Annotated in this window: 198 protein-coding genes and 7 pseudogenes (1 of these 205 cut by a window edge); 112 read left to right on the top strand and 93 right to left on the bottom strand. The window is 71.4% G+C overall.

Going from position 1 to position 230,686, the window contains the following annotated elements:
- A pseudogene (locus ACF073_RS04590) lies at positions 1–384 on the top strand (IS701 family transposase); the annotation flags it as partial.
- 665 nt (positions 385–1,049) lie between these two features.
- Positions 1,050–1,775: a HEAT repeat domain-containing protein gene (locus tag ACF073_RS04595; RefSeq protein ID WP_392066878.1), complete on the top strand. Its 726-nt coding sequence runs from the start codon at positions 1,050–1,052 to the stop codon at positions 1,773–1,775.
- A gap of 47 nt (positions 1,776–1,822) precedes the next feature.
- On the opposite strand, the gene ACF073_RS04600 is transcribed toward ACF073_RS04595, so the two are convergent.
- Together ACF073_RS04600 and ACF073_RS04605 are read right to left on the bottom strand one after the other, a co-directional pair.
- Positions 1,823–2,224 (bottom strand): DUF6262 family protein, encoded by a 402-nt coding sequence (locus tag ACF073_RS04600; RefSeq protein ID WP_392066879.1) that lies wholly within the window; start codon positions 2,222–2,224, stop codon positions 1,823–1,825.
- Complete coding sequence (locus ACF073_RS04605; RefSeq protein ID WP_392066880.1) at positions 2,214–2,744, bottom strand: hypothetical protein; 531 nt, start codon at positions 2,742–2,744, stop codon at positions 2,214–2,216. The genes ACF073_RS04600 and ACF073_RS04605 overlap by 11 nt, the downstream gene beginning before the upstream one ends.
- 94 nt (positions 2,745–2,838) lie before the next feature.
- On the opposite strand from ACF073_RS04605, the gene ACF073_RS04610 reads away from it, so the two are divergent.
- Positions 2,839–3,762, top strand: coding sequence for an SMI1/KNR4 family protein (locus ACF073_RS04610; RefSeq protein WP_392066881.1), 924 nt, complete (start codon positions 2,839–2,841; stop codon positions 3,760–3,762).
- 57 nt (positions 3,763–3,819) lie between these two features.
- Here ACF073_RS04610 and ACF073_RS04615 read toward each other — a convergent pair whose 3' ends face one another.
- Positions 3,820–5,826, bottom strand: a complete 2,007-nt coding sequence (locus ACF073_RS04615) for a hypothetical protein (protein ID WP_392066882.1) — start codon at positions 5,824–5,826, stop codon at positions 3,820–3,822.
- A gap of 303 nt (positions 5,827–6,129) precedes the next feature.
- Between ACF073_RS04615 and ACF073_RS04620 the strand changes: the two are divergent.
- Positions 6,130–6,222: pseudogene (locus tag ACF073_RS04620) on the top strand (IS5/IS1182 family transposase); the annotation flags it as partial.
- A gap of 389 nt (positions 6,223–6,611) precedes the next feature.
- Here the strand turns inward: ACF073_RS04620 and ACF073_RS04625 are convergent.
- Positions 6,612–6,782, bottom strand: a complete 171-nt coding sequence (locus ACF073_RS04625) for a hypothetical protein (protein ID WP_392066883.1) — start codon at positions 6,780–6,782, stop codon at positions 6,612–6,614.
- Positions 6,783–7,331: 549 nt separating this feature from the next.
- Here ACF073_RS04625 and ACF073_RS04630 point away from each other — a divergent pair.
- The 4 genes from ACF073_RS04630 (at position 7,332) to ACF073_RS04645 (ending at position 16,023) form a co-directional block, all read left to right on the top strand.
- Entirely contained in the window at positions 7,332–10,892 is a 3,561-nt protein-coding gene (locus ACF073_RS04630) for a choice-of-anchor D domain-containing protein (RefSeq protein ID WP_392066884.1), read from the top strand.
- A 78-nt stretch (positions 10,893–10,970) separates the two neighbouring features.
- Positions 10,971–12,944 (top strand): discoidin domain-containing protein, encoded by a 1,974-nt coding sequence (locus tag ACF073_RS04635; protein WP_392066885.1) that lies wholly within the window; start codon positions 10,971–10,973, stop codon positions 12,942–12,944.
- 170 nt (positions 12,945–13,114) lie between these two features.
- Positions 13,115–13,912, top strand: a complete 798-nt coding sequence (locus ACF073_RS04640; protein ID WP_392066886.1) for a putative protein N(5)-glutamine methyltransferase — start codon at positions 13,115–13,117, stop codon at positions 13,910–13,912.
- 638 nt (positions 13,913–14,550) lie between these two features.
- Positions 14,551–16,023: a LuxR C-terminal-related transcriptional regulator gene (locus tag ACF073_RS04645; RefSeq protein ID WP_392066887.1), complete on the top strand. Its 1,473-nt coding sequence runs from the start codon at positions 14,551–14,553 to the stop codon at positions 16,021–16,023.
- Between the two features lie 30 nt (positions 16,024–16,053).
- On the opposite strand, the gene ACF073_RS04650 is transcribed toward ACF073_RS04645, so the two are convergent.
- The 11 genes from ACF073_RS04650 to ACF073_RS04700 are packed head-to-tail and all read right to left on the bottom strand — an operon-like array spanning position 16,054 to position 28,140.
- A complete protein-coding gene (locus tag ACF073_RS04650; protein ID WP_392066888.1) occupies positions 16,054–17,595 on the bottom strand; it encodes an MmgE/PrpD family protein in 1,542 nt (513 codons plus the stop codon).
- A 49-nt stretch (positions 17,596–17,644) separates the two neighbouring features.
- A complete protein-coding gene (locus tag ACF073_RS04655) occupies positions 17,645–18,184 on the bottom strand; it encodes a flavin reductase family protein (RefSeq protein ID WP_392066889.1) in 540 nt (179 codons plus the stop codon).
- 3 nt (positions 18,185–18,187) lie between these two features.
- Positions 18,188–19,138 carry a diacylglycerol/lipid kinase family protein gene (locus tag ACF073_RS04660; RefSeq protein WP_392066890.1) on the bottom strand — a complete coding sequence of 317 codons (951 nt, stop codon included), beginning with the start codon at positions 19,136–19,138 and terminating at the stop codon, positions 18,188–18,190.
- Between the two features lie 23 nt (positions 19,139–19,161).
- Positions 19,162–20,550 carry a cytochrome P450 gene (locus ACF073_RS04665; RefSeq protein ID WP_392066891.1) on the bottom strand — a complete coding sequence of 463 codons (1,389 nt, stop codon included), beginning with the start codon at positions 20,548–20,550 and terminating at the stop codon, positions 19,162–19,164.
- Positions 20,547–21,899: an NAD(P)/FAD-dependent oxidoreductase gene (locus ACF073_RS04670; protein WP_392066892.1), complete on the bottom strand. Its 1,353-nt coding sequence runs from the start codon at positions 21,897–21,899 to the stop codon at positions 20,547–20,549. Before ACF073_RS04670 ends, ACF073_RS04665 begins: the two co-directional genes overlap by 4 nt.
- On the bottom strand, positions 21,896–23,065 hold the full coding sequence (locus tag ACF073_RS04675; protein ID WP_392066893.1) for a flavin-containing monooxygenase: 1,170 nt from the start codon (positions 23,063–23,065) through the stop codon (positions 21,896–21,898). The genes ACF073_RS04670 and ACF073_RS04675 overlap by 4 nt, the downstream gene beginning before the upstream one ends.
- Before the next feature lie 12 nt (positions 23,066–23,077).
- On the bottom strand, positions 23,078–23,554 hold the full coding sequence (locus tag ACF073_RS04680) for a hypothetical protein (RefSeq protein WP_392066894.1): 477 nt from the start codon (positions 23,552–23,554) through the stop codon (positions 23,078–23,080).
- A 15-nt stretch (positions 23,555–23,569) separates the two neighbouring features.
- The gene (locus ACF073_RS04685; RefSeq protein ID WP_392066895.1) at positions 23,570–24,085 is read right to left on the bottom strand and encodes a type II toxin-antitoxin system RatA family toxin; all 516 of its coding nucleotides are present in this window, start codon (positions 24,083–24,085) and stop codon (positions 23,570–23,572) included.
- Positions 24,078–25,355 (bottom strand): aspartate aminotransferase family protein, encoded by a 1,278-nt coding sequence (locus ACF073_RS04690; RefSeq protein WP_392066896.1) that lies wholly within the window; start codon positions 25,353–25,355, stop codon positions 24,078–24,080. Before ACF073_RS04690 ends, ACF073_RS04685 begins: the two co-directional genes overlap by 8 nt.
- 42 nt (positions 25,356–25,397) lie before the next feature.
- A complete protein-coding gene (locus ACF073_RS04695) occupies positions 25,398–26,534 on the bottom strand; it encodes an acyl-CoA dehydrogenase (protein ID WP_392066897.1) in 1,137 nt (378 codons plus the stop codon).
- On the bottom strand, positions 26,518–28,140 hold the full coding sequence (locus tag ACF073_RS04700) for an aldehyde dehydrogenase family protein (RefSeq protein WP_392066898.1): 1,623 nt from the start codon (positions 28,138–28,140) through the stop codon (positions 26,518–26,520). The genes ACF073_RS04695 and ACF073_RS04700 overlap by 17 nt, the downstream gene beginning before the upstream one ends.
- Before the next feature lie 194 nt (positions 28,141–28,334).
- On the opposite strand from ACF073_RS04700, the gene ACF073_RS04705 reads away from it, so the two are divergent.
- Genes ACF073_RS04705 through ACF073_RS04715 form a run of 3 tightly spaced genes read left to right on the top strand, consistent with a single transcriptional unit; the run spans position 28,335 to position 30,086 of the window.
- A complete protein-coding gene (locus ACF073_RS04705) occupies positions 28,335–29,333 on the top strand; it encodes a bifunctional lysylphosphatidylglycerol flippase/synthetase MprF (RefSeq protein WP_392066899.1) in 999 nt (332 codons plus the stop codon).
- A 47-nt stretch (positions 29,334–29,380) separates the two neighbouring features.
- Positions 29,381–29,866 (top strand): SRPBCC family protein, encoded by a 486-nt coding sequence (locus ACF073_RS04710; protein ID WP_392066900.1) that lies wholly within the window; start codon positions 29,381–29,383, stop codon positions 29,864–29,866.
- A 13-nt stretch (positions 29,867–29,879) separates the two neighbouring features.
- Positions 29,880–30,086, top strand: a complete 207-nt coding sequence (locus tag ACF073_RS04715; RefSeq protein ID WP_392066901.1) for a hypothetical protein — start codon at positions 29,880–29,882, stop codon at positions 30,084–30,086.
- A 333-nt stretch (positions 30,087–30,419) separates the two neighbouring features.
- Here ACF073_RS04715 and ACF073_RS04720 read toward each other — a convergent pair whose 3' ends face one another.
- From ACF073_RS04720 to ACF073_RS04730, 3 genes are read right to left on the bottom strand one after another with little or no spacing between them, the layout of a single operon-like run.
- Positions 30,420–31,373 (bottom strand): alpha/beta hydrolase fold domain-containing protein, encoded by a 954-nt coding sequence (locus ACF073_RS04720; protein WP_392066902.1) that lies wholly within the window; start codon positions 31,371–31,373, stop codon positions 30,420–30,422.
- Entirely contained in the window at positions 31,370–32,230 is an 861-nt protein-coding gene (locus tag ACF073_RS04725) for an SDR family NAD(P)-dependent oxidoreductase (protein ID WP_392066903.1), read from the bottom strand. Before ACF073_RS04725 ends, ACF073_RS04720 begins: the two co-directional genes overlap by 4 nt.
- A gap of 8 nt (positions 32,231–32,238) precedes the next feature.
- On the bottom strand, positions 32,239–33,780 hold the full coding sequence (locus ACF073_RS04730; RefSeq protein WP_392066904.1) for a flavin-containing monooxygenase: 1,542 nt from the start codon (positions 33,778–33,780) through the stop codon (positions 32,239–32,241).
- A gap of 206 nt (positions 33,781–33,986) precedes the next feature.
- On the opposite strand from ACF073_RS04730, the gene ACF073_RS04735 reads away from it, so the two are divergent.
- Both ACF073_RS04735 and ACF073_RS04740 read left to right on the top strand, forming a co-directional pair.
- Entirely contained in the window at positions 33,987–35,489 is a 1,503-nt protein-coding gene (locus ACF073_RS04735) for a flavin-containing monooxygenase (RefSeq protein WP_392066905.1), read from the top strand.
- 77 nt (positions 35,490–35,566) lie between these two features.
- Positions 35,567–37,033: an MFS transporter gene (locus ACF073_RS04740; RefSeq protein WP_392066906.1), complete on the top strand. Its 1,467-nt coding sequence runs from the start codon at positions 35,567–35,569 to the stop codon at positions 37,031–37,033.
- 84 nt (positions 37,034–37,117) lie between these two features.
- Here the strand turns inward: ACF073_RS04740 and ACF073_RS04745 are convergent, their stop codons facing one another.
- A complete protein-coding gene (locus tag ACF073_RS04745; RefSeq protein WP_392066907.1) occupies positions 37,118–37,759 on the bottom strand; it encodes a TetR family transcriptional regulator C-terminal domain-containing protein in 642 nt (213 codons plus the stop codon).
- Positions 37,760–37,994: 235 nt separating this feature from the next.
- Between ACF073_RS04745 and ACF073_RS04750 the strand changes: the two genes are divergently transcribed.
- Entirely contained in the window at positions 37,995–38,780 is a 786-nt protein-coding gene (locus ACF073_RS04750) for a BTAD domain-containing putative transcriptional regulator (RefSeq protein WP_392066908.1), read from the top strand.
- A gap of 95 nt (positions 38,781–38,875) precedes the next feature.
- Here the strand turns inward: ACF073_RS04750 and ACF073_RS04755 are convergent, their stop codons facing one another.
- On the bottom strand, positions 38,876–39,550 hold the full coding sequence (locus tag ACF073_RS04755) for an SGNH/GDSL hydrolase family protein (protein ID WP_392066909.1): 675 nt from the start codon (positions 39,548–39,550) through the stop codon (positions 38,876–38,878).
- A 239-nt stretch (positions 39,551–39,789) separates the two neighbouring features.
- On the opposite strand from ACF073_RS04755, the gene ACF073_RS04760 reads away from it, so the two are divergent.
- The 12 genes from ACF073_RS04760 (at position 39,790) to ACF073_RS04815 (ending at position 56,988) form a co-directional block, all read left to right on the top strand.
- Entirely contained in the window at positions 39,790–40,956 is a 1,167-nt protein-coding gene (locus ACF073_RS04760) for a 4-hydroxybenzoate 3-monooxygenase (RefSeq protein ID WP_392067694.1), read from the top strand.
- A gap of 41 nt (positions 40,957–40,997) precedes the next feature.
- The gene (locus tag ACF073_RS04765; protein ID WP_392066910.1) at positions 40,998–42,716 is read left to right on the top strand and encodes a methyltransferase; all 1,719 of its coding nucleotides are present in this window, start codon (positions 40,998–41,000) and stop codon (positions 42,714–42,716) included.
- A 324-nt stretch (positions 42,717–43,040) separates the two neighbouring features.
- On the top strand, positions 43,041–43,961 hold the full coding sequence (cysD, locus tag ACF073_RS04770) for a sulfate adenylyltransferase subunit CysD (protein ID WP_392066911.1): 921 nt from the start codon (positions 43,041–43,043) through the stop codon (positions 43,959–43,961).
- 2 nt (positions 43,962–43,963) lie between these two features.
- Complete coding sequence (locus ACF073_RS04775) at positions 43,964–45,286, top strand: sulfate adenylyltransferase subunit 1 (protein WP_392066912.1); 1,323 nt, start codon at positions 43,964–43,966, stop codon at positions 45,284–45,286.
- Complete coding sequence (locus ACF073_RS04780) at positions 45,270–46,184, top strand: metallophosphoesterase family protein (protein WP_392066913.1); 915 nt, start codon at positions 45,270–45,272, stop codon at positions 46,182–46,184. Before ACF073_RS04775 ends, ACF073_RS04780 begins: the two co-directional genes overlap by 17 nt.
- Positions 46,185–46,318: 134 nt before the next feature.
- A complete protein-coding gene (locus ACF073_RS04785; protein ID WP_392066914.1) occupies positions 46,319–47,158 on the top strand; it encodes a putative 2OG-Fe(II) oxygenase in 840 nt (279 codons plus the stop codon).
- An 87-nt stretch (positions 47,159–47,245) separates the two neighbouring features.
- On the top strand, positions 47,246–48,055 hold the full coding sequence (locus ACF073_RS04790; RefSeq protein WP_392066915.1) for a phytanoyl-CoA dioxygenase family protein: 810 nt from the start codon (positions 47,246–47,248) through the stop codon (positions 48,053–48,055).
- Positions 48,052–49,176 carry a zinc-binding dehydrogenase gene (locus ACF073_RS04795; RefSeq protein ID WP_392066916.1) on the top strand — a complete coding sequence of 375 codons (1,125 nt, stop codon included), beginning with the start codon at positions 48,052–48,054 and terminating at the stop codon, positions 49,174–49,176. Before ACF073_RS04790 ends, ACF073_RS04795 begins: the two co-directional genes overlap by 4 nt.
- A gap of 105 nt (positions 49,177–49,281) precedes the next feature.
- Complete coding sequence (locus ACF073_RS04800; protein WP_392066917.1) at positions 49,282–50,391, top strand: winged helix DNA-binding domain-containing protein; 1,110 nt, start codon at positions 49,282–49,284, stop codon at positions 50,389–50,391.
- Positions 50,392–50,518: 127 nt separating this feature from the next.
- Positions 50,519–51,790 (top strand): MFS transporter, encoded by a 1,272-nt coding sequence (locus ACF073_RS04805; RefSeq protein ID WP_392066918.1) that lies wholly within the window; start codon positions 50,519–50,521, stop codon positions 51,788–51,790.
- 75 nt (positions 51,791–51,865) lie between these two features.
- Positions 51,866–55,444 (top strand): condensation domain-containing protein, encoded by a 3,579-nt coding sequence (locus ACF073_RS04810; RefSeq protein ID WP_392066919.1) that lies wholly within the window; start codon positions 51,866–51,868, stop codon positions 55,442–55,444.
- Positions 55,441–56,988, top strand: a complete 1,548-nt coding sequence (locus ACF073_RS04815; protein WP_392066920.1) for an amino acid adenylation domain-containing protein — start codon at positions 55,441–55,443, stop codon at positions 56,986–56,988. Before ACF073_RS04810 ends, ACF073_RS04815 begins: the two co-directional genes overlap by 4 nt.
- Here ACF073_RS04815 and ACF073_RS04820 read toward each other — a convergent pair whose 3' ends face one another.
- Positions 56,989–57,723, bottom strand: a complete 735-nt coding sequence (locus ACF073_RS04820) for a sulfotransferase family protein (RefSeq protein WP_392066921.1) — start codon at positions 57,721–57,723, stop codon at positions 56,989–56,991. It lies immediately after the preceding gene.
- Positions 57,724–57,728: 5 nt separating this feature from the next.
- Complete coding sequence (locus tag ACF073_RS04825) at positions 57,729–61,346, bottom strand: condensation domain-containing protein (protein WP_392066922.1); 3,618 nt, start codon at positions 61,344–61,346, stop codon at positions 57,729–57,731.
- A gap of 151 nt (positions 61,347–61,497) precedes the next feature.
- Between ACF073_RS04825 and ACF073_RS04830 the strand changes: the two genes are divergently transcribed.
- Positions 61,498–62,226: a thioesterase II family protein gene (locus ACF073_RS04830; RefSeq protein WP_392066923.1), complete on the top strand. Its 729-nt coding sequence runs from the start codon at positions 61,498–61,500 to the stop codon at positions 62,224–62,226.
- A gap of 50 nt (positions 62,227–62,276) precedes the next feature.
- On the opposite strand, the gene ACF073_RS04835 is transcribed toward ACF073_RS04830, so the two are convergent.
- A complete protein-coding gene (locus ACF073_RS04835; protein ID WP_392066924.1) occupies positions 62,277–63,299 on the bottom strand; it encodes an acyl-CoA dehydrogenase family protein in 1,023 nt (340 codons plus the stop codon).
- Positions 63,300–63,314: 15 nt separating this feature from the next.
- On the bottom strand, positions 63,315–64,559 hold the full coding sequence (locus ACF073_RS04840) for an acyl-CoA dehydrogenase family protein (RefSeq protein ID WP_392066925.1): 1,245 nt from the start codon (positions 64,557–64,559) through the stop codon (positions 63,315–63,317).
- Between the two features lie 326 nt (positions 64,560–64,885).
- Between ACF073_RS04840 and ACF073_RS04845 the strand changes: the two genes are divergently transcribed.
- The 3 genes from ACF073_RS04845 to ACF073_RS04855 are packed head-to-tail and all read left to right on the top strand — an operon-like array spanning position 64,886 to position 72,686.
- Positions 64,886–68,104, top strand: coding sequence for an amino acid adenylation domain-containing protein (locus ACF073_RS04845; protein ID WP_392066926.1), 3,219 nt, complete (start codon positions 64,886–64,888; stop codon positions 68,102–68,104).
- The gene (locus ACF073_RS04850) at positions 68,104–68,862 is read left to right on the top strand and encodes a thioesterase II family protein (protein ID WP_392066927.1); all 759 of its coding nucleotides are present in this window, start codon (positions 68,104–68,106) and stop codon (positions 68,860–68,862) included. Before ACF073_RS04845 ends, ACF073_RS04850 begins: the two co-directional genes overlap by 1 nt.
- 20 nt (positions 68,863–68,882) lie before the next feature.
- Positions 68,883–72,686: an SDR family NAD(P)-dependent oxidoreductase gene (locus ACF073_RS04855; RefSeq protein ID WP_392066928.1), complete on the top strand. Its 3,804-nt coding sequence runs from the start codon at positions 68,883–68,885 to the stop codon at positions 72,684–72,686.
- A 202-nt stretch (positions 72,687–72,888) separates the two neighbouring features.
- On the opposite strand, the gene ACF073_RS04860 is transcribed toward ACF073_RS04855, so the two are convergent.
- The 8 genes from ACF073_RS04860 to ACF073_RS04895 are packed head-to-tail and all read right to left on the bottom strand — an operon-like array spanning position 72,889 to position 79,798.
- Positions 72,889–73,623 (bottom strand): thioesterase II family protein, encoded by a 735-nt coding sequence (locus tag ACF073_RS04860; protein WP_392066929.1) that lies wholly within the window; start codon positions 73,621–73,623, stop codon positions 72,889–72,891.
- A complete protein-coding gene (locus ACF073_RS04865) occupies positions 73,620–74,900 on the bottom strand; it encodes a cytochrome P450 (protein ID WP_392066930.1) in 1,281 nt (426 codons plus the stop codon). The genes ACF073_RS04860 and ACF073_RS04865 overlap by 4 nt, the downstream gene beginning before the upstream one ends.
- A gap of 1 nt (position 74,901) precedes the next feature.
- Positions 74,902–75,147 carry a phosphopantetheine-binding protein gene (locus ACF073_RS04870; protein WP_392066931.1) on the bottom strand — a complete coding sequence of 82 codons (246 nt, stop codon included), beginning with the start codon at positions 75,145–75,147 and terminating at the stop codon, positions 74,902–74,904.
- 14 nt (positions 75,148–75,161) lie between these two features.
- Complete coding sequence (locus ACF073_RS04875; protein ID WP_392066932.1) at positions 75,162–76,127, bottom strand: transketolase family protein; 966 nt, start codon at positions 76,125–76,127, stop codon at positions 75,162–75,164.
- Positions 76,124–76,915, bottom strand: coding sequence for a transketolase (locus ACF073_RS04880; protein ID WP_392066933.1), 792 nt, complete (start codon positions 76,913–76,915; stop codon positions 76,124–76,126). The genes ACF073_RS04875 and ACF073_RS04880 overlap by 4 nt, the downstream gene beginning before the upstream one ends.
- The gene (locus ACF073_RS04885) at positions 76,912–78,219 is read right to left on the bottom strand and encodes a DegT/DnrJ/EryC1/StrS family aminotransferase (RefSeq protein ID WP_392066934.1); all 1,308 of its coding nucleotides are present in this window, start codon (positions 78,217–78,219) and stop codon (positions 76,912–76,914) included. The genes ACF073_RS04880 and ACF073_RS04885 overlap by 4 nt, the downstream gene beginning before the upstream one ends.
- A complete protein-coding gene (locus ACF073_RS04890; RefSeq protein ID WP_392066935.1) occupies positions 78,216–79,217 on the bottom strand; it encodes a BtrH N-terminal domain-containing protein in 1,002 nt (333 codons plus the stop codon). Before ACF073_RS04890 ends, ACF073_RS04885 begins: the two co-directional genes overlap by 4 nt.
- Entirely contained in the window at positions 79,214–79,798 is a 585-nt protein-coding gene (locus ACF073_RS04895) for a hypothetical protein (protein WP_392066936.1), read from the bottom strand. The genes ACF073_RS04890 and ACF073_RS04895 overlap by 4 nt, the downstream gene beginning before the upstream one ends.
- A 222-nt stretch (positions 79,799–80,020) precedes the next feature.
- Between ACF073_RS04895 and ACF073_RS04900 the strand changes: the two genes are divergently transcribed.
- From ACF073_RS04900 to ACF073_RS04960, 13 genes are all read left to right on the top strand, one after another.
- A complete protein-coding gene (locus ACF073_RS04900) occupies positions 80,021–80,197 on the top strand; it encodes a lysine biosynthesis protein LysW (protein ID WP_392066937.1) in 177 nt (58 codons plus the stop codon).
- A gap of 5 nt (positions 80,198–80,202) precedes the next feature.
- A complete protein-coding gene (locus ACF073_RS04905; RefSeq protein ID WP_392066938.1) occupies positions 80,203–81,051 on the top strand; it encodes a RimK family alpha-L-glutamate ligase in 849 nt (282 codons plus the stop codon).
- Positions 81,048–82,028 carry an N-acetyl-gamma-glutamyl-phosphate reductase gene (gene argC / locus ACF073_RS04910; protein ID WP_392066939.1) on the top strand — a complete coding sequence of 327 codons (981 nt, stop codon included), beginning with the start codon at positions 81,048–81,050 and terminating at the stop codon, positions 82,026–82,028. Before ACF073_RS04905 ends, argC begins: the two co-directional genes overlap by 4 nt.
- A gap of 30 nt (positions 82,029–82,058) precedes the next feature.
- On the top strand, positions 82,059–82,907 hold the full coding sequence (locus ACF073_RS04915) for a [LysW]-aminoadipate kinase (RefSeq protein WP_392066940.1): 849 nt from the start codon (positions 82,059–82,061) through the stop codon (positions 82,905–82,907).
- On the top strand, positions 82,904–84,004 hold the full coding sequence (locus tag ACF073_RS04920) for a M20/M25/M40 family metallo-hydrolase (protein ID WP_392066941.1): 1,101 nt from the start codon (positions 82,904–82,906) through the stop codon (positions 84,002–84,004). The genes ACF073_RS04915 and ACF073_RS04920 overlap by 4 nt, the downstream gene beginning before the upstream one ends.
- 11 nt (positions 84,005–84,015) lie before the next feature.
- Entirely contained in the window at positions 84,016–84,834 is an 819-nt protein-coding gene (locus ACF073_RS04925) for an SDR family oxidoreductase (protein WP_392066942.1), read from the top strand.
- A 122-nt stretch (positions 84,835–84,956) separates the two neighbouring features.
- On the top strand, positions 84,957–88,367 hold the full coding sequence (locus ACF073_RS04930; RefSeq protein ID WP_392066943.1) for an amino acid adenylation domain-containing protein: 3,411 nt from the start codon (positions 84,957–84,959) through the stop codon (positions 88,365–88,367).
- Positions 88,368–88,440: 73 nt separating this feature from the next.
- Positions 88,441–90,255 carry an AMP-binding protein gene (locus tag ACF073_RS04935; RefSeq protein ID WP_392066944.1) on the top strand — a complete coding sequence of 605 codons (1,815 nt, stop codon included), beginning with the start codon at positions 88,441–88,443 and terminating at the stop codon, positions 90,253–90,255.
- Between the two features lie 44 nt (positions 90,256–90,299).
- On the top strand, positions 90,300–90,512 hold the full coding sequence (locus ACF073_RS04940; RefSeq protein ID WP_392066945.1) for an MbtH family protein: 213 nt from the start codon (positions 90,300–90,302) through the stop codon (positions 90,510–90,512).
- Between the two features lie 44 nt (positions 90,513–90,556).
- Complete coding sequence (locus ACF073_RS04945) at positions 90,557–95,902, top strand: beta-ketoacyl synthase N-terminal-like domain-containing protein (RefSeq protein WP_392066946.1); 5,346 nt, start codon at positions 90,557–90,559, stop codon at positions 95,900–95,902.
- Positions 95,902–97,158, top strand: coding sequence for a cytochrome P450 (locus tag ACF073_RS04950; protein WP_392066947.1), 1,257 nt, complete (start codon positions 95,902–95,904; stop codon positions 97,156–97,158). The genes ACF073_RS04945 and ACF073_RS04950 overlap by 1 nt, the downstream gene beginning before the upstream one ends.
- Positions 97,151–98,218, top strand: a complete 1,068-nt coding sequence (locus tag ACF073_RS04955; protein WP_392066948.1) for a methyltransferase — start codon at positions 97,151–97,153, stop codon at positions 98,216–98,218. Before ACF073_RS04950 ends, ACF073_RS04955 begins: the two co-directional genes overlap by 8 nt.
- Positions 98,219–98,330: 112 nt before the next feature.
- Complete coding sequence (locus ACF073_RS04960; protein WP_392066949.1) at positions 98,331–98,765, top strand: VOC family protein; 435 nt, start codon at positions 98,331–98,333, stop codon at positions 98,763–98,765.
- Positions 98,766–98,790: 25 nt separating this feature from the next.
- Here ACF073_RS04960 and meaB read toward each other — a convergent pair whose 3' ends face one another.
- The 4 genes from meaB to ACF073_RS04980 all read right to left on the bottom strand — a co-directional run bounded on the left by meaB (position 98,791) and on the right by ACF073_RS04980 (position 104,401).
- A complete protein-coding gene (gene meaB, locus ACF073_RS04965) occupies positions 98,791–99,795 on the bottom strand; it encodes a methylmalonyl Co-A mutase-associated GTPase MeaB (protein ID WP_392066950.1) in 1,005 nt (334 codons plus the stop codon).
- Between the two features lie 5 nt (positions 99,796–99,800).
- Complete coding sequence (gene scpA, locus ACF073_RS04970; protein WP_392066951.1) at positions 99,801–101,975, bottom strand: methylmalonyl-CoA mutase; 2,175 nt, start codon at positions 101,973–101,975, stop codon at positions 99,801–99,803.
- Positions 101,975–103,789, bottom strand: a complete 1,815-nt coding sequence (locus tag ACF073_RS04975; RefSeq protein ID WP_392066952.1) for a methylmalonyl-CoA mutase family protein — start codon at positions 103,787–103,789, stop codon at positions 101,975–101,977. The genes scpA and ACF073_RS04975 overlap by 1 nt, the downstream gene beginning before the upstream one ends.
- Before the next feature lie 114 nt (positions 103,790–103,903).
- The gene (locus ACF073_RS04980) at positions 103,904–104,401 is read right to left on the bottom strand and encodes a MarR family winged helix-turn-helix transcriptional regulator (RefSeq protein WP_392066953.1); all 498 of its coding nucleotides are present in this window, start codon (positions 104,399–104,401) and stop codon (positions 103,904–103,906) included.
- Between the two features lie 130 nt (positions 104,402–104,531).
- Here ACF073_RS04980 and ACF073_RS04985 point away from each other — a divergent pair, with 130 nt between their 5' ends.
- On the top strand, positions 104,532–105,047 hold the full coding sequence (locus tag ACF073_RS04985) for a YceI family protein (protein WP_392066954.1): 516 nt from the start codon (positions 104,532–104,534) through the stop codon (positions 105,045–105,047).
- Here the strand turns inward: ACF073_RS04985 and ACF073_RS04990 are convergent.
- The gene (locus ACF073_RS04990; RefSeq protein WP_392066955.1) at positions 105,028–106,746 is read right to left on the bottom strand and encodes a hypothetical protein; all 1,719 of its coding nucleotides are present in this window, start codon (positions 106,744–106,746) and stop codon (positions 105,028–105,030) included. The genes ACF073_RS04985 and ACF073_RS04990 overlap by 20 nt on opposite strands.
- Positions 106,747–107,024: 278 nt before the next feature.
- On the opposite strand from ACF073_RS04990, the gene ACF073_RS04995 reads away from it, so the two are divergent.
- From ACF073_RS04995 to ACF073_RS05010, 4 genes are all read left to right on the top strand, one after another.
- A complete protein-coding gene (locus tag ACF073_RS04995) occupies positions 107,025–107,414 on the top strand; it encodes a cell division protein SepF (RefSeq protein WP_392066956.1) in 390 nt (129 codons plus the stop codon).
- Between the two features lie 210 nt (positions 107,415–107,624).
- On the top strand, positions 107,625–108,821 hold the full coding sequence (locus ACF073_RS05000) for an AAA family ATPase (protein ID WP_392066957.1): 1,197 nt from the start codon (positions 107,625–107,627) through the stop codon (positions 108,819–108,821).
- Positions 108,773–109,171, top strand: coding sequence for a nucleotide pyrophosphohydrolase (locus ACF073_RS05005; protein ID WP_392066958.1), 399 nt, complete (start codon positions 108,773–108,775; stop codon positions 109,169–109,171). Before ACF073_RS05000 ends, ACF073_RS05005 begins: the two co-directional genes overlap by 49 nt.
- 162 nt (positions 109,172–109,333) lie before the next feature.
- The gene (locus ACF073_RS05010) at positions 109,334–109,819 is read left to right on the top strand and encodes a DUF6099 family protein (protein ID WP_392066959.1); all 486 of its coding nucleotides are present in this window, start codon (positions 109,334–109,336) and stop codon (positions 109,817–109,819) included.
- 553 nt (positions 109,820–110,372) lie between these two features.
- Here ACF073_RS05010 and ACF073_RS05015 read toward each other — a convergent pair.
- Complete coding sequence (locus ACF073_RS05015) at positions 110,373–110,555, bottom strand: hypothetical protein (protein ID WP_392066960.1); 183 nt, start codon at positions 110,553–110,555, stop codon at positions 110,373–110,375.
- 237 nt (positions 110,556–110,792) lie between these two features.
- On the opposite strand from ACF073_RS05015, the gene ACF073_RS05020 reads away from it, so the two are divergent.
- The 7 genes from ACF073_RS05020 to ACF073_RS05050 all read left to right on the top strand — a co-directional run bounded on the left by ACF073_RS05020 (position 110,793) and on the right by ACF073_RS05050 (position 122,152).
- Entirely contained in the window at positions 110,793–111,716 is a 924-nt protein-coding gene (locus tag ACF073_RS05020; protein WP_392066961.1) for an LLM class F420-dependent oxidoreductase, read from the top strand.
- A 378-nt stretch (positions 111,717–112,094) separates the two neighbouring features.
- A complete protein-coding gene (locus tag ACF073_RS05025; RefSeq protein WP_392066962.1) occupies positions 112,095–113,036 on the top strand; it encodes a hypothetical protein in 942 nt (313 codons plus the stop codon).
- Between the two features lie 88 nt (positions 113,037–113,124).
- A complete protein-coding gene (locus tag ACF073_RS05030) occupies positions 113,125–114,669 on the top strand; it encodes a 3' terminal RNA ribose 2'-O-methyltransferase Hen1 (RefSeq protein ID WP_392066963.1) in 1,545 nt (514 codons plus the stop codon).
- A complete protein-coding gene (locus ACF073_RS05035) occupies positions 114,666–117,209 on the top strand; it encodes a polynucleotide kinase-phosphatase (protein WP_392066964.1) in 2,544 nt (847 codons plus the stop codon). Before ACF073_RS05030 ends, ACF073_RS05035 begins: the two co-directional genes overlap by 4 nt.
- Positions 117,210–118,287: 1,078 nt before the next feature.
- A complete protein-coding gene (locus ACF073_RS05040) occupies positions 118,288–119,511 on the top strand; it encodes an arginine deiminase (RefSeq protein WP_392066965.1) in 1,224 nt (407 codons plus the stop codon).
- A gap of 62 nt (positions 119,512–119,573) precedes the next feature.
- Complete coding sequence (gene argF, locus ACF073_RS05045; RefSeq protein WP_392066966.1) at positions 119,574–120,584, top strand: ornithine carbamoyltransferase; 1,011 nt, start codon at positions 119,574–119,576, stop codon at positions 120,582–120,584.
- Positions 120,585–120,706: 122 nt separating this feature from the next.
- On the top strand, positions 120,707–122,152 hold the full coding sequence (locus tag ACF073_RS05050) for an amino acid permease (RefSeq protein ID WP_392066967.1): 1,446 nt from the start codon (positions 120,707–120,709) through the stop codon (positions 122,150–122,152).
- Here ACF073_RS05050 and ACF073_RS05055 read toward each other — a convergent pair.
- Positions 122,112–122,564 (bottom strand): ATP-binding protein, encoded by a 453-nt coding sequence (locus ACF073_RS05055; RefSeq protein ID WP_392066968.1) that lies wholly within the window; start codon positions 122,562–122,564, stop codon positions 122,112–122,114. The genes ACF073_RS05050 and ACF073_RS05055 overlap by 41 nt on opposite strands.
- Before the next feature lie 297 nt (positions 122,565–122,861).
- Between ACF073_RS05055 and ACF073_RS05060 the strand changes: the two genes are divergently transcribed.
- Entirely contained in the window at positions 122,862–123,689 is an 828-nt protein-coding gene (locus ACF073_RS05060; protein WP_392066969.1) for an enoyl-CoA hydratase family protein, read from the top strand.
- A 6-nt stretch (positions 123,690–123,695) separates the two neighbouring features.
- Positions 123,696–125,963: a bifunctional salicylyl-CoA 5-hydroxylase/oxidoreductase gene (locus tag ACF073_RS05065; RefSeq protein ID WP_392066970.1), complete on the top strand. Its 2,268-nt coding sequence runs from the start codon at positions 123,696–123,698 to the stop codon at positions 125,961–125,963.
- A gap of 19 nt (positions 125,964–125,982) precedes the next feature.
- Here ACF073_RS05065 and ACF073_RS05070 read toward each other — a convergent pair whose 3' ends face one another.
- Both ACF073_RS05070 and ACF073_RS05075 read right to left on the bottom strand, forming a co-directional pair.
- Positions 125,983–126,795, bottom strand: coding sequence for a PaaX family transcriptional regulator C-terminal domain-containing protein (locus ACF073_RS05070; protein ID WP_392066971.1), 813 nt, complete (start codon positions 126,793–126,795; stop codon positions 125,983–125,985).
- A gap of 15 nt (positions 126,796–126,810) precedes the next feature.
- Positions 126,811–128,403, bottom strand: coding sequence for an AMP-binding protein (locus ACF073_RS05075; protein WP_392067695.1), 1,593 nt, complete (start codon positions 128,401–128,403; stop codon positions 126,811–126,813).
- Positions 128,404–128,587: 184 nt separating this feature from the next.
- On the opposite strand from ACF073_RS05075, the gene ACF073_RS05080 reads away from it, so the two are divergent.
- The 3 genes from ACF073_RS05080 (at position 128,588) to ACF073_RS05090 (ending at position 130,698) form a co-directional block, all read left to right on the top strand.
- Positions 128,588–129,718: an acyl-CoA dehydrogenase family protein gene (locus tag ACF073_RS05080; protein WP_392066972.1), complete on the top strand. Its 1,131-nt coding sequence runs from the start codon at positions 128,588–128,590 to the stop codon at positions 129,716–129,718.
- The gene (locus tag ACF073_RS05085; protein WP_392066973.1) at positions 129,715–130,113 is read left to right on the top strand and encodes a RidA family protein; all 399 of its coding nucleotides are present in this window, start codon (positions 129,715–129,717) and stop codon (positions 130,111–130,113) included. The genes ACF073_RS05080 and ACF073_RS05085 overlap by 4 nt, the downstream gene beginning before the upstream one ends.
- Before the next feature lie 159 nt (positions 130,114–130,272).
- On the top strand, positions 130,273–130,698 hold the full coding sequence (locus ACF073_RS05090; RefSeq protein WP_392066974.1) for a DUF6299 family protein: 426 nt from the start codon (positions 130,273–130,275) through the stop codon (positions 130,696–130,698).
- A gap of 136 nt (positions 130,699–130,834) precedes the next feature.
- Here ACF073_RS05090 and ACF073_RS05095 read toward each other — a convergent pair whose 3' ends face one another.
- Positions 130,835–131,653 (bottom strand): GntR family transcriptional regulator, encoded by an 819-nt coding sequence (locus ACF073_RS05095; protein WP_392066975.1) that lies wholly within the window; start codon positions 131,651–131,653, stop codon positions 130,835–130,837.
- A gap of 302 nt (positions 131,654–131,955) precedes the next feature.
- Here ACF073_RS05095 and ACF073_RS05100 point away from each other — a divergent pair, with 302 nt between their 5' ends.
- The 9 genes from ACF073_RS05100 to ACF073_RS05140 all read left to right on the top strand — a co-directional run bounded on the left by ACF073_RS05100 (position 131,956) and on the right by ACF073_RS05140 (position 142,116).
- Complete coding sequence (locus ACF073_RS05100) at positions 131,956–133,236, top strand: extracellular solute-binding protein (protein WP_392066976.1); 1,281 nt, start codon at positions 131,956–131,958, stop codon at positions 133,234–133,236.
- Positions 133,237–133,357: 121 nt separating this feature from the next.
- On the top strand, positions 133,358–134,356 hold the full coding sequence (locus ACF073_RS05105; RefSeq protein WP_392066977.1) for a carbohydrate ABC transporter permease: 999 nt from the start codon (positions 133,358–133,360) through the stop codon (positions 134,354–134,356).
- On the top strand, positions 134,353–135,183 hold the full coding sequence (locus ACF073_RS05110) for a carbohydrate ABC transporter permease (protein ID WP_392066978.1): 831 nt from the start codon (positions 134,353–134,355) through the stop codon (positions 135,181–135,183). Before ACF073_RS05105 ends, ACF073_RS05110 begins: the two co-directional genes overlap by 4 nt.
- An 8-nt stretch (positions 135,184–135,191) precedes the next feature.
- On the top strand, positions 135,192–136,703 hold the full coding sequence (locus ACF073_RS05115; protein ID WP_392066979.1) for a glycoside hydrolase family 3 protein: 1,512 nt from the start codon (positions 135,192–135,194) through the stop codon (positions 136,701–136,703).
- Positions 136,704–136,859: 156 nt separating this feature from the next.
- Positions 136,860–137,891: a phytanoyl-CoA dioxygenase family protein gene (locus tag ACF073_RS05120; protein WP_392066980.1), complete on the top strand. Its 1,032-nt coding sequence runs from the start codon at positions 136,860–136,862 to the stop codon at positions 137,889–137,891.
- Positions 137,888–139,201 (top strand): DUF6271 family protein, encoded by a 1,314-nt coding sequence (locus tag ACF073_RS05125; RefSeq protein WP_392066981.1) that lies wholly within the window; start codon positions 137,888–137,890, stop codon positions 139,199–139,201. Before ACF073_RS05120 ends, ACF073_RS05125 begins: the two co-directional genes overlap by 4 nt.
- A complete protein-coding gene (locus ACF073_RS05130; RefSeq protein ID WP_392066982.1) occupies positions 139,198–140,394 on the top strand; it encodes a type III PLP-dependent enzyme in 1,197 nt (398 codons plus the stop codon). The genes ACF073_RS05125 and ACF073_RS05130 overlap by 4 nt, the downstream gene beginning before the upstream one ends.
- Position 140,395: 1 nt before the next feature.
- A complete protein-coding gene (locus tag ACF073_RS05135) occupies positions 140,396–140,923 on the top strand; it encodes a GNAT family N-acetyltransferase (protein ID WP_392066983.1) in 528 nt (175 codons plus the stop codon).
- Entirely contained in the window at positions 140,923–142,116 is a 1,194-nt protein-coding gene (locus ACF073_RS05140; protein WP_392066984.1) for an MFS transporter, read from the top strand. Before ACF073_RS05135 ends, ACF073_RS05140 begins: the two co-directional genes overlap by 1 nt.
- Here ACF073_RS05140 and sbnA read toward each other — a convergent pair.
- Genes sbnA through ACF073_RS05165 form a run of 5 tightly spaced genes read right to left on the bottom strand, consistent with a single transcriptional unit; the run spans position 142,113 to position 151,191 of the window.
- On the bottom strand, positions 142,113–143,138 hold the full coding sequence (gene sbnA / locus ACF073_RS05145; protein WP_392066985.1) for a 2,3-diaminopropionate biosynthesis protein SbnA: 1,026 nt from the start codon (positions 143,136–143,138) through the stop codon (positions 142,113–142,115). The genes ACF073_RS05140 and sbnA overlap by 4 nt on opposite strands.
- 37 nt (positions 143,139–143,175) lie before the next feature.
- Entirely contained in the window at positions 143,176–144,246 is a 1,071-nt protein-coding gene (sbnB, locus tag ACF073_RS05150; protein ID WP_392066986.1) for a 2,3-diaminopropionate biosynthesis protein SbnB, read from the bottom strand.
- Positions 144,243–145,247, bottom strand: a complete 1,005-nt coding sequence (locus ACF073_RS05155; RefSeq protein ID WP_392066987.1) for a TauD/TfdA family dioxygenase — start codon at positions 145,245–145,247, stop codon at positions 144,243–144,245. Before ACF073_RS05155 ends, sbnB begins: the two co-directional genes overlap by 4 nt.
- Before the next feature lie 42 nt (positions 145,248–145,289).
- Positions 145,290–148,580, bottom strand: a complete 3,291-nt coding sequence (locus ACF073_RS05160; RefSeq protein WP_392066988.1) for an amino acid adenylation domain-containing protein — start codon at positions 148,578–148,580, stop codon at positions 145,290–145,292.
- Positions 148,581–148,593: 13 nt separating this feature from the next.
- Complete coding sequence (locus ACF073_RS05165; protein WP_392066989.1) at positions 148,594–151,191, bottom strand: Pls/PosA family non-ribosomal peptide synthetase; 2,598 nt, start codon at positions 151,189–151,191, stop codon at positions 148,594–148,596.
- Between the two features lie 698 nt (positions 151,192–151,889).
- Between ACF073_RS05165 and ACF073_RS05170 the strand changes: the two genes are divergently transcribed.
- Positions 151,890–152,648 carry a hypothetical protein gene (locus tag ACF073_RS05170; protein WP_392067696.1) on the top strand — a complete coding sequence of 253 codons (759 nt, stop codon included), beginning with the start codon at positions 151,890–151,892 and terminating at the stop codon, positions 152,646–152,648.
- 395 nt (positions 152,649–153,043) lie between these two features.
- Positions 153,044–153,562, top strand: a complete 519-nt coding sequence (locus ACF073_RS05175) for a transglycosylase SLT domain-containing protein (RefSeq protein WP_392066990.1) — start codon at positions 153,044–153,046, stop codon at positions 153,560–153,562.
- Positions 153,563–153,782: 220 nt separating this feature from the next.
- Here ACF073_RS05175 and ACF073_RS05180 read toward each other — a convergent pair whose 3' ends face one another.
- On the bottom strand, positions 153,783–155,057 hold the full coding sequence (locus ACF073_RS05180) for a tyrosine-type recombinase/integrase (protein ID WP_392066991.1): 1,275 nt from the start codon (positions 155,055–155,057) through the stop codon (positions 153,783–153,785).
- Between the two features lie 480 nt (positions 155,058–155,537).
- On the opposite strand from ACF073_RS05180, the gene ACF073_RS05185 reads away from it, so the two are divergent.
- Positions 155,538–155,708, top strand: coding sequence for a helix-turn-helix transcriptional regulator (locus ACF073_RS05185; protein ID WP_392067697.1), 171 nt, complete (start codon positions 155,538–155,540; stop codon positions 155,706–155,708).
- Positions 155,709–155,869: 161 nt separating this feature from the next.
- Here the strand turns inward: ACF073_RS05185 and ACF073_RS05190 are convergent, their stop codons facing one another.
- Positions 155,870–156,670: a hypothetical protein gene (locus ACF073_RS05190; protein ID WP_392066992.1), complete on the bottom strand. Its 801-nt coding sequence runs from the start codon at positions 156,668–156,670 to the stop codon at positions 155,870–155,872.
- Between the two features lie 228 nt (positions 156,671–156,898).
- A pseudogene (locus ACF073_RS05195) lies at positions 156,899–157,139 on the bottom strand (transposase); the annotation flags it as partial.
- Between the two features lie 200 nt (positions 157,140–157,339).
- Here ACF073_RS05195 and ACF073_RS05200 point away from each other — a divergent pair.
- Positions 157,340–158,020 carry a hypothetical protein gene (locus ACF073_RS05200; RefSeq protein ID WP_392066993.1) on the top strand — a complete coding sequence of 227 codons (681 nt, stop codon included), beginning with the start codon at positions 157,340–157,342 and terminating at the stop codon, positions 158,018–158,020.
- 164 nt (positions 158,021–158,184) lie between these two features.
- Here ACF073_RS05200 and ACF073_RS05205 read toward each other — a convergent pair whose 3' ends face one another.
- Positions 158,185–158,388 (bottom strand): hypothetical protein, encoded by a 204-nt coding sequence (locus ACF073_RS05205; RefSeq protein WP_392066994.1) that lies wholly within the window; start codon positions 158,386–158,388, stop codon positions 158,185–158,187.
- A gap of 12 nt (positions 158,389–158,400) precedes the next feature.
- Here ACF073_RS05205 and ACF073_RS05210 point away from each other — a divergent pair, with 12 nt between their 5' ends.
- Both ACF073_RS05210 and cutA read left to right on the top strand, forming a co-directional pair.
- Entirely contained in the window at positions 158,401–158,955 is a 555-nt protein-coding gene (locus ACF073_RS05210) for a GIY-YIG nuclease family protein (protein WP_392066995.1), read from the top strand.
- A 265-nt stretch (positions 158,956–159,220) separates the two neighbouring features.
- Positions 159,221–159,547 carry a divalent-cation tolerance protein CutA gene (gene cutA / locus ACF073_RS05215; protein WP_392066996.1) on the top strand — a complete coding sequence of 109 codons (327 nt, stop codon included), beginning with the start codon at positions 159,221–159,223 and terminating at the stop codon, positions 159,545–159,547.
- Between the two features lie 51 nt (positions 159,548–159,598).
- Here cutA and ACF073_RS05220 read toward each other — a convergent pair whose 3' ends face one another.
- The gene (locus ACF073_RS05220; RefSeq protein WP_392066997.1) at positions 159,599–160,846 is read right to left on the bottom strand and encodes a helix-turn-helix domain-containing protein; all 1,248 of its coding nucleotides are present in this window, start codon (positions 160,844–160,846) and stop codon (positions 159,599–159,601) included.
- Between the two features lie 248 nt (positions 160,847–161,094).
- Here ACF073_RS05220 and ACF073_RS05225 point away from each other — a divergent pair, with 248 nt between their 5' ends.
- From ACF073_RS05225 to ACF073_RS05310, 18 genes are all read left to right on the top strand, one after another.
- Entirely contained in the window at positions 161,095–161,496 is a 402-nt protein-coding gene (locus ACF073_RS05225; protein WP_392067698.1) for an ATP-binding protein, read from the top strand.
- 134 nt (positions 161,497–161,630) lie between these two features.
- Positions 161,631–162,062 carry a hypothetical protein gene (locus ACF073_RS05230; protein WP_392066998.1) on the top strand — a complete coding sequence of 144 codons (432 nt, stop codon included), beginning with the start codon at positions 161,631–161,633 and terminating at the stop codon, positions 162,060–162,062.
- 130 nt (positions 162,063–162,192) lie between these two features.
- Positions 162,193–162,447: a hypothetical protein gene (locus ACF073_RS05235; protein WP_033949325.1), complete on the top strand. Its 255-nt coding sequence runs from the start codon at positions 162,193–162,195 to the stop codon at positions 162,445–162,447.
- Between the two features lie 94 nt (positions 162,448–162,541).
- Positions 162,542–163,024: a DUF6082 family protein gene (locus ACF073_RS05240; RefSeq protein WP_392066999.1), complete on the top strand. Its 483-nt coding sequence runs from the start codon at positions 162,542–162,544 to the stop codon at positions 163,022–163,024.
- 31 nt (positions 163,025–163,055) lie between these two features.
- Positions 163,056–163,748 carry an HAD family hydrolase gene (locus tag ACF073_RS05245; RefSeq protein WP_382791120.1) on the top strand — a complete coding sequence of 231 codons (693 nt, stop codon included), beginning with the start codon at positions 163,056–163,058 and terminating at the stop codon, positions 163,746–163,748.
- Positions 163,745–165,592 carry a hypothetical protein gene (locus ACF073_RS05250; protein WP_392067000.1) on the top strand — a complete coding sequence of 616 codons (1,848 nt, stop codon included), beginning with the start codon at positions 163,745–163,747 and terminating at the stop codon, positions 165,590–165,592. The genes ACF073_RS05245 and ACF073_RS05250 overlap by 4 nt, the downstream gene beginning before the upstream one ends.
- Entirely contained in the window at positions 165,589–166,539 is a 951-nt protein-coding gene (locus tag ACF073_RS05255; RefSeq protein WP_392067001.1) for a thymidylate synthase, read from the top strand. The genes ACF073_RS05250 and ACF073_RS05255 overlap by 4 nt, the downstream gene beginning before the upstream one ends.
- An 8-nt stretch (positions 166,540–166,547) precedes the next feature.
- The gene (locus ACF073_RS05260) at positions 166,548–168,266 is read left to right on the top strand and encodes a carbamoyltransferase (RefSeq protein WP_392067002.1); all 1,719 of its coding nucleotides are present in this window, start codon (positions 166,548–166,550) and stop codon (positions 168,264–168,266) included.
- Positions 168,263–169,315, top strand: coding sequence for a hypothetical protein (locus ACF073_RS05265; RefSeq protein WP_392067003.1), 1,053 nt, complete (start codon positions 168,263–168,265; stop codon positions 169,313–169,315). Before ACF073_RS05260 ends, ACF073_RS05265 begins: the two co-directional genes overlap by 4 nt.
- A gap of 96 nt (positions 169,316–169,411) precedes the next feature.
- Positions 169,412–169,921 (top strand): topology modulation protein, encoded by a 510-nt coding sequence (locus ACF073_RS05270; protein ID WP_392067004.1) that lies wholly within the window; start codon positions 169,412–169,414, stop codon positions 169,919–169,921.
- 31 nt (positions 169,922–169,952) lie between these two features.
- Positions 169,953–170,804, top strand: coding sequence for a class I SAM-dependent methyltransferase (locus ACF073_RS05275; protein WP_392067005.1), 852 nt, complete (start codon positions 169,953–169,955; stop codon positions 170,802–170,804).
- Positions 170,801–171,559, top strand: a complete 759-nt coding sequence (locus ACF073_RS05280; protein WP_392067006.1) for a phosphotransferase — start codon at positions 170,801–170,803, stop codon at positions 171,557–171,559. The genes ACF073_RS05275 and ACF073_RS05280 overlap by 4 nt, the downstream gene beginning before the upstream one ends.
- Positions 171,556–172,212 (top strand): histidine phosphatase family protein, encoded by a 657-nt coding sequence (locus tag ACF073_RS05285; RefSeq protein WP_384009840.1) that lies wholly within the window; start codon positions 171,556–171,558, stop codon positions 172,210–172,212. Before ACF073_RS05280 ends, ACF073_RS05285 begins: the two co-directional genes overlap by 4 nt.
- Positions 172,209–173,045: an aminoglycoside phosphotransferase gene (locus ACF073_RS05290; protein WP_392067007.1), complete on the top strand. Its 837-nt coding sequence runs from the start codon at positions 172,209–172,211 to the stop codon at positions 173,043–173,045. The genes ACF073_RS05285 and ACF073_RS05290 overlap by 4 nt, the downstream gene beginning before the upstream one ends.
- 35 nt (positions 173,046–173,080) lie before the next feature.
- Positions 173,081–174,079 (top strand): NAD-dependent epimerase/dehydratase family protein, encoded by a 999-nt coding sequence (locus tag ACF073_RS05295; RefSeq protein WP_392067008.1) that lies wholly within the window; start codon positions 173,081–173,083, stop codon positions 174,077–174,079.
- A gap of 31 nt (positions 174,080–174,110) precedes the next feature.
- On the top strand, positions 174,111–175,232 hold the full coding sequence (locus ACF073_RS05300; RefSeq protein WP_392067009.1) for an adenosylhomocysteinase: 1,122 nt from the start codon (positions 174,111–174,113) through the stop codon (positions 175,230–175,232).
- Positions 175,229–175,789 (top strand): NUDIX hydrolase, encoded by a 561-nt coding sequence (locus ACF073_RS05305; protein ID WP_392067010.1) that lies wholly within the window; start codon positions 175,229–175,231, stop codon positions 175,787–175,789. Before ACF073_RS05300 ends, ACF073_RS05305 begins: the two co-directional genes overlap by 4 nt.
- 32 nt (positions 175,790–175,821) lie before the next feature.
- On the top strand, positions 175,822–176,592 hold the full coding sequence (locus ACF073_RS05310; RefSeq protein ID WP_392067011.1) for a 3-deoxy-manno-octulosonate cytidylyltransferase: 771 nt from the start codon (positions 175,822–175,824) through the stop codon (positions 176,590–176,592).
- 17 nt (positions 176,593–176,609) lie between these two features.
- Here ACF073_RS05310 and ACF073_RS05315 read toward each other — a convergent pair whose 3' ends face one another.
- From ACF073_RS05315 to ACF073_RS05325, 3 genes are read right to left on the bottom strand one after another with little or no spacing between them, the layout of a single operon-like run.
- Positions 176,610–177,788 (bottom strand): cytochrome P450, encoded by a 1,179-nt coding sequence (locus tag ACF073_RS05315; protein ID WP_392067012.1) that lies wholly within the window; start codon positions 177,786–177,788, stop codon positions 176,610–176,612.
- 4 nt (positions 177,789–177,792) lie between these two features.
- Positions 177,793–178,968 (bottom strand): MAB_1171c family putative transporter, encoded by a 1,176-nt coding sequence (locus ACF073_RS05320; RefSeq protein WP_392067013.1) that lies wholly within the window; start codon positions 178,966–178,968, stop codon positions 177,793–177,795.
- Entirely contained in the window at positions 178,965–179,510 is a 546-nt protein-coding gene (locus ACF073_RS05325) for a regulator component (RefSeq protein ID WP_392067014.1), read from the bottom strand. Before ACF073_RS05325 ends, ACF073_RS05320 begins: the two co-directional genes overlap by 4 nt.
- A gap of 354 nt (positions 179,511–179,864) precedes the next feature.
- Between ACF073_RS05325 and ACF073_RS05330 the strand changes: the two genes are divergently transcribed.
- The gene (locus ACF073_RS05330) at positions 179,865–180,710 is read left to right on the top strand and encodes a helix-turn-helix domain-containing protein (RefSeq protein ID WP_392067015.1); all 846 of its coding nucleotides are present in this window, start codon (positions 179,865–179,867) and stop codon (positions 180,708–180,710) included.
- A gap of 43 nt (positions 180,711–180,753) precedes the next feature.
- Here ACF073_RS05330 and ACF073_RS05335 read toward each other — a convergent pair whose 3' ends face one another.
- Entirely contained in the window at positions 180,754–181,200 is a 447-nt protein-coding gene (locus ACF073_RS05335) for a Secondary metabolite protein (protein WP_164253271.1), read from the bottom strand.
- 431 nt (positions 181,201–181,631) lie between these two features.
- Here ACF073_RS05335 and ACF073_RS05340 point away from each other — a divergent pair, with 431 nt between their 5' ends.
- From ACF073_RS05340 to ACF073_RS05405, 14 genes are all read left to right on the top strand, one after another.
- Complete coding sequence (locus ACF073_RS05340) at positions 181,632–181,958, top strand: transcriptional regulator (RefSeq protein ID WP_392067016.1); 327 nt, start codon at positions 181,632–181,634, stop codon at positions 181,956–181,958.
- A 1-nt stretch (position 181,959) separates the two neighbouring features.
- Complete coding sequence (locus tag ACF073_RS05345; RefSeq protein WP_392067017.1) at positions 181,960–182,979, top strand: hypothetical protein; 1,020 nt, start codon at positions 181,960–181,962, stop codon at positions 182,977–182,979.
- Positions 182,979–183,686, top strand: a complete 708-nt coding sequence (locus tag ACF073_RS05350) for an ATP-binding protein (RefSeq protein WP_392067018.1) — start codon at positions 182,979–182,981, stop codon at positions 183,684–183,686. Before ACF073_RS05345 ends, ACF073_RS05350 begins: the two co-directional genes overlap by 1 nt.
- A 116-nt stretch (positions 183,687–183,802) precedes the next feature.
- Complete coding sequence (locus ACF073_RS05355) at positions 183,803–184,369, top strand: WhiB family transcriptional regulator (protein WP_164253274.1); 567 nt, start codon at positions 183,803–183,805, stop codon at positions 184,367–184,369.
- Complete coding sequence (locus ACF073_RS05360) at positions 184,366–185,433, top strand: DUF2637 domain-containing protein (RefSeq protein WP_392067019.1); 1,068 nt, start codon at positions 184,366–184,368, stop codon at positions 185,431–185,433. The genes ACF073_RS05355 and ACF073_RS05360 overlap by 4 nt, the downstream gene beginning before the upstream one ends.
- A 102-nt stretch (positions 185,434–185,535) precedes the next feature.
- Positions 185,536–185,760, top strand: a complete 225-nt coding sequence (locus tag ACF073_RS05365; RefSeq protein WP_003972986.1) for a hypothetical protein — start codon at positions 185,536–185,538, stop codon at positions 185,758–185,760.
- Positions 185,757–186,422, top strand: coding sequence for a plasmid mobilization protein (locus ACF073_RS05370; RefSeq protein ID WP_164253277.1), 666 nt, complete (start codon positions 185,757–185,759; stop codon positions 186,420–186,422). The genes ACF073_RS05365 and ACF073_RS05370 overlap by 4 nt, the downstream gene beginning before the upstream one ends.
- On the top strand, positions 186,422–188,194 hold the full coding sequence (locus ACF073_RS05375; RefSeq protein ID WP_392067020.1) for a relaxase/mobilization nuclease domain-containing protein: 1,773 nt from the start codon (positions 186,422–186,424) through the stop codon (positions 188,192–188,194). The genes ACF073_RS05370 and ACF073_RS05375 overlap by 1 nt, the downstream gene beginning before the upstream one ends.
- Before the next feature lie 104 nt (positions 188,195–188,298).
- Positions 188,299–188,703, top strand: coding sequence for a hypothetical protein (locus ACF073_RS05380; RefSeq protein WP_392067021.1), 405 nt, complete (start codon positions 188,299–188,301; stop codon positions 188,701–188,703).
- A gap of 245 nt (positions 188,704–188,948) precedes the next feature.
- Positions 188,949–189,209, top strand: coding sequence for a hypothetical protein (locus tag ACF073_RS05385; protein ID WP_392067022.1), 261 nt, complete (start codon positions 188,949–188,951; stop codon positions 189,207–189,209).
- Positions 189,210–189,316: 107 nt separating this feature from the next.
- A complete protein-coding gene (locus ACF073_RS05390; protein ID WP_392067023.1) occupies positions 189,317–191,239 on the top strand; it encodes a P-loop NTPase fold protein in 1,923 nt (640 codons plus the stop codon).
- Positions 191,239–192,015, top strand: coding sequence for a hypothetical protein (locus ACF073_RS05395; RefSeq protein WP_392067024.1), 777 nt, complete (start codon positions 191,239–191,241; stop codon positions 192,013–192,015). Before ACF073_RS05390 ends, ACF073_RS05395 begins: the two co-directional genes overlap by 1 nt.
- Positions 192,015–193,304, top strand: coding sequence for a 7-cyano-7-deazaguanine synthase (locus ACF073_RS05400; protein WP_392067025.1), 1,290 nt, complete (start codon positions 192,015–192,017; stop codon positions 193,302–193,304). The genes ACF073_RS05395 and ACF073_RS05400 overlap by 1 nt, the downstream gene beginning before the upstream one ends.
- Complete coding sequence (locus tag ACF073_RS05405) at positions 193,301–194,077, top strand: TatD family hydrolase (RefSeq protein WP_392067026.1); 777 nt, start codon at positions 193,301–193,303, stop codon at positions 194,075–194,077. Before ACF073_RS05400 ends, ACF073_RS05405 begins: the two co-directional genes overlap by 4 nt.
- Positions 194,078–194,375: 298 nt before the next feature.
- On the opposite strand, the gene ACF073_RS05410 is transcribed toward ACF073_RS05405, so the two are convergent.
- The 3 genes from ACF073_RS05410 to ACF073_RS05420 all read right to left on the bottom strand — a co-directional run bounded on the left by ACF073_RS05410 (position 194,376) and on the right by ACF073_RS05420 (position 195,339).
- A complete protein-coding gene (locus tag ACF073_RS05410; RefSeq protein ID WP_392067027.1) occupies positions 194,376–194,546 on the bottom strand; it encodes a hypothetical protein in 171 nt (56 codons plus the stop codon).
- Positions 194,547–194,793: 247 nt separating this feature from the next.
- The gene (locus tag ACF073_RS05415; RefSeq protein ID WP_392067028.1) at positions 194,794–195,006 is read right to left on the bottom strand and encodes a hypothetical protein; all 213 of its coding nucleotides are present in this window, start codon (positions 195,004–195,006) and stop codon (positions 194,794–194,796) included.
- 99 nt (positions 195,007–195,105) lie between these two features.
- Positions 195,106–195,339, bottom strand: a complete 234-nt coding sequence (locus ACF073_RS05420) for a DUF317 domain-containing protein (protein WP_392067029.1) — start codon at positions 195,337–195,339, stop codon at positions 195,106–195,108.
- Between the two features lie 247 nt (positions 195,340–195,586).
- Here ACF073_RS05420 and ACF073_RS05425 point away from each other — a divergent pair, with 247 nt between their 5' ends.
- Entirely contained in the window at positions 195,587–195,850 is a 264-nt protein-coding gene (locus tag ACF073_RS05425) for a hypothetical protein (protein WP_392067030.1), read from the top strand.
- 4 nt (positions 195,851–195,854) lie between these two features.
- On the opposite strand, the gene ACF073_RS05430 is transcribed toward ACF073_RS05425, so the two are convergent.
- From ACF073_RS05430 to ACF073_RS05505, 16 genes and pseudogenes are all read right to left on the bottom strand, one after another.
- On the bottom strand, positions 195,855–196,343 hold the full coding sequence (locus tag ACF073_RS05430; protein ID WP_392067031.1) for a hypothetical protein: 489 nt from the start codon (positions 196,341–196,343) through the stop codon (positions 195,855–195,857).
- Between the two features lie 56 nt (positions 196,344–196,399).
- A complete protein-coding gene (locus ACF073_RS05435; RefSeq protein WP_392067032.1) occupies positions 196,400–197,350 on the bottom strand; it encodes a DUF317 domain-containing protein in 951 nt (316 codons plus the stop codon).
- 115 nt (positions 197,351–197,465) lie between these two features.
- Entirely contained in the window at positions 197,466–198,317 is an 852-nt protein-coding gene (locus tag ACF073_RS05440; RefSeq protein ID WP_392067033.1) for a winged helix-turn-helix transcriptional regulator, read from the bottom strand.
- A gap of 30 nt (positions 198,318–198,347) precedes the next feature.
- On the bottom strand, positions 198,348–199,169 hold the full coding sequence (locus tag ACF073_RS05445) for a large ATP-binding protein (protein ID WP_392067034.1): 822 nt from the start codon (positions 199,167–199,169) through the stop codon (positions 198,348–198,350).
- Positions 199,166–199,762: pseudogene (locus ACF073_RS05450) on the bottom strand (hypothetical protein); the annotation flags it as partial. The pseudogene ACF073_RS05450 and the gene ACF073_RS05445, both read right to left, overlap by 4 nt.
- Before the next feature lie 4 nt (positions 199,763–199,766).
- Positions 199,767–200,243 (bottom strand): hypothetical protein, encoded by a 477-nt coding sequence (locus tag ACF073_RS05455; RefSeq protein WP_392067035.1) that lies wholly within the window; start codon positions 200,241–200,243, stop codon positions 199,767–199,769.
- Positions 200,240–200,482 carry a hypothetical protein gene (locus ACF073_RS05460; protein ID WP_392067036.1) on the bottom strand — a complete coding sequence of 81 codons (243 nt, stop codon included), beginning with the start codon at positions 200,480–200,482 and terminating at the stop codon, positions 200,240–200,242. The genes ACF073_RS05455 and ACF073_RS05460 overlap by 4 nt, the downstream gene beginning before the upstream one ends.
- Positions 200,483–200,512: 30 nt before the next feature.
- Positions 200,513–201,019, bottom strand: a complete 507-nt coding sequence (locus tag ACF073_RS05465) for a hypothetical protein (protein ID WP_392067037.1) — start codon at positions 201,017–201,019, stop codon at positions 200,513–200,515.
- Entirely contained in the window at positions 201,016–201,615 is a 600-nt protein-coding gene (locus ACF073_RS05470) for a DUF4913 domain-containing protein (RefSeq protein ID WP_392067038.1), read from the bottom strand. Before ACF073_RS05470 ends, ACF073_RS05465 begins: the two co-directional genes overlap by 4 nt.
- Positions 201,616–202,374: 759 nt before the next feature.
- A pseudogene (locus tag ACF073_RS05475) lies at positions 202,375–202,605 on the bottom strand (DNA cytosine methyltransferase); the annotation flags it as partial.
- A 121-nt stretch (positions 202,606–202,726) separates the two neighbouring features.
- Positions 202,727–202,837: pseudogene (locus ACF073_RS05480) on the bottom strand (DNA methyltransferase); the annotation flags it as partial.
- A gap of 165 nt (positions 202,838–203,002) precedes the next feature.
- Positions 203,003–204,175, bottom strand: coding sequence for a DnaB-like helicase N-terminal domain-containing protein (locus ACF073_RS05485; RefSeq protein ID WP_392067039.1), 1,173 nt, complete (start codon positions 204,173–204,175; stop codon positions 203,003–203,005).
- Positions 204,172–204,402, bottom strand: coding sequence for a hypothetical protein (locus tag ACF073_RS05490; RefSeq protein WP_392067040.1), 231 nt, complete (start codon positions 204,400–204,402; stop codon positions 204,172–204,174). Before ACF073_RS05490 ends, ACF073_RS05485 begins: the two co-directional genes overlap by 4 nt.
- Positions 204,399–206,187 (bottom strand): annotated as a pseudogene (locus ACF073_RS05495) (type IV secretory system conjugative DNA transfer family protein). Before ACF073_RS05495 ends, ACF073_RS05490 begins: the two are co-directional and overlap by 4 nt.
- A 95-nt stretch (positions 206,188–206,282) precedes the next feature.
- The gene (locus ACF073_RS05500; RefSeq protein WP_392067041.1) at positions 206,283–206,948 is read right to left on the bottom strand and encodes a hypothetical protein; all 666 of its coding nucleotides are present in this window, start codon (positions 206,946–206,948) and stop codon (positions 206,283–206,285) included.
- Between the two features lie 90 nt (positions 206,949–207,038).
- Entirely contained in the window at positions 207,039–207,764 is a 726-nt protein-coding gene (locus tag ACF073_RS05505; protein ID WP_392067042.1) for a hypothetical protein, read from the bottom strand.
- Positions 207,765–208,224: 460 nt separating this feature from the next.
- Here ACF073_RS05505 and ACF073_RS05510 point away from each other — a divergent pair, with 460 nt between their 5' ends.
- Positions 208,225–208,689, top strand: coding sequence for a hypothetical protein (locus ACF073_RS05510; protein ID WP_392067043.1), 465 nt, complete (start codon positions 208,225–208,227; stop codon positions 208,687–208,689).
- Here the strand turns inward: ACF073_RS05510 and ACF073_RS05515 are convergent.
- Complete coding sequence (locus ACF073_RS05515; RefSeq protein ID WP_392067044.1) at positions 208,661–208,963, bottom strand: transposase; 303 nt, start codon at positions 208,961–208,963, stop codon at positions 208,661–208,663. The genes ACF073_RS05510 and ACF073_RS05515 overlap by 29 nt on opposite strands.
- Positions 208,964–209,353: 390 nt before the next feature.
- On the opposite strand from ACF073_RS05515, the gene ACF073_RS05520 reads away from it, so the two are divergent.
- On the top strand, positions 209,354–210,271 hold the full coding sequence (locus ACF073_RS05520; protein WP_392067045.1) for a hypothetical protein: 918 nt from the start codon (positions 209,354–209,356) through the stop codon (positions 210,269–210,271).
- Between the two features lie 583 nt (positions 210,272–210,854).
- Here ACF073_RS05520 and ACF073_RS05525 read toward each other — a convergent pair.
- The 12 genes from ACF073_RS05525 to ACF073_RS05580 all read right to left on the bottom strand — a co-directional run bounded on the left by ACF073_RS05525 (position 210,855) and on the right by ACF073_RS05580 (position 223,352).
- Positions 210,855–211,706, bottom strand: coding sequence for a hypothetical protein (locus ACF073_RS05525; RefSeq protein WP_392067046.1), 852 nt, complete (start codon positions 211,704–211,706; stop codon positions 210,855–210,857).
- A gap of 47 nt (positions 211,707–211,753) precedes the next feature.
- Complete coding sequence (locus ACF073_RS05530) at positions 211,754–213,262, bottom strand: AAA family ATPase (RefSeq protein WP_392067047.1); 1,509 nt, start codon at positions 213,260–213,262, stop codon at positions 211,754–211,756.
- An 85-nt stretch (positions 213,263–213,347) separates the two neighbouring features.
- On the bottom strand, positions 213,348–213,773 hold the full coding sequence (locus ACF073_RS05535) for a hypothetical protein (protein WP_392067048.1): 426 nt from the start codon (positions 213,771–213,773) through the stop codon (positions 213,348–213,350).
- Between the two features lie 25 nt (positions 213,774–213,798).
- Entirely contained in the window at positions 213,799–214,560 is a 762-nt protein-coding gene (locus tag ACF073_RS05540; protein ID WP_392067049.1) for a hypothetical protein, read from the bottom strand.
- Between the two features lie 790 nt (positions 214,561–215,350).
- Positions 215,351–216,046 (bottom strand): hypothetical protein, encoded by a 696-nt coding sequence (locus ACF073_RS05545; protein ID WP_392067050.1) that lies wholly within the window; start codon positions 216,044–216,046, stop codon positions 215,351–215,353.
- A 32-nt stretch (positions 216,047–216,078) separates the two neighbouring features.
- Positions 216,079–217,584, bottom strand: coding sequence for an ATP-binding protein (locus ACF073_RS05550; RefSeq protein WP_392067051.1), 1,506 nt, complete (start codon positions 217,582–217,584; stop codon positions 216,079–216,081).
- 26 nt (positions 217,585–217,610) lie between these two features.
- Positions 217,611–218,063 carry a DUF6238 family protein gene (locus ACF073_RS05555; protein ID WP_392067052.1) on the bottom strand — a complete coding sequence of 151 codons (453 nt, stop codon included), beginning with the start codon at positions 218,061–218,063 and terminating at the stop codon, positions 217,611–217,613.
- Between the two features lie 29 nt (positions 218,064–218,092).
- A complete protein-coding gene (locus tag ACF073_RS05560; RefSeq protein ID WP_392067053.1) occupies positions 218,093–219,559 on the bottom strand; it encodes an SCO6880 family protein in 1,467 nt (488 codons plus the stop codon).
- A 132-nt stretch (positions 219,560–219,691) separates the two neighbouring features.
- The gene (locus ACF073_RS05565) at positions 219,692–221,101 is read right to left on the bottom strand and encodes an ATP-binding protein (RefSeq protein WP_392067054.1); all 1,410 of its coding nucleotides are present in this window, start codon (positions 221,099–221,101) and stop codon (positions 219,692–219,694) included.
- Between the two features lie 28 nt (positions 221,102–221,129).
- Entirely contained in the window at positions 221,130–221,810 is a 681-nt protein-coding gene (locus ACF073_RS05570) for a hypothetical protein (RefSeq protein ID WP_351590425.1), read from the bottom strand.
- Positions 221,810–222,118: a DUF6112 family protein gene (locus tag ACF073_RS05575; RefSeq protein WP_351283592.1), complete on the bottom strand. Its 309-nt coding sequence runs from the start codon at positions 222,116–222,118 to the stop codon at positions 221,810–221,812. Before ACF073_RS05575 ends, ACF073_RS05570 begins: the two co-directional genes overlap by 1 nt.
- A gap of 88 nt (positions 222,119–222,206) precedes the next feature.
- Positions 222,207–223,352 carry a C40 family peptidase gene (locus ACF073_RS05580; RefSeq protein WP_392067055.1) on the bottom strand — a complete coding sequence of 382 codons (1,146 nt, stop codon included), beginning with the start codon at positions 223,350–223,352 and terminating at the stop codon, positions 222,207–222,209.
- Positions 223,353–223,932: 580 nt separating this feature from the next.
- On the opposite strand from ACF073_RS05580, the gene ACF073_RS05585 reads away from it, so the two are divergent.
- Positions 223,933–224,679 carry a site-specific DNA-methyltransferase gene (locus ACF073_RS05585; RefSeq protein WP_047471334.1) on the top strand — a complete coding sequence of 249 codons (747 nt, stop codon included), beginning with the start codon at positions 223,933–223,935 and terminating at the stop codon, positions 224,677–224,679.
- 99 nt (positions 224,680–224,778) lie between these two features.
- Here ACF073_RS05585 and ACF073_RS05590 read toward each other — a convergent pair whose 3' ends face one another.
- From ACF073_RS05590 to ACF073_RS05610, 5 genes are all read right to left on the bottom strand, one after another.
- Complete coding sequence (locus tag ACF073_RS05590) at positions 224,779–225,495, bottom strand: DUF5655 domain-containing protein (RefSeq protein WP_392067699.1); 717 nt, start codon at positions 225,493–225,495, stop codon at positions 224,779–224,781.
- A gap of 359 nt (positions 225,496–225,854) precedes the next feature.
- Positions 225,855–226,607, bottom strand: coding sequence for a hypothetical protein (locus ACF073_RS05595; protein ID WP_392067056.1), 753 nt, complete (start codon positions 226,605–226,607; stop codon positions 225,855–225,857).
- A gap of 36 nt (positions 226,608–226,643) precedes the next feature.
- Positions 226,644–227,483, bottom strand: a complete 840-nt coding sequence (locus ACF073_RS05600; RefSeq protein ID WP_392067057.1) for a hypothetical protein — start codon at positions 227,481–227,483, stop codon at positions 226,644–226,646.
- A gap of 72 nt (positions 227,484–227,555) precedes the next feature.
- Complete coding sequence (locus tag ACF073_RS05605) at positions 227,556–229,934, bottom strand: tyrosine-type recombinase/integrase (protein ID WP_392067058.1); 2,379 nt, start codon at positions 229,932–229,934, stop codon at positions 227,556–227,558.
- A 71-nt stretch (positions 229,935–230,005) separates the two neighbouring features.
- Positions 230,006–230,686, bottom strand: partial view of a tyrosine-type recombinase/integrase gene (locus tag ACF073_RS05610; protein WP_392067059.1) — the 3' portion only. The gene runs 159 nt beyond the window's last position; only the last 681 of its 840 coding nucleotides appear in the window; its start codon lies off the right edge, out of view — the gene reads right to left on this strand; it ends in the stop codon at positions 230,006–230,008.

The following is a 230,686-nucleotide window of genomic DNA, read 5'->3' on the forward strand; positions in this document are numbered from 1 at the left end:
GTGTTCGACTGGGCACGGGTCGAGGTCCGGCCCTGGCACCGGGAGGACCGCCGGCACTGGGTGATCGCCCGCCGCAGTGTCCGCAGGCCCGAGGACATCTCCTACTACATCGCCTACTGCCCCGCAGACACCACACTCGACCAGCTCATTCATGTCGCCGGCGCCCGGTGGGCTGTCGAAGAATGCTTCCAGACCGCGAAGCAGGAATGCGGTCTGGACGACTACCTGGTCCGACGTTATCCCGGCTGGCACCGCCACATGACCCTGGCCATGGCCGCCCACGCCTGCCTGACCGACCTGCGGGCCCGCGAGCTCGACGCCGGGAAAGCAGAAACGGATCCTCCGGCCTCGTCCCCCTCAGCCTCCCCGAACTCAGACGCCTGATCCACCGCCTCACCCACCGCCGGCCACCCTCGCTCGACCACGTCCTGCACTGGTCCCACTGGCGTCGCCGACGACAGCACCAGCCCGGATCAGCCACTACCAACGACGCGGCCACACACCACCCGAACCTGCCCCACCATCAGAAAAAACACCGTTGCAGTACTAGCGTTGTCGATGGATTGCAGAGGGCCCGGCTTCATCGGGTGCGCCAGCCGGTCAGCCCGAAAGCCCACAAGCGCGCCTGCCGAGCCAATGGGCCCTGCTGGGCCACTTGGCTGTGGCAACCTGTTCCGTTCCGGAGAGGAGGGAGGTGCTGTGCGTCATGACGCTCGTTTGACGCTCTGGGCTCCTGCCGACTGGATAACGAGCCGAGAAATAGCCTCTGACCTGCGACTTTCCGAGACTTGCTCAATCCGATAGCTTTTCGATGACGCATCATGTGGAGTGCGTGGCGATTCTGGAGCCTGTTGGGAAGGGCGCCTGACTACCGTTTTAGGTGTGCTTATTACGTGTGTTGCGGGCGATATCTTGACGCTGATGTGACGCTCGCGACGCTCGTTTGACGCTCGTTCTGATGAGGTGTCAGGTGCGTTGCGTCGCTGGTCAGATGACTTGATGGCTTATTGACTGGTCACCGTGGATGACATCGGCCAGACTCCCTGGCCATGGACGGCACGATTGCTCAGCGGGTTGGCGAGCTCGATGCGGATTCGAGTGAAGTGGCGGAAGACGCCCAGCATGAGTTGATCGCAATGGGGCCAGAGGTGCTGGACGAGTTGATCGCGGCCGTGCCTCACCTGGGGGCGTTCGGGCGGCTCTGCGCCATTGAGGTCTTCACTGCGCTGAAGGACCCGCGGCCGGGGGACGTGCTGATCGGCCTGCTGGACAGCGAGAACGCCACGGTTCGCCAATGGGCGGCCGAAGCCTTGGCGGATCTGGAGATCCAGCACGCCGTGCCCGATCTTCAACGAGCCTATGAGGCCTTCCGGAAGCGAGGGGAGGCCCCCGATGACAGCGAAGGAGAGGCACTTCGCCGGGCGCTGACGGATTTCGGCGCCCGCGAGATCGTGATCCCGCCCCGGGCTGCTGCGCTGCGGGCGTCGCTCGGGAACCTGGACCCGGCATGGCCGACGGCTCAGCTTGCTGAGGTCATTGAGGATCTTGCCGCTCACGGTCAGGCGGTGCTCTATTTCCAGGTGTGGCAGATCAAGCCGAACAACGAGGCCTTCTGGCGTCGGGGTCCAGGCATCGACTGGGACGTCGACCGCCAGTTGCCCTGGGCTCGGATCGTGACCGAATGCAGGGACTGGGCACTTCTGGCAGCCGAGGCAACTGACAAGGATCCCGACCTGGTGGCGACGATCTGTTGGATTGACGCCTCGGATCTGTGAGGACTCCCGATCTGATCGACGTTGGCGGCCAAGCTGACGGACTCGGTTCACACGGAGGAGCCGAGGCCTCGACGGAGGTCGCGGAGCTGTCCGAGGGCCACGGCGAGTTCGTTGCGGAGCCGCTCGTTCTCCACGTGCAGTTTTCGGTTGGCTTCCCGGAGCGCTCGTACCACCGGTTCGTGTGACTTGGTGCTGATCCGCTGGTGGTCGGGCAAGGCCGGTCGCCCGGTGGCGGGCTGCTTGGTCGCGAGGTCTCGCAGCCTGGCCGGCAGCGTCGTCCGGGCCGCGTCGTAGAGAAAGGTCCGGGAGACGCCGGCCCGGGCGGCGACGCCGGCCACGGTGACCGCTCCGCCATCGCATTCCAGGGCCTCCAGGACAGCCCGGACACGCGCGATGCAGTCCAGTCGGCGCTGTTGCGCGGCCGGGTGAGGCGAGTTGTCAGCTCGCATCTTCCGCCCTCTCTGTCTCGCTCCGGCCGCCGGAGAGGCCGTCGTGGAGGCCGTCGGACACCGGGGACAGCGCGTCATGTTCCTGGTAGGTGAGGCGCGCGATGAGGTGCTCGACGGCCGTGGCCAGCCGTGCGTTCACGTCGACAGCGCGGGAGCGGCCGGCGTCCGCGGCGTCGGCTTGCAGTAGGACGGTTCGGGCGAGGGTGTCGCGGTGGATGGGTAGGAACTGCCGGTCGCTCTGGAAGTCGTCGCAGAAGTAGCCGTCGGCGGCGGTCTTGGGGCAGGGACGTGAGATGTGCCGTCCGCACCAGCCGCCCCCGACCGCGTGGAGGCGGCGCCCGATCTTCTCGGCCAGCCACTCGACGCCGGACAGGTCGCTGTCGCGGTGGATCTTGACGGCCTCGCCCTTGAGGTTGAAGCGGACCTCGTACTTCTCTCCGTACTCCCGGCGGAGCGTCTCCTCGGCGATGCGCGAGCAGTGCTCCTGCATCTGCCAGGAGGCGTGGCCGGCTGGAGGCACAGGCAGTCGATGACGCGCTCGACCTGTTCGCGGTGCTGATGGCGAACCGGCTGATCAGCCCGGCCGGCGGGCCCCGGAGCGGGAGCGGCTGGCGATGCTGCCGCAGTTGGAGAAGGCGGTGCGCATCCTGGCGAAGGCGTCGAAGATCCTCAACCGTGAGCTGGACCTGGTCGCCGAGCACGATGCGGACCTGGACGTGGCCGCACCGTGGGCGGCGGTGGAGGAGGCCGTGCCGCGTACGGCGGTGGCCGGGGCCGTCGCGACGGTGGAGGCCCTGGTGCCAGAGGTCGACGGGTCGGCCGAGGCCGCCGGGCTTCCGGCAGGAGCAGGGCACGTCGGCCGCACCGCGATGTTGGGGAAGCGGGGGGACGCTACGCTGCCGGCCATGACCGAGGAGACAGCGGCACGGCAGATAGCGGATGCATGGCGTCGGATCGAACGATGGCTCGGGGCACACGCACCGGCCACGTACGCTGCGCTCGGTCCGGGAGCGTCTGACGAACAGATCGCCGCTGTGGAAACCGCGTTGGGGTTCGGGATGCCGGTCGAGCTGCGGACGCTGTGGGGGCTCGTCTCGGGCGGGAACGTGGAGGGTAGTGGGCCGTGGCAGAGGAACGCTGCGCTGCTCGGCCTGGATGAGGTGGTCAACCACTACCGCTCGCAGATGGAGGCGCAAGCGGAGTTCGACGCCGGGTACGAGGTGCCCGGTGTGCCTGGTGAGGGCGACGTGATCGTGTGGCAGCCGAGGTGGATCCCGGTGTTCTCGTCCAGCGCGTACGACACGCTGTACGGCACGTATCTCGACGCTGGGACGGGACTGCTGTGGCGGTGGACGCGCGAGACATACGTCCCGCCTGGTCCCGACGACCCGCAGGACTCGCTGGTGACGTATCTGGAGGGGCTGGCGGATGCTCTGGAGTATCCCGGCCTCTCCCAGGACAGGCCCGGTCTGCTGGGTGGCGCTCTCGTGTGGGAGTCCGGTGCGTACGGGGACGAGGACTGGCGTCCGGTGGGATAGCGGAGCGCGGGAGAACGCCGACTGTGCGTTCTCCCGCCCCTTCATGCTTGGGTGGCGTTATCCGATCTTTTGCCAGTCACACGTGACGACACCCTTTTTGCAGTGATCGAAACCAGGAGTGTCGACAAAGAAGCTGTCGTCGTCGAGCATGCGCCAGTCAGGAACGGGATAGCCCCGGAAGGCACCGCTGTTCTGGTCCGCCGGAAGGTTGGCTCGGCCGCATTTTTCGTGAGTGGACATGCCCTTGGGCTGCTGCCCGACATCTGCCAGCATTCCAAAAGCGGTGTTGCCGCCGGACACGGCGTCGGTGTAGAGCTGGGCGCACTGCGACCCGTCCGTCACCTTGTCGGGCGACTTGGGGAAACCGCCCGATTCATGGGTGGACGCCATGGCGTACTCGTCACAGCTGGTGGTTCCGACCGATGCGGGGACCTTGTGCGGGTTCCACTTCTTCCTGCAGATGGGATTGCGTGAGTCGTCGGACGTCCAGGGAAGTCCGCTGGAGTTCTTCACGCTCGTGTCAGGACCGAGATAGTGAAGGAGCGAGTCCCAACGAGGGGCCCCGGCGTGGTCGGTCATGCGTTCCTGCATGAGCCAGTAGTAGGCGCCGGCAGCCGGGTACGTGTTGGTGTCGATCGTCCAGGTGGGCTTGAAGTTCCACATCACGCAGCCCGGAGCGATGTTTTTGAGCAGGTCATCGCAGCGGGGTGCGAGTTCGCGGGAGGTGTCGACGCCGCTGCCGCCGAAGTCGGCGATGGCGAGATTGCCGCCGGCGTCCACACTGGCTTCGACCTTCCAGCCCAGGTCGATGGTTTCCTTGCCCGTTCCGGCCCACCGCGTCTGTACAGTGCCGAAGAGCGGTTTGCCCATGTCGGTCGGGGCGGGTGTGAAGAACGCCTCCGACCTGCCGGCACCGTAGCTGTCCTGCCAGATGGGCTGCGACGTGACGCAGCTCGTGCAGTCGCTGCCGATGCGCCACTTCATGCGCACGACCTGCAACTGCGGATCGATCTGAACCGGAATGATCAGGATCTGCTGGTCGAACTCGGCGCTGTCGCCGCCTCCCTCCTTCTTCGACGGGTACGCCTTGATTCGCTGCTCGAACTCGAACACCGCTTTGCCGATCGGAGGCTTGCCCGGCTCCGTGTCAGTGAAGATGAGCGTTCCCTGACCGAGATCACGCATGCATGCGTCGGTGCGCGTCAGATAGTCGTCGTTCTTGGGCATGGACTCGCACCACGGCAGCAGGTCGTACTGCGACCCGGGCAGAGGGGCAGCGGGCTTCGTCAGGCCATGCTTCTGGCTGGGCTTGCGGAATTGCCAGCAGAGCTTCTGTCCCTTGGAGTCCGGCTTGCCGCACGATGATTTTGGCTGGTTGTTCTTCGTCAGCGGGATGGGAACGAAGGTGCCCGGCAGGGTACGCGTCACCCGCTGCGGCTTCTGCGCCTTCGAGTCGATCGAGGACGAGGACTGGGCCGCGGGGAACGTCACGTACGGCGCGACGGTGAACGTCGCCCAGGGGGACCACTCCCGCTCATAGTGGGCACCGTCATAGGCGGACGTGCGGAACACGTACGTCCAGCCGGGGTGCAGGAAGCCGTAGCCGATGGTGACGGAGGCTTTCTCACCGGACTTGACGTAGGGCGACACCGGGGTGCCGTAGGAGTTGGCGTTGGTGGTGTCGACGTGGGCCTTCGGTGAGCCGTCGGCGTTGACTGTCCACACGTCGAAGGTCAGGTCCGCGTTGTCACCGTCAGGGTCGGTGACAGTGTTCCGCAGCACTGCCTCGGTCGCCCGCACCTGCCACTTGCCGTCGGACTTTTCAAAACTGGGCCCGGCTTCAGGGTTCTTACCCGATTGCGGGATGCCAGGGCCGGCCGCCGCTAAGGCAGCAGACAAGCCCTGCACCTGCTGCTCTCGTGCTGCTGGCGTCGCGGATGGAGGAGCGGTCAGGCGGTTGGCCGGCGTGGGCGCCGACGTGGCGCTGGCCGGCATCACACCGGCCAGCGTCAGCAGTACCGCACCGACAGCGGCGCGGGACCACCAGCGTTGATGTATATGCACGAAGGTTCGTGTCCTTCCCCGTGAGTCTGTTCAAACATCTGTGCGATTTACCGCACAAATGCAGGACCTTACGGGGAGAGAGCACGGGAGTTGAAGGCTGTTTGTGGTCACTTCACAGGTGACATACAGAAGTCAGCCATGCGGCAGTTCCCGGATCACGAACTCCAACTGTGGTTATGGAGTTCGATGCGGGTGCTGTCCACATCGCTTGCTCCGGATTTTGGCCAGGACGCGGCTGGTGGCGGGGTTGCGCAGGTAGAGCGGCAACTGCGGGCCGCGGCGAACATCCCGCGCTCCACATCCGGCTGGGACGGCGGGAAGAAGCTGGGCGGCCGCAAGCGCCACTTGGTGGTGGACTGCCCCGGCCTGGTCCTCGGAGTGGCGGTGACCGCGGCAGCTCCACTTGTCACGGCGTGATAATTCCGCGGCACGCACCAGCTCTGTCTGCCTGCTCCGTTGTGAGCGGCACGGCCCCGCTCGACGCCGCGGGGGCGAGGCGAGCGGGGCCGCTGGGTGTTGCTGCCGTCGGGCTTGGAGCGCGCCCGGCCAGGGCTGCGTCCAGCACGTCGGACTCGCCCAAAGGAGAGGGCGCACGGTGTTGTAGCGCAGCGCGAGCTTCTCTCGCATCGCCGCCTCGGCCGACCCGTTGTCCTCGGGCACCAGGGCCTCGACGGTCGCGACGGCTCCGGCGACCGCCGTACGCGGCACGGCCTCCTCCACCGCCACCCACAACGCGCCGACGTCCAGGTCCGTTCCGGACTCGGCGACCAGGTCCAGCTCCTCGGTCAGGATTTCGACGCCTTCGCCAGGATGCGGGCCGCCTTCTCCAACTGCGGCAGCATCGCGAGGCGGTCCCGGTTCGACGCCCGGACGGCCGGGCTGATCAGCCGGTTCGCCATCAGTAACGCGAACAGGTCCGGCGCGTCGTCGACCCCGTGCGCCTCCAGCTGGCGCACTACCGCCGTCAGCAGGGCGGTCTGCCGCGGCTCGGGCGCCCCCTCGATCGTCTGCGCCTTGCCAGCTGCCCGTACCCCGCGAGCGTGTTCAGCCGGTTCACCGGCACCGACGACAGGTTCACCCGCCCCAGCCCGAACGCGGAGATCTCCTCGACTCGCTCCACCGCGGTGCCTTTCGACTTCACCGACGGCGTGCGCAGCCGCTCCAGCTCCGAGCCCCGCTTGCCCTCGGGGACGACGGCAGCGTCTTCGGCGGCGGCGCAAGCTGCGGGTCCACGCGGTGCGCGGCCCGCGCCACCGACTGGTACAGGCGCTGCTCGGCCGCCGTACGGGCCCGCGCGACCCGAAGGCGGCACATGAGATCTTGCGGGCTCAATTTTTATTGTTGCAATGTTCTGTCTAGTTCTTGCGCCACCATGTCGGCGATATTACGGTCCCCCACGCGTCGATACCGCCCCTGTCTCCCCCCGCTCCCTTCGAGCCCCGTCCCTCCCTCTCCGGCGGCGTCAGCGGCATAGTTCCGGCATTTCGTGATGAAAGGAGTGGTAAGTGTTCCATTCCATCCGAGATCTGAGACGCGCCCTCGTCTGGGCGGTCAGCACCGCGATGCTGGCTGCCGTCGGCGTCGTCGCTCTGGCAGTCCAGCCCGCCTGGGCGGCCTCCACCGCCACCGGCGGCAGAGGCGCGAGCCTCCCGTACGTCGAGGTGCAGGCGGAGAACTCCGCCACCAACGGCACACCCATCGGCCCCAGTTACACCCAGGGCCAGCTGGCCGACGAGGCGTCGTACCGCAAGGCGACGACACTGCAGGGCACCGGCAAGTACGTCACGTTCACCACGCCGGTGGCGACCAACTCGATCAATTTCCGCTACAGCATCCCCGACACCTCGAACGGCTCGGTCTACACCGCCGCGCTGTCGCTGTACATCAACGGCGCCAAGCAGCCCGACTTCACCCTGACCAACGCCTACAGCTGGTACTACGGCAGCTACCCCTTCACCAACACGCCGGGCAGCAACCCGCACCACTTCTACGACGAGGCCCACCGTCTGTTCTCCACCACGTATCCGGCGGGAACGACCTTCAAGCTCCAGGTCGACGCGGGGGACAGCGCCTCCTCGTACACGATCGACTTCGCCGACTTCGAGCAGGTCGGCGCCGCCCTGACCGCGCCCTCGGGGTCGGTGTCGGTGACCGGCAAGGGCGCCGACCCGACCGGTGCGGCCGACGCGACCAGCGCGTTCAACGCCGCGATCAGCGCGGCAGGCCCCGGCGGCACCGTGTGGATCCCGCCGGGCACCTACAACATCCCCGGCCACATCAGCGTCAACAACGTCACGATCGCCGGCGCCGGCATGTGGTACTCGACCGTCACCGGTAGGGCACCCGGCTTCTACGGCAGATCCGCACCCTCGGCGAGCACCGGTGTGCGCCTGCAGAACTTCGCGATCTTCGGCAATGTGCAGGAACGCGACGACAGCGCCCAGGTCAACGGCATCGGCGGCGCCATGAGCGACTCGACCGTGTCCAGCCTGTGGATCGACCACATGAAGGTCGGCGCCTGGATGGACGGGCCGATGGACGGGCTGACGTTCACCGGCATGCGCATCCGTGACACCACCGCGGACGGCATCAACTTCCACGGCGCGGTGACCCACTCGAAGGTGACCAACAGCGACATCCGCAACACCGGCGACGACGGCATCGCCACCTGGGCGGACTCCGGTATCGGGGCCGACGCCGACGACACGATCTCCGACAACACCGTGTCCCTTCAGATCCTCGCCAACGCCATCGCGATCTACGGCGGCCACGACAACACCGTCAGCGGCAACCGCGTGGTGGACACCGGCCTCGCCCAGGGCGGCGGCATCCACGTGGGGCAGCGCTTCACGTCGACGCCGGTCGGCCTCACCACGATCTCCGGCAACACGATGATCCGGGCCGGCAGCCTCGACCCGAACTGGCAGTTCGGGGTCGGCGCACTGTGGTTCGACGGCAGCCAGGGCGCGATCACCGGCCCGGTCAAGGTGACCGACGCGCTGATCCAGCAGAGTCCGTACGAGGCGGTCCAGTGGGTCGAGGGCACCATCAGCGGGGTCAGCCTCGACAACGTCACCATCGCCGGCACCGGAACCTTCGCCCTGCAGGAGCAGACCGGCGGCGCCGCCAAGTTCACCGATGTCACGGCGACCGGCGTCGGGTACGCGTCGCCGGTGTACAACTGCTCGGGCGGCAACTTCGCCGTCACCGACGGCGGCGGCAACTCCGGCATCGGCGGCACGCCGTACTGCGGGGGCTGGCCGGCCCCGGTCTACCCGCCCTACCCGGACGAAGGCGTGACGGCCACCCCCGGCGCGCTGAACTTCGGTTCCGTCGCGACCGGTTCGACGAGCGACGCCCAGACCGTGACGGTCTCCAACCCGGCCGACACCGCGGCGTCCGTCTCGTCGATCTCCGTCAGCGGCGACTACTCCCGGACCAGCACCTGCGGCTCGTCGATCCCGGCGAACGGCTCGTGCACCGTCAGTGTGCGGTTCACGCCGACCGCGACCGGCAGCCGCAGCGGCGCTCTGACCGTCGACGCGGGCGGCCTCACCCACACGGTCAGCCTCTCCGGTACCGGCACCGCGCCGGGCCCGGTGCTGGCCACTGACCCGGCGAGCCTGTCCTTCGCCGGTACGGTGGTCGGCTCGTCGGCCGCCGCGCAGACGGTGAAGGTGACGAACTCGGGCACCGCGCCGGCCACCGTCTCGGGCGTCTCGGCGACCGGTGACTTCAGCCAGACCAACAACTGCGCCAGCCTCGCCGTCGGCGCGTCCTGCACGGTGAACGTCGGGTTCAAGCCCACCGCCGGCGGATCCCGTACCGGCAACCTGACCGTCACCAGCAACGCCAACAACAGCCCGGCCGTCGTCTCCCTGGCCGGCAGCGGCATCGACAGCACCACCGACGTGGCCGCCGGGCGGCCGGCGACGGCGAGTTCCAGCTCCAGCCCGTACGTCGCCTCCAACCTGACCGACCCGGACGCGTCGACGTACTGGGAGAGCGTGAACGGGTCGTTCCCGCAGTGGGCCCAGGTCGACCTCGGCCAGAACTACCGCGTCGGCAAGGTCGTGCTCAGGCTCCCGCCGGCGAAGGCCTGGTCGGCCCGCACGCAGACCCTGTCGGTGCAGGGATCCACGGACGGCTCCAGCTTCTCCACGATCAAGGCATCGGCCGGCTACACCTTCGACCCCGACGCCGGCAACAACACGGCGACCATCACGTTCAGCGCCGCCACGGCGCGATACGTGCGGGTGAACATCACCGCCAACACCGGCTGGAACGCGGCCCAGTTGTCGGACTTCGAGGTGTTCCCCAGTGACGGCGGCGCCTCCGACGCGACCCTGTCGGCCAGCCCGACGTCACTGTCGTATCCCACCCAGGCGCTCAACACCGCCAGCAGTGCGCGGACGATCACGGTGACCAACACCGGTACCGCGGCCGCGACCGTCTCCGGCATCACCGTCACCGGCGACTTCTCGCAGACCGACAACTGCGGGACGTCGATCGCGGCGAACGCCTCCTGCACGGTGAACGTCACGTTCAGACCCACCGCGTCCGGCACCCGCACCGGCGAACTCAGCATCGCAAGCAACGCGTCGAACGGCACGACCGCGGTCTCGCTGACCGGCACCGGCGCCGGCACGGTGAGCAGGAACCTGGCGGCCGGCGCGGCCACCACCGAGTCCGGCCACGCCGATGTGTACCAGTCGTCGAACGTGACGGACGGCAACCAGGGCTCCTACTGGGAGAGCGCCAACAACGCCTTTCCCCAGTGGGTCCAGGTGGACCTCGGGTCCGCGCAGAGCGCCGGCCGCGTCGTCCTCCAGCTCCCCGCGGCCTGGGGCGCCCGCAGCCAGACGCTGTCCCTGTCGGGCAGCACCGACGGCACCGCCTTCACCACCGTCAAGTCATCGGCCGCCTACGCCTTCGACCCCGCCACCGGCAACACGGTCACCCTCACGTTCACCGCGACCACCCAGCGGTACATCCGGGTGAACATCACGGCGAACAGCGGCTGGCCGGCCGGCCAGATCTCGGAGTTGCAGGTCTGGAACACCTGATCCGACCCGGGGTGCCGCCGGGCGTGAGCGCGTCCGGCGGCACCGACCGCCGCAGGCCGCTCGACCAGAGGAGTCCAGATGGGTGTCACACGCAGAGTCTTCCTGAGGGCCGCGATCACGGCCACCGCGGTGGGGAGCGTGGGCGCGACCGAGACCGTACGCGCCCGGACCGCGTCGGCGGCCGGCCCGCCGGGCGACGTGGTCGGCAAGGTCACCGTCGGCTACCAGGGCTGGTTCGCCTGCGTCGGCGACGGTGCGCCGGTCAACGGCTGGTGGCACTGGACCCGGAACTGGGGCCAGCCGCCGTCCTCGTCCAACACCGGCATCAGCTGCTGGCCCGATGTGCGGGAGTACACCCACACGTACCAGACGTCGTACGCGGCGCTGGGCAACGGCCAGCCCGCCAGGCTGTTCTCCTCCTACGACCAGCAGACGGTGAACACCCACTTCCTGTGGATGCAGCAGAACGACATCGACACCGCGGCACTCCAGCGCTTCGACCCCACCGGCGGGGAAGGCCCCACCCGCGACGCCATGGCGGCCAAGGTGCGCGCCGCCGCCGAGTCGTACGGCCGGAAGTTCTACCTCATGTACGACGTCTCCAACTGGACGGACATGCGGTCCGAGATCAAGGCGGACTGGACGGACAAGATGTCCGCGCACACCGCGTCCCCGGCGTACGCGCGGCAGAACGGCAAGCCGGTCGTCTGCGTCTGGGGCTTCGGCTTCGCCGACGACAACCACCCCTTCTCCGCCGACGCCTGCCTCGACGTGGTCAACTGGTTCAAGGGGCAGGGCTGTTACGTCATCGGCGGCGTCCCGCGCGAATGGCGGACGGGCACCGGGGGCTCACGGCCCGGCTATCTCGGTGTCTACCACGCCTTCGACATGATCTCGCCGTGGATGGTCGGCGCCATCGGCAACGTGAGCGAGGCCGACAGCGCCTACACCGCCTACACCGTCCCCGACCAGGCCGACTGCGACGCCCACGGCATCGACTACCAGCCCTGTGTCCTGCCCGGCGACGTCTCCGGCCGGCAGCGCGCGCACGGCGACTTCATGTGGCGGCAGTTCTACAACGTGGTGCGGGCCGGGGCGCAGGGCATCTACATCTCGATGTTCGACGAGTACAACGAGGGCAACCAGATCGCCAAGACCGCCGAGACCCGGGACTGGGTGCCCGCCGACTCCGGCTTCCTCGCCCTCGACGAGGACGGCACCGTCTGCTCCTCCGACTACTACCTGCGCCTGACCGGCGACGGCGGCCGCATGCTCAAGGGCGAGATCGCGCTGACCGCCACCCGCCCCACGCGGCCGACCGTCCCCGCCGGCGGCGACACCGCGCCGCCCGCCGCGCCGGGCGCCCTGACCGTCACCGGGCACACCGCCGACTCCGTCTCGCTGGCCTGGAGCGCCTCGACCGACAACGTCGGCGTGACCGGCTACCGCGTCCTTCAGGTGGCCGGCTCGACCAGTACGCAGGTGGGCACCACCGGCGCCGTCGCGTTCACCGTCACCGGACTCGCCGCCTCCACCGCGTACACCTTCGACGTCGTCGCCTTCGACGCGGCGGGAAACGTGTCGCAGCCCTCCCGCCAGGTCACCGTCACCACCGACCCCCCTTCGGGCACCACCGACCTCGCCCTCCACCGCCCCACCTCGGAGAGCAGCCACACCCAGACCTACGCCTCGGGCAACACGACCGACGGCGACGCCGGCACCTACTGGGAATCCGCCAACAACGCCTTCCCGCAGTGGGTCCAGGTAGATCTGGGCGCCCCGGCCGGCGTCCGGCGGATCGTGCTCCGCCTTCCCCCGGCCACCGCCTGGGCCGCCCGTACCCAGACCCTCTCCGTCCAGGGGAGCACGGACGGCGGCACCTTCGCCCAGCTTCTCGCCCCGTCGGGCCGCACCTTCGACCCGGCGACCGGGAACACCGTGACCCTCACGCTCCCCGCCACCGCCACCACCCGCTACGTACGACTCACCTTCACGGCCAACACCGGCTGGCCGGCCGGGCAGGTCTCGGAGTTCCAGGTCTTCGGCGCCTGACGAGGGGAGGGCGCGGGTGCCGCGGGCGCACGCGCCGAGGGGCACCGCCGGCGACCAGGACGCTCGGGGCACCAGGTTGAGGGGCCGGATCGGCCCGTCGGATAATGCTGAGATATTCGGCCGCCCGCTCCGGTGACCGCACAGCATCATCCGCAGTTCGAAAGGCCGTCATGCCGATCCCCTCGCTGGACCACTCGGAATCCGCCATCGCCTCCCGCCTGCGTACCGCGGGATGTGTGTTCGCGGAGGACGAGGCGCAGATGATCATGTCTGCGGCCGGCAATGCCGCCGAACTCGAAGAAATGGTGGAGCGCCGGGTCGTCGGTCTGCCGCTGGAGCACGTCGTCGGATACGCGGAATTCTGCGGCCTGCGCATCGAGGTGGACGCCGAGGTGTTCGTACCCCGGCGGCGCACCGAGGCGCTCGTGCAGCAGGCCGCGCGGCTCGCTCCGGCACGGGCGGTCGTCGTCGACCTGTGCTGCGGCTCCGGCGCGCTGGGCGTCGCGCTCGCCGCCCGCCTGGACGAGGCCGAGCTGTACGCCTCGGACGTCGACCCCGCCGCCGTGCGCTGCGCCCGGCGCAACGTCACCCCGGGCGGGGGCGCGGTCTACGAGGGGGACCTCTTCGAGCCGTTGCCCGCCGGGCTGAAGGGCCGCGTGGACGTCCTGCTGTCCAACGTCCCGTACGTGCCCACCACGGAGATCGGGCTCCTTCCGGCCGAGGCCCGCGACCACGAGGCGCGGGTGGCTCTCGACGGCGGCGCGGACGGTCTTGAGGTCCTGCGGCGCGTCGTCGCCGAGGCGGCCCGGTGGCTGGCTCCGGGCGGCGTCCTGCTGTTCGAGACGAGCCAGCGGCAGGCCGACGGCGCCGTGGCCGCCGCCACCGGCGCCGGCCTGCTCGCGCGGGTGGCCGCCGACGACGAACTGGACGCCACCGTGATCATCGCGAGCCGCTCCGACGCTTCCTGAGACGTGCCTCCGTCACCGCGACGCGGGGTGACTCGGCCCTTCCCTACCGGCCGGTGCTACTGGAGCGTCACTACCTGAAACGGGTCGCCCTCACCACCCCCAGCGCTCCGATCGGGCCGGAAGCCCGGGCGGGCCCTCGGGTGTGAAACTACTCATACGGCTGGAATCAGGCGGGCCTCGATCGGCGATGCCGGCCGCCCGGCAGCCGACTCGCCACGCTATATGTGGTTTTGTCTACGCCGCTTTGACCACTCATGTCACAACTCCATCGCGCATTCGACAATTCTGGTTGCTCCCAGTCGGCTGATTGACCGGAATCGATCCGTCGATGCTTGACGCTGTCATGTGACTCGCGGGTAACGCTTGGTGCCCGAGGCGGATCGCTTTAGCATTTCCCGATGGCCATGTGGGGGCTGCCCACAAATAGGTGGAGCCGACCCCGCACCGGTGCCAGGATTTCGCATCTAAACATGCGTGACGGGGATTTTGCCGAGATTGGACCGGGGCCGATCCCATAGTTCAACACTGTATATTGCGAAGGAGCGTGGACCGTGACGGGGGGCATACGGACGGGCGGAGGCAGCTACCGTCAGGGCGGAGACCATGAGGACTCCCGCATGCTGTCCGACCCGACCTCTATGAGCGACGCACTCTACCTCATCGGATCATTTCACTCGGCACATCTCAGCGAGGACGCCAGGGTAAAACTCGACCAGGCCCGGATAAGTTTCGTCAGGGGAAATCTTCGCGGGGCGCTTGAATTCCTGGACGAGGCCCTCGGAGGGATGGATCCGGATCTGTCGGTCCAGCGCGACATCGTCGCATTCCGTGTCCTCACCGGCTCCATGGTCGGCGAGAACATCGAGGAATGGACACCGCCGGGCACCGAGGACCGTCGATATCCGGATCCCCTGGAAGTGGTCAGCCTGTGCGTACGGTCGCAGCAGAAATGGCATCAGGGCGACCTGACCGAGGGGCTGTGGCTGAACCAGTCGGCGATGCACAAGTCCCACGGCGTGATCGCCATGTGGAAGCTCTACACCGAGCTGCTGCTGGCGAAGAAGCTCATCGACCTGCATGTGTCGCAGCAGGCGGTCCGGATCATCCAGGACATGCGGGGCACCATCGACGGCGGAGGGCTGCTGGCCTTCAACTCGCTGCCGGACGCCCTGCTCGCCACGCTCGATCTCCAGGAGGGGCGATTCGGCGACGCCATCGACCGGGCCGCCGTCGCGGTCGCCCTCAGCGACCAGCAGCGGTCGGCCGTCAGCGTGAAGCTCGCCCTTTCCGTGGCCGGCATGGCGCACCTGCTGAGAGGCGAACCGGAGCTGGCCGCGCGGGAGCTGTCGGAATTCCACCGGCGCACCGACTACTACGCCTATCCGGACTCCGTGGCCCGGGCCGCCTTCATCGAGATCGCGCTCGCCGCGGCCGAGGACGGACCTGGCAGGGCCGTCGAGCTGATGCACACGCACTGGCCGCTGCTGGCCACCGCGTCCGGCTGCCTCGTGGAGGACCCGGCGCGGGCCGCCTGGATGGTGGCGACGGCCCGCGCCGCCGGGGACGAGGTCCTCGCGGACCGCGCGCTGCGGGCCGTCGAGTACCTCGCCCGGAACAATCCGGGCGTGCCGATCCTCGAATCGGCGGCGGAGTACGCCCGCTCGGCCGCGCCGGGCCGGCGCCCCGATGTCGTCACCGCTCTCGACTTCGGGGGCACCGGGGCACCCGCGCGGCCGGGAGGGGCGGGCGAGCGCGGGCCGTTCGCCCCGCCGGAGCCGGCGGGGCACCGCCCAGGGGGTCCGCTCGCCACGCCGACCGGCGAGACGGGCCCCCGCAGAGCGCCTTCCCCCTCCCGGAGCGCGGACGACACCACGGAGGACCCGCACGAGCGGCTGGCCTCGCTCACCCAGCGAGAGCTGGAGATCGCCCGGCATGTGGCGCGGGGACTGACCAACCAGCAGATCGCCCGGGAGCTGCGGTTGTCCCCGCACACCGTCAACTACCACCTGCGCAACATCTTCCGGAAACTCGCGATCACCTCACGCGTCAAACTGAGCACGATCCTCTCGGGTCTCGAACCGCACGACGATTCCCGGGCCCCCGACGCCTGACGGGGCACGGCGCGGCGCGGTGCCGGTGTGTCACACGGTGACGTCCAGGGCCCTCTCCAGCGCCCTGGACGTCGCCCGCGCGTCGAGCGATCCGATGTCCTCCAGGGCGGCCAGGACATCTGGCGACCCCCCTGTACCCAGGAACTTGCGCCGTACCAGCTCTCGCTGCTCCTCGCGTGTCGAGGCCCCCGCTGAGCCGGCGAACGCGGCGCACTCCTCGGTCGCGACGGTCCCGTCCGCGAGCTCGACCCTGACCCGCGCGCCGATCGCCATCGTCGCGTTCTCGAAGGTGTCCTCAGGCCCGCCCAGCGAGTCGAGGACGAGCGGGGCGTCCGCACCGCACCAGCGCGTCAGCTCGGGCCAGCCGAGGGCACGTTCGCCGGCCTGCCGCAACGCCTCGCCGAGGGGCGAGGTGGCCCCCGCCATGCGCAGCGACAGCTCCATGTCGTGCTCGACCGCCACCTTGTCGGCCAGCGCCCAGCGCTCCTTGTCGCCCAGTGCCACGGGATCCAGGTCCCGTGCCCCGAAGGCGCCCGACAGCAGCAGCGACGCCACCCCGTACCCGACGGACAGGGTGGCCGCCGACACCGAGGTGTCAGGACCGCGCAGGTCGCCCGCCACCTTGCGTTCCAGCTGCCAGGTCAGCAGCGAGCCGTCCACGACGACGCGCCGCACCCGCTCGGCGCCGACCGGGCCGAGGCGCCGGTGCAGGCGCTCGGCGCAGTCGAAGGCCGCGTGCAGATAGGCGCTGCCCGGGTACTTCTTGTAGGTCAGGGTGTCGGTGTGCCAGCGGGTCCCGAGCAGCCGGTCCACGGTCTCGGGCACGGGCACCGCGGAGAGGTGGGCGAGCAGGCCCTCGGGATGTTCGAGGATCGCGTCGGCGCCGCTGAGACCGTGGGCCGCCGCGTCGCAGGCGTCCAGGGCGAGGCGCACCGGGGCCGCCGCGGTGAACGCCTTCACGTCGCTGGTCACCACACCGTGGTGCAGCGGAACGGCGAGGATGCCGAGGGCCAGGCCCAGGGCGGCCGTCCACTCCTCCCGTGCCGCGCCCCGCGCGCGCAGCCGGGCCGCCGCGGCACTGGCCAGGTGGCAGTGCGTGTTGGTCTGGCCCCGGAAGAAGGGGCTGAGGATGGTCGCCGCGGTGATGCGGGCCGCGCACTCGTTGGCCGTGACGATCGTGGTGAGCAGGGCCCTGCCGTCCAGCCGCCCGCGCCTGGCCTCGGCCACGGCGACGTTCACGGCACCGGCCGAGACATGGCCGGCGTAGGCGACCTCGTCGAAGTCGAGGGCCGTCGCGAGCGCGGACAGGACGTAGGCCGAGCGCGTCGCGTCGTCCTGGAGGGGCGGGCCGAACGCGGCCACCAGGGACCGGCCCACCGGATGGCCGAGGGAGGCGCGGACCGCCGCCACGTCGGAGATCAGCTGACTGACCGCGGCCTGCCGCGTGCGGGGCGGAACGTCGTCGTACGTCACCCGGTGCGCCCACTCGGAGAGACGGGCCGTCAGGGACATCGCGTCACCGGGCGCGTCGGCGCCGGGCACGGCTGCGCTGGGCATGGGGTCGCTGGACATGGGGTTGGGGCTCCACCTTCTGCTCTGGAGTCGTCCTGCTCTGGAGTCGTCAGGGCTTGCCGGCCAGCGCCCCGAGGCCGGTGTCGAGGGCGCGGTAGGACCGGTCGTGCCACAGCAGCGGGCGCCCCTGGGCGACCTCCACGGACACGAGGTGCCCGTAGACGACGACATGGTCGCCGACCTCCGCGGTGGAGTGCAGATCGCACCAGCTCACGGCCAGGGCGCCGGCGATCACCGGGGCCCCGTCGATCACGCGGACCGCCCGGCGCAGATCGGTCAGGCGGGCGCTGCCGCCGGGCAGGCGGCTGCAGCGGTCGGCCACGTCCGCCTGGTCGTCGGCCAGGATGTGCACGGCGAAGCGTCCCGCGTCCCGGACGGCCTGGAGCGTGTCCGAGCCGCGCGACAGGCAGCACAGGAGGACCGGCGGTGCGAGGGAGACACTGGTGACGGTGCTGACGGTCGACGCCGACCATCCCGCCGCTCCGCCGGCGGTGACCACGGCGACGCCGGCCGTCAGCTTGCGGTAGTAGTCGCGGCAGGCGTCACTGCTCGGCGCGGGTGCCGTCGGCTGCGGGCGGTGCTGTGCCATGGCTCATCCCTCCCGGAACCAGTCGGGTGTCTCAGGTGTGGTGAGCACGTCCAGCGCGGCCGGGAGCACCCGCAGGCCGCAGGCGGGCCCGGTGCGCGGCATGACCTCGCCGTCGTGCTCGTACAGCAGCGGCTCTCCGTCGACCCGTTCGACGACGACGTGCTCGCCGCGCCCCCACCGGATCCCCGGGACCTCGTAGACGTCGCCGGCCAGCGTCGCGTGCGCGAAGGTGTTCATGTCGGCCTCGTCCGTGACGACCGTGATGTCGAGCAGTCCGTCGTCCAGCATCGACCGCGGCACGAGGTTCAGCAGTCCGCCGCGGTAGCGGAAGCCGCCCACGATCGTCTCCACGACACCGCCCTCGTGGACGACCTTCCCGTCGACCACGATCCGGCCCTGATAGGGCACGTGCTCCATCATGGCGGCAAGGGCGGCGTCCATCAGCAACTGCCGCCCACTGCCGGGCAGTTCGGCCGCCTTCACCAGGGTCTGGGCGAACAGTCCGCTGCCCGAGCCGAGGACCACGATCTGATCGTTCTGCTCGATCCGCGCGAGGTCGAGGCTGCGGGTCCGTGCCCGCCCGCTGGTCACATGGCCGACGACGGCCTCCCACGGCACGTCGTTCCACAGCCCGCGGTAGACGGAGTTCCCCGTCCCGCCCGGCGCGACGAGCAGCGGCGGTACGGCCGTCACACCGGCCTCGCGCGCCCGCCACAGCCCGGTGGCCACCTCGAAGACCGTCCCGTCGCCGCCCACGGAGACGACGGCGTCCACGGGCTCGGCGTCCGCCGCCAGCTTGTAGGCGATGTCGGCGGCGTCGCCCGCCGCCGTGGTGCTGATGACCCGTACCCGGGCCGCGTCACTCGAGGCCAGAGCCGCGATCAGCTGCTCGCCGTCGCTGCCGGCCGCCGGGTTGAGGACGGCGGCGAGGCGCAGTGGCTGCTGTGCAGACATGTCTCTCCTGGTGTTTCGGTCGGTCACGGGAGCAGCCGGCGTACGACACCGACACGCGCTCCGCGTTTCGGGATCATGGTGATGTGGTTCATGGCGCTCGGCTCGTCGCCCTGGTCGACGGCGCGCAGTTCCACGGAGCGCAGCACCGCGGCGAGCACCGTCTCCACCTCGACCTGGGCGAAGGTGGCGCCCAGGCACCGCCGGGCACCGCCGCCGAAGGGGATCCACGCGTTCTGCGGCGGGGTGCCCTCCAGCCACCGCTCGGGGCGGAAGAGCCGGGCGTCGGGCCCCCACAGCCGGGTGTCGCACTGGACGGCGCCGATCGACGGCAGCACCGACACCCCGGCCGGCAGCCGGTAGCCGCCGAGTTCGAGGGGCTCGGTCAGCCGGCGTGCCACGTTGTGGATCACCGGGCGGACCCGCAGCGCCTCCTTGAACACGGCCGTGCGGTAAGGGTCCTTGGGGTCGTCGAGGCCCTCGCGCAGCCGGTCCAGCACCCGGGGATGGCGCACCAGCCGCTCGAACAGCCAGGCCAGCGCCACCGCGGTGGTCTCGTGGCCGGCCACGAGCAGGGTCATGACCTCGTCGCGCACGACCTCGTCGTCCGGTTCGCCCTCCAGCAGCATCGACAGGACGTCGGTGCGCTCGGAGCGCCGCGGGTCCGCGCGGCGGCGCGCGATCTCCGCGTAGATCAGCTCGTCGGCGCGTTCGAGGCCGGCGACCACCTTGGTCCAGGGCCAGACCCGGCCCAGGCCCGGACGGATCCAGACGAGGATCTCGGACAGGCCGATGTCCGCCACCTTCCGCAGGGCCGCGCCCAGTTCGGCCGCGCGCCCCGGGTCGTCGACGCCGAACACCACCCGCACCATGATGTCGAGGGTCAGGGCGTAGGCCCGGTCCAGAAGCCGGACGGGACGGCCCACGGGCCAGCTGAGGGCCTCCTGCTCGGCCAGCTCCCGCATGGCGACGACCAGTTGGCTGATGCGCTCGTGGTGGAACGGGGGCATCATCCGCTTGCGTGCCGGGCGGTGCTCGGGCGCGTCGAGCGTGAGCACGGAGTGGCGGCCGACGATCGGCACGAGCAGGGAGTTGCCCTCCCCGGCGTGGAAGACGTCGGGTGCGCCGCGGAAGACCTCCTTGATGTGCTCCGGATCGCGCAGCAGCACGAAGGGGCCGCCGGGCACCACCCGCAGGGTCACCATGTCCCCGTACCGGTCGTGCATCTCCGTCAGGTAGTGCTGCCTGCCGCGCCGGAAGCGGATGGTCTGCCGGGTCACCGATTCGGACGGGCCGGGCGGCATCCGGTCCATCGGCTCCGTGACCGGCATCTTGCTGATCGAGGCCGACCAGGCCAGACGCTCGCGCGCGGTCGCCGGGCGGCCGGTCGACGTGTGCTGTGCGGAGGTGCTCACGAAGGGGTCTCCGTCCATGGTGCGGGACTGCCTGACACGGCGACTGCGGTACGGGCGGACCCGAACGGCGCGTCGGCCGCCGCGAGGTGTTCCAGATAGCGGTCGACCACCCGGTCGGCGACCCGGCCGCGCGGCAGCCAGGGGGCGCGTGCCCGGAGCCACGGCAGCCCGTCAGGACCTGTGTCCTCGCCGGTGATGCGACGCGCCAGGCGGGCGCCGTGATAGACGCTGATCGCGAGCCCGTGGCCGTTGCAGCCGGTCGCGTGGTGCAGCCAGGGGTCGTCGCGGTGCTCGCCGAGCACGGGCAGACCGTCCCGGGTCACGGCGACCGGGCCCGCCCACGCGGCGTCGAGCGAGATGCCGGCCAGTGCCGGGGAGAGCGCGCGGGCCGCCGTGAGGAGCCGCCCGGGGTGCCGGGCGAGGGCACCGTGGGCGCCCCGCTCCAGGGCACCGCCGCCGATCACCAGCCGGCCGTCGGTGGTGAGCCGGAAGTACGGTGCCACCTCCCCGTGCTCGATGAGCGGTTCGGCGTCCAGGCCGGCCAGCTCAGCCAGCTGCTCACCGGAGAGCTTCGGGGTGACCCCGGCCTGCACGCGTACGGGGAGCACGCCGGACGGTGCCGCCCGCAGCGAGCCGCCGTAGGCGTTGACGGCGAGGACGACATGGTCGGCGATCAGCTCGCCGCCGTCGGTGACCACGGTGCTGAGCAGCCCCCGCCGGACGCGGCGCACCCGGCTGTTCTCGTGGATGACGAGGCCGAGCCGCTCGCCGGCGCCGGCCAGCTGCTCGGTGAGCGCCGCCGGGTCGAGCGTCGCGGCGGGACCGTAGCGCAGGCCGCTGCGGTAGCGGTCCGCGTACCGGGGCAGCCGGCCCTGCCCGACGAACTCGACCTGGTCCGGAGGCAGTCCGAGCATCAGCGCCGCCTCGCGCTCCCGGAGCTGGTGCTCCGCCTCCCGCTCGTCGCGGGCGACGACGAGCTGACCGCCCGGCGTCAGATCGCAGGCGAGGCGCTCTCGCTCGACCAGGTCGAGCACATGCCGCACCGCGGCCACCGACCACAGGTGCACGGCCCGGGCCGTCTCGTCGCCGAAGCGGCGCCGCGCGACATGCAGGGCGGGCCCGACGCGGGGCCCGAGGAGCCCCGTGCCGCGGCCGCTCGCGCCCGCCGCGACCCGGTCCGCCTCCAGCACCACCACCCGCAGCCGCGGTGCCGCCGACAGGAGTTCGAAGGCGGTCGACAGGCCCGTCAGGCCCGCCCCGACGACGGCGACGTCGCAGCGCTGCCGGCCGCGCAACCGGGGGCGCGTGGCCTCCGGACTCGCCGCCCAGGGAGCGAGGTGACCGGTCATCGCCTGCCTCGCAGGGCCCCGGCCAGGGCGAAGCGCCGGGTACCGGTGACGGCCCGGGCGATCGCCCGCGCGTCCACGGCCATGTCGGGCAGCTGGCCGGGCGGCAGCCGGTACCCCTGGAAGTAGAGGTGCGGGGCGTGCGGGAGGGTCTGGGCCCCGTGCACCAGGGGCCGGCCGCCGGGCTGGGAGAGCACGCGCAGATGACCCAGCAGTCCCTCCATGTCCGGGCGCTGCCCGGTCGCCGCGATCACGACGTCCGGCTTGATGCTGGTGCCGTCGTCGAGCAGCACGGCCTTCCGGTTGAAGCCGGTGACACCCCGGACGACCTCGATGGACCCGTCGCGGACGCCCGCGATCAGACCGCGGTCGATGGCACCGTAGGAGTGGCCGATGCGGGCGGTGCCGGCCATCGTGCCCTCCTTGGGCGTCGGCATCCCGTAGCGGGACAGATCGCCCCACTGGATCCGGTGCATCAGGAGGCTGGCCCGGTTGACGAGCCAGTGCGGCAGCGGGCCGTGCTTGATGGCCTGGCAGAGCAGCGAGGTGCTGGGGCTCAGCTTGAACAGGACCGGCATGTTCCGGATGGACATGCGCACCCGGGACGCGCCGGCCTGCGCCGCGGCCACGGCGATGTCGATCCCGGTCGGGCCGCAGCCGACCACCAGCACGTCCTTGCCCGCGAAGGGCTCCGGCACGGTGTAGTCGCGGGCGTGGAGGAACTCGCCCTCGAACTCGTCGAGCCCGGGCCAGTCGGGGACGAACGGCTTGCGGTGCAGCCCGGTCGCGACGACGACGTGCTCGGTGCGCAGGTCGCCGTCGGCGGTGCGCACCACCCAGCGGTCCCCGTCACGGTCCACGCGCCGCGCGTCGGTGCCGAAGAGGATGTCGGGGCTCAGCACCTCGATGTACTTCTTCATATAGGTGAGGAAGTCGTTGCGCATGGGCCACGGGCCGTACTCCGCCGACAGCCGCATGCCCGGCAGCGAACTCAGCCGGCGCCACGAGTTCATCCGCAGCGAGGGGTAGTACGAGTGCCAGGTGGAGCAGGCCTGCTGCTCGCGGTCGAGCAGCAGCGGATCGAGGCCGGCCTCCTTCAGGGTCCAGGCCACCGCGAGTCCGCCGGGCCCGGCGCCGATGATGACAGGACGTTCCTTGGTCACGGACATCAGTTCCTCACCTCAGACGCGTTCGGGAAGCTGCGGTTCGAGCGGGCCGCGTTCGCCGAGCCGGCGTTCGAACTCGGCGAAGGCCGGCAGCCGCACCGGCTCGAAGCGCACCTTGAACGACTTCAGGAAGTTCCCGAACAGGGCACGGTCGCCGCACAGATGGATGGGCACCGCGAGGAGCGCCCACTCGAATCCCGCGACCAGGGCCCAGAGGCCGACCACCGCGGCGTTCGTGACCAGGCTGTGCATCGTGTTGTAGAGGACGTAGTACACCTTGGGGATGTCGCCGTCCTCGGCCCGCCGATAGGCGATCGCGCCGGGGATGTAGCCGATCAGGTCGATGTAGACGAACAGCAGGACGGCCGCCCACCAGCGGACCTCCGACAGGTGCAGCAGGAACAGCACCGAGCACACCGCGAGTGCGACCGCGTACTCCAGGCGCAGCAGCCCGAACGTCGTCCTGGTCTCGAAGCGGTTCACATGATCCATGGGGTGCCTCCTCGCCTACGCTGCCGATACCGAGCGCTCGCCCGCCCCGGCGAACCGCGCGTTGATGACGGCGGCCGTGGCCGGGTCGCCGATGACCGTGACATTGCCGAGGAGGCTGCCCACGATGGTGGCGATGGCCTCCTTGAGGACCTTGGTCGCGATCGGTTCCAGCACGCCGGCGAGGCTCGGGATGCCGAAGTCGAAGGTCACCTCGAAGATCACCTCGCAGCCGTCGGCGACCGGCTCGACCTGCCACGAGCCGCGGAACAGCTCGAAGTCCCCGTCGGTCTGCTCGAAGACGATGCGCCGCGCGTCCCGCTGGAAGTAGTCGATCTCGGACCAGCGCAGCGGCCCGTTGCGGAAGAAGATGTCCCAGTCGCTGGCGAGCGGTCCGTTCTCGTCGCCGGGGTGCACGACGACGGAACGCACCTCGTCCACGAACTCGGCGTAGCGCTCGAATTCGGTGATGCGCCGGTACGCGGCGTCGGCGTCGATGCCCGTGGAGCGCAGGGTCAGTTCAAGGCTACGCATGGGTGAGTACCTCGTATCCGGGATTGCGTTCGGCGACCTGACGGGCCGCTCGGTCGAAACGCTCGATGAAGAACTCGACGTCGGAGTCCGACATCACGGCGGGGGGCGTGAACCGCACCACGTTGTCCGAGTTGAGGGAGAGGTTGGCCACGACGTCATGGCCGACCAGGGCGATGAACAGATCGGCCGCCATCGCCGGATCGACGAACTCGACGCCGATGAGCAGCCCTGCGCCGCGCACCTCGTGCGGGTGGTGGGACAGGTGGGCGCCCGTGATCCGGGTGAGCTCCGCCGTGATGCGGCTGCCCAGTTCGGCCGCCCGCTCCACCAGACCGTCCTCGCGGATCGCCGTGATCGCACCGCACACGGCGGCCATGGCGATGGGCGCCGCGGAGAAGGTGGAGGTGTGCAGCACGGGGTCGCGGTCGAGGACGGCGAACACCTCGTGCGTCGCGATCGTCGCCGCGACCGGCATCACCGCGCCGCCCAGCGCCTTGCCCGACAGCAGGATGTCGGGTCGCACCTGCTCGGCGTCCGATCCCCACCAGGCGCCGAGCCGGCCGAGTCCGGTCTGGATCTCGTCGACGACGAGCAGCGCACCGTACCGGGAGCACGCCGCCCGGACCTCGCCCAGGTAGCCGGGCGGCGGGATCACCACGCCGCCCTCGCCCTGCACCGGCTCCACGATGACGCAGCACTCGCCCGGGTGCTGCGCGAGGACCGCGCCGAGCGCCGCCGCGTCGCCGAAGGGCACATGGGTGACATCCGGCAGCAGGGGGCGGAACGGCTCCTGGAAGGTGCTCTTCGCCGTCACCGACAGGGCGCCGAGCGTCTTGCCGTGGTAGCCGCCGACCATGGACACCAGCCGCCGCCGGCCGCCGAGCCGGGCGAGTTTGATGGCGGCCTCGACCGCCTCGGTGCCCGAGCCCGAGAAATGGACGCGCTCCAGGCCGGGCGGCGTCACGGACATCAGCATCTCGCCGGCGCGGGCGGCGGCCGGGTCGAGGAAGATGCGGGTGCCGATCGGATGGCTGTGCAGCTGCCGCTCGACCTCGCGGACCACCGCGGGGTGCCGGGCGCCGGTGATGAACACGCCGTAGCCGCCGGCGTTGAGGTACTTCCGGCCGTCACTCGTCGTGATCCACGCCCCGGAGGACTCCACCTCCACCTGGCCGCCGAGCACTTCCGCCAGCCGGGCCCGTCCCGAACTCATCGTGCGCCGGTAGGCCGCGGACACCCGGGCGCTGTCGAGCGCCTCGTCGCTGTGCATGGTTGCGCTCACTCCTCACCTCTGTGTTGGATCCCTCAGGTCTCAGTCGAAACGGAGCACGTCACCGCGGAAGCTGGCCGCCAGGGCGGCGCCGGTCGCGGCCTTCGACGGCGGGTGGAAGCTGACGCAGTGGCAGGCGGCGGCGAGATAGGCGACGTCGGGGGAGCCGATGTAGGCCATGCCGCCGAGGGCCTCGACGGCCCGCCGCGCCGAGTCGACGATGGCGTCCTGGGCGCCGTAGCGGGCGACCATGGCCCGGGAGAGGGCGGCGTTGTCGCCCTCCTTCGCCATGAGCTGCCGGGCGATCCCCTCCAGCAGATGGGCGGCGGTCTCGATCCTGATGCCCAGGTCCGCGACGACGGCGGGGGCGAGGCGCTTGCTCGCGAAGGCCTTCTCCACCAGGGCGCTGGCCATGCCCAGGTAGCAGGAGGTGATCAGCATCTCGAACCACATGAACCCGATGGTCTGCAGTTCGTCGATCTCCCCCCGGTCGCCGATCTCCGTCGGCACCAGCAGGCGCTCGTCGACGAACACGTCGGTGAGCCGGACCTCGTCGCTCTCCGCACCCGCGAGCACATCGCTCTTCCAGAACGGGTGGACGGACACCCCGGGGGTCTCCGCCGGCAGCAGCATCAGCACGGTCTCCTCCCCGCCGTCCTCGCGGGGGACCGCGATGCTCGCGGACAGCAGGTTCATCGACCGCGACATGCTGCAGGGCCGCTTGGAGCCGTTGACGACGATGCCGCCGTCCACGCGGGTCCCGCTGACCGTGGGGGAGAGGATGCCCTGGCCCGGATTGCCCTCGGCGAAGCCGGAGGAGACCAGCAGGTTCTGCGTGGCGATGCCCTCCAGCAGCGCCCACTCGACACCGCTGGACCGAAGGCTCTCGGCGAGCGTGAAGATGGTGGCGACCGAGAAGTGGTGCATGGTGGAGGCCACCGCGAGGGACGGCGCCGCCGCCCCGATCGCGCGGGTCACCTGGACGGCCTCCAGGGCGTTCGCACCGAGCCCCGCGTACGCCTTGGGGATGACCAGGGCGGGACCGCCGGCCGCGCGGAACAGCTCGAGTCCGCGGTTGCCGGGCTTCTCCAGGTCGGCCAGGGGCGACTCGGCCAGCTTCGACAGCAGGCCGGGCAGATGGGATTCACAGACCGCGCGGGCCTCATCGAGCGACTGCAACGCCGTCCTCCTCCTTCTCCTTCGCGACGACGGAGACCCCCTGGAGATGGGTCGTCCGCAGAACGGGGTAGTTGGCCTCGCCGAAGGCCCCACCGGTCAGGCCGGTGCCGCCGTGGGACGGCAGCGGCGCGGTGAAGGCGATGTGCGAGTCGTTGACCTTGAGCAGCCCGCCGGTGACCGTATGGGCGACGAACGTGTCGATGACGTCCTGGTCCTCGGTCCACAGCGAGTTGCGCAGGCCGTACGCGTTCGAGTTCACGAACTCCACGCAGGCGTCGAGGAGCGCCTCGTCGTCGGAGGGCTCGGGCACCACGATCGGCAGCAGCGGGAAGAACGTCTCGTCCTTCACCGCCCGCACCTCGCGCGCGTCCGCCAGCCCGTCGACCCGCAGCACGGTGGGCTGGAGGAAGAACCCGGAGCTGTCGTCGACCGTGCCGTCGAGCTGCATGCCGTGGCCGCCGGTGACCAGGGTCGCGCCCTTGGCCACCGCGTCGTCCAGGAAGTCGTGGAACTTGTCGTGCCGCAGTACCGGCGAGAGCAGGACGCCCTCCTGGTCCGGATAGCCCGGCCGGAGCCGCCGCGCCCGCTCGGCGACCCGCTCGATCAGGGCGTCCGCGATCTCCGGGTGCACGACGGCCTGGTTCGGGATCATGCACAGCTGGCCCGAACCGTAGAAGCTCTCCGTGAGCGCGTCGGCGGCCCCGTCGAGATCGGCGTCCTTCCAGACCACCACCACGTCGTTGCCGGCGAGTTCGAGGATCGGCTTCTTGCCCGCCTCGACGCAGCGGCGCTCCAGCTTCAGTCCGGCCGGCACATCGCCGAAGAACATGATGTCGTCGACCAGCGGGCTCTCCAGCCAGGCGTCCAGCATCGGCGCGGGGTTGCCGCACACGACGTTGAGCAGTCCGGGCGGTGCGTCCAGCTCGTCGAGGATCGGGGAGATGATGTGGCGCAGCGCGTAGGTGACCCCGTAGGGGGCCGTGCGCGGCGCGCGGACGACGGCCGCGTTGCCGCCGGGGATGCACATGCAGCCCAGCAGCGCGCTGACCAGGGGCGCGTTCGCGGGCGGGGTGATGCACACGACGCCGTCGGCCTGCCGCCGCACGATGTTGCGCCGGTTGTCGACGGTGAACTCCTGGTACAGCTGGCCGCGCAGGAACGCCGCCGACTCCGGCCGCGTCAGCTCGCGCATCCCGGAGATCTCCCACTTGGCGAGCTCCAGGGGGTGGCCTTCCAGGGTGAGCAGGCCGACGAGTTCGTCCGCGCGGTCCGCGATGGTGGCGCGCAGAAGCTCCATCCACCCGTCGAAGCGGACCGACAGCGGAACCGCGCGCCAGATCTTCGCCGCCTCCGCCGCGGCGGTCACCGCCTCCTCCACGATGGCCTTGTCGGCCAGGGCCACACGGCCGGCGATGACGCCCTCCGGTACCTCGGCCGGCGAGACGCGGCCCGCCTCCAGCCGCCTCTTGAGGGTGAGACTTGCGAAGGAGTCCTCCAGGACGGCGCGGGTCGACAGGACGTAGACCCACTGACCGCTCTCGATGTCCTTCCCTCGTACGTAACTACTCAGCGATGGGATTGCCTGAGCCTCGACACTTGCTGCCAAAGTGACCCCGCAAGGTAGATGTCCGCGGCAGCGGCGGCGCCGTGCGCCCCTCGCTGCCAGTGCTGCGGAAAGGAGTATTCGCGGCGCCGATGAAACGGGTCTGACGTCCGGCGCGCGGCGGTGTGGGCGGCGTTTCAGAACGCGTTGCTAGCTTCTGGCCGACCCTTTTCCGTACGTGAGGACAGAGCATGCACATGCCCGACTCGCTCCGGCCGGAAGACCGTGCCACGATCGCCTCGGTCCTGGAGCGCCACGCGGACAATCCCAGTGCCTTTCTGGCTCTCAACCGCGGCAACGAGTACTTCACCTGCGAGGGCCTGGACGGCTTTGTGTGCTATCGGGTCCAGGGGCGCCGCTGGATTCAGTTCGGCGGGCCGTTCGCGGACGCGTCCTGCCGACGGGAACTGCAGACGAGGTTCGTCGAGCATGCGCACGGCAACCGCTGCAAGGTGATCGGCGCGCAGTTGCAGCGTGCGGACGCCGAACTGTTCGCCGGCCTCGGGCACACCGTCAACCAGGTGGGGGCCTCCTATGCGGTGGGCCTCCCGGACTTCTCGCTGCGCGGAAAGCGTTTCGTACGGCTGCGCAACAAGATTTCCCGGGCCCTGCGCGCCGGCCTCGAGATCACCGAGGTCGACCCGGAGAAATGCGCCGACGAGATCGAGAACATCAACCGGCAGTGGCTGCGCGACAAGGGCAGGCACACCAAGGAACTGGCCTTCCTGATCGGGGAGATCGGCGGCGAGTGGCAGTCCCTGCGCAAGCTGTACGTGGGGCGGGTGGACGGCACGGCGATCGCCTACGTGTCGTACGCGCCGGTCTACGGCTCGCGCCCGGGGTGGCTGCACGACCTGAGCAGGCGGCTTCCGGACTCCCCGCCGGGAGTGATGGAGGCCATCAACTCCCAGGCCATCGAGGACATGCGGACCTCGGGCGCCGAATGGCTGCACTTCGGATTCACCCCGTTCACGGGCCTTGACGGCGCGCACGAGCTGCCGGCCGCCAGTCCCATGGCGGCGCGGGTGGTCCGGTTCGTCGCCGAGCACGGCGACCGGGTGTATCCGGCGAAGAGCCAGCTGGAATACAAGTCCAAATGGTGCCCGGACGCCGTACTGCCCGAATACTTCGCCTTCGACGGCGGATTGTCCCCGCGCTCGCTGTGGAGCGTGGCGAGGGCGACCAACATCGTCTGACACGGTCGCGGCCGAAGAACCGTGCCGTCCCCAGGAAGGGAACCGAAGTGTCCGAAGTCTGCTTCACCGCGCTCTGCGACGCGCCGCTCGACGTCACCTTCGCCTATCTCGACGACTACCGCCATGTGCTCGAATACTGGCACGGCATGACGAGTTACCGCCCGGTCGGCGACCTGGACCACGGGCTCGGCGCGGTCTACGAATCGACGATCAAACTCGGACCGTCCACCCAGAAGTCCACCATCAAGAACGTGTGCTGGGAGAAGAACGCACGCGTGTCGTACGAGTCGATCTCCGGTATGCGCTCGACGACCGGTTTCGTCTTCCGAGAACTGCCGGGCGACCGCTGCGAGGTGGAGGTGCGCATCGGATTCACGCTGCCCGGAGGAATCGCCGGAAGGGCCCTGGAGAAGACCCTGGAACCGTTCGTCTCGGCGGCGGCGAAGAACACGGCCGCCAATATCTCACGCGTGGTGTCGGCCCATTACGCGAGGCAGGTGGCCGCCGGTGACGCGGGTTCCGCGAGTGCGTGAACGAGGAGGCGTCATGGGCGGGGTGCGCGGCGAGAAGGCGGCCGGGTCGGCCGGGGCGGGCCGGGGCGGGTCCGGCGACGGCGAGGACGCGGGCGGCACACGGCAGGGGCACCGACGGCACCTCATGAGGTTCGACGCCATCGCCGGCCTCGCCGACCGGCTCGCCGACGAGTGGGCCGTCCAGTTGGGCCTGTCACCCGAGCAGGTGCCGCAGGGTTAGGCGAACGGCCGGGCCCCCGGCGCCGGCGGGACGCCGCCGGCCGGTGCGGGGGAGCGGCTATTCCTCGGCCCCGCCGGGCTTCGGCCCGGCGGGGCCGTGTGCCGTGTGCCGCGCGGCGGCGGATGCGGGACCGTGCCGTCGTACGAGGTGTGCGAGGGGCCATCGGACCCCCCGTGTCTGTTGCCGGGAACGGCCGGGGGCGGTGCCCGCCGCGGCCGGCGGGCACCGCCCCTGTACGCGGGCCGGGTCCGGAGACGGCCGCTGGCCGCCCGCGGTGCGCCGGCGAGACGGCCGCCGGCCGCCCGCGGTGCGCCGGCCGTGCGTACCGCCGGGCTACCCGGCCTTCGCGTCCGCCGCGCCGGACTCCGCGAGCCGGGCCCACCGTTCCGTCAGGAAGGAACCGATGTCCCGTACCGACTCGGCGGCCTCCTCGACCAGTCCCGCCTGGGCCTGGGCGGCGTGCCACAGCTTCCGGCTCTCCCTGAAGGTCACGGGCACACCGGCACCGCGCAGGGATGACGCGAGGGCGACGCACTGCGCGTGCAGCAACTCGCCCATGTTGGTGTGCAGATAGGTGGGCGGCAGGCCGGTGAGGTCGCCCCGGGCGGGGGCGTAGCGGGGGTCCGCGGGGTCCGCCTGCCCCCGGTACGCGGCGGCGCAGGCGAGTCCCCACGCACGGCTGACCACGAGGTCGCGCCGCTGCTCGGCGACCTCGCCCGGGTCGGCCCACGGTGAGACGAGGACCAGCGCGGCCGGCGTCCCCGGCCGGCCGGCCGCGCCGTCCCCGGGCTCCCGGGCCGGCGCCGCGAGGTGCTGGGCGGCCGCGAGGGCGATCCCGCCGCCCGCCGAGTCGCCGGCGAGCACCAGGGACGACGTCGGATGCCCCGCCAGCCGGGCCAGCAGCTCCACCGCCGCCAGCGTGTCCTCCAGGGCCGCGGGGCAGGGGTGCTCGGGGGCGAGGCGATAGTCGAGCAGGTAGACGGGGCGGCCGGTGGCGCGGGCGAGATGGGCCGCCAGGGCGCGGTGCGTGGCCGGCGAACCGACCGTGAACCCGCCGCCGTGCAGATACAGCACGGCTCCGGGACCGCTGGCCGGCCCCGCCGTGACGCGCTCGGCACGGCGGGCCCCGAGCCACAGCGCCTCCACCCGGGTGCCGCGCGGCAGCGGCTGGCAGGCGGAGAGCGCGTTCACCAGCAGGCGCTGGGCCGGCCAGGGAACGCGGGGGTGGAAGGTCATCCGGAAGAACGGACGCAGCAGCTCCCGCACCACGGGCAGCGGGAGGTTCATGTACGCGCTCCCGGGCGGGGGGCGATCCTGATCAGGCGGGACATGACGGCCCCGAAGCGCTGCGACCCCGCGGGCGCGATCCTCCCCAGCAGGTCGAGGGCCTTGGCCTCGGCACCGATGAGGACCCGGGCCCGCCGCTCGTGCACACCCCGCACGATCGTCTCGGCGGCCATCGCGGGAGTGTGCAGCGCCAGCCGCTTGTCGAAGGCGCGCGCGATGGAGGCCGCGTCCAGGCCGGCGGCGGCCCCGGCGTTGCGGGCCACACCGGTCTTGATGCCGCCGGGGTGGACCGAGGTCACGCGCACGGGGTACCGGGCGAGCAGCATCTCCTGCCGCAGGGCCTCGGTGAAGCCGCGGACGGCGAACTTCGAGGCGCAGTAGGCGCTCTGCCCGGGGTAGGTGATGAGCCCGAAGAGGCTGGAGACGTTGACGACGTGGCCGTCGCCGGACGCGATCAGGTAGGGCAGGAACGACTTGGTCATGTACACAGTGCCCCAGAAGTTGACGTCGAGGACGTGCTCGACCTCCTTGAACGACTGCCGCTCCGCCTCGCCGTAGAAGGCGATGCCGGCGTTGTTGTACACCTGGTGCACCGTGCTGAAGTACGCGCGTACGTCGTGCGCGTAGTCGATGACGGCCTCCCGCTCGGTGACGTCGAGACGGGTGGCCCAGACGTCACGGCCGTGCCCCGCGCACATCTCGGCGGTCTCCTCGACGCTCTTCGCGTCGATGTCGGACAGCGCCAGATGGGCCCCCAGCTCGGTGAGGCGCAGGGCGAGCGCGCGCCCGATCCCGGATCCGGCACCCGTGATGACGACGACCTTGTCCTTGAAGCTGTCCAGTTGCTTGTGTGCCATGCGCGTACTCACCTCGCGATGTGATAGGCGTCGACGTCGAAGGTCCGCGTGATGCGGCGGAAGGCGTAGGAGAAGCCGGGCCACATCGTGGTGTTCGCACCGTGCTTGTCGAGGTACCAGCTGGCGCAGCCGCCGGTGTTCCAGACGCTGCGCGACAGCTCGCTCTGCAGGGTCCGGTGGAACTCCTCCTGGGCGGAGCGGCGTACCTCGACGCTCCGCAGCCCCTGCCGCTTCATGAGGCTCAGGGCGTGGACGAGATAGTTCACCTGCGCCTCGATCATGTAGATCATCGAGTTGTGCCCGAGCCCGGTGTTCGGGCCGACCAGCAGGAACATGTTGGGGAAGCCCGCGATGGCGGTGCCCTTGTAGCACTGGCGGCCGACCGTGTCGAACACGTCGCCGAGGCTGCGTCCGTCCTTGCCGAAGATCCTGCGGTACATCGGGGAGTCGGTGACGTGGAAGCCGGTGGCGAAGACGAGGACGTCGGTGGGGTGTTCCACGCCGTCGGCCGTGACGAGCGACTTCTCCCGTATCTGGGTGATGCCCTCGGTGACCAGGCGCACGTGGTCCAGATTGAAGGCCGGGTAGTAGGTGTTGGACAGCAGGATGCGCTTGCAGCCGAGCCCGTAGTCGGGGCGCAGGCGGCGGCGCAGTGCCGGGTCCTTCACCTCGCGGCGGAGCTTGGCGCGGGCCAGCAGCTCGACCGGCTTCAGCAGCGCGGGCACCTTGGCCAGGGCGATCGCCTGGGCCTCGTGGGCCCAGTAGAAGCCGCCGCGCAGGGCGCGCTGGTAGAAGGGCACGTACCGGCAGGCGAGGCGTTCGGCGGTCGAGTACCGGCGGTCCAGGCGCGGCATGACCCAGGGGGCGGTGCGCTGGTGCACCTGGAGCTCGGCGACCCGCGGTGCGATGGCCGGCACGATCTGGATGGCGGAGGCGCCGGTGCCGACGACGGCGACCCGCTTGCCCGTCAGGTCGACGTCATGGTTCCAGCGGGCCGAGTGGTGGATGTCCCCGGCGAAGGTCTCGATGCCCGGGATGTCCGGCAGCGCCGGCTCGCACAGCGCGCCGAAGGCGCCCACCAGCACGGTCGCGGCGAACGTCCCCCGGGTCGTCTCGACGTGCCATCCCTCGTCCTCGCCCTGCCAGCGTGCGCTCAGCACCTCGCAGTCGAAGACGTGCCGGTCGTGCACCCGGTGGCGGCGGGCGGTCCGCTCGATGTAGGCCCGGATCTCCGGTTGCGGGGAGAAGGACCTGCTCCAGCCCGGGTTGAGCGCGAACGAGTAGGAGTAGAGGTGCGAGGGGACGTCGCACGCGGCTCCGGGGTAGGTGTTGTCGCGCCAGGTGCCGCCGACGTCGTGCCCGCGGTCGAGGACCAGGAAGTCGTCCCAGCCCTGGCGGCGGAAGCGGATCGCGGCGGCCAGGCCCGCGAGCCCGCTGCCGATCACGAGGGTGTGCACACGCCGGGCCGGGCCGTCCTTCGGGCGGACCGGAGAGAGTGCGGGCCCCGTCCGCGACGCGCTCGGTGTCGTGTGGATGTCTGAAGCACTCAAGAAGGATCAGCTCCCCCGTCGCGTCTGCCATGCGTATCCGCAGCGATGGTGGTGCAGGGGCCTGACACCGCGCTGAATCGGCGCCGCCGGCAGGACAGAGCGGTTTCAGAACCGGAGGTGATGCTTGGTGCCCCGTGACGGCCGTGAGGCTTCGGCTTCCGGGCCGTCCGTGTCCCCCGGCGAGCGACCAGATGAGGAGAGCCCCGATGGCCTTTGCGCAGGAGACGGACGAATCCCTCGAGACCCCGGACGTGCTGATCGTGGGAACCGGGCTGGCGGGCCTCGGCATGGCGGTGAAGCTGGCCGAGGCCGGCCATCGCGACTTCGTCATCCTGGAGAAGGCTGACGGTGTCGGAGGCACCTGGCGGGAGAACACCTATCCGGGCTGCGCCTGCGACGTGGCGAGCGTGATGTATTCGTACTCCTTCGCCCCGAACCGGAGCTGGAGCCGGATGTACGCGGAGCAGCCGGAGATCCTCGACTACATCAAGCAGGTCGTCAAGGAGCGCGACCTGGAGCGGCACATCCGGTTCAACACGGAGGTCGTGTCGTACGAGTTCGACGAGGCGGCCGACCGCTGGCACGTCAGGACGGCCTCGGGCCAGGAGTACCGCGCGCGGATCGTGGTCCTGGCCCATGGCGCGCTGCACCAGCCGCACGTCCCGGACCTGCCGGGCAGGGAGCGCTTCGGGGGAGAGGTCTTCCACTCGGCGCAGTGGGACCACTCGGTGGACCTGCGGGGCAAGCGGGTCGCGGTCATCGGTACCGGTTCGAGCGCGGTGCAGTTCATCCCGCGGATCGCGGGCGTCGCCTCGCACGTCGACGTCTTCCAGCGCAACGCGCACTGGGTGCTGCCGAAGGCGGACCGGGCGCTGAAGAGCCTGGAGCACCGCCTGTTCCGGTCGCTGCCCTTCGTCCAGCGGCTCTACCGGCTCGCCGCCTACTGGACGCACGAGCTTCCGGTGCTCGCGTTCCTCAACCCGAAGTACCTCGGTGTCCTCGAACTGGCCGCCAAGCGCACGCTGGAGAAGCAGGTGCCCGATCCCGAGCTGCGGGCCAAGCTCACCCCCGGCTACCGCATCGGCTGCAAGCGCATCCTGCTCACGAACGACTACTTCCCGGCCCTGCAGCGCCCGGACGTCTCGCTGACCACCTCCGGCATCGAGGAGTTCACGGAGTCGGGGATCAGGACGAAGGACGGGGAGCTGCACGAGGCGGACGTGGTGATCCTGGCGACGGGCTTCTCCACCGACAACCGGTGCGCGAGCGAGCACATCGTCGGCCGCGGCGGGCTGACCATCCAGGAGGCCTGGCGCGACGGCATGACGGCGCATCTGGGCACCACCGTCGCGGGGTTCCCGAACCTGTTCATGCTGATGGGCCCGAACTCCGGCGGCGGCGCCCAGTCGATCCTGTTCGTCATCGAGGCGCAGCTCCACTACATCGTGGAGTGCCTGAAGCTCATGCGCTCCCGCCGGGCCACCCGGTTCGAGGTGCGCGCCGAGGTCCAGCAGCGCTTCAACTCCTGGCTGCACGCCAAGCTCTCCCGCTCCGTGTGGAACTCGGGCGGCTGCCACAGCTGGTTCCTCGATCACCGGGGCGTCAACCGCCAGTCCTGGCCGGGCACCGGTACCTCCTACTGGCGTGCCACCCGCCGGCCCGACCCGGCGGCGTTCGAGCTGACTCGGGGAGGCGATCGATTGCAGTGAACATACGGTCGCGCGTATTCTGACTTCAGCTCGGGACCGCTGAGCCAGTACGTCTTGCTGCGAAAGGGATCCCCCACGTGTCGAATACCAGCCACACCCTGAAGGCGGCGCCCAGCGCGCAGCCGGGTCCAGGGGCCACGGTGCCCTGGGCCGCGGTATCGACCGTCATGATCGGTATGTTCATGGCGATCCTGGACTCGTTCATCGTCGTCGTGGCGGGCCCGGCCATCCAGGACGACCTCAAGGCGACCGCGAGCGACCTCGAATGGATCCTCGCCGGCTACCAGTTGAGCTACGCGGTCTTCATGATCACCGGCGGCCGGCTCGCGGACATGTTCGGGCGCAAGCGCGTCTTCATCCTCGGCACGGCGGTGTTCACGCTGTCGTCCATCGCCTGCGCCATGGCCGGTGACCCGGGCGTGCTCATCGGTGCCCGCATCGTCCAGGGCCTCGGTGCCGCGCTGATGGTCCCGCAGGTCTTCGCCGTCATCACGCTGTCGGTGTCCCAGGAGAACCGGCACCGCGTCTTCGGTGTCCTCGGGGTCGTCATCGGCATGGCGACGGTCAGCGGTCAGCTGATCGGCGGCCTGCTCATCGGCGCCGACCTCTTCGGCTCCGACTGGCGCTCGGTGTTCTGGGTGAACGTCCCCATCGGCATCATCACGATCCTGCTGGCCCTCAAGTACGTGCCGGAGTCACGGGCGGAGCAGACCCGCAGGCTCGACCTCCCCGGCGTCGTGGTGCTCAGCGCGGCCCTGCTGCTGCTGACCTACCCGCTCATCCAGGGCCGGGACGCGGGCTGGCCGTGGTGGACGTGGGCCTGCTTCGCGGGCAGCGTGGTGGCGTTCGGGCTGTTCGTGGCGCTGGAGCGGGGGATCGACCGGCGCGGCGGCCAGCCGCTGATCAAGCTGGAGCTCTTCAAGCAGCGCTCGTTCTCGCTCGGCATCGTCCTGGTGCTCGCCGTCTACGCGCTCCTGACCTCGTACTACCTGTCGCTGTCCGTCTCCATGCAGGACGGACTCGGCATGTCGGCCATCGGTTCGGGTCTGGTCTACACGCCGGCGGCGGTCACCTTCTTCGTCTGCAGCATGATCGCCGGACGCATCGTCCCGAAGTACGGCCGCCGCGTGCTGGAGGTCGGTGCGATCGTCCTCGCGCTCGGCTATCTGACGACGGCGGTGGTGCTGCTGTCCGGCCCCCGCCTGACGCCGCTGCTCGTCATCCCGACCCTGATGCTGCAGAGCGTGGGCGGCGGTCTGCTGATCACCCCGCTGCTCAACACGGTCCTCGCGCGGATCGAACCGCAGACCGCGGGCATGGCCTCGGGCTCGCTGTCCACCGCCCAGCAGGTCGGCGGAGCCCTGGGTGTGGCCGTCGTCGGAGCGGTGTTCTTCCACTCCTTCCAGAACGGCGCCGCCTCGGGCGACAAGGTGCACGCGGCAGGCCACGCGTTCGCGCTGACGTCCCTGACGACCTTCGCCATCGCGGCACTCGCCGCGCTGATGGTGTTCCTGCTGCCGAAGGCGCCGGCCCCGAAGCCGTGACGTGGAGCGGGCCGGCGTCTCCCGGAAGCGAGTCCGGGAGGCGCCGGCCCGTCTGTGTGCGGCGCGATGGCGCGCGGCGGACGATCAGGGCTCGACGAGAAGATTCCGCACGATACGGCGTACCTTTTCCACGACGTCTTCGTCGCCGAGCCGCAGGGCCGTGTTGGCGGCGCAAAGGGCGGAATCGATCTGGAACACGGCGAGATCGATGTCGAGTTCCGCGATTTCCCCGGCGGCGACGGCGGTCCGCAGTTCCCGGCCGATCGCGTCGGTCCATTCCTGCTGGTTGCGGAACAGGGCGTCCCTGATCGGTCCCGGTTTGCTGTCGAAACGCGCGGTGTTGGCGACGCGGAAGCAGCCGCCCTCGAACAGCGGTGTCCTCGCGTACTCGATCCAGTGCTCGACCAGGGAGCGCAGCCGCTCCGCCCCGGGGGGCGCCGTCCGCGCCGGGCGGACGACCGCGTCGATGAACATCTCCCGCGCATAGTCGATGGTCGCAAGCTGGAGCACTTCCTTGGCCCTGAAGAGGGTCTGGATGCCCGCCTTGCTCATGCCCGTGTCCGTGGCGAGACGGCCGAAACTCACATCGTCCAGCCCGTCGAGGGAGGCGATGTCGACGGCACGCCGCAGCACGGTCTCACGCGCCCGAGCGCCCTTGAGCAGCCGCTTGTCCGTGATCGCCGGCTTGTCCGCCCGCGCGGCGAACACTCGCGTCTCTGTGCCCATACGGTCGATCGTACCTCTTGTCTGCCGATTTCGGCGGTCCCGTGCCGCACCGCGTACGGGCGGCCGGCGGCGCCCCGTCCCGCATTCCGGGATTACGACCTCCGGAACCCGCTCGTTCGTGCGGGTCACCTACTCGAACATGCGGGGTGCGTGGTGCTGGGGGGCGAGATTAGGCTCCCTGACATCCCTGGCATGCATGAGGAAATCCTTGGGGGAGGAGTAAGCCTTGTCAGCCATGAACATCGGAATGCTCGGACCTTTACGTATCGAGGTGAACGACTCGGAAATCGATTTGTCCGGAGCGAAGTTGCGGGACATACTCGCCGTGCTCGCACTGCGGGCGGGTGAGGTCATTCGACGGGACGAACTCGTCGAGGAACTGGGACTGGCGAGCACGACGCGGAACTCGGTCAACGCGGTGCACGCCCACATTCGCCGACTGCGCCGCTGGCTGGAGAAGCACGGCATTCCGGCCGATGTGATCGAGACGGTCGATTCCGGCTACCGGATGAACGTGGACCGGGCGTGCGTCGACGCGCACCGCTTCAGCGACCTGGCACGGCAGGGGCTGGGCCTGGCACCGGCCACCCCGTCCGTCGTCGCGACGATCCTGGAGGAAGCGCTCTCGCTGTGGCGGGCGGACGCGCTGCTGGACTCCCGGCAGGGCCCCCTGGTCACCTCCGCCGCCGATGAGCTGCACCACTGGCGGTCGACGGCGCGCGACGCGCTGCTCGACGCGTGGCTCGCGCTCGGTCAGGACAACAAGGTCATCCTCAGCGCGCCGCGGTTCATCGCCGACGACCCGCTGAACGAGTCCATCCGGGTGTGCCAGCTCATCGCGCTGCGCCGCATGGGCCGGTACACGGAGGCGGTCCGGGCCTATCAGAACGCCGAGCGGATCCTGTCCCAGGAGCTGAGCGTCGAGCCCGGCCCGGAACTGCGCACGGCGCACCGGGTCGCGCGCCGGAGGATCTCCTCGGACATCATGCGCGAGCGGGCGGAACTGGCCCGCCTGGCCTGACGGCCGGCCGAGCCGGGTGCCGACCGCGGACGCGGCGTGGCGAAGGGGGCTGAAGCCTCCCGCGCCACGCCGCGTCGGCCTTCCGGCACCGGTGGTCAGGGCATGCGGCGGCCCAGGACGGCGGCCAGCGCCTTGACCATCTCGGTCGCCATGACGGCCTGGCCGGACGTGGAGAAGTGGATGCGGTCCGCACTGAGCAGGTTCTCCCGCGAGTTGACGGGGTGATCCCACATGTCGACGACCACGGCGCCGTACTCGGCCGCCAGGGCGCGCGTGATGGCGTTGAGGGTGACCACGCGCTCGGTCCAGTCGGGAAAGACGGGCACCACGTAGGCGCGGCCCAGGGTGAACGTGGTGAGCTGGGCGCCCGTCTCGGCCGCCAGGTCGTACATCTTGCGCATGTTCTGCTCGATCTCCCCGAAGTCGGGCGAGCGGCGCACCAGGTCGTTGGCGCCGCAGGGGAGATGGAGCAGGTCCGGGGCGAAGTCCCGCATCGCGTCGACCTGGTTGCCGAGGGTGTCGGGCGTCGTGGCGCCGACCACCGCGGAGTTCAGGTAGGCCAGATCGGGCTTCACCTGCCGCAGGACGTGCGCGAACCGGTCGGACCAGCCCTGCTCCCCGTAGCCGGGGGTCTCGTCCCCCGTCCCCGCCGAGAGGCTGTCCCCGATCACGGCGTAGCGCTGCCAGGGGGCATCGAAGATCATCGCCGCGGCGTCGATGGTGGCGAGGCAGTACGGATCGGTCTCTTCGGTCAAGGAAGTCGATGTCATTAACAAAGCGTGCGGTCGATCGTATCTATTGTCAAGGGTGTGCCTGGCCGGCGGGTACGGGCGATCGGAGCGAGGCAGGGGGGTGTGGAAGTCAGGGCCGAACAACAGTCCCCGGCAGGTGATTCGCTGATCTTGCACGCATTCGAGTGATCACCGCCCGTCCATCCGTTTTTCTGTGGTTAGGATCCGCTGCTGTGACGGAAAGTCAGCACATCTCACCCGTCGAGGGCGCGGCTGACGTGGTCGTCCTCGGTGCCGGGCCGGCAGGGCTCGTGCTCGGAAATCTCCTCCACGCGAGCGGGATCGACTGCGTCATCCTGGAGCGCGCCGACCGTGCGCACGTACAGACCCGGGCGCGTGCCGGGTTCCTCGCCCCGAACACCGTGCGCGTCCTGGAGCGGCACGGTCTGGCCGAGGGCCTGCGCCGGCGCGGACGGGAGCACGGCGCCTGCGAGTTCCGTACCGACGACGGCCGTTTCACCCTGGAGTACGGCAGCCTCGGCCGCGGGGAGCCCCATACCGTCTATCCGCAGCAGGAGTTGGTCACGGATCTGCTCACGCGGTACGTGGACACCGGTGGCCGGATCCGGTTCGGGGCCGAGGCGGTGGCCGTGCACGGCGCGCGGACCGGCCGGCCGTCGGTCACCGTGCGCGAGGCGGACGGACGGACCGGACGGTGGCAGGCCCGGTACGTCGCCGGCTGCGACGGCCGGCGCGGCGCGGCGCGCGCCTCGCTCCCGCCCGGCGCGGTCCGCCGCCACCACCGCGACCACGGGGTGTCCTGGCTCGGCCTGCTGGTCGAGGCCCCGCCGAGCCTCGACGCCGTGGGCTACGCCGTGCACGGCCGGGGCTTCGCCGGGCACATGGCGCGCACCGACCGGATCACGCGCTACTACCTCCAGTGCGAGCGCGGCAGGCCGGCCGGGTCCTGGTCGCAGGACGCGATCTGGGCGGAGCTCGAACTGCGGATGCGCGCCGCCGCGTACGGTCCGCTGCACCGGGGCCGGATCGTCCAGCGCGGCGTCGTCGACCTGGACTCCGATGTGCTCGAACCGCTGCGCCACGGATCGCTCTTCCTCGCGGGTGACGCCGCGAGCGTGATCAGCCCCTCCGCCGCCAAGGGCGCGAACCTCGCGGTGCTGGAGGCGGAGATCCTCGCCCGCGCGCTGGCCGACGACCTCGCGCACGGCGACGGCGAGGGGCTCGACCGCTACTCGGCGCGCTGCCTGCCGCACATCTGGCGCGCACAGGACTTCTCGCAGTGGATGATCCGGCTGCTGCACGGCCCGTCAGGACCGGAGGGCGAGACGTCGTTCCACAACGCGTTGCGGCGTTCCCGCATCGAGTCGCTGCGCACCTCGCGCAGCCAGCAGGACTGGTTCGCCGAGAACTACGTCGGCGTATGAGAACCACGGCACCCGGACACCGAAATGAGGATGCCCGCCCGATGATGACGACGATGCCGGGCGACGAGGCCCGCCTGCGCGAGGCGGCCGACTTCGTCAGGGAGCAGGACACCACCACCCTGTTCCCGCTCCTGCTGCCCGGCCTTGACGGCCCCGAACTGCGCACGCTGGCCGACCGCTGCCGCTTCGCGCACGCCGCGCTGCTCGTCTTCCCGCCGGACCCGCCGGCGCTGCGCGCCGCGCTGGCCGGCTGCGGGCTCGACCCGGACGCCTCCGCGCGGCCGAGCGTCGTCGTACGGGAGCGGCTGGCCCTGCGGCACGGCCGGCCGGCGACGGAACTCGACGTACGCATCCTGCGCCCGGCGGTGGAGGGCCCGGACGGCGTACGGCGTACGGTCGAGGTGTTCGCGCTGACCGTGCCGCCGGGCTCCGGGCTGGCGCCGGTCGCCGCGCACGAGCGGGCCGGGCAGCACGAGTCGCACCTCGCCTTCGAGGTCGAGCGCCCGGATCCGCTGGTGCTGCGCGGCCTGTGCGCGGTCTTCGCCCGCCATGGCGCGCTCCCCGACGGCGGTGGCTACAACCCGCACGAGGACGGCACGGTGTTCTACTTCACCGCACCGCCCGACGCGAAGGCCGGGTACCGGCGGGTGGAGCTGTACGTGCGCGGCGACCACCAGGACGTGCTCGCCGCGCACCTGGAGGAGCAGCGCGCGCGACAGCCTGCTGAATCGCTCCTGCGCCTGCTGACCGGGGCATGGACCACCCAGGCCCTGGCCGCGTTCGCGCGGCTGCGGGTCCCCGACGCGATGGACCCGGACACCGGGACCGCGGTCGGGGCCCTGGCCCGGACCGTCGGCGCTGACCCCCGCAGCCTGGGGACGCTGCTGCGGTACCTCACGATGCTGGACGTGGTGGCCGAGGACCGCGGAGGCTACCGGCTCACCGCGTCCGGCGCGCTGCTGCGCGAGGACGTACCGGAGTCGATGCGCCCGCTGGCACTGATGTACGGCGGCCCGTTCTACGAGTCCTTCGCCGGCCTCGGGGACACGGTACGCACCGGCGAGGTCGCCTTCGACCGCCTCTTCGGCGAGAACCACTTCGACCACTTCGCCCGCCACCCCGAACTCGCCGAACTCTTCGACCGGTCCATGGCGGCCGGCTCCCGCATGTTCGCCCCGCTGCCCGCCCACCCGGTCCTCACGGCCGCGGGCCGGGCGCCCGGGGCCGGGACCGTCGTCGACGTGGCGGGCGGCAACGGGGAACTGCTCGGCCGCGTCCTCACGGCGCACCCGCGCCTGCGCGGCATCCTGCTGGAGCGCCCGCACGTCATCGAGGCCGCCCGCCGCTCGCTCGGCGCGGCCGGCTGCGGCGAACGCTGCGCCTACCGGACGGGCGACTTCGCGGACGTACCGCCGGGCGGCGACGTCTACATCCTCTCCCGGGTGCTGCACGACTGGGACGACGAGCGCTGCCGCGAGATCCTGCGCCACTGCTCCCGCGCGATGCCCGACCACGCCGACCTGCTCGTCGTAGAGCGCGTGCTGCCCGCCGACGGCTCGGTCTCGCTGGCCACCGCGTGGGACCTGCACATGATGTGCAACGTCGGCGGCCGGGAACGCACCGCCGCCCACTACGCCCACCTGCTCGGCGACGCGGGGCTCACCCTCGTGGACCGCTCACCGCTGCCGCTGGACGGCAGCGTGCTGCACGCCCGGAAGCAGCCGGCGCCCCGGGCTGCCGGCCGGGGAAGCGGAACCTAGCCGAGGCCGCCGTCGCCCGGCAGGGCCGGCCGTCGGTCCGGCCGCCCGCCGCCGAGCGGAGGGAAGCCACCGGACGCGCGCGGTCCCGGGGTGTGCCGAGGTGCCCCAGGGGCGGGTCGGGCGGCCTGCCCCGCGGGGCGACGGGGAGTCAGGCACTCCGCATCCGGGTATCGCCGCACGGGCCGCACCGGGTGCTCGCCGGCGCCGTATCCGGTACCCAACTCTCCGGTTCGTCCCGGGACTTGGCGATCCGATCGCAGTCCTATTGAAAAGCCGGGATTCGCCGGTACCTTGATACCGCATGTCGTCGGTGACGGAGGTCGCATGGGGGACAGCGGGGGAGGGAGCACGCATGTGCTCACACATCTCGACCTCGTGGAGTCGGAGGCCGTGCACATCCTCCGCGAGGTGGCGGGCGAGTTCGAGAGGCCGGTGATGCTCTTCTCCGGCGGCAAGGACTCCATCGTGATGCTGCACCTGGCCTCCCTGGCGTTCGCCCCGGCACCGGTGCCCTTCGCCCTGTTGCACGTGGACACCGGGCACAACTTCCCCGAGGTCATCGACTTCCGGAACCGGACCATGGCGCGGCACGGCCTGCGCTGGCACGTGGTGTCGGTGCAGGAGTACATCGACGCGGGCACGCTCCGCGAACGCCCGGACGGCACCCGCAACCCCCTGCAGACGCTCCCGCTGACCGAGGCCATCCGGCTGCACCGCTTCGACGCGGTGCTCGGCGGCGCCCGGCGCGACGAGGAGAAGGCGCGGGCGAAGGAGCGGGTGTTCTCCCTGCGGGACGAGTTCTCCCAGTGGGACCCGCGCCGGCAGCGCCCGGAGCTGTGGCAGCTCTACAACGGCCGGCACGCCCCCGGCGAACATGTACGGGTCTTCCCGCTGTCCAACTGGACCGAGCTGGACGTGTGGGAGTACATCGCCCGGGAGGGCATCGAGCTGCCGGAGATCTACTTCGCCCATGAGCGCGAGGTGTTCCGCCGCGACGGCATGTGGCTCGCGGCCGGGGAGTGGGGCGGGCCGCGCGAGGGCGAGACGGTGGAGAAACGACTGGTCCGGTACCGGACCGTGGGCGACATGTCCTGCACCGGCGCCGTCGACTCGGAGGCCGCCGACGTCGACGCGGTGATCGCCGAGGTCGCCGTCTCCCGGCTCACCGAACGCGGTGCCACCCGCGCCGACGACCGGCTCTCGGAGGCCGCGATGGAAGACCGCAAGCGCGAAGGGTACTTCTAGCCGTGGCCGGCCGCACCGGGCAGCCCGGCCGGACGACCCTGCTCCGCTTCGCCACCGCCGGTTCCGTGGACGACGGCAAGTCGACCCTGGTGGGCCGGCTGCTGCACGACGCGAAGTCGGTGCCGCAGGACCAGTGGGAGGCCCTCGCGCGGGTCTCGGCCGGCCGCGGGCAGCAGGCCCCGGACCTCGCGCTGCTGACCGACGGCCTGCGCGCCGAGCGCGAACAGGGCATCACCATCGACGTCGCCTACCGCTACTTCACCACCGCGCGGCGCCGGTTCATCCTGGCCGACACACCCGGGCACGTGCAGTACACCCGGAACATGGTCACCGGCGCGTCCACCGCCGAGCTGACCCTGCTGGTGGTCGACGCCCGCAACGGGGTGGTGGAACAGACCCGCCGGCACGCGGCCGTCGCGGCCCTGCTGCGGGTGCCGCAGCTGGTGCTGGCCGTGAACAAGATGGACCTGGTGGACCACGCGGAGGACGTCTTCGCCCGGATCGCGGACGAGTTCACCGCGTACGCGGCCCGGCTGGGCATCCCGCGGGTCACCGCCGTCCCCGTCTCGGCGCTCCACGGCGACAACGTCGCGGCCCGCTCCGCCGCCATGGGCTGGTACGCGGGCCCGACCGTGCTGGAGCACCTGGAGTCGGCCCCGGCCGGCGACGACCCGGCGGTCTGCCCGGCCCGCTTCCCCGTCCAGTACGTCATCCGCCCCCGCAGCGCCGACCACCCCGACTACCGCGGCTACGCCGGCCGGCTCGCCTCCGGTGTGCTGCGCGTGGGCGAGCCCGTCACCGTGCTGCCCTCGGGCCGCACCTCGGTGATCGCGGGCATCGACGCGCTGCGCGGCCCCGTGGACACCGCGTGGACCGCCCAGTCCGTCACCCTCCGGCTCGCCGACGACCTCGACGTCTCCCGCGGCGACCTGATCGCTCCGACCGCGGTCGCCCCGGCCCTCTCCCGGGACGTGACCGCGACGGTGTGCCATGTCGCCGACCGGCCCCTGACCGCGGGGACCCGGGTGCTCCTCAAGCACACCACCCGCACCGTCACGGCCGTCGTCCGGGACATCCCCTCGCGGCTCGCCCTCGACGACCTCTCCGCCCGTCCCCGCCCCGGACGACTGGTCGCCAACGACATCGGCCGGGTCGAACTGCGCACCGCTGAACCGCTGGCGCTCGACGCGTACGCCGACTCCCGGAGCACCGGTTCCTTCCTCCTCATCGACCCGGACGACGGCACCACGCTGACCGCGGGCATGGCGGGCGAGGCGTTCGCCGGTACGGCACCGCCGCCCGGCGGCCATGGCTTTCCCCCATGATTTCCGGGGAATTCAGCCGAACACTGGCCCGATTCGGAGATGCCACGGTAGGTTGGTCCGGGTGAGGCCTTCCGGGAATGTGTGGGCTGTTAGCGATCTTCATGTGTCGTACGAGGAGAATTCCGAGTTGATCCGCCGGCTCCGGCCGGAGCGCGAGGACGACTGGTTGATCATCGCGGGGGACGTCGGCGAGACCGTGGCCCAGCTGGAATGGACCCTGGACGAGTTGGGTCGGCATTTCTCCACCCTGATATGGGTGCCGGGAAATCATGAGCTGTGGACCACACGCGACGACCCCGACCGATCGCGGGGGGAGGTTCGATACCACCGGCTCGTCGAGGTGTGCCGCAGTCGCGGAGTACTCACTCCGGAGGATTCCTTTCCGGTTTGGGAAGGGGATCGGGAACCGGTGGTGATCGCACCGCTTTTCCTGCTGTACGACTACACCTTCCTGCCCAGGGGCGCGCACACCCCGGAGGAGGGGATGGCCGCCGCCCGGGCCGCCGGAGTGGTCTGCTCCGACGAGTACCTGCTCCACCCGGAACCGTACGCGAGCAGGGCCGACTGGTGCGCGGCCCGGCTCGCCGAGACCAAGCCGCGCCTCGCCGAGCTGGGCGGGGCCCGCACCGTCCTGGTCAACCACTGGCCCCTGGTGCGCCAGTCCACCCGGGTCCTGCGCCATCCCGAGTTCGCCCAGTGGTGCGGTACAGAGGCGACCGCCGACTGGCACCGCGAATTCCATGCCGAGGCGGTGGTGTACGGGCATCTGCATCTGCCGCGGACCACCGTGTACGACGGAGTGCGATTCGAGGAGGTATCGGTCGGCTATCCGCACGAGTGGCGGCGGCAGACTTTTCGTCCGCAGGGCTGGCTGAGGAAAATTCTGCAGCCCAGGTGAGAGTGGTGCGAGGTCGGGAGCGGGTTGCCGGATTACCACCCGCCGTGGTCTTGACGTCGTTTGCGCGCGCCCACTACAAATCGTGGTGCTCGTGCCTGGGAAGTGAATTGTCAGTCGTCCTTGGGGAGGGTGCGATGACGGACGGCACAGTGGCGGAACCCGTACGCGAAGATATCAGCACGAACGGTTCGCCCATTTACACGTTGTTCGACGTGGAGACAACGGATGTACTCACAAGGGACCACATTCTCCGGCTCGCCGCCGGTGTGCTGGGCGCGGTCCGCATCCGTGGCTTCTCCTCGCTCCAGGACTGCCGGGACGTCATGTCCGCGCTGGAGACCTGCCCGCTCGGGGCGTACGACGAGGCGCTGATCTCGCCGCGGATCGCCAAACTGGGACCGGCCGCCTACGACTTCTACAGCGCGCACGGACTGGACGAGCGCTACTGGAAACACGGCGAGGAGTCCGCGGCGAGCCGCTCCGCGCTGCTGCGCGGCACCGACCCGATGGACCTGGCGGTCCGGCGGCTGCGCGACGCGTGGGGGGACGAGCTGGTCCCCGCCACCTCCGGCGGACGCCCGCTCTTCGCCGGGATGATCCGGGAGATCACCCACGGGGCGAAGATCCACTTCGACGAGGTGCTGCGCGAGTTCCCCGGCGCCCTGGACGAACCGCCGGCCAGCTTCCTCACCTTCAACTGGTACCTGTCGATGCCGTCCTCCGGCGGCGAGACCGTCGTGCACCGGCACCGCTGGGACCCGACCGACGAGCGCTACCGCGACGGCTACGGATACGTGGAGGAGTCGGTGGCCCATCTGCCCGCCGCCTTCGTCGCCCCGGAGACCGCGGACGCCGTCCTGTTCGACTCACGCAACTTCCACTCGGTACGCCCGGTCGACGGCGAGGGGCGGAGGGTCAGTCTCTCCTTCTTCCTGGGTGTCACGGGCCGCGGCCCGCTCGCCATCTGGTCGTGACCCGCCGCCCGCAGCGGCGGGTCCCGCACTTCTCTTCCCTGTCCGGCGGGGCGGCGCCTCGCGGGACTGTCATGTCCAGGGGGACGCATGAGACTGACCGACGATGAGGTCCGCGGATACCGGGAGAGGGGCTTCCTGCTCGTCGAGTCGCTGTTCGGACCCGAGGAGGTCGACGCCCTGCGCGCGGCCTTCCTCCGCGACAGCCGGGTACCGGGGGAGCAGCGCATCCTGGAGGACAAGGGCGACACCGTACGCGCCGTCTACGGCTCGCACCGGCGCCAGCCCGAGTTCGCCGCCCTGGTCCGCAACAGCCGGCTGCTCGAACCGGCGCACCGCCTGCTGGGGCGGGACGTCTACCTGTTCCAGCTGAAGGTGAACGCCAAGCCGCCGTTCACCGGGGAACAGTGGGCCTGGCACCAGGACTTCCTGGCCTGGCAGCTCGCCGACAACCTGCCCGCGCCCCGGCTGCTGAACGTCGGGGTGTTCCTGGACGACGTCACCGAGTTCAACGGACCCGTCATCTTCCTGCCCGGCTCGCACCGGGACGGGCTGGTGGGCGACCGCACCCGGCACTCCACGCGGTCCGTGCAGCACGTCGACCCGGACGACATCAGCCTCACCCCGGCGCAGATGGCCGACCTGGTGAACCGGCACGGCATGGAGAGCCCCAAGGGTCCGGCCGGGTCGGTGGTCTTCTTCGATCCGGAGATCGTCCACGGCTCCGCACCGAACATGTCGCCCTTCCCGCGCAAGCTGCTGATCGCGACCTACAACGCGGTCGGCAACGAACCCCGGCCGACGGGCGAGCCCCGTCCCGAGTACCTGATCTGCCGCGACAACCGGCCGCTGCGGATCAGCGACGAACCCCTGGTGACAGCGGGAGGAGAGAACAGGTGACGCAGGAGCGGGCGGAGAGCGGGACGACGGCCCGGGCGGTGGTGCTGGAACGCTTCGGCGAACCCCTGGCGCTGCGGGAGTTCGAGGTGCCCCCCGCTCCCCCCGGCGGGCTGGTGGTGGCCAGCCGCTGGGGCGGGATCTGCGGCACCGACCTCCACCTCCAGCAGGGGCATCTGCCCATCCCCACCCCCTTGGTGCTCGGCCACGAGGGCCTGGGCACCGTGACGGAACTCGGCGCGGGCACCGAGCGGGACGCGAACGGCGACCCGCTGGCCGTCGGCGACCTGGTGATGTGGGCGTCCTCCATCGCCTGCGGGGAGTGCGTGCCGTGCCGCACCCACCGCGAGCCGACCCTCTGCGAGAACCGGCGGACCTACGGCGTCAACCGGCCGACCACACAGGAGCCCGCGCTGGCCGGGGCCTGGGCCGACCGGATCGTGCTCCACCCCCGCACCACCGTGGTCCGGCTGCCCGCCGGCGTCGACCCGATCGCCGCGATGTCCCTCGCCTGCGCCGGACCGACCATGGTGCACGCCATGTACGAGCGGCGGCCGGTGCGGCTCGGCGAGACCGTCGTCGTCCAGGGCAGCGGGCCGGTCGGCCTCGCCGCGGCGGCGCTGGCCCAGCTGGCCGGCGCGGGCCGGGTGATCCTGGCCGGCGGCCCGGACCGCAGGCTCGCGGTCGCGGCCAAGTCCGGCATCGCCGACCACCACGTCAACGTGGTCGACGGCGGTGATCCCGCCGCGGCGCTGGCCCAGGTGCTGGAGCTGACCGGCGGACGCGGCGCCGACCTGGTGGTGGAGTGCACCGGGGTGCCGGCGGCGATCGACCAGGGGCTGCGGCTGTGCCGGCGCGGCGGGTCGTATCTGGTGGTCGGCCAGTACACGGACAGCGGCGACACCCTCGTCAACCCGCACCAGATCGTGCACCGGCAGCTCGACGTGGTCGGCTCCTGGGCCTTCAGCGGGGCCCATCTGACCGAGTACGTCCGGCTCCTGCCCGCGCTGGTGCGGCGCTTCGATCTGGCCGGCATGGTCACCACCTTCGAGCTGGCCGAGCACGCGGCGGCGCTCGACGCGGTGGCGCGTGGTTCCGTCCTCAAGGCGGTCCTCGTCAGCTAGGCTGTCGACCGCGAATGCCGGTGAACTCCTGTGTCGTACAAGGGAGTTAATGAGCCGGACCGGCCCCCGCGGAGAAGTGCGTACGAAGGTCAGCGAGGAGTGGGTATGAAGGTCAGCTGGAATCAGGTGCTGGCGTGGCGGCTGCGGCGGCAGTATCTGGAACCGCTCACCGATCCGGATCCGGTCGAGGTGGTCGGGCGGCTGTGCGGGGTGCAGGCCCAGGTGACCTCCTCGGCGGAGCTGGCGATCGCCCTGCGCCGCGCCACCGCCGACCAGGGCGGCCTCGCGTCCGCCCTGGCCGAGGGCGCCCTGATGAAGACCTGGGCGATGCGCGGCACCCTCCACTGGGTCACCCCCGGGGAGGGCGCCGACTTCCTCTCCCTGCTCGCCTCCGCGCGGACCTGGGAGAAGCCGGCCTGGACCCGGGAGTTCGGGGCCACCCCCCAGCAGGTCTCCGACCTGGTGGAGAAGGTCTCCGAGATCCTCCACGGAGCCGAGCTGACCCGCGAGGAACTGGCCGCCGAACTGATCAGGGACCGGCGGTTCACCGGCATGGAGAAGCAGCTGAGGTCGGGATGGGGGGCCCTGCTGAAGCCGCTGGCCTGGCAGGGGGCGCTGTGCCACGGCTCCGGCCAGGGCAACAAGATCACCTTCATCGCCCCCCGCGACCTCCCCGGCTGGAAGGGGCTGCCCGACCCGGCCGAGGCCGGCCCCCGGGCGTTCGCCGCCTACCTCGGCGCCTACGGTCCCGCGGGGCCCGAGCTGTTCGACCACTGGCTCTCCCGCGGCAGCCTCCGCAAGACGCTGCTGCGCGCCTTCGTGGCCGAACTGGGCGACCGGCTCACCGCGGTCGAGGTCGAGGGCCGGCCCGCGTACGTCCTCACCGAGCACGCCGACGAACTGGCCGCCACCGAGCCCACCCGCTCGGTGCACCTGCTCGGCGGCTTCGACCAGTACATCCTGGGGCCCGGCACCAAGGCCGAGGAGATCCTGCCCCAGGAGCACCGCGCCAAGGTCAGCAAGACCGCCGGCTGGATCGCGCCCCTGCTGGTCGCGGGCGGACGGATCACCGGCGTATGGGAGGTGTCGGGCCGGCAGCTGAACGTGACGCTGTTCCCCGGCGCGTCCGCTCCCGCCCGCGAGGACCTGGAGGCCGCGGCCGGCCGGGTCGCCCGGGCGGGCGGTCTCGGGCGGCTGACGGTCCAGGTGTCCTAGCGGGCGCGACGCCGGTCCGGCCGTGGGGGGACACGGCCGGCGCGACCGGCCCACCGGCTGCAAAACCGGTCCCCGCCGCAGCTCCGAGTCCGTGTCCGACAGTTCTAGAGAGGTTGGGAAGACCCCCATGGATGGCAAGACCAGATCGGTGCTGTTCCGCAACCGCGACTTCGCCCTGATATGGACGGGCGAGACGGTGAGCCTGCTGGGCAGTGAGATCAGCATCATCGCCCTTCCCTCGCTCGCGGTCCTCGTGTTCGGCGAGGGGGCGCTCGGGGTGGGCCTGCTCGTCGCCCTCCAGTGGATCCCCTTCGTCCTGCTCGCCCCGCTGATGGGCGTGTACACCGACCGGCTGCGCCGCAAGCCGCTGATGCACCTCGCCAACATCGGCCGGGTCGTCACCCTCGGCTCCCTCCCGCTGCTGGCCGTCCTCGACCATCTGACACTGGCCCACCTCTACGTGGCCGCCGTGGTCAAGGGCGTCTTCGACGTCGTCTACCAGCTGGCCTACCAGGCGTACCTGCCGCAGCTGCTGGAACGGCAGGACCTGGCGGACGCCAACGCCAAGACCCAGCTGAGCCGCTCCCTGGCGATCGTCTTCGGCCGGTCCGTCGGCGGTGCCCTGGTCGGGGCGATCGGCGCGGCCAAGGCCGTGGCGGCGGACGCCCTGTCCTATCTGCTCTCCAGCCTCGCCCTGCTGGCCATCCGCGCCGAGGAACCCGCACCCGCACCCGCCCGGCGCGGTCTCGCCGCCACCCTGGAGGACCTGCGCGGCGGCGTCCGGCTCACCTTCGACAACCGGCTGCTGCGGAACCTGACCCTGATGGCGGCCTTCGGCAACACCGCGGTGTCCATGGTGCTCGCCATGGTCATCGTCTTCGCCTACGACGACCTCGGGTTCAGCGCGGGCCAGGTCGGCCTCGCGCTCGCCGCGGGCGGCGTCGCCGTGGTGGCGGGGGCCGTCCTCTCCCGGCGGCTCACCGCCGCACTCGGGATGGGCCGTTCCCTGATCTGCACCCACCTCGTGCTGGGCGTCGCCTTCCTGCTGCTCCCGATCGCCGCCGAGGGCGGCAAGACCCTCGCCTTCACCGTGCTGGTCGTCTCCCAGTGCGTGTCCTCGTTCACCGTGCCGATCGCCAACGTCGGCATCATGACCCTGATCCAGAAGTCGACCCCGCCGCAGGCCATGGGCCGGGTCGGCGGCGTCGCGCTGCCGTTCGTGTGGGGGGCCAACGCGGTCGGCCCGCTGCTCGGCAGCGCGATCTCCGCGCTGGCGAGCACCTCCGCCGCCTTCTACGTCGCGACCGCACTGGCCTGGACCGCCACCGTGTGGATCGTCCTCGGCTCCGTGCACCGGCTCGCCGACGACGTGCCCGAGGAACTCCGCGTCGCCGTCTGAGCCACCGGTCCGAGCCGCTGTCTGAGAGCTGTCCGAGGCACCACCCCCCGACGACCTCCGGAAGGAACGGCTGCCATGCGGGACCCGCACACCCACGACGACATCGAGGACAAGCGCGGACGGCTCGCGGCGCTGCTCGCCGCATCGGGCGGGAAGGAGGGCAGCCGCACCGGACCGGTCTCCTTCGCCCAGCGCCGGCTGTGGATCCTGGACCGCCTGGTGCCCGGGAGCAGCGCGTACAACGTCCCGATCGTGCTGCGGACCCGCACGGCGCCCGACCCGGAGGCGTTCGGCCGGGCCCTGGCGGAGGTGGTCCGCCGCCACGAGGTGCTGCGGACCGTCTTCGCCGGCGCCGACGGCGTCCCGGTGCAGCGGGTCCGCCCGCCCGCCGCGCCCCAGGTCGCGGTCCGGGACGTCGGCGCCGAGCCGGACCCGGCCGCGGCGGCCGACGCCCTGGTCCGCGACTTCGTACGCCAGCCCTTCGACCTGGCCGCCGGGCCGCTGCTGCGCGTGCTGCTGGTCCGGGTCGGCGAGCAGGACCATCTGATCGCGCTGACCGTGCACCACATCGTGTGCGACGGCTGGTCGATCGTGACCCTCTTCCGCGAACTCGACGCCCTCTACCGGCAGGAGCGCACCGGCGAGCCGGCCGGGCTGCGCCCGGTGGAGCGCCAGTACCTGGACTTCGCGCGCTGGCAGCGGGCGAGGCTCTCCGGCGAGCGGCTCCAGGAGCTGAACGCCTACTGGCGCGAGCGCCTGGAGGGTGCGCCGGGCCTGCTGCAGCTTCCGCTGGACGCCGCCCGTCCGGTACACCACCGCGCCAACGGCGGAGTACGGGAGTTCCGGTTCGCGCCCGGACTGCGCGAACGCGTGCTGGACTTCGCCGCCCAGGAGAGGACCACGCCCTTCGTCGTGGTGCTGGCCTGCTTCTCCGCACTGCTCCAGCGCTTCACCGGGCAGGGCGACGTCGTGGTGGGCGTCCCCGCAGCGGGGCAGACGCACGGCGCCCTCCAGGACATGATCGGGTTCTTCGTCAACACGCTCGTGATGCGGCTCGATCTGACGGGGGAGCCCGGTCTGCGCGAGGCGGCGGCCCGGGCCCGGGAGACCTCCGTCGGCGCGGTCGCCCACCAGGACATGCCCTTCGAGAAGCTGGTGGTCGAGCTGCAGCCCGACCGCAACCCCACGGTCACCCCCATCTTCCAGGTGCTGTTCAACTTCCAGACCGCCTCCGACGACCGGGTGCGGCTGCCCGGACTCGACGCCGATCTGGTCCCCTTCGACACCGGCATCGTCCGCTTCGACCTGGAGTTCAACGTCTTCGTCGGCGAACGGGAGATGGGCGGGACCTGGCTGTACAACCGCGACCTGTTCCCGGCCGCCGCGATCGACCGGCTCGCCGTGCTGCTGGAGCGGCTGCTGGCCGCCGCCGTCGCCGCCCCCGACACCCCGCTCGCCTCCCTGGACCTGTTCACCCCCGAGGACCTGGCCGAACTCGGCCGCATCGGCGGCGGCGCCGAGCCGCTGGCCGCCCTGCCCGCCCGGCCCGCCCCGGCCGGCTCCGCCGCGCGTATCGGCGGCGGCGACCGCACCGGACCCGACCCGCTCCCGGCGCTGCCCGACCCGGCCGCCGAACCCGCGCTGCGGCACGCGGTGGACCGCCGCCGGCACGCCTTCGACCTGCCCCCGGAGGCACCGGTGCTGATCGCCGCCGCCCCGGGGGAGATCGCGCCGGACGAGGCGCTGTGGGTCCTGGAGGCGGGCGGCGACCTGCTCGTGCCCGATCCGGAACGCCCCCTGCCCGAGGCGGTGCTGCACGCCCTCGCCACCGAGGACATCGACACCCTGCGGGTTGCTCCGGCCGTGCTCAACGAGGTGCTGCACGCCGTCGAGCGCGGCGTCCTCTCCCCGAAGCCGCGCCGGATCCTGGTCGGCGACGAACCGCTCGGCCTGGCTCTGGAACGCCGCTGCCTGCGCCTGCTGCCCGACACCGAGCTGTGGACCGTGCACCGCGCCGCCGGAGTGGGCGACATCGCCGTCCGGCGCTGCACCGGTGACGCGCCCGCCGGCCACGACCTGGCCGGCGTCGTCGACCGCGCGCTCGCGGTGCGGATCAAGGACGCGGCGGGACGGCTCGTCCCGGTCGGCGCCCCCGGCCGGATCTGGGTCGCGCGCGGCGCCGACCGCGCCGACGAGCGGCCCAGCGGCAGCCTGGGGCGGTTCCGCGAGGACGGCCTGCTGGAGGTGCTCGGCCCGGAGGACGAACAGATCCACGTCCGCCAGGTCCGCATCCCGCGCGGGGAGATCGAGGAGACCCTCGCCGCGCACCGGGCGATCGGCGACGCCCGGGTGGTCGCCGGCCACGCGCCCGACGGCTCCCCCCTGCTGACCGCCCATCTCACGCCCGCCGACGGCGAGGCCGGGGCCGGCACCGGCGAATGGGCCGATCCCGGCGCCCTGCGCGACTCGGTCCGCGCCCACGCCCAGCGCCTGCTGCCGGGCGTCCTCGTGCCGCACGCCTACGTCTTCCACGCCGCGCTGCCCCTGACGCCCGCCGGCACCGCCGACCGCGCGGCGCTCGCCGCGACCGCTCCGGTGGAGGAGAACCGCCCCGCCTACGTCGCCCCGCGCGACGACACCGAACGCGTGCTGACCGACATCTGGCGTTCCGTGCTCGGCGTCGAGCAGATCGGCGTCCACGACAACTTCTTCCTGCTCGGCGGCCATTCGCTGCTCGCCATCCAGCTGATGACCCGGATCCGCCGGGCCACCCGGGTCGACCTCCCGGTGAGCGTGCTGTTCCGCTACCGGACCGTCGCCGACCTGGCCGCGCGGGTGACGAGCGTGGTGGGCGGCGACAGCACCGACGGCAGCCTGGTCCGGATGCAGTCCGGGTCCGCGCCGCTGCCGGTGGTCGCGGTCCACCCGGCGGGCGGCGGCGTCTTCTGCTACGGCCCGCTCGCCACCGCCCTGACCAACCGCACGGTGTACGCGTTCGAGGGCCGGCATCCCGGCGAGTCCCTGACCGCCCTCGCCGAGCGCTATCTGGAACGGCTCTCCGGCGAACTGGCCGAGGGCCCGTTCGCCCTGCTGGGCTGGTCCTTCGGCGGGGTCGTGGCCTTCGAGATGGCCCGGCTCCTCGCCGAGCGCGGCGCACCGGTGCCACCGCTGATCATGATCGACTCCTTTCTCTTCGAAGGGGACATCGCGGACCCGCGGGCCGAGACCCGCATCCTGGAGGGCTATCTGGAGGGCGTGCGCGCCGACTTCGACCTGGACCTGCGCATCGAGGCCCCGGACCGGCTCGCCCCCCGCCGGATCTTCGCCGACCTGCTGGAGCGGCTCGGCTCGGACGCGCCCGAGGTGCTCGACCTGGAGGAGATGTCCCGGCAGTACGCGGTCTACCGCTCGCACATCCTCAACCTGGCCGCCTACCGGCCGCACGGCCCGCTGCCGGGCCCGGTGCACCTCATCAAGGCGGAGCGTTCGCCCGAACGGATCGACACCTGGCACGAGTTCGCGCCGCGGCTGACCGTCGACCGGGTCGACGGCGACCACTACGACATCATGCGCAACCCCGGCCTGACGGCGGTCGCCGCCCGGGTCGAACGCATTCTCTCCGACGCCATGGCCGAGAAGGGTGAGCAGCGGTGACACGACAGACCGACGCGGCGACGGTGGTCGGCGCGCTCCGCGCGGTGGCCGCCGCGCACGGTGCGGTACCGGCGATCCTGGACGGCACCGAGAGCCTGGACCACGCGACGTTCTGGCGGCAGGCCGGACAGGTCGCGCGGCGGCTGCGCGGCCTCGGCGTGCGCAACGGCGACGTGGTGGCGCTGGCCGCCGACCGCACCGCCGGACTCCTGGTGGGCCTGGTCGGCGTCCTCCGCTCCGGGGCCACCGTGCTCCCGCTGGACGTCACCTACCCCCGGGCCCGGCTGATGATGATGCTGCGGGACAGCGGCGCCCGCATCGTCGTCGGGCACGGGCACACCGTCGGACCGTTCACCGCCGAGGGCCGCGAGGCCGTCATCCTGGCCGACGCGGTGGCCGCGGAACCGGTGCCCGCCGAGGACGAACTGCCCGAGCCGCACCCCGGGGACGGCTGCTACCTGCTCTACACCTCCGGCTCGACCGGCGGCCCCAAGGCGGTGCTGATGCCGCACGCGGGCCTGGCCAACCTGGTCCGCTGGCAGGCCCGTACCTCCGGGGTCGGGCCGGGCTCCCGGACCCTGCAGTACGGCGCGATCTCCTTCGACGTCGCCCTCCAGGAGATCTTCTCCACGCTCGCCACCGGCGGCACCCTGGTCTGCGTCGACGAGGACACCCGCCGCAACCCGGTCCGCACCTGGGAACTGATGATCGCGACCGGCGTGGAGCGCATCTTCCTGCCCTACGTCGGCCTTCAGGCGCTGGTGATGGTCGCCGACGACGTCCCCGTCGAGCGCTCGGCGCTGCGCGAGATCATCCCCGGCGGCGAACAGCTCCAGTGCACCAAGGCGCTGCGGGAGCTGCTGCTGCGCATGCCCGGGTGCCGGATCAGCAACCACTACGGCCCCGTCGAGACCCACGCGGTCACCTGCCATCCGCTGGAGGCCGACCCCGGGCGCTGGCTGTCGCTGCCGCCGATCGGCACGCCGATCCCGGGCAACCGGGTCCATGTGCTGGACGAGGCGGGCCGGGAGAGCGCCGTCGGCGAGATCGGCGAGCTGTACGTCGCCGGGGACCAGGTGTCCTACGGCTACTGGCGGCGCCCCGACCTGACCGCCGAGCGCTTCCTGCCCTCCCCGGACGGCGACGGCGGGCGCATGTACCGCACCGGCGACCTCGCCCGCCGCCGGTCCGACGGCTCGCTCGACTTCCTCGGCCGGGCCGACGACCAGGTGAAGATCCGCGGCTTCCGGGTGGAGCTGGCCGAGGTCGAGGCGGCCCTCAGCGACCACCCCGACGTGGCCGCCTGCGGGGCCACCGTGGCCGGGGACGAGGGCATCGACCGCATTCTGGTGGCCTTCGTGCTGCCCCGCCCCGGGTTCGACGCGGACGCGGTGCGCGAGGAACTGCGCGGCCGGCTGCCCGGGCACCTGGTGCCCGAGGTGTTCCACGTGGTCGACGCGCTCCCGCAACTGCCCAGCGGCAAACTGGACCGGCGCGGCCTGCGGCTCCTGGCAGAGCGCGAGACCGCCGCCGATCCGCGCTGATCAGCGGCCCACCGGAAGCCGGTGGGCCAGCAGCCGCTCGTAGTGCGGCAGATGGAAGTCGAGGTACTCGGCCAGCAGCGGGGTGTTCTCCACGGTGGCCGAGTACTCCGACCCGGTGGACCGGAACCCGCTCGTGTCGGCCGTCGAACGGTGCCAGCGCTCGGTGCGCTTCCAGCCGTCCAGCATCCCCGGCCGCCAGCTCAGCGCCTCCGGCGAGTAGGGGATGCCCACCCGCAGGCAGAACTCCCGGACCGTGGCCGACGCGTCCCGCAGCAGGTCGTCCGAGTCCACCACCACCGGCCGGCCCCCCACGGCCACCACGGCGTCGTAGATCTCCGCCAGCCGGGCGAACCCGACCTCGTGCAGGCCCAGTTGAGGATTGAGGGCGTAGTGCGAGGCGATCGCCTCGCTCGGGTGGCGCAGGATCACCGCGTGCGCCGTCGCGGCCAGGAAGTCCTTGTCGGCGAGCAGGCCGGGGTAGGCGAAGTCGGTGGTGTCCTTGAAGAACACCGGGCGTTCGGCGGAGAGCGCGAGCAGGGTCTCGATCAGCTCGGCCTCGGTGCGCACGGTACGGCCGGCGACCTCGGCCGACCCGAAGTCCGCCACATGGGAGAACGGCTCGTGCACCACCAGGAAGTCACCGCGCTCCGCCATCATCCGCATGAAGGCGGTGGAGCGGCAGCGGGGCGCGCTCCACAGCGCCAGCAGCCGGGGGCGGGGCTGTTCGTCCGGCATGGGGCCTACCTTTCGTCCGAGGGAATGACCCGGCCGGCCAGTGCGGACAGCCGGAGGGCGGGATCGGCGGTCACCGCGGTCAGCAGCGCGGTCAGCCGCTCCAGATGGCGGCGGCCGGTCTCCGCCTTCCACAGACCGGTGTCCAGCTCCAGCATCACCTGGAAGCCGTCCGCCCGGATGATCCCGTGGAAGGAGAGGTCGTAGCGGGCGGTGCCGTGCGAGAGCATCTCGTAGCCCACCTGGCAGCCGGGCAGGTCGAGCGGCATCCAGCCGTCCAGCTGGAGCTCGCAGGTCACCTGGTAGAGCGGGTGCCGGTCGGCGGGCCGCTCGACGCCGGCCGCCTCCAGGATCTCCGGGAACGGCAGCCGCTGGTGGTCGTAGGCGCGCAGCAGGGTGGCGCCCACCCGCTCCAGCAGGTCGGTGAAGCGGGGGTCGCCGGAGCAGTCCGCGCGGACCGGCAGCACATTGAGGAAGCAGCCCACCAGGTGTTCCGCGCCCCGCCGGCCCCGGTTCTCGGTCGGCACGCCGACCACCAGGTCCCGCTGCCCGCCGCTGAGGTGGTGCAGATACGCCAGGACGGCCGTGAGGAACACGGTGTACGGGGTGGTGCGCCGCTCGGCGGCCAGCGCGAGCACCGCGTCGGCGAGCGCGCGCGGCGCCGGGTGGGCGAGGAACTCGCCGGTGTGGCCCGCCCGTTCGGGGCGGGGGTGGTCGGTCGGCAGCCGCAGCGGCGCCACCCCGGCCAGCGCGCGCTGCCAGTAGCGGCGCAGCCGGTCCCCCTCGCGCCCGGCGAGCAGGTCCCGCTCCGCGGCGGCGAGCCCGGCGAAGTCCAGCTCCAGCGGGGGCAGGGCGGCGGCGCCCAGGCCGGTCCGGCGCCGGTAGTGGGCGGACAGTTCGCGCATGAAGACGGTCATCGACACCTCGTCGGTGACCAGGTGGTGGAAGAGCAGGTGCAGCACGTGGTCCCGCGCCCCCCGCCGCACCAGCCGGGCGCGCAGCAGCGGACCGGTGGACAGGTCGAAGCCGCCGTACGCGGTCTCCTCCTCCAGCGCCCGGTCGCGGGCCTCCCGCTCCCCGGCGGGCAGCGCCGACAGATCGGTCACCGGGACGTCCATGCCGCAAAAGGGCAGTATCCGCTGCATGGGCTCCCCGTCGACCTCCACGAACACCCCGCGCAGCCCGTCCTGACGGGCCACCACGTCACCGACGGCCGCGCACAGGGCGGCGGCGTCCAGCGGTCCGTCGATACGCAGCAGGAGCGGGATGGTGTGCGTCAGCCGGCCCGGGTTCAGCTGCTCCGCCAGCCACAGCTGGCGCTGGGCGGAGAGCAGCGGGACGGTCCGCTCCACGTCATGCCCGGCCGGCCCGGCGCCCGGCTCCGCGTCCCCGGTGCCGGGGACACCGGCGGAGGGCTCCTCCGTGCCGAGCAGGAGCAGCATCTCCACCAGCCGGGGCGCGCGATGGCGCAGTTCCTCGGCGAGCAGGGCGGGGGTGGGGTGCTCGAAGAGCAGGCGCAGGGTCAGCTCGACGCCGAGGCTCTCCCGGAGGTTCTCCACCAGCCGGGCGGCCAACATCGAGTGGCCGCCGAGGGCGAAGAAGTCGTCGTCGGGACCGACCGCCGGCAGCTCCATCGTCTCCGCCCACAGTTCGGCCACCAGCGGGACCAGTGGATCGGCGGGCCGGCCGGGCTCCGGCGGGGCGCCGGGGGCGCTCCGCGGCCGCTGGTCGTCGAGCAGCCACAGTTCGCCGGCCGGGCCGCGCCGTACGGTCAGCCCCGTCGGTTCCGTCCGGCCGCCGACGTCGAGCAGCAGGGGGGCGGGGGCGCAGGCGGCGAGCGGGGCCGGCGGCGGGAGCGGGACCGCGCCGACGGGCAGGACGGCGGGCCAGGCGTCGGGCAGCCCGGTCAGGTCCAGGGCGAGCAGGGCCCCCGAGCCCGCCGGGCGGACGAGCCGCAGGACCCGCCTCGCCCCCGACGACCGCAGCCGGGCCGGTTCCCGCGGGTCGAGCGGGCCGTCCACCAGCACGGTCCGGGCCCCGGGCAGGGCGTCAAGGCGGCCGTCCGGACGGAGATGGACGGCCACGACGGCCGCGACGTCGGTGGCACCGGCGCCGACCGCGCTGTCGGCCCCGGCGCCGCCCGTGCCCGTACCCGTACCCGTGCCGAACGCGGCGCCCGCCCGCCGGACCGCGGCGGCCAGCGCGTCGGCCTCCGCGAACTCCGCGTCGGCCCGCACGGTGTCCCCGGGGGCCAGCTCCAGCAGCCCGGCGAGGTCGGCGGCCGGGGCCGCACCCGCCGGCGGTGCGCCCAACTCCACCTGTGACAGCGGGAGTCCGGGGTCCGCGAGCCAGCCGGTGAGCAGCCGCTCGTAGTCGGCGGCCAGGGCCGCGATGCCCGCCTCGGTGTAGAGACCGGTGTCGTACTCGACCCACAGGCCGGCGTGCCCGTCGGTCACCTCCAGCTCGACGATGGTGTCGAAGCGGCCCCGGGTCCGCTCCACCACCACGGGGACCGCGGGCAGGCCCGCGAACTCGCCCGTCCCGACGGCGTCCACGAGCGGGATGAACAGATGCTGGACCAGCGGGGTGCGGCCGACGTCGCGGTCGGGGCGGGCCAGTTCGAGGATGCGGCTGAAGGGCAGCCGGCCGTGCTCCACCGCGCCGGCCACCGCACGGGCACAGCGCTCGGTCAGCCGGCCGAACGCCGGGTCGCCCGAGGTGTCGAGGCGCAGCGGCACGGTGTTGGCGAACTGCCCCACCATATGCGCGGTCTGCGCCGTGGACCGGTTCGCGGCGAGCACGCCGAGCACCAGGTCCTCGGCTCCGGTGGACCGGGTGGTCAGGGCGGCGAAGGCGGCGAGGCCCACGGCGTAGACGGTGGTGTGCCGCTCGGTCGCGTGGGCGCGCAGGGCGGCGGCCACCCCCGGCGCGAAACGGAAGCCGGTGCGTCGGCCCGCGGTGCCCTTCACCCGGGGCCGCGGCCGGTCCGTCCGCAGGTCGAGAGCGGCGGGGGCGCCGTCCAGCACGGACCGCCAGTAGGGCCCGTCGGTCCGCTCGGCGGCGGGCAGCAGGTGCTCCCGCTCCCAGGCCGCGTAGTCCCCGTACTGCAGCTCGGGCTCGGGTACGGCCGGGGCGCCCGGGGCCGCCGCGCAGTCCCGGCTCAGCTCGTCCCACATGATCCGGACGGCGGTGGCGTCGGCGACGAGGTGGTGCACCGCGAGGGCGAGCACCTGCTCGTCGGCGGCGAGACGGACGAGCAGGAAGTGCAGCAGCGCGTCGGACGACGGGTCCATCTCCCGGGCCGCGAAGGCGGACAGGGCGGGGCCGAGGGCCGCCTCGCGCTCGGCGGCGGGCCGGCCGGACAGGTCCAGCACGTCGAGCGGCGGCCGCCCGGGCACGGGCCGCACCCACAGCGCGGTCCCGCCGTCCGCCGCCGTGACGGTGTTCGCGCGCAGGATCTCGTGGCGGCGCAGCAGCGCGAGGACGGCCTGTCCCAGGACCGCCGGGTCGAGTGCGCCCCGCAGCCGCACGGCCACGCACTCGCCCTGGGCCGTGCCGCCGGCACCGGCGCTCACGAAGTGCTCCTGGATCGGCGCCAGCGGAACGCCGTACCCCGCTTCCTGCATGGGACCCCCCTTGTCGTGACGGTGCTGCTGATGGTGCGTCAAGCCCGCTGAGCGGAGCGGTGGTTGCACCGGTGACAGGCCGGCGGCGGCTCGCTACGATCGGCGGCCGATCCAGCTACTGACGACTTCCGGCCGAACGGTGGTGGGCGTGATGGCGATTCCCCGGTGGTTCCTGCGGGCCCCCTCGCCCGACGCGGAGTACCGGCTGCTGTGCTTCCCGTACTCGGGCTGCGGTGCCTCCATGTACGCCGGCTGGCCGCAGTGGATCGGGCCGGTGGAGGTGCTCCCGCTGCAACTGCCCGGCCGGGAGAACCGGATGCGCGAGCCGCACTACGGCACCTACGAGCAGCTCGCCGCCGACGTGGTGGACGGGGTCGCCGCGTACCTGGACCGGCCGTACGCGGTGTTCGGCCACTGCGGCGGCGCGCTGCCGGCCTTCGAGACCGTGCTGCGCATCCGGGAGGCAGGCCTCAGGGCGCCGGAGCGGTGTTTCGTCTCCTCCCAGGTGGCCCCGCAGGACGGGCCGTACGGGCGGTTCCTCGGGCTGACCGAGGAGGGGCTGCGGGACGAGCTGCGCGGGCTGTTCGCCGCGCTCGGCTCGGACAGTCCGCCGGCCGAGATGCTCGACCTCTTCCTCGAAGTGATGTGCGCCGACCTGGACGCCAACCGCACGTACCGCAAGCCGGTGACGCCCGGCGCCGCCTGCCCGCTCACGGTGATCGGCTGGGACGCCGACGTCGAGGTGCCGCACCGGCTGATGGGCGGCTGGGAGGGCTGGGCGGACGCCTCGAAGGTGGTGCTGCCCGGCACCCACTACACCTTCCTGAGCGCCCCTGACGTGCTGCTGGAGCGGCTGCGGACGGACCTGGCCGGCGGCTGAGCGGGCCGGGCCGCCGGTCCGGGCGGACCGTACGGCCGCGGCCTCGGGGGTCACTCGCCGAGACCGGGGGCCGGCCGGCCCCCGGCTGCCAGCCGGGCGCCCGCCTCCCGCCACAGCCGCCGGGGAGCGCCCAGCCGGGCCGCCTCCGCCGAGGCGTGCCGGTAGGCGGTGGCGGCCGTCGCATGAGCCAGCATGCCCCGCACGCCGTGCAGCTGGATGGCCAGCCGTGAGCAGGCGAGGGCGTGTTCGGCCGCGGCGGCGAGCGCGAGGGCGGCGACCGCCCGGCAGTCCTCGCCCCGGTCGTGCCGCCAGGCGGCCTCGTGGACGAGCAGCCGCCAGCCGTCGCCCTCCCCGACCAGCCGGGCCAGCCGGTGCGCCACCGACTGGCGGTCCACCAGCGGGGTGCCGAACTGCAGCCGCCGGTTGACGTGCGCGCGGGCCGCCGCGAGCGCGGCCTCGGCGAGCCCGGTCAGTACCGCGGCCTGGCGCACCCGGCCCGCGTCGAGGGCGGTGTGCAGCACCTGCTCCGGCACGGTGAACGGGGTGGCGGGCGCCCCGGAGAAGCGGAGCATCCGGCCGGGCAGCCCGAGCAGGGGGTGGTCCACCGACTCCACGCCCGGGCCGTCGGGCACCACCGTGCACCACTGCGCCGAGCCGTCCGGCCGCAGTGCGCGGACCACCGCGAGGGCGGCCTCGTCGGCGGGCAGCGGTCCGCTGTCCCCGGTCAGCCGGTCCCGCTCGTCGAGCCGCAGGGCGGGCGTGCCGTACGCGCCGGCGGTGACCAGCTGGGTCTCGCCCTTGGCGGCGCGGGCGGCCAGGTCCGCCGCGCCGCGGTCGTCGGGCAGCAGGTCGAGGGCGAGGCGGGTCTCCCGCCGGGCGGGCAGCGGGCACAGCTGCCGGCCCAGCTCCAGGTCGACCACCACCTCGGCGCCCAGGCCGAGGCCGTAGCCGCCGAGCCGGTCGGGCAGGCCCAGTTCCGGCACCCCGATCGCGGCCAGCTCGGCGTGGGTCTCGCCGGTCCGGCTGAGCGCCGCCCGCACCGCGGCGGCGAGCCGCACCTGTACGGGATCCATGGACAGGTCCACCCGCTATCCCCCCGTCTCCACGTCGTCGAGCAGCCGCGCGCCGGTGATGATGTCCAGCAGCACCTCGGACGCGCCGCCCGAGATGGACATGCCCGGGGCCTCCCGGAAGGCCGCCTCCAGCACCCGGTCCGGTCCTCCGAGGCCGTCCGGTCCGTCCGGTCCTCCGGGGCCATCCGGTCCTCCAAGGCCATCCGGTCCCTCGGGGCCGTGCGGTCCTCCGGGTCCTGGCGGGCCGAGGGCGGAGAGGCCCAGCGCCTCCATCGACCACCAGGAGACGGCCTGCGCGGTCTCGCTCGCGTGCCACTTGGACATCGAGGCGGAGGCGATGTCCGGCCGGTCCTCCTGGAGTTGCTGCAAGGCCCGGCAGGTGAGCAGCCGGGTGGCGGCCAACCGCGCGTGGTGGCGGGCGAGTTCGGCGAGGTCCGCGCCGTCCGGCGCCGGACCGGCGAGCAGCCGGCGGGCGGTGAGGTCGAGCCAGTGCCGGGCGCGCACGTAGTAGTCGAGGCCGCTGCGCTCGGCGGCGAACATCCGGGTGATCAGCGACCAGCCCTCACCCGGTGCGCCGAGCACCGCCTCGGGACCGACCTTCACATCGGTCAGCCGGACGTCGTGGAACTGCTCGTCGGCGAGGCTGGGCAGCGGCCGCACGCTGACCCCGGGCGCGTCGAGCGGCACGAGGAACAGGGACATGCCCTCGTACCTGCTCTGCTCCGGGGCGGTGCGCACGGCACACAGTGCCAGGTCCGCGTAGGCGGTCTTCAGGTTGTAGGTCTTGCGGCCCTTGAGGGTCCAGCCGCCGTCGGGGCCGGGCTCGGCCCGGGTGGTGATGCCGGCCAGGTCCGAGCCGTGCTCCGGTTCGGTGAACAGGATGCAGACGGACAGCTCGCCGGAGGCGAGCCGGGGCAGCAGCGCCGCGCGCTGTTCCGGCGAGCCCGCCTGGAGGATCAGCGAGCCGACGATCTGGACCGAGATGTAGTAGAGGCTCTGCGGTACCCCGTGCGTGACCAGTTCCTCCAGCAGGACGACCGTCTCGGTGAAGTCGCCGCCCCGGCCGCCGTGTTCGGGCGGCCAGGACGGAGCGAGCACCCCGGACCGGCCCAGATGCCGGTACAGCGGCCGGACGTCACCGTCCATGCCGTCGCGGCGCGCGTGGACATCGTCCAGCAGGGTCCGGGTGTCGGGGGAGGTCAGCAGAGTCCGCAGCTCTTGTCTGAAGTCGAGGGTTCTCCGGGTGACGCTCAAATCCATGACGCGTCCTTGTCGAGACTCGATGGCCGCACTACTGTGGCACACGTTGTCGGTCCTTGAATAGTGCCGCATCGGCCCGTCGACGGATGAGTGCCCGGGGGATTCGGGGCACTGCCCATCCGTCGGGCGACTTCACTGGTCGAAGCTTTTTCTGCGGTCATATCCGACGTGTCCTTGCGTGCCGTGTCTGCTGCGACGACTGTTATGCGTCTGGTGAACTGGGGGACGAATTGGCTGGACAAGGCGAGTTGCTCCGAAGGCTGCGGAGCCTTTCCGCGGAGCGCCGCGCGGAATTGCTGGCCCGCTTGGACGGAGCGGAACCGGGGGTGCGCACCGCTCCGCTCACCTTCCGGCAGGAGCAGCTGTGGCTGTTCGACAAGGTGTCGCCCAGCAGCACCGCCTACGGACTCGGTTTCGCCCTGCGCCTGACCGGGCCGCTGCAGGTGCCCGCGCTCCGCGCCGCCCTCGACGACCTGATCGGCCGGCACGGCGCCCTGCGCTCGGTCTTCCCGCGGGAGCACGACACCGGAGTGCAGGTGGTGCAGGCCGCACGGCCGGTCCGGCTGACGGCCGAACCCTGCGACCCCGGCGAGGCGCGGGCCCGGACGCGGGAGATCGTGACGGCCGAACTGGCCGAAGGGTTCGACCTCGACGCCGCGGCCCCGCTGCGCCTGCGGCTGCTGCGCCTGACGGCCGACGAGCACGTCCTGGTGCTGGTCTCCCACCATCTGATCCTGGACCACCGTTCCGTCGGAGTGCTGGTGACGGATCTCGCCGCTGCCTACGCGGCCCGGCGGGCCGAGCGGAATCCGGAATTCCCCGAGCCGGCCCACCCGTTCGGCGAGTACGCTGCCTGGCAGCGGAACTGGACCGAGGGTCCCGAGGCGCGCGCCGGTATGGAATTCTGGCACCATGAGCTGGCCGCCTGGGAGAACACCGAGATTCCCCCCGACCATCCTCGGCCGCGCGTTCTCGACCTTACCGCCGAATCCATTGAATCCCCGATTCCGGATGAACTTCTGAAGCAGCTCCGGGATTTCGCGGAGAAATCCGGGAATCCCGCCGAGGACATCCTTCTCGGCGCCTTCTTCGCACTCGTGGCCCGCCATCTGTCGGGCGCCGACCTCACCATCGGCATACCGCACCGGGTCCTCGGACCGTTCCCCTCCGGCCTCCTGGTCGGGGACTGCGGGAACCTGCTCGCCCTGCGCGTGGAACTCGACGGCGATCCCGCGTTCGCCGAGATCGTGCGCCGGGTGCGCGCCCGCCGCGAGGCGGCAAAGCGGCACGGCGCCACCCCGTTCCGCACCGTCCTCGACGGCCTCGGCCTGGAGCCCGACCCGTCCCGGCTGCCGCTGGTCCAGCTCGGCTTCGACGCCTGGACCGAGACCGCGCACACCGCGTCGGCGGGCGGGTTGACCCTGTGCGCCGAACGGATCGACACCGGCGCCAACAGCTTCGAACTCTCCCTGGAGACGACCCCGTTGGACGGGCCGGACCCCGTCGTCCGGATCCGTTACGCCACCGCGCTGTACCGCGAGTCCACCGCCCGCCGCCTCGCCGAGCGCTTTCTGCTGCTGCTCGGACAGGGCTGCGCCCGCCCCGAGACCCCGCTGCACGCGCTGGAGATCACCGGGGACACGGAGCGCGCCACGATCCTGGACCGGTGGAACGCGCCGATCGGCAGCCGCCCGCCCGAGGTGCTGCACCGGGTCTTCGACGACGTCGCCCGCGCCCACCCCGAGCGGACCGCGCTGGCCGGCCGGGGCGGCGAGGTCTCCTACCGGGAACTCCAGGCCCGGGCCAACCGGCTCGCCCACCGGCTGATCGCGCGCGGAGTGGCCCCGGGCGACCGGGTGCCGGTGCTGGTCGGGCGCGGTCCCGCCGCCGTCACCGCGATCCTCGCCGTGCTGAAGGCCGGCGCCGCCTACGTCCCCGTCGACCTCGGACAGCCCGCCGACCGGGTCCGCACCATCGTCGCGGACTGCGGCGCCCGGCACGTCCTCGCCTCCCCGGAGGTCGCGCAGCTCGACGAGGGCGTCGCCGCCGAGATCCTCACGGTGACCGGCGAGGCGGACGAGCACGCCGCGTTCCCGGACACCCCGCCCGAGCGGGACACCGCCCCGCAGTCACTGGCGTACGTCATCTACACCTCGGGGTCCACCGGCCGCCCCAAGGGCGTCCTGGTCGAGCACCGCAACGCGGCCGGCTTCGTGCGCAACGTGCAGGAGATGTTCGGCCTCGGCCCCGCCGACCGGGTCCTCCACTTCGCCTCCCTCGGCTTCGACGTGTCGGTCTTCGAGATCTTCGGCGCCCTGCTGTCCGGGGCCCGGCTGTACGTCGTCGACGACGAGGAGCGCTCGTCCCTCGACGCGCTGGACACGGTCCTGGCCGGCGAGGGGATCACCGTGATCGACCTGCCGCCGGCCATCATGGAGCTGCTCGACCCCGACCGGTACCCCGCCCTGCGCGTGGCGTTCGTCGGCGGCGAGGCCTTCTCCGGCGAACTGACCACCCGCTGGGCCCGCGGCCGGCGGTTCACCAACGGCTACGGCCCGACCGAGACGACCGTCACCGTGGTCGCCAAGGACTGCGCGGGCCACTGGGCCGCCTCGCCGCCGATGGGCCGGGCCATGACCAACCACCGCGCCTACGTGGTGGACGAGGCGCTCGGCCTGCTCCCGCCCGGCGCGGTCGGCGAACTGGCCGTCGCGGGACTCGGCGTCGCCCGCGGCTACCTGGGCCGCCCCGGCCTGACGGCCGAACGCTTCCGCCCCGACCCGTACGGGCCGCCCGGCTCCCGGATGTACCTGAGCGGCGACCTCGCCGGCTGGAACGACGACGGCGACCTGGTCTTCCGGGGGCGTGCCGACCGGCAGGTCAAGGTCCGCGGGGTGCGCATCGAACTCGGCGAGGTCGAGGCCGCCCTCCAGGCCCTGCCCGGCGTCGCCCGCGCGGTCGCCGACGTGGCGGTCGACCCGCACCGCGGCACCCTGCTCGTCGCCTACGTGGTGGCCGCGCAGGAGGGCGAGCTGAAGCTCGACGCGGTACGGTCCGCGCTCGGCGACCGGCTGCCGCCGACCATGGTGCCCAGCGTCCTGGTCCCGGTGCCGGCCGTTCCGCTCACCGCCAGCGGGAAGGTGGACCGACGCGCCCTGCCCGCCGTCGAGTTCACCCAGCTCGACGACCTCGGCGACCCGGGCGCGGAGGACGGCAGCCCCACCGAGCGCACCGTCGCGGCCGAGGTGTTCGGCCCGCTGCTGGGCGCCCGGATCGGACGGCACGTCAACTTCTTCGCGCTCGGCGGCACCAGCCTCCAGGCCATCCGGATCGCGCCGCGCGTGAAGGCGGTGTTCGGCGTCGACGTCTCCATCGCCGAGTTCTTCGCCGCGCCCACCGTCGCGGGGCTCGCCCGGATCGTCGACGAGGCGCTGGCCCGCCGCGACCAGCGGCGCGATCGCCTGGCCGCCGCCCTCGACCTGGTCGAGGCGCTCGCCGACGACGAGATCGAGGCCCTCGCCGACGAGCGGCCCGGGGACCAGTGATGGGCGCGGCCGTGTTCACCGCCGAGTCCCCCTGGGTCCGGCGGGCCGCCCGGCCCGCCCCCGTCCTGCGTCTGATCTGCCTGCCGCACGCCGGTGCCGGCGCCTCCGTCTTCCGCACCTGGCCCGAGCTGCTGCCGCCCGGCATCGAGGTGCTGGTCGTCCAGCTGCCCGGCCGCGAGGACCGCTCCAAGGAGGACCCGCCGACCCGGCTGCGGTCCCTCGTCCGGGCCTGCGCCATCGCCCTGCGCCCCTTCTGCACCGGCGACTTCGCGCTGTACGGCCACTGCGCCGGCGCGCTGCTCGGCTGGGAGGTCGCCCGGGAACTGGGGGAGCGGGACGGGCTGTGGCCGCGCCGGCTGCTGGCCGCCGCGCAGCCCGCCCCGCATCTGCCGCCGCCGGAACACCCGCTGCACGCCCTGGCCGACGCCGACCTCGCCGCCGAGGTCGCACGGCGCGGCGGACTGCCCGCCGCCGTCCTCGGCAACACGGCGCTGCTGGAGATGCTCCTGCCGCTGATCCGGTCCGACTTCACCCTCTGGGAGACCTACCGGTACGAGCCGCGCCCGCCGCTGCCCTTCCCGGTCACCACCCTGCGCGGCACCGAGGACACCACCGTGCCGGTCGCCGCGCTGCACTCCTGGGCCGAGCACACCACCGCCGGCCACACCCACCACGACGTGGACGGCGGCCACTACTTCGTCAACGAGCCCACCGAACGGACCGCCCGGGTCCTCGCCCGAGCGCTGCTGGCCGGGTGAGACCGGCCGAGGGGGAGAACATGGCGCACCACACCGACGCCGCCGGCCCGGCGGCGCTCAGACGGCTGGCCGAGTCCGTCCCGGGCGTACGCGAGGCCGCCGTCGTCCTCGACCGGCGGGTCCGCACCGCCCTGCCCGCCCCGGCCGGCCCGGAGACCGCACCCCCCGCGGGCACCCCCCTCCCGGACGACCGGCCCGCCGTCAGCGCGGGCCCGCCGGCCACGCTCCCGCCGGACGCCCCCCGCACCCTCACCGAGGCCCTGCTGCGCGCGGCGGAGCTGGCACCCGGACGCGGCACCACCTATCTGCTGCCCGACGGCGGCACCGACCGGCAGACCTATCCCGAGCTGCTCCACGAGGCACGGTGCGCCCTGACCGGCCTGCGCGCCGCCGGACTTGGCCCCGGCGACCCCGTGCTGCTGCAGTGCGCCGACAGCCGGACCTTCCTGACCGCCTTCTGGGCCTGCGTCCTCGGCGGCCTCGTCCCCACCCCGGTCGGCCCGGTCCTCGACCACACCACCGACAACGCGGGCACCCGCAGGCTCCGGGCCGCCTGGGAGCTGCTCGACCGCCCGCTGATCCTGACCGACGACGCGCTGCTGGACCCGACCACGGCCCTGGTCGCCCGGTGGGGCGGGCCCGCACCGGCGCGGGTCGCCTCGGCCGCCCGCACCGCCGCCGCCCCCGCCGAGCCGTACGCGGCCGGCCCCGACGACCCGGTCGTGCAGCTGCTCACCTCGGGCAGCACCGGCACCCCCAAGTGCGTGCGCCACGCCCACCGTTCGATCGTCGCGCGCAGCCACGCGGTGGCCGCCCGCAACGGCTTCACCGAGCACGAGGTCACCCTCAACTTCATGCCGCTCGACCATGTGGGCGGCATCGTGATGTCCAACGTCCGGGACGTCTTCCTGCGGTGCGAGCACATCAACGCCCGCACCGAGGCGTTCGTCCGGCGCCCGCTGGCGCTGCTGGACTGGCTGTCCGAGTACCGGGTGACCAACACCTGGGCCCCCAACTTCGCCTACGCCCTGGTCGCCAAGGAGGCCGACGCGATCCGGGCGGGCAGCTGGGACCTCGGCACGGCCCGGCATCTGTGCAACGCGGGCGAGGCCGTGGTCGCCCGCACCGCCCGGCGCTTCCTCGAACTGCTCGTCCCGCACGGCCTGCCGCCCACCGCCATGGTCGCCTGCTGGGGCATGTCCGAGACCTCCTCCGGCGTCACCTACTCGGCCCTGGACGCCCGTGACCCCTCCGTCGGCACGGTCGCGCTCGACCCGCACTCGCTGGACGGCCGGCTCGCCACGCTGCCTCCCGACGCCGCCGGAGCCGTACTGCTCACCGAGGTCGGCCCGCCGGTCCCCGGCGTCGCCCTGCGGATCGTCGACGCGCGGGGCGAGGTGCTGCCCGAGGGCCGGATCGGCCGCCTCCAGGTCGCCGGGGACACCCTGCTGCTCGAGTACCACCGCAACCCGGAGGCGAACGCCGCCTCGTTCACCGACGACGGCTGGTTCGACACCGGGGACCTGGCCTTCCTCCGCGACGGCCGGCTCACCTTGACCGGCCGTGAGAAGGACATGGTGATCGTCAACGGCGCCAACTACCCGGTCGCCGACGCCGAGGCCGTGGTCGAGCAGACCCCGGGGGTGCGGCCCGCCTGCGCCGCCGTCTGCGGGGTCCGCGACGAGGACCGCGGCACCGACGCGATCCTGGTCTTCTTCGTGCCCGACGCCGAGGCGGCGGGCGATCTGGACGGCACGGTCGCCGCCGTGCGCGGTGCCCTGGCCCGGGAGCTGGCCCTGAGCCCGGAAGCCGTGATCCCGCTCACCGCCGAGGAGTTCCCGCGCACCGCGAGCGGCAAGATCCAGCGCGGCCGGCTGCTGGAGGACCACCGGGCCGGCCGGTTCGCCGACCGCCGCTACGACCATCGCGCCGAGGACCCCGTCACCGCGGCGAGCCCCGTGCTCGAACGGGTCTGGATCCCGTCGCCGGCCCCCGAACCCGCCCCCGGCACCGGTCCCGTCCTGCTGCTCGCCCCACCGGACGGCGCACTCCACGCCCCCCTCGCGGCCCGGCTCGACGGCCCCCTCATCCTCCTCACGGCGCCGGGCGGCCCGGCGTCCGCCGACCGCCCCGAACTCCCCGGCGTCACCGCGGCCGACCCGCTCGACCCGGCCGCCCTCGTGCACGCGCTGGAACGGCTCGCCCCCGGACTCGGGCCCCGCCCCCGGGTGATCTACGCCTGGGACGTCGGCCCCGCTTCCGGCGGCGCCGCCGACGAGCCCGCCGCCCGGCTGCTCACCGCCCTGTCGGCACTCGCCCGGACCCTGCCCGGTGCCGAGGTGACCGTGCTGACGCAGGGGGCGCTGGCGGCCGGGCCGCAGGATCCGGTGGAGCCCGGACGGGCCGCGCTCGCCGGCCTCGTCCGGACGGCCGGCGCCGAGGACCTGTGCGCGGCCGTCCGGCTGGTGGACGCGCCCGCCGGCGCCGACGCCGGCGAACTGGCGCGGCTCGCCCTCGTCCCCTACCCGGGGGAACTGACCGCGGTGCGCGGGGACGCGGCCCGCGTGCCCCGGCTGCGCCAGGTGGAGACCGCGACGGAGCTGGCCGTCCCCCGGGACGTGCTGCCGCCCGGCGGCACCTGCCTGCTCATCGGCGGTCTCGGCGGCCTGGGTGCCGTACTCGCCGAGTACCTGCTCGCCGCGCTGGGGGTGCGGCTGCTCGTCACCGGCCGCACCCCGGAGGAGAAACTCGCCCCCGAACAGGCCGGGCTGCTCGCCGATCTGCGCGCCCTCGGCGAGGTCCGCTACCTGGCCGCCGATGTCGCGGACACCGCCGCCCTCGCCGCCGGTGTCGCCGCGGCCGAGCGGGACTGGGACGCGCCCCTGCGGCTCGCGGTGCACGCGGCCGGCGCCTCCCCGGCCCCGCAGTGGACCGACCTCTCCGCACACGAGCTGCGCCGGGAGACCGCCGACTGGCTGCGCCACATGCTGCACGCCAAACTCGCGGGCGGCGCGGCGCTGGAAGCCGTCCTGCGCGACCGCCCGGAGACCGGTGTGGTGCTGTTCTCCTCGGTCAACGGCCACCTCGGCGGAGCCGCCTACGGCGCCTACTCGGCGGCGAACGCGGCGCTGGACGCCTTCGGCCACCGCTGGAGCGCCCAGGGGCGGTACGTCCGCTGCCTGGCCTGGAGCATGTGGGCCGGCACCGGCATGAACGACGGCAGTCCGCTGGTCGCCGCCGCCGAACGGCGCGGGCTGCGCTCCCTCGAACCCACCGAGGGGCTGCGGCTGCTGCTCGGCGCGGTGCGCGGCACCCGGCCGTATCTGCTGCTCGGCGCGGATCCGCGCAACCCGCATCTCGCCGCCGAACTGGCCCCGGACCAGTTCTCGGGCGGCAGCGTGGTGATCGCCCTGACCGTCGCGGAGGACGCCGACCCCGCGCAGGTGCGGCGCGCGGTGGCGGGCGCGCTCGCCGCGCGGGGCGCCCTCGCCCAGCTCGTGGTGGTCCCGCGGATCCCCCGTACCCCGGCGGGCGAACCCGACGCCGTCAGGCTGCTGGCGGAGCGGGCCGTGGACCGCCGGCCGAGCGGCTACGCGGCTCCGGTCGGCGCTGCCGAGACCCTGATCGCCGAGGTCTTCGGCGAGCACTTCCAGCACGAACGGGTCGGCCGGGACGACTCGGTGTTCGCGCTCGGCGGCGACTCCATCGTGATCCTCCAGGTGGCCGAGGCACTCGGCAGGCGCCTCGGCAGGGAGGTCCCGGTGCCGATGCTCTACCGGCACGCGACCGTCCGGGAACTGGCCACGGCCCTCACCCCGGCCTGACCCGCACGCACGGGCGGGGCCCCGGGAGGCATCTCGTCCCGGGGCCCTGGTCTGCGGTGCGGTGCGGTCGGTTCGAGCGGGCCGGTGCCGGTGCCGGGCGGGTGCGCCGGTTCGGGAGCCGGGCGCGGGTCTGGCGCCGGCCTGACCCGCACGCACGGGCGGGGCCCCGGGAGGACTCTCCTCCCGGGGCCCCGGTGTGCGGTCAGGCGGCCGTGCGCAGCACCGACTTCACGATCTGCCGGTGGTGGTCGGTCAGGAAGAAGTGACCGCCGGGCAGTACCGTCAGCTCGAACGGGCCGGTGGTCTGCTCGCCCCAGCGGGCCATGTCCGCGGGCCGCACCTCCGGGTCGGCGTCACCGCACCAGGCCAGGACCGGGCAGTCGAGCGGCGGCCCGGGAGCGTAGGCGTACCGCTCGATCAGGTCGAAGTCGGCGCGGATCATCGGCAGCAGCACATCGAGCAGCTCCGCGTGGCCCAGCACCTCCTCGGGGGCCGTGCCGTACGCCCGGAGCATCCGCACGAACGCGTTCCGCGGCAGCCCGGACACCGGGGCGACGGGCCGGGCGATGGGCGGTGCGGGCCGTCCGCTGACGAACAGCGTCCCGGCCGGGCGCCCCAGTACGGCGAGCCGCCGGGCCACCTCGAAGGCGGTGATCGCCCCCATGCTGTGCCCGAGCAGCAGCGGCCGGGTCGGGGCCGCCGCGATCAGCGGCGCCAGGGTGTCGGCCATCTCCGCGATGCTCGCCGGGCCGGGCTCCGCCATCCGGGACCCGCGCCCCGGCGGCTGGACCGGGACGATCTCTACAGCGGCCGTGAACTCCTCGGCCCAGGGCGCGTAGTAGGCGGCCGTACCGCCGGCGAACGGGAAGCAGTACAGCGTGGCGGACGCCCCGGCCCGGCGGAACCGGTTGTCGAACCACGACCCGGGGCCGCTCACGCGGACCCCGCCCCGGCCCCGCGCGCCCCCGCGCGGGGTGTCAGCCGGACCGGCAGATGCTTGTATCCGGCGACGAAGTTCGAGGCCAGATGGGCCGGTTCGCCGGCCGGCTCCACCCGTTCCACCAGCTCAAGCAGCTCGTCGAGGAACACTTCGAGGCCGAGCGTGGCGAGGCCGGCGCCGATGCAGTAGTGCGGCCCCACCCCGAAGGCGAGATGCCGGTTGCCGGTGCGTGTCCCGTCGAACTCGTAGGGCCGCGCGAACATCCGCTCGTCCCGGTTGGCGGAGCCCAGCCAGACGCTGACCGGCTCGCCCGCCCGCAGGGTACGGCCGTGCAGCCGCACGTCCTCGACCGCGTACCGCATGAAGTGGCTCGCCGGGGAGGCCCAGCGCAGCGTCTCCTGCACCAGGGGGCGGCGCAGCTCCGGGTCTCTGCGGGCCGCCTCGAACTGCTCGGGGTGCTCGGCCATCGCCAGCACGAGGGCGGAGGTGACATGGGGGGTGGTGACGTTCGCGCCGAGCAGCAGCGCGTAGCAGTTGAGGATCAGCTGATGCTCGGTCAGCCGCTCGCCGTCCACGTCCATGGACCGCAGGATGCCGATCAGGTCGTCGGCCTCCCGGCCGGCCGCCGTGCGCTCGCGGACCTCGGCCCGGAACAGGTCGAAGAGTTCGTGGTGGGCCAGCCGGATGGTGTTCTTGGGGTCGCCGAGGGAGTAGTCCGGGTCGTCGTAGGCGATGGTCATCGTGGTCAGTTCCGCCATGTGCCGCCAGTGCTCCCGGCGCAGTCCCATCAGGGTGCCGGTGAAGGCCATCGGGAACAGCAGCGCGGCCTGTGCGAGGTCGAACACCCCGCCGTCCAGGGCCGGTTCGAGCAGCTCGTGCACGATCCGGCGCAGCGCGCCCTCCTGGGAGGCCACCGCGCGCGGGGTGAGCGCCCTGCTGACCGGCTCGCGCAGCTGCCGGTGGCGGGGCGGATCGGTGTCCGGCATCATCTCGTCGGAGGCGAAGTCGGGCATGCTGAGGTCGATGATGCACAGCATGGTGCCGCGCCGCGAGGAGAAGGACCGGTGGTCCCGCAGCACCCGGGCGACGTCCTCGTAGCGGGTGAGCACCCAGAAGGGTTCGCGCCCGTCGGCCGGGTCGCAGTAGTAGGCCGGCTCGGTCTCCCGCAGCCGGGCCCAGACGGCGTGCGGGTCACCGGTGGCGTAGTAGGCGGAGTCGAGCAGATCGACGTCCTTGAACTCCACGGGTGCGAACGGCGGGCGCGACAGTCGCATCTCAGGCTCCTTCCGCCGCGGGGAGGCGGGCGTCGATCTCCTCGGCCAGCTCGGAGACGACCGTCGCCCGGTACAGCGTCCGGGGCGGCAGCCGGACACCGAGGTCCGCGTCGATGACGTCGAGCAGTTCCATCGCGGTCAGCGAGGTCCCGCCGAGCAGGAAGAAGTCGTCGCCCTCGGTGACGTGCTCGATGTTCAGCACACGCGCGTACAGTTCGGCGACCCGCAGGCTGGTGCGGTCCGGCATCGGGATCTCACCTCTCAGGGCGTCTGGATGTTCAGGACTCGGAGTGCGGCCTCCCGGACCGCCGCGGCACTCAGCCCGGCCTCGGCCAGGGCGTCTTCGTGACTGCGCACCACGGTGCCCACCGGTCCGCGTACCGCTACGCGTACCTGCGGGACCGGCCGGTGGCAGCCGAGCGTCTCGGCGACGGCGTCGCCGAGGCCGCCCGCCGGGCGGTGCTCCTCGACCGTCACCACGCCCCGGGTGGACCGGGCCGCCTCCAGGACCGCCCCGGTGTCCAGCGGGCACAGGGTGTGGATCTGCAGCACCCGGCAGGACACGCCCTCTCCGGCGAGTTGTCCGGCGGCCCGCAGGGCCAGCAGGACGGGCAGCGGTCCGAGCGCGAGCACGGTGACGTCCGTGCCCGCGCGCAACGTCACCGCACCGCCGAGCCGGAACTCCGCGGGCCGCTCCGCCACCGGCTCGGTGGCGGACCGGCCGAGCCGCAGATAGGCGGGCCCGGGAAGCCGGTGCAGGGCGCGCAGCGCCGGGGCGATCTCGGCGGCGTCCGCGGGCACCACGACCGTCAGGTCGTCCAGCGCCCGGGTGACCGCCAGGTCCTCAAGTGCGTAGTGCGTGGTGCCGAAGTGGGTCGCGGAGAGCCCGGCGTGGGTGGCGATCACCCGGACCGGCAGCCGGTTGCCGACGATGTCGAGCTTCAGCTGCTCGCCCGCCCGCAGACTCGCGAACGCCGCCATGGTGTGCACGTACGGGCGCAGCCCGCGTGCCGCGAGGCCGGCGGCCACCCCGAACAGGTTGGCCTCGGCGATGCCGACGTCGATGTAGCGGTCGGGGAAGCGGCGCCCGAAGGACTCGCCGAGGCCGCCGGTGTCGGAGTCCAGGCAGATCACCCGCTCGTCCTCGGCTGCCAGCGCGAGCAGCGCGTCCCGGTAGGCGTCCCGGGGCGCGAGGGCCGGGGTCCCGGCCGTGGTCGTGGTCGTCATCGGCGTTCCTGGGCGTCGAGGGCGGCGAGGGCGCGCTTGAGGAGATCCGGACGGAGCCTGACGTAGTGACTCGCGACCCGTCCCTGGAGGAACGGCACCCCGTGTCCCTTGACGGTGCGGGCCAGCACGGCCACCGGGCGGTCGGCGGGATCACCGAGCGCCGCGCCGAGCGCCGCGTGGTCGTGTCCGTCGACCGCGCGCACCTGCCAGCCGAACGCCGTGAAGCGCGCCTCAAGTGACTCGGCTCCCGCGGCCTCCTCGGTCGGTCGGGCCAGCTGGAGGCCGTTGCGGTCCACGACGGCGACCAGCGAGGTCAGCCGCCGGGACGCGGCGAACAGCGCCGCCTCCCACACCGAGCCCTCCTGGAGCTCGCCGTCCCCGAGCAGGGCGTAGGTCCGGCCGCCCGCGCCGGTGAGCTGCCCGGCAAGGGCCACCCCGGCCGCGAGGCTCAGCCCGTGGCCGAGCGATCCGGTGGGGAACTCCACCCCGGGCAGTCCGCGCGGCGGGTGCCCGAACAGCCGGCTGCCCGGCTCGGCGTAGCGGGACAGCTCGGCCCGGTCGATCCGGCCGGTGGCGGCCAGCGCCGCGTACAGGGCGGGCGCGGCGTGGCCCTTGCTCAGCACGAAGGTGTCCTGGTCGCCGAGGAGCCCGCCGTACAGCACCGCGAGCACGTCCACGCAGGACAGGCTGCCGCCCAGGTGCGCGCCCTGGGGCCCGGCCGCCATCTCCACCACGTCCCGGCGCAGCCGGCGGGCCAGTGCGGCGGCCCGCTCCGGGTGCGCGCTCACCGCGCACCGCCGGCGAGGTCGTCCCGCCAGTCCCCGTACGGCCGGGCCCGCGCCATGGCCCGTACGGTCTCCAGGCCGTCCCACACCTTCTCGAACGCCGTGGCGTACGCGGCCAGTACGGGGCCGGCCGCCGGGTTGAGGTGGCGGCGCTGGAGGCACAGCGTGCCGTCGAGGGCAGCGCCGGTCACCGGGAAGCGCTCGGCGATCGCGTCGAGGGACGCCGTCGCGGCCCGGAAGGCGGGGTGGGCGGGCAGCGGCGCGGTCTGGTAGCGGGAGACCGGCACGCCCTCGGCCCGCAGCGCGCGGTGCAGGGCGCGGCGTACGGCGGCCGGGGCCACCCCGGACAGGCCCAGCTCCGCGGGGACCAGGCGCAGCCGCAGGATGTGCCAGGCGTGGGTCCGCCCGGCCGGAACCACGGGGACGCGCAGGCCGGGCAGGGCGGCGAGCCGGTCGAGCAGCGCGCCCACCGACTCCTCGCGGGCCTTGGCCCACTGCGGCAGCCGGCTCAGCTGGGACCGGGCGAACGCGGCCTCCACCGGACCCATCCGGGCGTTCCACCCCGGGCCGTGCGCGACATAGGTGCGGATGCGCACCGGCGGACGTTCGCCGAAGGTGCGCAGTGCCAGGGCGGCGCGGTGCAGTTCGGCCGAGTCCGTGGTGAGCAGACCGCCCTCGCCGCAGGTCGGCAGGTTCTTGCTGGGGTGGAGGCTGAAGCAGCCGGCGAGGCCGAGCGAGCCGACCGGGGCGCCCTGGTGACGGGCGCCGTGGGCCTGCGCGGCGTCCTCGACGACCGCGAGGCCGCGGTCGCGGGCGAGGTCCCCGAGGGCGTCCATGGCGGCGGGCAGCCCGTGCAGGTGCACCGGCAGCAGGGCGGCCGTACGGGCCGTCAGCACCCCGGCGGCCTGGACCGGGTCCAGCGTGTAGGTGTCCGGTTCGATGTCGGCGAAGACCGGTTCGGCACCGCACCGGCGTACGGCGTGGGCGGTGGCGTTCATGGTGAGCGCGGGCACCACCACCTCGTCCCCGGGGCCGATGCCCGCCGCGGCGAGCGCGACCTCGAGCGCCGCGGTGCCCGAGGACACCGCCAGGCAGTGGGCGGTGCCGACGGCCCCGGCCCACTCCCGCTCCAGCGCGGCCGTCTCACCGCCGTCGCCGCCCGCGGCCGTCAGCCGGTCGCCGCGCAGCACCCGCAGCACGGCCCGCTCGTCCTCGTCGGTCACCACCGGCCAGTCGGTCAGGGCGGCGGTGTCCGGGCCGGGGGCGGGCACGGCGGGTGTGCCGCCGAGCAGGGCGAGTCGGCTCATGGGTCCTCCCGCAACACGGTCTCCAGGCGGTTCAGGCACAGCTCCCAGGTCGCCAGCAGCCGGCGTCCCAGGCCGAGCACGTGCTCCTCGCCGGGGCCGTCGCCGAGCGCGGTGTGCGCGGCGGCCACCCGGAGCCCGGTCCAGCCGTGGGCCACGAGGTCCACCCAGCGGCCCAGTTCGGCGAGGTCCGGGCGGTCGAGCGAGCGGGCGGCGGCGGCCAGGAAGCCCGCGTGCAGGGCGGCCTCGGCCTGGGCCGGCCAGCCGAGCACGTACAGCTCCTGGAGGACGCCCACGCCCTCGTCCCCGACCCGCTTGGGCACGTCGTCCAGCAGCGCGGACAGCGCGGCCGGGCCGTGACCGCCGCCGGCCCGCTGGGCGGCCAGGTTGCCGTGCAGGACGGTGCGCAGCCAGGCCGGGGTCAGCGGCGGCTGCGGTCCGGTCGGACGCACCTCCAGCCAGCGGAAGGCGGGGGAGGCGCCCGCGAAGAAGGGGTCGCTCGGGTCGTCGACGCTGAGCGAGCCGCGCGCGGTCTCCAGGACGGGGCGCGGCAGTTCGCCCGTGAAGGCGGGCGGCATGGGGTCGCTGATCAGGTAGGCGTCGGCGGCGGCCCGGTAGCCGGTGACCACCAGCAGATGCGCGGCGTGCACATCGTGGTAGGCGGGCCGGAACGGCAGGTGGTAGTTGTTCACCGCGACGACCGGCGGTACTCCGCGGTCCAGCGCGTCGAGGAGCTGCCGATGGGCCTCGGCGGCCGTCGCCGGGTGGTGCCAGCGGAACTCCACCGGGTGGTGGAGGCAGAGATGGGTGCCCAGGCGGTCGCCCGCCGGGTGGTAGAACTCGACGGACTCCACCGGCCCGGTCGGCGCCGTGAACCGCCACCCGGCGGCCAGCGCCCGCACCGGCTCCCAGCCCGCGCGCTCCAGCACGAGCCCGATGTCCATCTGGAGGCAGCTGCACAGGTCGTCGTACCAGGGCAGCGAGGATATCGCCGGGTTCACCGCACGGTCTCGACGGTCAGGGCGAAGATGTGCAGCGCCGGATTGACCGGCAGGCGCAGCGCCCGCAGCGGCTCCCGGCGGGTCACCGGGACGCGGACCGCCCACAGCTGCCCGGCGAGGTCCTGCTGCCGGTGGTGCGGATAGTGCAGGGCCGGCGACCGGGCGGCGAGGGTCTCGCCGAACCGCGCCTGGGCGGGCCAGAAGTCGGAGACCCTGATCCACTCCGGGTCCACAGCGCCGGAGGCGTAGTGGAGATGGACGGTCTCCTCGCAGCGCCGTTCGGAGGCGGCCAGCAGATGCAGCCATTCCGCCGGTGCCGCCGGCAGCGGAAGAAACTGCCCGTCACAGCGGATGTTGTCGGGCCCGGAATCGCGATCCGCTTTAGCGGAGAATGGTATTCCGCCGACCGTCCAGAGGCCGGTGGGCACGGTTTCGGTGGGCAAACTGTTCCCCCAGACGTTCATTCGCCCGTTGCGCAGATTCCTTCGGCTGGTGAGAGCGACATTATCGAGATACGGATCCAGATCGACCACGGTCAGGACGTGGGTACGACTGGCAGAAACCGACGGGAATTGGCTCACTGACAGACTCTCGGATTCGAGTGGTGCGCCTATGGTGCCGTCTGCGTTGTCGGCGAGGCTAGACGGCTGACGCCGCGCCGCGCAAGGCTGTTGCGGCCCCCGTCGGTGACCTTGACTGACCCTGGGGCACCTGTTCTACTGACGGCTGTCACTGCGCACCGTGATCCTCAAGTCGTCTTTTCTGACGCGACGTTGTGGCCTTAGGGGCCGGGGGGAGCCCAGATGAGTGGGACGTTCAATGTGTGCCCGGAGTGCCGCTCCAGCGTCGCTCTCGACGACGGAGTGATGGTCGCCGAAATTGTCGATTGCGTGGACTGTTCCGCGGCCTTGGAAGTTGTTTCCACCGAACCGCTGATCCTCGCGCTGGCCCCGGAGATCGAAGAGGACTGGGGAGAGTAGACCCGGTGCGGCCGTCCGATCCTTTGGTCATTGTCGCCACCAGAATTAGGGTCGAGGAACGCATGCTGATCGAGGCGCTCGAACGCCGTCGCCTGCCCTTTGCGCACATCGACGACCGCCGGCTCGTCTACCGGGTCGGGGGCCCGCCGCCGGCCTGGCGGGCCGTGTTCAACCGGGCGCTGTCCGCCACCCGTCGCATCGAGGTCAGCCGCTACTGCGAGGCCGTCGGTGTGCCGGTGCTCAACGCGGCGGCCACCCTGGACCGTTGCGACAACAAGATCGCCGGCACGCTCGCCCTGCACGGGGCCGGACTGCCGGTGCCCGACACCTGCGTGGCCCTGGATCCCGCGCACGGCACCGAGGCCGTCGCACAGGTCGGCTATCCGGCCGTGGTCAAGCCCGTCGTCGGCTCCTGGGGACGCGGCCTCGCCCGGGTCAACGACCCCGACGCGGCCGAGGCCGTCTTCGCGCTGCGCGAGCAACTGCCTTCGCCCATACAGAAGTTGGGGTACGCGCAGCAGTACGTGCCCGGACGTGATCTGCGGGTGCTGGTGGTCGGGGACCGGGCCGTCGCGGCGATCGAGCGGAGCAGCGGGCACTGGGTCCGCAACACCGCGCGCGGCGCCCGGCCCACGGCCCGCACGGTCGACGCCGCCCTCGCCGACCTGGCCGAGCGGGCGGCCCGCGCGGTCGGCGGCGGCATCCTCGGCGTCGACCTGCTGGAGAACGACGACGGCCGACGGGTGGTGCTCGAGGTCAACGGCGGCGTGGAGTTCCACGGCCTCGCCGAGGCACACCCCACGCTGCGCATCGCCGATCTGATGATCGATCACGCCTTGGAGCTCGCCGCATGAAGGTGTCCGTCCTCGGGGCCGCCGGCTACGTCGGGGGAGAGCTGGTGCGCCTGATCCTCGGCCACCCCGGCCTCGAACTCGTCCAGGCCACGTCCCGCCGGTACGCCGGCGGCCCGCTCGGCGCCGTCCACCCCAACCTGCGGCATGTGGCCGCCCCCCGGTTCACCGACCCGGAACACCTGGAGACCGTGGACGCGCTGTTCACCGCCCTGCCCGCGGGCGAGGCCCGCAAGCTGCTGCCCCGTCTCGCCGGCAGCGCGCAGGTACTGGTCGATCTCGGCCGGGACTTCCGCGACCCCCGGGACACGGAGTCGGCGGGCTTCGTCCCCGGGCTGCCCGAACTGCACCGCGCCGAGCTGGCCGGAGCGGACCGGATCAGCGTGCCCGGCTGCATGGCCACCGCCGCTGTCCTCGGACTGCACCCGCTCGCCGAGGCCGGCGCGGTCGACGGCGATGTGCTCGTCGACGCCCGCAGCGGCTCCAGCGGATCCGGCGCCACGCCCGGCGAGAGCACCCACCACGCCGAGCGCCAGCACGCCCTGCGGATCTACCGGGCCACCGGCCACCGGCACCAGGACGAGATCGCCCGGCTCACCGGGCTGCGGACCAGGATGACGGTCACCGCCGTACCGCTGGTGCGCGGCGTGCAGGTGATCGCCCATGTCCGGCCCGCCCGTCCGCTCACCCGCGCCGAGGTGTGGGAGCTGTACCGCCGCCGCTACGGTGCGGAACCCTTCGTCCGGCTGGTCGCCCGGCGTGCCGGACTGCACCGGCTGCCCGACCCGCAGTTCGTCACCGGCTCCAACTTCACCGACGTCGGCTTCGACCTCGACGCGGACGGCGGCCGGGTGGTGGTGGTCGCGGCCCTGGACAACCTGGTCAAGGGCGCGGCGGGCGGCGCCGTGCAGAGCCTGAACGCGGCACTTGGCCTTCCCGAGTCCACCGCGGTGGACTTCCCCGGCCTGCATCCGGTGTAGGGGAGGAGACGGGTGACGGACGGGACCGACATGACAGACGTACCGGATGCGACGGCCGCCGACGGGCCGCTCGTGGTGAAGCTCGGCGGCGGCATGGACCCCGGCCCCGCCCTCGACGACCTGGCGGCGCTCGCCGCGCACGGCCGCGGCCTCGTGGTGGTGCACGGCGGCGGCGCCGAGGCCGACCGGCTCTCCGCCCAGCTGGGACTGCCGGTCCGCACGGTCACCTCGCCCGACGGCACCCGGGGCCGGCGCACCGACGACGCGGCCCTCGACGTCCTGGCGATGGCCCTGCTGGGGCGGGTCAAACCGGCTCTGGTCCACGGCCTGCGGGCGCGCGGGGTGGCCGCCGCCGGGGTCAGCGGCGCCGACGGCGGCCTGCTCACCGCCGAACGCAAGACCGCCCTGCGCAGCGTGGAGAACGGCCGCACCCGGCTGCTGCGCGACGACCGCTCGGGCCGGGTCACCGGGGTACGGCCGGGGATCCTGCACGCCCTGCTGGCCCAGGGCCTCGTGCCCGTGGTGTCCCCGCCCGCCGCCGACGCCACGGGCAGCCTCCTCAACGTCGACTCCGACCAGGTCGCCGCCGCGCTCGCCGAGGCGCTGCCCGCCGCCGCCCTCGTCCTGCTCACCGACGCGCCCGGAGTACTGGCCGACCCCGCCGACCCGGGCAGCCTCATCGCCCGGCTGCCCTGCGGACCCGAGGTGCCGGCGGCGGCCACCGGCCGGATGCGCCACAAGGTGCGGGCCGCCGCCCGCGCCCGCCGGGCGGGCGTCGGCCAGGTCGTGATCGCCCACGGCCACACGGCCCGGCCGGTGCGCACCGCCCTCGCCGGCGGCGGCACGGCGTTCGCCGGACCCGGAGAGGAGCTCGGATGACCACCGGCGACCCGGCCGAGGAGGAGACGGTACGGCTGCTGCGCGCCATGCTGTCCATCCCCTCGGTCTCCGGGGACGAGGCACGGCTCGCGGCCTTCCTGGCCGAGTGGATGACCGGGCTCGGCATGACCGCCTGGGTCGACGCCGCAGGCAACGCGCACGGCGTCGCCGGACCACCGGACGCGCCCACCGTGCTGCTCCTCGGCCACCTCGACACCGTCCCCGGCGCCGTGCCGAACCTGCGCGTCGGCGACCTGCTCTACGGGCGGGGCGCGGTGGACGCCAAGGGCCCGCTGGCCGCGATGATCGTCGCCGCCTCCCGGTCCCGTACGGTCCGCGCGCACGTGGTCGGCGCGGTCGGCGAGGAGGTCCCCGGCTCCCGCGGTGCCCGGCACCTGCTGGAGACCCTGCCCGCCCCGGACGCCGTCGTCATCGGCGAACCCAGCGGCTGGGACGGCATCTGCCTCGGCTACAAGGGCCGGGTCGGGGTCGTCTACCGGGTCGACAAACCGCTCCTGCACACCAGCAGCCCCGAACCGACCGCCGTCGAGGACGCCGTGGCCTTCTGCGACCTCGTCCGCGACCATCTGCGCCGGCACTCGGACGGCACCGACCCGGTCTCCTTCGACACCGCCGCCGCCACCCTGGTCGAGCTGCGCGGCGACCTCGGCCACGCCGAGGCCTTCCTGACCTGCCGGGTGCCGCCCGGCTTCGACTTCGACCTGTTCGAACGGCGCCTCGGCGGGCACTCCGCCGGCGTCACCGCCTTCGACGAACGGGTCCCGGCCGTCCGCAGACCCCCCGGCGACCCGGTCGCCCGGGCCCTGCGGGCCGCCGTGCGCGCCCAGGGCGGCACACCCGTGCTGAAACTGAAGGCGGGCACGTCCGACATGAACGTGGTGGACGCGTGGCACGTCCCGATGGCCGCGTACGGCCCCGGCGACGCCCATCTCGACCACACCAGCGACGAACACATCGCGGTGGCGGACCTCACCCGCGCCGTCGCCGTCCTGGACACGGCACTCGCCCGGCTGGGCGGGCTGCTCGGGGCGAAGGCGACGGTCGGCGCGGGGACCGCCGGGCGCGGAGCGGGCTGAGGGGGAGACAGGTGCGGATCGAAGGACGGATCGCCGCGATCACCGGCGCCGCGCGCGGGCTCGGCCGCTCGCACGCGCTGCTGTTCGCCAAGGAGGGCGCGGACCTGCTGCTGATGGACCGCTGCCAGGAGGACGGCCCCTACCCGCTCGCCGGGCGCCGGGAACTGGAGGAGACCGCGGCCGACTGCCGGCGCCTGGGCGCGCGCGTGGTCACCGCCGTCGCCGACGTCCGCGAGCAGGCCGCCGTGGACGCGGCCGTCGCCGCCGGACTCGACGAGTTCGGCCGGATCGACATCCTGCTGAACAACGCGGGACTGCTCGCCCCCGGCGGTGTGCGCGCGCACGAGCTGAGCGAGGAGGACTGGACGCTGGTGGTGGACGTCAACCTCAACGGCACCTGGCGGTGCTGCCGCGCGGTCCTGCCGGCCATGGTCGCCCAGCGCTCCGGCGCCATCGTCAACACCGCCTCGGTCGGCGGTCTCGTCGCCTACGAGATGTACTCCAGCTACGTCGCCTCCAAGCACGCGGTGATCGGCCTGACCAAGGCGCTCGCCCTGGAGTACGGGCGGCTCGGCATCCGGGTGAACGCCGTCTGCCCGAGCACGGTGGCCGCCGCGGACCGGGCGGAGACCTCCAGCACCGCCGCGGTGGCCGCCGGCATGGGCGCCTCGCTGGAGGACTACGAGCGCAGCTCCACCTCGTACCACCCCATCGGCCGGCTGGTGTCGGCCGAGGAGGTCTCGGCGGCCTGCCTCTGGCTGGCGGGACCGGAGTCGGCCGGCACCACCGGCAGCGCCCTGACGGTGGACGGGGGCTTCACCGCGCGCTGACGCCGGCCCCGGCACCCTCAGCCGCCGGCAGGGGCGCGGGGCGAGGCACGGCGCGCGGGGCCCGGCGGATGTGCCCGGGGAGGGACCGGCACAGCGGGCACAGAACCGAAAGGAGTGGGGGGATGACCGGGAGACCGGACGACGCGGGCCTCGACGAGGCGCTGCAACGGCGGCTGGCCGCTCTCGCGCCCGAACGGCGCGCACTGGTCCTGCGCCTCATGGCGCAGCAGGAGGACACGGACGACATGCCCGGCGTGCACAGACGCCCGGCCGGACTCACCGAGATACCCGCCTCCTTCGAGCAGGAGCGGCTCTGGTTCATGAACGAGCTGCTCACCCACCGCGAGATCTTCCACGTGCCGACCGCGCTGCGGCTGCGCGGCACCCTGGACGTCGCCGCGCTGCGCCGCGCCCTGGCCCGGGTCACCGCCCGCCACGAGGCGCTGCGCACGGTGTTCCGGGCCGGCCCCGACGGCCCGCGCCAGGTCGTCCTCGACACCATGGACGCGCCCCTGACCGTCGAGGACTGCCGGGCCGAACCCGACCCGGAGCGCGCCGCCCGGGAACGCGCGTCGGCCGCCCTCGCCGAACCCTTCGACCTGGCCACCGGGCCGCTGCTGCGCTGCCGGCTGCACCGCATCGCCGACGACGACCAGCTGCTCCTGCTCGTGCAGCACCACATCGTCTCCGACTACTGGTCGCTGGGCATCCTGCTGGCCGACCTGGGCGAGGCGTACGCCGTCGAACGCGGCGCCCCCGACCGCACGGAACCGCTGGAGCTGCACTACCCCGACTTCGCGTACTGGCAGCGGCAGACGCTCGACGGCGAGCGGCTCAAACGCCAGCTGGACTACTGGCGCGAGCAGCTGGCCGACCCGCCCGGCACGCTCCAGCTCCCCACGGACCGCCCCCGGCCCGCCGTCCGGGGCAGCCGGGGCAGCTTCCACCGGGTGGAGTTCCCGGCCGGGCCGGTGGCCGGGCTGCGCCGGATCGCGCAGGAGAACGACACCACGCTCAACGTCGCCTTCCTGGCCTGCTACATCGCCGCGCTGGCCCGGTTCACCCGCCAGGACGACCTCGTCGTCGGCGTGCCCGTGGCCGGCCGGCTCGGTGCGGAGCAGCAGCGGATGGTCGGCTACTTCCTCAACTGGCTGCCGGTCCGCGTCCCTCTCGGCGGACGCCCCTCGCTCCGCGAACTCGTCCGCCGCACCCGGGACACCTTCACCGGCGCCCTCGCCCACCAGGACCTGCCCTTCGACATGCTGGTGCGCGAACTCCAGCCGGACCGGGTCCCCGGCGTCACCCCCGTCTTCCAGACCTCCTTCAGCCTGCGCGACGCCGCCCCGGTGCCGCCCCGGCTGCCCGGCCTCGACACCGAGTTCGCCGACCTGGACGGCGGCGCCACCCACTTCGACCTGATGGCCGAGCTGTGGTGCGAGGACGACCGGGTGGTCGGCTATCTGCCCTACGACGACGAGCTGTTCGATCCCGGCACGGTCGCCGACCTCGCCCGCTGGACCACCCGGCTGCTCACCGAGGCCGCGGCGGACCCCGACCGCCCGCTCGCCGCCGTCCCGCTGCTCGGCCCCGAGGAGCAGGCCGCCGTGATCCGTGGCCCCGAACCGGCCGCCCAGCAGGTCACCGGCACCCTGCACGAACGGTTCCGGGCCCAGGCGCGGCGGCGCCCGGACGCCCTCGCCGTCAGCGACGAACAGGGCTCCCTCACCTACCGGGAGCTCGACCAGCGCGCCAACCGGCTCGCCCATGTGCTGCGGGAGCGGGGCGTCGGGCCCGGCGACGTCGTCGGCCTGCTGATGGAGCGCACCCGCGACCTGGTCGCCGCCGTCCTCGGCGTCCTCGCCACGGGCGCCGCCTATCTGCCGATCGACCCCGACAACCCCGCCGAGCGCACCGCGCGGCAACTCGCGGACTGCGCCGTCCCCGTCGTCGTGCACAGCCCCGGCACCGCCGGCCGCCTGCCCGGCTCCGCACCCCCCGCCCTCCTCGCCGACTGGACGGCGGGACCCCTCGCCGCGGCCCCCGGGACCCCGCCGCCCGCCGAGGCCGGCCCCGGCCACCCCGCGTACGTGATCCACACCTCCGGGTCCACCGGCACCCCCAAGGGCGTCGTCGTCACCCACGGCAACGTGCTGCGCCTGTTCGCCGCCGCGGAGGAGGAGTTCAGGCCCGGCCCGGACGACGTGTGGACGCTGTTCCACTCGTACGCGTTCGACTTCTCCGTCTGGGAACTGTGGGGCGCCCTGCTGTACGGCGGGCGCGTCGTCGTCGTCCCGCACTGGACCAGCCGCGCCCCGGACGCCTTCCTCGACCTGCTCGGCCGCGAAGGCGTGACCGTGCTCAGCCAGACCCCGTCCGCCTTCCACCAGCTGGCCGCCGTCGCGATCGCCGCCGGAGCCCTCCCCGCCGCGCTGCGCACCGTCGTCTTCGGCGGCGAGGCCCTCGACCCCGGCGCGCTCGCCGGCTGGTTCGCCGCCTTCGGCGACCGGCGGCCCCGCCTGGTGAACATGTACGGGATCACCGAGACCACCGTGCACGTCACACTCCGCCCGGTCACCGGCGCCGACACCGCCGAGACCGCCTCCCCGATCGGCGGCCCGCTGCCCCACCTGTCCCTGTACCTGCTCGACGACGAACTGCGCCCGGTACCCGACGGACTGCCCGGCGAGATCTTCGTCGGCGGCGGGGGAGTGGCCCTGCGCTACCAGGGCGCCCCCGCGCAGACTGCCGCCCGGTTCCTGCCCGACCCCTACAGCCCCCTGCCCGGCGCCCGGATGTACCGCTCGGGAGACCTCGCGCTGCGGCGGCGCGACGGCGAACTCGTCCACCTGGGCCGCGCCGACCAGCAGCACAAGATCCGCGGGCACCGCATCGAACTCGGCGAGATCCGGGCCGCGCTGCTCCGCCTCGACGGGGTGGCCGGCGGCGCGGTCCTCGTCACCGACGACCGGCTCCGCGGCAAGACCCTCGTCGCCTGCGCCGTCCCCGCCGAAGGCGCCGGCCTCACCCCCACCCGGGTACGCCGCGCCCTGCTGCGCACCCTGCCGGAGTGGATGGTCCCGGCCACCGTGCTCGTGGTCGCCGAACTCCCCCTCACCCGCAACGGGAAGCTCGACGAACGGGCCCTCGGGGCGCTGCGCCGGGAGGAGGAACGGGCCCACGAGCCCCTCACCCCGCCCGAGGGCCCGACCGCCGAGGCCCTGGCCGCGATCTGGGCCGACCTGCTGGACACCGGCAGCCGCGGCGTCGGCGCCGAGGACAACTTCTTCGAACTCGGCGGGCACTCCCTGATGGTGGTCCAGCTCGTCTCCCGCATCCACAGCGAACTCGGCGTGGCGGTCCCGATGGAGACGCTGTTCCTGCGGCCCGGCCTCCAGGCGATGGCCGACGCCCTCGACGCGGCGGACGGGACCCCGGCCGAGGGGATCGACGTACGCGACGAGGACTGGCTCGGCACGCTGTCCGAGGCCGAGATCGACGCCATGCTCGCCGCGCTCGACGACGACCGGTCCTGACCCGGCACCCCCTGCGCGCCCACCGCCCCAGCCAGCGACGCACCGACCCCCGCCGACCGAGGGAGCACGCCCCATGGAACCGACCGTACCCGCGATGGTCGAGGAGCACGCCCGGACCCGTCCGCACGCCGCCGCGATCACGCGCGGTGCGCAGCGGCTCGACTACGGCGAACTCAACCGCCGGGCCAATGTGCTGGCCGCCCGGCTGACCGCGCGCGGGGTGCGGCGCGGCACGGTCGTCGGCGTGCACCTCGGCCGGTCCGCCGAGTGGGTCGTCGGCATGCTGGCGGTCCTCAAGCTCGGCGCGGTCTGCATGTCCCTCGACCCCAAGGCCCCCGCCGAACGGACCGCACGGGCCATCAGGAGCGCGGCACCCGCCGTCGTCCTCACCGGCACCCGCGACGGCGGGGAGCCGCCCGGCACCGCACCGGTCCTGTCCCTCGACGACCTGGCCGACGACCCGGGCGACCCCGGTGACCCCGGCGTCGAGATCCACCAGGACGACCTCGCCTTCGCCATGCACACCTCCGGCTCGTCCGGCCGCGCCAAGATCGTGCTCGCCCAGCACAGCTGGCTCACCCACGGCGTGGCCACCGGTGTCGCCGTCAACCGCACCACCGCCGCCGACCGCGGCTCCTGGCTCGCCCCGGCCGGCGCGGGCATCGCCGTCCACGAGGTGTGCATGCTGCTGTGGGCCGGCGCCGCCCTGCACATCGCCGAACCCGAGACGGTCGCCTCCCCGCCCGCCCTGCGCGCCTGGCTGCTGGAGCACCGGATCACCCAGACCTTCGTCGTCACCCCGGTCGGCGAGACCCTCCAGACGCTCGACTGGCCCGCCGGCACCGAGCTGCGGCTGATGTCCCTCGGCGGCGACAAGCTCAACGGCTGGGCCCCCGCCGGCCTGCCCTTCGAGGTGGCCGTCTCCTACGGCTCGCTGGAGGCGTTCCAGATCGCCAACTCCCTGCACCCCTGGGAGCGGCGCTGCACCCCCGCGACCGCCACCGCCGCCGACCGGGCCGCGCCGCCACCGGTCGGACGGCCGCTGCCCGGCGTCACCGTGCACCTGCTGGAGGAGGACCTCACCCCGGTCGCCCCCGGCGCCATCGGCGAGGTGTGGGTGGACTCGCCCGCGCTCTCCCTCGGCTACCTCGGCAACCCGGCGCTCACCGCCGACAAGTTCCGCCCCGACCCCTTCGGCGCCCCGGGCGGACGCCTCTACCGCACCGGCGACGCCGGCCGGCTGCGCCCCGACGGCGTGCTGGAGCACCGCGGCCGGATCGACGACGTGGTGAAGATCCGCGGCCACCGGGTGGAGGTCGGCGAGGTCGAGTGGGCGCTCGGCCGGCATCCCCGCGTCACCCGGGTCTGCGTGGTCGGGGTGCCCGAGGACGGCCAGCACCAGCTGGTCGCCTGCCTGGTCACCGACGGACCGGTCAGCCCGCGCGAACTGCGCGCGCACGCCGCGGCCCAGCTCCAGGACTTCATGGTCCCGGTGGCGTACGTGCTGATGGACCGGCTGCCGGTGAACACCTCCGACAAGATCGACCGCCGGGCCCTGCCCCCCGCCGACTGGCGCACGTGGCGCCCCTCCCGCCCGTACCGCGAGCCGCGCGGCGAGACCGCCCTCGGCCTCGCTTCCCTCGTCGCGGAACTGCTCGCCGTGGAACGCGTCGGCGCGGACGACAACTTCTTCGAACTAGGCGGCGACTCGCTGCTCGCCGCACAGCTCCAGACCCGGATCGAGGAACGCTTCGGCATCCGCCTCCGCATGGAGGACCTGATGGCGGCCGAGACCCTCACCGATCTCGCCGAGCGCGTCGTGCGCACCGGCGACCGGGGCGGCCGGACCGATCGGCTGCCGCCGATCGTGCGGCGATCCCGTTCCTGACGCCCGTCAGTCCCGATCACCCCAGACCCCGGAAGGTGGCGCACATGGCCGATGACGAACAGCAGTACCACGTGGTGGTCAACGCCGAGGAGCAGTACTCGATCTGGCCCGCCGACCGCGAGATCCCCGCCGGCTGGTCGCCGGCCGGTTTCGACGGGCCCAAGCAGCTCTGCCTCGACCACATCGCCGAGGTCTGGACGGACATGCGCCCGCTCAGCCTGCGCCGGCGGCTCGGCGCGAGCGGCACAGCGGGTTGAACGGCACGGAAGCGGACGCGACGACCGACCAACGTGGAGGGCAAGTGCACGAGCACGACGTTCAGCAGCCGGACGACGCCATCGCGATCATCGGGATGAGCTGCCGGTTCGCCCCCGACCTCGACACCCCGGGACGCCTGTGGGAGGCGCTGCTCGCCGGGCGCAGCTCGATCGGGGAGATGCCCGGCAAGCGCTGGGACCCGTACGCGGCGCAGAGTCCCGACGCCACCGCCATCCTGCGCCGGACCACGCGCAAGGGCATGTACCTCGACGACATCGAGGGATTCGACGCCGACTTCTTCCGGATCACCCCCCGGGAGGCGGAGTTCCTCGACCCCCAGCAGCGCATCCTCCTGGAACTCGCCTGGGAGGCGCTGGAGGACGCCGGCGTGCCGCCGCTCGCCCTGCGCGGCACCGGCACCGGCGTGTACATGGCGGCCAACTCCAACGACTACGGCAGACGGCTGCTGGAGGACCTCTCCAGAACCGGCGCCTGGGCCGTCAACGGCACCACCTTCTACGGGATGGCCAACCGGATCTCCTACTTCCTCGACGTCAAGGGACCGAGCATGGCGGTCGACACCGCCTGCGCCGGATCGCTGACCGCCCTGCACGTCGCCTGCCAGGCCCTCCGGCTGGACGAGACGCCGGTGGCCCTCGTCGGCGGCGTCAACATCATCGCCAGCCCCGCCCTGAACGTCGCCCTCGACGCGGCCGGCGCGACCTCACCCGACGGCCGCAGCAAGGCGTTCGACCGCGCGGCGGACGGCTACGGGCGCGGCGAGGGCGCCGGTGTCGTGGTCCTCAAGCGGCTGTCCGACGCCCGCCGGGACGGCGACCCGATCCGCGCCCTGATCATCGGCAGCGGTGTGCACCAGGACGGCCGGTCCGACGGCATGATGGCGCCCAGCGGCGAGGCCCAGGAGCGCATGCTCCGCGAGATCTACGAGCGGTCCCGGATCTCCCCCGGTTCGATCGGCTACGTCGAGGCGCACGGCACCGGCACCCAGGCCGGCGACCGCGCCGAGATACACGCCCTCGCCGCCGTCTTCGGCGCCGGCCGGGCGGCCGACGACCCCTGCCTCGTGGGCACCCTCAAGCCCAACATCGGCCATGTGGAGGCCGCGTCCGGGATCGCCGGGGTGATCAAGACCGTCCTCGCCATGGAACACGACGAGCTGCCGCCCAGCGTGCACCGGGAACCCGACCCGGAGCTGGGGTTCGAGGACAACGGGCTGCGCCTGATCGCCGGGACCACCGCCTGGCCGGCCCAGGACACCCCGCGGCGCGCGGGCGTCTCCAGCTACGGCGTCGGCGGCACCATCAGCCACCTGATCCTCCAGGAACCGCCCGCCGGCCGGCCCGCCGCCGAACCGGCCGCCGACCCCGGGCACCGGGTCTTCCCGCTCTCCGCGATGTCCGAGGCGGGCGTGCGCGACCTCGCCGAGGCCACCGCCGCCTGGCTGCGCTCCCATCCCGCGGCCGGCCTCGACGGGATCGCCCACACCCTGGCCCACCGCCGCTCCCACCTCGATGCCAGAGCCGCCGTCGTCGCCGCCACCGCCGAGCAACTCGCCGCGGGCCTCGACGTCCTGGCCGCCGGCGAGCGCGCCCCCGAGGTGGTCACCGCACGCGTCCTGCCGCCCGCGGCGGCCGGTCCCGTATGGGTGTTCTCGGGCCACGGGGCCCAGTGGACCGGCATGGGCCGCGACCTGCTGCGCGACGAACCCGTCTTCGCCCGGACCATCGACGGCCTGGCCGGCGTCTTCCAGGAGGAACTGGGCTGGACCCCGCGCTCGGTGATCGAGGAGGGCGGCCCCTGGACCGTCACCGTGGTCCAGGCGATGACCTTCGCGATCCAGGCCGCGCTCGCCGAGACCTGGTCCGCCCGCGGGCTGACCCCGAGCGCCGTGATCGGCCACTCGGTCGGCGAGATCGCCGCCTGCGTCGCCGCCGGAGCCCTCGACCGCACCGACGCCGCGCGCTTCGCCTGCCGGCGGGCGCGCGCGCTCCAGCGCGTCGCCGGACGCGGCGGCATGGCGCTGGTCGGCGAGTCCCTTGCCGACGTCGAACAGCACCTGGACGGCTGGGACGGCCTGGTCGCCGCGATCTCCGCGAGCCCCCGCGCCACCGTGGTCTCCGGCGACGCCGAGACCATCGGGCACCTCGTCACCGAGTGGACCTCGGTCGGCATCGAGGTGCGCCGCGTCGACACCGACGTGGCCTTCCACAGCCCGCACGTGGACGAGGTGCTCGACGAGGTCACCGAGGCCGCCCGGCAGCTGACCGCCCGCACCCCGCACACCACCCTCTACAGCACCGCCCTCGCCGACCCGCGCGGCACCGCCCCCCGCGAGGGCGGCTACTGGCGCACCAACCTGCGCGAGCAGGTACGTTTCGCCCAGGCCGTCACGGCCGCCTTCGAGGACGGCCACCGGGTCTTCCTCGAAGTCTCCTCGCACCCGGTGGTCGCCCAGTCCGTCCGGGAGACCGCCGAGCACCTCGGCATCGAGGACCCGCACGTCGCCGTGTCCATGCGGCGCGACACCCCCGGCGTGCCCACCCTGCTGCGCGCGCTGGCCGAACTGCACTGCCACGGCGCCGCCGTGCGCTGGCCGGACCGGGACGGCGAGCTGCTCACGCTGCCCACCACCCGCTGGCAGCACCGGCCGTACTGGATCTTCCCGGAGAGCGCGGCCGAGAGCCACGGCCGCGGCCACGACCCGGACACCCACACCCTGCTCGGCGGCCGGATGACCGTCGCAGGATCCCCGGCCCAGCAGGTCTGGCAGACCCATCTCGACATGGACTGCCGCCCGTACGCCCAGAGCCACAAGGTCGTCGGTGTCGAGACCGTGCCGGCCTCCGTGGTGCTGCACACCTTCATCACCGCGGCCACCGCCGCCACCGACGGCGACCGGCACGCGGGCCTGCGGGACATCGTCTTCCGCACCCCGCTCGCCGCCCAGCCGCCGCGCGTGGTCCAGGTCGTGCTGGACCAGAACCAGGCCCGGCTCGCCAGCTGCCTCCAGCGCGGCGCCGGCGAGGGCGCCCACCAGGAACTGGAGTGGCTCACCCACACCACCGCCACCGTCGACCGGACCGCGGTCGTCGGCAGCCGCCCGCTGGAGGACATCCAGACCATCAGGGACCGCTGCCCCGAGGAATGGACCTGGACCCGCGTCGACACCATGTTCCGCAACATGGGCGTCGACGGGTACACCTTCCCGTGGGTGGTCACCGAACTGCGGCGCAACGACGTCGAGCAGTTCGCCACCGTCGTCATCGACCACGAGCCCAAGCTGCACCCCAGCAGCTGGACCGCCGTCATCGACGGCGCCCTCACGGTCAGCGGCGTCCTGGTGACGAAGGAGGACGCCACCGCGCTGCGCACCTCCTCGCACATCGAGGCGATCGCCTACCGGGGCGACCCGCCGCCGCGGATCATCGTGCACACCACCCGCTCCGCCACCGACCCCGACACCACCATCGACGTACGGATCGCGGACGAGAGCGGACAGGTGGTCTGCGAGGTCACCGGCCTGCGCTACACCGTCGTCCAGGACCGTCCGGGCGGCATCATGGCGCCCCGCGAGCTGGTGCACGAGATCGCCTGGCGGCCCGTGGAGGTCAAGGAGGGCGGCGCCCGGCCCGCCCGGCTGCTGCTGCTCGGCGACGGGACCGTCACCGAGTCCCTCGCCCGCGACCTCGGTGACTCCGGCGTGCGCTGCCGCCGCCTGGGCTCGGCCACCGAGATCGCCGAACTCTCCCTCGACGAACCCGGCGTGCTGCTGGTCGCCCCGCCCCGGCAACTGCCCGACGAGACACCGGAGAAGGCCGCCGAGCGGTGCGCCTGGACCCTGATCGAGGCCGTCCAGGCGCTCGGCCGCCGGCTCGCCGAACGGGCCGACCCCGACACCGAGTCGCCGCTGCGGCTGTGGTGCCTCACCCAGGGCGTCCGCTCCACCGACCAGGAGGCCGCGCTCGCGCACGCCCCGCTGTGGGGCGTCTCCCGGATCACCGCGGGGGAACGCCCCGACCTGTGGGGCGGGGTGCTGGACGTGGGCCCCGAACTGCTGGGCTTCGACGGCGACACCCCGGACCGGGTGCTGCGGGTGCTGTCCGCGCTGCCCGGCGCCGAGGACGTCGTCTCGCTCACCAAGGACGGCGTCGCGGTGGCCCGGCTCGCCCAGATCGACCGGCCCGCGGGCTCCGGCGGTGTGCGCTGCCGCCCCGACGGCACCTATCTGATCACCGGCGGTGTCGGCGCACTCGGTCTGGAGGTCGCCCGCTCACTGGTCGAACGGGGCGCCCGCCGGCTGGTCCTGGTCAGCCGCGGCGGCCTGCCGCCCCGCTCCGCCTGGGCCGAAGCGGACGACCCGGCGGTGCGCCGCAGGATCGACGCGGTGCTCGCCCTGGAGGCGCTCGGCGCGACGGTCCGGGTGCTCGCCCTGGACATCTCTGACGGCGAGCAGGCCGCCGCCGCCCTCGACCCCGCCGCCCTCGACCTGCCGCCGATCCGGGGTGTGGTGCACGCGGCCGGTGTGGTCGCCGACGCCCTGGTCGACCACGTCGACCGGTCCGGGCTGCGGCACGCCATGGCACCCAAGATGCTCGGCGCGATGGTCCTGCACCGGATGTTCCCGCCCGGAACGCTCGACTTCATGGTGCTGTTCTCCTCCTGCGGCCAGCTCGCCCGGCTCACCGGCCAGGCCAGCTACGCGGCGGCCAACTCCTTCCTCGACGGCCTCGCCGCGCACCGCGGGGCCGGCGGCGCCACCGACACCGTCAGCCTGGCGTGGACCTCCTGGCGGGGCGCGGGCATGGCCGAGACCACCGCCGGCACCACCACCATCGAGGCGGAGTCCCGGGGCCTCGGCAGCATCTCCATCACCGAGGCGTTCCGCGCCTGGGCCTTCGCCGACCGCTTCGACAGCCGGTACTACGCCATCCTGCGCGTGCTGCCGGAGCGGCGGCTGCCCGTCTTCAGCGAACTGAACGCCGTCACCGAGGACGACGCGGCCGTCGCCGGCGGCGTCACCGACTGGTCCGCGCTGACCGGCGAGGAACTCGCCGAGCGGGCCGAGGCCGAGGTGAACGACCAGGTCGCCGCCGAACTCAACCTGCCCGCGACCGACATCGACCCGAACCGCCCGCTGGTGGACCTCGGAGTGGACTCCGTCCTCACCGTCGGACTGCGGGTCCGGCTCAACCGCCGGTTCGGCATCGACCTGCCGCCGACGATCCTGTGGAGCAACCCGACGGTCGCCTCGCTCGGCGCCTACCTGGCCGAGGAGCTGACCCGGCGGGGCGCCGAGGAGGGCGCCACCGGCGGGGCCGGCGAGCACGACGAGGCCGACGAGGGCAACGAGGGCAACGAGGAGGACTGATGAGCACGGCGCGGCAGGATGCCGTCGACCGCCTGGTGCGGGAGTTCGACTGGCACGATCCCGAGTACACGCCCGACCTGGCCGAGGAAGTCAACCGAGTGATCAGGGAGCGCTCAGCCGTCGGCTGGACGCCCGCGCACGGCGGGCTGTGGATCCTGTCGCGCCACGACGACGTCCGGGCGGCCCTCAAGGACCACACCGTCTTCAGCTCCGGCTCCGGTGTGTTCCATCCGAGGGCCGCCGGGATGCCCCTGTTCTCACCGATCGAGTTCGACCCGCCCGAGCACGGCGAGCTGCGCCGGCTGATGGCCCCGCCCCTGCACAACGAGGAGGTGCGCCGTCTCGGGACCGGGGTCGCCGCGCTGGCGGCCGAGCTGATCGGCCCGCTCGCCGGACGCGGCCACGGCGACTTCGTCGCCGAAGTGGCCCATCCGCTGGCCATCGGAGTGCTGGCGCTGGCCATCGGCCTGTCCGAGAACGCCCAGGACCGGGTCCGCGAACTGACCAGCAATCTGTGGCAGCACCTGTCCAAGGACAGCGACGCGGACGAGTTCTGGCCGCAGTTCCGCGAGCTGCTGGCCGACGAGGTCCGCGCAGCCCGCGCCGAGCCGGGCGACCACTATCTGTCCCGGCTCGCGCGCACCACCGTCGACGGCCGGCCCCTGGAGGAGGAGCGGCTGCACTCGATCATCGTGTCGCTGTGCATCGCCGGCCACCAGACCACCCTCAACACCCTCAGCCGGATGCTGTGGAACCTCGCCCGCAACCCGGAGATCCAGCGCCGGCTGCGGGCCGAGCCCGAGCTGATCCCCGTGGTCGGCGACGAGACGATGCGCCGCTGGTGCCCGACCGACCGCTTCACCCGGGTCACCACCCGGGACGTCTCGATCGCCGGGACGACCATCCCGCGCGGCGCCCGGGTCGTGCTGCTGCTGGACGCGGCCAACCGGGACCCCGCCAAGTTCCCCGACCCCGACGCCTTCTCCCTCGACCGGGGCACCTCCCACCACCATCTCAGCTTCGGCCACGGCATCCACCACTGCCTGGGCGCCGGACTGGCCCGGGCGGAGTTCCGCGCCGTCCTGCACGAACTGGCCCGGCACCCCGTCTACCACCTGGACGGCGAGTCGGAGCGGCACTTCGAGAACGGCCGGCACGTCGTCTTCGACCAGGTGCGGGTGCGCTTCGAGGACACGGACGGCGAAGGCCCCGGACACCCGGACGACCGGAACGGAGAAGAGGCGCACGATGACTGAGCCGCTGCACCCCACGGAGCAGGCGCCGCCGGACCTGTCCGGCCTGCTGCGGATCACCGGCGGGATGTGGGCCGCGCAGACCCTGGCGGGCGCCGTCGAGATCGGCCTGTTCACCCATCTCGCCGCCGCCGGCGGCGCGACCGCCGGCGAACTGGCCGCCGGCCTCGGTCTGGGCGCCCGCCCGGCCGAGGTCCTGCTCACCGCCTGCGCGGCCCTCGGCCTGCTGCACACGGACGGCCCGCCCGACCCGGGTGCCCCGGCGGGCCCGCGATACCGCAACAGCCCCGCCGCCGACACCTATCTGGTCCGCGAACGCCCGCACTACCTGGGCGACTACATCATCATGGTCCGCGACCACACCACCCCGGGCTGGCTGCGGATCACCGAGGCCCTGCGCTCCGACACCCCCAGCCGCTGGGCCCCCGAGCAGCACGAGCGCATCTTCGACGAGGAGAACCGGTCCACCGCCTTCTGGGACGGCCTGTTCCCGCTCTCCCGTCTCACCGCGCGCGCCCTGGGCGAGGCCGTCGACCTCGGCGGCACGGACCGGCTGCTGGACGTCGGGGGCGGCGGCGGAGCCTTCGCCATCGAGCTGTGCCGGCGCTTCCCGCGGCTCAGGACCACCGTCTACGACCTGCCGTTCGTCTGCGCGTACACCGAGAAACGGGTGGCGGCGGCCGGCCTGTCCGAGCGGATCTCGCTGCGTCCGGGGGACTTCTTCGCCGAGCCGGAGCTGCCCGCCGGGCACGACGCGGTCCTGCTGTCGATGATCCTGCACGACTGGGACGAGCCCCGGAACCGGCGGCTGCTCGCCGCCTGCCACCGGGCCCTGCCCCCGGGCGGCCTGATCGTGGTCAGCGAACTGCTGGTCGACGACGACAAGACCGGCCCCCTGGACGCCGCCCTGATGAGCATGAACATGCTGGCCGGAACCTGGGGGCGCAACTACACCGCCGCCGAGTACGGCGGCTGGCTCCGCGAGACGGGCTTCCGGGCGGTGCGGACCGTGCGGTTCGAGGGGCCGGGGGCGAACGGAGCCGTCATAGCCCGAAAGGAGTAGGGCCGTTTGGGCGGCCCCGTACGGGCGAGGCACGATGGATCGGTCAGGCAGGCGCCGGCTCCCCTCGGGGGAGCCGGCGCCGAACCCCCGAACCACACCCCTGGACAGCGCCATGGCGATCCGAGCACAGGTGACCTTCGACTCCGAGAACCCGCACGACCAGGCGGAGTTCTGGGCCGTCGCCCTCGACTACGTCGTGCAGCCGCCACCGCCGGGCCACGGGTCGTGGGAGGAGTTCGCCGAGTCCATCGGCCTGCCCGAGGACCGGTGGGACTGCCTGGCCGCCGTCGTCGACCCGGACGGCGCCGGCCCCCGGGTGCTCTTCCAGAAGGTGCCCGAGGGCAAGGCGGTCAAGAACCGCGTCCACCTCGACGTCCAGATCAGCCACCCCGACGGCCACCGCAGCCCGGCCGGGCAGGAGCGGATCGCCCGCCATGTCGCCAGGCTGGTCGACGCCGGCGCCAAGGTGCTGCGCGAGGTGGACGAGCCCACCGGCTTCTGCGTGGTGATGCAGGACCCCGAGGGCAACGAGTTCTGCGTCGGCTGACACCCGGGCGGGGCCCGCCCGGGTGTCAGCTCCCGGCGGGCGGAGCCGTACGGCCCTCGAAAGCGGCCAGGATCCGCTCCGCCGCCAGGGTCGCCGTCAACCGGCCCTGTCTGACCTGCTGTTCGAGCCCCGGAGTGGCGGCGCGCACCGCCGGATCGGCGTGCAGCCTGCCCAGCAGCTCGTCGCGGACCATCGCCCAGGTCCAGTCGACCTGCTGGTCCCGGCGCTTGGCGGTGAGCCGCCCGGTGGAGTCGAGCAGCGCGCGATGCCGCTCCAGCCGCTCCCAGACCGTGTCGAGACCCGCGGTCTCCCGGGCGCTGCAGTGCAGCACTGGCGGCGTCCAGAAGGCGTCCTTGCCGTGCATCAGCCGCAGCGCGCCCGCCAGTTCACGGGCGGCGGCCTTCGCGTCGCGCTCGTGCGGGCCGTCCGCCTTGTTGACGGCGATCACGTCGGCCAGTTCCAGGACGCCCTTCTTGATGCCCTGGAGCTGGTCGCCGGTGCGGGCCAGCGTCAGCAGCAGAAACGAGTCGACCATGTCGGCGACCGCCGTCTCGGACTGGCCGACACCGACGGTCTCCACCAGGATCACGTCGTAGCCGGCCGCCTCCATCACCACCATCGACTCCCGGGTGGCCTTGGCGACGCCGCCCAGCGTGCCCGCGCTGGGGGAGGGCCGGACGAAGGCCGCCGGGTCCACCGCGAGCCGCTCCATCCGGGTCTTGTCGCCCAGGATGGAGCCGCCCGTACGGGTCGAGGACGGGTCGACGGCCAGCACCGCCACCCGGTGGCCCAGCGAGGTCAGCATCGTGCCGAACGCGTCGATGAACGTCGACTTGCCGACACCCGGCACCCCGCTCACACCGATCCGCCGCGCCCGGCCGCTGTGCGGCAGCAGCTCGGTGAGCAACTGCTGGGCCAGGGACCGGTGCTGTGGCCGGGTGGACTCGACGAGCGTGATGGCGCGGGCCACCAGGGCCCGCTTCCCGTCGAGCACACCCTTCACGTACGTGTCGAGATCGATCGCTGCCATCGGCGCTACAGCTCGTGGCCGAGGCCGGCCGACAGCTGCTTGATCAGGTCGTGGGCCGCGTCCGGGATCACCGTCCCGGGCGGGAACACGGCCGTGGCGCCCATCTCCAGCAGGGTCGGCACGTCCTGCGGCGGGATCACCCCGCCGACCACGATCATGATGTCCTCACGGCCTTCCTCGGCGAGCTGCTCGCGCAGCGCCGGGACGAGCGTGAGGTGGCCGGCGGCCAGCGAGGACACCCCGACCACGTGCACGTCCGCCTCGACCGCCTGCCGGGCGACCTCCTCGGGCGTCTGGAACAGCGGGCCGACGTCGACGTCGAAACCGAGGTCGGCGAAGGCGGTCGCGATCACCTTCTGGCCGCGGTCGTGGCCGTCCTGGCCCATCTTGGCGACCAGGATGCGCGGCCGGCGCCCCTCGGCCTCCTCGAACGCGTCCACCAGCGCCCGGGTGCGGTCCACCGACGGGGACTGGCCTGCTTCGTTGCGGTACACACCGGAAATCGTACGGATCTGGCTCGCGTGCCGTCCGTACACCTTCTCCAGGGCGTCGGAGATCTCGCCGACGGTGGCCTTGGCACGGGCCGCGCGCACGGCCAGCTCCAGCAGGTTCTCCGTGCCGTCGGCCGCCCGGGTCAGCGCGTCCAGGGCGTCCTGGCAGACCTGCTCGTCCCGCTCCGCCCGCAGCCGCCGCAGCTTCTCGATCTGCTGGGCGCGCACCGAGGAGTTGTCGACCTTGAGGACGTCGATCTGCTCGTCGGAGTCCACGCGGTACTTGTTGACGCCGATCACCGGCTGGCGCCCGGAGTCGATGCGGGCCTGGGTGCGGGCCGCCGCCTCCTCCACGCGCAGCTTCGGGATACCGGCGTCGATGGCCTGCGCCATGCCGCCGGCCTGCTCCACCTCCTGGATGTGCGCCCAGGCCTTGCGCGCCAGGTCGTACGTCAGCCGTTCCACGTAGGCGCTGCCGCCCCACGGGTCGATGACCCGGGTGGTGCCGGACTCCTGCTGGAGGAGCAGCTGGGTGTTGCGGGCGATGCGCGCCGAGAAGTCGGTGGGCAGCGCGAGCGCCTCGTCGAGCGCGTTGGTGTGCAGCGACTGGGTGTGGCCCTGGGTGGCCGCCATCGCCTCCACACAGGTGCGGGTGACGTTGTTGAAGACGTCCTGCGCGGTCAGCGACCAGCCCGAGGTCTGCGAATGGGTGCGCAGCGAGAGGGACTTGGTGTTCTTCGGGTCGAACTGCGCGACCAGCTTGGCCCACAGCAGCCGGGCCGCGCGCAGCTTCGCGACCTCCATGAAGAAGTTCATGCCGATCGCCCAGAAGAACGAGAGGCGCGGCGCGAACGCGTCCACGTCCAGGCCGGCCTCCCGGCCCGCGCGGATGTACTCCACACCGTCCGCGAGCGTGTACGCCAGCTCCAGGTCGGCCGTCGCGCCCGCCTCCTGGATGTGGTAACCGGAGATGGAGATGGAGTTGTAGCGGGGCATCCGCTGCGAGGTGAAGGCGAAGATGTCGGAGATGATCCGCATCGACGGCTTCGGCGGATAGATGTAGGTGTTGCGGACCATGAACTCCTTCAGAATGTCGTTCTGAATGGTTCCGGCCAGCTTCTCGGGCGGTACGCCCTGCTCCTCCGCCGCCACGATGTACAGCGCGAGCACCGGCAGCACGGCGCCGTTCATCGTCATCGACACGGTCATCTTGTCCAGCGGGATGCCGTCGAACAGCTGCCGCATGTCGTAGATCGAGTCGATGGCCACGCCCGCCATGCCGACGTCGCCGGTCACCCGCGGGTGGTCGCTGTCGTAGCCCCGGTGCGTGGGCAGGTCGAAGGCGACCGACAGGCCCTTCTGGCCGGCCGCCAGATTGCGCCGGTAGAACGCGTTGGACTCCTCGGCGGTGGAGAAGCCCGCGTACTGGCGGATCGTCCAGGGCTGGTTGACGTACATCGTCGGGTACGGGCCGCGCAGATACGGGGCCATGCCCGGGTAGGTGCCGAGGAAGTCCAGCCCCTCCAGGTCACGGCCGGTGTACAGCGCCTTGACCCCGATGCCCTCCGGGGTCTCCCACAGCGGCTGCGCGCCGCCGGCGGCCCGCTCGACGGCCGTACGCCACTCGCCGTCGGTGCCGTCGGCGACCGGGGTGCCCAGCTCGATGCCCGAGAAGTCGGGGATTCCCATCAGGACACTCCCATGCGGTCAAGGGTCGCGGACAGCACATCCACGGCGTCACAGCCCGCGAAGACGTACGAATCGATGCCGGAGTAGTCTCCCCGGCCCGCCAGGAACACATGCCGGGCGCCGGCCGCGCGCAGCGCCCCGGCGCTCTCCGCGGCCTCTTCGGCGTAGCGGCCGTCGCTGGAGCACAGCACGGCCTCGGTGGCGCCGCTGTCCTCGAAGCGGCCCTCGGTGACCGGCTCGATGCCGCCGGCCTGGAAGAGGTTGGCGGCGAACGTCGAGCGGGCGGTGTACTCGGCGGCGGAGCCGATCGTGGCCAGGAAGATCCGGGGACGGGCGCCGGTCGCCGCCAGATGGGCGTCGGAGCGGGCGCGCAGCTCCTCGTACGCCTCGTCGCGCCGCACCCGCGGCAGGCCGCCGGACGGCGGCTCGGGCGCGGGGGTCCGCTCCACCGGCTTCTCGGCCAGCAGCGGGAACTCGCTGACCCCGGTGATGGGTTCGCGGCGCTTGGCGAGCTTCTTGGACCGCTCCGCCCAGGTGGTCGCCAGGTCGGTGCGGATGCGTCCGGAGCGCAGCGCCGCGGCCTGGCCGCCGTCGCGCTCGACGGACCGGAAGAACTGCCAGGCGGCCTCGGCGAGTTCGTCCGTCAGCCGCTCGACGTACCAGGAGCCGCCCGCCGGGTCGATGACCCGGGCCAGGTGGGACTCCTCGATCAGGATGGAGGAGGTGTTGCGGGCGATGCGCCGGGAGAAGGCGTCGGGCAGGCCGAGCGCGTGGTCGAACGGCAGCACCGTCACGGAGTCGGCGCCGCCGACCCCCGCGGCGAGCGTCGCGATCGTCGTGCGGAGCATGTTCACCCACGGGTCGCGCCGGCTCATCATCACCGGCGAGGTCACCGCGTGCTGCACCTGCGCGCCCGCGCCCGGCGCCGCGCACACCTCGGCGACCCGCGCCCACAGCCGGCGTGCCGCGCGCAGCTTGGCGATGGTCAGGAACTGGTCGGCGGTGGCCGCGTAACGGAACTCCAGCTGGGCGATTGCCTCTTCCACGCCGAGCCCGGCCTCGGTCAGCTCGCGCAGATAGGCCACACCGGTGGCCAGCGAGGCGCCCAGCTCCTGCGCCGCCGAGCCGCCCGCCTCGTGGTACGGCAGCGCGTCCACGGTCAGCGCGCGCAGGCCCGGGTGGTGCCCGGCGCAGCGCGCTGCCAGCGCGGCGGCGGGCGCGAAGTCCAGTGCGGTGCCGGTGCGGGCCTCGTACCCGAGCGGGTCGGCGCCCAGGTTGCCGCGCGCGGCCCGCGGGTCCACGCCCCGCCGCTCGTACAGCCCGAGCAGCGCCTCGGCGGCGGCCGGGGTGTCGCGGCCCGCGTCCAGGACGACCGGCGCCAGATCGAGGTAGACCCCGTCCAGGGCCCGGCCCAGCTCGGAGACCGGGATGCCGCCCTCGCCCAGCACCAGCCAGAGGGAGGTGACGCCGTTCTCCAGGTCGGGGAGCACCGCGTCCGCCGAGCCGGCGCCGAGTGCCGTGTGCCGCTGCCGTACGTCCCAGCCGCCCGTGCTCGTGCCCTCCGGACGGCTGCCGCGTACGAACGGGGCGAAGCCCGGCAGACCGGGATCGGGCGCGCTGTCGCGCGCCGTGTAGAGGGGCCGGGTGCGCAGCCCGTCCTCCAGCGTCGTGGACAGGGCGTCCTCAGCTGCCGCGCCCGAGACTTCCTTGCCCGACTTGCGCAGTACGCCTTCGACCAGGCGTTGCCACTGCTCGTGCGTCGCGTCAGGGAACTCGGCGGCCAGTGAGAGCCCGTCGTCAGGCAGGACCGTCATGGTCCGGATGCTAGGGCAGGCGGCTGCGTCGCAGGCGGAGCGGCGGCTGTGAGGTTTCTCTTCTTGCGGTTGTGACTGAAGTCGCATCCGTACGGACAGGCATGTCCGGACCGCTCAGTGCGCCGCGTCGTCCAGGTCCGGTACGAGCGCGCACATGGCCGCCCGCTGGTCGGGGCCCATGGAGTCGGCGAGGGCCTGCCGGACGGTCCCGGCGAGCAGCGCGGAGGTCTCGCGCAGCAGCTCACGCGCCGTGTCGGTGAGGGCGACCCGCACGCCGCGCTTGTCGCCGCACACGGTCGTGCGGACGACGAGTCCGGCTCGCTGGAGGCAGGCGATCTGGTAGGTGAGGCGGGTCTTGGGGCGGCCCAGCAGGTCGGCGACCTGGGTCATCCGCAGCCCGTCGCGGGGCTGTTCGGCCAGCAGGCACAGGATCAGGAACTCGTCGTGGGAGACGTCGAGGGTCTCCTTCACGACCGACCGCAGCCGCTGCTCCACGGTGCCCGTCGCGGCCAGCAGGACCATCCAGGCGCGCAGCTCGTCCGGGAGCAGCCCGTCGCCGCTCGCGCGGGGGCAGGCGGGCTGGCTGGCGGTGCGGGCGTCGGAGCGGGACATGGGTCGAGTCTACCTATTGTCCATTTTTGGATGAGGGGTGCTTCCTGCTGTTGTTCACATTTGGATGGCGCGCTAGCGTGAGGGTCCCTCAGTCATCCAAATTTGAACCACCTGACCCTGGAGTACGACCATGACCGTCGCCGTGGAAACCGGCCTCTGGCAGCTCGACCCGACCGCGACCACCGTGGGCCTGCGGCACCGGACCTTCTGGGGCCTGGTCGCCGTGAAGGGCACCTTCACCGGCGTGGGCGGCAGCGGCGAGGTGCGGGCCGACGGCTCGGCCGCCGGCACCGTGACCCTGGACGCCGCCTCCCTGGACACCAAGAACGCCAAGCGGGACGCCCACCTGCGGTCGGCCGACTTCCTCGACACCGACCACCACCCGGAGATCACCTTCGCCGTGCGCGGCGCCGACCGGCTCGACGGCGACGAGGTCCGGGTCGCCGGGCAGCTGACCGTGCGGGGCGTCAGCCGCCCGCAGTCCTTCACCGCCCGTCTGACCGGGGTGAGCGCGGAGGCGCTCACCCTGGAGGCCGAGTTCGGCGTGGACCGCGCGGAGTTCGGCATGGGCTGGAACCAGCTGGGCATGATGCGCGGACTGACCACGGTCACGGCCGTGCTCCGCTTCACCCGGACGCCGGCCTGACCTCCAGTTCGGCTTGCCGTACCTCCTGGGTGGACAGCGTCTGCGGGTCCCCCGTGAACGCGCGCAGCCGCAGCCGGGTGCCCCGCTTCGAGGGCACCGCGAAGCCGCCGCCCGGCGCCCGCAGCTCGACGGCCGCGGCGGAGTGCGCGGGAATCGTGGCCGGCCCGCGCACCAGCGCCCAGTACCGGCTCATGCCCTGGCCGGTGGTGAGCATGTAGTGCGGGGTCAGCGCGGTGGTGCCGGTGTTGGCGATCCGCAGGGTCAGCCGGGACAGGACCCGCGCCGACGTGTGCCGGGTCGCCGTGACGTCCATCCGCAGCGGCGGCGTCCCCGTCGCCGCCAGGGCCGCGCTCACCAGCGCGGGCGCCACCAGCATCGCGACGGCGGCGGCCCGCGCGCCGCGGCGGCGCGGTCCGGCGAGCGGGCGCGGGCGCGGCTGCCAGGCGCGGGCGAACTCCGGCAGGGGCGTGGTGACCGCCGCCGCCAGCCACAGCGGCGTCATCATCAGGTAGTAGCCGTCCTGGGACCGGGTCGCCAGATAGAAGGCGCACCAGGGCAGCACGGTCGCGGCGGGGCCGAGCCGCCGGACGAACAGCACGAATACCGCCAGCAGGCCCGCGACGAGCAGCACGCTCGCCCGGCCGTACCAGGCGAGCCGGTCGCTGCCGTCGGTGAAGTAGAGCGAGATGTCCACCAGGCCCTGGCCGTGCAGCACCGCGCCCTGGGTCAGCGGCAGGGCGATGCCCCGCAGCCAGGGCCCCGGCTCGCTCACCACGAAGTACGCGTTGACGAGCAGCCAGGTGAGCGCCGCGGTCCCGGTGATCCGCAACACCACCCGCGCCGCCGCGCGCCCGCCCAGCTCGCCGCGCCGCACCGCGTAGATCCCTGCGAGCAGGAACGGCGTGACGAACCAGGGGAGTTGCTGGGCCGCGCACGCGGCGCCCAGGCACGCGGCCCGCGCGATCCCGGCCGCGCCCAGCCGGCCGCGCGCGCCGAGCCGGGGCCAGCGCACCACCACCGGCACCAGCAGGGCGAGGCCGACGATCGCGGGATAGCCCTGCCGGGCGTACAGCGGCAGGAAGCCGAAGCCCAGGCAGAGCATCGTCGCCGCCGAGCGCCACGGCACCGGCAGCAGCCGCCACAGCAGCGCCGTGCCCGCGAGCAGCGCGGCGGTCGCCGCCGCCGTCGCCGGGGCGCCGCCGCGGCCCAGCCACAGCAGCGGCACGGTGAGCAGCGGGGCCAGCGGGGGGTATCCGTACGTGAAGTCGTACCCGCCGTCCATGGTCGGCGTCAGCGCGACGCCCTTGGCGTGGAACAGCCAGGGCCAGGGCTGTCCGTACACCGGGTGCCCGGCGACGATCTCCCTGGCGGCCTGGGTGGTGAGGACGGCCTCGTCGCCGCCGCCGTGGTTCAGCGCCCACGCGCACACGGTGAGGACGGCCGCGGTCGTCAGCACCGCCAGGTCCAGGCGGGCCAGCGAGCGCGTCCGGCGGACCGTCAGGGCGAGTACGCCGGTCACCAGGACCGCGGCGTAGCAGACCGAGACGATCCCCGCGAGGACCAGCTGATGGGTGGCCGCCTGGGTCCACACCGAACGGGTGCCGATGAACAGGCTCACGTCGGCGAGGAGCGTCAGCACACGGTGCCATTGCGCGGGGCCGTCGGGGGACCCGGTCCGGGCCCCCGGTGCGGCGGACACCGCCGACGATGTCCGCCGATCGGGTGTCACCTGCTGTGTTTCTGCCAAGTGCACGGGATCGGACGCTAGCGGCGGCGGGTGAGCGGGGTGCGGAGGCCGGTGAAGAGTCGGGTATGAGCCCAGTAAGAAACGGATCTTTTGGGGCATACACCGCATTCTGTGGCGCGAGTGGGCCGCCACACCGGTCGCGCACCGTGTCGTTGTTGGGCCGAACGGGTGACTTGGCGTAAGAATTGGCTGGTGCAGGGATTGAGTGCGAGTCAGGTCGGGGGGAGCCGGTGAGCCGTTACGACGTCACCGATGAACAGTGGGAGGGGCTCGCCCAGGTCGTGCCGCTGCGGGGCCGGGACGCCTGGCCGTCGGCGGTGAGCCACCGCTCGCTGCCCGACGCCGAGACCGAGACCCGGCGCCGGTTCGTGGTCCTGCGGGTCAACATCTTCGCGGACGCCCGCGAGGTCGCCGAGACCCTGATGGCCGGAGTGCCGGTGCTGCTCGACCTGTCGAGCGCGGAGGGCGACGTCGCCAAGCGGGTCCTCGACTTCAGCACCGGCGTGGTCTTCGGCCTGGGCAGCGGGATGCACCGCGTCGACCGCAACGTCTTCCTCCTCACCCCGCCCGGCACCGAGGTCAGCGGGCTGATGGAGGGCGCGGGCCTGTCGGGCGGCTGACCGCGGCTCCGGGCGGACCGGCGGTACGGGGTGTGCCGTGCGGGGGTGCGCCGAGACGCGGTGCGGCGCGGGGCGCCGGAGGCGCACCGGCCGGTCGGGGCGGTGGAACCGGTACCGGCCCGGGCCGTGCGCGGGGGCTCGTCCCCCGATCGTAGGAAGGTTCCCGCGGTGAAACGGTTCGCTGTGGGAATGGAGTTCTACGGTCCGCATATGGCCGTGCCCTCCGTGTCCGCTGAGCCGCCGGCGGCCGACGTGTCCGCCGTGACCGTCCCCGCGCGGTCCCGCCAGCCCGTCGACCTCCGCGCCCGGATCACCGAGTTGCGCCTTTCCGCCTTCGCCGGACACCGGCGGGCGGTGTTCGGCCTCGGGCCGGTCACCGTGTTCGCCGGGCCCAGCGGGGCGGGCAAGACGACCGCGCTGGCCGCGTACGAGGCGCTGGCCCGGCTCGGCGGCGGTGCCCCCCTCGCGGAGGCGTTCCCGGACCCGGCCGCCTGTGTGCCGGAGCGGGCGCGTCCCGACGCCGGCCGGCGGCGGGGCTTCCGGATCGGGTGCACGGCCGACGGCGCGGCGGGGCCGGTCCGGCTCGACGTCGCGGTGCAGGCCGAACCGGAGCTGCGGATCGTGGGGGAGCGGCTGACCGCGTGCGGGGTCGTGCTGCTGGAGACCGCCCTGCGCGACCCCGGACGCCGTACCGTGCAGGCCGCCTGGCACACCGCCGGCTCCGCGCCGGTGACCCGCGCCCCGCTTCCGGACGACCGCCTGGGCACCGCCCTGCTGCCGCTGCGCGTCGCCGGCAAGACCGACGGGCAGCGCCATGTGCTCGCGGCGGCCGAGCAGATGGTCGTCGCCCTGCGTTCCGCCTTCTCCTGCGACCCCCGCCCCGAGTACATGCGCGCCCCGGTGCCCACCGGCTCCGGCCGGCTGCTGTCCGGCTGCGACAACCTCGCGGACGTGCTGTGGCGCACGCGCGCGGAGTGCGGTCGCCGGCACGGCCGGCTGGTCGAGGCGCTGCGCGCGGGATGCGCGGGACCGGTGGCCGACCTGGTCGCCGAGCCGCTCGCCGACGGCACGGTACGGGCGCTGCTCGACCGCGGCGACGGCTTCCGCACCGACCTGGCCCGGCTCGGCGACGGCGAGCTGCGCTATCTCGCGCTGACCCTGGTGCTGCTGACCGGGCCCGGTGTGCTGGAGGTCGACACCCCGGGCGAGGTGCCCGCCGCCCTGCAGACCCTCACGATCCTCGCCGACGGCTTCGACCGCGGCCTGGACCCGGTCCAGCGCGGGGAGTTGCTGCGGATGGCCGCGCGCATGGGGGAGCGCGGGCACATCCGGTGTGTGGCCGCGGTGAGCGACGCCTCATGGGCCGCCGAGGACCCCGGTGTCACCGTGGTACACCTGAACCCGTGACAGAACATCCTGACCTGGGCCGACTCCAGCAGCGACTGGCCGAGTTCGCCGCCGCGCGGAACTGGCAGCCCTACCACACGCCCAAGAACCTGGTCGCCGCTCTCTCGGTGGAGGCCGCCGAACTGCAAGAGATCTTCCAGTGGCTGACGCCGGAGGAGTCAGCCGGGGTGATGGACGACCCCGGCACGGCGCACCGCGTCACGGACGAGGTCGCCGACGTGCTCGCCTATCTGCTCCAGGTCTGCGAGGTGCTCGGTATCGATCCCCTGGCCGCCCTGGCCGCCAAGATCGAGCGCAACGAGCTCCGGTTCCCGGTCGGCGGTGCGGAGGGCCAACAGGCGGACTCCTAGATTCCGTTATTACTCTCCGCAGTCAAAGTGGCCGCCGAATCCGAATTGTTGTCCGCAGATTTCCGTCTTCCTCTGGCTTTTCGCCCCATGGACCCTCACTCTGGGTAGTGGACAAGAGAATCGAGGCAGCCGTGCGAGAGGCACGGCGGACGGGGGCACCGTATGGATGCGATACGGCTCATCCTCACGAGCAGGCGCGCGCTGGCGACCGGCGCCGACGCGGCGGAGATGCTCGCGGAGGTCTGGCAGGCGCAGGCTCTGGCGCAGGCGATCGGGAGCCGCCTCGCGGTCTCCGGCCCGCCGGAGCTGCGCGGCGAGGCGCTGGGGCTGACCGAGCTGGCGGGCCGGGGCTGCGGGGTCCTGGACCCGCCCGAACTCGACCCGGGGGACCTGCGTGCCGCCCAGCTCACCGAGCTGGACGACGCCCGCGAGACCCTGCTCTGCCTCGGCGGTCTGCTCGGCGAGGTCGGCATAGCCCTGGTCGGCCTGGCCAGCGCCGCGGCCGACGAGACGACGTACTGGCAGTGCATGGAGGCGATCGACGCGGCCGACGAGTCCCGTGACCGCGTCCTGGAGATGCTGCGCAAGCTCGCGGCGCGTGAAGAAGTGCTGCCGGAGGACGCGCAGGACAGCCCGTCCGGCGTGTGAGGAACAAGGCGCACACCCCGCCCGCGCACGCGCACGTCCGCCCCGACGGACAGCGGCGCCCACCGCCCACCGGGCCGCGCGCCCGATCGCGCCCCTGCCCCTGAGCCGGGCACCGAGTCGTCACCCCGCGTCGGCGCGGGCGACGCCCCGCACCCGCCCCTGGGCTCGGACCGCGTGCGCGCCCTGCCGCCCCCGGGTGGACCAGGCGCCTCGAAGCGCCCCGGCGCCGGATCATACGGACCAGCTCGCTCCCGGATCCGGGCCATGTGCCGCACCCGCCTGAGGCGGACCACGTGCCGTACCCGCCTGAGGCGGACCACGTGCCGCACCCGCCGTCGAACGGGAACGTGCGGCCACCCCGCCCCCGGAACCGGACACGGACCTCAGCGCGCCCCGACGCCGGGCCGTGCGGCGCGGCTCACCCGCCCAGCCGGACCGCGCGGCCTGCTCCGCAGCGAACCTGAATCCCCGTGCCGCCCCCGTCGCCGCCGCCTCCTCGGCTCACGCCGCCCCCAGCCGCACCCCCGGCACTCTCCGCCCTCCGCCGGAATCCTCAGCCGCTCTTCTCGCCGCTGTCGCGGGCCGGTGTCGGTGTCGGTGTCGGTGTGCCGGAGTGCAGGTCGGCCAGTGCTGACAGGTCCGCGTTGAGCGACGCCATCAGTTCCTCCATCTGCTCCAGCAGTCCCTTCGGCCGCCCGGCCGGGCCTCCCTGCTGCGGAACGGACTCTTCGGACATCACGGCCTCCTCGGCCCCCGGTCCGGCAGGACCGGCGCGATGACGCGCGACGGCGTCCACCGTCCGGCGCGGGTGCCGGACGGCCCGGCTCCGAAGCCCCAACGATCACTCCCGGGGCCGGTCACTGGTTCGGAGCAACGCCCGCGCGCAGGGAGGATGATTTTCACCCGACCGGGGTCGGCCGTGCCGGACGGTACCGGCGCGGTTGACGCGGCGGTCGCCAGGCAGGATAGATGTATGGACCTGCGAATCTTCACCGAGCCCCAGCAAGGGGCCACCTACGACACCCTGCTCACCGTGGCCAAGGCCACCGAGGACCTCGGGTTCGACGCCTTCTTCCGCTCCGACCACTACCTGCGCATGGGTGGCGCGGACGGTCTGCCCGGGCCCACGGACGCCTGGATCACGCTGGCCGGCCTGGCCCGCGAGACCAAGCGCATCCGCCTCGGCACCCTGATGACCGCCGGTACCTTCCGGCTGCCCGGCGTGCTCGCCATCCAGGTCGCCCAGGTCGACCAGATGTCCGGCGGCCGGGTGGAACTCGGTCTCGGCGCCGGATGGTTCGAGGAGGAGCACAAGGCGTACGGCATCCCGTTCCCGAAGGAGAAGTTCGCCCGGCTGGAGGAGCAGCTCGCGATCGTCACCGGACTGTGGGCGACCGAGGTCGGCAAGACCTTCGACTTCCACGGCACCTACTACGAGCTGTCCGACTCGCCGGCGCTGCCCAAGCCCGCGCAGCGGAAGGTGCCGGTGCTCATCGGCGGCCACGGCGCGACCCGGACCCCGAGGCTCGCCGCCCAGTACGCCGACGAGTTCAATATCCCGTTCGCCTCGATCGAGGACAGCGAGCGGCAGTTCGGCCGGGTGCGGGCCGCAGCGGCGGAGGCCGGCCGGGGCGCGGACGACCTGACGTACTCCAACGCGCTCGTCGTCTGCGTCGGCAAGGACGACCAGGAGGTGGCCCGGCGGGCCGCCGTGATCGGCCGTGAGGTGGACGAGCTGAAGGCCAACGGGCTCGCCGGTTCCCCGGCCGAGGTCGTCGACAAGATCGGCCGGTACGCCGAGATCGGCTCCCAGCGCATCTACCTCCAGCTGCTGGACCTCAGCGACCTGGACCACCTGGAGCTGATCTCCGCCCAGGTGCAGTCGCAGCTGTCGTAGCCCTCCGGCGGCGCGGCATCCGTCCCCGGGCCCGGCGCACGAGTCCCGGGACGGATGCCACGGCCGTGACGAGGCCGCGACCGGAACTATGGCCCCCGTCACGGTCGGGTCCGGTCAGCCCTGCCGGGATCGCGCACACCGGGCAGAACGCGGCCTCGGAGTCGGAGTCGGAGCCGGAGCCGGAGTTGGAGCGGAGTCGGCGCCGGAGCCGGGAGCCGGTCCGCGGCTGTCCTTCCGACGCCCCGCCGAAGCGCCGCGGCACCCAGGACGCGGCCGGGTGGCCACAACCGGGACGACATGGCCTTTCTGCGGGCGCCTTGTGCCGGAACTGTGGGCTCCATCACAGCGCGGATGATCGACGGCTGATCGTATGACCCGGTGCGTAAACTCCTCCCCCTTGCTGTCACCGGCCTGCTCGCCCTGCCGGCATGCCAGTTCGCCGGCGGCGACGACGCCGCCGACGAGGCCCACCGCCTCAACTCCATGAAGGCGCTCCCGCTCAACGCCTACCTCCCGGACGCGGCCTCCCGCGACGGAAAGGCCGTCGGTACGGCGCAGTGGCTGCTCGCCAAGCGGTGCATGGTCCGGCTCGGGTTCACCGGCTTCAAGACGCTCGACATCAGGACGGTCGACTCGACGTACCCGGTGCGGCAGGGCACCCTCACGAGCGCGGGCAAGGTCGGTGACAACAGCCTGTACGGGGTGGACGATCCCGACCTCGCCGCCGAGCACGGCTACCACAACCGGCGGCGGGAGGAGTCCGACGACCAGCCCATGGAGTGGCCCGCCGACCAGTACGCGGCGCTGACCGGCACCTTCGAGTCCGGCGACAGCCACCGGGCGCACGGCAACCCCATCCCCGAGAAGGGGTGCATGGGCGAGGGCGTCCGCAAGATCTTCGGTCCCGAGCCCAAGCCGAGGAAGGTCGGCGGCGTCCAGCTCAGCGGCTACCACTGGCTGGGCGCCGAGCTCTGGTACCAGGCGCACAAGAAGGCGCGGAAGGACCCGGCCTGGAAGAAGGCGGACCGCGCCTGGTCGGCCTGCATGAAGAAGAAGGACCTGCGCTACGCCGGCCCGGACGAGGCGTCCACCGACTCCGACTGGTACCGCACCGACGAGCCCTCCGCCAAGGAGAAGAAGACGGCCGAGGCGGACGCCCGGTGCAAGCGCGACACCGGCTACATCAAGGCCGTGCACGCCGTCGACAGCCGCGCGCAGAAGGCCCTCATCGCCAAGAACGAGAAGCAGCTGGACGACGAGCGCGCCGCCTTCCTGCGGTCCATGGCGAACGCCCGGAAGATCGTCGACGACCTCTCCTGACCGCGGCGGCGGCCGGCACGGCCGGGCCGACCTCCTCGGCAGCGAAAACTGGTGGTGGCCGGGGGCCTGGCCAGCAAGAATCGTCAACATGTTCGTGACGATCTCCACCACAGGGACGGCCGGAGCCCCGGCCACCGACCTGGGGTACCTGCTGCACAAGCACCCCGGCAAGGCACAGGCGTTCTCCACCTCGTACGGCACGGCGCACGTCTTCTACCCCGAGGCGCACGCCGAACGCTGCACGGCCGCCATGCTGCTGGAGATCGATACGCTCGCGCTGGTCCGGCGGGGCAAGGGCAAGGGCCGCGGCGGCGCACCCGACGCGGCACTCGCCCAGTACGTCAACGACCGCCCCTACGCGGCCTCCTCGCTGCTCGCGGTCGCCCTGAGCAACGTGTTCTCCAGCGCCCTGCGCGGGGTGTGCAACGCCCGCCCGGAGCGGGCCGCGGCCCCGCTGCCGCTGCGGATCGAGGTCCCCGCACTGCCCGCACGCGGCGGCCCGGACCTCGTACGGAACCTGTTCGCGCCGCTCGGCTGGACCGTGACGGCGGACCCGGTCCCGCTCGACACCGCGTTCCCCGAATGGGGCGACTCGCGGTACGTCACACTCGTCCTGGAGTCGGAGCGGCTGACCCTCGCCGAGGCCCTGCGCCACCTGTACGTGCTGCTGCCGGTGCTCGACGACGCCAAGCACTACTGGGTCACCGCCGACGAGGTCGACAAACTGCTGCGGGCCGGCGAGGGCTGGCTGGCCGGCCACCCGGAGCAGCAGCTGATCACCAGCCGGTACCTGTCCCGCCGCTGGTCGCTGACCCGGCAGGCCCGGGAGCAGCTCGAACTGGTGCGCCTCGCCGAGGCCGACGACAGCGACGTGAAGGACATCGACAACGCAGTCGCCGAGGAGACCGAGGCGGAGGAGCGGCCGACCCCGCTCGCCGTGCGGCGCCGGGCGGCGATCCTCGCCGCGCTGCGGGCGTCCGGTGCCGCTCGGGTCCTCGACCTCGGCTGCGGCCAGGGCCAGTTGGTGCAGGAGCTGCTCAAGGACACCCGGTTCACCGAGATCGTCGGCGTCGACGTGTCCGTACGGGCGCTGGCCATCGCCGCCCGGCGGCTCAGGCTCGACCGCATGGGAGAGCGGCAGGCGGCCCGCGTCCAGCTCGTGCAGGGCTCCCTCGCCTATACCGACAACCGGCTCAAGGGCTATGACGCCGCCGTGCTCAGCGAGGTGATCGAGCACCTCGACCTGCCCCGGCTGCCCGCCCTCGAGTACGCCGTGTTCGGTCACGCCCGCCCGCGCACGGTCGTCGTGACCACCCCGAACGTCGAGTACAACGTCCGCTGGGAGAGCCTGCCCGCCGGACACGTCCGGCACGGCGACCACCGCTTCGAGTGGACCCGTGAGGAGTTCCGCGCCTGGGCGCGGGAAGTGGCCGAACGGCACGCGTACGAGGTGCGGTTCGCCCCGGTGGGACCGGACGACCCCGAGGTCGGGCCGCCCACCCAGCTGGCCGTGTTCGAAACCAGGACCGAGAAGACCGAGAAGACCGGCAAGGCCGAGAAGACGGACAAGACCGCGAAGACCGACGAGACCGAGAAGACCGACGAGACCGAGAAGGAGGCGAAGGCCGCATGACCGAGAACCGCCGGCCGGGACGGGCGCTGCCCGTCACCGACCTCTCCCTCGTCGTCCTCGTCGGCGCCTCCGGCTCCGGCAAGTCCACCTTCGCCCGCCGGCACTTCAAGCCGACCGAGGTGATCTCCTCCGACTTCTGCCGCGGCCTGGTCGCCGACGACGAGAACGACCAGAGCGCGAGCCGCGACGCCTTCGACGTCCTGCACTACATCGCGGGCAAGCGGCTGGCCGCCGGCCGCCGCACCGTCGTGGACGCCACCAACGTGCAGCAGGACGGCAGGCGCCGGCTGATCGAGCTGGCCAGGACCTACGACGTGCTGCCCATCGCCATCGTGCTCGACGTGCCCGAGGAGGTGTGCGCGGCGCGCAACGCGGCCCGCACCGACCGCGCCGACATGCCCCGCCGGGTCATCCAGCGGCACATCCGCGAACTGCGCCGCTCGCTGCGGCAGTTGGAGCGCGAGGGCTTCCGCAAGGTGCATGTGCTGCGCGGGGCCGAGGAGGTCGACGGCGCCACCGTCGTCACCGAGAAGCGGTTCAACGACCTGACGCACCTCACCGGACCCTTCGACATCATCGGCGACATCCACGGCTGCTCCGCCGAACTGGAGGCGCTGCTCGCCCGGCTGGGCTACGCCGACGGTGTGCACCCCGAGGGCCGCACCGCCGTCTTCGTCGGGGACCTGGTCGACCGCGGCCCGGACTCCCCGGGCGTGCTGCGCCGGGTGATGTCCATGGTCGGGTCGGGCAACGCGCTGTGCGTGCCCGGCAACCACGAGAACAAGTTCGGCCGGTACCTCAAGGGCCGCCGCGTCCAGCACACCCACGGGCTCGCCGAGACCGTCGAGCAGCTGGCGGGCGAGAGCGAGGAGTTCAAGGCCGAGGTCCGGCAGTTCATCGACGGACTGGTCAGCCACTACGTGCTGGACGGCGGCCGGCTGGTGGTCTGCCACGCCGGTCTGCCCGAGAAGTACCACGGCCGCACCTCGGGGCGGGTGCGCTCGCACGCCCTGTACGGCGACACCACGGGCGAGACCGACGAGTTCGGCCTGCCGGTGCGCTACCCCTGGGCGGAGGAGTACCGGGGCCAGGCCGCTGTGGTCTACGGCCACACTCCGGTGCCCGAGGCCACATGGCTGAACAACACCATCTGCCTGGACACGGGTGCCGTCTTCGGGGGCAAGCTCACCGCGCTGCGCTGGCCCGAGCGGGAACTGGTCGACGTACCGGCCGAGCGGGTCTGGTACGAGCCGACGCGTCCGCTGCGCACCGAGGCGCCCGGCGGCCACGACGGCCGGCCGCTGGACCTGGCGGACGTGCGCGGCCGCCGGGCCGTGGAGACCCGGCACGCCGGCCTGGTCGCGGTCCGCGAGGAGAACGCGGCGGCGGCCCTGGAGGTCATGAGCCGCTTCGCGACCGACCCGCGCCTGCTGCCGTATCTGCCGCCGACCATGGCGCCCACCGCCACCTCGCGGGTGGACGGCTATCTGGAGCACCCGGCGGAGGCCTTCGCGCAGTACGCGGCGGACGGGGTCGCGCGGGTGGTGTGCGAGGAGAAGCACATGGGCTCGCGGGCCGTGGCCCTGGTGTGCCGGGACGCGGAGACGGCGCGGCGGCGGTTCGGGACGGACGGCCCCACGGGGTCCCTGTACACCCGTACCGGGCGGCCGTTCTTCGACGACGCGGCGGTGACCGAGGAGATCCTCGGCCGGCTGCGCGCGGCGATCACGGACGCCGGGCTCTGGGACGGCCTCGGCACGGACTGGCTGCTGCTGGACGCCGAGCTGATGCCGTGGTCGCTGAAGGCGGCGGGGCTGCTGCGCGGCCAGTACGCGGCGGTCGGTGCCGCGGCGGGCGCGGTGTTCCCGGACGCGCTCGCCGCCCTGGAAGCGGCGGCGGCGCGCGGCGCCGACGTGGGCGGCCTGCTTGCCCGGCAGCGGGAACGCGCGGCCGACGCCGAGGCGTTCACCGCCGCCTACCGCCGCTACTGCTGGACCACCGAGGGGCTGGAAGGGGTCCGTCTCGCCCCCTTCCAGCTGCTGGCCGCGCAGGGGCGCAGCCTCGCCGCGCTGCCGCACGACGAGCAACTGGCGCTGATCGACCGGCTGGTGGAGCACGACGGCAGCGGACTGCTGCAGACCACCCGGCGGCTGTACGTCGACACCGGCGACCCGGAGTCGGTCCGCGCGGGCGTCGACTGGTGGCTGGAGATGACGGGCCGCGGCGGTGAGGGCATGGTCGTCAAGCCGCTCGGCGCGCTGGTCCGGAGCCCGCAGGGGCGGCTGGTGCAGCCCGGCATCAAGTGCCGGGGCCGCGAGTACCTGCGGATCATCTACGGTCCGGAGTACACCCGGCCGGACAACCTCGCCCGGCTGCGGCAGCGGTTCCTGAACCACAAGCGGTCCCTCGCCCTGCGCGAGTACGCCCTCGGCCTGGAGGCCCTCGACCGGCTCGCCGACGGGGAGCCGCTGTGGCGGGTGCACGAGGCGGTGTTCGGGGTGCTGGCACTGGAGTCCGAGCCGGTGGACCCCCGTTTGTAGCGGGGACCCACGGCAGCACAGGGCCCCACCTCCCGCCCCCCCCCGAGCACCACCGGCCCTCCCCCGGCTGCTGCCGGGGGAGGGAAGAGAGCCCGGCGCGCAGTCGCCGTCCTCGGCGTGGCGGGAGCCCGGCGGCGCCCCGCCCTCGCCTCGTTCCGCCCCGTCGCCCGGCGGCACCGCTGGGCGGCGGGTCGGCCGGGGACCGCCGCCACCCAGCGGACCGGGCACGCCCATTCCCGGCTTCCCGGCCGCTGGCGGGGAAGGGGGGAGAGGTCGGCGCGTGGTCGCCGGCCTCGGCGTGGCGAGGGCCCGGCGATACCCGGCCCGTTCCGCCCTCGCCCCGCTCGCGCCCGCGCCCGGCCGCAACGGGCCGGCCTCCCGGCTGCTGGTGGTGGAGGGGGAGAGCCCGGCGCGCAGTCGCCGTCCTCGGCGTGGCGGGAGCCCGGCGGCGCCCCGCCCTCGCCTCGTTCCGCCCCGTCGCCCGGCGGCACCGCTGGGCGGCGGGTCGGCCGGGGACCGCCGCCACCCAGCGGACCGGGCACGCCCATTCCCGGCTTCCCGGCCGCTGGCGGGGGAGGAGGAGAGGTCGGCGCGCAGTCGCCGGCCTCGGCGCGGCGAGGGCCCGGCGATACCCGGCCCGTTCCGCCCTCGCCCCGCTCGCGCCCGCGCCCGGCCGCAACGGGCCAGTCTCCCGGCCGCTGGCGGGGGAGGAGGAGATGTCGGCGCGGTGCCGCCGGCCTCGGCGCGGTGGGAGCCCGGCGATGCCCCGCCCGTTCCGCCCTCGCCCCGCTCGCGCCCTGCCCCCACCCCCTTCCGCACTGCCCCGCTCCCTCCCTGCCCCCACCCCCTTCCGCTCTGCCCCGCTCCCTCCCTGCCCTCACCCCCCTTCCGCTCTGCCCCGCGCCCGCCCCCTTCCGCCCCGTCGCCCTCGCGGCGTCCGGTGGGGAGGGCTCGTGTCCGGTGGTGTGCTCCGGGGTGGCCCGGCCGTTTCGCGCGGTGGGGCGGGAAGCGGCGCGAATTCGGGGCGGAAACCGCCTAGCGGAGGGTGAAGCGGGGCGCCGGTGGTCAGGATGGAGGCATGGGATTCCACGTCGACTCCGAGGCCGGGCGGCTGCGCCGCGTCATCCTGCACCGGCCGGATCTTGAGCTCAAAAGGCTCACCCCCAGCAACAAGGACGCCCTGCTCTTCGACGACGTGCTCTGGGTGCGCCGGGCGCGCGCCGAGCACGACGGGTTCGCCGACGTACTGCGCGACCGCGGGGTCGTCGTCCATCTCTTCGGGGACCTGCTCGCCGAGACCCTGGCGCTGCCCGAGGCCCGCACCCTGGTCCTCGACCGGGTCTTCGACGAGAAGGAGTACGGTCCCCTCGCCACCGACCACCTGCGCGCCGCCTTCGACCGGATGACCCCGGACGAACTGGCCGAGGCCCTGGTCGGCGGCGCGACCAAGCGGGAGTTCCTGGACGCCCACGAGGAACCGGCCTCCGTCCGCTTCCACGTCATGGAGCTGGACGACTTCCTGCTCCCGCCGCTGCCCAACCACCTCTTCACCCGCGACACCTCCGCCTGGATCTACGACGGTGTCTCCATCAACGCGATGCGCTGGCCGGCCAGGCAGCGCGAGACCGTCCACTTCGAGGCGATCTACCGGCACCACCCCCTGTTCCGTGACGAAACGTTCCACGTCTGGTCCCGGGGGCAGGCCGACTACCCCTCCACCATCGAGGGCGGTGACGTCCTGGTGATCGGCAACGGCGCCGTCCTGATCGGCATGAGCGAGCGCACCACCCCGCAGGCCGTGGAGATGCTGGCGCACAAGCTGTTCGCGGCGGGCTCGGCGCGTACCATCGTCGCGCTGGACCTGCCGAAACGGCGTGCCTTCATGCACCTCGACACGGTGATGACCATGATCGGCGGTGACACCTTCACCCAGTACGCCGGGCTCGGCATGCTCCGCTCGTACACCATCGAGCCGGGCGCTGGCGAGCGCGAGCTGAAGGTCACCGACCATCCCCCGGAGCACATGCACCGGGCGATCGCCGCCGCGCTCGGGCTCGGCGAGATCCGGGTGCTTACCGCCACCCAGGACGTGCACGCCGCCGAGCGGGAGCAGTGGGACGACGGCTGCAACGTGCTGGCCGTCGAGCCGGGGGTCGTCGTCGCCTACGAGCGGAACGTGACCACCAACACGCATCTGCGCAAGCAGGGCATCGAGGTGATAGAGATCCCGGGCAGCGAGCTGGGCCGGGGCCGGGGCGGCCCCCGGTGCATGAGCTGTCCCGTGGAGCGAGACGCTGTATAGAAATGTGAAGGGTCGTATAGACTTCCACGGTCCCCTGTAGTCATACATCTGGAGCGCCCCCCATGGCCGCAGTCCCGACCGCCCTCGCCGGCCGCCACTTCCTCAAGGAGCTGGACTTCACCGAGGAGGAGTTCCGCGGGCTGGTCGAGCTGGCCGCGGAGCTGAAGGCCGCGAAGAAGGCCGGGACCGAGACCCGGTACCTGCGGGGGCGGAACATCGCGCTGATCTTCGAGAAGACCTCGACGCGCACCCGCTGCGCGTTCGAGGTCGCCGCGGCCGACCAGGGCGCGTACACGACGTACCTCGATCCGTCCGGCTCGCAGATCGGGCACAAGGAGTCGGTGAAGGACACCGCCCGGGTGCTGGGCCGGATGTACGACGCCATCGAGTACCGGGGCGACAGCCAGGCCAAGGTCGAGGAGCTGGCCGCGCGGGCCGGCGTGCCCGTCTACAACGGGCTCACCGACGACTGGCACCCCACCCAGATGCTCGCCGACGTCCTCACCATGACCGAGCACAGCGCCAAGCCGCTGCGGAAGATCACCTTCGCCTACCTCGGCGACGCCCGCTTCAACATGGGCAACTCCTACCTGGTCACCGGCGCCCTGCTCGGCATGGACGTACGGATCGTGGCCCCGAAGTCCTACTGGCCCGCCCAGGAGGTCGTCGACCGCGCCCGCGCCCTCGCCGCCTCCAGCGGTGCCCGCGTCACCCTCACCGAGGACGTCGCCGAGGGCGTCGCGGGCGCCGACTTCGTCGCCACCGACGTCTGGGTCTCCATGGGCGAACCCATGGAGGTGTGGGACGAGCGGATCGCGGCCCTGAGCCCCTACGCCGTGACCATGGACGTCCTGCGCGCCACCGGCAACCCGGACGTGAAGTTCCTGCACTGCCTGCCGGCCTACCACGACCTCGGCACCACGGTGGGGCGGCAGATCCACGCGACGCACGGCCTCACCTCGCTGGAGGTGACGGACGAGGTCTTCGAGTCCGCCCACTCGGTCGTCTTCGACGAGGCGGAGAACCGGCTGCACACCATCAAGGCGGTGCTGGTGGCCACACTTGCCCGGTAAACCCTTGCCTGACCCGCCTCACCAGGCCTTATCCTGACCGGCGGCCCGGAGCCACCCTTTCCGGAGCCGTCGCCGCGGCTGTACGACGGTCGCCCGCACCACCAGAAACGAGCACCACCCGCATGCCCGCTCCCCGCATCAAGTCCCCGCATCTGCTCGTCGCCGAGTCCGGCGCCGACCGCGAGGGGCACGGCCTGAAGCGCACCATGGGCCTCTTCCAGCTCATCTGCTTCGGCGTCGGCGCCATCGTCGGCACCGGCATCTTCGTCGGCCTCTCCGACTCCGTCGCCCAGGCCGGCCCCGCCGTCGTCGTCTCCTTCGCCCTCGCCGCGCTCACCTGCGTCTTCACCGCCTTCTCCTTCGCGGAGCTGGGCGGCGCGATCCCGGTCTCCGGCTCCTCGTACTCCTTCGCCTACGCCGGCCTCGGCGAGTCCACCGCCTTCCTGGTCGGCTGGTGCCTGCTGCTGGAGTACGGCATCTCCATCTCGGCCGTCGCGGTCGGCTGGAGCCAGTACGTCAACGAGCTGCTGCACAGCCTCACCGGCTGGCAGCTGCCGCACGCGCTGTCCGCGGGCCCCGGCGAGGGCGGCGTCGTCAACCTCCCGGCCGTGATCGTCATCGCGATGGCCTCGATGCTGCTGGTGCGCGGGGTGCGTGAGAGCGCCCGGGCGACCGCCGCCATGGCGGCCGTGAAGCTCGTCATCCTGCTGGCCTTCTGCGCGATCGGCTACAGCGCCTTCAAGGACGGCAACCTCACCCCGTTCACCCCGGCGGGCCTCGGCGGCATCGGCGCGGGCACCACCGCCGCCTTCTTCTCGTACATCGGCTTCGACGCGATCACCACCGCCGGCGAGGAGGCGAAGAACCCGCGCCGGGACATCCCGGTCGCGATCCTCGTCTGCATGGGCCTGGTCACCCTGCTCTACTGCGCGGTCGCGCTCGCCGCGATCGGCGCCATCGGCGGCGACCAGGTGGCCGGCCGCCCCGCCGCCCTCTCCTACGTCGTCAACCAGGTCACCGGCTCCACCGTCGGCGGCGGCGTCATCGCCTTCGGCGCGGTCGTCGCCATCGCCTCCGTGGTCCTCGCCGTGATGTACGGCCAGACCCGCATCCTGATGTCGATGTCCCGGGACGGCCTGATCCCGCGGGTCTTCGAGAAGGTGTCCCCGAGGACGTCCACGCCGGTCGCCGGCACGCTGATCGTCGCCGTCGTCTTCGCGATCCCGGCGGCCTTCGCCTCGCTCGACTCCGTGATGAACCTGTGCACCATCGGCACGCTCGCCATCATGGCCGTCGTCAACATCGCGGTGATCGCCCTGCGCCGCCGCGAGCCGGGCCTCGTCCGCAGCTTCCGGGTGCCGCTCTACCCCGTGGCCCCGCTGCTCGGCGTCGGCTTCTGCCTGTACCTGATGTACGAGACGGGCTGGCGGACCTGGCTCCAGTTCGCCGTGTTCCTCGCGATCGGCCTGGCGGTCTACGGCGCCTACGGCCGCCGGCACTCCACGCTGGCCCGGCCGGCCGCCGAGGTCACGCCGGACGCCGCTGAGCGGGAACCGCAGGCAGTCTGAACCACACCGCCTTGCCCGACGGGGTGGGGCGGTGCCCGCAGGACGAGCTGAGGGCGCGGATCAGCAGCAGGCCGCGCCCGCCCTCCTGCCAGGGGTCGGGCGCCTCGATCACCGGCCGGGTCAGCTGGCCGGGCGGCGCCGGGTCCGGGTCGTGCACCTCGACCTGGCAGCCGGTCGGCAGCAGCTCCACCACCAGCTCTATCGGGCCGCGCCCCGCGGTGTGCTCCACCGCGTTGGCCACCAGCTCGGCTGTGAGCAGCTCCGCCGTGTCGCAGTCGGCCGCGTGCTCCACCTCGGTGAGGGCCGTACGCACCAGGGCACGCGCCACCGGCACCGCGGCGGTGGTGTGCGGCAGCGCGATGCGCCAGGAGGCCGATCCGGTGGGGCGTTCGTGCAAGGCGAGTCCGTTCATGGAGCAGGCTGTCCTGCTTTCAACCTTAGAAATGGTACGGCGCCCGGCCACAGGGACCGTCGTCGGGCACCGCCCGGGACCTTCGGCCCCGGCTACCGGGCGGCTTACCCCGCCGAAGGTCCCGCCTCGCCTCCCGGCCCCCACTGTTACGCCGCTGTCGCCGACCGGTGACCGATGTGACCGACCAGGCCGGCCGGAGCAGGGATGTCGCGCACCCGTGACGACAGTCACAAACAGGTGATAACTTCATAGGGCAGAGCAACGTACGGCACCGCCGCCCTAGGGAGGCCGCACGTCATGAGTCCCTTCACCGGCTCCGCCGCCCGCACCGCCGACTGGGAGCACCTGCGGGTCGGCGTCGACGACGGGGTCGCCACCGTGACCCTCGCCCGCCCCGAGAAGCTCAACGCCCTCACCTTCGGTGCCTACGCCGACCTGCGCGATCTGCTGGCCGAGCTGTCCCGCGAGCGCGCGGTGCGCGCCCTGGTGCTGGCCGGCGAGGGGCGCGGCTTCTGCTCCGGCGGCGACGTCGACGAGATCATCGGCGCCACGCTGGCCATGGACACCGCCCAGCTGCTCGACTTCAACCGGATGACCGGACAGGTCGTCCGGGCGGTCCGGGAATGCCCGTTCCCGGTGATCGCGGCCCTGCACGGGGTGGCCGCGGGCGCCGGCGCTGTCCTCGCCCTGGCCGCCGACTTCCGGATCGCCGACCCCTCCGCCCGCTTCGCCTTCCTCTTCACCCGGGTCGGCCTGTCCGGCGGCGACATGGGCGCGGCCTATCTGCTGCCCCGGGTCGTCGGCCTCGGCCACGCCACCCGCCTGCTCATGCTGGGCGAGCCGGTGCGGGCCCCCGAGGCCGAGCGCATCGGCCTGATCAGCGAGCTGACCGACGAGGGACGGGCACATGACGCCGCCCTCGCCCTGGCCCGCAGGCTGGCCGACGGCCCGGCCCTCGCCCACGCCCAGACCAAGGCCCTGCTCACCGCCGAGCTGGACATGCCGCTGGCCGCTTCGGTGGAGCTGGACGCCTCGACGCAGGCCCTGCTGATGAACGGCGAGGACTACGCCGAGTTCCACGCGGCCTTCACGGAGAAGCGCCCGCCGAAGTGGCGGGGGAGGTGAGTGCCGATGCGCGTGGCGATCATCGGCGGCGGCCCCGGCGGACTCTACGCAGCCGCCCTGCTGAAACGGCTTGACCCCGCACGGGAGGTCACCGTCTGGGAGCGCAACGCCCCGGACGACACCTTCGGCTTCGGAGTGGTCCTGTCGGACGAGACCCTCGGCGGCATCGAACACGCCGACCCCGTCGTCCACGAGGCCCTGCGGCGGGACTTCGTCCGCTGGGACGACATCGACATCGTGCGCCGGGGCGTCACCCACCGCTCCGGAGGCCACGGATTCGCCGCCCTCGGCCGCCGCCGCCTCCTGGAGATCCTGCACGAGCGCTGCCGCTCCCTCGGGGTGCGGATCGACTTCCGCACCGAGGCCCCCCACCCGGACGTCCTGTGTGCCGGGTACGACCTCGTCGTCGCCGCCGACGGGGTGCACAGCGCCACCCGCGAGACCTATGCCGAGGCGTTCCGCCCCCGGGTGAGCGCACACCGCTGTCGCTACATCTGGCTCGCCGCCGACTTCGCCTTCGACGCCTTCCGCTTCGAGATCGCCGAGACCGAGCACGGCGTGATGCAGCTGCACGGCTATCCCTTCTCCGCCGACGCCTCCACCGTCATCATCGAGATGCGCGAGGAGGTCTGGCGGGCCGCCGGGCTCGACGGCGCCGACCCGCGGGAATCCGTCGAACGCGTCGGCAAGGTCTTCGCCGACGCGCTCCGCGGCCGCCCGCTGCGCTCCAACAAGTCGGCGTGGACCACCTTCCGCACGGTGGTCAACGACCACTGGTCGCACGGCAGGATCGTCCTCCTCGGTGACGCCGCCCACACCGCCCACTTCTCCATCGGCTCCGGCACCAAGCTCGCCGTCGAGGACGCCCTCGCCCTCGCCGCCTGCCTGACGGAACAGCCGGACGTGCCGACGGCGCTCGCGGCCTACGAGGCGGAGCGCAAGCCGGTCGTCGCCTCCACCCAGCGCGCCGCCCGGGCCAGCCTGGAGTGGTTCGAGGACCTCGGCCTGTACCTCGGCCAGCCGCCCCGCCAGTTCGCCTTCAACCTGCTCACCCGCAGCCGCCGCGTCACCCACGACAACCTCCGGCTGCGCGACGCCCGCTTCACCGGCGGCGTGGAGCGCGAGTTCGGCTGCCCGCCCGGCACACCCCCGATGTTCACCCCGTTCCGGCTGCGCGGACTGACCCTGCGCAACCGGGTGGTGGTCTCACCGATGGACATGTACTCCGCCGCCGACGGCGTCCCCGGCGACTTCCACCTCGTCCACCTCGGCGCCCGCGCCCTCGGCGGGGCCGGCCTGGTGATGACCGAGATGGTGTGCGTGAGCGAGGAGGGCCGCATCACCCCCGGCTGCGCGGGCCTCTACACCGGCCGGCAGGCCGAGGCGTGGCGGCGCGTCACCGACTTCGTGCACCGCCAGGCGCCGGGCACCGCGATAGGCGTCCAGCTCGGCCACTCCGGCCGCAAGGGCTCGACCAAGCTGATGTGGGAGGGCATGGACGAGCCGCTGCCCGCCGGCAACTGGCCCCTCGTCGCCGCCTCCCCGCTGCCCTACAAGCCGGGCGGCCAGATCCCGCGCCCGCTCTCCCGGGCCCAGCTCACCGACATCCGCGAGCAGTTCACCGCCGCCGCGTGGCGGGCCGCACGGGCCGGCTTCGACCTGCTCGAACTGCACTGCGCCCACGGCTATCTGCTCTCCGGCTTCCTCTCCCCGCTCACCAACCGGCGCACCGACGCCTACGGCGGCTCGCTGGAGCGGCGGCTGCGGTTCCCGCTGGAGGTCTTCGACGCCGTGCGCGGGGTGTGGCCGGCCGAGCGGCCGATGACCGTCCGGATCTCGGCCACCGACTGGGCGGAGGGCGGGACGAGCGCCGAGGACGCCGTCGGGATCGCCCGCGCCTTCGCCGCGCACGGCGCCGACGCCATCGACGTCTCCACCGGCCAGGTGGTGGCCGAGGAGGAGCCGGAGTACGGGCGGTCGTACCAGACGCCGTTCGCCGACCGGATCCGCAACGCGGCGGGCGTCCCGGTGATCGCGGTCGGCGCGATCTCCTCCTGGGACGACGTCAACTCGCTGATACTCGCGGGCCGTACGGACCTGTGCGCCCTGGCCCGCCCCCATCTGTACGACCCGCACTGGACCCTGCACGCGGCGGCCGAGCAGGGCTACTCGGGCCCCGGTGCCCACTGGCCCGCGCCCTACCGGGCGGGCAGCCGGCGCCCCCGGACCGGGCGCACCGACGCCCCCAGGCCCCGTCTCACGCTGAGCGGCTGAACCCCGCCGCCCCGGCGGGTCACAGCCCGGCGAACCGGGCCCCCGCGTCCCGCAGCCGCTCGTGCAGCCCCTGGAAGACCTCGGCCGAGCGCAGGCCCGGCCAGTTGGCCGGCAGCAGGCGGGCCGGCAGGCCCGGGTCGGTGTAGGGGAGATGGCGCCAGGAGTCGAGGACGAGGAGGTAGTCGCGGTAGGCGTCCTCGGGCGGGGTGTCCGTACGGCGCTGCCACGCGCGCAGCACCGGCGCGTGCGTGTCCAGGAAGTGCTCGTGCTCCTTGGCGATGGCGGCCAGGTCCCACCAGCGGCCCACCGCCTCGGCCGTGGGCGCGAAGCCCAGGTGCTCGCCGCGGAAGAAGTCCACGTACGGGTCGAGCCGCAGCCGGCGCAGGGTGTGCTCCGCCTCCTCGTACAGCCGGGCCGGGGCGATCCACACCCCGGGGGCCGCCGTGCCGAAGCCCAGGCCGGCCAGCCGGGAGCGCAGCACATGCCGCTTCTGCCGCTCCGACTCGGGCACCGAGAACACCGCCAGTACCCAGCCCGCGTCCGCCACGGCCGCGCCGGCGTAGATGCGCCGGTCGCCGTCGTCCAGCAACTGGCGTGCCTCGGCGGACAGTGCGTACCCGGCGGCACCGGATCCGGTGCGGGCGGGCTGGAGCAGGCCGCGCCGCTTGAGCCGGGACACCGACGAGCGGACGGAGGGCGCGTCCACACCGACCGCGGCCAGGAGCCGGATCAGCTCGGCGACGGGCACCGGGCCGGGCATGAAGCGGCCGTACGCGCCGTAGAGCGTGACGATGAGGGACCTGGGTGCGTGCTGCTCGGACACGTTGATCATTTTAAGTCTTCGGTATCACTGCTGGTCACCTCCGGTGCGCAGCCGGAACCGCTGGAGCTTGCCGGTGGCCGTGCGGGGCAGCGCGTCGAGGAAGACGAATTCGCGCGGGCATTTGTAGGGTGCCAGCTCGGAGACGAGGAAGGCGCGCAGCGCCTCCGGGTCGCGCCGGGCGCCCGCGCGCAGCACCGTGTACGCGACGACCACCTGGCCGCGGGCGTCGTCCGGGCGGCCGACGACCGCGATCTCGGCCACGTCCGGGTGGCGCAGCAGCGCGTCCTCCACCTCAGGGCCCGCGATGTTGTACCCGGCGGAGACGATCATGTCGTCGGCGCGGGACACATAGCGGAAGTAGCCGCCGGCGTCCCGGACATAGGTGTCGCCGGTGATGTTCCAGCCGCCCTTGACGTACTGCCGCTGGCGCGGGTCGGCGAGATAGCGGCAGCCCACCGGACCCCGGACGGCCAGCAGACCGGGCTCGCCGTCCGGCAGCGGCGTGCCGTCGGCGTCCTGGACGCGTGCCTGCCAGCCCGGCACCGGCAGGCCCGTGCTCCCGGGTTGTATGTGCTCGTCGGCGGCGGAGATGAAGATGTGCAGCAGCTCGGTCGCGCCGATGCCGTTGATGAGGCGCACGCCCGTGCGGTCGTACCAGGCCCGCCAGATGGCGGCGGACAGGTTCTCGCCGGCCGACACGCAGCGCCGCAGGGACGAGAGGTCGTGCTCCTCCGCCACCTCCAGCATGGCCCGGTAGGCGGTCGGCGCGGTGAAGAGCACCGAGACGCCGTGCTCGGCGATCGCCGGGAGCAGCTGCCGGGGGCCCGCGTGCTCCAGGAGGAGCGAGCTGGCTCCGGCGCGCATCGGGAAGATCACCAGGCCGCCGAGACCGAAGGTGAAGCCGAGCGGGGGGCTGCCGGTGAAGACGTCGTCGCCGTGGGGGCGCAGCACATGCCGGGAGAAGGTGTCGGCGATCGCCAGCACATCCCGGTGGAAGTGCATGCACCCTTTCGGGCGACCCGTGGTGCCGGAGGTGAACGCGATCAGGGCGACGTCGTCGGCAGCGGTGTCCACCGCCCGGAACGGGGTGCCGGGGGCCGGGCGGCGCAGCAGGTCGTCGGGGGTGTCACCGCCGTACGTCGTGATCCGCAGCCCGGGTATCGCGGCCTTCGCCAGGTCGTCCACGGCCCGGGTGTCGCACAGCGCGTGCCCGACCCGGGCGATCTCGCACAGGGTCGCCAGCTCGTGCGGGCGCTGCTGGGCCAGCACGGTGACCGCGACCGCGCCCGCCTTCAGCACGGCCAGCCAGCAGGCGGCGAGCCAGGGGGTGGTGGGGCCGCGCAGCAGCACCCGGTTGCCGGGGACCACGCCCAGGGTGCCGGTGAGCACGTGCGCGATCCGGTCGACCCGGGCGCGCAGCTCGCCGTACGTCCAGCTGGGGCCGGACGGGGTGTGGAAGACCGGGCGGGCCGGGGCGGTGTGCTCCAGGAGTTCCGCCGCGCAGTTCAGGCGGTCGGGGTAGCGCAGCTCCGGCAGGTCGAACCGCAGCTCGGGCCATTCGTGCGGCGGGGGCAGATGGTCGCGCGCGAAGGTGTCGACATGGGCCGAGAGATGCATGGTGGTGCGCCCCCTTGCCGTGACCGAGGTCCAGACGGGCTTCCTGGTGGGCTCGCGCATCGAGCGTATCGTGTTGGTGACGGCAGTCAACTGTGCGCGATAACGTCGAAGGGCGGTGGGGAGGGGCCCCGCCTCGGAAGGTGACGGGACGGTCGCCGCGGCCGCCCCGGAGGGAGGACCGGCTGTGTCCGCATTCTCACTCGGACCGGAGCAGACCGCATGGTGTGCGGAGCTGCGCGAGCTGGCCGCCCGGCGGCTGCGCCCGCTCGCCGACCAGGGCGAACCCGGCCGCGTCAACCGTCCGCTGCTCGCCGAACTCGGCCGTCTCGGCCTGCTCGCGCGGCTCTTCGGCTCCGGCGCGCTCGACCTGTGCCTCATGCGGGAGTCCCTCGCCCAGGCCTGCACCGAGGCCGAGACCGCCCTCGCCCTCCAGGGCCTGGGCGCCCACCCGGTGCACGCCCACGGCACCCCGGCCCAGCGCGAGCGCTGGCTGCCCCGGGTCGCCGACGGCAGCGCGGTCGCCGCCTTCGCGCTGAGCGAGCCGGGGGCCGGCTCGGACGCGGCGGCGCTGGCCCTCGCGGCCGAACCCGACGGCACCGGCTGGCGGCTCAGCGGCGCCAAGTGCTGGATCTCCAACGCCCCCGAGGCCGACTTCTACACCGTCTTCGCCCGCACCACCCCGGGCGCCGGAGCCCGCGGCGTGACCGCCTTCCTCGTCCCCGCCGACCGGCCCGGACTCACCGGCGGCGCCCTGGAGATGATCTCGCCGCACCCCATCGGCGCGCTCGACTTCGACGGGGTGCCCGTCACCGGGGCCGACCTGCTCGGCGAGCAGGACCGCGGCTTCGCCGTCGCCATGGGCACCCTCAACCTCTTCCGCCCCAGCGTCGGCGCCTTCGCGGTCGGCATGGCCCAGGCCGCGCTGGACGCCACCGTCGGCCACACCAGCCGGCGCACCGCCTTCCAGGGCAGGCTGATGGACCTTCAGGCGGTGTCCCACCAGGTCGCCGAGATGGCCCTGCGCACCGAGGCGGCCCGCCTCATGGTGTACGCGGCGGCGGCGGCGTACGACGCGCGGGCCGCCGACGTCCCCGGGCGGGCCGCGATGGCCAAGCTGCTCGCCACCGAGACCGCGCAGTACGTCGTCGACACCGCCGTCCAGCTGCACGGCGCCCGCGCCCTGCGCCGCGGGCACCTGCTGGAACACCTCTACCGCGAGGTGCGCGCGCCGCGCATCTACGAGGGGGCGAGCGAGGTCCAGCGGGGCATCATCGCCAAGGAGTTGTACGCCACCGCACTGAAGGAGGCCCGGTGACGACCGAGCGCGTCAACCCGCCCGAGCTGTCCCCGCCCACGGGCTTCTCGCACGCCGTCGTCGCGGCCGGCTCGCGTGTGGTGTTCCTCGCCGGCCAGACCGCCCTCGACACCGACGGCAAGATCATCGGCGACACCCTGGCCGAGCAGTTCGAAACGGCCCTCGGCAATCTCCTGACCGCCCTGCGCGCGGCCGGCGGCACCCCGGCCGACCTGGCGCGGGTCACCGTCTACGCCACGGACGTCGCCGACTACCGGGTCCATGCGCGCCGACTCGGCCGGATCTGGCGGGAGTCGGCGGGCCGCGACTATCCGGCGATGGCCGTCGTGCAGGTCGTGCGGCTGTGGGACGAGCGGGCGCTGGTGGAGCTGGACGGGTTCGCCGTACTGCCGTAGCGGCACGGGCCGGACCCGGGCGTGCCCGGCGCGCACGGCGGGGGTGACGCGCGGCCGTCCGGCGTGACGCGCCACCGATGGAGTGACGGTCACACCCCCCGGCACGGCCGCCCGGTACCAGTGGAGGCCCTCTGTACCTCTGGAACCGGAAGGCATCCCATGCCCGTACGCCCCGTCCTCGCCTCGGCCCTCGGCGCCGCGGCCCTGCTGTGCGCCGCGGCCGGCCCGGCCGCCGCCGCCCCCGCCGAGACCATCACCGTCGACCACACCGGCAAGATCACCTCCGAGGGCACCGTGACGCTCTCCGGCACCTACCGCTGCACCCCCGGCACCGGACCGGTGCTCATCAGCTCCTCGGTCGGCCAGGGCAAGTCCGGCGTCAAGGCCGGCATCGGCGGCAGCGTCGCCCAGTGCGACGGCGCCGAGCACCGCTGGGAGCACTCGGGCAAGGCCTCGCCGGAGCCGCTGAAGGCGGGCAAGGCGCAGGTGCAGGCCACTCTCACGGAACTGCGCCCCTCGGGCATCGTGCTGCTGCCGGCCTTCCACGCGGTGACGGACCAGGACATCACGCTCACCAAGGTGTGATGCCGGGCCCCAGTGGTCCGTTCCGCCGTCCGGCCCCCTCGCCGAAGGGGCCGGACGGCCGTGCCGCGGGGCGGGCCGGCCGGACACCGGCCGCCCGGCCGCGCCGGTCCGCCGCCCCGGCCGAACGCTCCCCGGTTCAGGCGAGGCTGAGCTCGTCCCGGTCCGGCGGAGCGGCTCTGCGCCGCAGCACCGGGGCGCCCGGCCGGTGCAGGGCCGCGACGAACTTGTAGCGGGAGCCGCGGTAGACCGAGCGCACCCACTCCACCGGGGTGCCCGCCGCGTCCCGCGAGTGCCGGGACAGCAGCAGCATCGGCAGGCCGACGTCGGTGCCGAGCAGCTGCGCCTCGCGCGGGGTGGACAGCGAGGTCTCGATGGTCTCGTCGGCCTCGGCGAGATGGACGCCGTACACCTCGGCCAGCACCGTGTACAGCGACGGGCAGGCGGACAGGGACCGGCGCAGGCCGGGGAAGCGGCGCACGGACAGATGGGTGGTCTCGATCGCCATCGGGTCGCCGCTGGCCAGCCGCAGCCGCTCGATGCGCAGCACGTGTTCGCCGATCCCGATGCCGAGCAGGCCCGCCAGCTTCTCGTCCGCGGGAACCTCCCCGATGTCCAGCGTCTGCGAGGCGGGGGTGAGGCCCTGGGCGCGCATGTCCTCGGTGTGCGAGGTGAGCTGGAGCGTGCGGTACAGCTTGGGCTGGGCGACGAAGGTGCCCTTGCCCTGGATCCGGTCGAGCCGGCCCTCGCCCACCAGTTCCTGGAGCGCCTGCCGGACGGTGGTCCTGGAGGTGTCGAACCGGACGGCGAGCAGACGTTCCGCGGGCATGGCCGAGCCGGGCTGCAACGCCTCGGCCATGCTGAGCAGCTGCTGTTTGATCCGGTAGTACTTCGGCACGCGCGCGGTGCGCCCGGACACCCCTCTGTGCGGCTGGGCGCTGCTGACGTCGGTGGTCATGCCTGCCTTCCCGGCTGTGTCGATGGGCTCCCGTTATAGCGACCAACTGCCCTATGGTCTAGTCCAACTGAACGGCCCGGGGCGAAAGGGACGGATCCGGACGGGCGCGCTCCGGTGACTTTCTCGTAACGGCCGGGACCGGCTTCCCGAACCACCCTTGACACTCCAAAAGGTCTAGGCCAAGCTCCACCGTACTGGTCTACACCATTAGTGGCCAGGTCCCGAGCCCTACGTGCAACAGCGTCGTACGCAGGTCACCGCCGAGGGCGTGGGGGGTTAGTGGCATCCCTGAGGAGGGTGGCGTGAAGCGCAAGCTTGCGGCCGCGATCGTGATCGCGGGCATGATGGTCTCCGTTTCGGCGTGCGGCGGGGACGACGGCGACGACAGCGGCAAGAACGCCGGACCGGACAGCTTCAAGGGTCAGACGCTCACGGTCTGGGCGATGGACGGCTCGACGCCGGACCAGTGGGTGAAGGACGTGACGGCCGCCTTCGAGAAGAAGACGGGCGCCAAGCTGAAGTTCGAGACCCAGAAGTGGGACGGGATCCAGCAGAAGATCACCACCGCCCTCTCCGAGTCCAGCCCGCCGGACGTGCTGGAGGTCGGCAACACCCAGACCCCGGCCTACGCGGCCACCGGCGGTCTCGCCGACCTGAGCGACCTGAAGAAGGAGATCGGCACGGACTGGACCCCGTCGGTCTCGGAGTCCTCCGTCTTCGACGGCAAGCAGTACGCCGCGCCGTGGTACTTCGCCAACCGCGTGGTCATCTACAACAAGAAGATCTGGGCCAAGGCCGGCATCAAGGACACCCCGAAGACCCGGGACGAGTTCTACAAGGACCTCGAGGCCATCGGCAAGAAGACCGACGCCGAGCCGCTCTACCTGCCCGGCCAGAACTGGTACTTCTTCGACGGCCTCATCATCGGCCAGGGTGCCGACCTGGTGAAGAAGGACGGCGACAAGTACGTCTCCAACCTCGCCGACCCGAAGGTCGCCAAGGCCATGGACATCTACAAGAAGTACGCCTCCTTCTCCAAGGCGCCCAAGGACAAGGACGAGGCCACCCCGCAGCAGGCCGAGGTCTTCGCCAAGGGCAAGACCGGCGCCTTCATCGGCATGGGCTGGGAGGCCGGCACGGCCGTCACCGCCAACAAGGCCATCGAGAAGGACCTCGGCTACTTCACCATCCCCGGTGAGACCGCGGACAAGCCCGAGAGCGTCTTCCTCGGCGGCTCCAACCTCGCCGTCGCGCAGGGCAGCAAGAAGCAGGCCCTGGCCAAGGAGTTCCTGAAGATCGCCCTGTCCGACCAGTACGAGGGCGAGCTGGCCAAGCTCAACGGCGTCATCCCGAACAAGCAGGCCCTGGAGTCCAACGTCAAGGGCAACGCCGTCGCCGAGGCCGCCGCGCCGGGTGCCGCGGTCGGCGGCACCACCCCGCTGATCCCCGAGTGGGGCGCGGTGGAGAACAACCCGAACCCGATCAAGTCCTACATGACCGCCGTGCTGAACGGTAAGTCCCCCGCGGACGCCGCCAAGCAGGTCGAGGGCGACATCAACAAGCGCCTGGCCCAGCAGAACTGATGGCCGCGCCGGGGGCGCCACGAGGGGGCGCCCCCGGCACACCTGTGCCGCCGCCCGGCCCCGGACGCCGGGCGCACGGCCGAGGAAGTCGTTCGTACGGCCACGGAAGAGATGACAACGCATGTCAGTGCAGACCGAAGGCACGGACACGGCCGGGGAGCCCGCTGTCCGCAAGGCCCGGGTGCCGGCCCCGCCGCGAGGTGACCGCCGCACCCCCGCGGGTCCGAGACGGGGCCGCGCCGCCGCCCCCTACCTGCTCCTGCTGCCCGCGCTGCTGGCCACCGCTGTGCTGCTCGGCTGGCCCCTGGTCAAGAACGGCATGCTGTCGTTCCAGAACCTCAACGCGCGCCAGCTCATCCAGCACCTCACCGAGTGGATCGGCACCGACAACTACCGGGAGGTGCTGAGCGGCGGGGACTTCTGGCACGTCGTCGAGCGCTCGGTCGTCTTCACCGCCGTCAACGTCGTACTGATCATGGTGCTCGGCACCCTGATCGGGCTGCTGCTGGCCCGGCTCGGCAAGAAGATGCGGCTGCTGCTCCTGCTCGGCCTCGTCCTCGCCTGGGCCATGCCGGTCATCGCGGCCACCACCGTCTACCAGTGGCTGTTCGCCCAGCGCTTCGGCGTCGTCAACTGGGTGCTGGACAAGCTCGGCTGGCACTCCATGGCCGACCACAACTGGCTGGAGACCCAGTTCTCCACCTTCGCCGTGGTCGGCCTGCTCATCGTCTGGCAGTCCATACCCTTCGTGGCGATCAACCTCTACGCGGCCACCACCACGATCCCCCGGGAGCTGTACGAGGCCGCCTCCCTGGACGGCGCCGGCGCGTGGAAGGGCTTCACCTCGGTGACCCTGCCCTTCCTGCGGCCCTTCCTGTACGCGACGACCTTCCTCGAAGTCATCTGGGTCTTCAAGTCGTTCGCGCAGATCTTCGCGATGAACGAGGGCGGCCCGAACCACCTCACCGAGACCCTGCCGATCTACGCCTACGTCGAGGGCGTCGGCAACCAGCACTTCGGTGTCGGCGCGGCCATCTCCTTCCTGACCATCCTGGTCCTGCTCGCCATCACCTCGTACTACCTGCGCCTGGTGCTCAAGCAAGAGGAGGACGAGCTGTGAAGCGCTCGCTCTTCGGCCGTATCTGGCCCAACGCGACCGCCGCCGTCCTCTTCGTCGGCTTCGTGTTCCCCGTGTACTGGATGTTCGCCACGGCCTTCAAGCCGACCGGCGACATCATCGCCGACGACCCGGTGTGGTTCCCGACCGACGCCACGCTGGACCACTTCAAGAAGGCGGTCGACGCCGACCACTTCTGGACCCTGGTCCTCAACTCCGTCACCGTCACGGTCGTGTCGGTCCTGCTCTCCCTCGTCATCGCGCTGTTCGCCGCCTTCGCCCTGGCCCGCATGCGGTTCAAGGGGCGGCGTGCCTTCATCGTGACGTTCATGCTGGCGCAGATGGCCCCCTGGGAAGTCATGATCATCGCCATCTACATGCTCGTCCGCGACAACGACATGCTGAACAGCCTGGTCCCGCTCACCGTCATCTACATGATGATGGTGCTCCCGCTGACCATCCTGACGCTGCGCGGCTACGTCGCCGCCGTGCCCAAGGAGCTGGAGGAGTCGGCGATGGTCGACGGCTGCACCAGGACCCAGGCGTTCATCAAGGTGATCTTCCCGCTGCTCGCCCCCGGCCTGATGGCGACCTCGCTGTTCGGCTTCGTGACGGCGTGGAACGAGTTCCCGCTCGTCCTGATCCTCAACAAGGACATCGAGAAGCAGACCCTGCCGCTGTGGCTGTCGCAGTTCCAGACCGCCTTCGGCGACGACTGGGGGGCCACCATGGCCGCCTCGTCCCTGTTCGCGCTCCCCATCCTGATCCTCTTCATCTTCCTGCAACGCAAGGCTGTCAGCGGTCTGACCGACGGCGCCGTGAAGGGATGACGCCTCCGATGACCACTATCGCCACCTCCGGGTCCGGCGGCGGCTCCGCCGCGGGCGACCCGCTCTCCCGGGACGCCCTCGCGGTCCTGCAGCCCGGGTTCGCCGGCACCACCGCGCCCGACTGGGTGCGCCGCCGCATCGCCGAGGGCCTCGCCTCCGTCGCCCTGTTCGGCCGCAACGTCGCCGGTGAGGACCAGGTCACCGCCCTCACCGCCCAGCTGCGCGCCGAGCGCGACGACCTGCTGGTCGCCATCGACGAGGAGAGCGGCGACGTCACCCGCCTCGATGTGCGCACCGGCTCCTCCTTCCCCGGCAACCACGCCCTCGGCGCCGTCGACGACCCCGGCCTCACCCGGGCCGTCTCCCGCGAGCTGGGCCGGCGCCTGGCCGCCTGCGGCGTCAACTTCGACTGGGCGCCCTCCGCCGACGTCAACGCCAACGCGGACAACCCCGTCATCGGCGTCCGCTCCTTCGGCGCGAGCCCCGACCTGGTGGCCCGGCACACCGCCGCCTGGGTGGAGGGCCTGCAGTCCACCGGCGTCGCCGCCTGCACCAAGCACTTCCCGGGCCACGGCGACACCAACGTCGACTCCCACCACGCCGTACCCCGCATCGACGTCGACGCCGACACCCTCTACGAGCGCGAACTGCCCCCGTTCCGCGCGGCCATCGCCGCCGGCACCCGGGCGATCATGAGCGCCCACATCCTCGTCCCGGCCCTCGACCCGGACCGCCCCGGCACCCTGTCCCGGCGCGTCCTCACCGAGCTGCTGCGCGGCGAACTCGGCTACCAGGGCCTGATCGTCACCGACGGCATGGAGATGCGCGCGATCTCCGGCACCTACGGCCTTGAGCACGGCGTGGTCCTCGCGATCGCGGCCGGCGCCGACGCCATCTGCGTGGGCGGCGGCCTGAACGACGAGGGCACCGTGCTCGGCCTGCGGGACGCGCTGGTCGCCGCCGTACGCTCCGGTGAACTGCCCGAGGAGCGGCTCGCCGACGCGGCGGCCCGGGTGCGCGACCTGGCCGCCTGGACCGCCGCGGCCCGCGGCGACGCGGAGAAGACCCCGGCCGACCCGGAGATCGGGCTGGTCGCGGCCCGCCGCGCGCTGACCGTGACCCGCTCGGACGGACCCGCACCGGTCACCGAGCCGGTGTACGTCGCCCAGTTCAACCCCGCCCCCAACATCGCCGTCGGCGACCTGACCCCCTGGGGTGTCGCCGCCGACCTGGAGCGGCTGCTGCCCGGCACCGCCTCCGGCTCCTTCACCGGCGAGGGCGCCGGTGAGGCCGCCCGCGCCGCCGCCGCCGGCCGCCGGACCGTCGCCGTGGTCCGCGACGAACACCGGCACGACTGGATGCGCTCCGCGCTCGACACCCTGCTCGCCGCCCGGCCCGACACCGTCGTCGTCGAGATGGGCCTGCCGCAGGCCCCGCCGCGCGGCGCCCTGCACATCGCCACCTACGGGGCCGCCCGCGTCTGCGGAGTGGCCGCCGCCGAGGCAGTCCTCGCCGGCTGACGCCCCTGCCCCGGCCGCCCGCACCTCCCCGCGGGCGGCCCACCCCCGCACATCTCAGGGAACCGGTGGCCCTCTCGCGCTTTGGCGCTTGCCACCGGCACATGTCTCACGTCCGACCCCACGGTGCCCTCGTCCCGATCACCCCGGAGTGAACGCATGAACACGCCCGCGCCCTACCTCCACCGAGCGGCGACCGGCCGCCCCTACTTCAGCGCCGACGGCGAGACCTACCTCGCCCCGACCCCGCTGCGCGACCTCGAGAAGACCCAGCCGCTGCGCGTACTGTCCGAGGAGGACTTCGCCTTCTGGCAGACGTACGGCTACGTCGTCGTACGCGAGGCCATCACCCCCGGCGAGGCCAAGGGGCTGCTCGACTTCGCCTGGCGGTTCCAGGGGCTCGACCCCGACCGCCCCGACAGCTGGTACGAGGAGCCCGAGTTCCGCTCCGAACTCGACCAGCACCTCTACATCTACGGCTTCGTCGAGGCCTACCACCACCAGCTCCTGTGGGACAGCCGGCAGAACAGGCGCGTCTACGACGCCTTCGTCGACGTCTGGGACAGCCCGGAACTGTGGGTCACCCTGGACCGGCTCAACCTCAACCCGCCCAACATACGCACCCGTTCCCGCTCCCTGATCGAGCCCACCGACGAGGGCTTCGACATCGAGCTGCACTGGGACGTCGACACCACCCTCGCCGTGCTGCCCCAGCGCGTCCAGGGCATCATCGCGCTCACCGACACCCGCGACGAACTCGGCGGCTTCCAGTGCGCCCCGGAACTCTTCCGCCGCCTCGAGGAGTGGCGCGTCGCCCAGCCGCCCGGCCGCGATCCCGTCAGGCCCGCCGCCGACCGCGCCGAGTTCCCCGTGATACGCCCCGACCTCCAGGCCGGCGACCTGCTCATCTTCAACGGGCTGCTCGCCCACGGCGTGGGCCCGAACCGGTCTGACAACGCTGTCCGGGCCGTCCAGTACCTGTCGATGATGCCCGCGCTGGAGGAGCACACCGCGCTGCGCGACTCCCGCGTGCACTCCTGGCGCACCCTCGCCACCCCCGACTGGAACGGCACCCTGCTCGGCGACGCCCGCGAACCGGAAGCCCTGCGCTACGGCCCCGCCGAACTGACCGGCCTGGGCCGCAGGCTGCTCGGCCTGGACTCCTGGGCCGCGGCGGACGGTGACCGGTGAACCGGATCTGCCTGAGCCTGCCCACCAACCGGGCCTGCTCCGCCACGATCACCGCGATGCACCAGGAGGCGGACTACGCCGCCCGACGCTTCGGCGCCGAGGTCCGGCTCCTGATCCTCGACTCCGCCGACGACACCGCCCGCGCCGCCCACACCCGCACGGTCGCCGCCCTGCCCGCCCGGCCGGGCGTCACCGTCCACCACCTCGACGAGGAGCGCCAGCGCGGCTGGCTGCGCCGCACGATCACCGGAGCGGGACTGCCCGAGCCGGACCGGCTGCTGCGCCTCATGCTCCCGCCCGCCGTCTCCTACGGCGCCTGCACCAACCGCGCCTTCCTGCTGGCCGCCGCCCTCGGCTGCCGCTCCGTGCACCGCAGGGACTCCGACAGCACCTACCAGGTACACGCCGGAGAACCGGTCCACCCCGTCCACCACGAGCTGCCGTGGCTCGGCCGGCCGGCCGCCGAGGCCGCGACCGCCGTCACCCCCGACCGCCTCGACCCGGCCCGCGCCCGGCGCCCCGTCTCGCTGGCCGGCGCCTCCTTCATCGGCGAACTCTCCGTCGACATCGGCGAGATGCGCGACCTGGACGAGGGCGTCTACCACGACGTGGTCGGACTGTGGGCGCCCGCCGGAGCCTCCGCGGCCGAGCGGCGCGAGCTGGTCGAGGAGTCCTTCACCGGAGCGGGCACGGCCCCCTTCACCGGCGACCGCGCCACCCTGGGCCCGGTGGACCCGATGCGGGTCGACATGTGCAACGTCGCCTTCCACCACGACGTGTACGAGCGGGTCCCGCTGCCCCCGGCGACCGACACCATCGGCAGCGACTACTTCCTCCTCCACCTGGTGCACGACGCCACGCTCCCCGGCATCCTGCACAACCGGCACATCGAGAACTTCTACACCCCCGAACGCCGCACCGACGCGGGCTTCCTCGCCTACCAGAACCGGTTCGTGAAGTTCCTCCTGTCGATGCTGTACTTCCACCACGTCTACGACCGGATGGCCGCCGAGGGCGCCGGGCTCCTCGACGAGCGGCAGCACGTACGGGCCGACCGGATCGTCGCGTTCCTGCGCGAGAGCACCCGGCTCGACCCCGCCGAGAACATCTGGCGCCTGGACCGGATCGACACCGCCTACCGCAAACTGGGCGGGCGCTACGAACGGTTCGCCGAGCAGCTCGCGCCCCGCAGGGAGCGGCTGCTGGCCGAGGCCCGCCAGGACATCGAGGAGTTCGCCCTGCTCACCGAGGCCTGGCCGGCCCTGGTCGACGCGGCCCGGCGCACCGCTCACGGACCCGGGGGCCGGTGACCGTGGAGATCAGCACGCGGCTGACCACCGCGCTCGCCACCGCCCCGGCCGACCGGCTCGTCTACGACCTCGACGGCATCGCCGCCCAGTACGACCGGCTGCGGGCCGAGCTGCCCGGCGTCCAGGTCCGCTTCGCCCTCAAGGCCTGCCCCGTGGACGAGGTGCTGACCCGCCTCGCGGACCGCGGCGCCGGATTCGACGCGGCGAGCCCCGCCGAGATCGTCCAGGCCCTGCGCACCGGCGCCCCCGCGGACCGTGTCCACTACGGCAACACCGTCAAGTCCGACCGGGACATCGCCGAGGCGTACCGGCTGGGCATCCGCACCTTCGCCACCGACAGCGTCGAGGACGTCACCGCCATCGCCCGGCACGCCCCCGGCGCCCGCGTCTTCTGCCGGCTGGCCACCAGCGGGGAGGGCGCCCTGTGGGGCCTGAACCGCAAGTTCGGCTGCGCCCCGGACGACGCCGTCCGCGTCCTGGCCACGGCCCGCGCGGCCGGGCTCGTCCCGGCCGGCCTCTCGGTGCACGTCGGCTCCCAGCAGATGACCGGCGAGGGCTGGCAGCAGGCCGTGGACTCGCTCGCCGAGGTGCTCGTGGCTCTGGACGGCCTCGGCATCACGCCGGACCACGTCAACCTCGGCGGCGGCCTGCCCGCGCTCGGCTACCTCGACCGGCGCGGCAACCCCCTCGACCCGCCGCTGGACAAGATCTTCACCGTCATCCGCGAGGGCATGGAGCGGCTCGGCGCCCTGACCGCCGCCCCGCTCGGCTTCGTCGTGGAGCCCGGGCGCCACCTGGTCGCCGACCACGGCGCGGTCCGCGCCCATGTGTACCGGCTGACCGAACGGGCCCAGCCGGACGGGACGTCCGCCCGCTGGCTGTACCTGAGCGCGGGCAAGTTCAACGGCCTGTACGAGATGGACCAGCTGCGGCACCGGCTGGTCTTCCCCACCCGCACCGGCGCACCCGACACGGCGTACGTCCTCGCCGTCGTCGCGGGCCCCACCTGCGACAGCGACGACGCCTACGGCGACGGCCTGCACCCGGTGCGGGTGCCCCGGGGCCTCGCCTCCGGCGACCCCGTCTGGATCCTGTCCGCCGGCGCCTACGCCACCAGCTACACGACCCAGGGCTTCAACGGCATCCGCCCGCTGCCGTGCGTGTGCGCCGGCGGCCCGGAAGGACAGCACTGACATGGAAGACCTCGTACGGGGCATCACCGAGGCCGACTGGCCGCGCCTGGCCGCCCTGGAGAGCGAGGCGTACGCGGACCTCTCGCTCGCCGAGGGCGAGGAGCTGCTGCGCTCGCGGGCCCGCGCCTCGGCCGGCACCTGCTTCGTCCTCGACCTCGACGGCCGGCTCGCCGGCTATGTCCTCGCCCTGCCCTACCCCCGGTTCCACTGCCCCGACCTGGCCCGCCCGGAACAGGCCGCCCACCGCACCGCCAACCTCCATCTGCACGACCTGGTCGTCAGCGCGCCGCTGCGGCGCCGGGGGCTCGGCACCCGCCTGGTCGGCCATCTGACCGAGGCCGCCCGCGCCGGCGGCTTCACGACCATCTCGCTGGTCGCCGTGGCGGGCAAGGAGCGGTTCTGGCACGCCAACGGCTACCGCGCCCACCGCTGGACCCCCGTCCCGGCGGACTACGGCGGCGACGCGGTGTACATGTCCGCCCAGGTGCCCGCCGTACCCCGTCCGCACCAGGCCCGGGAGGCCGTGTGATGCCCGAGCCGTCCTTCCAGCGCGCCAAGTGGTCCATCGCCGCGCTGTTCTGCTTCCTCGGCCTCCAGTACGGCACCTGGGTCTCCCGGCTGCCCGCACTGAAGACCCGGCTCGACCTGGGCGCGGGCGAGGTCGGGCTGCTGCTGATGGCCTGCGGGGCCGGCGCCGCCGCCTCCTTCCCGCTGGTCGCCGTCCTGATGCGGCGGCTCGGCTCGCGGTGGCTGTCGCTGGCCTCGGCGGCGTGCCTGATCGCGGTCCTCGCCGCCCTGTCCGTCGTACCGGACTATCCGCTCGCGCTGCTCGTCGTCTGCGCCGACGGCGTCGCGGTGGGCTGCCTCAACGTCGCCATGAACGCGCAGGGCGCCGAGCTGGAGAAGGCGTACGACCGCACCGCCATGTCCCAGCTGCACGCCACCTTCAGCGCCGGCCTGCTCGTCGCCGCCCTGCTGGCCTCCGGCGTCACCACGCTGACCGGGTCCGTCCCGGCCCACTTCGCGGTCGGCGGCGCCCTGCTGCTCCTGCTGCTCGGCTGCGCCCGCCCGGGCCTGCTGGCCCACCGGGAGCCGGCCTCCGCGACCGCGGACGAGCCGAAGCGCCGCACCCGCCGCTCCCTCCCCACCGGCACGACCCTCCTCCTGGGCTGCGCGATGGTCTTCGGCACGATCACCGAGGGCGCGATGAACGACTGGTCGACGCTCTACATGAAGGACGTCGTCAAGGCGTCCTCGACCGTGGCCCCGCTGGGCATCGCGGTCGTCTCCGTGATGATGCTGCTGGCCCGCGTGTGCGCGGACCGCTGGCGCACCCGCTGGGGCGACGGGCGCGTGGTCCGCACCGGCAGCGCCGTGGCCGGCGCCGGACTCGCCCTCGCCCTGCTGGCCGGCGGGGTGGTGCCCACACTGCTCGGCTTCGCCTGTGTCGGCCTCGGCGCTGCGGCCGTCACCCCGTGCGTGTACGTCGCGGCGGCCGAGCGCGGCTCGGACGCCCTCGCCCTGGTGGCCGCGATGGGCACCACCGGTCTGCTGGGCGGCCCGGCGCTGATCGGGTTCGTCGCGGGCGCGGCGAGCCTGACCCTGGGCATGGCCACGGTGGCGGCCTCGGCCCTGATCGTCACGGTGACCGCTGTCTGGATCCCGTGGCGGGCGCGGGCCCGGACCGCCCTGCCGGCAAAGTCCCGGGCCGGGACCGGCTAGGGCCTGCGCCGGTGCTCCGGTGACCGGGTCGCGGACTTCTCGTCGAAGGACGCGGAGTTCGCCGGGGCGGAGTCCAGGAGCTGGTCGCCGTACAGGTCCTGCAGCCAGTTGGTCTGGTAGATGGTGTCGAGGTAGCGCTCGCCGAGATCGGGCGCGATGGCCACCGCCGTGAGGTCGTGGGTCTCGTTCCGGGACAGCCAGTCCGTCGCCGCGCTGACCACCGTGCCCGAGGACCCGCCGAACAGGTAGCCCCGCCGGGCCATCCGGTGGCAGGTGCGGATGGTGTCCGCCTCCTCCACCTGGATCACCTCGTCGACCAGCGACTCGTCGAGCAGCGGGGGCCGCATGCTCATGCCCAGGCCGGGGATCATCCGGCGGCCGGGGGTGCCGCCGAAGGCCACCGAGCCCACGCTGTCCACGGCGACGATCCGCACCGGCCGCCGCCAGTCGCGGAAGTAGCGCGCACAGCCCATCAGGGTGCCGGCCGTTCCCGTCCCGACGAACAGCACGTCAAGGTCCGGGAACTGGCCGGCGATCTCCGGCCCCGTGGTGCGGTAGTGCGCCTGCCAGTTCCCCGCGTTGGTGTACTGGCTGAGCCACACGTACCGGTCGTCGGAGGCGCACAGGCTGCGGACGTACTCCAGCCGTGTGCCGAGGAAGCCGCCGTTGGCGTCCAGGTCGGTCACCACGTGCACCTCGCTGCCGAGGGCCTCCATCAGCAGCTTGGTCGACAGATTGCAGCGGGAGTCCGTCACGCACAGGAACTGGTAGCCCTTGCTCGCGGCGATCACGCTGAGCGCGACGCCCAGGTTCCCGGACGAGGACTCGACGAGGATGGAGTCGGGTGTCAGGGTGCCGTCCCGCTCGGCGATCTCCACCATCTCGTTCGCGGCCTTCAACTTGATGGAACCGGCGAAGTTGAAGCCCTCGCATTTGAGGAAGAGGCGGCATCCGAATATCGACTCTAGATCGACGAAGAGACTTCCTTCGTTGAACGCGTGGGGAGCGGAGATCACGGGCACTGCAGGCCTCCTGGAACCAGGGCTGAGGGCAACGGCTTCAGCCGTACCGGCGCAGGTCGTGGAAGAAGTCGTCGATGAGGCGGAGTTCTCCCGCCCGGGCCACTTGGTCGTAGACGTACTTGCCGACGGCCAGGTCGAGGACGCCGAGACCGAACGGTGAGAAGATCACCGGCTGGTCGTGCGGCGGCGCTGCCCGGCCGAGCATCACGTCGTTGAGGGTGCCGTTGAGGAAGTCACGGTTGCCGGTGCGCTGTTCGACCAGGTGCGGCGAGGTGTCCGCCTTCAGGCAGTGCTCGACGTCGTCGACGAAGTTGGCGGCGCCGAGGAGCACCTCGGGGGCGAGGTCGCGCAGGGACACGTGCAGCACCACGGGGTTGTGGTCGAACCAGCCCGGCGACATGACATGGGGCCGGCCCGCCACGGTCGCGAAGACCACGAGGTCGCTGGAGCGGATGAGGTCCTCGGCGCTGTCGTGCACGGTGACCTTCCCGGTGGCGCCGGACTCGCGCAGATAGCCGCAGAAGCCCGCGGTGCTGTCGGCGGACAGGTCGTGCACGCCGACGGCGTCGAAGCTCCAGCCGGTGCCGGCCAGGAAGGTGTGGATGTACCGGGCGATCAGACCGGTGCCGAAGAACCCGATCCGGGCCGGCCGGGTCCGGGTGCGGCTGAGCCAGTCGGCGGCCAGCGCGGCGGACGCCGCGGTCCTGGTCGCGCTGATGACACTGCTCTCCAGGCAGGCGAAGGGGTAGCCGGTGTCGTGGTCGTTGAGGATCAGCACCGCGGAGGCCCGGGGCAGCCCGGCGCTCACGTTCTCCGGGAAGCTGGAGATCCACTTCAGGCCGTCCACGTGCGCCGCGCCGCCGAGGGAGGCGGGCAGCGCGATGATCCGCGAGGTCGGGCGGTCCGGGAAGCGCAGGAAGTACGACGGCGGATTGACCGAGTCCCCGGCGCCGTGCAGCCGGTAGGTGGCCTCGACCAGCTCCACCAGCTCCTTCTCGCGCCCGCTGAGCGCCTGCTGCACCTCCTTGCCGGAGATCACCGCGAAGCTGGGCGCCGAGCCGGGATGGCCCATGGCGGGCTCGGTGGCCGTCGACAGCAGATGGGTCATCGTCCGCTCGCCTCCCCGGCCCTGCCGCCGTCGGCGAGGCGCCCCGGATCGGCCATGCCGACCAGCACCTCCCGCTCGCCGGCGTAGGTCTCCCGGCTGTGCGCGCTGCGGATGTTGTCCACCAGCATCAGGTCACCTGCCTGCCACGGCTCGCGCCGGGTGTGCTTCTCGTACGTGCTGTTCAGCAGCTGGACGACGTCCTCGCCGATCGGGCTGCCGTCGCCGTAGCGGGTGTTGAACGGCAGGCCGTCCGCGCCGTACTCGTCCACCAGGTACTCGCGCACCTCGGGCGCCAGCGTCCATTCGTTGAGGAAGGCGATCTGGTTGAACCAGCAGCGCCTGCCCGTGACCGGGTGCCGTACGACGGCGGCGCGGCGCTGCTCGGTGTGCAGGGAGCCGTCGGGCTGCCAGGTGAAGCGGATCTCGTTGGCCCGGCAGTACTGCTCGATCGCCGCGGGGTCGTCGGTGCCGAACGACTCCTCGAGGGACGCCCCGATCTCCTCGTTGTAGGTGCGGGTCAGCAGCCAGCCCTCGCGCTCGAAGCGCTCGGCCGGCTCGGCGGGCAGATCCTTCAGGACCTGCTCGGCGTCGGCCACGCCCGTGGCCCCGCCCTGTCCGGGCGGCGTCAGGCAGGCGAACAGTAGCAGCCGCGGCACCTCCAGCAGATAGCTCAGCTCGTGGTGCATGCACATCGGCTGGTTGGCCGGCCAGGGGGTGGAGGAGTACAGCCCCGGGCCGTGGGGCTGCCGGGGCGCGAAGGCCTCACGCTCCGCCATGAGCCGGCCGGCCAGCCGCGCGAAGACGGCACCCGCCTGGTCCGCGTCCCGCAGTCCGAGACCGCGGACGAGCAGCGCCCCGTGCTCGGTGACCTGCGCCCGCAGCGCCTCGCGGTGTTCGGCTGCCCAGGCCGCCGGGTCGCCCGGCGGATCGACGCGCAGCAGCGCGGGTTTGTCCGGACGCAGCTCCACGTCGAGTGGTGCTGCCAGGGATGAGGACGGCATCTCGGTCTCCTTTCGGTCGCTCGGCTGACGGCGGCACGGGCCTCAGGTGGAGGCCAGCGGCAGGGCCGCGTTCAGCACGGCCCGCGCCGACTCGGCCGGGCGGGTACGGAGGAAGTAGTGGCCCCCGTCGGCCAGCTCGTGCAGATCGACCTGGTCGGCGAGGAGCAGCCAGTCGCGGTGGCGGTCGGTGTGCCCGGCCGTGTGCGGGTCGTCGGCGGCGACGACCACCGAGACCGGAGCGGACAGCTTCACCGGCGGCGGGCCCTCCAGGGCCGCCCGGAAGTAGCGGTGCGCGGACACGCAGTCGTGCCGGTAGGCGGCCCCGATGTGCTCGGCGTGCCGCTCGTTCAGTTCGGCGAGTTCGGTGTAGCCGCTGTCGGCGGTCAGCCGCGCCGCGATCTCCGCGTCGCTCAGGCCGGTCAGCTCGGCGACGGCCGCGTCCCGCTCGGCGGACGTGCCGAGCAGCTGCGCCGCGAGGAACACCCGGGTCACCCGCACGCCGCGCTCGCGCAGGGTGCGGGCCGTCTCCACGGCCGCCGCGGCGCCCGACGAGTGGCCCCAGAGCATGACCCGGCTCAGGCCGCGCGCCGTGATCTCGTCGGCGACCTGCGCGGCCACCTGCGCGATCGGGACGAACGGCTCACGGTGCGCGGCCAGGTCGTGACCCGGCAGGTCCACCGCGAGGACCGCGAGGCCGCTGCCCGCGAGCGCCGCCGCCATCGGCCGGTAGTTGACCGCGTTGCCGCCCGCGTAGGGGAAGCAGACCAGCGCGTGCCCCGGCACCCCGCCCGGCTCCGACAGCGCGTGCAGCAGCTCCGGGCGCCGCCGGGCGGCACCGTCGACGAGGGCGGCCAGCTCCGCGAGGACCGGATGCCGGGTGATGTCCCGCAGGGACACCGCCCGGTCGAGGGCGATGCTGAGCTTGACGGCCGAGAGGGAGGTGCCCCCGGAGTCGAAGAAGTGGTCGGTCCGGCCGATCCGGTCGGCGGGCACGCCCAGCAGCTCGGCCCAGGCGGCGGCCACCCGCCGCTCGGTCGCGCTGAGCCGCTCGCCGGCCGCCCGCTCCCGCGCCTCGCCCCGCGCCGCCCCCTCGGCCCCTTCGGCCTGCGCGGCCCGTTCCGCCTGCGCGGTCAGGGCCTTGCGGTCGATCTTGCCGTTGGCGGTCAGCGGAAGGCTGTCCTGCCAGTGGAAGGCGGAGGGCACCATGTAGGCGGGCAGCGCCGCCGCGAGCGCCTCGCGCAGCACGTCGGGCTCGTGCCGGCGGCCGGTGTGGAAGGCGATCAGATGCTTGTTCCCGCCGCCCCGCTCGGCCACCACCACGGCGCCGTCGCGCACCCCGGCCACCCTGAGCAGGGTGTTCTCGATCTCACCGATCTCGATGCGGAAGCCGCGGATCTTGACCTGGTTGTCCCGGCGGCCGAGGAACTCCAGCTTGCCGCCAGGGTGCCAGCGGCCCCAGTCGCCGCCCAGGTAGAGCCGCTCGCCGGACCGGTACGGATCCGTCCGGTAGGCCTCACGGGTCCGCTCGGGGTCGTTGACGTAGCCTCGGCCCACGCACACACCGGAGAACGCGATCAGCCCCGGGGCGCCCAGCGGCACCAGCGACAGCTGCTCGTCCACGACGTAGACGCGGACGTTGTTGACGGCGCGGCCCAGCAGGACGCGGTCGGGCACCCCGTCCAGGACCTCGTGGTTGGTGTCGTCCGAGGTCTCCGTCAGTCCGTAGGCGTTGACCAGCCTGATCCCCGCCTGGACCGCGAACCAGCGCTGGACCAGCTCCCGCTTCAGCGCCTCGCCGGTCACCGACACGCACCGCAGGTCGGGCAGCTCGCGCGGGTGCTGTTCCAGGTACGAGACCACGACCTCCAGATAGGAGGGCACGAGCTGGGCCACCCCGACCCGGCCGTGCTCCAGCGTGTCGAGGAACCGCTCCACGTCCAGGATGACGTCCTGGCCCACCAGCAGCGTCCGCCCGCCGACCAGCAGCGCCGACAGCAGCTGCCACAGCGAGATGTCGAAGCACTGCGGGGCGGTCTGCGCCACCACGGACCCCTCGCCGATCCCCAGGTCGTCGATCTTGGCGAAGAGGTGGTTGAGCATGCCCGCGTGCTCGCACATCGCCCCCTTCGGCTCGCCGGTGGAGCCGGAGGTGAAGTAGATGTAGGCCAGCCGCCCGGCCTCGACCGGCAGACCGAGGTCACCGTCGGCGTGCGGTTCCGCGTACGCCGTCTCGACCAGCAGCTTCTCGGCTCCCGGTACGGTGGCCAGCGCCTCGTCCAGGGTCCGGGTGCTGCCGGACTCGGTGAGGACCAGCCGGCACCCCGCCCGGGACAGCGTCGCCGCGATCCGGCCGGCCGGGAAGTGCGGCTCGACCGGCAGATAGGCGCCGCCCGCCTTGAACACCGCCAGCGTCGCCGCCAGCCAGTCCAGGTTCCGCTCGGTGACGACGGCGACCACGTCCTCGGGGCCGAGCCCGCGCTCCAGCAGCGCCCGGGCCAGCCGGTTGGCGCGCGCGTTCAGCTCCTCGTACGTCCACGCGTCAGCGCCGTGCACCGCGGCCACCGCCCGCGGATGCTCCCGTACCCGCCGCTCGAACAGCTCGTGCGCGCGGGCGTCGGGCAGCGGCCGGTGCGGTCCCGCGAGACCTTCCAGCTGCTCGCGCACCTCGTCGGCGGGGAGCAGACTCTGCTGGGTGTGGTCGGCGTCGATGTCCGCCGTCATCAGCTTCAGCGCCCGCAGGTGGTAGCCGCCGATCCGCGCCGCGCTCTCGGCGTCCAGCACGTCCGTGCGGTACCGCAGGCGCAGCAGCAGCCGTCCGCCCCGCTCGCACCAGCGCACATGCAGGACGCCGTCGTCGGCGTGGTCCTCGTCGGCGCCCATCGGGCCGAACACGGCCTCGTAGGACGGCTCGCCCACGCCCAGCTCCCGGCGCAGCTCGGACACCGGGTACTCGCGGTGCGCCAGCACCTCCGCCTCGGCGTGCTCGGCGGCCGTCACCAGGGCCCGCCAGGACCCCGCGGGGACCGTCAGCCGGCACGGCAGCGGCTCGCCGCGCACTCCGGCGGTGTACCCCGTCACCAGCTCACGCTCGCCGGACAGCGCGGCCAGCACCTTGGCGTGCGCCGCCAGCAGCACCGCGCTGATCGGCAGGCCCGACCGCCGCACCAGGCCGCGCACCGCGGCCGCCACCTCGTCGGGGACCGCCGTCTCCTGCTCCAGCGCTCCCGGCACCGGCTCCCGCACCCACCGGGGCACGGCGGTGCTGCCGCCTGCGGTCAGCACCCGGCCCCAGAACTCCCGGTCCTCCCGGTCCGCTTCCACGCGCGTTCCCATCGAATGGCCTTCCTCAACTCGTGGCAGCCGCAGTGGCGTCGGTCGTTTCCCTGGCCACGCCCGCGCGGGGCCGGCTGCCGGCCTCGGGCATGTCCACGGCCGGATTGCCGCCCCACTGCGCGTTCGGGGGGACTTCCTCGCCCTTCATCAGGAAGGAGTCGGCGGCCAGCACCGAGCCGTCGCCCATGGTCACGCCGTAGTGCACATGGGCGGCGACGCCGAGCGTGCAGCCGGCGCCGATCGTGGTGCCGTCGGACTTGAACGTGCCGTCCTCCTGCGAGTGGCACTGGACCTTGCTCCCGGCGTTGAGAACGCACTCGTCGCCGAGGGTGGTCAGCGTCCGCTCGGTCAGATGGACCCCGTCGTCGAAGACCCGGCGGCCGATGCGCACACCCAGCAGGCGCCAGACGAGACCCTTGAAGGGAGTTCCGTTGAAGACGTTCAGATGCCGGTCCGGAATCTTCCACAGGCGCTCGTGCAGCCAGAAGTTCCGGTCGTAGATGGAACACAGCTGCGGGCGCAGCCGGCCGAACGACGTCATGCAGCGTTCCACGAGGATGTAGTACGCGGTGGAGAACACGAGCGTCAGCGCCAGATACAAGGCGATGACCACATGCCCGACCACGCCGTACAGATCGACGGAGGCGAGCGCGAGCAGCGTGAGCAGAAAGACGTGCAGCCAGCGCACGAACAGCATCCACGTCATCGAGAGCAGGTTGTACCGGTTCTTCGCGGCGAGATGGCGGTGCAGTTCCCCGCCCGTTCGCAGATGGTCGAAGCGGGCGTCCCGCTCCACCGAGCGCGGAATCTCGAAACACGGTGAACCGAGCAGTCCCACGCCTTCCCGGACCTCACCGTCGAGGGGGACCATGACCTTCGTCGCGAGCAGACAGTTGTCTCCCGTCCGGCCGCCCGCCGGATAGGCGATGTTGTTGCCCAGGAAATTGTGCGGCCCGATCGCCACCGGGGAGAGCCGGAACGACGTACTGGAATATTCGGCATTCACCACGGAAAGCCCGTCGGCCACCATCGTCCCGGTGCCGACGCGGACCAGGAAAGGAGATTCGTGCTGGACCTCGGTGCCGAAATTGGAACCCGTCTGCTCGACCCGTGACAGGTCGTAACCGAGCGCGCGGAGGTAGTACACGATGTATGAGCTGTCCCCGCAGAGCCAGGCGAAGAACTTCATGTTCGTGAGCCGGGTGGACGCCCGGTGCAGCGTGTAGTGGATTCCGTAGAGCGGATAGACCCGCCCGGGCCTGACCACCAGGCGCAGCAGCCGCGGAACGGTGCAGAGGGCGACGAGCCCCGCGAGGACGAAGCCGAAGAACAGGAAGAACGAGACGGCCAGCGCGTCGGGGATCAGCTCGGGCCGGGACAGCGCCGCCGTCTGCGGATCGAGCCGCTTGCCGATCGCCGGTACCTCGGTGAACAGCATGTACACCCCGCCGACGGCCAGCGGTACGTAGAGCAGGAGCAGTTGGAGCAGCACGCCGAGGCCGTACCAGGCCCGGCGGAACGTGCCGCACCCGGCCGGCGCGACCCGTACGTAGTCGATCCGCGTGGGCTCCGCGGGGGAACCGTGCCAGTGCTCGCCCGCCGGGACCGACTGGCCGCGGTGGAGCGAGGAGGAGTGGCCCAGCTGGGCGCCGTCGCCCATCGCCGTGTCGATGTCCAGGACGGTCTTCTCCCCGATGAACACGTCCCGGCCGAGCGTGATCCGGCCGGTCTGGACACGGCCCGCGCGGGCCCGGTAGCCGAGGAGGAAGGAGTCCTTGCGGATCACCGTGCCCGCGCCGATGGTCAGCAGGTCGGTGCAGACCGGCACACTGCGGGACAGGATCGTGACGCCCTTGCCGATCCGCGCGCCGAGCGCCCGGAGGTACAGGACGTACAGCGGGGTGCCGACGAGGAAGATCATCGGATTCGCGTGGAGCAGCACCTTGAGGAGCCAGAAGCGCGCATAGGCCAGGCCCCAGAGGGGGAACTCGGCGGATTTCCACCGGCCCACGAGAAGCCATTTCGCGATGATCGGCAGGACGCACAGGGCGACCACTCCGCCGCCGCCGAAAAGCAGCGACCGCAGATAGATGTCGACCAGACCCGAACCGGCCGCGATCCATTCGTATCCGCTGGCCGTCACGAATCCGGAGACCAGCGAATAGACAAGGAACACCAGCAGCTGGAACGTTCCGCACAGAAAGTGATGCACCGGGCTCGTGGGGGTGACCGGGGCCGATGCCGGCACGGTCGCCGGAACCGCCGGTACCGCCGGAGCGCCGGCCGATCGTGCGGCGGGCTCGGGATCGGTCTGCGCGAGAGCCGTCGTCAGACCGCGGATCGTCGGGTGCCGGTAGATGTCCCGCATGGAGGGCGACGGCAGGTCCGGAATTTTCCTGAGCCGTGCGCAGAACTGCGCCATGACCAGCGAATTGGCGCCGAGATCAGTGAAGAAATGGCTGTCGACGGGTACCTCTTCGGCGCCTACGACCTCGGCCAGTGCCGCCGCGAGTTTCCGTTCGGTCTCTGCCCCGCCCGGACCGTTGTCGCTCATGGTGACGGCAGGTTCGCCCGGTCCGGATATGGGGACCTCGGAGGACTGCTCCACCATTCGATCTCCTGAGGACGCTTGGATCGTCAATGGCCGACCGGATCATTTCTGATCACGAACCGCCGGTTCTCAGTTTGGCGAGGCAACCACGAGGCTGCCACTTCGGATCGGGGCGCCCGCTCGCGGGAAATGCGCGCAGGGTCCGTGTCCCTTGGCCTCCGCGCGGCCGACCGCGGACCACGGTTCACTCGAACGGCGCCCCTCGCGCACGGGCCCGGGCCCGTGAAAAACCGGCGAGGAGTCCCGTAAAGAGACCGGCGGGGGAAATCAGGCGATGAGCCCGGCGCGGGATCCGGCGAAGTGCGGCGGTGTCTCCCGGGAGGTGGTGCGGCGGTGTGCGGGGCGGTCCGGCCGGGCGGAGCCGGGTCCGATCGGGCCCGGCCACGCCGGAAGAGTGGAGTTTTTACTACCCGGGAAGGCTCCTTAACTCTATTCCCCGCACGGCCCGAGGTCCGTATCGTCGTGATCGCAGGGCGCCCGGGCCGACTCCTCGGCCGGCGGAGCGCCCGGACGCCGAGGCCCGCCCGGTTCCCCCGTACGGGCGGGCCCACGGCACGGCACCCCTGAGTACCTCGGGGTCGCCGCTCCGAAAACCCGTGCCGCCAGGGGAGCGAACCGGGACGGTTGGGCCGGATGCCGCGTCCGGATGCGCCCGCTGTCCGCCTCGTCACAAGATCCTCGGCATGCGGATCTTCACGATGACCCCGCCCTGTCCCCGGCCGCTCCGGTACGGCGGGGCACGGCACGCCATATCCACGGCCCTCGCCTGCTGCCTGCTGCTGGCAGGCGCCACGGCGTGCGACCAGCGGGCGGAGCGGAAGATATCCGTCGGCGCACCCGGCGCCGCTTCGGCCTATCCCGGCCAGGCCGTGGGCGAGCGCCTCCCGGGCGTCGGGGACCGGATGTGGCAGCAGGTGCCGGCCGACACCGGACAGGCGGTGGTCGTCTACGGCGAGCACCCCGACTCTCCCGACAGCCGCGTCGTGCTCTACCAGAAGCGGGGGCCGACGTGGGTACGGACGGCGAGCTGGGCCGCGCACAACGGCCGGCTCGGCTGGACCGCCGACCACCGCGTCGACGACGAGCACAGTCCCGTCGGCGTGTTCACGCTCACCGACGCGGGCGGCACGCTCGCCGACCCCGGGAGCCGGCTGCGGTACTGGCGGGACGACAACGCCTACGCCACCATGCTGCCCCCGGAGCAGGGCCACGCCCATGACTTCGACTACGTCATCGCCATCGACTACAACCGGGTCAAGGGCAGTCCGCCGTTCGACTGGAGCCGGCCGGACGGTGAGGAGAAGGGCGGCGGGATCTGGCTCCACCTGGACCACGGCGACGGCACCTCGGCATGCGTGACGGTCCCCGTGTCCGGCATGAAGACCCTGCTGCGCACCCTGGACCCGGCGCGGCATCCCGTCGTGGTGATGGGGGACCGCGAACACCTCAGAGCCTGAGCACCGCGTGAGCGCCGGACACCTGCGGGGGGCGCCGGCAGCCGGGCCGGGGAGCCCGTTTTTTCCGGGGAACAGGTGATGCGGCCCATAGGAGCCGTATCACGTCCTAAGCGCGGTCGTAGGGGCGCACCGGGGCGAGCAGCAGCAAAAGCACCTAAATGCCCGATTCGAGCCATTCCTCCGAACCTACGTAGTACGTCACATTCTTGCCAGGGGTGCGGCGGGCCGCTAACCATGTTGGACGTTGCCGCAAGCCGCAGAGCCGACCGGGCGTCGATCGCCGGACGAGCACGCCGCGCCCTGCGGCACAGGGCCTCGCCCCGACGCCCTGCGGGCCGCGACCGGAACTTCCGGCCGGCGCCTCGAAAGACGTCCTACAGGAGAGTTCCTTCCCCATGACCGCGATCACCGCCCCCCGCCGCCTTGCCCGCCTGCGCTCCCTCGCTCTGACCGGCATCGCCACGACCGGCGCCGCGGCCGCCGCCCTCACCCTGATGCCGGCTTCCGCGCACGCCGCCGAGGCCCCGCGGGCCGCCCACGGCGTCGTCGCCTCCGTGCGGGACGGCCACAGCGGCTCCGCCGCGGCCGGCGGTGCGAACAGCCTCGACGGCTGGATCAAGAAGTCCCTGGCCATCATGAAGAAGAACGGCATCCCCGGCAGCTACGAGGGCCTGCACCGCAACATCATGCGCGAGTCCGGCGGCAACCCCAACGCCCAGAACGACTGGGACGTCAACGCCCAGAAGGGCACCCCGTCCAAGGGCCTGCTCCAGGTGATCGACCCCACGTTCAACGCCTACCACGTCGCCGGCACCGCCCACAGCACCACGGACCCCGTCGCGAACATCACCGCTGCCGCGAACTACGCCGCGCACCGCTACGGCTCCATCGACAACGTCGACTCCGCGTACTGAGCGACCCGCTGAACAGCCCCCGCGGCACGGCGAAGGCCCGGACCACTCGGTCCGGGCCTTCGCCGTGCCCTCGCGCGGCCCCGGAGGAGTCCCGCGGGTGCCGCCGTGGACGCGGGTCCTAGATGTCGCGGAACTCATATGCAAAGCTTCTGACCTGCGTAAATTACATCTCTCGAAGATCATCTTGCACGGTTGTTGCACAAGCCGAATGGAGCAGGAGTCACGCGGCCCTGGTGTAGGCGCTCCGGACCGCGATGCGGACCTTGGAACCGGCGCCCACGACCCGGTGCACGTATTTACGCAGGGTGAACGCGGGATCGGCGTGTCCGAGGCGGTCCGCGAGCGTGTACACGTCTACCCCGCCGTTGATCATCATCGATGCGTACAGGTGTCGGAGCGCGTGCATCATCACGTCGCGGGACTTCTCCCAGCGTCGTCCCTTCGCGTCGGGCTCAAGGGGCTTGATGAGGCCGGCCGACGCCAGGGCGGGCTTCCAGCGGTAGGAGTTGAACCAATTCGACTGAATGGCGGTCTTCTCCCGGGTGTAGAAGATCAGCCGCGCCGTGACCGGGGAGCCGCCTTTGCTGCCCCACGGTCGGGTCACCTCGATCGGCGGGTACTTCTCCATGTGCTCGCGCAGGGGGATGGCCACGTCGTCGGTCAGCTCGACCCACCGGTCCTTCGGGTCCTCGTCGTCTCCGCCCTTGGGGAGGGCGTATACGAGGAACGAGCCGTCGTGGACTATTTGCCGTTGCACGTGCACCATGGCGCCGTCTGGATGTGTCCAGTCGATATCTTCTGGTGACAGGCCGAATATCTCACCTTGCCGCAGACCCAGGCCGCGACCACAGTCAACAAGTGCTTTGTAGCGGTCGGGAAGTTCGGCGCGGATCTTCTCGGTGTCCTCCCACGTTAGGGTCAGATCTACCCGGCCGCCACCTCCTCGCTTTGGCTTGGCGTCCTGCACCGACTTGGCGAGGCACGGATTTTTGTGTATCAGGCTGTCGTCCACGGCCAGGTCAAAGACAGCCCGAAGATTGTCGAAGACCAGGCGCAGCGTGGAACTTTCGAGCAGCCTGCGACGGTCGTGCAGCCAGTCCAGCAAAGACGAGGCGTTCACGTCCTTTACGCGCATCTTCCCCACTGCGGTAGGAACGACGTGCAGGAGAATCCGCTCCTTGTGGCGTCGGTAAGTCCGTGGATTCTTGTGTTCGTGCCCCTTGAGCCAAGTAAGGGCGAGTTCGCTGACCCTGACCTCCCCGGCGCGAGGGTCGATGTACGAACCGTCGTCCACGCCGGACCGCATCTTGGTCTCATGCCTGCGGGCTTCGACCTCGGTGCGGAACAGTTCTGTCTGCTGTACATCTTCCCTGTTGCGCCATCGGGCCTGCCACCGCTTCCCCGTCCCGTGATCCCGCGTCGGAACTTTGCCGTGTTCCTTGCAGGTCGACTCCCCGTCTTTCGGGCGCGACTTGTGCCAGCGATCGTACGGCATCGACTCAACTCCTAGTTTCCATCGGCCCTTTGAGTCTATTTGTGGACTCTTTTCAATCAGGGTCATCGTCGACGGCGAGATTGTCTGCCCGTTCATCGCGCCCTGAGTGAATTGGATGTTGATCCAGGCGAGCTGAAGATGTCAAATGCATTCTTGGGGTCTTCGCGACAAAGGGCGCAGAGTGGTAGAGAAGATTTCACCTAGACGAATGCTCGCTGAGGGTTCGACGAGGGCTCGACGAACCCTCAGCGAAGATTCGCCTGTGTCCTTCGAGAGTTCGCAAGAGTCATAGGTATTTCGCCGAAAGACCCTCTGTTTGGTCCGGCCGGAATTCAATGCAAACGTTCGCCCACCACCACAGCGGAGTACCGCTCACGTGGTTCTTTCCTGCCCGCTTCGAACCGTTTTGGAGTGACCATGCGTCGAACCACTGCCCGTGCGGAAGAAGCCGCCAGTGGCGCGGGGGACCGTTGTCCCTTGATGAGCGCGGAGGAGCTGGCCGACTTCCTGGGCGTACCTCTGAATACGGTCTACGTATGGAATCACCGACACCAGGGGCCGCGAGCCCACAAGGTCGGCCGCTATTTGCGCTACCGCTGGCCGGAGGTAGAGGCATGGCTGGAAGCTCAAGCGGTGAATCGCGCGACCTGATCGGCCAAGATTGGCTAGTGCCCTTGTCTTTGGTCGAGCGACAGAACCCGGCGTACAGCCCGCCTAGCCCGACGCCACCAGCGGCTTTGCCTTGGAGAGGGCCTCCGACGCAGGTCGGAGGCCCCTTCTAGTGACGCGCCATCCTGAAACGGCGCGGCCCCCTACGCCCGGTCGCGCCTGAGAGCCGTCTCGCCGAGCCCGAGGGCCATGCTGCCCATGAGCTGACGAGCGAAGTCCTCCAGGATCGAGGGGTTGGTGGCGAGAAACTCCATGACCCGGTCGGTTCGCTGCTCAGGCGAAAGCTCTTTCAGTTCCTGCTGCCATGCCAGGGTGGCAACACCGCCGTCCTCGACCTCGGCATTCACGATGAGGTTCCAGAGCGCCTGCTGGGCGTCCTCACGAGCGAGCCAAGTCATGAAAATCTGCTGGAACTGCTCGCTCGTAACAGTGACCTTCGGGTCGCTGGGCGCGGTGGCCAGATCTTGGGAAGGCGCGTCAGCTTCTACCCCTGGGACGGCAACAGGAGGTGTCGTCGTGGCCCCGGCCCGCAAGGCCTTCTTCTGGGCTCTGCGGGCCTGCTGCTTCAGCACTAAGGCTTCGCCCTTGGCAACGAGGACCGGCACGGCCTGGGTATGCCACCAGTGGGCAACGCGAGGTTTCGCGATCTCTACGAGATCACCGATGATCTGGCCCGCGATGTCAGCCACGACCTGTTGGCCGGGGGTGAGCTGAGGACGCTGATCCGCCACGTACTCGGTGACGTAGCCGATCTCGGGCTTGTCTGTTGAACCTGACTCGTTTTCGGCCGTCAGGCGGATCTCAACGTGCTCCGGCCCCTTGTCACTCGTCTTGGGAGTGAACCCACGCTTCCAGCCTTCGCTCTTCCGCGAGTCGGCGAGGTGCTCGCCCTTGGGGATACGAACAACTGCGTCGACCTCGTCGTACTCCTGGTCCTCGGCCATGCGTCCTCGTCAGTACTCGGGTCCTCCTCGGCGCTCAGTCGACGAGGAAGTCGCGGTAGTAGCTTCACTCCTGACCGTAGCTGCAGCGTCCGACGATTTGGCAGGTTCGGCGAGCATCGCATCAGCCGCCACAGAGCCGCAGGTCCAAGGTTGTCACCAGTCCCCTTGCCGGATCTGCTCGTCGGACACGATCCCGTAGACGTACCGCCCAGAACGTTCGGGGCATCGTGCGGCGAGTCTGTCGATGACACGGAAGGCTGTGGGATCGGAGGCCACCGGGCCGAACATCCGGCTCGGCCCGCAGCATGCCGATGTCGGCCAGACAGCCCCGGCCGAGTGCGACGGCCAAAGCCACACCCAGCAGGATCTTCCCCGGATCGTGCACGGCATGCGGCTTGCGCCACGGCGTGAGTGCCGCCGATATCGCTTTGTTCGGAACGGACTTGCGGACCATCTCGGCCAGTAGCACCGACCAGCCTGTGAGTGGAGCCTTTCGCCAATGTTGAGGGCGAACTCGGTGATGGCCAACAAAGTAGAGAAGCCGTAATCTTGCTGTTCAGAAGCACGTCTCGCCCACGTGACCACCCGTCGGACAGGTCGCTTCATGAAAGCGCGAGGTTAGCGGTCAAATTGCGGGGCGGCGCAGAACTGACCCAGAACGGAGACGCCGTGACGGACCTCCCCGAAGAGGGCCAGCCCATCGAGGCCATATCGACGGTGTACAGCGGTACCACCTTCCGTTCTCGGCTCGAAGCCGACTGGGCCCGCACCCTCGACACCCAAAGCATCCTCTGGCAGTACGAGCCCGAGCGAATAACCCTGCCGTCAGGGGCGCATTACCTGCCGGACTTCTGGCTGCCCGAGATCGGGACATGGCTTGAGGTCAAGGGACCAGCCACCCCCCGAAAGGAGAAGGCCGTCGAGCTGGGCAAGGCGCGCGCCTGCCGCTGCGACGGCCCCTGCGCCTGCGCGTGGCCCGGTGGCGAGATGGTCCTCCTTGGCTGGGTCGCGGAACGCACCCACGGCGGCATCACGGTCGCTCGCAGCCGGTCAGGCTACGCCAGTTGGGCCGCCGCTCACGGGCCCAGCGCGTACTTCGCGGTGTGCCCCTGGTGCGGGCTCAGGCAGTGGATCACCCTGCGCCGGCCTTGGAAGTGCCGCGCCTGTCGCCGCGGTCTGGAAAGCGAGGAGCTGTACCAGCCCCGCGACCGTGCACTGCCTTTCGGGAGCGGCTCGGGGTGGTCTCCTGCGGACACGGTGGCCATCCGCAGGGAGATCGCCGAACAGATAGCTGAGGCAGAGGCCGCTGACTCGGAGGACTCTTTCTGGGAGGCCCCGTACGAAGAGTGAGCGCGCGGGCGCGTAGTGCTCGCCCACTCGCGGGTGAAGGTCCACCCTCGGTCGGCGCCGACTGGGCACCGTGCGGCTGCCGCAAGGCGGCGGCAGTTCGACGGCTCTCCATAGGCGGTCGGCCGGGGCCGCTCTGGAACGGATCCGCGCGCCCGGCGCTTTCATCACATGGCGGCCCGAACACTGCGGGCCGCCTTCGCCGAAGGAGGCTCCTCATCCGCGTCTACCGCCGCCACCCTTACGCCGTCCTGGTCGACGCCGTCACCCTTCTCAACAAGGAGCTCAGCCCCACCGCCCGCCTTACATACGCTGTCCTTGCCGCAGTCCAACAGGTCGACGAGGGCAGCGACACCTTCGACCTGGACCACGTTGCACATGTTGTGGGCCTGACCGACTCGGACGCTTTGCTACCAGTCCTTGCTGAACTCACCGCGGTCGGTGCGATCGACAAGCGTGAGCACCACGGTCTGGGTCTCCTCCTCTCCGTGAACCTCGAGGCGATACCTCTAGCCAACCAGCAACCGTGCGTGCCTTGCGACGACTGCGGCCAGTGCTCGTGCGGTGGCCTGAGAGGGGTTTGTCAGGCCTGCTCAGAGGTCCGGGCGTCACGTGTGCCCGAGGCGGAGAGCACCAACGAGATGGACTCCCGGTGGGTCTATGCCGTGTCCACCGAATCCGACCCGAAGTCCATAAAGATCGGTGTAGCCGCGAACATCCAGAAGCGCCTGAAGCAGCTCCAGATCGGGTCAGCGTCTCCTATAGTGTTGCGCTGGCAGTCGCCGGGCGGATTTCCATTGGAGAGCCACCTCCACGAGAAGTTCACCCGGCTGCGGATCGCAGGGGAGTGGTTCAACTTCCAGCGCACCGCAGATCCAGTGAAGGCCATCAACAAGGCGGCGCAGACCTTCCTCCAGCAGTACGCCGCCACCTACTAAGGGTGCGCTTGCGGTGTCGTGGCCGGTCAGGCGGTCTGATGTCCAGATCGGTCTTGGCGAGTCTGCGCCCCGGCAACGCCCACCGGGTGGTCAAGGCCGACCTGCTGCGCCTTCACAGTGACGTCAAAGAAGCGTTCCTTTCGCGGGATCACAGGTGCTTCAGAAGCAATCAGCGCGTTTGCGTAGTCTCCCGCCGGCTACCACCCGCTGGCCTGCGTCGAACACATAGATAGGGTCGCGGTACCCGAGCTGGAGAGGTAGCCGCATGGACCCCGAGATCGTGATCGCGCAGACGACGAGTGACGACGAGGAGCAGGCGAAGTCCCTCGCCAGAGGCGCTGTTGAGAGCAAACTGGCGGCGGGCGTTCACATCGATGCGCCCATCAACGCCTTCTACTGGTGGCAGGGGAAGGTCGAGGCGGCTCAGGAGTGGCGGATCTCCTACATGACGTCGTCGGATCGCCTCCCCGCGCTAGAGGCATGGCTGCACGAGAGGCACCCGTACGACGTCCCCCAGTGGGTCACGCTGCCTGTGACCGGAGGGTCGGAGGCGTACTTGTCCTGGGTCGTCGACGAGACGCGTCCGCAGTAGAGGTCACCACCGCAGCGCCTCGCTCTCACCGAGCCCCTGCGCTTGGACGCTTCACAGCGTCGCGAACGTCAGCAGGTGGCTGGCCAGGTCATGCTCAGTGTCGGGGAGCCCGGCAGCGATGGCCTGAGCCCGCTGCCGGCCCATGGTGTTGGGCTTCGACTCCGCCGCTGCGGCGAACTGGTGCGCTACGTAGGCTCCGCGATCTATGTCGCCGCCGCGCAGAAGGGCGGACGCCAGGTCACCCAGGACGACCACGCCGGACTCGGGTAGTTCGCCGCCGAGGCGCTCGACTGCGGAGTCGGCCGTGGCGGTCAGCTCCTGACGCGCGAGTTCGCCATAGACCGAGAGGGTTAACGAGTCCATGCGGTATGGCGTCACGAAGCGGACCCACGCCTGCTCGCTCGTATGGTCGGCGAAGTCATAAGCGAACTTGGCCTGATCGAGAGCACGAAGGGCGCCAGCGTCATCGCCTGACTGGGCGGCTTCCTCCGCGTACCGGCCCAGAGCCCACGCTGCGGCGGTTGCGTTGCCACGTCCGCGTACGTCCTGAGCTGCCTGCGAAAGCATCTCCAGCGCCTTCGCCGGGCTGGGGGCACCGTAGCTCGCGTAGCCCAGAGCGAGAGCGCGCAGCGGAGGGTGTCCGGCCTTTTTCGCGCACTCCGAGGTCACTCCGTAATAGGAAGAGGCCTTGTCCTGCTGGCCGAGGTCCCAGGCGACCCACCCAGCAAGAGCGGCAGTCTCCCCGGCCGCGATGGTCAGGGCTCGCTCGTGGGCTCCGGCGCGGGGAAGGGCTGCGGTGATCGCGTCCAAGTGCGCCTCGACGCGGGACTGCAGGCTGAGCGCACTCTCGTTCAGCTCGTCCACGTGCAACGTGGCGGCATGATCAATAAGCACCGCCGCGGACTCAGGGTCGATCTTGGAACCCTTGCTGAGTGCGTAGGCCAGTCGGCCCCAGGGCTCCGCAGCCGCAGCCGCACCGACGACTGCGCCTCCCAGCAGCGTTCGGCGTTTCACGTCGTCCAGGTCCTCCGCCTCGGCCTTGTTCTTCTCTCGCCGCCTGGCGCGGGCGGCTTTCGCCTCGCGCAGTAGCGGCTCCAGCGGGACGCCACAGGCCAAAGCGATGTTCCCCAGGGTGTGGTCCGTCGGAACATTCGCACCGTTCTCGTACCGGTTCACCTCCCGGCGGGTCACCGTTGCCCGGCCGGAGGCGGCGTTGATCGCACCAGCCTGCTCGTCCTGCGTCCGATTCGCGTTACGCCGCAGGTGACGGAGCAACTCGGCAAATGGATCCACCGCCATGAGTTTGACCCCTATCCGTGGGAGAAAGCCAATACTCCCCTCAACTCCGCCCTGGTTTCCCCCCCTTGACAAAGATTTCCCCCCGCCGGTTTCCCCTGTCCCGGATCGCGCAGCCACGGTGCGATGTGCTCATGACCACGCACCGGACAGCAACGCCGCCCCGACCTCGGGGCGACGACGATGGCGCCCACGCCGTCGGCGCCTCGACCGCTCGGTGTCCGCTGGCCTCTCACGTCTTCGAGATGGCCATGGAGCCGGTAGATGTGCACGTCGCTCAAGCGCGACGAACGACGGCCACCGTGTTGAAGCACTGGTCGTTGCCGGAGACGCCGGCAGAGGACGCCCGGCTCGTCGTCTCGGAGTTGGTGTCCAACGCGATCATTCACGGTTCCGGGGACGTCCGACTGCGACTGCGACACGACGAGCACGAGCTTCGAATCCGAGTCACCGACGACAGCACGGCACCGGCGAGGCGGCAACGTGCGAGTGCCGCCGGCCTCGGCGGTCGAGGGCTGCACCTCGTCGCCTGCTTGTCGCTTCGGTGGGGCGTCGCGGACGGCGGCCGGACGACGTACGCGGTCATCCCCACTCTCACGGAGGCACCCCCATGTCGCCGCACAACACAGTCAAGCACGGAGCCGACGTGTTGAGCCTCGTCGCCTTTGATCGGGGGCGAGAGAAGCACACGGGCGGTGGGGCGCCGACCGCTGGCCGTGACTACCCGAGCTGGCCTCGCACCTCTGCCCAGGTGAAGCGCCGGTCCCGAGCTGGCCAACTCCGAGGCTTGCGCCAGCACTTCTGCCGTCAGACCGTCGGCGCGCAGGCCGATCAGGCGCTGCGCGTGCTGGCGTACAGCCTGGTACCGAGTCCGAGGGCCCGACCTGACGAGGACTGGGAGACGCTACAGGCTGAGGCCGACCAGCTTGGTTACGCGATCACCGCCCGGCTCCACGATGTGGCGGTCCCGGTGACCACGACGTACCTCCCGGCATCCAGTGCGAGCCAGGGCGTCTACACGCCGCCTTGGGATCGACCTGGATGGCGGGAAGCCGAGCGACAGCTCCGAGAGGGCTTGGCCCACGGCGTGCTCGTCCTCGACCGGCACAGCATCAGCTCCGATGACGACGAGTACCACGCCGTGATCAAACACCTGGGCGAGCACTGCCGGGCGTTTCTCCACCTCGTGATCTCCGAGGAGCCCGTCGCGCCGACTTGAAGGCGTCCGCTGCTCTGGATGGACAGGAAGGGCTGGGGCTGGCGGCAGATCAGCGCCCAGATCGCCCTGATCGTCGCCGTGAGCGTCGTGCTCGTCCTCACCTTCAAATACACCTGACCGAGGGCTGACCATGACTTTCGAGGGACACATCGATCGTGCGCCGCGCCTCCTCCCGCACCGCGAGCAGGGCGAAGCGCTCCTCGCCATCAGGGAGGCCGCCCCTTCGGCACCCAGCGAAGAGGGGATCGACCTCTTCGCCGTGCCCGCTGGTGAGGTTCAGGGGCGTGGCTTCGACCTCTCGCGCTTTCACCGGCTCGCGCGCCTGCCGGCCGTGCCGGACGGATTGACCTCGCCGTCGGCTGAGGGCCCGCCGGACGCGGCCTGACTCTCCTCAAGCGAGCACGGCGGCGACGACCACTGCCCCGGATGCCGCCGCCGGTTGCCGCACCGCCCCATCCATCCCCGAGTAAAGGTCGCAGATGAACCGTCCCGTTCTCGCTCTGGCCACCACCATCGCCCTGGCGTCCGCGGTGCACATCGCCCAGCGTCGCCAGCATCACCGCCAGTCCCTGGAGTTGGCAGTGCACCAGGCCCACGGCCGCATGCTCGAAGTCGGCACCACACACACGGACTTGGACCCGATCTGGGTGCGCAACCACCCCGACCACGTCAAGGACGACGAATCGGGTCCGCTCCTGATGTGCCAGTGGTGGCTTGAGTTCTGGCGCACCGGCCTCAATCTCAGGGTGTTCACCCCCGCCATCCTGCGGCAGAACGCGCGGAACTTCATGCAGGACCCGACGGCCCTCAAGGCGTGGGCCTTGACCCGCCACGGGCGTGCTCTGCAGTCCCGAGGGCGATGGGACCGCTTGCACGTCGCGCTGCTCGACGCGGCGTTCGAGGAGGCCGGCGGTCCGTCCCAGTACCCCGAGTTGGAACTTGCCCCGGCTTCGGCCCTCTGAGGCACGACGACACCCTGACGAGAGGATGATCATGACCGTTCCCGCTTGCGGATCGCCACCCGCCCCGGCCGCGCCGAGCGACTACGGGTCGCGCGCTCTTCTCCTCGACCTCGACGGGGTCCTCCTCGACACGCGTCCCGTGATGCGGAGGGCGTGGCAGAGGGTCCAGGAGGTTCATGGCGTCGCGCTCCCGTTCCGTGACTACGAGCGCCACCTGGGTCGCGAGTTCGGGGACATCATGGAGCGCCTGGGCGTGACCGATGCCGAGGCGGTCCGTAGGACGTACGAGGCGGAGTCCGTGGCCACCGCGCACCTCGCGGAGGAGTTCGCCGGCATCGTCGAGACGCTCCACGCCTTCGTGGCCGCCGACTGGCGGCTGGGCGTCGTGACGTCCAAGCACGTCGACCGGGCGGCCCCGCTCCTCGCGCGCCTCGGGTGTCCCTTCGCGACCATCCGCACGCCCGCCGGCGCGGGCCGGACGAAGCCGGCCCCGGACCCGCTCCTCCTGGCGCTGGTCGACCTGGGAGTCGACCCCGCCTCCGCCGTCTACGTGGGTGACATGGCGGTCGACCAGGAGTCGGCCGCACGCGCCGGCGTCCCTTATGTGCACGCTGGGTGGGGCTACGGGCAGCCGACGGCTCCCGCCCCGGAGACGGTCTCGTCCCCCAGGGAACTGCTGAGCCTCCTCCCCGCCAAGCAGCTCGTCGAGGGGAGCAAGGTGTGAGCCCCCGCACCACTGGCGGCCTCGGCCTGGTCCGCTCCTCCAACGTCGGGAAGCCGACGTGGACTCTCGTCGGAACCGGCGCCCTGGCGCACGCGCGAACCGACCACATCCACACGACGGAGCTTGATGCGACGGCCGTCGACAAGCAGTTACTGCGCTCCGGCGTCGAAGACGTCATGGAGGCCGTCGACCGCTACAGCGCCAAGTGGGCCGCCACCCCGGGCGGAGCCGACTGGCTCCACGTTCAGCACGTCCCCGTGCGACGCTTCGTCGCCGAGATTGTGCGCAAGCTCCTGGCCCTGAACTCCTGGGCACCGTTCGCCTCCGCCCCAGGGCCTCTGATCCTGGCCCCCTACGAAGGTCTCGTGGGACTGCGTTCGAGCAGCTCGCGGGAGTACCTGGCCTACACCGTGACATGGTCCGGCGTCGCGTACGTGCTCGGTGCTGCGGCACCGCACAACCCGACCCGCTCCGCCCAGCTCCGAAACCGCGCCCGGACGAGTACGGCGAACACGGAACCGAGTCCGCTCCCCTTGGATCTCGGACGGCAGGACGTTCTGGCGCTGTCGTGGACCTCCCGCCATGCCGCCACGCTGACCCCCGTTCTCGCCGAGCTGGCGCGAGGCGGGCAGAGGAGCCTCCTGCTCGATCTCGCCACTGACGCCGCCGAGCGATGCAGCGCGGGACCGGCAACGGGTTTCGAGCTGCGCGCGGCTCCGAGCGACCTCTTCACCGCCTCCGGCACCGTCGAGGGCCTCCACCGCCCCGACGACGAGCACGTCGTCCAAGTGGAAGGCCACGGCATCCAACTTGCTCGGCTCGTAAGGCTCTTGTCCGTTCTCTTGGAGACCAGCGGGGGCTGCACCCAACCGTCGTGGCGGACGGTGGTGCGGGCGGAGAGCTGGCTCGACGACATCCTGTCGACCACCCGGCCGCACACCGTCCTGCTGAGCAACGACACCAGCCCACTGGGAGTGCTGGCCGCGCACGCCGCCGAGCGGCACGGAGCGAACTCGGTGCACGTCCAGCACGGGGCGTGGACGCCGGAATCGGTCGCCTGGCTGGCCCTGCACAGCCGCGACATCATCGTCATGGGCGAGCGGGACCTTGCCCTGGGCCGAGGGTGGGCGCGCCACCCCGAGGCCGAGGTGCACGTCCTCGGGCAGCCCCGCTTCGACGTCCTCACCAGCCTGAGCCGCCAGACACAACGGCGGTACCTGGAGAACCTGCTCGCTCCGGGAGGCCGACGCGCGCCGACCCGGATCGCGGTGTGGGCCTGCCAGCCCTTCAACCCCGATCACCTCAAGTCCCACGCGGACCTCCTCCTGGACGGGCTTGCCGAGGCGGACGGCGACTGGGGGCTCGTCATCGCTCCACACCCGGCGCAGGGAGCCGACGCCTTCACCGCTCTGGTGAAGCGGGGCTCCGGGCCGCCCATCGCGGTGGCCGATCCCCGAGTCGGAGCCCGAGGCTGCCTCGCCGGCGCGGACGTCCTGGCGAGCGCGTACTCGACGTGCGGGATCGAAGCCGCGCTGCTCGGCATCCCGGTCCTCGAAATCGGCCCGCCGGGCGAACGCACCCTGGGCCTGACCAGTCACGGACTGGCGACCCGGTGCGAAGCCGCCGATGAGGTCGCCGAAGCACTCTCCGGCTTGCGCGCGGGCCCTGCGCCGATCCCGCGGGCGGCCCTGGACGCGGTCTGCCGGTGGCGCGGCGACAGCGCCACTCGGATCGCCCGGCTCATCACCGAACGCGCCACCTCCGGCCCGAGGGCCGACGACTCCACCCACCACCATCCGGGCGCCGCTGCGTCGCCCAAGGACGAAGGAGCATCCGTCCGATGACATCCCTCACAGCCGACAGCATCGCCGAGCTGTTCTCCGGCGCCGTCACGCTGGCAAAGTCCGGCGAGAAGATCAGCCCCCGGGGCATGGCCACCCACGAAGTCCGCGATGTGCACCTGCTGCTCACCCAGCCGCGTGCCCGCCTGCTCTACGCCCCGCCCGCCCGCATCGTGAATCCGGCCTTCGCCGTCGCCGAGACGGTCTGGCACCTGTCCGGCTCCGACGCCCCGTGGATCTTCGACTACAACAACCGGCTGCGGCAGTTCGCCGACGAAGGCGTCCTCCTGGGGGCGTACGGCCCCAGGATGCGGAACTGGGGTGGCAAGGTCGACCAGCTCGCCCGCGTCGTCGAGATCCTCCAAGCCGACCCCGACTCCCGGCGAGCCCTGATCCAGCTCTACGACCCGGCCCAGGACGCCGCAGGGCACAAGGACGTGCCGTGCACCCTCGGGTTCCGGTTCCACCTGCGCGCCGGCCGCCTGCACATGGCGACCATGATGCGCGGCCAGGACGTATGGATCGGCATGCCGTACGACGTGTTCTTCTACACCGTGCTGCACGAGCTGGTCGCCGGATGGCTCGACGCCGAACTCGGCGAGTTTCACCTGCACATCGGCTCGCTGCACATCTACGACGAGCACATCGAACAGGCCGACACGCTCACCTCGCTCCCGGCGAGCGGGATCATGCCCGACCTGCGAACACCCTGGAACGGCTTCGACGGCCTGCTCGACCAGATCGAGGCCCGTGACGTGACCGGCCACCCCGGCTGGGATGCGATGGCCGAGACGCTGCGCAGCTACCGGTTGTGGAAGGACGGCAAGCGCGAGCAGGCGTGGCGGGCGGCCGACACGATCGACGGGCCCCTCGGCCAGGCCCTCACCGCCTGGTACGGAGAGCTGGAGCGGCGCTCGACCAATCGCGCCGCGACAGCCGGGGCAAGGTGACCGCCGCCATGAAGCGCCCCCCCTCCGTCATCCTCGGCCTGTGCTCGTACACCCACGACTCCTCGGCTGCCCTTCTCGTCGACGGTGAACTCGTCGGCTTCGTCGAGGAGGAACGCCTCTCCGAGCAGAAACACACCAAGCTCTACCCGGCCCGCGCCGTGGGCTGGCTCCTCGACCAGGCCAAGCTGAGCGCCAGCGACGTGGACGCCGTCGCTTACAACTTCCAGCCCGCCCGCTACCTCGCCGAGTCGCCCGTCGCCCTGCGCACGGCGCTCTCGTCGGCCACGCGCGACCGCAGCCTGGCTCGCGCCCACGGGTTCGCCAAGGTCGCCCTGCGCACCCGGCGGCGGCTGCGCGTCCTCGGCAGCCAGTTCCCCTCGGCCCGCGTCACATCGGTCCTGCACCATCGCGCCCACCAGCTCACGGCCTACGCCGCCTCCGGCTGGGACGAAGCGGCCGTACTCGTCGTCGACAGCCTCGGCGAACGGCAGACCACCACGATCGCTCACGGCCATGGCGTTCAGCACCCCCGCGTCCAGACCCTGGAAGCGATCAACGACCCGGCCTCCCTCGGCTACGTGTACGGCGCCGTCACCGAGCACCTGGGCTGGCGGCGGGGCGACGAGGAAGGCACCGTCATGGCGCTCGCCGCCCTCGGCGACCCAGCCCGCTTCCGGCACCTGTTCACCACGGCCGTCCGCACGACGGCCACGGGCTTTCGCATTCACCCCGGCTACTTCCCGGCGCGCACCCTTACCTCGGGCTACCCGAGGACGTCCCGGCGGTTCGTCGCCGAGACCTGCCCCGAGCGGCACCCGAGCGAGCCGCTCACCGACGTCCACCGAGACCTGGCGGCTGCCCTTCAGGAGCGGACCGAGCAGGTGATGGTTCACCTGGCCCGCCGCGCCCGTGTGCTCACCGGCTCCCGGCGCCTGTGCGTGGGCGGCGGCGTCGCCACGAACTGCGTGAGCATCGGGAAGATCATCGAAGCTGGCATCTTTGACGAGGTGTTCGTCCCGCCGGCACCGGGCGACGCCGGAACCGCGATCGGGGCCGCGCTCGCCGTCCACGTCGACGCGCGCACGCCTCGCCCGGTCGCCGGCATCGCCCGCCACTGTTATCTGGGCCCCTCCTACGAGGACCAGCCCCTCGACCTGACCCCCTGGCCCGGCCTCCACCAGAAGACCCTCGGCATCGAGACCGCCGAGTTCCTCGCCGACCAGCTCGCCCACGGCGTGATCGCCGGACTCTTCCAGGGAGGGGTCGAAGCCGGGCCGCGTGCCCTGGGCAACCGCTCGATCCTCGCCTCCCCGCTGGAGCCCGGCGTCGTCGAGCGGCTCAACGCCACCGTGAAGTTCCGCGAGCCATTCCGGCCCTTCGCCCCCATGGTCCCCGCCGAGCGCGCCGCCGAATTCTTCACCCTCGGCCAGCCGGCCCCGTACATGTCCATGGCCTCCGGTGTGACGGACCTGACGCGCGAGCGGGTGCCGGCCATCGTGCACGCCAACGACACCTCCCGCCTGCAGACCGTCACCCGGTCACAGAACCCGTTCATGCACGCGGTGCTGACCGCCTTCGGCCGCCGAACCGGCATCCCCGTGCTGATCAACACCTCCCTCAACGTCAAGGGCAAGCCGATCTGCGGGACACCCGAGATGGCCCTGGACTGCCTGGCCAACTCCGGCCTCGACGCCCTGCTCCTCGAAGGGCGGTGGATCACCAAATGAAGATCGGATACAGCTTCTGGGGCTTCCTCGGCAACGGCATCACCGACACCCCCGACGGAGGCCGCAGCCACCGCCGCCCCTTCATCGACGCCCTCCTTGCCCGCGGTCACGAGATCGTCTTCCTCCAGCCCGACCGCGACCGCCTCGAAGCCGGTGACGACCTCGGCGGCGCGTACACCTTCGACGACGGCCTGCCCGGCATCGACGCCCTGTTCCTGGAGTGGCGCTGGGCGATCCCCGGCCGCAACACCACCGTGTGCGGCAGCGAGGGGCACACCTGCGACCTCCATCGGCAGGCCCAGCTCATCAACCACTACACGGCCCGGCACCGGACGCCCACCGTCATCTGGGACAAGGACCGCACCCTGCGCGCCGAGAGCGTGTGGCGCCGCACGGCCCACACCCGCGTCTGCGAGGCCGCGCTCACCCCGACCCCCGGCGCGCACTCGCTGCTCTTCCCCGTCGCCGAGGACCTCCTCGCCCAGACCGATCCCCTCACCCTCGCGGCGCGGCCTCGGGATCTCGCGCTCGGCTACGTGGGCAACCAGTACGACCGGGACGAGCCCTTCGACCGCTTCTTCGCCCCGGCCGCCGCCCGCGTCGAGCATCTGGTCGCCGGGAAGTGGACGAAGACCGGCCGCTGGCCGCACGTCCGCTTCGCGGGCCGGATCCCGTTCGAGGACGCCGCCGGCGTCTACGGCCGCTCCCTGGCCACGGTGCTCATGCTGCCCGAGCGGTACACCGCGGTCGGGCAGATGACCCAGCGCATCTTCGAGGCCGTGCTCGCCGGATGCCTGCCCCTGGCCCCGGCGGACATCCGCTTCGCCGACCGGTTCGTCCCGAAGGAGCTGGTCGTGCGCTCAGGCGACGACGTGCTCGAACGCCTCTCCTGCCTGCGCGAGATCGCCGGCACCGAGCAGCACGCCGCCCTGATCGCCGCGTGCGTGGACCGCCTGCGCCTGTTCGGCCTGTGCAAGCAGGTCAACACCCTGGAGTCCGTCCTGCACGGCCTCCTCCAGTCCACCGCGACCGAGCGGGGAGCTGCCTGATGCAGACCGCTCGATCAACGACGGCGCGCGGGTTCTCCGGGCGCGTCCCGGAGGATGGGTCCGCCGGACACCCGAACCTCTCTACGCTGGAGCACCATGAAGAAGGTCGCCATCGTCGGCTGCGGAGGCAGCGGCAAATCCCACGTGGCCCGCGAACTGGGCAGGATCCTCGACGCCCCGGTGACGCACCTGGACGCCGCGTTCTACGACGACGAGTGGAACGCGTTGCCCATGGACAAGTTCACCGACGTCCAGCGCGAGCTGGTCGCGCAGCCGCGGTGGGTGATCGACGGCAACTACAACTCGACGCTGCAGGTACGGCTCGAAGCCTGCGATACGGTGGTCCTGATGGACGTGTCGACCGTGGCGGCGCTGTACGGGATCTTCTCCCGGCAGATCCGGCACGGGGCCGGGCACAAGGGCAACGGGGTGCACAACCGCATCCACTGGGGCGTGATCAAGTACGTCGCCACGTACCGGCGCAAGATGCGGCCCCGCGTGATGGCGAAGATCGAGGAGTTCGGCTCCGGCGCCGATGTGGTGCTGCTGGCCAACCGGCGTCAGACGCGCCGCTGGATGCGGAAGGTCGCCGCCGAGCAGCCCTGACCGGTCCGCGCCCCCGGTCAGGGGGCGCGGCATGAACGAGCCCAACCCGTTCCTGGACCCCGCCCGGCAGTCGGAGTTGTACGGACACGCCTCGCGGCTGGCCGGGCGGACCAGCGCCCTGATGCGCGCCAAGACCGCCGGACACCCGGTGCCCGAGACGATCGTCAGCCTGGTGCAGACCCACCACGCCCGACCCGACCGGCTCGGCGTGGTGCTCGACATCGGATGCGGCCGCGGCACGAGCAGCCTCGTCATCGCCGAGCAGCTCCGGCCCGAGCGCGTCGTGGGCCTGGACGCCGCCCCTTCCTTGCTCGCCCAGGCCCGCGAGCGCGCCAAGGACCTGCCCGACAGCACGGTGGACTTCGTCGAAGGCGACTTCCACGACCTCCCTCTGCCCGACAGGTCGAGCGACGTCGTCGTCGCCGCGTTCTGCCTCTACCACTCGCCGCGCCCCCAGGACGTCGTCGGACAGATCGCCAGGGTCCTCGCCCCCGGTGGTGTGGCCGTGCTCGTCACCAAGGGCCTCGACAGCTACCGGGAGATGGACCAGTTGGTCGCCTGCGCCGGTCTCGATCCGCGTGCGGCCCAGCACGAGAGCCTGTACACCGCAGCCCACAGCGACAACCTGGCCGACATTGCCGGCTCCTCACTCGACGTGATCGCCGTCCTGGACGAGGAGCACGTCTTCACCTTCGACGGCCACGACCACTCGGCGCAGTACCTGGCCACCAACCCCAAGTACGACCTGCCGCCCGGCTTGTACGGCAACCCCGGGGCCTTGGCGGCGACCCTGCACGAGTTCCTTCCCGACCAGCCGCTGACCACCCGGTCCCGGATCACCTTCGTCGTCGCCCAGCCGAAGGAAGGAGGAGAGCCGACATGAGCCCCGCCCCGTTCACCAAGCACTACGCGGAACCCGAGCGCGCGGCGGGGGCGGTGCGCCACTACCGTTGGCTCACCGCGCACGCCAAGCCGCTGCGGCAGCCGGCCCTCCACACTGCCGGGCCGCGGTTCCTGACGTTCGAACGGATCGAGGGCCGCCCCGTACGTCCCGAGGACCTTCCGCGGGTGGCGGAACTGCTGGGTCACGCTCACGGTGCCGCCTGGGCCAGCGACCTGCACTCCGCGTCGCTGGACGCCCCGCACCACTTCGAGGACGGCACGCAGTTCGACGACTACCTCGGGCCCCGGAGGGTCGCTCTGCGGCGACGCCACGAGCAGGGTTACCTGCCGAACAAGACGGCGCTGCACGCGATGCTCGGCCTGCTGGAAGCGACCGCCGAGGGACCGTGCGCCTTCTACAAGGACAGCAACCCGCGCAACTTCATCATCACCACGCAAGACATCGTCGCCGTCGACACCGACGACCTGTCCCTCGCCCCGATGGGCTACGACCTCGCCAAGCTCGTCGCGACGCTTCACCTGACCTACGGGCCGCTCACGGACCAAGCCGTCACCACCGCCCTGCTCACCTACAACGCGGCAGCCCGACGCCACGACGCCAGGCTGGGCACGACGGACCGCGGTCAGCTCGACAGCTTCCTCGGTCTGCACGCCGTGCTCACCGCCCCGTACGTCGGCCGCAACGGCTACCACTACAGCCTGCCCCTCCGTTTCACGCACCGAGGAGCCTCGTGATCACCACCGAACTCGTCTTCGTCCGGCACGGCCAGGCCCAGTGCAACGCCGACGGCCTGGTCGGGGGCCCGCGCACCTGCACCGGCCTGACCAACCTCGGGTACGCCCAAGCCGAACAGGCCGCACGCCGCCTGGCCACCGAGCACCTGAAGAAGCCCTTCGACGTCATCTACACCGGCCCGCGGATCCGGCTCGTCCAGACCGGCGAGATCATCGCCCAGACCCTCCAGATCCCCGTGCACCACGACGACCGACTCGACGGTCCGGTCCACGGCGACGCCGATGGCCGGCCCTGGGACGCGGTGAAGACGGCCGCCGACGGCGGGCCGCACGCCCACCCCGACACACCCTGGGCCAACGGCTCCGACACCTGGAACGGATTCCTGGAGCGCGCCAGCAGGAACCTGAGCCAGCTCATCGAGGAGAACCGGGGCAAGCGCGTCGTCTTCGCGGCCCACGGGGAGACGGTGATCACCGCGCACACCCTGCTGCTCGGCATCCCGATCGGCTCGCCCGCCGGATTCACCCACAACCACGCCTCCATCACCCGCTGGCAGCACCACCGCAACCGCCTGGGCCAGAACCGCTGGATGCTCGACCGGCACAACGACACCGAGCACCTCAGTCTCCTCACGCCGGAGCCGACCCCGTGATCGTGACCTCGCGCGACCCCCGGATACAACTGGCGCACCTCCTCCTCGGCGCAGTCGACATCGCAGCGGACCCCGCGCTCCCGCCCCGCGTCGTACGCCTGGTGGCCGACGACGGGCGTCAGTTCATAGCGAAGCAGCACGCCGAGCGAGACCGGTACGCCGGAGAACTCCACGCCTACCGGGCGTGGGTCACCCATCTGAGCGGCCATGCCCCGGAGTTAGTCGGCCGGGACGATGCCACCCGCACCCTGCTGCTCACCGCGCTCGCAGGCGACCTCGCGGACACCTTCGCTCCGGGCTCACTCGAGGAGGAACTGGTCCACCACGAGGCCGGGCACGTGCTGGGCAAGCTGCACCGGGCCACGGCCATGCCCCAGGGCGGTGCCGTCGGCGCCTCGCTCGCCGAGCGGTTCCAGGGGTGGATCGACCGGGCTGTCCAGGCCGACCTGCTCGACGCGGCCGAGGAGAACCTGCTGAAGCACCACGTGGTGATCCTGGGCGCCAGCCACATGGACAGCGCGATCTGCCACCTCGACTATCAGCCGCGCAACTGGCTGCTCGGCGACACCTTCGGCATCTACGACTTCGAACACATGCGACGCGACGCCCGGGTCCGCGACTTCGCCCGGCTCGAATTCCGACGCTGGCAGGCCGCACCCCACCTCCGCGCCGCCTTCTTCGACGGCTACGGACGCTCGCCCAACGACACCGAACGCCGCCTCCTGGATTCCTTCGGCGCCATCGAGGCGGCCACAGCTCTGGTCAAGGGCCACCAGGAGAACGACGCCGCCCTCAGCGCACACGGCAGAACCGTCCTGTCCCGGCTCACCTGACCAGCCCCTTTGACGACACCTCTCTGGAGATCCCCGTGCCACAGCACGAGCAGCCCCCGGCCAACGCTTCCCCCCGACGAGCCGTGGTGACCGGCTCCGCCGGATTCATCGGCTCCCACCTCGCCCACGCCCTCGTCCAGGCCGGCACCACCGTGATCGGCGTGGACCGCCGAGACCCGTCCTCCGACCCGACGGCCGCCGCCAACCTCGCCGCGCTGCGGGGCCGCCAGGGATACCACCACGTCACGGCCGACCTTCTCCACTGCGCGATCGAACCGCTCCTGATCGACGCCGACGCCGTCTTCCACCTCGCTGGCATCCCCGGGGTACGGCCCTCTTGGGGACCGCAGTTCGGCGACTACCTCGCGTCCAACGTGTTGGCCACCCACCGCGTCCTCGAAGCCTCCACCCGGATCGGCGTCCCCCGACTGGTCGTCGCCTCCTCGTCCAGCGTCTACGGACCGACCGACGGCGACGCGAGCCGCGAGACCGACCGCCCCAACCCCGCCTCCCCGTACGCCGTGACCAAGCTGGCCGAGGAGCAGCTCTGCCTCGCCTACGCCGAGCGCCCCGTCGGCCCCAAGGTCGTCGCCCTGCGGTACTTCACCGTCTACGGCCCCCGCCAGCGTGCCGACATGTTCACCCACCGTGCCCTGTACGCCGCCCTGACCGGACAACCCCTGCGCCTGTACGGAGACGGCCACCAGCGCCGCGACTTCACCTACATCGACGACGTGGTCGCCGCCACGATCGCCGCCGGCACCGTCCCGAACGCGCACGGTGCCATCAACGTCGGCGGCGGCTCGAACGCCTCCCTGCTGGACGTGATCAACATCGCCAACAGCCTCACCGGCCGCGAGATCCAGCTCCACCAGGACCACGTGCGCAACGGGGACGTGATCTTCACGCGTGCCGACCCCGGCCGCGCCGGAGAGGTCCTCGGATGGCAGCCGCGCGTCGACCTCCACAGCGGACTGCGCGCCCACATGCAGGCGCTGGCCGCCCCGGTGCCGGACTACAGCCGCGCCGCATAAGCGACCCTGTCGGATCATCAGAGGAGTGCTCATGGAAACCCCCGAGCGGGCACGGCTGGATGCCTTCTTCCGGAGGATCACCGCGCAGTTCCCCGCGGGGCAGGCGATCACAACGCTGGTCATCACCCACCTGCTCCCGGAACGCCCCGCGTTCTTGCGCGCCATGGCCGCGGTGTCCGCGATCGGCGCCGTCCTCCCCAAGCCTCGGTCGATCCACCAGCCGACCCTCGACACCGTCCGCCGCACCCTGCCGGTCCACGACCTGCGCCGGGAGCGGTTCACCGACGAGACCCAGACCCTGCACTACCTGGAGGACACGGCCGGCGGACAGGACATCGTCCTGGTCGACATCGGCGGCTACTTCGCGGCCAGCCTCGACACCCTCGTGGAGAAGTTCTCCGGCCGCATCCTCGGCGTCGTCGAGGACACCGAGAACGGACACCAGCGGTACGCGGCCCTCGGCTCGCTGCCGTGCCCCGTCGTGTCCGTGGCCCGCTCACCGCTCAAGGACTGCGAGGACCACCTCGTCGGCCGGTCTATCGTGTTCTCCACCGACGCCCTCGTCCGCGCCCGCGGGGACATCCTCACGAGCCGCAGCGCCTGCGTCATCGGCTTCGGCAAGATCGGCCGCTCGATCGCCCAGACCCTGCGCGCCCAGGACTTGCGCGTCACCGTGTACGACAACGACGCGGTCAAGCGGGTACAGGCGCACGCCCTCGGGTTCCGCACCAGCGCGTCCACCACCGAGGCCGTCCACGACGCGGAACTCGTCCTGTGCGCCACCGGCAATCTCGCCCTCCGGCACGAGGATTTCGCCGCCCTGCGCAACGGCGCATACCTCGGATCGGTGACCTCCTCCGAGGACGAACTCGAACTCGGCAGCCTCGAAGACCTCTTCGAACGCCATCCCGTCGGGCCCCAGTTGACCCGCTACGAGGTCACCGGCCACTACTTCTACGTTCTCGCCGACGGCGGTGCCGTCAACTTCGTGCACGGCGCCGCCGTCGGCACCTACATCCACCTCGTCCAAGCCGAGATACTCGCCGCCACCGCCGCGCTCAGCCACGCGCGATTCCAACCCGGACTGCACGAGATGCCGACGGCCGACCGCGACACCATCGCCAGAACCTGGCTCCGCCACTTCGAAAGGTGACCCCGTTGCCACTCTCCACCGACCACGTCCGCGCCGTCACGGAGGCGTACGTCGCCCGCCACCCGGACGAGCGCGCCTCCCTGACGATGCTGTTCGCCGTGCTCGCGGGCTCGGACGATCCCACCAGCCGCAAGACCTTCCCTGCCCACGTGACCTGCAGCGCCATCCTCATCAACGGTGAACGACACGTGCTCCACATCCTGCACAAGGCGTCCGGAAAACTTCTGGCGCCCGGCGGGCACATCGAACCGTCCGACCAGCTCCTGCGCGACGCCGCCCTACGCGAACTGCACGAGGAGGCTGGCATCCCGCCCAGCGCCGTCGTTCCCCTTGCCGGCCACGAGGACATCCCCCTCGACATCGACGTGCACGCGATCGACGCGAACCCGTCGAAGAACGAGCCGACCCACCACCACGTGGACTTCCGCTGGGCCTTCCACCTCAGGGCCGATCACGCGGTGACACTGCAGGAGGAGGAGGTCGACGGCTACCAGTGGCGGCCGTTCGCGACCACCGCCTCACCCACCGTCCGGGCCAAGCTCGCCCAGCTCACCTGAACCCCCGCGAACCCGACCACCAGGAGGACGCCGTGGCCGCCACCACAGCCCGACCGACCGTCGCCCGCCGGCGCCGGCACATCGCCGTCATACCGTGCCGCTGGGGTGCCTCCCGCTTCCCCGGCAAACCACTGGCCCTCCTCGGCGGCATGCCGCTGCTCTGGCACGTCCACCAGCGCTGCCTGGAGGCCAAACGCCTCGACGGAGCCATCGTCGCGACGGACGACGAACGCATCGAAGCGGCGTGCCGCGAACTTGGCATCGACTGCATCCGCACCGGGGAGCACCTCACCGGCACCGACCGCGTCGCGGAGGTCGCCGAACGCCTCCCGGCCGACGGATACATCAACGTCCAGGGCGACGAGCCGTTCATCGCACCCGGTGCGATCGACGCCATCTCGGAAGCTCTGGAGCACCTGCCTCCGGGCACGCTGGCCGTGAACGCTTACACCGAACTGGTCGACATCGCCGCAGCCCTGGACAACAACGTCGTCAAGGTCGTCGTCGCCGCTCAGGGCGACGCCCTGATGTTCTCGCGCCACCCCATTCCCTATCCGAAGGGGGAGCGGCCGAAGTACACACGCCAGCTGGGCCTCTACGGATTCGCTGGCCACTCTCTCCAGCGCTTCCGGCAACTTCGGCAGGGGCCCTTGGAGCGCGCAGAAGGAGTGGAGATGCTGCGCTTCATCGAGCACGGCCACGCTGTACGGATGGTGCCTGTCACGGACGACGGCGTCGCGGTGGACACTCCAGACGATCTCGCGCGAGCCAGCATCCTGCTCGCCCAGTACGCAGAAGCATGACTTGTACTTACCACCTGCTACACCAGGACAGGAAGAGTTGCCAGTCCGCGAACGAGACGGGTGCGCCGCCAGTCCAGTTGGTCAGTTGGCGCGGCAAGCCGGATTCCGGGAAACCGAGTCAGTACCGCTCGGAGGGCGATCTCCACCTCGGCCTTGGCCAGGGGAGCACCGACACAGCGGTGGATGCCATGGCCGAAGCTGAGATGAGCGGCGGCGTCTCGGTCCAAGTCGAGCAGGTCCGGCGACGGGAACCGCTCTGGGTCGCGGTTGGCGGCTCCAAGAGCGACCAGCACCGGGACACCGGCAGGGATATCGGTACAGCCGAGCGTGACGGCCTCCGTGGTGAACCGAAAGGTCGCTGTACTGACGGGGGAATCGAACCGAAGCAGCTCGTCCAGCACGGCTGGGACATCGTCCGGATTCTTCCGAAGGCGATCCAGCTCGGCACGGTGCTGGAGCAGCGCCAGGGCGGCGTTTCCGCAGAAGTTGGTGGTGGTCTCGTGCCCGGCCACGAGCAACAGCACTGCCAGAGAGACCAGCTCCTCCTCGCTTAGATGGTCGTCTCCGTCGCGCGCCGAGATGAGTCGGTCAAGAAGAGAAGCACCAGGGTCCAGGCGCTTGGCGGCGATGAGGCTCGTCATGTAGTCAGCCATGGAATGCGAGGCCGCGTCGATGACGTCGGACTTGCCTGCCGCGAACAGTTCTTCTGACCAGCGTTGGACGTCGGGTCGGTCCCCCTCTGGGACTCCGAGCAGCTCGCAGATCACGATGACTGGTAGCGGTACCGCCAGGCCGGCCACGAAGTCGAACCGCTCGCCGACGGGCCACTGATCCAGCAACTCGTCGGTGACCCGGGCAATGAACGGACGCAGCTCCGCGACGGCCCCGGTCGTGAACGCTTTGGTCACCAGCTTGCGGAGGCGGGTGTGCTGGGGCGGGTCGCTGGCCAGCATTGTGTGCGCCACCGCAGGGTGTAGTCGACGCCGTGACCCCTTGCCCGCGAAGAAGGCGGCCGTGTCCTTCGAGAGCCGTGCGTCGCGGAGAGCTTCCCTCGCTTCCGCGTAGCCGGTGACCAGGTAGCTGATGTGCCCACCGGACCCAGTGGGCACGGACTGCACCGGGCACCTGGACCGCATGGCCGCATAGGTGGGGTAGGGGTCCTGGAGAAAACGGGGGTCTTGAGTCGGGTCGGTCATGCCATCAGGCTCCAACCGGCTCTGGCTGACTGTCATCGGCGACACGCCCAACCCGGTGCGCGTAGGCGTCGGCCACCAGGAGGAGCCACTCCGTGTCCGCACGGAGGTCCTTGCGGGAGGCTGCCTCCGCCGACGGCAGGGCAACCTTGTCGGCGTACCGGCCGGCCTTCGAAGCGGCCAGCGCTGCCTTCACGACAGCCGCCTCGACCGCTGCGGCTCCCGCCTCTGTTCCAGCGTCGAAAGTGCCCTGGGCCACCTCCTGCACCCTGCGGGACCGGTATGGACGAAGGGCGAGGATGCCGTCGTTGATCTCGATGACCCTACGTTGGAGCAGGAAGTCCGAGTCGTTCGAAGCGGCCTCGTCGAAGGCCGGGTCGATATTCGGCATCGCGGCGGACAGGTCCTGCCAGAGAGAACCGAGGGCTTCGAAGGATTGTGCCTCCCAGCGGCGACGTCGGGCCTGGCTGAGCGGGTAGACGACAGCCGGCAGGGTGAGACCGACGCAGATCAGCAGGACGGCGAGCGCCGGAGACGTCACGCTGAAGACGCACGGCGTAGACACGAGCGACGAACACTCCGAATGGTCGGACACCAGGTGGAAGCCCAGGCCCAGGGAGATGAGGACCGTCAGCTTGTACACCGCGTAGACCAGTGCGAAGACGCACCCTGCTGCCGCCATGCGCAGACCTATCCGGACGCTGTTGCGGCGGGTCGACCTTGACTGGCTTACGGCCTGCACCAGGAAGTCGACGATGGCGAAACCGAGGTAGGAGATGAAAAGCAGCAGGTAGAGCGCATACATCTGCGGAGAGCGATGCGTCATCTGCTCGTACGTGAACAGCACGGTCATGCCGAGGGCGGACGTGGCGAAGAGGACGAGACGCAGCCGGACTCGCCGTTGCGCTTCCGCGGGTTCCAGGTTGAGCTGGAAGGAGATAGCCAGGACCGCTGTGGCGGCGGCCAGGGAAGCACAGTTGCTCAGCAGCCGGGCGACGTGCGGCACGACGCCCTCAACGGCGTTCTCGAACAGCGGGGCGTAGGTGGCGAAGGCCAGGGCGAACGAGCCGAGGAGCGCGCACATGGCCCATGTGCCGGTCGGACGGGGCGTCCCTCTACCGAGGACCCAGTAGGCGGCAGCCGCTGCGAGCAGGCAGGCCATGCCAAGGAAGACGGAATTCATCGTGAGTGGAACCGAGATTTCTTAATGGGCTGGGAGAAAAGCGCGTCCCAGCTGTCCGATCCCCTCGTCGGCTGATGAGAAGGGGATTCGCGTTCACGGTAGATGCGCTGGCGGATAACCGTCGCCATCATTTCCGCTTCGCGTTCGTCGGCCGTCGAGTAACTCGTGCGTCCCGACATGCGCATCACCAGCGTGGGGTGCACCCCGAGAGCCTGTGCCGTATCCGCGTCGACCTGCAGGCTTCCGGGGTGGTCGCAGAACACATGGCACAGTTCGTGCGTGAGTATGTGTCGCTGGTGGTGGACGGACGTGCCTTCCTCGTAATAGAGGAGGTCGGCGGACGGCGTCTCGATCCTTATGCCACAGGGTGCTTCGACAGCACCGAGCGTGCTCAACGGTTTCAGGATGATCGGTTTCCCGCGAAGGGCGGCTATCGCCTCGCGCAGTTCGCGCGTGCTGAAGCGATGCGGTAGGTGCAGGAGATCGACCTGCTCCTCACATGATTTGCGCAGTCGACTCTCGTCGATATCTGGCAAGGGCATGGCAATCCCCCCTCGGTCTCGGCTGTGCACCAACTTGCTACTGAGCGACAGCCAAGAGGATGCCAAGAAGAAGGGGGAACTCACGCTTCCCGGAAGTGTGAGTTCCGGTTACGGATGGTGACTCGATCCCTGTGAGGAGGATGGAAGAGTGCCAGGCTGGAGGATTCCTGCGACCTTGATCGACAGTGGGTGAAGCCCGTGATCGCGGGCCGCTGTGGCGCACGCCACAGATGGTTGAACGATCGACTACCCGTTATGTCTGACTACGCTGGATGACCGTTTCGTGATCTCTTGATGCTGTTTCGGGGCGTGTTGTGATGCATGTCACTTCATCATGAGATCTAATTTCGGGCCATGGACTCTCGGGGTGGGCAGGTCGAGGGCGACGAACCTGACGGCGAGTCCCTGCCTGAGCTGCTGCGATCATGGCGGAGCCGCACGGATCCGCGCGCGATTATGGGCCTGGCAGCCTCAGGGCGCAGGAGTAAAGGGCTGACGCAGCGTGACGTGGCTCGTCTGACCGGAGTGAGCGAACGTTGGTACGGCGCACTGGAGCGCGGCAACGAGGCCAAGTACTCGGCCGACTTCCTCGATCGGCTCTCGTCGGCGCTGAGGCTGAGCCCGGCAGAGCGTCGCGCGTTGTACCTGAGGGCGGTCGGTCGTCCGCCGGCACTTGCCTCAATGCCGGATGTGGACGCGGCAACAGATGTGGACGAGGTGCTGCTCCAGCAGTTCCTGGACAATCAGTCCCCCGCTCCCGCCTTCGCCACGGATCTCGCATGGAACGTGATCAGCTACAACGAGCCGCTGCTTGATTGGTTTCCGTGGGCTGCCTATCAGGCCAATCAGATGCGATGGGCTTTTCTGGAGCCGGAGGCTCGTGAGCATCTCGTGAACTGGGAACAGGACTGGGCCCGCCCATTTCTCGGGCAGATCCGCTATGAGCGGGCTCACCACCCGAAGAGCGAGGCCCTGCGGCAACTGGAGCGCGACATCCTCGCGGGATCGCCAGCCGCGCGACAGATGTGGGATCGTCGCGAGATGGTCGAGCACTCCCACGGTGCTCTGCGCCGGCTCAGGATTCCGTATCACCAAGGACGGGAAGTTGCTGTCCGCATCGTCGCCCTGCGACCGATGCGCAGCGACCTCCTCCGAGTGATCGTGCTGCTGGAAGGCCGCCACGGAAGCGATGCCGTCTGACCGCGACGGAGGGCCGCATGTCGCGGTTCGGGCGGCACTGAACTCATTCGTCGTCGAGCAGCCCGGAGTCGTCCGACTCCTCCGGCATTCCCTCCAGTCGGCGAGCCTGGTCGATCACGGTGTTCAGCATGTGCAGGCTCGACGTGCTGAGCCCGTTGGCGCGCAAGGCGACCCGGCGCACCCCCTGGTCGCGCATGGCGGCAATCACCTGGATCTCTGCACGCTGCCGTTCGGCCTCTTCCCCGTCGAAGAAGTAGCCCGGGTTCACCCCGAAGAATCCGGCCAACGCCCGGATGGTCTGCATCTTCGGGTTCGTGTTGGTTCCGGTGCGGAGCTGCTGGATGGCGCTTGCGGAGATGGTCACGCCCGAGGTGTCGCGGATCCCCTGTGACACCTCCGCGTACGTGTACGGACCGCGCCCCTTCGGATGCACCTCCCGAAACAGGTAGTCGAGCAGCTCCGCGAAGGTGCGCTCGTTCTTCTCGGTCATCCCCAACCCTTCGTCATGACGACCATCCTATCCACCCCAGTGGTGATCATGGCTAGCGTCGTCTCGCACGCCGACATTGCAGTTGACGCAAGGGCGCCACTGCGGTGTACGTTGACCCAAGAGTTCGTCCAGTTCAGTGTTCCGTGCCTGTTCGGAGCAGGTGTGGAGAAGCTGGACTTGTGCCAGCGGTCGCCATACGGTTCTGGTCCCTGCACAAGCGGATCACCGGCCGGGGACCGGCCAGGAGGGGAGGGGCGATGTACCCACAGGGGCCGTGACGCCCACCGGGGTGGATGAGAGCGGCGCCCGGGAGCTACCAACTCCCAAGCGCCGGGCCGGCACCCCGAAGAGTGCCGATTCACATCTCGCGGGCGGCGGGGCTTTTGCACGAGAACCACCGCACCGCACTCCTACGAACAACGGAGTATCGCATGCTCGCCATGCCGAGTGGAACCCCGGCCTGCCCGGATACCGACCGCCAGCGCCGCCTCGCCGCCCAGCTCGCAGACATGATCCCGGGCGCGGCCACTGTCCGGGTCAGCCTCAACGACCCGAAGGAGGCGTGGCCCCACCCGCACGCCATCGTCAAGGACGAGGCCGGGGAGCCCCTGGAGCTGGGGCCGACGACCGCAAGGGTCGCAGCCCGCTGGATCCTGCGAGCCTGGCCGGAGGCGGACTGGACTCGGCCGCACACCTTCGACGTCGCCGCCGCGACCCTCACCCGCAGCGACCCGGTCGCCGCCGGTCGGGGCTGCTGACATGGCGCGGATACGAACCATCAAGCCGGAGGCGTTCGTCTCCGAGTCGCTCGCCGAAGTGAGCGTCGAGGCAGAGCGCACCTTCTTCGGCCTGCTCACCCAGTCCGACGACCACGGTCGCCACCGGGACAACGCCGCGATCATCGCTGGGCTGCTCTGGCCGCTGCGCGCCGAGCACACCTCGGTCCACGTGGAGGACGACCTCCACCAGCTAGCGAACGCCGAACTGATCTGCCGGTACACCGGATGCGACGGCCGCCTCTACCTCCATGTCGTGACCTGGTCCGAGCACCAGAAGATCGACAAGCCGAGCCAGTCCCGCCTGCCCTCGTGCCCGCAGCACCAGGCTGCCGACCGGTGCGCACCGTGCAAGGTCTCCTGCACCCGGAGGGCGGAGGGCTCGCCCACTACTCCCCGAGGATTCGCCGAGACCTCGGCGAGGGCACCCCGAGCCCCCGATCTGCCTGCCGTACCCGCCTCGACGGTGCCGGACCAGTCAGATGGGCCAGCCGCCGACCGGCCGGAGGCCGCCGCCGAAGCCATCAGCGCACCCGGGCCGGACAAGGTTAAAAGTCCAGGTCAGAGGGTTGTATCCGAAGGCTCCCCGAACCTTCCCCGAAGCCTCCCCGAAGCCTCGGCGCCTGGATCTAGGATCTTGGATCCTGGATCTCTTGTCCCTACGGGGCGCATAGCGCCCGCAGCCGGCATCTCCGCCAAGGACCTCGTCGGCGAGTACGTGGCCGGGTGCGACCAGCGCCCCCCGAGCGACGTGATCGGGCACCTCGGACGGATCATCAAGAAGCTCCTAGACGAGGGCATCGCTCCGGTGCACATCCGAGCCGGGCTGGCGAATTTCACCGCCAACCCCAAGCACCCGAGCGTCCTGACCAGCATGGTCAACGAGGCGATGAACGCTCGCCCCGGCGGTTTGGCGCGGCCGGGAATCCGGCCTAACGTGCCCGCCCACCAGGCGTGGACCAACCCGGCCAACGCTTCCGCCGCCTACGCCGAGGAGCTGTGATGCACACCCGTCACCGCGAACCGCAGCTCCTCGGCAACGAAGGCACCCTGGAGCGCATGGCCCGGATCCTGGCCGCCCGCAACATCGACCCGGCCGACGCCGCCGCGCTCCCCGACGACCCCGAGCCGTTCTCCCCGCTCGACGCCCTCCTGGCCGGGATGCCCCCGCGCTACCAGGCGGCCGTCGCCGACCACCCGAGGGTCCTGGACTGGATCGCGGAGGTCACCGAGGCGGCCGTCGCCCCCAGCCGGGGAGCCCGGCGGCAGGTCACCACCGGGCCCAGCCTCCTGATGGCCGGAGTCGTCGGCGCGGGCAAGACGCACCAGGCGTACGGCGCGGTCCGAGCGCTCGTGGAGAGCGGGGTCGGCGTGCGCTGGCGCGCGACCACCGCCGCCGACCTCTACGCCGATCTCCGCCCCCGGCTCGGGGTCGACAGCGAGCGGGAGCTGGCGGCCGTCTGCCGCTGCCCGCTCCTGATCATCGACGACCTCGGCGCGGCCAAGGCCAGCGAGTGGGTCGAGGAAGTGACGTACCGGCTGATCAACCGGCGGTACAACTACGAACTCCCCACGCTGATCACGACCAACCTGGCGATCAAGGACCTGCGCTCGTACCTCGGTGACCGCGTCGCCTCCCGACTCGCGGAGATGACCGACCGGGCCGAGTTCGAGGCCGTCGACCGCAGACGCCACAGCGCCGCCGCCTGACCCCCCACAGGCCACCCCGCCGGACCGCGCCTCCGCAGCGCCGTCCGAGGGGGCCTACCGCCAGCGCACCTCTCCGCCGACGCCCCTGCGCGCGGAGAGTGATCGGAGCACCCCGCATGACCAGCACGATGAACGGCCCCGCCCACCACCGTCAGCTCGGCGACCAGACCTGGCAGGCCGAAGCCATCTGCCAGAGCACCGAGTACCACCCGGTGGACCCCGAAGTCTTCTTCCCCGAACCCGACGAGACTGCCAAGATCGCCACGGCCAAGGCGCTGTGCGGCCAGTGCCCGGTCCGCCGTACCTGCCTGGACGCCGCTCTCGAAGGGGGTGACACCGACGGGATCCGTGGCGGCCTGACGGAGGAGGAGCGCGGGCCGCTGCACGACAAGCTCGCCAGCCGCCTCGACTACAGCCGCGTCAACGCCACCATCGCCGGGCGCGACGTGCACCTCACCCACGCGGAGCGCCGTGCGGTCGAGTACGCGGCCTACCGCCACGGGGTGAGCGAGCAGCGCCTGGCCTGGCTTCTGAAGGTCACCGAGGAGCACGCCAAGAAGCGATACCGCGAGATCCGCCGGGCCGAGCGCAATCGAACCCTGAACCAGCCCACTACGAACACCCCACCCCCCGAGACCAGCGGCGAGCGCCTGATCCGCGACGACTTCGGGACGGCGGCATGAACACCGCAAGCGCGCCGAAGACGGCGCACATATCCGGGTGGGACCGCGCGGCTGTCGTGGCCCTCGGGAGCGCGGGATGCGCGCTGTCGTATGACGCCCTGCAGCAGATGGCCGTCGCCATCCACATCCGAGGCTTCCTTACCTACCTGTTCCCCCTGGTGATCGACGGGTTCATCGCGTACGGCATCCGAGCCCTCCTAGTCCTGCGCAACGCGCCCTTGCGCGCCCGGCTCTACGTCTGGGCCCTCTTCGGCACGGCCACCGCCGCCAGCATCTGGGCCAATGCCCTCCACGCGGTCCGCATCAACCAGGACACGGTCGCCGGCACCAGCCTCCGGCTCGGCGACGCGGTGGTCGCGGTGCTCTCCACCATCGCCCCGCTGGCCTTGGCCGGAGCGGTCCACCTCTACATCCTCATCGCCCGGGGCCCAGTCACGGACGCTGACCGACAGAACCTCGGTGAGCCCGGTCACCTCGGTCAGACTGACCGGGGCGAGGCCATCGAGGTCACCCGGACCGACCGGGCCGGTCAGCAGCGGTCAGCGGTCGGTCAGGTCGAGCCCGGTCAGTCGGTCACTGCTCTGACCGACCGGTTGCCGCTGTCCCCGACCAACGAGGACACCGCCACCCGGTCAGTGACCGGGGACTCGACCCCGGCGGCCAACGGCCAGTCGGTCACCGACCACCACAACCGGAGGCACGGTGCCCCTGACCTGCCGGGACAGGTGGACAAGGGGCGGACGGGCGCTGACCGCCCCGACAGCGCTGCCCCGGTCGGTGATGGCCAGGGCAGCCCGGCGGCGGTCAGTGCCCCGCCGGTCACCTCGCCGCCGGTCACTGACCGGGCTGCTCAGCCGACTGGTGACCGGCGACCTGACCCGGACACCGAGGAACTGCTGAAGATCGCCCGGTCGGCGGTCAGGGCCGAGGACAAACTCACCCGCAAGGTGGTCGCCCAGGCGATCCGAGGTCAGCAGATCCCGCTGTCCAGCGACACCCTGACCGCGCTGATGGCCCAGCTGCGCGAGCAGCACCGCCAGCCGGTCACTTCCTCCCGGCCCTGACCGAACCTCCACGGAGTGGGTGACCGAGTCGGTCACCCCGGCCGGTCACCCACTCCGCATGTCTCCGAGACATCCCGCCACAGCAGAAGCGGAGAGCATCCGATGCGCACTCACCCGGCCACGCCCGCCGAAGTCGACTCCTGGCTGACCGTCCTGCACCAGCACGGACACCTCCACCGCGCCCAGTCCGGCCCCGACACCACCTGGATCGTGCAACGCGAGCAGCACGACCGGCCCTGGACCCTGCACCACCCCGTCCTGGCCATGGACTGGATCGAGGAACTCGTCCGCGAAATCCAGCAGCAGGACCCGGAGACGAGCCGGTGAACACCAACGACCCGGTGGCCACCTCCGCTGGACAGCAGCGTGCCCCCACCACGGCTCCTGGCGGAGCAAGCTATCGCGTACGACGGTCCTACGGCCCGACGTACGCACTTGCCCCCGCCCAGGAGGGCGGGGGAAGCCCGGCGGGTCCCCGCGCGAGGGCGCGCGGGGACCAGCCAGGCAACCGGCACCAGGGGGCGCCGGTCACCGGGGGAGAAGCAGACGACCCTGCCGACCCCGAGCAGACGAGCCCGAGCACGCCCGCCTTCCCCGACCGCACCCCGCGCCGCCGCAGCCGCAACCCGAGCGAGCGCGCCCGCAAGACGACCACCCGCCTCTCCGACACCGAGAAATCCGAGATCACCGACGCCGCCACCCAGCGCGGCGTCACCGTCGCCCGCTTCCTCGCCACCGCCGGCCTGAGCGCCGCCCGCGGACACGCCGCCGTGCACAGCAACGACCAGCTCGACGCCGCCATCGACGAACTCGCCGCACTGCGCACCGCGCTGGCCCGGATCGGCAACAACATCAACCAGATCGCCTTCGTCCTCAACAGCGGTGGCCATCCGCGCGCCGGTGAACTCGAACACGCGCTGGGCACGCTGACCGGACTTCTCGCCCGAGTCGATGACGCAGCGAACGACCTGGTGACCAGGCGGCTGTGATGGTTCCCGACATCGGACGCGGCTCCCGCACCCACGGCCTCCTCGTCTACCTGTACGGCCCCGGACGGCGCGAGGAGCACACCGACGCACACCTCGTCGGCTCCTGGGACGGCTTCGCCCCCGACCCCGGCCGCGACACCGGCCTCGACCCCGACCCGAAGGTCACCCTCGCCCGGCTCACCGCCGCCCTGGACCTGCGAGTCAAGCAGGCCGGCGACCGCGCGCCCGCCAAGCACGTCTGGCACTGCTCGGTCCGCACCGCCCCCGGGGACCGGCGGCTGGACGACGAGGAGTGGAACGCCGTCGCCCAGCGCATTGTCCACGCCACCGGCATCGCCCCGGACGGTGATCCCGACGGCTGCCGGTGGATCGCCGTCTGCCACGCGGAGGACCACATCCACATCGTCGCCACCCTCGTACGCGGCGACCTGCGTAACCCACGCCTGAACTACGACTTCAACAAGGCCCAGGCCGAATGCCGCCGCATCGAGAAGGAGATGGGCCTGCGGCGCCTGAACGCCGGCGACGGCACCGCAGCGAAGAATCCCAGCAGCGCCGAGAAGTTCAAGGCCGAGCGCACCGGCCGCCCGGAGACCTCGCGCGAGACGCTCCGGGAGGCCGTCCGTCGAGCCGTGGCGGGAGCGGATTCGGAGGAGGAGTTCCTCACGCGGCTCCGCGCGGCGGGGGTGCGCGTGAAGCTGCGGCACACTCCGTCCGGTGACGCGCTCGGCTACAACGTGGCCCTGCCCGGCGACCGCAACCGCGACGGAGACCCGGTCTGGTACCCCGGCTCCAAACTGGCCTCCGACCTCTCCCTTCCGAAGATCCGCCTACGCCTCACCGACGGGGCCGCCGAGCCGAGCGCGCCCGCGGTCGCCGCTGACCGGACGAACTGGTCACCGCCCGCCCGTCAACGACGCAACGCCACCGTCATCGCCGAGCGCTCGGCCGAACTCCTGGAACGCGACGAGGACGGCCAGGCCGCCGCCCAGCTCGTCGGCGTCGGAGAATTCCTCGACGCGGTGGCCCAGACCTCACCGGCCACCACCCGCGCCGAGCTGACCGCCGCAGCTCGCGCCTTCGAGCGGGCGACCCGCAGCCACGTCCGCGCCGAACGCGCCGACACCCGAGCCCTCCGCTCAGCCGCCCGAGGCATCGTCCAGGCCGGCGGAGCGCTCGGCCGGGGCGAGGACGGCGGCACCACCGCCATGCTCGTCTCCACCCTCGTCCTCGTCACCCTCGCCGCCGCCCGCTGGCACTCCGCACGCGGACACGCCCAGCAGGCCCACGCCTCCCGCCAAGCCGCCGCGCACCTGCGCACCGCCTACCGGCAGGCCGCCGCCACCCCGATGCGCGTGCTGCACGACCAAGGCCGAGCCCTTCCAGAAGCCCAGCGCCGCACGCACGAAGCCACCCTTCGCGCAGTCCTGCCGGAGAAGGTCGTACGGGCAGGAGGCACGGAAGCGAGGACCGACGCCTTGATCGCCACCCTCGCCCAGGCCGAGCGGGCAGGCCACGACGCCGAAGCCCTCCTGCGCCAGGCCATCGACATGCGCGAACTCGACAGCGCCGAGGACGTGAACGACGTCCTGGTCTGGCGTCTGCGGCGCATCGCCCAGCTCCCGGCACACCCGGGCGAAGGTGCCCGTCGTCCGCAGGTCGCCACTCGCCAGGCCACCACGCCGAGCAGCCGCACGAGCGAACGGAACGCGACGGCAGCCGTACCGCTCGGGACTGTTCAAGACCCCAACCGCCGCTCGCCGGGTCGCTGACCAGGTCGAACCGGTAGCCGATCACCGACCGACGGACGCCGCGAAATGTATGGACAGCCGGTCTACCGGCTGTTACGGATGAAGACAGGACCCAAAACCGGGAGATGACGCTCGTGCTCAGAACCACCACCCGCACCACGGAGCCGGCACCCGCGCTGCCCGTCCTCCCCACTGGTACCGACCCCCTGCTGCAGCTCCAGGCCGAGACCCGGCCCGCCCACGGACCCGGGGCGATTCGCTGCGTCGGCCACTCACGCGAACTCGCTCTCGGCGGCATCCCCGTGATGTGCTCCGCCTGCCGTGCCCGACGCGACTGGCTGCTCATCAACCATGGGCGCAACGTCTGGTTCCGCTGCCGGTGCGGCAACCAGTGGCTCGAGCCCGAGATCAGCCGCGCCGACTTCGACGCCCTGGTCGGCGGCCCGCACGGGACGACCTACGCGAGTGTCGAGGCGGGCTTGGCCGCGCTCGGCTTCGACGGTGCGTTCGCCGGAATTTACCTGGAGTAGGCAGGTAACGGGCTGGAGGCGCCGCCGGCGTGACAGTGGCGCCTAACCCACCGTGCCGTTTTGCCGACAGCCTGGCGCTGCACCTTGAGCGTTGTCGCGTAACAGACCGTAACAGCAATGGAGTTAGTAGGTATCTGCTAAGTGCCAGCAAGGACAGGCGAGCTAGCAGGCCCTGCACTATGGGGAGGCGGGTGTGGCCGAACGGCGGGGGGTACCCTACGGATCTTTCCGATGTCGGATGGGCGGTGCTCGAACCGCTGGTGCCGCCCGCGATGCCGGGCGAGCGCCCGCGCAAGCATCCGCGGCGTGAGTTGATCGACGCACTGGCGTACTGGGTGCGGGCTGGCGGCTACTCTCTCGGCTGTGGCGCGCCCGGCTTCACGCACGCAATGGCCGAATCGAGTCGGCACGGGAGGCAGACCGAAGATGCAGTCATCCGCCGCCCGCCCCGGGTCGGCGTCGGCCACGTCGGCGGCCGCAACGGATGCGTCTGTTTCTATTGTTGAGGATGAAGTGAGCACTATTGTGTGTGTTTGCTGCACGCTCGGGAGCGTCCGTATGCGCAGTGCTGGTGCGGGTATCGCCTGAGACGAGATAGTCACAGGCCCTGGGGATGGGCAAGAGCAATATGTCTGCACAGCTGTGGTCGGACGAGCCGACCCGCCTGGATCTTCTGTCTTTTGACGCGGTGGCCAAAACCGTGGTCCAGGCAGTCCTCGACGACGCCCTTGACCCGGTGACCGTCGGAGTCTCGGGCGCCTGGGGGAGTGGCAAGACCACCGTGCTCCGCCTCATCGAGGACGAACTCGCCCCCAAGCCGCCCGCAACGGACACGACCATTCTCGTGATCAGCACAGACCCGTGGCGCTACGACCCGGGTGTGGGCGCCAAGGAAACCCTGATCGGCGAGGTGCTCAGCGCCGTCGCCGCCGAGCTCGCCAAGAAGGAACAGCCAGAGGGCCGCATCAGCCGCGCCCGGACGATGCTGACCAAGCTTCGCCAGCGAGTCGACTGGGCCAAGGCCCTGCAAGTGGCGGCCAAGACGTCCCTTACCCTGCAGTTGCCTTCCGTCGACGACCTCACCAGCCTGATCAACACCGAGCCCAGCAACGATGATGCCGACGCAGGAGACCCGCCCTCACGCGGACTCGGCGAATTTCGCAGTGAGTTCCGCACACTGATGGAGTCCGCCGAACTCAGCCACCTCAGGCGCGTGGTCGTGCTGGTCGACGATCTCGACCGCTGCCTGCCCGACACGGTCGTGGACACGCTGGAGACCATCCGGCTGTTCCTGGCCGTGCCGAAGATGGCCTTCGTCGTCGCCGCCGACGAGCATCGGGTTGCCGACGCCCTGCGAGCCCGCTTCCCCGACCCCGGCAGCGGACAACAGGCAGCACAAGAGAGATACTTCGAGGAACCGGCCAGCCTCTACCTGCACAAGATCGTGCAGACCACGGTGCCGCTGCCCACCCTGAGCCGCTTCGACACCGAGGCATTCCTCGTCCTGCTGCAGCTCTCTCAGCGCCTGACCGTCGAGGAACTCACCCCCTACATCGAGGCCTGCGTACACCTGCGGCTGGAGAAAGGCCTGCTGGACGACTTGGCCGAGGCCGTGAACGGCAATGACATCCTCGCCGAAATGGCCTTTGCCTCACGGATGACACCCATCCTCTACGAGAAGCTCCAAGGCAGTCCCCGCCGTATCAAGCGCTTCCTCAACGACCTGCGGGTGCGCCAGTCCGTCGCAGGCCATCGCGGTATCGAACTCGAGCCGGACATCGTGGCCAAGCTCATGGTGCTGGAGAAGCTGCTGCCCGACGCCTTCGCTATCGTCCTGGGGTGGCTGGCCCGCGGTGAACTGCGCTCCCGGATGGCCAGACTGGAGACAGCCGCCGGCCGACCCGCCCCCGAACCCCCCGCCGCTGAGGACGCCGACCCCACTCCCGACAACGCCGCTTCCCCGGATCAGGAACCGAGGCCGTCGCCGGACGAAGGCGGGAGCGAGCCGGTCGCCTTCGACGACGACCTGATCCGATGGGCCAAACTCCCCCCGAGCCTCGGCGACGTGGACCTGGCCCCCTACCTCTACCTGGCAGCCGCGTTCACCGGCGAGCAGCTCCTCGACGCCGGACTGCCCGGTCGGCTGCGCGACATCGCGGCCAACCTGCTTTCCGGCGTGCGCTTCGACCAGCGCCGAGTCACCGACGCCGACATCACCGCGCTCGGCGAGGACGACGCCCTGAGCCTGGTCGAATACCTCGGCCGGGCCGGCCGGGACCGCCCCACCGACCAGACCGCAGCCGTGCGCAGTCTGGTCCGCATTGCCACCGCCTACCCGGCCACCACCGAGCGGGCCACACGCCTCCTGCAGTCCATCCCTGCCCGAGAACTGGAACCGGCCACCATCCTGGTCCTTCCGCCCGGCGTCCCCGTCTTCCGCGGAGTGCTGGAGCACTGGAAGAGCCATGTCCCGGCTGGCCAGGATCAGATCGGGCGCACCCTTGACATCGCCCTGGCCACAGGAAACCGCCGCTGATGGGCACTAAAGGCTCCTACACCGGAAACGGCACACCGGCTAGCAAACAACTGCAGCACAACATCACCCAGTGGCTCGACGCTCTGGCCGGCTCCGGTCCCGGCGCGCCCCCACCCCAGCTCAACACCGATCAGCTGATCCCTGCCCTCGGCCTCTTCCGCCCTTCCGGCGGCCACGCCGACGGCCCCGGCGGTGGAGGCGGCGGATCCGGAGGGGCCGGGGGAGGCCGTAGCGGGGGAGGGGCGCAGCGCAGCGTCGCCCGGTCCTCACGCACCGCAGGCCGTGCCGCGGCCGCGGCCTACGCCTACCGCACCGGCAACGCGCAGGCTCTGCAGGATCTTGGCCTCGACTACGCACAACTGCAGGCCGCCGCCGACGACCCGATCGACTGGACCCGCCGCATCGTGGACGCGGCCTGCGGGCCGCTTGCCGACGGCACCATCGAAGACCAGGAACGCCGCTTCGTCGCCAGCGAGGTAGCTCAATGGGTCCTGGAAGCCGGCACCGACAGCACACCCCCCAGCCCCGACGAAGTCGTCCGGGAAACCCTGGCACTGATCATCTTCGAAGCGGTCATCAGCGAGACCGCGGCGAAGATGAACGACGGCTCCCGCCCCGCTTGGGCTACTGCCGACGGCGAACGCCAACTGCGCGAGACCGCACGCGCCCTGGCCGACCGCGCCTCCCTCACGATCACCGGTCCCAGCACCACCGAGATCACTCAGGCCGTCGAAGAGGGCATCACCGCGATGCGGTCCATCTGGATGGAGCCCTGATGCCCGCCTACACCATGCGCCTGGACGCGGATACCACCCGCCCCGTGCCCGACGACACCACCGTGTTCTGGTGGCCCGCCGGGGCGGGCGGTTCCTTCGTCTCTACTCTCGGACCGTCGCTGGGAGCCCTGGGCCCCGTCCCCGAACCCAACATCGAACTGGTCCGCCTGGCTACCCTGGTCTACGCCGCTGACCGCACCGCTCCCCGCCGCGCCGCCCGCTCCAACTGGACCCAGCGCACCTTCGAACTGGACGTCCCCGTCTACGCCCCGGCCCGCTGGACTGCGGTGCGCGAACGCCTCGAAGCCCTCCTGGCGTTCCTGTCCGGAGACCAATGGTCGATCCGCTTCCACACCGCCGATACCCCGCAAGAAACCATCCAAGACACACCGCACTCCGGGATCCGGCGAGTGGTCCTGCTCAGCGGCGGCGCCGACTCCGCCGTCGGCGCCCTGCACTCCCGCCACGACCTCGGACCCGAGCAGCATCTACTGCTCTCCCACGTCGGCGCCACCACCCTCGCCCCCATCCAGCGAACCGTCGCCGACACCATCGCCCACCTCATCGACGGCCCCCCACAACCCCACCAGGCCCTGCGCTTCTCCCGCAAAAGCCATCAGCCCACCGGCACGAAGCTGCCCAACGAGTACTCCACCCGCACCCGCTCCCTGCTCTTCCTCGCCCTCGGCCTGGCCGCCGCAGCAGTGGAAAGGGTCCCGCTGTGGATCCCGGAGAACGGCTTCGCCTCCCTCAACGTGCCGCTCACTGCCGACCAGCGCGGCGCCGTATCCACCCGCACCACCCACCCACTCTTCCTGCAGACCCTGGCCACCATCGCCCACGACGCCGGAGCCCACGCACACATCCACAACCCCTTCGCCGCCCACACCAAAGGCGAAATGTTCACCCGGGCCGCCGAACTGGTCGGCCCCACCGCTGCCACCCGGCTGCTCAGTAACACCCACTCCTGCGCCCACACCGGACACCGCACCCACCGCGTTCCCGTACGCACCCACTGCGGCGTGTGCTTCGGCTGCCTGCTGCGCCGCGCTTCCTTCCGCGCTGCCCAGATCGAGGACACGACCGACTACCTCCACACCCGCCACGACGCGAACCTCAGCGCCTACCTGACCGGCAAGTCGGTCGAACCCTCACTGCGCACCTTCCTCGCCCGCGGCCTGCGCCCAGCCGACATCACCACCCTGAACCTGCCCTCCGACTACCCCACCCGCCAAGCCTACGACCTGTGCAGGCGGGGTGTCGCAGAACTGGAGCTGCTGTACCCATGAGGACGAGCGCGCTGCCGCCGCTGGACCTGCACGCACACATCGACACCAGCGTCCCGGCCGACGACCTCGCCGGCTTGGGCGCCGTCATCTTCGCCGCCACCCGCTCCCTGACCGAGGCCACTGAGGCCGTCCAGCGGCACGACGACCGGATCATCTGGGGAGTCGGCGCTCATCCCGGACTCGCCCGCAGCCACACCGCATTCGACCCCGACACCTTCACCCAGCTGATTGCCCACACCCCCCTAGTCAGCGAGATCGGACTCGACGGCAAGAGCCGAGTCCCGCTCGAGCGCCAGCAGACCACTCTCCGCAGTGTCCTCGGCGTCCTGGAGCGCACCCCGCGCATCGCCAGCATCCACAGCTACGGCGCCTGCGAGCAGGTGCTCGACGAACTCGAACGTGCCCCGGCCCCTGGCATGGTCCTCCACTGGTGGCTCGGCGCCCCGGAACAGACCGCCCGTGCCGTCCGCCTGGGCTGTTACTTCTCCGTCAACGTCTCCGCCGCGCGCAAGACGGCTCTGCTGCAGACCATCCCGCTCGATCGTGTGCTGACCGAGACCGACCACCCCTTCGGCGACCGCAGCTCCGCTCAGCCACTGCCCGGCAACGTCGCCGCCGTGGAGCAGACCCTGGCACGCCATTATCGGACAACGCCCAGGGATATTCGCCAGACCGTATGGCACAACCTGGCCGCACTCGTGAGAGACACGCGTTGTGCAGCACACTTCAGCCGGCGCGTGCGGTCTCATCTTGCATCGCTCCCGACTCGTTGAGCCCTCAGCGGGTGGGTGCCTCAGCCGCCGGAGAGCACTGCCTCGTAGCGGGGACGGTCCCTCCGGGATCCAGGCCTGGAGTTCCCTACAGCATGCGGTTTGTCATCCCAGGAGCAGCCCTGCCCCTCAGCCGATAGCGTCGCCGGACTTTTACAACAATTTCGATGCCACAGAGGCGTGGGAACGGCTGAGATCCAGTGGCAAGCTCATTAGCGTCGATCACAGTCAGCACGCCGTAGGGCATCACTGACGAGCCCCAGCCGCGGTACAGGTCAGCGGCTGCGCGTTCGGTGGCCTATCAGACTCCGGCGAGACTGTTCGAGAGGTCGAGGGCGTCCGTGGCGAAAGCGAGGGCGGCGCACAGGCCGGTCACCTCGTAGAGGGTCGGACGGATCAGGCGCGGCCAGTCGTCCGGGACGGCGGGCCAGGAACCGAGGAGCACGTCGGCAGAGGTCAGGCCCAGATGCACCGTAACGTCCCAGCCACTGAGCGATACGGGTTCCCAGCGCAGTCGGATGCGCCCGAGGGGGAGTCTGGGAGTTTCGGTAGCGAGCCAGGAGATGTTGAGAGGGCCGTCGGGGCGCGTGGAGATGCGCTGGAGAAGCGCGCTGTGCACGCCATGCGGCATGGGGCGCGCCGCGACATCGTGCAGGGCGAGTCGAGGAGCGGGTCGCGACAGTGAAGAGATGGAAGCCTCCGTGGTGGTGAAGAAGCGATCAGGCCCAGGTGAGGGCGCCGCGCGCCCCTACCGGGAGGTAGTCCTCTTGGCCGTCGTCGGCGATGTACGCCTTGCCGTCGCGGACGACGACCGCGGCTCCCACGAAGTGGGCGAAGGGGAAGTCGGGGTTGACGGCGAGACGGACCGGCAGGCTGGGGTCGAGTTCCTGGAGCTGGCGGAGCAGGTGGCCGACGGTCAGGTACTGGGGCAAGGGAGTCTCCGTGAACGGTGGACATTGACGGGGCTGGTCAGCCCGACGACGTGGAGTCGTCGAGCCGTCGGTGGATGTATGAGCGGACCTGATCGGCAGTCAGCACGAGGAGTTGGTGACCAGGACGGCGAGGAATCCGGCAACGGCCTCGGAGGGGGTGTGGAGACCGAACTCCTGGATCCATGCGTCGCCATCGGCGGGCTGCACCCGGACGTGCCAGACGATGTTGCGCTGCCAGGCCGACGGGTCTTCGGGGAGCCAGCCGACGCAGAAGCGGGCCCGCACCGTGGTCGGCGGAGAGCCAGTGGAGAGCGTCCGCCGTGGGACGGACAACGGCCGGAAGGAGGGTGGCAGAGGTGCTCACGGTTAGATGGATCCCTCCGTTGACCTGCGGTTTTCCTGACACCCGTACGTTGGCATGCTGCATGCCGAAGTGCGTAGTCGTTTCCCAGCGAGGACGTCTGCCGTGGGCGAACTCGGGTCGTCGGCAGGTGACGGGAGACCGGGGAATGGACAGGCCACCGCGGTTGTCCTACATGGGTTGCGGTGACGGGCCGCAGGCGAGAGAAGAGCAACAGCGATGGCTGAGACGAGCAGACACTGGGACGGCGCCGGCTTGGAGCGCAAGATCCGCGCCGCCGGACGGCCCTGGACCGTGGGCGACATCGCGATGGTCGCGGACGGCCAGTGGGAAGTCGGCGCACAGCCCGACCAATGGCCGGACGAGGAGACGGTGGAGCACCGGGTCGCGGAAGGCCGGCGAGTGGAGCTGACGATGGAGGAGCTGGCCCGCGCGGTGGGCCCCCGGGCCGAAGGGGACCACCGCGACGAGAATCGGAGCTAAGCGTTCAACGTCGGGGCCCCGCTGTGGGGGCCGACGGCCCGACGACGGCCGTCGGAGAGGACGGATCGGGCGTGGCCCCCGGGTCATGCGGAGTCTGCCCGGAGCGGGCGACAGCGGCCTGTGCCAGCCGAACCGCCGGTGCCTCAACCTCGGGTGCGGCGGCCTCCCGAGCCTCCACCACGCGTCGGATCGCCTGGAGGTACGCACGGCTCTCCGCGTGGGCGACGCGGAGGCTGACCGCCGTTTCGGTGATCCGGTCGAGTTCGTAGAAGTCAGGCACGTACCCCTGCCGGGACAGGGCGTGAAGACGGTCCTGGTGAACGGTTACCGCGTTGTCCGTGATGGCCAAGGCCGTTCGGGTGTGCATGGCGCAGCGCAGGAGCGGGTCGTCGCTGGGGCGGCGGACCCCAAAGACCTTAAGAGCTTCGATGGGCTGGCCCCAGGCTTTCTCGATCATGGCCGTGGCCTGGTCGAGCATGGTCGTGGTGGGCACGGTGAACTCCTGTTGTGCAGGGACGGTCGAGGGTGAAGTGCGGCTTGGGATGGGCGTCAGCGCCCGCGCCGTGGCACCGGCGAGCTGGCCGGCAGCCGGGCAGAGGTCGCGGGGGCGGGGTGACCCGTCCGCTTCTGCGCCGCACCCGTGGAGCGGCTCTGGGCGGCCATCACCCGTAGGTCGGCTGCTGTGCGTGGTGCCCGCGCGGCACGGTGTACGGCCTGGGTGACCGCGGTGCGGCGTACGTCCAGCGGAGTCGGAGCGCGCGAGACCTGAGCCTCGGGGATCGGCGTGACCGAAGCGACAGGGATCATCGTGACCAGGTGCTGCATACGTCGGTCGATTTGGTGGCGTTCGCGGACCACCGGGGTCGACTCCGCCAGCACAGCGGCGGTCGCGGCGATCAAATGGGACGGGGTGCGGGCCGTGAACGTCCCTTCGGCACGAGTGCCCCAGCCCGGCGGGCCCGCCCACAGCTCGACGGTCGTGCGGTCGGAGCCGTAGCCGCGCCGATCGATAAGGATGCCTGCTTGGTCGTCAGGAGCGATGATCTCGACGGTGCCGAGTTCAGCACCTGCGTCAAGGTTCCAGCCGGCATCGGTCAGCGGCCGGACGGTGTCCCTCCAGGGGGCGGTTGGCCCCGTCAAGAAGCGGCCGAGGGTGTCGGAAGCGATGGCTTCGTCGTAGTCCTGAACCAGCGCGGCGGTGAGGCCGGCGACCATCTCGGCCGGGGTGACGTGGTTGAACGTCGCCGTCCAGCGGGGCGCTGAGAAGGCGTCCTCGGCTGCGCTGACCTTCCACAGCTCGAAGTCGTCGCCGAACCAGCCGATCCGAATCCGTTGGTCGGGAGAGGTTACGAGGAGCTGGCATGGGCCCTCATCGAGGTACTGGTGGGGCCACTGGGCTACGGGTGTGAAGCCAGCTTCGCCGGTCCCGTTGGAACCAGCAAGATACATGGGGCTGACCAGTACCTCTTCGTACTGGTACGGGTCATCAGGGGCGTGCATGGTTGAGTCTCCGGAAGCGAAGGAGGGGAGCGGATCCGCGTGCGCAGCGGCGGGAGTCGCTGGAGCGAACGCGTATGCCGTGGCGGCGCCGAGTGGCCTCTGGTTCTCACGCCCGTCACCGGCCCCGGCCCGGTGCCGACTGGGCGGTCACGGCTGCCGGCACCCGCGGTTGCGGCCGAGACGCGTCGCTGAACATGACGTTGGACGCGGTGGCGCTCCGCCGCAGGGCCGCCGCGGTCCGGGCGCCGTCGGCCCCTGCCCCCAGCGGAATGCCGACGTGGGTGCGTGTAGCTGCGTCTACCGGACGCGACGCCGCTGCTTCACTTCGCAGCGCGAAGGGCTGGCTCCAGTGCTCGACACTCGCGTAGACGGCCCCCAACGCCTGGCCGGCATCGGTGAGCGCATAAGGGTCTCCGTGCCGGGAGCCCGTCCGTGCGACCAGGCCGTCGGCATGAAGCCGCAGGAGTCGCTGCCGCGCGAGGCCGTTGTCCAGGCCGGCCGCCTCGGCGATGTGAACGAATCGCATCGGGCCTTCAGCGGAGTCGAGTACCTGAATCACGCCGGTCGAGTGCCGAAAGTGCAGGCGGCGCAGCGCGTCCTCGACCCGCTCGGCTTCGGCCATCGGCTCCTGTGTCACGTGGGTACGGGACCAGTCCGACACCGTGCGGAGCACGGGGGCCAAAGACGCGCCGAGGCCGATGAGCCGGTACGGCGCCGCCCGTCGGTCGTAGCCACGGACCACCAGTCCGTCGGCGTGCATCTTGGCCAGCCGTTTGCCGACGAACTGCTCGCTGACGAAGGGGAGCTGGGCAGCAACATCGCGGACGCGCATAGGCCCGTTCACCTGGGCCAGGGTCATCGCGGTCCAGGCGGTCCACTTGGGTCCGATCCGGGCGAGAGCCTCCTCGACGCGCTGGGCGTCGATGGAAGCGATGGAGAAGGTGGGAGGCAGGCCGGCGGTAGGCATGGTGGGGTCCTTTTCGGGATGAGATCAGCGTCAGCGGGGGGCCGCGAGGGAGGTCCTGGCGGCGGGCGCGGCGACCGAGTCGGCGAGCGTGCCTGACGTGGCCTGCGTGGTGGTGCGGCCGAGGGCGGCGGACACCCGTGAGGTCGTCGCGCGACCATCACGCAAGGCGGCTTCACCCTGCGAAGTGAGCGAGAGGAGCTGGCCGGGCCGGTACACGCTCTCGGTGGTGTCCTGATGCAGTAGCCCGTCGGCGACCAGCCGCTGCACGGTCTGCGGGAAGACCGCTGGGTCCTGCCGCTGGGCCTTCTCCCGTGAGACGTACGGGTCCTCGCCGATCGCGTTGCGACGAAAGCGAACGCCTCCGGCCGCCACGGCTTCGAGGGCCACCAGCCCGCGCTGCCCGGCGACGGCCCAGTCGTCGTCCCGGTCGGGCCTCGTCCTCTGGCCCTGCCCGTGGCCCCTGTTGGTCGCGCGTTGTGCAGGCTCGGACGAGGAAGGAAGCCGACGGTAGGCGGACAGGGACTCGACGAGCTGGCTGTACGCCCGGTCTTGCTGCGCCAGAACGTCTCCGAGTTCGGGGAGTGCGGTCCGCAGCAGCGCGTACGACACCCGGGCGCGGCCGACTTCACCGCGACCAGCACCTTCGAGCAGCCGCTGCGACCGCCGGACCGCGTCGAGCACGCTCTCGTGTCGCTCGTCCAACGCCGCCGCGGCTGCGATGACGCGCGTGGCGGCCTGGTGCAGCGGCTCCCCCGGACCAGGCGCGAGGGCGGGCACGCTGACGTCCCCGACACCGAGCACTTCGACGACGAGATAGGGACCAGGGTGTGTGTCTGCGTCGTACGGGTTCACTCCGTCGCCTCCATCCGGGCGAGCAGGGAGCGGACCAGAGCGGGCAGGCTCCCGGGATCGTCACCGAGCCGAGGGCGGTCGCTCGCTTCGCGGAGCAGATCGGCGTCATCGAGCAGGCCGCTGGAGATCTCCATGCAGGCGTCGGTGATCCGGGCGGCGGCGAGCAGTGACTGGGAGAGAACCTCGACGTAGTCGTCCGGCGCGAGGCCGGCGGCCTCGGCTGCGTTGCGGACCGCCTCCAACTCAAGCGCGCTGAAGGCGAAGTCGAACTCGTCGTCCTGATCGGTTCGGCCAGTCGGGGCGCCGATCGTTGCGCAGGGCTCCGCGGGGATGCCCACGCGGGTGCAGATCTCGTCGACCGAGGAGGTCAGCTCGGCGAACGACTCGGTGAGCCACCCCAGCGCGGAGGCGTAGGAGGCCAGAGCGAACAGGCCCGCCGAACCAGCGGGGCGTGGCTCGGCGGCCAGGAAGCCCTCGAACCGGTCGTTCAGCCCGGTGATCACACGGGGCCCAGCGGCCAGCGGCCCCAAGACGGGATGCAGGTAGGAGCGGGCGGCAGCCGTCGGGTACTCGGCGGCAGGGACGCCGCCGACGTGGTCATCGCTGGGCGACCTTTCGAGGGGCGATGGCCGAGGGCGGCGCTGTTGACGGGGTAGTCGCGCGGCCTGCTGTCGGCCGTTCGGCGGTGAGCGTCGAGCGGGACCGGGCGGCCTGCACGCGGGCCTCCGTGGCGGAGTCCGGGCCGACCTCTTGCTGGGGGCCGGTCCGCAGGTGGGCCGTGCGGTAGACCGCGTAGTCCTTCCGGCTGCCAGCGGCTACGAGGTAGATCTCGCGCTTGTGAGTCGAGGTCGGTGGGGCCTGACGGAACTGGATGACCAGCCGGTAGGCGACCTCCGGGTCGACGTACACCTTGTGGAAGCCGGCGAGTCGGCCCTTCAAGGGCAAGCAGTCGTCGCTTCCGTGGACCAGGTTCTGTAGCTCCAACAAGGCCAAATCGCGTATCCCAGAAGGGAGTTCGCGCAGGTCGGTGATGGCGTCAGGGTGCGCGGCGAAGGCGAAACGGGCGCGGCTCACAGCAGCCTCCCCTGGACCGCGCGCTGAACCGGCACCGCCGCGGTCGCGCGGGGCGCGTCGAGACCGGTCTGCGGTGTCGGAGAGGTACCGGCGGATCGGGAAAGGGCGATGCGGGCGATGCGGGCCCGGACGACAGCACCGTTGTGGTCGCTGTACTCCGGAGGCTCGGGCAGCGGTTCGCTGCGCTCGTCCAGCCAGGTCTGGGCGACGCCGACGTCGGGGAAGGCGCCCTCGCGCATCGTGTACGTGCCGGCATCGTGGTTCCACTCCTAGAAGAAGAGGCGAACCGGTGCCTGGGTGGCCTGGGAGTCGTTGACGAGTGTCCACGCCTCGCCGGGACGGTCGTCGGAGGTGTAGGTGTCGAGGACCTCGTAACGGGTGCCCGACTTCTGGATCTGCTGTTCCACCTGGACGGTGAGGTCGTCGGCGGGCTCGATGTAGTCGCCACCGCGCAGGGCGATCCGGTCGAGAGGGCAGCCGCGTTCTGCCAGCCAGTTCTGGGCGAAGGACGCCGTGGCGTGGTGACTCGTCTCGAAGGTGAACGTGGACTGCCGCAGATCCCGAGCGACAGCGATCGCAACGAGCTGTGGCTCGCCGGGTATCCCCCAGGTGACCGATCGGTCATGGGCGAGGACGAAGCTGTGCGAACCGTTGGGCTTGGTGTGGTGCTGGGACAGCACCGTCAAGTCGCCAGACCAGAGGGCCTCCATCGCCTCCTCGGAGTCGTCGTCGACCGGCGCGAGATCGTCGAGGTCGAAGTCGAGGGTGTTGTTCACGCCGCCACCCCCGACTGCTCGGGCGCCGGGGTGGCCAGCACCCGGTGGTTGGGTCGAGTTGCGCTGGTCGTGCAGGCCGCGAAGGGTCCGTCGGGTGCACGCAGGTGCACCAGGGTCTGGTCCAGATGGTCGCGGTGCCAGGTCGACGGGCCGGACAGACCGGCCTCCGTGTCGGTGAACTGCTGCCAGGCGAGCCAGAGCGCGTGCAGCCGAGCGACGGCCTCGGGGTGGTCATGCCAGTGCGCGCACCAGGGACGGCTCGTGCTGATCTCCCGGCCGTACACCGGCAGGAAGAGGTAGTTCACCCAGTCGTTGAGGGCGGCGAGTTCGACGGCGTACGCCTCGCCGCCCAGAGCGAGGATGAACACCGAGGCGGGGCCGTCGGCCTTCTTGCTGTCGGCCGCCTCGGTTTCCGGAACGCCGTCCATCGGCTGACTGCCGGTGGATTCGGGTTCGGAGCCGAGGCGGTCGAGGATGACGCCGTGCTGCTTGACCTCGGCCATGGTCTTGGCGAGGGTGCTGGCGAGGTCGTCGAGGTCTGCGTCCGGGACGCGGTACGGCTCGGGGCCGGGGGCGGTCGGGCTGGTGTCGGCCATGAGGGTGTGCTCCATCTGTGAGACGGCGACATGCCCGAGAGGATCCGGAGAATTAGCGGTTTGGTCCGGCCGGAAGAACGCGGTAGTAGAGCGCTATCGGCTGGCGCAGCGGTGACAGCGAGGGAAGGGCGGTGCCAGCAACTGCTAGGCACGCGCGGCCTGTTGCGGGACGACGCCGTTGCCGAGTGCGGTGAGCTGCGCGGGACGGCCGAGCCCCGGAGTCGCGGTGACCCAGCCGGCATCGAGGCCCTGCATCCACTCCACGAAGTCCGAGCGGAGCCGACCGGCCGCGTCCGTGGGAGCCGGAGCAGGACGGGTGAGCCTCTCCCATCGGGTGATGGCGGATCCGTACGCTCCCCATCGCCGGTCCGCGCCCCTGCCTCCGGTGCCTCCTCCGCCCAGAGGGGCAGGACCACCGCTGACAAGGGAGGTCGCCATCCCTTCCCCGGGCGGCGGCCCGGGGTGCCCGTGTCGCTGGCCCTCGGCGTGGGCAGCAGCGACGCCGCCGCGCTGGGCAGTGTCATGTCGCCATTGCCGTGCCGCTGGTTCGGCGAGCCCTTGATTCCGTCCGACGCCTTCGGGGTCGGCAGCAGCAGCCACTCGACCTCGTCGGCCAGGTTCGGACCGTGCCCCCCGCTCTTCCTCTTCGACGGATGCTGCGAGCCGCCGTTCTTCCCGATGTTGCTGGTCGGCGTCTTCAGCAGGGTGCCCGGCGGGCCAGGCGGCGAGGAAGGTCCGCTCGCGGCGGTGCGGGGCCCCGACGTCGGAGGCGCGAAGCACGAGCCACTTCGCGTCGTACCCGATGTCGGCCAGGGATCCGAGTACGGCACCGAGTGCCCGCAGAGCAGGCTGACCTGCGGTGTCTCCCAGACACCACGGGCAGAATTCCACGTCGCCAGGGGAACCGGCGGGGGAGGTGAGGAGGCCGCGCACATTCTCGATCACAACCAGGCAGGGTCGGAGGGCCTCGACCGCACGGGCGACGTGCAGCCAGAGCCCGGAGCGGGTCTGGGCGTTGAGTCCGGCCCGGCGGCCGGCAACGGAGACGTCTTTGACAGGGGAAGCCGGCCGTCAGGACGCACACCCGACGGGCGGTGGACCAGTCGACGGCGGTGATATCGCCCAGGTTGGGGACGCCGGGCCAGTGGCGGGCCAGGATGCGTGAGGCGTTCGGGTCCACCTCGGCGTGCCAGGCCAGGGTGCCGCCGAGAGCGGCCTGCACGCCCAGGTCGAGGCCGCCGTACCCCGAGCAGAGAGACCCGATCAACGGAGAGCGCAACGGGGCGGCGAGGCTCGGGTCCAAGGCGCGTAGGTACGGCGCGGCTGTGGAGACGGGGTAGATCAAGACGAGTTCCAGGGGCAGAAGTGGGCTGGTGGGGAGGGCGTCTCACGGGTGGCCGCGCGAGGGTGGTCGGCCTGCTGACAGCGTGGGGAGACGGCTGGCCGGGGCTGGGGGTGACGCAGCTGGGCGGGATGTGCTGCGGGCGCGGGCGGCCTTGACTCGGTCGGGCGGCGGATCGACCGTCGGCGCAGCGGGTGCCGTGGCCTTCGGAACCGGTCCGCCGATCGCGGTAGCCCAGCGGGTGCGGACCTCGTAGAGAGGACCGAGCGCATGCAGGGCGTGGTTGATCAGCCGGCCGGGCCCCAGAACCTCGTCCTGAGCCAGGGTCCGGATGGCTCGCGCGGAGGCTGCGGCGGTGCGGGTGACGGAGGAGCGCATCACCCGCTGCCCGAACCAGTCAGCGCTGCCGGGGACCATGCCTTCGCACACGGAGGCCAACTGCTCGCTCGACACAGTGCCGTCGGCCAGCAGACCGCGTCGCTGGGCCTCCCAGAGCAGGGTGATCCGGTCCATGGGTTCACCCCGGTGGTGCAGCGCGCCCAGGCACCGGTAGAGCTGCCCGTGGGCCGGGTCGGCGAAGTCTCCCGGACGCAGCCAGGCCACCACCTCGCCCATGGCCCCCGGCTGTTCGGCGAGTACGGCCAGGAGGAACCGCTCGTCCTCGGCGACCTGGTCGCTCCGTGCTGGAGGCAGGGTGTCCGTGGCGGCGGAAGGCCCGGCGGTGGGTGGGACCGGTCGAGGATCGGTTCCCCAGCGACGCGCAAGATCGGTGAGTACGCCGGCCAGGGCGTCCGCCGTACGCAACGCTCCCTCGACCTCGCCCTGGACTGCGTCGGCCCGAGCCGCCTGGTGGAGACGGATCGCATGCTGGGCGACGGTCCGGTGAATCGCCCCCTCCAGCACCATGCGGCCGTACACCGGGGCGTGCTCGGTTCGGGGACACGCCTGGATCAGGGTGTGGGCGTACGCCGCGGTCAGCCCGCGCACGTGCTGTCCGGCCTCCCCGACCGCGTCGGTCACCCACGACAGCGGCAACGGACCGTCGGCCGGGAGCGCGGGGTGCCCGTCGTCGCGCAGCTTGCGGAGAGCGTCGAACAGCGCCTGATGGACGGGCCGATAGAAGTGGCCCGCAGCGAGCCACTCCAGGTGCGTGAGCTGCTCGGGGTCGAGGAGCACGGCTCCGAGGACCGCCTGCTCGGCACTCATCAGCGGGTTCACCGCATGCCGCCGGGATCAACGGAGGGCGTCTCGTCCTGCCGGATATGGAGGTTGGCGACTGCCCGGTCGGCAGCGGCCATCGACAGGGCGAAGTCGTTCAGGGCAGCGGTGAAGGCAGGGTCGGAGGCGGGGATCGGGCCGGCACCGCCGTCAAGCCACCACCGGCCACCGAGCAGAACGACGGGAGCGTGGGCCAACCGCCCCTGCTGTGGTGTGGGCGCCCTCATGCCGACAGTCCAAGATCGTCCTGGCCGATGCTCTTCGCGAGGGCACGCTCGGTGATCGCTTTCGTGGCACGTGCGGAGGCAGGCCCGACGACCTTGGCGGAGGGCTCCTTGTACCAGGGCTTGAGGTTGAGCATGGCGACCCGGATGCCGGTGGCCAGTAGCAGCACCTTGCCCTTGGGCAGGGCGCGGATGGCGTCCGGAGGCAGGATCCGCTCGGTGCGCATGCTCACCGAAGTGGATTTGCCGCCCTCGCTCGTCGACACCGAGGTGGTCTGGACGTCGTGATCGCCTACCTGACGGCTGAGCCGGTCGGCGAAGTCCGCGTCGTCGATGCCCGATCCGATGATCTTGATGGTGGCGGCGGAGTACAGGGCGTCCATACCGGCCTCGCCCCAGCACCGCTGACCCTGACGGTAGGACTGCAGGATCGTCATCGGGATGACGCCTCGGCTGCCCAGGTGCGAGTAGAGGTCGGGGAGGTCGCTGATGCGGCAGACGTTCGCGGCCTCGTCGAGGACGCACAGGGCGGGCGGGTCGAGTCGTCCGCCTGAGCGCTCGGCGACGATCACGGCCGCGCGCATCACGGCGTCGGCCGCCGCCGCGATGATCGCGGACGCACTGCCGCCGCCGTCCTTGCTCAGCAGGTACAGGGTGTCGCGGGACGTGGCGAAGGTGAACGGCTGGAACTCTGGGAGGTCGCCGTTCGGGGTGACCCAGGCGGCGACGTCCGGGTCGAGCAGGCAGCTCGCGTACTGCCTCGCGGTCTCATAGATTCCGTCGCGGGTTTCGGTCGCGCCGGAGACGGTACCCTGGAGCTGGGCGGCGACGGCATGGTGGCCGGCGTCGGTGAGCAGGTCCACCGGGGTGCGGTCGGCCGGCATCGCGAGCCAGGCCAGGACATCGGTGATCGGCCGTCGGTGGGAAGCGGCGGCGAGGAAGAGGGCGCCGAGGGTGTTGCTCGCGGCGGTCGACCAGAAGTCGGAGCCGCTGGACTCGTCCACGCTCGCCGTCACGAAGTGCCCCGCCAGCCTCTTCGCCCCGGCGAGATCACGGGCGTCAGCGAGGATGTCCCACCACATCTCGCGCGGGTGGTGGGCGATCTGCTGCGGATCGAGAGTCCAGACCGTGCCGACCTCGGCGCGGGCGTCCACCGTCGCGGTAAAGGCGTCGTTCGCGGCCTTGTTACTGGTGAGCAGGACTGGACCCGGTGCCGAGAGGATCGCGGGGATCGCCAGCCCGGACGTGTTGCCGGAACGTGGGGCCATGATCGCGACGATCACGTCCTCCCAGGACGCGCGGACCTCCGCCCGACCGGGATCGAGGGTGCCGAGCAGGATGCCGCGATCAGCGGGCGGGACCTCTTTTACTCTCCCGGCCGCCCAGGCTCGGGCGCAGGCTCTTCGCCTTGGCGACGATCTCCTTGTCCAGCAGCGGCGCCAGGTCCGCCTTGCGGGCGAGGCCGGACTTGGAGCCGGCACGCCAGCGCATCCACAGCACCGCAGTGGTGACGACCAGGGCCACGGTGAAGAGGCCGGGTACGACGCGGGCACCGACCATCAGCATGCTGGTGCTCAAGGTCGGCCACAGCACCTCCGGGTGCAGGAGCGCGTCAGTGACGCGGAAGGGGGCCCATGTCCCGCTCCCGACAAAGGTATTGGTGAGATTTCCGGTCAGCCAGGCGACAGAGCCGAAAGCCATGACGGCGCCGAGGGCGCCGAACAGCAGGTAGAGGAGCGCGTCCGACCCGGTGGAGGTCGAGGGCGCGTTGGTGCGCGGGGAAGGCACGGCGGTTCCTTGGGTGTGCGAGCGGGCGGGGGCGGGGCGCGCTCGGCTCTCGTGCAGCTCATGGGGGTACTCCTGGAGGTCTGAAGCGGAACGTTTCAGCGGGGTCGGCCGGCAGAACGAGGCGCGGGTGGAGGTGCTGCGGTAGCTGGTGGACTGCCGGTCGACGGCGATGTTCCGGCGTGCGGCGAGGAGGCGCGGGCAGCCCGCTGCCGGTCTGAATCGGCGTTTCGGGCAGCGGACGGCGCAGGGGCAGCCTCGGCACCGAGGACGTCGTCGAGCAACTCCTGGCTGCGCAGGACGTTGACCATCTGGTGGTGCCGGGGGTCCGTGCGCTCTGCGGGACAGGCGGCCAGACCGTCCTCGGCGACTTCCAACTGCTCACGGACGTCCTGAAGCATCCCGTACGCGGCTGCCAGTCGGGTCCACGTCTCGAACGTCGGATTGTGCGGCGGGTCGTCGAAGTCGAGACGGGCGCGAGTCCAGTCGGCGGCAGAGGCGACGAGTTCGGTCAGCTCGGGCAGAGCCCCGACCAGTGCGCCGTTGACCTCCTCAATGATGCCCGCCACCTCATCGGGCGAGGCATCCTCGTGGAGGCGGGAAATCATCCCGCGGACCGAGTACGGGTCGGCGGAAGCGCTGGGCAGGTGCCTGACCTGCAGCGGCTTGTCAGAGCCCGGTGTCGTGCTGCGGTGGGCGAGCCGGATGTTGTGCTGCATGGCCGCACCGACGGCCTCGCCGATGCTGGAGTAATACGCGGGCATGTCTGCCTCTTCGGGTGAGTGGTCCTTGACGGGTGAGTCGAGCGAGGGTGCGTGACGTACTGGTGGCCGACGGCGAAGAGAGCGGCCGGGTCACCGTCGGGGGGCTGAGGCGCGCGGCGGGTAACCCGACGTAGTGAGCGGCGCCGTCTGAGATGTGGACGCCGAGGAGACCTTGGCCTGGTCCGCCGCAGGAGAAGTGGCCAGAGCGGCACCACGGTGATCATGCACGGTCCGTGCTACGGAGTAACTCGTCGAAGCGGCGCCGACGTGGCGTAGTTCGGCCTCGGACTCGACAAGTTCAGACTGGGCCGAGCTGACGAACTCCGAGGCGAAGCCGAACCGGTCAGCGAGCGCATACGCGCCGTCGTCCAGGTCGTTGACCTGTTCTCCCGCCGCTTCCAGAGCCTCCCGGACACGCTCCAGGGCACCGTGCTCGGGGTGAAGGAGGTGGTCGACTGCGCGCTGAAGGCTGGCCCCGTCCTCGGCCGCACGGATCTTGTCCGTGATGCTGAGAAGTTCGGCTCCGGCGGCGTAGGGCCCGAGGGCATGCACCGGGGGGCTCATCCGGGCCGTGTCGAGAGAGGGCGGAAGGGTGACGTCATAGCGAGCGGCTCGGAGCATCTCGGCCGCGTGGGTGGCGATGGCGACCCGGTCGGCGAGGGGAGTGGTGGTGGGAAGGCGATGGCGTCGGCCGTGCCAGTCGTCGATCTGCTTGAAACCGGCGTGGCGGAGGAGCTGCGCGGAGAGGTCATCGGTAGCGCCCTTGGCGACGACGCTGCCGCTGAACTCGGACGTGATGGTGATCGAGGTAGGCACGGAAGTCTCCGGGGCAGAGGTGGTGAAGGACCTGGTGGAGGTGGGCCGGTGGGCAGAGCGTCCGGCAAATCCGGGGCTTGGTGCGGCCGAGAATCGCTGGTAGAGGCCGCACTGTGGCGGTCAGCCGGGTGCCCCGCCGCAGCAGGGCACTCGGTAGGTCCGAAGAAGGGATTATCTGTCGGCCGGTCGGCCCCGCTGGCAGCTCGGAGCAGTTCGGTGAGGTCCTCGGGCTCGGCTCGGGATCCATCCGGGAGACCCGATCCTGCTATCGCCGGATTACCGGATCGACGAACTGCTGAGCCTGTACCTGTGCCGGTCGGGGTTCGCGAAGTTGGCACCTGAGACGTCATCCGCTTTCCGAACGTGATCGGTTGGCTCGGGCTGGGTGGGCATGAATTCCGTCTGGTGGCGGGAGTGACGGGGACGGTTCGTTTGCTCGCATCGCTCGTGGAGGTGGCTGGTGCCGTCGGTGCTCGGTCTGCTGGAAGCCCGGGAGAAGAAGGTCCGGGAAGAGGTCGCACGGTTGCAGGAGGAGGCCGAGCGGGTGCAGACCGCCCTCGGCGAGGCGGAACGCGCGCTTCAACGTCTGACGGATGCCCATGCAACGGTGGCCGAGGTACTGGCCGAGCCTCCTGCCACGGTGGCGGAAGCGGTGCGCAGCGCGGTGGCGGGCTCGGTGGTGCCGCGCCGGACCGAAGGCGTGGCGGTGTCGGTCCCGGCGCCGGACTACCAACGGATCGCGTCGGTGCTGGAGTCGGAAGCGGGCCGGGAGGGCATGCCCTGCCGGCAGTTGGCTGTGGCCCTGGGGCTTCAGGTGGTCCCGGCGAAGGCCCAAGGGGTGCGGTCGAAGGCGAAACGCCTGGTGGAGCGGGGGTGGGCTCGGCAGGTGGGGGTGTTCACCGTGCCCGGGGCGTCGCCAGGCTGAAGGCACCGGGGCGGCGCCCGGCCAGGCGGCCGCTCATGAGCATGGTCATGGACCACAGCACCATGGCCTCGTGCATGGCGGCCGAGGTCTCGTAGTCGCGCACCAGGCGGCGCGAGCGCATCAGCCAGCTGAGCGTTCTTTCCACCACCCACCTGCGCGGCAGCACCACGAACCCCGTCATGTCGTCGGAGCGTCTGACGATCTCCGGGGTGAGCCGGTACTTCTCGGCAGCGCAGTCGACCAGCCGCCCGGCGTAGCCGCCATCCGCCCACACCAGGAGGGAAATCAGCAGGCACGTTGGCCCACTTCACGCCGTTGTCGACCATGTAGCGCACTGCGTCCAGGCTTACACGGTGGCAATAACTCTCCGGCCGGCCGCCCCGCCCTTCGAGCCACGCGGGCACCGGCAGGCCCCCCGGGCGACCTGCCATTCCGCGTCCGTCATGTCCGAGCCGTAACACCGCACCCGCTGCGGCCCGTCCGTCGCGTTGCCGAAGCTGTGCGCGAGACAGTCACACGACAGGGACGGCAAGTTGGACTCCACCGACGCGAGCGCGAAAGACTATAAGCGGATGACATGTCAGGGCAGGCGTCGCTGGACCAGCGACCCCTGCCCTGAATATCCCTTGAGCAGACGGAACCGCGCTCACTAGAGTCGCCGTTCATGGACTCGCGAGATCTCCTGGAATCGTCCCGCCGCTGGATGGGCATGGCGCTGTCCGCGCTGAGCCGTCCCGAGGACGCAGATATAGCCGTGCACCATGCCGCCGTGGCCTGTGAGCACCTCTTGAAGTCGTACCTCGCGGGACTTCACCCAGCCCTCTTGGCAGAGGGCAAGGACTTCACCTCCCTGCTTCATGCTGTCGGACACGGAGACAAGGCAAGGGAAACGAGCCTCACCGCATTCAGGAGTATCGCACTGCCGGAAGCGTATGCCAGGGTCGCTCAGCTGGTTTCCCCACTGACGGTCGACCATGCTGAAGTTAGGGTGGTGGCGAACGCCCGGAATGGCGTGGCTCACTGCGGGATCCACGACCCGAGTATGGCCAGAGAGATCACGACGACATGCATCCGGCTCGCTGAAGCCATCCTGCCCCACCTGACGAATGACGTCTACACCTATTGGTATCCGCACGATGCTGTTCGGAAGCGATTCGTAGAGGCCCACGCCACGAAGCTGGGTGAGGTGCTGAGGCGCCGGATTGAGCACTTTCGGGACGCGTATCGTCGGGGTGAGCTTCCCGAAGACATTGAAGGCTACCTGGGTATTGGCCCGAAGGTCGAAGCGGTCAGAATGCCTGAAGAGGCAGGAGTGATCCGCATGATTCCCACAATGAATCTGTTCAAGTTGATTCAGGAAACACCCGATAAGGACCTAAGTCAGCTGAGTGCTGAGACCTGCCCTGCGTGCGAGGAACGTGCTGTGATCGGCTGGAGAGTGGGCTCAAGCTACAGCAATGAAGAAACTCCCTTTGAATACCGCACCGCGCTGTGTTGCCGATGTCTTTTGCCGCTGAGTGTTGAAGAAGTTCTCTTCCTCGGTTTGGGTGAAGCCATTGGCCTGCCTCCATATGGAAGCTAAGGGCTGTCCCGTAATCCCCGGCTGGTCAGCGCGCGGCGTCAGATGCGGTGCATCGCAAGGCGGAGGGTCGTCCTCATACTGGGCGTATTCGGGCGAACCCGACAACGCTGCGAGGTGCCGTAGCTGTCGTCGTGCGCCCGCTGGGGATTACGGGACAGCCCTTAGCCAGCGCTTCGACCAAAGCCTCCAGCTGGCAGACATCCACGACACGCGGGACTTGACAGGGAAAACAACTACAAGTCGGCAGCAGTCCTCCTTCGCGAGCAGGAAGTACTAGCCCCGGAAATCGACGCAGCAACGATCGCGCGCGCTGGCCAGCTGTTTGATCGCCTGAATTCTTTGCTGCCGTGCCGCTGACCAAAGGCCTGCTCTCTGACTCGTTTGCCCGGCGAACAGGTCAGGGAGCAGGCGCCTCTAACGACTACAACTTGCTGCACGCGTAGTCAAAGCCGCGGTTGACGAACAGCCTCCGTGGCTGGCGGCGGGGCCGGACTCGCCCGGCATGGGTGCTTTTGGCCTGCCGCGTGGAGCCTTTCCCTGCCAATTCGGGACGCTGAGGCCGGAAAAGAATTGCGAACAAACTTTAGCCAGCCGCTACTTGACGAAATCCTCCGCTGCAGAACCAGTCGTTGTCGGCGAGTGCTTCATATAGGGCCGCCATCCAGGAGTTCTTGTACTGTCGTGCACGTGTGCGTGCGAGTCCTAGCAGGTGAGCACGAACGTCCGGCGCTCCGCCGGCCTGGAAGGCTTCCTCGATCGACCCTTCTATACCTGGCAGGTCGTCGGCCGCCTGGTCCTCATACAAGGCGGCCAGCTTGAAGATCTTGAAGTGCTGTCGGACGCGCTCAACGTGTCCGGTATCCCAGGATTCGGGTGGATCGACGTAGAACTCGATCAGCCAGTTCGCTGGGCTGTCCAGAGGCTTTGCCTCAAAGGCTAGGCCGTCAGTGGAGCGGGTTATCAACCTGGCTCTCAGCCATCGATCGTCGTCTACGTCATCAAAGTAGGGATGGAGGGTCTGTTCCGCATAGCAGGTCGGCGCCTTGTCCTTCTTCGCGAAGTTGCAGTCCGAGCAGATGGGCAGCAAGTTGATCGGCACAGCTGCGAGATAGGGGTAGATCGACTTGGGCATGTGGTGATCGACCTGGCGCACGGAGCCAACACCACACATGGGGCACTTGCCCTTGCGGTTTCGAGCCTCTTCGTACACAGGGCGGCCAGGTTTATCTGGTTTCATCCGCTGCTCGTACATAGCGATCAGCGCCTTCTTGTCATCTTCCTTCGGTGGAAGAGGAGAGAAATCCGCTGGATTCAGCAGGTGGAGCGTGGAAGTTCGGCACGCTCGCTCATAGGCGCCGGCAGCGATTACAACCCTCAGCTCATAGCTGCTGAGCAGCTTCCATATCGGATGGCTGATCTTCGCGCTGATGCACATGCGGAACGCCTCTCGCGTTCCGATTCGAGGAGGTTCGAGTCGGCGCATCAGTGCCTGCCCTCGCGGCGGCGGGTAGCGGAGCGGGCCAGGGCTCGTCCCTCGGCTCCCAGTTGGTCGTCGAATTCTTCAAGGATTTCTTCGAAAGACATACCCTCGTCGGCGAGCAACTGGATCAACCGGTTAAACCCTGTGCGGCGCACTTCCAATCCAAAGATCTCCCGAGTGATCACTCCGACGTTCTCGCCGAATGTCTCGATCTCGGGGTGATCTACACGCAGGTCATCGCCGGCTCTGCGGAGGGCCCAGACGGCCTCACGAGGCGTCTCCTGGAGAACGACAGGGGAGTGCGTAGCGATAACCGCAAGGCCGTTTCGGTCTCTCAGCAGCTCAGACAACGTCCGCACGAACGTCGACAGCAACGGCGGGTGGAGATGGGCCTCCGGTTCGTCGATCAGGACGAGGGTGCGTTCGGTGGTGTGTTGTACCAGCCGGGCCAGAGTTAGCAGGACGATTTTGTGTCCCGAACTCAGCCCAGCGAAGACCCGCTGAGGGTCAGGTCGGTCCTGGGCCTGGGCCAACTCCCTGATCTCCAGGTCGTGGAAGAGGGGATCCGTCTCTTCGAGCTTGGCCAGGACGTCGCCCCAGCGGCGCGCTTTCGCGGGATGATCCTCAACGCAGCGCTCTACGCACCGAGCGAACTCGGCGCCCAAAGCCGCGTAGTTCTTCACTTCCTCACCGTCGTCAGTCTTCAGGCCGACGTATTGGTAATCGACTCCGTCGCCAACCCGGTTGACGGCCCTATTGGCCTGGTGTGGGGTGTGCGAGTCGAAAGCGCTGAATGATACGTACACGACATTTGTGAAGGGGTGCAGACGGTGGTCGAGCCTGTCCTCCAGCCAGCTGCTGCTCCGCCTATTAAGCGAGTTGAGTGTGGTGTGAGCGATCTTGTGCAGTAGGACCGTCTTGCCTACGCCGTTGCTTCCGATGACTGCATGGATGTTACTCGGAGGATTCTTCTCGGGGTCTACCTTCAGTTCGAGAGTGAGTGGCGGGGCGCTTCCGGACTGCGCCTCCTGCTGGTAGCGGATGTGGAACCGGGAAAGTGTGGGGCCGCCAGCAACGATTCTTCGGTACTGCATGCGGACCGTGTCGGTATCGGTGCCGCGCAAAAGCGAGTCACGCATGACGGGCTCGCTTAGTGCTTGCTCGAATAGCTCGGGGTAGTAGGCGACATCGCGCAGGCCGGAGAGGATAGCCAGGCGCGTTTCCTCATCGAACTCGTCACGGAGCGTGGCGTAGTAGTCCTCGTCGGCGCCCAGGGAGAAAAAATCTGGAGGAAGAGCTTCGAAGCGCTCGGGAAGACCTGTTCGGCCGCCCTCCATGCCGAAAAAGCCGATCTTCACTGCGCCGACTTTCACGCTGCGGCTGCCGTTGTGGCAACGCATATGGAAGAGGGTCTTGAACCCGTAGTCGTCCCAGTTGTCGTCGCCTAGCCAGGCTATGCCTGGGCGCGTACGCGCTGATTCCCGCGCGTTGGGCACTGTAGTGAAGCGCATTGCGTCACATTACTGAACGCGCAGGCCCCCATCACCAGCATCGGACCTTCGAGGTCGATCGAGTGCCATCATCGCGATGCTGGCGTCACTTCGACAAGCTGAACTCGACAGAGAAGGCGCGGGTCACCGTACGAGCGCTCTCCTCGATCTCCGCCCACTCCGCTTCGCTGGTCGTGCCTTCGGTGACCAGTGCGGTGTAGGCGTTGATCAGGATCTGGTGACGACAGCGCACGCCCCAGGGAACGGCCCGCTCGGTTCCCTCCAGGGGAGGCATCCGGTACTGCTCGGACCAGGCTTCGGACGCCGTCTGCTCCTTGGCGCGCTTCGCCTTGAGCCAGGCAGCCTTGTCCTGCTCGTCGCCCTCGTTCGAGGCGCGCCAGCAGTCCGTGCACTCCTGCCTGGCGAGCCACTCGGCGAAGCCGGCGCGTCGGTCAGCCGGTCGGTCGGACAAGTCGCGGTCGGCATGGTGATCGCAGGTGTGGTCGATAGGCCAGATCGTCTTCACGGCCATGGAAGGGCTTCCTTGAGGAGTTGGATCAGCGGTCGCGGGAGTACGCGACGCGGGGGTCAACCGGCCGGACCGCCGGTGTGGAGACGGCGGCGGGGACCGGCGCCCTGCCCGGGCTTCCGGCACGGGCCGGGCTGGCGGCGAGCGCGGCGGCGCTCAACGGAGACGCGCGGGCGGGACCACGACCGCGCTCACGGCCGGCGGTCGGCGTGGCAGCAGGGCGGGGCCGAGCCGTCACCTCTTGAGCGAGGCGGGGCTGCACTGCGACCTGGAGCCCCGAACGGTGCAGGGCCACCGTGGCGTCGGCGACTTTCCCCAGCGCCTCGACGCGATCGGTGGTCGCGGGGAGCGTGTAGATGTCCAGGCTCGAGTCGTGCCGCCAGCCGTCCTCCACCAGCGCGAGCCCGCTGAGGCCGGAGACATGGTCGTCGAAGGCTGCGACGATGCCGAGCTGCGGGTGATCGGCGAAGGCGACGTCTGGTTCACCGAGCGGGCCGCGGTCGCGTACCTGTGCCGTATCGGGCGCCGGTGCAGGGTCAAGTGCGACGTCCACATCGACCTGGTAGCCGGCCTTGCGCAGCAGCTCGATGGCCCGGCTCGTACGGCCGTGTCCGTCATGGTTCTGGTCGGCCAGCGCGTACAACGTCGGCTGGTCGGGGACGGGATGGAAGTCGAATCCCCTGAGCATCCAGGTGCTGGCCGCGAGGTTCTTCGGGTTCGCGGCGACGATGCCGTGGACGGGGTGGTGGCCGAAGGCCAGGTCGGGCAGCACGTCGTAGTGGCTGGGCATGGCAGATCCATCCGAGGCGGGTGCGGTTACAGGTGCGGGCGACGGGCGGATCAGTTCTGAGGGTGCGGTGCACGAGGGACTCCTGGATCGCGGTCGGCCAGAGCCGGGGAGCGGATGAGGAACTGGCCGGTGGCGGCGCGGTCCGCGCGGAAGACTCCGGCGGCGGACCGATCGGGAGCACGCGCTGGCCGACCGACGGCGAAGAGGCGAGAGCGACCCTCGCCCGGGATGGAGCGGAGTCGGGAGGGAGCACGGTGGCGGCGCGCGCCTCGCCGGAACGTTCCTGCTCCTGGCGTGTCGGTACGCCAAGCTGGTCCAGGCGGGCGTCGACAGCGGAGAGGAGATCCGGCACGCTGCCGCCGTGACGCGCATGCGGACCGTCCGGCTCGGAGTCGTAGATCACCTCGTAGACGGCGGGCTCGGCGGACCGGTGGCGGGTGACCATCCAGCTTTCCGGGGTCTCGGGGTGCTCGGAGAGTGGCTCCTGCGGGGGCGAGATGATCAGCGAACTGCCGTCGGGAAGCTCGGCGTGGACGATGTAGTCGCTGAGGCCGTACTCGACGGTTCCCTCCAGGACGCGCTGCCCGAGTGCGGAGCAGAGGGCGGCTTGAAGGCGACGCGGATCGGACACGGCGGTCGGGGGCGGGGTTTCGTGGTGCATGGAGTTCTCCGTTGCGAACGTCCCGCCGCACGGCGGGAGCCGACGGGGCGTGGAGCTTGAAGGAGCGCGGTGGACCATGAGGATCTGGTGATCGGGCAGTTTGGCGCTGCCGTGACTGCGTGCTAGGGATCACCGCGAGCGACCGGGAGCCGGCGGTTGCGACGCCGGTGGGAGCTGGGGCGAAGCAGGTGATCCGGCAGGGGCGTTGTGCGTCGAGCGGGTCAGGGCGACGCGAGTCCGCTCGGTCTGCGTCGGCCGTTCGGTGTCCGCTCGGTGAGCGAGGTATTCGCCGACGCGCACCAACGCCGGTTCCTTGGAGCCGAGTTCGTGGGAGTAGTGCCAGCCTTCGGTGTTGCGGTGCTCCTCGGCACGCTCCTTGTAGAGGTGGAGCACGCTCGGCTGCGAACCGTCCATAAGCGCCATGACGTCGGCCCATTCGTGCCGCAGTTCCTCCGCCCGGAGCAGGATGGTGTCGATCCCGCGTATCCGACGGAGGTCGTCACTGATCGGCCCCTCGACGTAGTCGGGGCCGTCGGCGGCGGCGCAGACCCCGGCCAGCACCTCGGGTCCGTGGTCGAGGAACACCTCGGCGTGCTTCCACGCTTCGGCGTCCCGCTTGACCTTCCCGTCCCCGTAGACCTTGTCGTCCAGCGGCCAGCCCTCCGCGTCGCAGAGGGAGTCCGAAACCGCGTCCCAGGCGTCGCACGCCTCGTTGATCCCGGCGGCGGCCGAGGCCAGTGCCGGGAGGTGCCGTCGCCACGCCAAAGGGTCGGTGGCCTGCGACGGCTGGTTGTCACCGGAGGAAGGAGTGGAAGAAGCAGACATAATCAATTCCCGTTGCTGTGCTGGTCGTTGGGCTAGGCGGCCATGCGGGCGTCTGTGTCGAACAGCTCCCGCTCAGCCGGGTGGAGGATGTGCTGGGTGATGAACGAGCGGCTGGCGACCTTCCACAGACCCCGCCCCTTGGTCAGAGCGGACACGGCTTGGGTCTCGACGCCGGTCAGGCCGAGCAGAGATGCAGCGGCGGCGAGCTGGTCGGGCTCCTGGCGGTAGATGATGCGCGTGCTGCAGTCCGCGAGGAGCCCCTCGGCCAGGACTCGGCCGCGTGAACCGGCGTCGCCCGCCGAGAGCAAGTCGCTGAGCCGGTGGATCACCATGAGGTTCGCGATGCCCAGCCCTCGGGAGAGCTTCCACTGGCTCTGCATCCGCTCCAGCAGCCCGACGTGCCGCATCAGCCGCCACGCCTCGTCGTAGATCACCCAGCGCCGACCGCCATCGGGATCACTGAGGGCTGACTCCATCCACGCGCTCGCGCACGTCATCGCGAGCACCAGTGCCGTGTCGTCACCGGAGCCGCCGAGACGGGAGAGGTCGATGGACAGCATCGGTGTGGTCGGGTCGAACGACACGGTGCTCGGCGCATCGAACATGCCGCTCAAGTCGCCGTGCACGAGACGTCGCAGGGCGTGGGCGAGATCCTGGGCGGCCGAACCGAGGTGCCCCGCCTGGTGGCTCAGGGCCTGGTCGAGGCGTTCGGGGGAGCCGAGTACGTGCGCGATCTCGCCGAGCAGCGGCACCGTGCCCCGGGCGGCGGCGTCAGCGACAACCAGATCCAGGGCCAGGTCGAGGGCGGTGTGCTCCATCGGCAGCAGGTCGCGCTTCAGCACGGTGCGGGCGAGGCTGGCCAGCAGCAGCAGACGGCGCTTGCGAACCTCCGTGAACCAGTCCTCCTCGCTCACGGAGGCGGGGCGGGCCGGGGCGTCCAGCGGGTTCAACCGGCCGGGGAGCCCCGGGCCCAGGGCGATGCTGTATCCGCCGAGGGCCTGCGAGACACCGGTCCACTCCCCCTTGGGATCGCAGGGGATGTAGATCCGGTAGCCATGGGCGATCGACCGGGTGGCGATCGACTTCGCCAGCGCCGACTTGCCCATGCCGATGATCCCGGCCAGGACCGCGTTGGGGTTGGTGAAGCCCTCCACCCTGCCGCTGTTGTAGAGCGAGAACGGGTCGAAGCAGAAGGCCGCCTCCGCGTGCACATCGCGGCCGATGAACACCCCTTCGGCGCCCAGGCCGCCCTCGGCCACGAACGGGTACGCGCCGCTGGCTGTGGCGGTGGTCATCCGGTGGGCGGGCAGGGCGAGCTTGCCGCCGCGGGCGGAGGCCGGACCGGGGCGACCGGCGGGCGGGTAGGTGGGCCGCAGATCCGGGTCGAGGGTCTGCTCGGCGCGGTGCTTGGGCGGGTTTCCGGCGAGGCGTGCCTGGCGGCGGGCTTCGGTGAAACCGGCTCGGGCGGCTCGCTGTTCGGCGCGTGTCGTCTTACGGGGCACGAACAGGGGGGAGGCGCTGGCGCGGGTACGGGGCATGAGGGTTTCTCCAGATGAGGGGTGGGTCAGCGGCGGACGAGGCCGGTGAACGGGGCGTGCAGGTCGGCCGGGGTGGTGCGCCGCCGGACGAGATGCGCGGTGCGCTGGTGGCGCTGGCAGATGGTGAATTCCGGGGCGCCCTCTGGAAGGCCGGCCTGGCACGCCTCCGGTGCGGGGATCTCGCCGGAGTCCGGCCGGGGCGCCGCGTGGTAGGCGGCGTGGAGGTGCTCGGCGGCCTGCCAGATGCGGGTGCGGGCGGTGCGGAGCTGGTCGCCCTCGACCGCGACGAGCTGCCCGGTGCGACCGGTGTGGGCGTCGAGCAGCCCGTACAGCGAGACGAGGTGGGCGTGCAGGGCGTCCAGCTCGGCCCGGGTGGTGACCAGCGGGCCGCCCGGGATGTTGAGTGCCCGGTGGAAGTCGAGCGCGGCGGTGGCGAAGGGCACGAAGTCCTGCGCGGTCGGGCTGGCGGTGCGGGACATGAGGGTGCTCTTTCGGAGGGAAGGGATGCTCAGGCGGCGAGCGCGAGCGGCAGGGCGGCGGCGGTGAACGCCTCGGCCTGCTGCCAGGTCAGCGGCCGGAGATCGAGCTGGGCGCCGACAGCGGCGGTCTCCACGACGGCGCAGGCGGTGCGCAGCTCGTCCTCGGTGTCGGCCGAGACGGTCAGCAGACCGGTCAGGGCGACGTCGGCGTGCCCGGCGATGAGCTGGCGTTCGCGGGACTTGATGTCCTGGTACTCGATCGAGTCCGCCTCGGAGTCGACCTGGCCGCGCCGGGCCCGTTCGGCGGCGTCGGCGATCACGCTGGACTTCTTGCGCTGCACGTCGCGCAGGGCGGCGTCGAGGTTCTTCGGCTCGTAGGAGAGCGACAGGGTGCGCCGGACGCCACCGGTGAACAGGAGCTGGTGCAGGAACCCGGCCGACGTCTCGGTGCGCGGCCAGTTCTCCACCCAGTAGGTGGCGTGCACGGCGGAGTCGGTGGCGATGTGGTCCGCCTTTTCGACGACCACGACGGGTCCGGCGGCGGCGGGTTCGGCCTCGGGGCGACCGGCCGTGGACCAGCGGTCGAGTGTTGCCAGCGCCTTCGGGTCGTAGGAGGTGCGCACCACGGCCGCGATCTCGCGGGCGGTGAGCCAGCCCGTCGGGGTGAGACCGGCGGTCTGCGCCACCTGGTCGAACGTGGAGGTGAGCTGGGCGAGGACGCTGAAGGCACCGGTGAGACCGCCACCGGCCTGGTTGATCAGCCGACGGGCCGCCTTGGTGTCCAAGGACACCGCGACGTACGCCTCGTGCGGGGCGGCTGCGGGGCCGGCGCTCTGGATCAGCTCGTTGTAGATCGCGCCGGCCATCGGGGTGTCGGGTCGGCCGTGCTCTTCCCAGTAGCGGCGCAGCGCGTCGCCGGAGTCGGGGATGGTGCGCTCGATCACCTGGATGCGAGCGATCTGCCCGGTACGGGCGAGGGCCGCCAGCGCGCGTCCCCAGCCGCCGACGTTGGCCTGCTGGGTGCCCGGGTCGAGCAGGGCGTAGGCGCGGGAGGAGACCTTGACCACCGCGGTCAGCGTCCCGGTGTGCGGGTTGTGGACGGCGCCGTACTTACCGTCGGGAGCAGTGGCCACGCGCAGGCTGGCAGCGGTGCCGGGAAGGTGGAACAGTCCCTCGCGGGTTGGCCGGCGGGAGGGCCGGGTGAGCCAGACGAGCTGGCCTCGCATCCGGCGCAGCGCGTAGCGGACGACGATCGGGGCCCAGTCCGCCAGCGCACGGCCTCGGTGGCGGACGAAGACGAGCAGGGCGATCACGGCCCACAGCGGTATGAGCTGGAGAGCGCCGACCACGCCTCGGGCGAGGATGACGGCGAGAAGGAGAAGGCCGGTGAGTCCGGCGACGACCAACTGCGGGACGGTCAGGCCGAGCAGGACGCCGCGCCTGCTGCGGTGCGGGAACTTCACGGTGGGCGTGGAGGACTGGTGCTTGCCGGACATGGTGGTTCCAGACGGTGGGAGCGGGCGGAGGTCGGGGCGCGCGGCGCTCTTCTGGACGTCATGGCGAAACCTTCCTGCTGGTGGGGAGGCGGGGGCGGGCCGTGGAGTGCGGCCCGCCCCCGGGGATGTGGGTCAGGAACCCGACGGCGGCTGGGTGGGATACACCCAGTTCGTCGGCGTCGCGGAGCCGGTGGCCGACGGACCGGACCCGGACGCCGGAGTGCCCGAGGCCGAGGGTCCGGGGTCGGCTGGCGGCATGGAGGTCATGTCGCCGCCCGGAGCCGATGCGGCTGCGAGGTGACCGGAGCCGCCCGCAACGCCTTGGGCAATCGGCTCGGAACCTTCCGGTTCGTCCTCGCCAGGACGTGTGATCAGCGGCGGGATCCCGGGGCGCTGGATCAGAGCCCGGCCCTTGTCGCCGCTCGCGTCCTGGTCTTCGCCGTACCGGAAGCGGGTCTGCTGCTTGGGCGGCCCGGCGTCGATGCCCTCCTTGCTGAGGGTGCCGCCGGAGGGGTTGATGCCGGAGGCGACGCCATCGGTGCCCGCGCCCGGGACCTGGTTCAGACCCTGCGGAGCGGGGGCGCCGGTACCGGCCCGCAGCGCGAGGCTGCCTGCGGTCTTCGCGGCTCCTGCGGCGACCGCCATACCGGCGACACCGGTGCGGTGCATGTCGTCGTGTCCGCCGCCGTCGCTGGCCCAGTGGACGAACTTGTACGTCGCGTAGGGGCAGAGCAGCACCAAGACCATCACGACGATGCCGGCCATCGCGTCGGACAGGGCCGCCATCCCGTCGCTGGCGTCGGTCTTGCCCATGGCGGAGACGCCGATGAGGAAGACGACGGTCATCAACAGCTTGGAGACGATGAGGGTGCCGGTGGCCTCGATCCAGCCGCGCCGCCACCGTTTGGCGACTTCCCAGCCGCCGCCCGCCCCGGCGAACACCGCGAGCGCGACCATGATCAGGACGCCGACCTTGCGGGCCACCATCACGCCCCAGTAGAGGAAGGCGCCGATCGCGCACCCGAAGGCGACCAGCGCGGGCACACCCCAGCCGAGGCCGTACATGGCCCCCATCTGATCGACCTTGATCACACGGCGGATCGCGTCGTCGATCGAGGTATTGGCGGCTTTGAAGAGGCCGTCGGACAGCGCGTCGACCACGGTGATGGCGACGGTGGTGAAGGCGATGGCGGAGAAGCTGAAGAGGACTCCGGTCATGGTGCCGAACGCCGCCTTGGCGAGGGCGCGTTCGTCTCGGCGCCAGGCCGCGGTCATGAGCTGGATGCAGAAGATGCCGACGGTCAGGGCGAGGCCGATGGGCAGCAGCAGCTCGTAGTTGTCGCGGAACCACCCGGCGTTGAGGTCGATGGCCGTCGTCTTGTTGACGGCCTTGGCGGCAAGGTCGGCCGCGCTGGACGCCAGTTCACCCGCCGACTTCGCGATCCACGCGCCGAGACCGTCGGTGACGGTGCCGGCGGGGTTGGTGGCGAAGTCGACAGCGCCGCACACCTTGTCCATCAGCGGGAAGTCGCAGACTCCCATGGGTCTTACCTCCGTTCTGGGGCGAGGGTCAGGGCGCGACGGACGGCATGACGCCGACCAGGGCGCAGGGGTGGTTGGGCCGACACTGGACCGCGAGGGTGGTGGACCGGCTCTCCGCGCCGCCGGCGGCCGAGCCCTTCCAGCGAATCGACTGCTTGCCGGAGACCGTGACGGCGTAGACGTACGCCTGGGTGATCGCCCCGGGGTCGTCTTGGAGAGCCTGGGTGAAGGCGTGCGGGAAGTGCCCCTCGTTGATCTTGGCGGTGGCGACCTGCTTGTTGGCCGCCATCTCCTTCCACAGCACGGCCGAGGGGACCGCCTGATCGACGGAGGCCGGGTCGGCGTACTTCGACTCCGTGGTCAGCCAGCCGCGCAGCGCTTTGCGCAGCTCAGGCTGCGAGTACGCGCGGGTGTCGTACGACCACAGCGCTGCTGCGGCGGCCTTCCCGTACGTGATCGGGTCGTGGGTTTTCGGCGGAACGGGCAGAGCGCGGGGCCGGGTGTGCGGCCCGGACGGCGCCGCGGTCGACGAGGACGCGGTGGGCGAACTCGGCGGTGGGGAAGCAGGATCGGAGGGGCTTCGGCCCTCGCGGGTGAGGTAGGCGGCCAGGCCGGCGAGGGCGACGAGCACCGCCAGGACGGCAGTGCCGAGCAGCGCCCGGCGACGCACGCGAGATGCGCCGCCGGGGTGGGTGGAGTGCTGAGCCATCAGTGGACCTGCGTCCCGAGCGTCGAGAAGAACGCCACTACACCGTTGGCCGCACCGAGAAGAAGGGCCGCGCCCGCGCTGACCAGCACGCCCTTCTTCCCGTTCGCCTCGGCCTGGTGACCACCGGAGTGGTGCCCCCAGGCCCACACGCCCGCACTGACGGCGAGGGCTCCGACCACGGCGATGAGTCCGAACAAGTTGATCGAGCCCATCACCTGCTTGAGGACGTTGAGGCCAGGGAGCCCGCCCTCGTTGGGCTTGATTCCGGGGTCGTAGGCGAGCTGTATGACCTTGTCGGCGAGATACACGGGAACTCCAGTTCGAATGAGTGCACGCCAAAGCCCGGTGGGGCGGACCAGAGGTGCGAGGGGAGGTGAGGAGGGAGAGGAGCGCCGGTCAGACGACTCGGCGGGCCGCGAGAATCCGCGATTTCCAGGACGCGACGGTGGTGATCCGTACGACGTCACCGGTGTGCGGGGCGTGGACGATCAGGCCCTGCCCGATCGCCATCCCGACGTGTTCCGGTACGGCGGCCGTCCCCTCGGTGAAAAGGAGGTCGCCCGGCTTGAGGGCATCGACCGAGACGGCCTTGCAGTCCTTGACCTGCGTATACGTGGTCCGCGTCAGGGTGACCCCGGCGACCTTGTACGCGCCCTGCATCAGGGAGGAGCAGTCGCAGCGGCCCATCGGGTTCTTGCCGTGGGAGTCGGTGCAGGTGCCGCCCCACTGATACGGGGTGCCGAGCTGGCCGAGCGCCCACCGGATTGCCGTCTGTACCTTCGGCGGCGCGGAGGCGGGAATCTTGTACTCCTTCGGCAGGGCGCCCGCCGGGATGGTGCCGAAGTCCGTTCCGTCGCCGTCCGCCGAACAACCTCCCGCGGAATCGGGAGAGGGGCTGCCGGTGTCGGCAGAGCCGGACGGCGACGGGCTCGGCGATGCGCCGCCGGCCTTCTGCAGCAGGGGCTCGATGGCCTTCTGCAGGGCGGTGGCCAGCGGCTCCCATTTGGCGTACGCCTCGGGGAAGCCCGACTTCTGTACCGCCTGGGCGGCCTGGGTGACAGAGAGGGACTGCCAGCCGGAGACCTTCTTGAGACCCTCGTAGAACTTCGTCGAGGCGTGCACCGGGTCGAGGATCTGGCTGGCTGTACCCCAGCCCATCGACGGCCGCTGCTGGAAGAGACCCAGCGAATCGCGGTCGCCGTAGGTCAGGTTTCGCAGGCCGCTCTCCTGCAGAGCGGTCGCCAGGGCGACGACCTGCCCTCGGGCGGGGATGTTCATCGCGACGCCCATAGCCTGGATCGTCTTGGCGTTGGGCACTTGGTCGGCAGGCGCGTCCAGGCCCGGCACGGAGACCGAGCCCTTGTCGCCGCCGTCCAGGATCGCCTTCACCTGCTTGGCGACGGCGGAGGCGTCCACACCCTGTGCACCGTCGGTCGAGCACGAGGCCGAGGCGGTCCCGGCACCGATGCCAAGGATCGGCAGTGCCAGCAGGAGTGGTCCGGTGGCGCACAGACCGACGAGGGCTCCCGTCGTCTTCTTCATGGCCGCCGCCGTTCAGCGCGACGGCGGTGCGGACCGGTCGAGGGAGGTGGGTCGGGGCGCGGGTGTGTCAGGGCATGCTGCATCGCAGCGGCTCCTCGGTGTTCGCAGGAGGCGCGGTGCCGACTTCTCGTGCAAAGCCGTCGGCACCGCGCCGATGTGCATCCGCCTCTCGGCGGGCCCGGGTCAGAGGAGTTGGTAGCTCCAGGACGCCGGTTTCAGGTCACGCGCGGCAGCCAGCCGCGCTCGTAATCTCAGGCAATGCACAGGGGCCTCCTCGTGGCACTCGCGGGCAGATGGGCAACATGCCTCCGACGCTGCTCGATTGGACGAGACGGCACGGATAAGCACAGCTCAACGGGGGTGGAGCAAGGCTCCTTCCCGGTGGCACGGCGAGACAGTAGACCGGGATTCCGGCCGCGCCAAACGACTGCCATCAGGGGGCTCAAAGCAGGGAGCCACCTCGTTAGGTGCGGCCGGAATTCGCCGTTAACCTCCGCTGCAACCTCGCACCGGATGCGCGCCGTTGAGCGCTGCCCGGAGCAGGTCCAGACTCCGCCGCGCCCGAAGAGAGGCCCTCCCCATGAGCTACACGCTGCACCGAGGTGACGCCCTGACCGTCCTGAAGTCCCTCCCGGACGAGAGCGTCCAGGCGGTGATCACCGATCCGCCGTACAACTCCGGGGGCCGCACCAGCTCCGACCGGACCGGCCGTACCGCACGTGCCAAGTATGTCACGAGCAACTCGGCGCACGACCTCGCCAACTTCCCGGGCGAGAACCGCGACCAGCGCTCCTACCGCTCCTGGCTGACCGAACTGCTCACCGAGGCGTACCGGGCCTCGACCGAGCACGCGGTCGCGATGGTCTTCACCGACTGGCGGCAGGAGCCGACCACCTCCGACGCCCTGCAGATGGCGGGGTGGACCTGGAGCGGCACGATTCCGTGGATCAAGCCGTCCAGCCGGCCCCGCAAGGGCGGGCCGAAGCAGGACTCGGAGTTCATCATCTGGGGCGTCAAGGGCTCCCTCGACAACACCCGCGATCTCTACCTGCCGGGGCACTACATCGCCTCCCAGCCCCGCAAGGGCCGGGTTCACATCACCCAGAAGCCGGTCGAGGTCATGCAGCAGCTCGTCCAGGTCTGCCCCGAGGGCGGCACCGTCCTCGACCCGTTCACCGGCAGTGGCTCCACCGGGGTCGCGGCCCTGCGCGAGGGACGCCGCTTCGTCGGCGTCGAGCTGTCCGCGCACTACGCCGACGTCGCCGAGGAGCGGCTGCGGGCCGAACTGACGAAGGACGACTTCGAGCTGGCCGGACCGGAGGCATGAGCGTGAGAGCGAAGAGAGGCCAGGGCCGGCGGCCCACAGACGCCAGAGGGGCGGCTGGAGCATCGACTAACCGATGCACCAGCCGCCCCTCCTGTTACGTCAGGCCGCCTCGAACGCCCGCCGGATCAGCGGCGCTGCCTTCTCCAAGTCGGCTGCCGAGACGATACGGACCTCCAGGTCGCCGGTCCCGAGGTGTCCGATACCGCGCATGTCCCGGGTGAAGCCCTCCTCCAGCTCGACCGTGTCCGGGTCGAGTCTGAGGTACACCAGGATCGCCTCGTGCTTCGGACGGAAGATCACCGACGCCACGTTCACCAACCGCCGGTAGGCGATGTAGTGCCGCAGGGACGCCACCTCCACCTCGCCCCATGCCGTGAGCGCCTCGTCCAACTCCGTGTACAGGTCCCGAAGACACTCGGGAACGAGGCCGACACTCGTAGGCGAAGGAGCCACCAGTGCCGCCGGCGCGCTGTCGACCGCCGCGCCCCGCTCCTGGTTCCGCCGAGACGAAGCGACGGTCGGTGAGCCGGGCGAGGAGTCGACGAGCAGCAGGCTCAGCAGGCCACCCTCGAAGACGCGGTAGCGCACAAGGTCGATCCGCTCGGGCAACCGCTGCACGGCCACGCGGTCGTGGTGGGAGAAGCCGGCCGCGATGCAGACCATCCGCGGACGACGCCAGTCGATCGCCTCGGCGGCCTCCGCGCCCAGCACCTTCCGCACGAGCGCCTCGAACTCGTGCTGCGCCGACTCCAGCCAGGACAGGTACGAGACGGCCTGCGACATCACCCCTTCTCTGAACTGGGCGGTACGGTCCAGTGCACCAACCTCATGCCCTTCGGGTCCCGTGCCGCGTGAGGGCCTGCCTCACTCGTTCATAGGCTCTGTGCGGTATAGGACCGGCCGGTCCTGCACCTTGACCAGTAGGCCGCTGCTCGCGAGATCGCGGAGGATCTGTCGCGTGTGCTTTTCCTCTGGCTCATGACCGGCGTCGCGCAGTGTGGTAAGCGCGCGCTGGGTGTCCCATAGGCCGCGAAGCGCGCGGATCGCTTTCTCCAGACTGACGCGCTGGCTCGGTCGGTGATCACTCACGGGTAACCCCTCAATGTCAGGCGCTGTGCGTCTCATGGTCGCTGTGCAGGCAGGCGACGTACGCGCCTGGCGTCCAGCGCCGTGTGTTACACAGCGACCATGGAAAGCCAGCCGACATGGCGGAGAACGGGCACCACGCGTAGGTGGGTGAAGGCGATCACGGGTGTCTCATCGTCCTCGGCTGGGAAGGACAAGGCGTGTTGGATGCGTATATCGTCCTGCGGATCATCCACGTCGCACCCTGGAACGTCGACACGGCCGCCCGCCGAGTGCAGAGCAACGCCCGGACGCGCGGTCAGGTCACGCAACTGCTGGAGACCGTACTTGGCTGCCAGCTGAGCTGTGGTGAGGGACTTCTTGATCCTGGGGCGTTCTCCGTCCACCCAGGCTGGGAAGGCCATGATGCGCAGGGTGGTTGTATTTCCCGGCGCGCGAGCGATGCCGACGCGCAGCCGGTTGTGCAGGTTGGATAGCGCCGCGGGGATTTCGGGGACGACCGTGGGCTGGTAGAGCACGAGATCTCGTTCGCCGTTGTCCCAGCGGGTGTCGTGCACTGTCAACAACGGGCGGCCGGGAAGGCGTAGTTCCCACTCAACAGCCGGGCCCTTCGCTGGGACCCCAGTGCAAGTCGTACCCGGCTTCTCCTGCAGGGAGGTGCCGCGCTCCAGAGTGAGATCGTCCACGAGTCTCATGATCTGTGATCCATCTCCGCGTATGACGAGATATGCCCGGTGATGTGCGTCGGGCGCATAAACGTACCGCTTGCGGGGTTGATGCAGCAGGAGAACGATCAAAGTCCACGTGCCGTGGATCTCCTGCTGTTGCAGCTGATTTGGCACTGCAAGTGACCTTGGACAGGTTTGTCGTGCGGAACTTCAGCACCCAGCGAAGTCGGGGGCCCATGTGAGTAGGATCCCGCTGGTCTCCGCGAGTGACATCCACCTGGGGTCGGTCGGCTGGTTCTCCAGTACCAGGACGGGACGCACTCGACCGCATGTCCTCGCCAGTTGAAGTTGATGGGCATAGTCGAGGACCTGTCCGATCCCTAGTCGAATCTGCTGGTCTTCGCTTGCGCCAGTCAAACTCTTGACCTCGGCGATAAAGACATCGTCGCCGCGTGACCAGCCCGCGTCGAAGCGGGGAGCATTGCGAGCGTGTCCGCGGAGTTCGACGTGCTGGCGTGCCAGGTGCTCGATGAGTGCTGCGATAGTCGACTCGTGTGCTTCCGTGCCCTTGTCGAGGTGGGCAAGGTCGAGCGCCAGTGCACCAGGCTCGTGGCGACCGACTCTGTGTTGCTGAAGCGGGCCGCCCAAGATCCCGTCTCCAGTCTGAGGAAGGACAAGGACGTGGTCGTCGATGCCGTGCGCCCGTTGCAGCTCTCGGCAGCGCGCGGGATGTCCGTCGATCAGGTCAGCGAAGCCATCCCCGTCCACGACGCATACGTGGTATCCCCGGTCGCGTTCCCATGCGGCGCGCACGAGCTTCTTGCTGTACTCGCGGTGCGGGTCGGTCACAGCCTGGCTGGCGAGATCGCCATGTACGAAGACTGTGATCTTGCGGGAGAAGTCCGACTTCCAGCTTGCGCCGAGCTGTTGGGCTATCTCCTCGCAGTCCTTTCGGACGGTCCATTCGCCATCGATGAGCACTTTGCCCGTGAAACAGAGTGTCTGACCACTGAGCGAGTGAACCCAGCCATCGCAGAGTTTGCCGTCCATGAGACCCCCCTCTGTGTCCTCGCCGTATCTTGCCGCATGGCGGCACCAAGGTGTGCGGGCCTCGGGCGGCCGTCATGAGGATGGTGTCCTGCTGACGGGAATGCCGAGGTCGACGACGACGCGGGATGGGCGCCGTTCGAGTTGGGTGAGCTTCTCCTCTGCTCCGGAAAGGCTGACTTGCAGCCCTTCCATCTCGCCAAGCCATCCTTCGCGTTCGGCCTCGGCGATGCGGGCGACGAGGTTGTCGCGGATCTCGACGAGACGGTCACGCTGGGCGGGGTCAGGCCAGAGCATCGGGCAGCGGACGCAGGCGTGTTCGTGAATGCAGGGGGTGCCGAACGCGCGGCCGCATGCTCCGATGGAGACTTTGCGCCGCTCGAAGTGGCCGAGGAACTCTTGCCATTCCTCGTCGGTGGGGACGCGGTATTCCTCGCTCGGGCGGAGGGACCTTCGGCGGGCGAGGAAGGCCATGTGCGCCTGGATCGCTTCTTCGGGGTAGACGGCCTTGTAACCGAGAGTGATGTTGATGTCCTGGTGGCCAGCGATCACCTGGGCGATGTGCGGCGGCAGCCCGTTCAGGATCGCATCGGTGATGAACAGCCGGCGAAAGTCGTGCGGTGTGTAGCGAAGCGGGGCCCCGGTGACGTCGGTCAGGCCCGTGTCGGTGAGGGCCTCGTCGAGCATGGTGCGAACGGTTTCATCGGTGAACGCGCAGTCCTCACCACGGATGCGTCGTTGGAACAGCAGCGGGGCCGGCTCCTGCCACGCGCATTCGCGGCGGTCGTAGGAGCGGACCAGGGGAACGGCACCGGTGGCCTCCCGGGCTCGGCAGATGATCGCGCTGAGGACGTCGGCGAGCTCGGGGCTGACCAGCAGCAGCCGCTCGGTATCCGTCTTGGACGGGACGATCTGAAGGAGGGGGACAAGTTCACCGGTGGTGGGCAGCCGGTATTGGACCAGGCTGTGGTGGCTGAGTTCCAGCAGTTCCTCGATGCGGATGCCGGTGGCCCGCAGGACCTCGACTACGGCCCAGGTCCAGAAGGCTCTCTCGTCCTCGAGTCCCAGATCGCGGCGTTTTCCGGTGTTCGGGTCCTCGGCCCAGATCCTGCCGGCCGTTCCATGCGGAACCACGGCACGTACGAGTTGCTGACCGGCAGCGGTGAACACCTCGCCGGGGCCGGTATGCCGGGCGGCTTCCAGTACCGCGGCAGCGTCCTTGCGACGCTGGTCGACCGTGCGGACGAGGATCGGCAGAACCGGCAGGCGCTCGCGGGTGCGGGCGTCCATCCTCGCCTTGCGTCGCCGTTGTACTTTGCGGTTCTCCAGCTCGTCAGCCCTCACCGGGCTTGGTGCCACCCACGGGCCCCAGCGGCCGGGATCTTCCAAAGCCCACTGGGCGATATCGAGGTAGAAGGCCCGCACCTGGGTGAGCGTGTCCCGGTGGTTGAGCCTCTCGACCTTCGTGTTCGTGCGTCGGCCGTCGGGGCCGGTGACGGTCTTGTCCTTGGTACGCATCCTCTGCTTCCACTGCCCGATGACGTCCGGGGCAAGGCGGAGACTGTCAGCGTCGGGATGATGATGCTCGATGTCCTGCCAGAAGCGCTTGCCGAGGTGGTAGGAGAGAGACTTCAAGCTGTTGTAGTCCAGAGCGGGCTGGCGTTCACGGAGATAGTCCACCAGCAGGTCACGGACGGGACAGCAGCGCAGTCCGTAGCGGTCGACCAGTTCCTCAGGGGTCCGCTGTCCTCGGTTGCGGACCTCGCGCAGATTCTGCGGGGCATCCTCTCCCAGGGCTCCGAGTTGGTGCAGCAGCCGGTAGAACACTTCCGTCCCCGCCGTCATCCGCTTGAGGACCGTGGCCTGGGCCTCGAAGAGCTCCAGGACGTCGCCGACGGTGATCCCGGTCAGCATGCCGCCCTTGGCCGCGAGGATGAGGGCGCTGCGGCAGAGAGCAGCGCTGACGGCACCCGACCGTACGTCCTCGACTGACGCGCCCAGCTCCCGCAAGCGCTCGAACCCGCGCGGGTCGCGGCTGCGGGCCATGGAGCGGACCAGGACCCCTTGGCGGCTGGCCCCCGCGGCCAGCCAGTCCACCGACGGCCGCAGTAGATCAGCGCTGATCACTGTCGTCAGGGCCCGGCCCACCACCGGCATGCGCCAGGCTGCCTTGAGACCGCGCTCGTGCAGCCACTGCTTGATCACCGGCCGCCAGGCGGAGCCGGCTTGCTCGATGCCGCTGGCCAGCCACCGCTCCTGCCAGGTCTGTCCCGGCTGGTCTTCCAGCCAGTCCAGCACCATGACGATGCCGTGCTTGTGGTGCAGCTCGCTGCCGGCGTTCTCCAGCGTGAAAGGCGGACGGGACAGCAGCCGGGCCACCTCCGTGCGGGAGTGCTCGGTGCCCGGCCAGATGCCGGGAACGGCCCGGGCGGGGAAGCGCTGTTGGGCTGCCATGGAACGGGTGAGTTGTGGCTCCAATCCAGCGGCCGATGCGCGGGAGCCGGCACGCGCCAACGAAGTGACGGTCACCGGGCACCGGTTCCGAACAGCACATCGAGACTTTCCGGCCGGTAGTCGGCTGCCGGAGGCGGGGCGACGCGGCCGGCTGCCTGACGCGTCTGCTCGGCGTGGTGGGCCAGCAGGCGCCGGATTACCACCTCCTTGCGAGGCGTGAGGTAAAGCTGTGTCGTGGTCAACTGAGCGTGGGCTAGGACGAACTGGACATCGGTGAGGGGGAGGTTGGGGTCCTCGGACATTCGGTAGGCGGCGGTGTGCCGCAGGGCGTGCAGCGTCGCGGAGGTTCCTGCCTTGGCGTTCGCCCGCTCGAACATGCGGTGAACCGCGTGGTAGGTCAACGGACTCGACGGCGAGCGCAGGGTCCACCACAGCGGGAGAAGCCGCCCGCGCGGGATCGAATCGTCCATCTCCAGCTGGTAGAGCCGCAGCCAGACGAACGCATCGGTCGAGGCGGGCAGTTCCTGGACTTCCCGGGTGCCCTTGCGGACAACCGAGATCAGCTGGCGCCCCGGATCGACGCCGGCCTGCCACGTGCTGAGCAGTTCGCTGGCCCGTGCACCGGTGGAAATATAGAAGGCGACAAGAGCCCGGTCCCGGTGGGAAGGGAGCCGGGCGAAGATCTCGTTGAACTCCTCATCAGGGACGCTGCGGGGCACCCGCTTGGGCACTCTCGGCCGGTAGAGCCCGGC

The organism is Streptomyces sp. NPDC015171 (assembly GCF_043079545.1).
In the GTDB taxonomy this organism is placed as follows: domain Bacteria; phylum Actinomycetota; class Actinomycetes; order Streptomycetales; family Streptomycetaceae; genus Streptomyces.

Excerpts from the sequence above, each read along its gene's own strand:
- ACF073_RS04595 (WP_392066878.1), top strand. The coding sequence starts at position 1,050 with ATGGACGGCACGATTGCTCAGCGGGTTGGCGAGCTCGATGCGGATTCG.
- ACF073_RS04600 (WP_392066879.1), bottom strand. The coding sequence starts at position 2,224 with ATGCGAGCTGACAACTCGCCTCACCCGGCCGCGCAACAGCGCCGACTG.
- ACF073_RS04610 (WP_392066881.1), top strand. The coding sequence starts at position 2,839 with ATGCTGCCGCAGTTGGAGAAGGCGGTGCGCATCCTGGCGAAGGCGTCG.
- ACF073_RS04635 (WP_392066885.1), top strand. The coding sequence starts at position 10,971 with ATGGGTGTCACACGCAGAGTCTTCCTGAGGGCCGCGATCACGGCCACC.
- ACF073_RS04640 (WP_392066886.1), top strand. The coding sequence starts at position 13,115 with ATGCCGATCCCCTCGCTGGACCACTCGGAATCCGCCATCGCCTCCCGC.
- ACF073_RS04645 (WP_392066887.1), top strand. The coding sequence starts at position 14,551 with ATGAGCGACGCACTCTACCTCATCGGATCATTTCACTCGGCACATCTC.
- ACF073_RS04650 (WP_392066888.1), bottom strand. The coding sequence starts at position 17,595 with ATGTCCAGCGACCCCATGCCCAGCGCAGCCGTGCCCGGCGCCGACGCG.
- ACF073_RS04655 (WP_392066889.1), bottom strand. The coding sequence starts at position 18,184 with ATGGCACAGCACCGCCCGCAGCCGACGGCACCCGCGCCGAGCAGTGAC.
- ACF073_RS04660 (WP_392066890.1), bottom strand. The coding sequence starts at position 19,138 with ATGTCTGCACAGCAGCCACTGCGCCTCGCCGCCGTCCTCAACCCGGCG.
- ACF073_RS04670 (WP_392066892.1), bottom strand. The coding sequence starts at position 21,899 with ATGACCGGTCACCTCGCTCCCTGGGCGGCGAGTCCGGAGGCCACGCGC.
- ACF073_RS04675 (WP_392066893.1), bottom strand. The coding sequence starts at position 23,065 with ATGTCCGTGACCAAGGAACGTCCTGTCATCATCGGCGCCGGGCCCGGC.
- ACF073_RS04680 (WP_392066894.1), bottom strand. The coding sequence starts at position 23,554 with ATGGATCATGTGAACCGCTTCGAGACCAGGACGACGTTCGGGCTGCTG.
- ACF073_RS04685 (WP_392066895.1), bottom strand. The coding sequence starts at position 24,085 with ATGCGTAGCCTTGAACTGACCCTGCGCTCCACGGGCATCGACGCCGAC.
- ACF073_RS04690 (WP_392066896.1), bottom strand. The coding sequence starts at position 25,355 with ATGCACAGCGACGAGGCGCTCGACAGCGCCCGGGTGTCCGCGGCCTAC.
- ACF073_RS04705 (WP_392066899.1), top strand. The coding sequence starts at position 28,335 with ATGCCCGACTCGCTCCGGCCGGAAGACCGTGCCACGATCGCCTCGGTC.
- ACF073_RS04715 (WP_392066901.1), top strand. The coding sequence starts at position 29,880 with ATGGGCGGGGTGCGCGGCGAGAAGGCGGCCGGGTCGGCCGGGGCGGGC.
- ACF073_RS04720 (WP_392066902.1), bottom strand. The coding sequence starts at position 31,373 with ATGAACCTCCCGCTGCCCGTGGTGCGGGAGCTGCTGCGTCCGTTCTTC.
- ACF073_RS04725 (WP_392066903.1), bottom strand. The coding sequence starts at position 32,230 with ATGGCACACAAGCAACTGGACAGCTTCAAGGACAAGGTCGTCGTCATC.
- ACF073_RS04735 (WP_392066905.1), top strand. The coding sequence starts at position 33,987 with ATGGCCTTTGCGCAGGAGACGGACGAATCCCTCGAGACCCCGGACGTG.
- ACF073_RS04745 (WP_392066907.1), bottom strand. The coding sequence starts at position 37,759 with ATGGGCACAGAGACGCGAGTGTTCGCCGCGCGGGCGGACAAGCCGGCG.
- ACF073_RS04750 (WP_392066908.1), top strand. The coding sequence starts at position 37,995 with ATGAACATCGGAATGCTCGGACCTTTACGTATCGAGGTGAACGACTCG.
- ACF073_RS04755 (WP_392066909.1), bottom strand. The coding sequence starts at position 39,550 with ATGACATCGACTTCCTTGACCGAAGAGACCGATCCGTACTGCCTCGCC.
- ACF073_RS04765 (WP_392066910.1), top strand. The coding sequence starts at position 40,998 with ATGATGACGACGATGCCGGGCGACGAGGCCCGCCTGCGCGAGGCGGCC.
- cysD (WP_392066911.1), top strand. The coding sequence starts at position 43,041 with ATGGGGGACAGCGGGGGAGGGAGCACGCATGTGCTCACACATCTCGAC.
- ACF073_RS04780 (WP_392066913.1), top strand. The coding sequence starts at position 45,270 with ATGGCTTTCCCCCATGATTTCCGGGGAATTCAGCCGAACACTGGCCCG.
- ACF073_RS04785 (WP_392066914.1), top strand. The coding sequence starts at position 46,319 with ATGACGGACGGCACAGTGGCGGAACCCGTACGCGAAGATATCAGCACG.
- ACF073_RS04790 (WP_392066915.1), top strand. The coding sequence starts at position 47,246 with ATGAGACTGACCGACGATGAGGTCCGCGGATACCGGGAGAGGGGCTTC.
- ACF073_RS04800 (WP_392066917.1), top strand. The coding sequence starts at position 49,282 with ATGAAGGTCAGCTGGAATCAGGTGCTGGCGTGGCGGCTGCGGCGGCAG.
- ACF073_RS04805 (WP_392066918.1), top strand. The coding sequence starts at position 50,519 with ATGGATGGCAAGACCAGATCGGTGCTGTTCCGCAACCGCGACTTCGCC.
- ACF073_RS04810 (WP_392066919.1), top strand. The coding sequence starts at position 51,866 with ATGCGGGACCCGCACACCCACGACGACATCGAGGACAAGCGCGGACGG.
- ACF073_RS04820 (WP_392066921.1), bottom strand. The coding sequence starts at position 57,723 with ATGCCGGACGAACAGCCCCGCCCCCGGCTGCTGGCGCTGTGGAGCGCG.
- ACF073_RS04825 (WP_392066922.1), bottom strand. The coding sequence starts at position 61,346 with ATGCAGGAAGCGGGGTACGGCGTTCCGCTGGCGCCGATCCAGGAGCAC.
- ACF073_RS04830 (WP_392066923.1), top strand. The coding sequence starts at position 61,498 with ATGGCGATTCCCCGGTGGTTCCTGCGGGCCCCCTCGCCCGACGCGGAG.
- ACF073_RS04835 (WP_392066924.1), bottom strand. The coding sequence starts at position 63,299 with ATGGATCCCGTACAGGTGCGGCTCGCCGCCGCGGTGCGGGCGGCGCTC.
- ACF073_RS04840 (WP_392066925.1), bottom strand. The coding sequence starts at position 64,559 with ATGGATTTGAGCGTCACCCGGAGAACCCTCGACTTCAGACAAGAGCTG.
- ACF073_RS04850 (WP_392066927.1), top strand. The coding sequence starts at position 68,104 with ATGGGCGCGGCCGTGTTCACCGCCGAGTCCCCCTGGGTCCGGCGGGCC.
- ACF073_RS04855 (WP_392066928.1), top strand. The coding sequence starts at position 68,883 with ATGGCGCACCACACCGACGCCGCCGGCCCGGCGGCGCTCAGACGGCTG.
- ACF073_RS04865 (WP_392066930.1), bottom strand. The coding sequence starts at position 74,900 with ATGCGACTGTCGCGCCCGCCGTTCGCACCCGTGGAGTTCAAGGACGTC.
- ACF073_RS04870 (WP_392066931.1), bottom strand. The coding sequence starts at position 75,147 with ATGCCGGACCGCACCAGCCTGCGGGTCGCCGAACTGTACGCGCGTGTG.
- ACF073_RS04875 (WP_392066932.1), bottom strand. The coding sequence starts at position 76,127 with ATGACGACCACGACCACGGCCGGGACCCCGGCCCTCGCGCCCCGGGAC.
- ACF073_RS04885 (WP_392066934.1), bottom strand. The coding sequence starts at position 78,219 with ATGAGCCGACTCGCCCTGCTCGGCGGCACACCCGCCGTGCCCGCCCCC.
- ACF073_RS04900 (WP_392066937.1), top strand. The coding sequence starts at position 80,021 with ATGAGTGGGACGTTCAATGTGTGCCCGGAGTGCCGCTCCAGCGTCGCT.
- argC (WP_392066939.1), top strand. The coding sequence starts at position 81,048 with ATGAAGGTGTCCGTCCTCGGGGCCGCCGGCTACGTCGGGGGAGAGCTG.
- ACF073_RS04915 (WP_392066940.1), top strand. The coding sequence starts at position 82,059 with ATGACAGACGTACCGGATGCGACGGCCGCCGACGGGCCGCTCGTGGTG.
- ACF073_RS04920 (WP_392066941.1), top strand. The coding sequence starts at position 82,904 with ATGACCACCGGCGACCCGGCCGAGGAGGAGACGGTACGGCTGCTGCGC.
- ACF073_RS04930 (WP_392066943.1), top strand. The coding sequence starts at position 84,957 with ATGACCGGGAGACCGGACGACGCGGGCCTCGACGAGGCGCTGCAACGG.
- ACF073_RS04935 (WP_392066944.1), top strand. The coding sequence starts at position 88,441 with ATGGAACCGACCGTACCCGCGATGGTCGAGGAGCACGCCCGGACCCGT.
- ACF073_RS04940 (WP_392066945.1), top strand. The coding sequence starts at position 90,300 with ATGGCCGATGACGAACAGCAGTACCACGTGGTGGTCAACGCCGAGGAG.
- ACF073_RS04950 (WP_392066947.1), top strand. The coding sequence starts at position 95,902 with ATGAGCACGGCGCGGCAGGATGCCGTCGACCGCCTGGTGCGGGAGTTC.
- ACF073_RS04955 (WP_392066948.1), top strand. The coding sequence starts at position 97,151 with ATGACTGAGCCGCTGCACCCCACGGAGCAGGCGCCGCCGGACCTGTCC.
- ACF073_RS04960 (WP_392066949.1), top strand. The coding sequence starts at position 98,331 with ATGGCGATCCGAGCACAGGTGACCTTCGACTCCGAGAACCCGCACGAC.
- meaB (WP_392066950.1), bottom strand. The coding sequence starts at position 99,795 with ATGGCAGCGATCGATCTCGACACGTACGTGAAGGGTGTGCTCGACGGG.
- scpA (WP_392066951.1), bottom strand. The coding sequence starts at position 101,975 with ATGGGAATCCCCGACTTCTCGGGCATCGAGCTGGGCACCCCGGTCGCC.
- ACF073_RS04975 (WP_392066952.1), bottom strand. The coding sequence starts at position 103,789 with ATGACGGTCCTGCCTGACGACGGGCTCTCACTGGCCGCCGAGTTCCCT.
- ACF073_RS04980 (WP_392066953.1), bottom strand. The coding sequence starts at position 104,401 with ATGTCCCGCTCCGACGCCCGCACCGCCAGCCAGCCCGCCTGCCCCCGC.
- ACF073_RS04985 (WP_392066954.1), top strand. The coding sequence starts at position 104,532 with ATGACCGTCGCCGTGGAAACCGGCCTCTGGCAGCTCGACCCGACCGCG.
- ACF073_RS05000 (WP_392066957.1), top strand. The coding sequence starts at position 107,625 with ATGGCCGTGCCCTCCGTGTCCGCTGAGCCGCCGGCGGCCGACGTGTCC.
- ACF073_RS05005 (WP_392066958.1), top strand. The coding sequence starts at position 108,773 with ATGGGCCGCCGAGGACCCCGGTGTCACCGTGGTACACCTGAACCCGTG.
- ACF073_RS05010 (WP_392066959.1), top strand. The coding sequence starts at position 109,334 with ATGGATGCGATACGGCTCATCCTCACGAGCAGGCGCGCGCTGGCGACC.
- ACF073_RS05015 (WP_392066960.1), bottom strand. The coding sequence starts at position 110,555 with ATGTCCGAAGAGTCCGTTCCGCAGCAGGGAGGCCCGGCCGGGCGGCCG.
- ACF073_RS05020 (WP_392066961.1), top strand. The coding sequence starts at position 110,793 with ATGGACCTGCGAATCTTCACCGAGCCCCAGCAAGGGGCCACCTACGAC.
- ACF073_RS05030 (WP_392066963.1), top strand. The coding sequence starts at position 113,125 with ATGTTCGTGACGATCTCCACCACAGGGACGGCCGGAGCCCCGGCCACC.
- ACF073_RS05035 (WP_392066964.1), top strand. The coding sequence starts at position 114,666 with ATGACCGAGAACCGCCGGCCGGGACGGGCGCTGCCCGTCACCGACCTC.
- ACF073_RS05040 (WP_392066965.1), top strand. The coding sequence starts at position 118,288 with ATGGGATTCCACGTCGACTCCGAGGCCGGGCGGCTGCGCCGCGTCATC.
- argF (WP_392066966.1), top strand. The coding sequence starts at position 119,574 with ATGGCCGCAGTCCCGACCGCCCTCGCCGGCCGCCACTTCCTCAAGGAG.
- ACF073_RS05050 (WP_392066967.1), top strand. The coding sequence starts at position 120,707 with ATGCCCGCTCCCCGCATCAAGTCCCCGCATCTGCTCGTCGCCGAGTCC.
- ACF073_RS05055 (WP_392066968.1), bottom strand. The coding sequence starts at position 122,564 with ATGAACGGACTCGCCTTGCACGAACGCCCCACCGGATCGGCCTCCTGG.
- ACF073_RS05060 (WP_392066969.1), top strand. The coding sequence starts at position 122,862 with ATGAGTCCCTTCACCGGCTCCGCCGCCCGCACCGCCGACTGGGAGCAC.
- ACF073_RS05065 (WP_392066970.1), top strand. The coding sequence starts at position 123,696 with ATGCGCGTGGCGATCATCGGCGGCGGCCCCGGCGGACTCTACGCAGCC.
- ACF073_RS05070 (WP_392066971.1), bottom strand. The coding sequence starts at position 126,795 with ATGATCAACGTGTCCGAGCAGCACGCACCCAGGTCCCTCATCGTCACG.
- ACF073_RS05075 (WP_392067695.1), bottom strand. The coding sequence starts at position 128,403 with ATGCATCTCTCGGCCCATGTCGACACCTTCGCGCGCGACCATCTGCCC.
- ACF073_RS05090 (WP_392066974.1), top strand. The coding sequence starts at position 130,273 with ATGCCCGTACGCCCCGTCCTCGCCTCGGCCCTCGGCGCCGCGGCCCTG.
- ACF073_RS05095 (WP_392066975.1), bottom strand. The coding sequence starts at position 131,653 with ATGACCACCGACGTCAGCAGCGCCCAGCCGCACAGAGGGGTGTCCGGG.
- ACF073_RS05105 (WP_392066977.1), top strand. The coding sequence starts at position 133,358 with ATGTCAGTGCAGACCGAAGGCACGGACACGGCCGGGGAGCCCGCTGTC.
- ACF073_RS05115 (WP_392066979.1), top strand. The coding sequence starts at position 135,192 with ATGACCACTATCGCCACCTCCGGGTCCGGCGGCGGCTCCGCCGCGGGC.
- ACF073_RS05120 (WP_392066980.1), top strand. The coding sequence starts at position 136,860 with ATGAACACGCCCGCGCCCTACCTCCACCGAGCGGCGACCGGCCGCCCC.
- ACF073_RS05135 (WP_392066983.1), top strand. The coding sequence starts at position 140,396 with ATGGAAGACCTCGTACGGGGCATCACCGAGGCCGACTGGCCGCGCCTG.
- ACF073_RS05140 (WP_392066984.1), top strand. The coding sequence starts at position 140,923 with ATGCCCGAGCCGTCCTTCCAGCGCGCCAAGTGGTCCATCGCCGCGCTG.
- sbnB (WP_392066986.1), bottom strand. The coding sequence starts at position 144,246 with ATGACCCATCTGCTGTCGACGGCCACCGAGCCCGCCATGGGCCATCCC.
- ACF073_RS05155 (WP_392066987.1), bottom strand. The coding sequence starts at position 145,247 with ATGCCGTCCTCATCCCTGGCAGCACCACTCGACGTGGAGCTGCGTCCG.
- ACF073_RS05160 (WP_392066988.1), bottom strand. The coding sequence starts at position 148,580 with ATGGGAACGCGCGTGGAAGCGGACCGGGAGGACCGGGAGTTCTGGGGC.
- ACF073_RS05165 (WP_392066989.1), bottom strand. The coding sequence starts at position 151,191 with ATGGTGGAGCAGTCCTCCGAGGTCCCCATATCCGGACCGGGCGAACCT.
- ACF073_RS05170 (WP_392067696.1), top strand. The coding sequence starts at position 151,890 with ATGACCCCGCCCTGTCCCCGGCCGCTCCGGTACGGCGGGGCACGGCAC.
- ACF073_RS05175 (WP_392066990.1), top strand. The coding sequence starts at position 153,044 with ATGACCGCGATCACCGCCCCCCGCCGCCTTGCCCGCCTGCGCTCCCTC.
- ACF073_RS05180 (WP_392066991.1), bottom strand. The coding sequence starts at position 155,057 with ATGCCGTACGATCGCTGGCACAAGTCGCGCCCGAAAGACGGGGAGTCG.
- ACF073_RS05185 (WP_392067697.1), top strand. The coding sequence starts at position 155,538 with ATGAGCGCGGAGGAGCTGGCCGACTTCCTGGGCGTACCTCTGAATACG.
- ACF073_RS05190 (WP_392066992.1), bottom strand. The coding sequence starts at position 156,670 with ATGGCCGAGGACCAGGAGTACGACGAGGTCGACGCAGTTGTTCGTATC.
- cutA (WP_392066996.1), top strand. The coding sequence starts at position 159,221 with ATGGACCCCGAGATCGTGATCGCGCAGACGACGAGTGACGACGAGGAG.
- ACF073_RS05220 (WP_392066997.1), bottom strand. The coding sequence starts at position 160,846 with ATGGCGGTGGATCCATTTGCCGAGTTGCTCCGTCACCTGCGGCGTAAC.
- ACF073_RS05225 (WP_392067698.1), top strand. The coding sequence starts at position 161,095 with ATGGAGCCGGTAGATGTGCACGTCGCTCAAGCGCGACGAACGACGGCC.
- ACF073_RS05235 (WP_033949325.1), top strand. The coding sequence starts at position 162,193 with ATGACTTTCGAGGGACACATCGATCGTGCGCCGCGCCTCCTCCCGCAC.
- ACF073_RS05240 (WP_392066999.1), top strand. The coding sequence starts at position 162,542 with ATGAACCGTCCCGTTCTCGCTCTGGCCACCACCATCGCCCTGGCGTCC.
- ACF073_RS05245 (WP_382791120.1), top strand. The coding sequence starts at position 163,056 with ATGACCGTTCCCGCTTGCGGATCGCCACCCGCCCCGGCCGCGCCGAGC.
- ACF073_RS05255 (WP_392067001.1), top strand. The coding sequence starts at position 165,589 with ATGACATCCCTCACAGCCGACAGCATCGCCGAGCTGTTCTCCGGCGCC.
- ACF073_RS05260 (WP_392067002.1), top strand. The coding sequence starts at position 166,548 with ATGAAGCGCCCCCCCTCCGTCATCCTCGGCCTGTGCTCGTACACCCAC.
- ACF073_RS05265 (WP_392067003.1), top strand. The coding sequence starts at position 168,263 with ATGAAGATCGGATACAGCTTCTGGGGCTTCCTCGGCAACGGCATCACC.
- ACF073_RS05270 (WP_392067004.1), top strand. The coding sequence starts at position 169,412 with ATGAAGAAGGTCGCCATCGTCGGCTGCGGAGGCAGCGGCAAATCCCAC.
- ACF073_RS05275 (WP_392067005.1), top strand. The coding sequence starts at position 169,953 with ATGAACGAGCCCAACCCGTTCCTGGACCCCGCCCGGCAGTCGGAGTTG.
- ACF073_RS05280 (WP_392067006.1), top strand. The coding sequence starts at position 170,801 with ATGAGCCCCGCCCCGTTCACCAAGCACTACGCGGAACCCGAGCGCGCG.
- ACF073_RS05300 (WP_392067009.1), top strand. The coding sequence starts at position 174,111 with ATGGAAACCCCCGAGCGGGCACGGCTGGATGCCTTCTTCCGGAGGATC.
- ACF073_RS05315 (WP_392067012.1), bottom strand. The coding sequence starts at position 177,788 with ATGACCGACCCGACTCAAGACCCCCGTTTTCTCCAGGACCCCTACCCC.
- ACF073_RS05320 (WP_392067013.1), bottom strand. The coding sequence starts at position 178,968 with ATGAATTCCGTCTTCCTTGGCATGGCCTGCCTGCTCGCAGCGGCTGCC.
- ACF073_RS05325 (WP_392067014.1), bottom strand. The coding sequence starts at position 179,510 with ATGCCCTTGCCAGATATCGACGAGAGTCGACTGCGCAAATCATGTGAG.
- ACF073_RS05330 (WP_392067015.1), top strand. The coding sequence starts at position 179,865 with ATGGACTCTCGGGGTGGGCAGGTCGAGGGCGACGAACCTGACGGCGAG.
- ACF073_RS05335 (WP_164253271.1), bottom strand. The coding sequence starts at position 181,200 with ATGACCGAGAAGAACGAGCGCACCTTCGCGGAGCTGCTCGACTACCTG.
- ACF073_RS05340 (WP_392067016.1), top strand. The coding sequence starts at position 181,632 with ATGCTCGCCATGCCGAGTGGAACCCCGGCCTGCCCGGATACCGACCGC.
- ACF073_RS05345 (WP_392067017.1), top strand. The coding sequence starts at position 181,960 with ATGGCGCGGATACGAACCATCAAGCCGGAGGCGTTCGTCTCCGAGTCG.
- ACF073_RS05350 (WP_392067018.1), top strand. The coding sequence starts at position 182,979 with ATGCACACCCGTCACCGCGAACCGCAGCTCCTCGGCAACGAAGGCACC.
- ACF073_RS05355 (WP_164253274.1), top strand. The coding sequence starts at position 183,803 with ATGACCAGCACGATGAACGGCCCCGCCCACCACCGTCAGCTCGGCGAC.
- ACF073_RS05360 (WP_392067019.1), top strand. The coding sequence starts at position 184,366 with ATGAACACCGCAAGCGCGCCGAAGACGGCGCACATATCCGGGTGGGAC.
- ACF073_RS05365 (WP_003972986.1), top strand. The coding sequence starts at position 185,536 with ATGCGCACTCACCCGGCCACGCCCGCCGAAGTCGACTCCTGGCTGACC.
- ACF073_RS05375 (WP_392067020.1), top strand. The coding sequence starts at position 186,422 with ATGGTTCCCGACATCGGACGCGGCTCCCGCACCCACGGCCTCCTCGTC.
- ACF073_RS05380 (WP_392067021.1), top strand. The coding sequence starts at position 188,299 with ATGACGCTCGTGCTCAGAACCACCACCCGCACCACGGAGCCGGCACCC.
- ACF073_RS05390 (WP_392067023.1), top strand. The coding sequence starts at position 189,317 with ATGGGCAAGAGCAATATGTCTGCACAGCTGTGGTCGGACGAGCCGACC.
- ACF073_RS05395 (WP_392067024.1), top strand. The coding sequence starts at position 191,239 with ATGGGCACTAAAGGCTCCTACACCGGAAACGGCACACCGGCTAGCAAA.
- ACF073_RS05400 (WP_392067025.1), top strand. The coding sequence starts at position 192,015 with ATGCCCGCCTACACCATGCGCCTGGACGCGGATACCACCCGCCCCGTG.
- ACF073_RS05405 (WP_392067026.1), top strand. The coding sequence starts at position 193,301 with ATGAGGACGAGCGCGCTGCCGCCGCTGGACCTGCACGCACACATCGAC.
- ACF073_RS05425 (WP_392067030.1), top strand. The coding sequence starts at position 195,587 with ATGGCTGAGACGAGCAGACACTGGGACGGCGCCGGCTTGGAGCGCAAG.
- ACF073_RS05435 (WP_392067032.1), bottom strand. The coding sequence starts at position 197,350 with ATGCACGCCCCTGATGACCCGTACCAGTACGAAGAGGTACTGGTCAGC.
- ACF073_RS05440 (WP_392067033.1), bottom strand. The coding sequence starts at position 198,317 with ATGCCTACCGCCGGCCTGCCTCCCACCTTCTCCATCGCTTCCATCGAC.
- ACF073_RS05460 (WP_392067036.1), bottom strand. The coding sequence starts at position 200,482 with ATGCGCGAGGGCGCCTTCCCCGACGTCGGCGTCGCCCAGACCTGGCTG.
- ACF073_RS05470 (WP_392067038.1), bottom strand. The coding sequence starts at position 201,615 with ATGGCCGACACCAGCCCGACCGCCCCCGGCCCCGAGCCGTACCGCGTC.
- ACF073_RS05490 (WP_392067040.1), bottom strand. The coding sequence starts at position 204,402 with ATGAGGGCGCCCACACCACAGCAGGGGCGGTTGGCCCACGCTCCCGTC.
- ACF073_RS05500 (WP_392067041.1), bottom strand. The coding sequence starts at position 206,948 with ATGCCCGCGTATTACTCCAGCATCGGCGAGGCCGTCGGTGCGGCCATG.
- ACF073_RS05520 (WP_392067045.1), top strand. The coding sequence starts at position 209,354 with ATGGACTCGCGAGATCTCCTGGAATCGTCCCGCCGCTGGATGGGCATG.
- ACF073_RS05525 (WP_392067046.1), bottom strand. The coding sequence starts at position 211,706 with ATGTGCATCAGCGCGAAGATCAGCCATCCGATATGGAAGCTGCTCAGC.
- ACF073_RS05530 (WP_392067047.1), bottom strand. The coding sequence starts at position 213,262 with ATGCGCTTCACTACAGTGCCCAACGCGCGGGAATCAGCGCGTACGCGC.
- ACF073_RS05535 (WP_392067048.1), bottom strand. The coding sequence starts at position 213,773 with ATGGCCGTGAAGACGATCTGGCCTATCGACCACACCTGCGATCACCAT.
- ACF073_RS05540 (WP_392067049.1), bottom strand. The coding sequence starts at position 214,560 with ATGCCCAGCCACTACGACGTGCTGCCCGACCTGGCCTTCGGCCACCAC.
- ACF073_RS05545 (WP_392067050.1), bottom strand. The coding sequence starts at position 216,046 with ATGTCTGCTTCTTCCACTCCTTCCTCCGGTGACAACCAGCCGTCGCAG.
- ACF073_RS05550 (WP_392067051.1), bottom strand. The coding sequence starts at position 217,584 with ATGCCCCGTACCCGCGCCAGCGCCTCCCCCCTGTTCGTGCCCCGTAAG.
- ACF073_RS05555 (WP_392067052.1), bottom strand. The coding sequence starts at position 218,063 with ATGTCCCGCACCGCCAGCCCGACCGCGCAGGACTTCGTGCCCTTCGCC.
- ACF073_RS05560 (WP_392067053.1), bottom strand. The coding sequence starts at position 219,559 with ATGTCCGGCAAGCACCAGTCCTCCACGCCCACCGTGAAGTTCCCGCAC.
- ACF073_RS05565 (WP_392067054.1), bottom strand. The coding sequence starts at position 221,101 with ATGGGAGTCTGCGACTTCCCGCTGATGGACAAGGTGTGCGGCGCTGTC.
- ACF073_RS05570 (WP_351590425.1), bottom strand. The coding sequence starts at position 221,810 with ATGGCTCAGCACTCCACCCACCCCGGCGGCGCATCTCGCGTGCGTCGC.
- ACF073_RS05580 (WP_392067055.1), bottom strand. The coding sequence starts at position 223,352 with ATGAAGAAGACGACGGGAGCCCTCGTCGGTCTGTGCGCCACCGGACCA.
- ACF073_RS05585 (WP_047471334.1), top strand. The coding sequence starts at position 223,933 with ATGAGCTACACGCTGCACCGAGGTGACGCCCTGACCGTCCTGAAGTCC.
- ACF073_RS05600 (WP_392067057.1), bottom strand. The coding sequence starts at position 227,483 with ATGGACGGCAAACTCTGCGATGGCTGGGTTCACTCGCTCAGTGGTCAG.
- ACF073_RS05605 (WP_392067058.1), bottom strand. The coding sequence starts at position 229,934 with ATGGCAGCCCAACAGCGCTTCCCCGCCCGGGCCGTTCCCGGCATCTGG.